The following is a 194,694-nucleotide window of genomic DNA, read 5'->3' on the forward strand; positions in this document are numbered from 1 at the left end:
CGTGGCCTATGTGCTGTTCGAGGGCGCCGGCGAGGCCAGCAATGTGAGCCGCGGGGTCTTGCACGCCATTATCAGCGTGGCCGACAACCTGGCCGAGCAGCCCGCGCGCCAGCAGCAAAGCTTGCGCGCGATCGACGAGGCGCTGCGCGAGGAGTTTGAGATGGGGCAAGTGCCGGAAGTGGCGCCGCGCATCCTGGTCTGGCGCAATGGCGAACTGGTCTATAAATCGCCCGATGCGCCCAGCGGCATCCGCAGCGCCGGTCCCGAGCAGATGGAGGTGGTGTACATCAAGGGCCAGGCCTGGCGCAGCCGCAGCCTGGTCGAGGGGACGACGCGCGTGACCGTGCTGGAAGTGGGCGGGGCCTGGCAATTCTTTATCACGATCAATTCGCACGGTTATTATCTATTGCCGCTGTTAATCAGCCTGCCTTTCCTGCTGCTGCCGGCCTGGCTGTCGATCCGCCTGGCCATGCGGCCCTGGCGCAAGGTGGCGCAAGAGGTGGCGGCGCGCGGACCGCAGGATTTGCGTCCGCTGACCTTCAAGCCGCCGCATGGTGAACTGGCCGCGCTGGTCGACAATATCAATGCGCTGTTGCAGCGCGTGGGCACCAGCGCCGCGCGTGAACGCAGCTTCATTGCCGATGCCACGCATGAGCTGCGCACGCCGCTGGCGGCCATGCGCGTGAATGTCGAGGCCTTGCAGGGACAGGCCAGCGACCCGCGCCAGCAGGAGTTGCTCGACGGTATTTTGAACAGCGGTAACCGGGCCGCGCGCCTGGTGGGACAGTTGCTGCAACTGACGCGCAGCGAGGTGCAGGCGGAAGCGGGAGAGCAGCGCCGGCCCCAGGCGCTCGACGTCTTGCTGCAGGACCGCCTGGCTGCCCTGTCCGGCCTGGCGCAGGCGGGCGATATCGAGCTGGAGCTGCAGGCCAGCGTGTCGTTGCGCGTGCCCGGCCAGCGCGAAAGCCTCGTCTCGCTGATCGACAACCTGGTGGAAAACGCCATCAAGTACAGTCCGCGCGGTACCAGCGTGACGGTGTCGCTGCATGCCGAGCGGGGCCAGGCCGTGCTGCACGTGGCCGACCAGGGGCCCGGTATTGCACCGGCCCTGTACGACCGCGTCTTCGACCGTTTCTTCCGCGCGCCGCAGCAGGCGCAGCCAGGCAGCGGCCTGGGCTTGTCCATCGTCGCGTCGGTGGTGCAGCAGCATGGCGGCACGATCCAGCTGCACCGCGCCAGCGGCGGCCAGGGCTTGCTGGTGGAAGTGCGCTTGCCGCTGGCGTCTGCGGAAGTGTAGCGCCTGAGTCCCCGCCGGCCATGGGGGCGGCGGCACGTTTGCGCGTCTTTGCGTGGGTAGCGTGGGGATGCTCAGGGGCCGGCTGAAGCCGGCCTGGTGCGTATCAGTACATGGCGCACCGGACAGCGTCGCCTGCTCAGGCGATCGCTTTCAAGACTTGATCGACCGAGATCGCCTTGACCCAGTCGCTGCGCCGCGCCACCGTCAGCACGGTGCTGTTGGCGCTGTCGAATGGCGCCCACTCGGGATTCTTCTTGCGCATCAGCGCCACCACGGGCACATGCACGGCATTCGCCAGGTGCATGATGGATGTTTCCACTGAAATAATCAGGTCGCATTGCGCCAGCATCGCCGGCAGCTGGAAGAAGTTGTCGACGGCGCTGAACGCCTGCGTGCGCGCCAGGCCGCGCGCCTGCACGACGGCATGCACCTTGGCCACATCCTGCGGCATGGCATTGATCAGGAAACAGGCATTCGCCCATTTCGGCTGTTGCTGCATGCGGATAATGAGCTCGGCAATGCGTTCCAGCGGCCAGCCGCGCTTGTGCGACTTGGCAAACGGATTCAGCAGGACTAACGGACCCTGGCGCGGTGCGAAGCCCCATTCGCCAAGCTGGGCTTGCGCCTGCTGCAAGGCGGTCTCGGGGATGTGCACGAAGGGATAGCGTTCCGCCACGGGAATGTCGAGTCCCGTCAGCTGATGGAACCAGTCCGCATACACGCTGCTGATATGGTGTTCGCCCGCATCCTGGCCCGCATAGGAGGACAGCACGGCGTCGATCTTGCGGTAGGCCAGGTAATGCCAGAGCCGAAGCGGGCTGAACGGTTTGCGTGTACCGATCACCAGGCCATCCGTGCTAATCATGCGTGCCAGGTCGGCATACAGCTGCGGACGGATATGCGCCAGCGAGACGACGATCGGGTAGTGTTCGGCCTGCGCTTCGCGCAGCGATTCTTCGTAGAGTGCCGGGCTGTAGGTCTTGCGGTAAACCTTGGTGAAAAAGCCGGACTGTTCGACCCAGTCGTACAGCGAGTAGGTGCGCAGGCTTTCCCATTGTTTGGCATCGGATGTACGCCGCACTTCATCGACCCACAGGTGGATTTTGATGTGCGGATAGGCTGCGGCAAAGGCGCGAAAGCCATTTTGCAGATAGGTGAAATCCCCCAGCGCCAGGTGGGCGATGAAGAGAATTTTGTCCGACTTTTGTAGAAGTTCGGCGGGAATCAAGGGCGTCATGTATCAGTACGATTTCAGGTATTCATTCGATGGTGTCAAACCACTTGCTGGGAAAATTGCAGGCGATGCAGATTGGCATACGCGCCGTTGGCATCCAATAATTGCTGGTGACTGCCGGTTTCCATTATTTTCCCATGTGACAATACCACGATACGGTCCGCCCGTTCAATTGTTGATAAGCGATGAGCAATGACCAGGGTGGTTCTTCCCTGCATCAGGTGCTCCAGCGCCGCCTGCACGGCGCGTTCCGCCTCCGTATCCAGGGCCGATGTTGCCTCGTCGAGGATCAGGATGGGCGCATCCTTGTAGATGGCGCGGGCGATGGCCACGCGCTGGCGCTGGCCGCCGGACAGGCGCGAGCCATTGTCGCCCAGGCGCGTTTCCAGGCCCTCGGGCAAGCCATCGATGACGTCCGACAGGAACGCTGCGGCTGCCGCCGCCTCGACGCGCTGCCGGTCCGGCGCCGCGTCGCCATAGGCGATATTGGCGGCCAGCGTATCGTCGAACAGCACCACGTTCTGGCTCACCATGGCGATCTGGCTGCGCAGGCTGGTCAGGGAGATCTCATCGATATTCTGGCCATCGAGCAAAATTTGCCCGCTGCTGGCCGAGTAAAAGCCCGGCAGCAGGCTCACCAGCGTCGATTTGCCGCCGCCGGACATGCCGACAAAGGCCACGGTCTGACCCGGTGCGATGTTCAAATTGATGTGCTGCAAGGCCTGTTCCTGATGGCCTGGATAGGCAAAGCTGACGTCGTTGAAATCGATGCGTCCGCTGCAGCGGCCGGCCAGCGGCTTGCCGCCCGTGCGTTCCGGCGTCTTGTCGATCAACAAGAAGACTTCTTCCGCGGCGGCCATGCCGCGCTGCAGGGGGCCATTGACTTCGGCCAGCTGTTTCAAGGGCGTCAGCAGCATCAGCATGGCCGTGATGAAGGATACAAAGCCGCCCACCGTGATCTGTCCCTGTTCCGACTGGAACAGGGCCATGACGATCACCAGGGCCACGGCGGCGGCCGTGATGACCTGGGTGATGGGGACGGTGGCGGAAAAGGTGGTGGTCATGCGCATGCTGTAGCGGCGCAATTGCTCGGCGCGCTCTTCGAAGCGCGACTTTTCATAGTCCTGGCCGCCGAAGATCTTGATCACTTGCTGGGCGCGCGTGGTCTCTTCGATGACCTGCGTCAGTTCGGCGTTGACGGCCAGCGTGTCGCGGTTGAGTTTTTTCAGGCGTTTGCCCGTGGTGCGCACGACGATGGTCAACAGGGGCAGCAGCACCAGGGTGACTAGGGTCAGCACCCAGTTCAGGTACAGCAGCCATGCCAGCAGGCCCAGCACGGTCAGCGAGGAACGCACGATCGACGTGAACACCTTGGTCACCATTTCGATGATCTGCTGCACTTCGAACATGATGGAGTTGATGACCTTGCCGACCGTATGCGTGTTGTAAAAGTCGATGGGCAGGTTGAGCATGCTGGCAAACATCCTGCGCCGCAATTCGTTGAGGATGCGCGTGGAGACATAGCTCATCAGGTAGCTGCTGGCAAAGGTGGACACGCCGCGGATGAAAAAGATGCCGATCACGATCAGCGGCACCAGCCAGTAGGAAAACTCGACTTTGCCGCCGAAGCCATTGTCGAGCAGCAGCTTGAGCGCATACGGCAACAGCGGCTCGGTGCCTGCCGTGACGACCATCGCCAGCAGGGCCAGGGCCAAGTGTTTTTTATAAGGCGCGTGTAGCGCAGTGAGGCGCTTCAGGTCGGGCGTGAGCATCGGTGTGATTCCTGGCAGGCAAGGCAAAAATAATCAAGTGGAACGCGTACTCAGGTAGCGCGCTCTTGATGGCGCAGCATGGACCACAGTATCACCATCGGGAAGACCAGCATGATGATGCCAATGTTCAATGTTAGCGAACTCGTCGTCAGGCCAAAAATCATATAGCAGGTACACAGTACCACGCCGGCCAGTGCATATGGCTGGGCTTGGGGAGTGCTTCGTCGCAAGGCCTGTATAAACAGGCTCAGGGGCAGAATGAATAGCAGCAGCAAGGCCAGCAAACCAGGAATGCCGCGTTTGACCAATGTGTCGAGATAGTCATTGTGGGCATTGGTATAGTTACTGATGACGCTGTTCATTTTCCCCTCTGTCGCCAGGATGCGTTTTTCTTCCATGTATCCGGTACGGCCGATGCCCGTCCACACGTGGTCGTTGGACATCAGCAGGGCCGTGCGCCACATCTCAAGGCGTTGGCCGACGGATGACCACTGGAGGTCGCCACCGTTTTCAAAATCTTGCACCTCATTCACCGCGATATCCATCCGCTTGCGTATCTGGGAATTGGGCAAGGCGTAAGTCAGCGAGCCTAGCGCGATGATTACGATTATTGCCCCCATGATATAGCGCTTGACATGTTTTTTTTCCTGCTGCAAGGCGATGATGGCTGCACAGACAGGCATGGCCAGCCAGCCGCCGCGACTGCCACTGACGATGGAGCCGAGGACGCCAGCCAAGGCAGCTGCGAGGATGAATAGTGTCCATGCCGTACGATTGTGCTGTTTTCGAGCCCAGCCTAAGCCGCACAGGGACAGCATGCCGAGCAGCATGCTGACATTGCCGTAGTGAATAGCATTGCTGGTTGCCGCTTGGGGACGGTCTATATGCAGGACGATCAACTGCCAGAACGCCAGTACAGCACTCGAAATTGTACCGATGGCAATACCACTCCACCACGCTGCGGGGCGGGGCGGATAGGCGAGCAGCAGCAGCAGTACCGGTGCTGCCAGCAGTGCGCGTAAAGGCATGTCGAGTTCGCGCGCCGGATCGGCGTGGTACAGCATATTGGCTGTCAAAATGAAGAAGTACAGCAACAGGGTGCCCAGTATCAGATAATCCCGACGTTGCAGATTCAGGCGAGGGCGCTGCCACAGCAGATAGGTGCTGGCAAGCAAGAGAGTGAGGGCGCCATAGGAATATCCGCTGTTGACGGCCAGCGCCAATGCCGGGATAAGAAACACACACACAGAAGTCAAACGGAGCATTGCATATCCTTGGTAACGCACTGCAGCGACGCAATGGCAACTGTAGCAACATAAAGTAGGCGCCATTGTAATCGAAGGTTCATGCAAAAACGCTGGCGTATAGTTTGCTTATTAATAACATTATTGGCTAACCCAAGGGCAGAAACGAAAAAACCATGGTTTTCAGCCATGGTTTTTTTGTAAGCAATGGTAACTTGCTGTTGTTTTGATAAGGCAGGAAGGCTCCTGCCTCGTGGATCAGGCGCCCGCTGGCACGCGGGTGGCCACGCCGGTGGCGATCGCCGCTTGCGACACGGCTGGTGCTACCCAGCTGCGCAGGCGTTCGTCGAATGGCGATGGGATCAGCTGCAGCGGCGTCAGGGCGCTGGTGGTATGGCCCGGCAGCGGTTCCTTCGCCAGCGCGGCGATGGCGCGCACGCAGGCCAGCTTCATCTCTTCGTTGATGGTGGTGGCGCCGACGTCGAGCGCGCCGCGGAAGATGTAGGGGAAGCACAGCACGTTGTTGATCTGGTTCGGATAGTCCGAGCGGCCGGTGGCGACGATGGCGTCGTCGCGCACGGCATGCACTTTTTCCGGGGCGATTTCCGGGTGTGGATTGGCCAGGGCGAAGATCAACGGCTTGGCGGCCATCGATTCGACCATCTGCGCGCTGACGACGCCGCCTTTCGAGACGCCGATGAAGATGTCGGCGCCGACCATGGCGTCGGCCAGGTCGCGGTCGCTGGTGTCATTCGCGTAGCGCGCCTTGTTCTCTTCCATGCTGGCATCGCGGCCCGGGTAGATCACGCCCTGGCTGTCGCACACTTTCAGCAGCGACTTGTTCAGGCCCAGCGAGACGAGCAGGTCCAGGCAGGCGATCGAGGCGGCACCGGCGCCCGAGACGGCCACTTTCACGTTGCCGATGTCCTTGCCGACCAGTTCCAGGCCGTTCAGGATGCCGGCCGCGACGATGATGGCCGTACCGTGCTGGTCGTCGTGGAAGACGGGGATGTTCATGCGCTTGCGCAATTGCTGCTCGATGTAGAAGCAGTCGGGCGCCTTGATGTCTTCCAGGTTGATGCCGCCGAAGGTCGGTTCCATGCGCACCACGGTGTCGATGAACAGGTCGGGATCGTTCTCGGCCAGCTCGATGTCGAACACATCGACGTCGGCGAACTGCTTGAACAGGCAAGCCTTGCCTTCCATCACGGGCTTGCTGGCCAGCGGGCCGATATCGCCCAGGCCCAGCACGGCCGTGCCGTTGGTGATCACGGCCACCAGGTTGCTGCGCGAGGTGTAGGTGCCGGCCGTGCGCGGATCTTCCACGATGGCTTCGCAGGCAAAGGCCACGCCCGGCGAGTACGCCAGGGTCAGGGCGCGGGCATCGCCCAGCGGTTTTGTTGGCGTCACGGAAATCTTGCCTGCGCGCGGTTGTGCGTGATAGGCGAGGGCGGCTTCTTTCAGGTTGAAGGTTTCGCCGTTCTGCTCGGCGTGCTTGCTGTGGGAAGTAGACATAGGAATTCTGGGAGGGGCATCGGTGGCCCGAGTGGTAAGTCCGAGCCATGGTATGCAAGCGTTTGCACGCTGTCAAGGCTCTATTTGTGACAAACGCATGAAAAGCGCTTTGGCAGCAGCTTGATTTTTAATGCAAGCGTTTGCTCGGTTTTTGACGTCATGGGGGATTTCTGCGATAAAATCACCGTATTGCGATCCGGGAAGCCCATGACAAACAAGAACCCCACATTAAGCGACGTAGCGCGGGCCAGCGGCGTGCATTTCTCCACCGTCTCGCGCGTGATGAACCCGGAAACGCGGCAAATGGTCAGCGCGGAGGTGGCCGCGCGCGTGCTGGCCGAAGCGGGGCGGCTCGGCTACCGGCCGAACCGGGCCGCCTCGACCCTCGTCACGCGCAAATCGCGCATCATCGGCGTGGTCTTGCCCGACATTACCAATGCTGTTTTTCCACCGATTTTGCTGGGCATCGAGGAAGGCTTGCGCAAGCACGGCTACTTGGCCATCGTCGCCAACGTGGGGGCCGACGAGGAAGAGCAATTGTTCGTCATCAACCGCCTGCTAGGGCAGCAGGTTGACGGCCTGATCCTCGCCACGGCGCGCCGCCACGATCCCGTCATCAAGATGTGCATCGACCAGAACGTGCCCGTCGTCACCGTCAACCGCAGCGACGAAACGGGCGTCGCTTCGTGCGTCGTCAGCGACGACGTGGTCGGCATGCGCCTGGCCGTCGAGCACTTGCTGGCGCTGGGCCACCGCCATATCGCGCATATTGCCGGTCCGGAAAACCTGTCCACGGGCCACGTGCGCCGCCTGGGCTTCCTGGCCGCCATCCAGGCCAGCGAACTCGATCCATCGCAGGCGTTTGTCTTCGAGAGCAGCGGCTATTCGCGCGAATGCGGCAAGGCGGCCCTGCTGGAGCTGCTGCGCCAGTCGCCGCAAACGACGGCCGTGGTGGCCGGCAGCGACCTGGTGGCCATCGGCTGCTACGATGCCATCATGGAGCTCGGTTTAAGTTGTCCTGAGGACATTTCCGTGGTGGGGCATAACGACATGCCCTACATGGACATGATCCGCCCGCCCTTGACCACCATCCGCATCCGCCACCATGGCATCGGCACGGAGGCGGCCCGCCTGATCCTGCAAACCATCGACTCGCCCGACGCTTCCGTGCTCGACGTGCGCCTGAAGCCGGAACTGGTGGTGCGCGAATCGACGGCGCCGCCGCGCGCCTGAGCTTGCCGCTTGTTGCCCTTCTTTTGCCGGAGTATGTTTAAATCTTGATATTGATATTGATAATGATCAAGACAAGGCCATGCGGACGACATACAGGCGACCACGGCGGCAAGCACGGCAGGGGAGCCGCTGATGCCGAAGAATTTCGGCATGCCCGGCAACGCCTGGCGCTATGCGCTGGGCAGCGACTATGGCTATTGCTCGCCCTTGCTTGAAGGCATAGAGTTTGAAAACGAGTGGGTGACGATACGCGAATCGGCGATCCGCATCCGCGCCGGCTACGCCTGGGATGGCTGTTCGCCCTGCATCAGCGTGCTTGGCCTGTTTTATGTGGGCACGCCCGATGGTGCGCAGCACCTGGGCTTGCCGGCGACCTATCATGCCAGCCTCGTGCATGACGTGCTGTGCCAGTGGCGCGCCGACATCGCCGTCACCCGCGCGCAGTCGATCGCCATTTTCCACCAGTTGCTCAAGGAGGTGCGCTTCCCCCTGGCGGGACTGTATGCGGGCGCCGTCTTCCTGTTCGGGCCGCGGCGTGACTTCATGCCGCCCGGTGCGCGCGCCGCCGCCGCGCCGTCCCGCACCCGCCAGGCGCAACATTAAAGCGGCGCTGACGCCGCCGTCGGCGCGCCATGATGTTAAACTGGCGCCCCTCATCGTTTCTCTTGCCCTCTACCGCCATGACCAAAACCACCACGCCTTCCCCCAAACGCCGCGAAGAGGGCGTCGCCAAGCTGACCGTCAATCCCTTCCTCGACGCCGAGTTTTACGCGCGCATGCGCGACTACACGGAACGCGACGCGGCCATCATCAAGGAACTCAAGGCGATCGCCGAGATCCGCGCCGGCAACAAGCAGCCTGATCCCCGCCTGGCGCCGTCGCTAGCCGCCTTGCGCGACACCGTCAAGAAAGGCCTGACCTTCGGCGACATGCTCGAGCGCATGGCGGCCGGCAAGGAAAAAGGCTTGTGGGAGCCGTGGATGACGACCTTCGGCATCGAGATCCGCGCCGTCAACTACGGCGCCGGCCCGCGCAACGCCTGCCTGGTGCTGGACCTGGCCGCCAACGCTCCCGCGCACGCCATGTTCGCCAAGGCCGGCATCCAGAACTGGCGCAGCCTGGCCGCCGACGACTGCTCCGTCGTGCGATCGGAAAAAGCCACGGAAACCACGCCGTTGAAAGTGTACGCCGTGTTTTACCTGGACCCGTTGCCGGCCTGATCCGTCAGACACTGCTGCCGGCGACATTTACCAGCAGCAGCACCGCCAGCACGATCAGCACGGCGCCCGATAGGCGCTCCAGGCTCGGCAGGGCGCGCGCAAAGCGCTGCCGCAGCGCGCCATTGCCGATGGCCAGCGCCACCGCCATGTCCCACGCCAGCACCGCACACACCATCCACACGCCATACAGCACGACCGAGCCGCTGCCCGTTTGCCGGCTGGCGACGACGGACGCCAGGCTCGCGTAGAACAGCGCATTCTTTGGATTCAGGATGGCAGACAGGAAACCCATGCCCAGGCCGTTGCGCCAGTGCGCCTTGCCGGGCGTGGCGGCCGGCGCTGCCGTCAGCGTCGTGGCGCCCGCATGGCGCAGGAATAGCCCGCCGAGGTGCAGCAGATAAGCGCAGCCCGCCAATTGCACGGCGATAAACAGGGGGCTGCCCGGGTGCAGCACGGCGACGCCGCCAAACGCCGCCACGATGAACACGCCATTGGCCAATGCGATGCCAATGCACGCTGGCATGGCGCCGCGCCAGCCATGCGCCAGCGCGCTGCGGGCGACGAGGAAAAAATCGGGTCCTGGCGACAGCAGCGCGAGGAAGTGGGCGGCGGCGATAAGGAGAAAATCCTGCATGAAACGCGACTCCGGCAATGGCGATGCGCGAGTATGCGGGGGGACGCTCCGGTGTGTATTGAAGAAAATTGCAGGCGCTTCAGCCGCGATAGCGTCCCGGCGTGATGCCGGCATGCGCCTTGAAGACGCGCTGCAGGTGGCTCTGGTCGGCAAACCCCAGCTCGCAGGCGATGTCGGCTAGGGCGTTGCCCGCCTGCAAGCCGCTGCGTGCGCGGTTGACGCCCAGGTTCAGCTGGTACGCATGCGGCGTCATGCCGGTGGCGGCGCGGAAGGCGCGGATCAGCTGGTAGCGGCTCATGCCGGCCAGTTCGGCCAGTTGCGCCAGGCTGGCCAGCGGTTGAGACTGCAGCTGCTGCACTACCGGGCGTAGTTGAATCGGGATGCGGGCAGCGTGCGAGGGGAGGGGGCTCGCCCCGCTGGCGTCGGCACAGGCGTGCAGCAAGGCCAGCAGGGCCTCTTGCTTGGCGGCCACTGCCGCGGGCGAGAACAGCAGCGCATTCATGGCGCAGAACTGCGCATACAGGACAGGTTGGTGCAGCACGCTGGCGCTGCTTGCATCGAGCCGCGGCACGTGGGTATGCAGCCACTGCGCGTCGAGGTGCAGCATCTGGTAGCTCCAGTGGGCGTCGGGCAGGGGATTGCAGGCGTGCACGCAGCCGGCCGGCACCAGCACCAGGCTGCCATTGCCAAGCGCGACCTTGCCATCCTTGCTGCCCGTAAAGATGCTGCCGCCCGCGTCGACGGCGCCGATGGAATACGTGGGATGGCTGTGCGGCTTGTAGCATGCGCGGCTGCGACAGGCGCGCCGGCTTTCCACATGGGGCAGGGCCGGGTCGCGCCAGAAGGTGGTGTTGCCTGGCATGCCTACATCAGAATCACGTCGTACTGCTCCTGGTGGTAGGCGTTCTCCACCTGCAGCGAGATTTTCTTGCCGATGAAGTCGCCCAGCATGGCCAGGTGCTGCGATTCTTCCTCGAGGAACAGATCGACCACCTCCTGCGAGGCGAGGATGCGGAATTCGCGCGGGTTGAACTGTTTTGCCTCGCGCAGCAGTTCGCGCAGGATTTCATAGCAGATCGTGCGCGAGGTTTTGACTTGTCCCTTGCCGGCGCAGGCCGGGCATGGCTCGCACAGGATGTGCGCCAGCGACTCGCGCGTGCGCTTGCGCGTCATTTCCACCAGGCCCAGCGGCGAGAAATTGCTCACCGAGACTTTGGTGCGGTCGCGCGACAGGGTGCGTTTCAGCTCGGCCAGCACGGCGTTGCGGTGCTCGGCATTGTCCATGTCGATGAAGTCGAGGATGATGATGCCGCCCAGGTTACGCAGGCGCAGCTGGCGCGCGATGGCGTGCGCCGCTTCCAGGTTGGTCTTGAAAATCGTGTCGGCGAAATTGCGCCCGCCGACGAAGCCGCCCGTGTTGACGTCGATGGTGGTCATCGCTTCCGTCTGGTCGACGATCAGGTAGCCGCCCGATTTCAGGTCGACTCTGCGGCCCAGCGCGCGCAGGATTTCCTCCTCCACGCCGTACAGGTCGAACAGGGGGCGTTCGCCCGTGTAGTGCTGCAATCGCGTCAGTTCGCTGGGAGTGTAGATTTCCGCGAATTCGCGCAATTTCACGTAGTTTTCGCGCGAATCGACCTGGATGGTGGCCGTTTCATCGCCGACGAAGTCGCGCAGCACGCGCTGCGCCAGGTTCAAGTCCTGGTGCAGCAGGCTGGTGGCCGGGCGCGTACGGGCGCCGTGCATGATCGTGGCCCAGGTTTTTCTCAGGTAGTCGACGTCCGCCTTCAGGTCGGCGTCGGAGGCGTCTTCGGCCATGGTGCGCACGATGTAGCCGCCCTTTTCGTCGGGTGGCAGCAGGCTTTGCAGGCGCACGCGCAGCTGTTCGCGCTCCGCTTCCTTTTCGATTTTCTGCGAAATGCCGATGTGTTTGTCTTGCGGCAGGTATACCAGCATGCGCCCGGCGATGGAAATCTGCGTCGACAGGCGCGCGCCCTTGGTGCCGATCGGATCCTTGATCACCTGCACCGTCAGCACCTGGCCGTCAAAGAGGATTTTTTCGATGGGCGCGGGCGTGGCGTTCTGGCCGTCGTGGCCGCGCGCTTCCCAGATGTCGGCCACGTGCAGAAACGCCGCACGCTCCAGGCCGATGTCGATGAAGGCCGACTGCATGCCCGGCAACACCCGCACCACTTTGCCGGAATACACATTGCCGGCCAGGCCGCGCGTGAGCGTGCGCTCGATGTGCAATTCCTGCACGGCGCCCTGGAGGATGAGGGCGACGCGGGTTTCTTGCGGCGTGATATTGATCAGGATGTCTTCGTTCATGTAGGCGCGGGAGTGGAGGCAACGAATGACATCATACCTGTCTTCAGGGCAGGGGCAAACCTGCTAGTCTCAGCAACTGTGCGGTTTCGTACAGGGGCAGGCCCATGATGCCGGAATGGCTGCCTTCGATATGCTCGACGAACAGCGCGGCGCTGCCCTGGATGCCGTAGGCGCCGGCCTTGTCGTACGGTTCCGGCGTGGCGCAATAGGCGGCGATCGAGGCGGGCGAGAGCACGCCGAAGCGCACCTGCGACACTTGCGTGCGCTGCTCTGCGAAATCCTTGTAGTGTACGGCGATCGAGGTCAGCACCTGATGCGTGCGGCCCGACAGCTGCTCCAGCATGGCCACGGCCTCAAGGCGGTCGGCCGGCTTGCCGAGGATGACGCCGTCGATGGTGACGGTGGTGTCGGCGGCCAGCACGGGGCGTGCGATCAGGTGGCGGCGGCGCACGAGGTCCCACGCGAAGGCGGCTTTTTCATTCGCCACGCGCGCCACGTAATCGAGCGCCGATTCGCCGGCGAGGACTTCCTCGGTGACGTCGGCGCCGCGCGGGCCATCGCTGCGCAGCAGCAGCAATTCGAAATCGATGCCGATCTGGCGCAGCAATTCGCGCCGGCGCGGACTTTTGGACGCCAGATAGATCTTGTTGTCAGCCGGTTTCATGGAGTGGTCAGACGCGGTGATAGGGATGGTTTTGCGTGATCGACCAGGCGCGGTACAGCTGCTCGGCGAGGATGACGCGTACCACGCCATGCGGCAGGGTCATGCTGGAGATGCGCAGCATGCCTTCTGCACGTGCCTTGAGTTGCGGATCGAGGCCGTCGGCACCGCCGATCAAAAAGGCGGTGTCGCGGCCATCCTGCTGCCAGGCCATCAATTGCTGCGACAGGCCGACGCTGGTCAGGTCCTTGCCGCGTTCGTCGAGGGCGATGATGCGCACGCCCTTGGGCAGGACGGCTTCGATGCGTTCGCGTTCCAGCGCCATCGCCGTGGCGGCGGTCTTGCTGCCGGAACGTTCCACCGGCTTGATTTCCTTCAGCACGATGCGCAGTTCCGGCGGCATGCGCTTCGCGTATTCCGCGAAGCCCGTCTCTATCCAGGCCGGCATTTTATGGCCGACCGCAGCGATGATGAGCTGCATCGAGGCTTACGCTTCGACTTTTTTGATACGCTTGATCACGGTTTTTGCCGGTGCCGCATCGGCTGCCGGTTTGGCCGCGCGTGGGGCGCGCACTTTTTTCTCCGGCAGCGCTTTCAATGCCTTGACTGCAGCCGCTTCGGTCTTGGTTGGCGCGACTTTCACGGTCTTGCCGACGGCCTTGGAAGCGGTGGCTTTCTTCGCCGGGGCTTTCTTGGCGGCGGTGGTGGCCGCGGCTTTCTTGGCAGGCGCCTTTTTCTCGATCACGGGCGTCGCTTCCACATTGGCCTTGCTTGCCGCCAGATGGCCGCTGACCTTCTTCGGTTCGTCGCTGGCCGCTTTTTTCGGCGCGCGCTTGGCGGCGCCGAGCTTGACCGGCGTGTCGCCCCAGATTTCTTCCAGGCGGTAGTAGGCGCGGATAGGCGCTTGCATGATGTGGACGATCATGTCGCCCAGATCGACCAGCACCCATTCACCGGTGTCCTCGCCTTCCATGCCGATGATGTCGCCGCCGGCGTCCTTGACCTTGTTGCGTACCGAGGCGGCCAGCGCCTTGGTTTGACGGTTCGAGGTACCGGAGACGATCGCGATGCGGTCGAACAGGCTGGTCAGGTGACTCGTTTCGAAGACGGCGATGTCTTGGCCTTTGACGTCTTCAAGGGCGTCAACGACGAGGGTTTGCAGTTTTTTGATGTCCATTTAGCTTTTGTATAAATTATGTTGTTCAATATAGTCTAGCACTAGCGGAGAAACAAGCGAGTTTGCCCGGTTCCCCCGTTGTAATGCCGCACGTATTTCGGTGGCGGAGATATCCACCGCGAAGTCCTGTGCCAGATAAGTCAGACCGTGCGGCGTGTTGCGGATGCTTTCCAGGGTGCCCAGGCGGCGCGAAAATTCGTCGGCGACCACTTGCGGCACTGCTGTGTCATTCAGCGCGAAGCCGGGGCGGGCCGCGACGCAGATATGCGCGTATTCAAATAATTGCTGCCATTCGCGCCATGTCGCGAGCCGCTGCAGCTGGTCGGCGCCCATCAGGAAAACGATGGAAGCGCGCGGCCCCAGCTCGGCGCGTACCTGGCGCAAGGTATCGATGGTGTAGCTGGCCTTGCCATGCTCGCTACGCTCGATTTCCTGGCGGTCGATCACCACCGGCAAGGGCAGGCCGCTGAAGGCCAGGCCCGCCATTTCGGCCCGCTGCTGCCCGCTGGCGCCCAGCCTGCCCTTTTGCCAGGGCGCGCCGGCCGGAATCACGCGCAGTTCATCGGCGTGCAGCAGGCTGGAAAAATGCGTGCCCAGCGCGACGTGGCCGATATGTACCGGGTCGTAGCTGCCACCGAGTAGCGCCACGCATGGGGTATTGCGCGCCGTACTGCTTACCGTGCCATTTTCCGTCACGCCTGCAGCCAGTCGCGGTGCACGAGGAAGTCAGTATACAGCGCCGCTTCGGGACTGCCCGCTTCCGGGTGCCAGTCGTAGCGCCACTTGACCACGGGCGGCATCGACATCAGGATCGCCTCGGTACGTCCGCCCGATTGCAGCCCGAACAGGGTGCCGCGGTCGAAGACCAGGTTGAACTCCACATAGCGTCCGCGCCGGTAGCACTGGAAATCGCGTTCGCGTTCGCCGTAGGGCGTGTCCTTGCGGCGCGCGAGGATAGGCACATAGGCTTTGACGAAGGCGTCGCCGGCGCTGCGCATCATCGCAAAGCTGTCGTCAAAGCCCAAGGCGTTGAAGTCGTCGAAGAAGATGCCGCCGGCGCCGCGCGCTTCACGCCGGTGCTTCAGGTAGAAATAATCGTCGCACCACTGCTTGAACTTCGGATGCAGCTCCGCGCCGAACGGCGCCAGCGCATCATGGCACACCTGGTGGAAGTGCTTTACGTCGCCCGCGTCGCCATAATACGGCGTCAGGTCCATGCCGCCGCCAAACCACCATACGGGTTCGCCATCGGCGTTGACGGTGCTGAAAAACCGCACATTCATGTGCACCGTGGGCGCATACGGGTTACGCGGATGCAGTACCAGCGACACGCCCATCGCTTCCCACGCCTTGCCGCCCAGTTCGGGACGCGCGGCCGCTGCCGATGGCGGCAGTGCGGCACCGGTGACGTGCGAAAAATTCACGCCGCCCCGCTCGAACACATTGCCTTCCTCGATCAGCCGCGAAATGCCGCCGCCGCCCTCGGGGCGCTGCCAGGCATCGGTCAGGAACGGCTTGCCGTCCTGCGCTTCAAGCGCCTGCACGATACGGTTTTGCAAATCGAGCAAATAGGCTTTGACGGCCGAAGGGGAGGGAGTTGACGACATCGCGTGGGCCGACGAGGCCGAAATAAAAAATTAAGGACGGATTGTACCCTGTTACGCGTTTTTGTGATAGGCCGGCGCTTGCGCTGTGGTTTAGGGAGCCGGCGGCGCCGCGCCGTCCTGCACCACCGTGATGGACAACTGCGCTTCGGCACCGGGCATGCGGGCGCTCTCCACGGCCTGCGCGGCGCGCGGCTGCAAGTCGCGGCGTTCGACGGCGCTCCCCGCGCTGCCAGGGGCGGGATGCGTGGCGGCCCGGCCGGCGACGATGCTCCGGCCGGCAAACGCGAGCACCAGCAGCAACAGCGCGGCCAGCAGCCAGGTCCCCGGGCGCGCATGGGCGGGACGCTCGCGGCGCGCCTGGCGCACGGCGCCATCGACGATGATGCGCGCCAGTTCCGAACCGTGCCGGCGCGTGCGCAGGGCCTCGAATTGTGGCTGCGTCAAGGTGCCTTGGCCGAGCATCTCGCGCAGGGCGGCGATCGGCGAGGCGAGCAGGCGGTCGGCTGGCAAGCTGGCGTGGGCGGCATCGCGCTGCCACTGGTCGATCAGATTTTCGTCATACAGGGTGTCGACGGCCTGGCGATTGAGCAGCTGCAACGCGGCGGCGGCCGGCTGCTGGCGTTCCTGCAGGGCCGCGCCGCCATGCTGGCGCGGCAAGTCGCGCACGCGCGGCAGGAAGGCGTCCTGCGGCAGCAGATCCGTGTGCAGCAGCCATGCCAGGGTGTCGGCAAGACCCGCATCGGGTGCCAGCCGCGGCATGTCGACATCGTCTTCCTCGTCCAGCGCGAGGATCTCCAGTTCGGCCATGGCCTCGTCGAACTCGGTGGCGCTGATCAGGCCGAGCTGGCGCAGTGCGGCAAGGGAGGGATGGGCGTGGGCTGTCATGGGCGGCAAACTTGTCAGGGAGGCAGCATGGTAGCGCAATGCCCATTTTTCCGACGCGCGAAAAACAACAGGGCCGGGGCGGAGAAGTTCCGCGCCGGCCCTGCCGTGTGCCGCAACGGGGCGGATCAGTGTTTCAGGCCGCGCCAGCCGATGTCGCGGCGGTACTGCGCGCCGTCGAAGTGGATTTTTTCCACGGTTTCATACGCCTGCTTCTGCGCCATCTTGATGCTGTCGCCCAGGCCCACCACGCACAGCACGCGGCCGCCGTTGGTAACCAGGCGTTCGCCCTCGATGCGGGTGCCCGCATGGAAGGTGACGGAGTCGGGCGTTTCAGCCGGGATGTCGCCGATCGGCGTGCCTTTGACGGGATCGTCCGGATAGCCGGCAGCGGCCATGACGACGCCGACGGCCGTGCGGCGGTCCCATTCCAGTTCCACGGCGTCGAGCGTGCCGTTGACGGCGTGCTCCATGACGGTCACCAGGTCGGTCTTCAGGCGCGCCATGATGGGTTGCGTTTCCGGGTCGCCCATGCGGCAGTTGAATTCCAGCGTCTTCGGCGTGCCCTTGTCGTCGATCATCAGGCCGGCGTACAAAAAGCCCGTAAACGTGATGCCGTCCTTGGCCATGCCCTGGATGGTCGGATTGATGATTTCGCGCATGACGCGCGCATGCATGGCCGGCGTGACGATGGGCGCCGGCGAATATGCGCCCATGCCGCCCGTGTTCGGGCCCTGGTCGTTATCCTTCAGGCGCTTGTGGTCCTGGCTGGTGGCCAGCGGCAGGATGTTCTTGCCGTCGCACATGACGATGAAGCTCGCTTCCTCGCCGGCGAGGAATTCCTCGATGACGATGCGCGCGCCGGCGTCGCCGAACTGGTTGTCTGCCAGCATCATGTCAACCGCCTGGTGCGCTTCTTCCAGGGTCATGGCGACGACCACGCCCTTGCCGGCGGCCAGGCCGTCGGCCTTGATGACGATCGGTGCGCCCATGGCGTCGATGTAGGCATGCGCGGGGGCGACGTCGGAGAAGGTCTGGTAGGCCGCCGTCGGGATGCCGTGGCGCTGCATGAAGGCCTTGGCGAAGTCCTTCGACGATTCCAGCTGCGCCGCTTCTTTCGTGGGGCCGAAGATTTTCAGGCCGCGCGAGCGGAACAGGTTGACGATGCCCGCTGCCAGCGGCACTTCCGGGCCGACGACGGTCAGGCCGATGTGTTCCTGCTGAACGAAGTCGGCCAGCAATTGCGGGTCGCTGATGTCGAGATTGACCAGGCGCGCGTCGCGCGCGGTGCCGCCATTGCCCGGCGCGACATACACCATCTGTATGCGTTCGGACTGGGCCAGTTTCCAGGCCAGGGCGTGTTCGCGGCCGCCAGAGCCGACTACCAGAATTTTCATAGGGACCGTTCGTTCAGTGTGGGTTGCAGGGCGGCGGTGCCGCCCTTGAGGTTGTTGCTTAGTTTTCGATCAGGGCGTTGGTGAAGACTTCCTGCACGTCGTCCAGCAGTTCCAGCGCATCGATCAGCTTTTGCATCTTGACGGCGTCGTCGCCCGTGTAGACGGTTTCCGTCGCCGGCTTCATGATGACTTCGGCCACTTCCGCCTTGAAGCCGGCCGCTTCCAGCGCTTCCTTGACGGTGGCGAAATCGTGCACGGGGGTCAGCACTTCGAAGCCGCCTTCCTCGTCGGCAATGACGTCTTCGGCGCCCGCTTCCAGGGCCGCTTCCATCAGCTTGTCTTCATCGGTGCCCGGCGCGAACAGCAGCTGGCCGCAGTGCTGGAACATGAAGGCGACCGAGCCTTCGTTGCCCATGTTGCCGCCATTCTTGTTGAAGGCGTTGCGTACCTCGGCCACCGTGCGCACGCGGTTGTCCGTCATGCATTCGACGATGACGGCCGCGCCGCCCACGCCATAGCCTTCGTAGCGCACTTCTTCGTAATTGGCGCCGTCGACGCCGCCGCTGCCGCGGTTGATCGCGCGCTGGACGTTGTCTTTCGGCATATTCGCGTCGGCCGCCTTGTCGACGGCCAGGCGCAGGCGCGGATTGGCCGCGATATCGGCGCCGCCCATGCGGGCCGCGACCGTGATTTCCTTGATCAGGCGGGTCCAGATTTTGCCGCGCTTGGCATCCGTGGCAGCCTTTTTATGCTTGATGTTGGCCCATTTGCTATGTCCTGCCATGTCGAATCTTCCTTAGACGGGTGTTCAATTGTGGCCGACATTTTAGCATATCGGCCCCCTGCGAAGCGGCATGGCCCCGTCATCAAGCGGACATAATCTGTTGCTAAAGTGACGCGCTTTCACCATAGCTGAGGGCGCGACATCATGGCAAATCAAATGGACAGGCGGCAATTTCTGAAATTGGGTGGCTTTATTACCGTGTCGGTGGCCACCGTCGGCCTCGCCGCCTGCGGCAGCAGCGATTACAGCGACCCTGGCGTGCCGCTGGCTTCGGGCAGCGACTGGAAATTCCCGCAAAGCGTGGCTTCCGGCGATCCGCGCCCGGACAGCGCCATGCTGTGGACGCGCGTCGTGCCAGCCAGTTTCGATGCCGTCGCGCCCGCCGTGGCCGGCAAGTCCGACGTCGCCGTGCGCCTGATCGTCAGCGCGGCCGACAATACGGCCGCGCTGGGCGGCAACACGGCCCTGGCGGGCACGCCCATCGTCGACGCCAAGTTGCCGTTGAAGGCCGATTTCGACAATACCCTGCGCCACAAGGTGACGGGCTTGCAGCCGGGGCAGGTGTACTTTTACCAGTTCATCGCCGGCGACGTGCGCTCGAACGTGGGCCGCTTCAAGACGGCGCCCGCCGCCACGGCCGACGTCAGCCAGCTGCAGTTCGCCTACCTGACGTGCCAGGACTGGAGCATCAACCACTGGGGCGCGCTGTCGCACATCGCCGCCAACGAAACGCTCGACTTCATCGTCCACCTGGGCGACTACATCTATGAAACGGTGGGCGAGGCGTTCCAGAGCGGCGCCGTGGAAAACCGCCACGACCAGCTGAAATTGCCGGACGGCACATTCAAGAGCGGCAACGCGGGCGCGAAATATGCGACCACGGTGGCCGATTACCGCTACCTGTACAAGAAATACCGCACCGATGCGCGCCTGCAAGCCGTGCACGAGCGCTTCGCCTTCATCGCCATCTGGGACGACCACGAATTCACGGACGACGCCTGGCAGGATGCTTCCACCTACGAGGGCATCGTGGCGGCGGATGGCAGCGACCTGCACCAGCCGGCCCGCCGCCGCAGCGCCAACCAGGCGTGGTTCGAATACATGCCGGCCGATGTCACGTTCGACGCCGCCGCCACGACGTTCCAGAATATCCAGATCTACCGCGATTTCCAGTTCGGCAAACTGATGCAGCTGGTGATGACGGACGAGCGCCTGTACCGCGCCGACCACGCGATTGCCGAATCGACCATCAATCCCGCCACGGGCAAGCCGCTGGGCAGCATCGGCAGCCGCTATCTGGTGCCGCAAGCGCTGTTCGACAGCGTGGAAGGGCAGAAGATGGCCGCCGCCACGAAAGCCGGCGCCGATCCGCTGGCGGCCGTCGGCATGCTGGGCAGCACCCAGCGCGACTGGTGGAAGGGCAAGATGAAGGCGGCCACGTCCACCTGGAAGCTGTGGGGCAATGAAGTGTCCTTGCTGCGCATGGGCTTGAATGGCACGGATGCCATCGCCACCCTGGTGGCGCTGAGCGCCATGTCGACGGTGGGCAAGGCCATCGCCAGTACCTTGCCGCTGGTGGGCGGCAGCGTCCCGCTGGCGTCCGCCATCGTGGCGGCCTCGACGGCGGGCGCCTCGCAAACCGTGGCCCAGGCCGCGGCCATGGCGATCGCCGGCGCGGCTGCCAACGCCAGCGCGCAGGGCGCGGCAGCCGTGGGCGCCGGCTTGAGCGCGGCCCAGGCCGGCATCACGGTGGCGGCCTACAACAGCGCCACGCCGGCCGCCGCCGCGCAAGTGATCGCCTTCGGCTGGATCAAGCCCGACGTGCTGGCCAACAAGGCCGCGTCGAGCTTTGTCGTCGCCTCGGGCCAGCAGGCGGCGCTGGCGCCGTTCTTCACGCGCTTTTTGCTCAATTGCGACCAGTGGGATGGCTACAACAGCGAGCGCAAGAACCTGATGGCCCACCTGAAGACGAATGCCATCGGCAACGTGGTGGCGATTACGGGCGACATCCACTCCTTCTTTGCCGGCACGGTCAGCGACGATTTCGACGCGGCCGGCGGCGGCACGCCCGTGATGGTGGACCTGGTGTCGGCCGGCGTCAGCTCCGATTCCTTCTTCAGCTACCTGAAGTCGGCGGCCGGCACGATGGGCGATGTCGGCACCCTCGTCAGCTATCCGCTGGCCATCCCCGTCACGGGCCTGGGCACGGTCAATCTCGACATCAACCTGCTCGACTACACCATGGGCAAGGCGGCGCCCACCGTCGACAGCCTGCTGGAACAGTTGCGCGTGCAGTTGCGCGGCGCCCTGGCCGCCAAGGGCGTGCCGGAAGCCCAGCTGGACGGCACGGTCGCCGCCGTGCAGGCTGGCTTGAAAGCGAGCGCCGACTTCAACACGACTTTGCTGGGCCTGGCGCAACAATTGTCCGGCCTGGGCAACAATCCGTGGATCAAGCATTTGAACACGGATGCGCAGGGCTACACGGTGGTGACCCTGACGCCGGGCAAGCTGGTGGCGCAGTTCAAGCAAGTCAACAAGCTCGTCGGCGGCAGCGCGCCGTCGAACGTGATTGCGCGCGTGACGACGGCCAGCGTGACGGCGGGGACGGCGGCGGTGGTGGTGTCGTAAAGGCCGGCCTGCGCTTTCACCCAAAAGGCAAGGGCCGGGGGCGGACCCTCAGGGCCGGCCCCGGTTTTTGCCGCTGGGCTTATCAGCCGCCTTTCACTTTTGCCTTACAATCTGGAGATGAGCTCCAGTTCCCCGCAAGCATCCCCCGCAACACTTCCCCGTTCCGTCTACCTCGGTGGCCTGGCCATCGCCGTGGGTGGGGCGGTGCTGTTTTCCACCAAGGCCATCGTCGCCAAGCTGCTGTACCGCTACCAGATCGACGCCGTCACCCTGATCGCCTTCAGGATGATCTTTTCGCTGCCCGTGTTCGCCGTCATCGCGTACTGGAAGATGCGCACGGAGCCGCCGCTGTCGGGCAGCGACCGCTGGCGCCTCGTCGGGCTGGGTCTCGTCGGCTACTACCTGTCCAGCTATCTCGATTTCTTGGGGCTGCAATACATTTCCGTCGGTCTGGAGCGGCTGATCCTGTTCCTCACGCCGACTTTCGTGCTGCTGATTACCACCGTGTATTTCAAGCAGACCATCAGCCGCATGCAGTGGCTGGCCCTGCTCACCTCGTATTGCGGCATCGTGCTGGTGTTCGTGCATGACTTGCAGGGCGGCGCCAGCAACGTGGCGCTCGGTTCGACCCTGGTGCTGGGTTCGGCCTGTTCGTATGCCGTGTACCTGCTCGGTTCCGGCGAGCTGGTCAAGCGCATCGGCTCGATGCGGCTCGTTTCCTACGCGATGTGCGTGGCCAGCTTTGCCTGCATCGTTCAATTCTTCATCCTGCGGCCCGTCGAGCTGCTGATCCAGCCGATGCCCGTGTATGGCTTGTCCCTGCTGAACGGTATCTTTTGCACGGTGATGCCGGTCTTCATGACGATGATCGCCGTCGAGCGCATCGGCGCACCCGTCGCCTCGCAGGCCGGCATGATCGGTCCCGTGTCGACCCTGTTCCTGGGCGCCATGATCCTCGATGAACCGATCACCAACTGGCAACTGGCCGGCACCAGCCTGGTCTTGGCCGGTATTTACTTGCTGTCGAAAAAGAAATAATTCCTCCACCCACTGAAAACGTCCTCACCATGAAAACACGCATCGCCCTGATTGCCCACGACAAGAAAAAAGATGACATGATTACCCTGGCGGGCGAATACCTGGACTTTTTGAAAGGCTGCGAACTGTCGGCCACGGGCACCACGGGCGGCCGCCTGATCAACGAGCTGGGCCTGGCGGTCGAGCGCAAGCACTCGGGGCCGTTCGGCGGCGACTTGCAGATCGGCTCGCTGCTGGTGGAGGGCTTGATCGATTGCGTGATCTTCCTGCGCGACCCGATGACGCCGCAGCCGCACGAGCCGGACATCAACGCCCTGGTGCGCGCCTGCGACGTGCACAACGTGGCGTGCGCGACGAATCTGTCGTCGGCGCACCTGGTGCTGTCGCAGCTGCAGGCGCGGGCCGGCGCGGCAGCCTGACGTTTTCCCCATTCTTCTTTCCAAGGAGCATATTGTGAGCGCAACGATTACCACCAAGGCCATCCGCGTACAGCGCGTGGGCGGTCCGGAAGTGATGGAATATGTGGATGTGGAGCTGCCGCCGCCCGGTCCGGGCGAGGCGCGCGTCAAGCACGAAGCCATCGGCCTCAATTTCATCGATGTGTATTTCCGCACGGGCCTGTACCCGCAGCCGCTGCCCAATGGCCTGGGCGTCGAGGGCGCGGGCATCGTCGAGGCGGTGGGCGAGGGCGTCACGGAAGTGAAGGTCGGCGACCGCGTGGCGTACGCGGCGCGCATCAATGGCGCCTATGCGCAGCAGCGCAACCTGCCGGCGGCTTTGCTGCTGGTGCTGCCCGAGCGCATCGCCTTCGATACGGCGGCGGCCATGATGCTGCAGGGCTTGACGGTGCAATACCTGTTCCACCGCACGGTGGCCCTGAAGGCGGGCGACACGGTGCTGTTCCACGCGGCCGCCGGCGGCGTGGGCCTGATCGCCTGCCAGTGGGCGAAGGTGCTGGGCGTGAACCTGATCGGCACGGCCGGTTCCGATGACAAGGTGGCCCTGGCCAAGGCCCATGGCGCGGCCCACGTCATCAACTACAACACGGAAAACTTCGTCGAGCGCGTGCGCGAGATCACGGGCGGCAAGGGCGTCTCCGTGGTCTACGATTCCATCGGCAAGGACACGTTTACGGGCTCGCTCGACTGCCTGGCGCCGCTGGGCATGATGGTCAGCTTCGGCAATGCTTCCGGCCCCGTGCCGGCGTTTACCCTGTCCGAACTGGCGTCGCGCGGATCGCTGTTCATCACGCGCCCAGCCCTGTTCAGCTATGCCTCGAACCGCACGAACCTGGAAGAGATGGCCGCTTCGCTGTTCGGCGTCGTCAGCAGCGGCGAAGTGAAGATCGAGATTAACCAGCGCTACAGCCTGGCCCATATCGCCCAGGCGCATGCGGACCTGGAGGGGCGCAAGACGACCGGTTCGACCATCATCGTGCCATGAGCGGCGACAGCGGAAACGACGGCGCGCCGAAGTTCGGCCGCCTGCTGATCGTGCTGGTGCTTGCCGTGGCCCTGATCGGCGCCATTACCCTGTCGGCCGAAGCCTACTATTCGTAGGCATGAAAAAACCGGCTTGCGCATTGCTGCACAAGCCGGTTTTTTTGGCGCATCGGATACTGGCCGCGCGCCGTTATTCAACCTTGACTTCGACCTTGCGCGGCACGCCGCTCTGGCCGGGGAAATCGGCAAAGGCGCTGGCCACCATGGCGGGCATCACTTGCGACGTGGCGCGCTTGTTGCTGGTCGATTGCACGGTCACGTCATACAGTTTCTTGCCGGTGCGGTCATTGATCGTCACGCGCAATTCGCGTTCGTATTTATGGCGCACGCTTTCTTCCACTTCCATCGGGCCATACCAGTAGGGGTTATAGCCAAAGCGGCCATAGCCTGGCCATGCGCCGTAGCGGTAGCCGTAGCGGCCGGGCCAGTAGCCGGGGCCATACCAGAATGGGTCGGACGCCTGCAGCACGCGCTCAGGGTAGTCGACCGTCGAAAAATCCATCGACACGCGCAAGTTGGCCGCCGCAGGTCCGGAGGCCTCGCCGAAGCCGTGTTTGGCCAGTTCCGCGCGCACGAGGTTCTGGTAGCTGCGGTATTCCAGCGTGTCGCTTTCCGCCGCTGGCGCCTCGAAGACATACGATTTGTCCTGCAGCTGCGCGGGCCATTCGTGGAAGGCCGTGACGTCGCTGCGTATGGTGGTGGCGCATCCGGTGAGCAACACGGTCAATGCGGCCATCATGATGGTGAGATATCGTTTCATTGCATGATCTCCTTAGTGTTCTTAATGATTAGCTGCAACTCATTGTTGGCAGGCGCAATTCATCGCTTAGTATTATAAGAATAGTTCCATTTGTTTCCATGCATTATTACAGAATGTTACCGAGCATGTCGGCGTGTAAGGGAATCCCACATTCCCTGATATGAATCGCTGCAAATGGCCGGTGAATCGGTCCGTTCCGGGCCTGGTGTTGGTAAAATAGGCTTTTGCCTCCGCTCCCACCCAAATCCCTATGCGCACAGACAGCCCTCAGACGATTTACCGCAAAGATTACACGCCGCCCAGCTTCCTGGTCGACAGCGTCGAACTTGGTTTCGATCTCGATCCCGCCCGCACAGTGGTGGCGAGCCGGATCCGCATGCGCCACAATCCGGCCAGCAGCAGCCGCAGCATCGAATTGCACGGTGAACACATCGAACTGGTGATGGTGCGCCTGAATGGCAAGGTATTGAAGCCGTCGCAGTACAAATTGACGGCCAGCATGCTGACCATCCCGAAGGCACCGGACGAGGTGCTGCTCGATATCGAAACGCTGCTGGCGCCGCAAGACAATACGTCGCTCTCCGGCCTGTATGTGTCGAACCATAATTTCTTCACGCAGTGCGAAGCGGAAGGCTTCCGCCGCATTACCTTCTTCCCGGACCGTCCCGACGTGATGGCCAGGTACACGGTCATGTTGCGCGCCGACAAGGAAAAATATCCGGTGTTGCTGTCGAACGGCAACCTGATCGAAGAGGGCGACCTCGGCGATGGCCGCCATTACGCCAAGTGGGAAGACCCGTTCAAGAAGCCGTCCTACCTGTTCGCGCTGGTGGCGGCGCGCCTGGTGTGCCAGGAGGAACGCTACACCTTGCAGTCCGGCCGCGAAGTGCTGCTGCAGGTGTGGGTGGAAGACGGCAACCTCGACAAGACCGATTACGCCATGCAGTCGCTGAAGAATTCCATCCGCTGGGACGAGGAACGCTTCGGCCTGGAGCTGGATCTGGACCGCTTCATGATCGTTGCCGTGGGCGACTTCAACATGGGCGCCATGGAAAACAAGGGTCTGAACATCTTCAATACCAAATATGTGCTGGCCAATCCGCGCGTGGCGACGGACGTCGACTACGCGGGCATCGAGGCGGTGGTCGGCCATGAATACTTCCATAACTGGACCGGCAACCGCGTCACGTGCCGCGACTGGTTCCAGCTGTCGCTGAAGGAAGGCCTGACGGTGTTCCGCGACCAGGAATTTTCGGCCGACATGATCGGCACGGACACGGGCCGCGCCGTCACGCGCATCGACCAGGTGCGTACCCTGCGCCAGGCGCAGTTCCCTGAAGACGCGGGTCCGATGGCGCATCCCGTGCGTCCCGATTCCTTCGTCGAGATCAATAACTTTTATACGGTCACGATCTACGAAAAAGGCGCCGAAGTGGTGCGCATGTACCAGACCCTCGTGGGCCGCGAGGCTTTTCGCAAGGGCATGGACCTGTACTTTGAACGCCACGATGGCCAGGCCGTGCAGTGCGACGACTTCCGCGCCGCCATGGCGGACGCGAATGGCCGCGATTTCACGCAATTCGAGCGCTGGTACAGCCAGGCCGGCACGCCGGTGCTGAAAGCGTCCACGCGCTACGACGCCGCCAGCCAGACGTTCGAGCTGACCCTGGCGCAAAGCTGCCCCGCCACGCCGGGCCAGCCGAAAAAGCTGCCTTTCCATATTCCCGTCAGCGTCGGCTTGCTGGGCGCGGATGGCCGCGACCTGCCGCTGCATGTGGACGGCGTGGCGTCGGACGGCGCCACCAGCGTCGTGCTGGAACTGACCGAGGCGTCGCAAACCTTCCGCTTCACGAACGTGAAGGAAGTCCCCGTGCCGTCGCTGCTGCGCGATTTTTCCGCGCCCGTGGTGCTGGAGTACGGCTATACCGATGCCGAACTGCTGCACCTGTTCCGCCACGACAGCGACGCCGTCAACCGCTGGGAGGCGGGCCAGCGCCTGGCCATGGAGCGCCTGCTGAAACTCACCGAGGCCGTGGCCGCCGGCGAAACGCTGGCGCTGGACGACACCTTCATCGAAGCGCAGCGCGCCTTGCTGGCCGACGAAACGCTCGATGCCGCCTTCCGCGAACTGGCCCTGATCCTGCCGTCGGAAACCATCATCGCCGAGCGCATGGCGCAAGTCGATCCGCAGGCGATCCACGCGGCGCGCCAGTTCATGCGCCGCACCATCGCCGCGGCCCTGAAGCCCGAATTGCTGGCGCAATATCACGCCAACCAGACGCCGGGCGAATACAGTCCCGACGCCCTGTCGGCCGGCAAGCGCGCGCTGAAGAACCTGGCCCTGTCCTATCTGCTGATCGCCCCGGGCGAAGCGGAACTGGCCCTGGCGCAGCAGCAGTTCGACAGCGCCGGCAACATGACGGACCGCGCCGCCGCCCTGGGTGCCCTGATTCATTCCGGTTCGCCCTCGCATGCGCAGGCGGCGCTGGCCAGTTTCTATGGCGACTTCGAGAGCGAGGCGCTGGTGGTCGACAAATGGTTCGCCATGCAGGCGGCCGCACCATCGACCGACGTGCAGGCCGTGCGCCAGCTGATGACGCATCCGGCTTTCACCTTGAAGAACCCGAACCGCGCGCGCAGCCTGATTTTCAATTTCACCAACGCCAATCCATCGCAGTTCCATGCGGCTGACGGCAGCGGCTACGCCTTCTGGGCCGAGCAGGTCATCGCGCTCGACGCCCTGAATCCGCAGGTGGCCGCGCGCCTGGCGCGCTCGATGGACCGCTGGCGCCGTTACGTGCCGGCCCTGCAAAGCCACATGCGCGACGCGCTGGAAAAGGTGGCGGGCCAGGCCAGCTTGTCGAACGACGTGATGGAAGTCGTGTCCAAGGCATTGGCGAATTAATTTTGGGGGCAGGCCCGCCGGGGCCCGGCGTCCCCGTCTGCCCCCGGCTGTTATCCTGGCTTAAGCAAAGAAATACCATTAAAACAAAAGGGAATTCATGAAACGCATCAGTCTTACGCAATACCTGGTTGAAGAGCAACGCTCGAACAACAGCATTCCGGCCGAACTGCGCCTGCTGATCGAAGTCGTCGCGCGCGCCTGTAAAACCATCAGCCACGCCGTCAGCAAGGGCGCGCTGGGCGAGGTGCTGGGCACGGCCGATACGGAAAACGTGCAGGGCGAAGTGCAGAAAAAGCTCGACATCATCTCCAACGAGATTTTGCTTGAGGCGAATGAGTGGGGCGGCCACCTGGCGGCCATGGCGTCGGAAGAGATGGAGTCGATCCATCCGATTCCGAACCGCTATCCGAAAGGCGAATACATGCTGCTGTTCGACCCATTGGACGGGTCGTCGAACATCGACGTCAACGTCTCGATCGGCACCATCTTCTCCGTGCTGAAGGCGCCGGACGGCATGGGCGAGCCGACGGAGCAGGATTTCATGCAGGCGGGCGCCAAGCAAGTGGCGGCCGGCTACGCCGTGTACGGCCCGCAAACCATGCTGGTGCTGACCTTCGGCAATGGCGTGAACTGCTTCACCCTGGACCGCGAGATGGGTTCGTGGGTGCTCACGCAAAGCAATATGCAGATTCCGCCGACGACCAAGGAATTCGCCATCAACATGTCGAATGCGCGCCACTGGCATCCGCCCGTGAAGCGTTATGTCGACGAACTGCTGGCCGGCGACACGGGCCCGCGCGGCACCAATTTCAACATGCGCTGGATCGCCTCGATGGTGGCCGACGTGCACCGCATCCTGAACCGCGGCGGCATCTTCATGTACCCGGCCGACCTGCGCGACACCTCGATGCCGGGCAAGCTGCGCCTGATGTATGAAGCGAACCCGATGGCCTTCATCGTCGAACAGGCCGGCGGCGCCGCTACCGACGGCCAGCAGCGCATCATGGACATCGCCCCGCACAAGCTGCACCAGCGCGTGCCCGTCTTCCTCGGCTCGAAAGACGAAGTGGCCCGCGTGACGGCTTACCACGCGGAGTAAAAGCCGCACTTTTCCCCGTTTTTTGGCGGCCCGCGGCAGGGGCGCTAAAAAAAATGAAAAAAGATCGCATTGACACTAGCAAATTTTGTGCATTGTTTGTAGAATGTGGGTCTTCGCCGTTGTAGCTCAGTTGGTAGAGCAGCACATTCGTAATGTGAAGGTCGCCAGTTCGATTCCGGCCAACGGCACCAAGTATTCGCAGTAGAAAAAAACCCACCGTGCAAACGGTGGGTTTTTTTTCGCCCGCGTTTCTGTCGCCCGCCTGCGCCGACGGTGCCTTGGCGGGCTAAATCACGAACTCGTGCCGCATGGCCGGCTTGTGCGCCAGCAGCAGCGACAGTTTTTTGAGGGCGTTGGCCAGGCGCGCGCGGTCGCGGATGCTGCCCAGCGAGATGCGGATGGCGTTCGGCGGGCCGTTGTCGTAGAAGGCGTCGGAGGCCGTGACGGCCACGCCCTGGGCGCGGGCCGTGGCGGCCAGTTCGCGCGAGGTCCAGTAGCTGGGCAGCGAAAACCATACGTGGATGCCGTCGCTGCGCGCGTGGCTGCTGCCCGTCAGGATGGTGCGGATTACGTCCTGGCGCGCATCGGCTTCGCTGCGCACGCCGGCCAGCAGGTTGCGCGCAGAGCCGTCGTGTATCCATTGCGTCGCCAGCGCTGTCGTCAATGGCGTGGCCATCAAGCTGAATGAGCGCAGCGCCTGCAGGAAGCGTTCGCGCAGCTGCGCGTCGGGAAGCAGTGCATAGGCCATGCGCAAGCCCGGCGCCAGGCACTTCGACAGGGTGGCGATGTAGGACACGTGGTCCGGCGCGTAAAGGGCCAGCGGCGGCGGCGCGTCGGAGGCCAGCAGCCAGTAGGGGTCGTCCTCGATGATGTGCATGCCGCAGCGCTGCGCCACTTGCGTGATGGCCAGGCGGCGCGCGGCCGGCATGGTGCGTGCCGTGGGGTTTTGCAGGGTGGGGTTCAGGTACACGAGGCGCGCGCGGTGCTTGCGGCAGGCTTTTTCCAGCGCCTCGGGCAGCATGCCGTCCGCATCCGTGTCCACGACGATCACCTTGCGGTTCAGCTGTCCCGCGGCCGAGCGCAGGCCGGGGTACACGGCCGGCTCCGTCAATATCGCGTCGCCGGGACGGCTCAGCGCCAGGATCAGCGCGGCCAGCGCCGCCTGCGCGCCGGGGCACGCCACCACGTGTTCCGCATCGACCTGGCCGAACATGGGGGCCAGCCAGACGGCGCCCGCCGCGCGGTCGGCCTTGCCGCCGCCGCCCAGGTGATAACTCATCAGCAGATCGCTGTCCGTGCGCATCAGCACCTGCGCCACGCCCTGTTTCAGCAGGTCGTCGAAATCCACGCCGACGGGCGGCGGCGGGATGTTCATGCTCAGGTCCAGCATCTGCGTCAATTCCACTTTCGGCGCGGCCACGTAGGTGCCGCGCGCGCCCCGTCCCTCCAGCAGATTCCTGCGCTTGGCCTCGTCGTAGGCGCGCGTCACCGTCGTCAGGTCGACCTGGAACAGCGCTGCCAGGCGGCGCTGCGGCGGCAGGCGGTCGCCGGGGCGCAGGCTGCCGTCGGACAGCGCGCGTTCGAGCATGTCGGCGATCTGCAGGTAGCGCGGGCCGCCGTGCTGCACGAACGGCGTGGTCCACGCGCTGGTTTGACTGTCTTCTTGTATGGATTTCGAATGGGACATTTTTCTATATGCATGGATTTTGCCTGTCGATATTATGCGTAAAAGCCTGGCAAAAATCCATACATTTGTGCGGGATTGGCGTTGTCTGCAGATAAGGACCATGCATAGGCCATCGCTCTTGCCCCACGACGCCTGGCCGCTGCCGGGCGTTTTCCATGCCATATGGCGCCAGGCGTCAGCCGCAGTTGCGGGAAGAAATCGCGCGGCTGCGCCGGCAAGTCAGCAAATTGCGTGTCGATGACGCCATCCGGCAAGACGTGGCATGCCTGCTGGAAAAGCAGGGTGGCCGATGCGCATGCACGGCAGCGTCTATCCCATCTTCACCAGCCTCGCGAGGCCGCTGGAGATGGTTATTTCTGACAGGAATTTAAGTCTGCGCTTCAAGGTGTGGCAGCGCACGGTGGCGCGTGGCCGGCGCGGTTAAGGTGGTGGCAACAGCGTGCTGCTGATGCCGTATTTGATATGGCTCAGTCCGGCAGCGTTTAATCGCTTCTTTTTCTCCGGAAGCGAGGAGAATCATGATTCGGTCACGGTATCGAGCATGGTTGGATTTTATTCATACTTAAAAGGAAACCATCATGAACGCGATTGAAAAAGCCAGCTCCGACCTGAACGGTAACGCCCAGGATACCCGCCAGGATTTGCACCGCAGCATCGACAAGGTGGCAGACCAGGCCCAGCCGTTGATCGACAAGGTGGCCACGCGCGCGCACGACAGCGTGGACCAGGTGGGCGATCGCATCGAGCAGGTCAGCGCCACCGTTGGCAAGGCGTCCGAGCGCCTGAAGGCGCGCGGCAAGCAGCTGGGCGCCGCCTGCCAGCGTGCCGGTGAAACGGGCCGCGGCTATGTGCGCGAACGCCCGGCCGTATCCCTGCTGGTGGCGATGGCGGCCGGTTATGGCCTGTCGAAGCTGCTGGGCTCGCGTAAATAGCGCTTGCCGTTGTTTGACGCATTCTTGCTGAGTATTTGTCGTGGGCGCTGGCCCGTTTCGCCACTGTGGCGGACTGGGCCAGCGCCCACGCGCACAAGGTTGTACGGAGCGTGGACAGGCGCTCCAGGTGCTTGTTCGGTGTCCCTTTTTCACCATGTTTGATTGCCCCTGTACGCGCGCTGGCTCGTGCCTTCCTTGACTGCCTTGCAGCGTGATGTTCGTGGGCAAGATACTCACAGGAGATGTCATGGCTAGCAATAAGAAATCGCCATCCACGGATGGCGCCGGTTCCGTATTGAGCAGCATGTCGGGGCCGTCCGAAATCGATCCACCACTGAGCCTGGGCAGCAGCAACCCCATCGCGCAGGCATTGCTGAACAAGGCTGGCGCCGGGCAGGCCCTGTCCGCCGCCATGCCCGACAATCCCAACGTGCTGGGCCAGTACGGCGCGGCGGCGCATGCGCCGGAGGAGGGCGTGCACGTCGCGGTTGAGGAGCCGCTGGCCACGGCCAGCACCACGGGCGAGACGACACCGTCGCCGAAGGTGGGCGACGGCTTGCCGGAACTGGGCGCGAATGCGCAGAATGCGGCGCTGGACCGCGCCCGCGCCGACGACAGCGGCTGCGTGCTGACGACGAACCAGGGCGTGCCCGTGGGCGACAACCAGAATTCGCTGAAGGCGGGCTTGCGCGGCCCCACCCTGATGGAAGATTTCATCCTGCGCGAAAAGCTCACGCATTTCGACCATGAGCGCATCCCCGAACGCGTCGTGCATGCGCGCGGTTCGGCCGCCCATGGCTACTTCGAATGCTACAAGGAACAAGGCAAGCTGACGCGCGCCACGCCGTTCGCCAAGGCCGGCAAGCGCACGCCCGTTTTCGTGCGGTTTTCCACGGTGGCCGGCGAGCGCGGTTCGACCGACACGGCGCGCGACGTGCGCGGCTTCGCCGTGAAGTTTTATACGGACGAGGGCAACTGGGATTTGGTCGGCAACAACATTCCCGTCTTCTTCATCCAGGATGCGATGAAATTCCCCGACCTCGTGCACGCCGTCAAGCCCGAGCCGCACAACGGCATCCCGCAGGCGGCCAGCGCGCACGACACGTTCTGGGATTTCGCCTCGCTGTCGCCGGAAATCACGCACATGCTGATGTGGGTCATGTCCGACCGCGCCATCCCGCGCAGCTTCCGCATGATGCAGGGTTTTGGCGTGCATACGTTTCGCCTGGTCAATGCCAAGGGCCAGTCCGTTTTCTGTAAATTCCACTGGTCGCCCATGGCCGGCACGCATTCGCTCGTGTGGGATGAGGCTGTCAAGCTCAGCGGCGCCGATTCGGACTTCCACCGGCGCGACCTGTGGGAAGCCATCGAGTGCGGCGAATACCCCGAATATGAACTGTCCTTCCAGGTCTTCACGGAAGCGCAGGCCGAAGCATTCCCCTTCGACGTGCTCGACCCGACCAAGCTGATTCCCGAAGAGCTGGTGCCGTTGATCCCGGTGGGGAAAATGGTCTTGAACCGCAACCCCGATAATTTCTTTGCCGAGACGGAGCAGGTGGCCTTCTGCACGGCGCACATCGTGCCCGGCATCGATTTTTCCAACGACCCGCTGCTGCAGGGGCGCATCCATTCGTACGTCGATACGCAGCTGACGCGCCTGGGCGGCGCCAACTTCCATGAGCTCCCCATCAATGCGCCGCTGGCGTCCGTGCACAACAACCAGCGCGACGGCATCCACCGCCAGGCCATCAACCGCGGGCGGGTGGCGTACGAGCCCAATTCGCTGGCCGGCGGCTGTCCGTTCCAGGCCGGCAGCAAGGGCTTCAACAGCTTTCCCGCCGCGACCGAGGGCGACAAGGTGCGCGGCAAGCCCGAGAAATTCGCCGAGCATTACGCGCAGGGACGGCTGTTCTGGATCAGCCAGACGGCCGTCGAGCAAGACCATATCGTGCACGCGTTCCGCTTCGAACTGAGCAAGGTGCAGACGGTGGCCATCCGCCAGCGCGTGGTGAGCATGCTGCGCAATGTCGACGAGACCCTGGCGCAGCGCCTGGCCGATGCGCTGGGCCTGGCGCTGCCGCCGGTCATGCCGCGCGCCTCGATGCAGCCGATGCCCACGTATCCGCCGTCGCCGGCGCTGTCGCTGACGTTCCGCCCCGGCAAGACGGGTATCCACACGCTGCGCGTGGCCATCCTGGTCGGGCCGGGCAGCGATGGCGCGCAGGTGCGCAGCATCTATGCCGCGCTGCTGGCCGATGGCGCCGTGCCGCGCCTGGTGGGCAGCCAGCTGGGCCGTGTCGACACGAGCAGCGCCGCGCCGCTGGCCGTCGAGATTTCGCTCGAGGCGGGACCGTCCGTGCTCTTCGACGCCGTCGTGGTGCCTGACGGCCAGGGCGCCGTGCAGCAGCTGGGCGGCGACGCCAACGCGCTCGACTTCCTGCGCCTGCAATACCGCCACTGCAAGCCGCTCCTGGCTATCGGCGCAGGCAGGGGCTTGCTGGACAAGGCTGGCGTGCCGACCACCTTGCCCGATGGCAAGCCCGACCCGGCCATCATCGTCGTGCCTTCGGGCGACGTGGTGAAAGCAGTGGCGGGCTTCAAGAAGGCGCTGGCAGCGCACCGGGCGTTTGCGCGCGAGACGGACCCGCCGCAGGTGTAAGGGCGGGCCAGGTCGGGCGCAGGGCGGGGTGGGCCAGCCAGGTCCGCTCCTGCCGGTGCACCGCATCGCAGCCTGATTTTTCTTCTTGGCAACACCCGCGATCAATTTAACCAGGCAAAACGGCCTGCGGTGATATGCTGCTGACTGGAACTGCTCATTTGCAACTGTTTGCATAACAACAGCATTGAGTCGTTCCCGCAAACCTGATCGCGATTACCGCATGGACAAGTACACACCTCGGACCTGGGGGCCGGGCGAACGCCCGACCTTGCCCGGGTCGCCATCGATGCCCGAACACCCGACGCCCAAGCGCGTCGCGTATTTCATCGTCGGCCTGATCGTCGCGCTGACGGGGGGACTCGGCAACGGCCTCGTGACGGCCAACCTGCTCAACCTGCAGGGTTCGCTGGGCGCCTATGCCTACCAGATGCAGTGGCTGCCGGCCGCCTACGTGATGACCATCGTCTCCATGAATCTGCTGCTGGTGAAATTCCGCCAGCAATTCGGCCTGCGCCTGTTCACCGAATTCTTCCTCGTGCTGTATGCGCTCGTCACGTTCGCCCACCTGTATGCGAACAGCCTGTCGTCGGCCATCGCCGTGCGGGCCGCGCATGGCATGGTGGGCGGCGCCCTGGGAGTGCTGGGCCTGTACTACACCTTGCAGGCGTTTCCCGCCAGGCACCGGCTGAAGGGCGTCGTGCTGGGCCTGGGCTTTGCGCAGCTGGCGCTGCCGCTGGCGCGCATCTTTACTTCCGAGCTGCTGCAGATCGGCGAGTGGCATGGCCTGTACCTGTTCGAGCTGGGGCTGGCCCTGCTGGCGCTGGGCTGCGTGCTGGCCCTCAAATTGCCGCCCGGCGACCGCATGCAGACCTTCGAACCGCTCGACTTCCTCACCTTCATCCTGTTCGCGCCCGGCATGGCCCTGCTGTGCGCCGTGCTGGCGCAGGGACGCACGGCCTGGTGGATGGAGGCCGAGTGGGTAGGCGTGTGTTTGGCGTGCTCCATCGTGCTGATCGCCGCGTCGCTGGCCATCGAGCATAACCGCGCGCGCCCGCTGCTCAATACGCGCTGGCTCACCACGGGCAAGATCGCCAAGCTGTTTTTATCGGTGCTGCTGTTTCGTATCGTGCTGTCCGAATCGACGGGTGCCGTCGGTTTCCTGCAGGCGCTGGGCCTGAACACGGACCAGATGCAGAACCTGTTCGTCGTCGTGCTGCTGGGCAGCGTGGCGGGCCTGGTGGTCAGCGCGCTGACGATCAATCCGGCGACCCTGAACCGCTCGCTGATGTTCGCCCTGCTGCTGATCGCCGCTGGTGCCCTGATCGACGCGCATGCGACCAGCCAGACGCGGCCCGTCAACATGTACCTGAGCCAGTTCCTGCTGGCCTTTGGCGGCACGTATTTCCTCGGTCCCACCATGGTGGCCGGCATGGGGGCCGTGATCGCCGAACCGCGCAACCTGGTGAGTTTTTCCGTGATGTTTACCATGACGCAGAACCTGGGCGGCTTGCTCGGTTCGGCCATCGTCGGCACCATCCAGACGGCGCGCGAAAAATACCATTCCAGCTACCTGGTCGAACACCTGACCATGCTCGACCCGCAGGTGGCCGCGCGCGTGCAGTCGGGCGCGGCCAGCTACGGCGGCGTATTGGCCGATCCCGCCCTGCGCAGCGCCCAGGGCGTGGCGCGGCTCGGCGCCATCGCCACGCGCGAAGCCAATGTGCTGGCCTATAACGATGTTTTTTTGATGATCGCCGGCGTCGCCATCGCCACCCTGGTCTGGATGCTGGTCAGCCAGTTCTGGACCCGCATCACCATCGGCGCGCGGCGCCTGGTGGGGCCGGTGCGCGACGCGCAAACGGCCATGGCCATCGTCCCCATTACCAATTCGGAACCGAGCAATGACAGAAAATAAGAATCCGCCGCCCGCCGCCACACCGGCGTCGCCCGCCGCCACATCGGCGTCGCCCGCCGCCACGCCCGCGCCTGCGGCCAGCGCCCCTTCCGCGGCGCAGCCGGACCGGCGCCACCAGTGGCTGTCCGCGCTGGCCTTTGCCGCCGTGGCCCTGGTGGGCGTGTTGATCGTGCTGTATGCGTGGCGCCTGCCGCCGTTTACCAGTCCCATCGTGACGACGGAAAACGCCACCGTGCGCGGGCAGGTGACGATCATCGGCACGCAGCTGTCCGGCTACGTGGTGGACGTGACGGTGCAGGATTTCATGGATGTGAAGGAAGGCCAGCTGCTGGTGCGCATCGACGACCGCATCTACCAGCAGCGCTACGAGCAGGCGCAGGCCCAACTGGCCGCGCAGCAGGCGGCGCTGTCGAACTGGGCGCAGCAGAAGGCCAGCGCGCAGGCGGGCATTGCCGTCAGCCAGGCGGCGCTGGCGAATGCGGAAGCGCAGGCGCGCAAGGCCAGCGCCGACCTGGGCCGCGTCGAGCAGCTGGTGGCGGACGGTTCGCTGTCGCAGCGCGAGCACGACCAGTCACGCGCGGCGCAGGCGCAGATGGCGGCCGCGCTGGCGCAGGCCAGGGCCAATCTCGACATCGCCCAGCAAAGCGTGCATAGCGTGGTGGTCAACAAGCAGGCGCTGGAAGCGGCCGTGGCGAATGCGCAGGCGGCCGTCAAGGCGGCGAAGATCGACCTCGATAACACGCGCATCGTGGCGCCATCCGATGGCCAGCTGGGCCAGGTGACGGTGCGCCAGGGCGCGTACGTGAATTCGGGTGCGCAGCTGATGGCGCTGGTGCCGCGCCAGATGTGGGTGATCGCCAATTTCAAGGAAACGCAGATGAACGGCGTGCAGGAAGGGCAGAGCGCCACTTTCCACGTCGACGCCCTCGATGGCGCCGTGCTGACGGGACAGGTGGAGCGCATCTCGCCGGCCACGGGCTCGGAGTTTTCCGTGCTGCCGGCCGATAACGCGACGGGCAATTACCTCAAAATTGCCCAGCGCATTCCCGTGCGCATCCGCATCGATCCGGGCCAGGCGAATGCGCGCCGCCTGGTGCCCGGCATGTCGGTGGTGGTCAGCGTCGATACTTCCGCCGTGCTGAACGACTCGGCGGAAAACCCGGCGCCGCCGCCAGCAGCGCCGAAAAAGGCGCCGGCGAAAGCCAAGCCATGAAACGCCGCCATGCAATCGTGGCCGGCGTGCTGGCGCTGGCCGGCTGCGCCGCCAAGGCGCCGCCGCAGCCCCCATCGACCCTGCAGCTGCCATCCGGCTGGCGCGCGCAGGCCGCCGGTGCGCCGGTGCCCATTGCCACCTCTGATGGTGCGCATGTCGAGCTGCTGTGGTGGCACGCCTTTGGCGACCCGGTGCTGAGCAACCTGGTCGGCGAGGCGCTGGCGCGCAACGGCGACTTGCGCGTGGCGCGGGCCCGCGTGCAGGAGTACCGCGCGCGCCTGGCGCAGGCCGATGCGAACCGCGCGCCCAGCCTGGTCTTCGACGGCTCGCCCACGCGCACGCGCACGCTGGCCTACAACGGCGTGCCCTACGTGACGAATGTCTTCCAGGCCGAGCTGCAGGCCAGCTATGAAATCGATGTGTGGGGTCGGCTGGGCAATCTGAGCGACGCGGCCGCCGAGAGCTACCGCGCCGAGCAGGCCAGCCTCGATGCGGCGGCCCTGTCGATCGCCGCGAGCGTGGCCACCGCCTACCTGAATTTGCGGGGACTCGACGCGCAGCTGGCGCTGACGCAATCGACCCTGCAGCTGCGCGAACAGTCGCGCGAACTGGCGCGCAAGCAGTTCGAGGTTGGCTACAGCTCGCGCCTGGAATGGCTGCAGGCGCAATCGGAATACCATGCGGCGGCCGAGCAGGTGCCGCAGCTGCAGCGGCAGATCTTCGAGCAGGAAAACGCGCTGGCCATCCTCGTCGGCGGCAATCCCGGCGCCATCGCGCGCGGCCTGCCGCTGGCGCAGCTGAGCGCGCCCGTCGTGCCGGCCGGCCTGCCGTCGGAACTGCTGCGCCGGCGCCCCGACATCGCGCGCGCGGAACACAATCTGGCGGCCGCCAATGCCAGCCTGGCCGCCACGCGCGACCAGCTGCTGCCGTCGTTCAAGCTGACGGCGACAGGCGGCGGGCAAGCCACCACGCTGACCGATTTCCTGCATGCGCCGAAAGCCTTGTGGCGCCTGACGGCGCTGGCGGCCGGCCCGCTGTTCGACGGCGGCCGCGTGCAGGCGCAGACGGATGTGGCGGGCGCCCAGCGCGACCAGCTGGCGTATGCGTATGAAAACGCGGTGAGGAATGCCTTCGCCGAGACGGAGAACAGCCTGGGCGCCATCCACCGCCTGCGGCAGCAAGCCGTGGAAAACGACGCGCGCCGCGCCACGGCGGCTGACACCCTGCGCATCGCGCACAACCGCTACCGCAACGGCTATGCATCGTACCTGGAAGAACTCGACGCCCAGCGTACCCTGTACAGCGCCGACGTCGGGCTGCTGCAGCTGAAGACGCGCATCCTCGTCGCTTCCGTCGACCTGTACCGCGCCATGGGCGGCGGCTGGTCGGCGGGAGAGCCATAACGACGGCGTATCCGGCGCGGAGCATGCCGGCGGCCGGTGTACTATTCTCACCAGGGAAAGCGACGGCATGGTGCCAGCCGCTCCCGTCACGAACGAGGTTGCAGCATGACGATTTTTGGCATAGGCATTCACATATTGATCGCATTGTTTTTTGCGATTCACGTGGTACGCAACGGGCAGCAGCTGTACTGGCTGCTGATTCTTTTCATGTTTCCGCTATTGGGCAGCGTGGTGTATTTCTTCGCCATCTACCTGCCCAATTCGCGCCTGCCGCAAGGCGCGCGCAAGGTCGCCTCGGTGGCCGTCCAGGTACTCGACCCGAACCGCGAACTGCGCGAGGCGCGCGCCGCCTTCGAGTACACGCCGACGGCGCAGAACCAGATGCGCCTGGCCAGCGCGCTGCTGGAAGCGGGCGATGCGCAAGAGGCGGCATCGACTTATGAAGCCTGCCTGCAGGGCGCATTTTCATCGGACCTGGAAATTCGCCTGGGCGCGGCGCGCGCCTATCTGGAATGCGCGCGCGGTGCCGAGGCATTGACGCACCTGGAATTCATCCGTCGCAGCGATATTCATTTCCGTCCCGAGATGGTGGCCCTGCTGACGGCGCGCGCGCTGGCGCAAAGCGGACGTCAGCCGGAAGCCAGGGCGGAGTTCGACGATGCGCTGACCCGCTACGGCAGCTTCGAATGCCGCGCCGAGTATGCAATCTGGGCGCTGCAGCAGGGCGACCAGGTGCTGGCCGAGCGCCTGCTGCTCGATATCGACAGCGCCATGGCCCGCTGGAGCAGCCATACGCGCTCGATGTATGCGCCGCTGCTGGCGCGCCTGGAGGCGGCACGCAAGTAGCGGAAGGTCGGTTGCCGGCTGCGTATTCGCTTACACGCCGGGCACCGTGTTCTTGCCTTCAACCAGCTTGTATCCCTTGCCATCGAAGGCGTAGCGCGCGTGGCCGTTCAGCGGCGTGGCGATGCGCGGCGGGTCCTGGTCCGGCTTGAGCGTGACGCCGGGCTTGATCTTTTCCGACGCACCCGTAAAGTCGATCAGCAAGTCATCGTAGGCGCCGCCGTTGCGCGCGGCGGCGAAGCGCCAGCTGCCTTCGACCATCCAGCACACATCCATGTCCGGCGTGCAGGCGCCCATATTGTCCGAGTACAGGTCGATGCCGCCGTCGAGCGCGGCGACCTTGCCGTCGCCGATTTCAAACAGGGCCAGCTGCGTGATCGTGTAGCCCTGGCCCGTATAGCCGTGGCGGATCGCCAGTCCCGGCTTGTGCGCGCCCAGCATGACCCAGTGCACTTCGCCCAGCTGCCCGGATGAACCGAGGGCGGCGATGTTTTCCAGGCGCTTGACGACCCGCCATTGGCCGTCGCCGGCCTGGCCCTTGGGCGCGAGGAAAAAGACATTCAGCAGGCCCGACGAGGCATGCGCCGATTCGGCCGTGCCTTCCGTGTTCGCCGTTTCCGCATTCGCCACCAGGATGGCAGTGCCATCGGGCAGCAGCTTGTGGCTGACGGCGCTGACCACATAACTGAGCTTGTCGACATGGTTGTCCGGATCGGACAGGTCGGCCAGCGCATCGTCGCTGTCGTCGCGGTAGTCCTTGCCGAAGACGGCGCGCATCATGCCCGCTTCGCGCTCGCGCGCCTGCGGCGTGTCCATGTCTTCCGTCCTGGGCGCGGTAGCCGATGGCGGCCGCACGGCCTCGGTGGGGGCGGCTTCGTCGACGGCAGCGGCAGGGGCGCTTGCCGTGACGTCGGCCGCCGTGTCGGCCACGGTAGCGCTGGCGGGAGCGGTTTTTTCCGAGCAGGCGCCGAGCAGGGAGCAGATCAATAGCAGGGCCAGCGGGGTGGGGTAATTCATAGGCAGGGCAGATTGCGTTCATTGAGAATGGGCGCAGTATGCCAGATAGATGAAAGCGAGGGAGCGCGGCCTGCCGGCCTGTCCCTCGCTTCCTTGCCCGCAGGGGGCGATTTGGCAAACAATGGTAGTGCTTATTTTTCCAGCGCCACCCTGTCATCGCGCCGCAGCGGCGCCTTGTGGCGGCGCAGTTTGGCCATGCCGCGCTTGAGCAGGTGCTCGAGATCGTCGATGTAGGTGAACACGGCCGGGACCACGAGCAGGCTGAGTAAGGTCGACGTGATCAGGCCGCCGATGACGGTGATGGCCATCGGCGAACGGAAGCTCGGGTCGGCACCCCAGCCCAGCGCCAGCGGCATCATGCCTGCGCCCATGGCAATCGTCGTCATCAGGATGGGCCGGCTGCGCTTGTGGCAGGCGTCGACCAGCGCATCGAAGCGGTTCATGCCCGCCTGGCGCGCGAGGATCGCATAGTCGACCAGCAGGATCGAGTTCTTGGTGACGATCCCCATCAGCATGATCAGGCCGATCATCGATGGCATCGACAGCGCGCTGCCCGTGATCAGCAGCGCCACGAAGGCGCCGCCGATGGACAGCGGCAGCGCCGCCAGGATGGTCACCGGCTGCATGAAGTCCTTGAACAGCAGCACCAGCACGCAGTAGATGCACAGCACGCCGATCAGCATGGCCAGGCCGAAGCTGGCGAACAGCGACGCCATCTCCTGCGCGTCGCCCAGTTCCGCGATCTTCACGGATGGCGGCAGGTTCTTCATCGACGGCAGCGCGCGCGCCTCCTCGTTCAATTCGCCGAGCGTGCGCGAACCGAGTTCCACGTCCAGCGTGACGTTGCGGCTGCGGTTCAGGCGGTCGATCTGCGCCGGGCCGCTTTCCATGCTCACCGTGGCCACGTTCGCCAGGCGCACGGGGCCATTCTTGCCGGGCACCGTCAGACGTTCGATGGCGGCCAGGTCGGCGCGCACGCTGTTGGGCAGCTTGACGCGGATCGGCACCTGCCGTTCCGGCAGGTTCATCTTCGTCAGGTCCGTATCGTAGTCGCCGGCCGTGGCCACGCGCACGGTTTCGCCGATGGCAGCCGCCGTCACGCCCAGGTCGGCCGCCTTGGCGAAATCGGGACGCACGATGATTTCCGGACGCACCAGCGAGGCGCTGGAATTGACGTTGCCGATGCCTTTCAAGCCGCGCAGTTCGCGCTCGACCTTGCGTGCCGCCTCCATCAGCGCCACCGGGTCTTCCGAGCGCAGCACCAGCTGCATTTTCACGCCCGTGTCGGGCGGTCCCACCGTGAAGCGGGCACCGGGAATCGTGTCGAGCTTGTGGCGCAGCTGCGTCTCCAGGCCGGCCATCGATTCCTTGCGCTCCGTCCGGTGCACGGTGGTCAGGGTCAGCACGGCGCGCCGCGCCTCGGCTGCCGCGCCGGGGGCGAAGGCGTCGCCGCTGGAGCCGCCGCCGATCGAGCTGAAGACGCCCTTGATGCCCGGCGTCTGCATCGCCGCGTCGCGCGCCATGGCCGCCACGGCCTGCGTTTCACCCAGGGTGGACCCGGGCGGCAGTTCCAGGTTGATCTGCGTCTGCGCGCGGTCGGCCGCCGGCACGAAGCCCGTTGGCAGCAGCGGCACGAGCATGATGGAGCCGACGAAGAACAGGGCCGAGGCGATGGCCGTGATGCCGCGGTGATGCAGGCACCAGCGCATCACGCGCAGGTAGCGCGTCATCAGCCAGCCATCCTGCTCTTCCTTGTGCGGCAGCGGTTTCAGGATGTACGCGGCCATCATCGGCGTGAGCAGGCGCGCCACCACCAGCGAGGCCAGCACGGCCAGCACGGCGGTCCAGCCGAACTGCTTGAAGAACAGGCCGGGGATGCCGCTCATGAAGGCCGTTGGCAGGAACACGGCCACCAGCGCGAACGTGGTGGCGATCACCGCCATGCCGATTTCATCGGCCGCTTCCATGGCCGCTTCCATGGGCGACTTGCCCATGCGCAGATGGCGTTCGATGTTTTCGATTTCCACGATGGCGTCGTCGACCAGCACGCCGACCACCAGCGCCAGCGACAGCAGGGTGACGGTGTTGAGCGTGTAGCCGAACCAGTAGATGCCGAGAAAGGCGGGCATCACGGACAGGGGCAGGGCGGCCGCGGCCACCAGCGTGGCGCGCCAGTCGCGCAGGAACCACCACACCACCAGCACGGCCAGCAGCGCGCCCTCGTACAGCAACTCCATCGAACCGTCGAAGTTTTCCTCGACGGGGAAGGCGTTGTCGATCGACTGCTGCAGCACCACGTTCGGGTTTTCCTTTTGCAGTTCGGCGATGGCGGCGCGCGCGCCGTTGGCCACGGCCACCTCGCTGGCGCCCTTGGTGCGGAATACCTCGAAGGCGACTACGGTCTTGCCATCCTGCTCGGCCAGCGCGCGCGGCTCGGCCACCGTGTCGCGCACCGTGGCGACCTGGTCGAGGCGCACATGGCGCCCATCCGGCAGCGGCACTTCGACGCGCGCCAGTTCATCGGCCGTTTTCACGGTGGCGATGGTGCGCACCGACTGTTCGGCGCCGCTGACGTCGCCGCGTCCGCCGGGTGCTTCACGCTGCACCAGGCGCAGCTGGCGCGACACGTCCAGCGCCGACACCTTCAGCGCCGCCATGCGCGCTTCATCGAGTTCGACCTGGATTTCGCGGTAGACGCCGCCCACGCGCGTGACGGCGCCCACGCCGGGCACCGTCAAGAGGCGCTTGGCCACCGTATTGTCGACAAACCAGGACAGGTCGGGCGCATCGAGCGGATTGTCGACGCCGGGTTTCGCCGTGGCGATAAAGGTCAGCACCACGCGGCCGGCCGTCGACGCCTTGGTGACGGTGGGGTCGCGCAGTTCGGCCGGCATGTCCGCTTTCACGCGGGCGACGGCGTCGCGCACGTCGTTGACGGCTTCGGCGATCTGCTTTTCCAGGATGAATTCGACGGTCACCGTGACGGTGCCGTCGAGCACCTTGGTGTAGATGTTCTTGATGCCTTGCAGGGTGGCGACGGAATCCTCGATCTTGCGCGCCACTTCCGTTTCCAGCTGGGCCGGCGCGGCGCCTGGCAACACCGCGTTGACGGTGACGATGGGCAGTTCGATATCGGGGAAATCCTGCACCGGATTGGCCTTGTAGGCCAGCAGCCCGGCCAGGGTCAGCAGCGCAAACAGCATGATGGCCGGGATCGGGTTCTTGATCGACAGGGAGGAAAAGTTCATGGCTTGCCTTACTTTTTCGCCGTGGCCGGCTTGGCCGCTGCCGCGACCGGGGTTTGCACATTGCGTACCAGGTCGCCGTCGTTGAGGAAGCCGGCGCCGCTGACGACGATGGTGGTGTCGGCCGTGATGCCGCCCAGAATTTCGATGCGGTCGCTCAGGCGCCGTCCGGCCTGCACCTTGATCTGGCTGACCCGTTGGTCGGGATTGAGGCGGAACACATAGCTGAAGCCATCGCGCACGGCGATGGCCTGCTGCGGCACGGTCAGCGCGCCCGAGGTGCCCAGTTCAAATGCGCCGCTGGCGTACATGCCGGCCTTGAACGGCGCGTTCGTGCCGGTGCTGGCCGGCAGGTCGACATACACGAGGGCGGAGCGGGTTTGCGGATCGACCGTGGGCGCGATCATGCGCACCTTGCCCGTCAGGATGCTGCCGTTGGCCGCCTTCACCTGCGCCAGCGTGCCCTGTTTCAGATTCAGCAGTTCGGTGGCCGTCACTTCGGCGCGCCACTCGAGGCGCCCCTGGCGGATCAGGCGGAACAGTTCCGTGCCGGCGCCGACCACCGAGCCGACGGTGGCCGAGCGCGAGGAGATGATGCCGCTGTCGGGCGCCACCACCTGCGTGTATTTCAGGCGCAGCTGCTGTTGCGCCAGCTGCGCCTTGCCTGACGCGATGCGGGCGTTGGCCGTCTGTTCGGCCGTCAGGTATTGGCTGATCTGCTGCGCGCTGATGGCGCCCGTGCTTTGCAGCGAGCGGGCGCGCTGCGCGTTGGCCGCCGCCTCGGCCGCATTCGCTTCGGCCTCCAGCACGGCCGCTTTTGCCTGCGCCACGTCGGCGTTCACCGTGTCGTTCGAGAAGACGGCCAGCACCTGGCCTGCGCGCACGACGTCGCCGACATTCACGCGCACTTCCGTCAGGCGCAAGCCGTTCGACTCGCTGCCGATGACGGCTTCCTGCCACGCGGCCACGTTGCCGTTGGCGCTCAGCTTGATGGGCAGGCTGGCCGTCTGCGGCCTTGCCGTGGTGACGGTCAGGGCCGGCTTGGCGGCCGCCTTGTCCTTCGCTTCGTCGGCCGCCGTGGAGGCGGGCGGGTACAGGGCGATGCCGGCGCCCAGCGCGACAAGGACGGCGGCGAGGGCGAGTGCCATGGGTTTCAAGGTCATTTTTTTCATGTTGTCGTATCCGTCAAGGGGCATTGTTGGCGATGGAGGCAGTGCTGTCCCAGCCGCCGCCGGCGGCGCGGTACAGCGCTACCCAGGCGGCGCTGCGTTCGCGCTCCAGATTGACCACGGTGTTTTCGGCGGCCAGGCGCGTGCGGCGCGATTCTTCCAGTTCAATCAGGCTGGCCAGGCCATTTCTGTAGCGGTCTTCGGTGGCGACAAACGAGATGCGGTAGCCTTCCATGGCTGCCCGTGCATGCTCGCTGCGTTCATCCGTGCTGGCCAGATTGACCAGTGCTTCTTCCACTTCGCGCACGGCCTGGCGCACGCCGGCGCGGTATTTCACTACCGCTTCGTCGTAGCGGGCCGTGGCCGCGTCGACTTCGGCGCGGCGACGTCCGGCGTCGAAGATGGGCAGGCTGACGGCCAGCGGGCCGATGCTCCAGGTGCTGGCCGTGATGCTGCTGCCGCCGGAGCGGATATTGCCCTTGCCGATGGAGCCGGCAAGGCTCAGTCGCGGATAGCGCTGCGCCTGCGCGCCGCGCACTTCAAAGCTGGCGGCCGCCACTTCGCGTTCGGCGCTGTAGATGTCGGGGCGCTGGCCCAGCGTCTGTGCCGGCAGCGCGGCAATTGCCACGGGCGAGGGCAGGACGGCGGGGCTGGCAGCCAGTTTCTGGCGCAGCGTCGCTTCCGGCATGGCCGACAACGCCACCAGCGCCTTCACGTCGACGTCGCAGGCGGCGCGCTGTTCGATGGCGCGGCTGGCGCCTTCGGCGGCGCTGGCGCGCGCCAGCGCCGCATTCGCGGGAGGCTGGAAGCCGGCGCCGGCGCTCAGTTCCGTCAGGCGCGACGAGTCGCGGCGCGAGACGGCATCCTGTTCGGCCACGGCTTGCAATTGCTGGCAGGTGCGCAAGGCGTAGTACTGGTTGGCCACTTCGGCCGCCACCGAGACGCGGGCCTCGTGCCAGCCCGCGCGCGCGCTGTCGTAGCGCTCCTGCGCCGCATCGCGCGTGGCGCGGTTGGCGCCGAACACGTCGATTTCCCAGGATGCCTGCAGCGCTGCCTGCGAGGTGGTGCCGCTGGGCTGCAGCGACTGCTGGCTGGTGCGCACCACGCTGCCCGTGGCGTCCAAGGCGGGCGCCAGCGCGGCGCCGCTGGCGACCCTGTCGGCGCGTGCGCGCACGATGCGCGTGCGGGCGGCGGCGATGCTGGGGCTCACTTGCTGGGCATCGGTGATCAATTCCACCAGCAGGGCGTCGCCCTGGCGCTGCCACCAGGTGGACAGGTCGGCCAGGCTGCCGTTATGTGGCAGCGGCGCCTGCCACTGCGCGGGCGCGCTGGCGGCTACGGCGGCGGGCGGCCCCTGCAGGGCGCAGCCGCCCAGGGCCAGCACGATGCCGGCGGCCAGGGTGCGTTGAACGGCTTTGTGACGTATCGTCATGCTGGTCCTTCTGCTTGTCGTTGAACGGTATGGTTTGAGGGTGGGCTGGCGAGGCGCTGGCGTTCCAGGTCGGCCATCGCCAGCGCATAGTCGGTCATGCGCGCCAGCCAGGTGTCGATGGCCTGCGGCGTTGCCAGCAGCTGCGGGCGCAGGGTCTGCAGCACCTCGGTGCCGACCATGTGCTGCAGGGCCAGCGATGCGATGGAAAACGCCAGCCGGTGCATGTCGTCGCTGTCGTCGGGCGCGCCCAGGTGGCGCGCCAGCACGCCGGTCAGCGCTTCGTGTTCGGGGCGGATGTTCTGGTCGATCTCGCGCGCCCACAGGCCAGTCGGTTCCAGCATTTCGCGGCACCACAGGCGCATGCAGTCGCGCGCGATGTCGCCCTGCTGCATGGGGGCGAGCAGCTGCGCATAAAAGCCTTCCAGGCTCTGGCGCAGGGTGAAATGCGGCTGGTCGAACAGGGCGATATTGTCTTGCGGATTCGACGACTGCTGGGCGAAGGCGGCGCGGTACAGGCCCGCCTTGTCGCCGAAATAATAGCTGATGGCGGCCGCGTTCGTGCCGGCCGCCAGCGCCAGTTCGCGCGTCGACGTCTTGGCGTAACCGTGTTCGGCAAACAGGCGGATGGCGCTATGCAGCAAGCGTTCGCGCGACTGCTCGCCATCGGAACGCGGCTTGCGCCCGTCGTCGGCCGGGGCGATGGGGATGGAAGTTTTTTCAATCATGCCGGAGATTTAATCACATATCTCAAACGATTGATATAACTAAATCATTTGATTTAGTTATTGCCGGCAGGGCAGCAGGTTTGCCCGGGCGCCGCCGCGCAAAAAAAAAGCCCGCGTACCTTGCGGCGCGGGCTGAATCCAATGTTCGGAGAACGAATTGGAGGAGACAGTTCTACTATAGTGCCAAAAATGGTGCGGTGCAATACCGTAGAACTACTGTATTCGTGCATTTGATTTTGAGAAAATTATCAATAAAGCAAATTTTCATGTTGCGGCGCACAGAAGGTCAGGCCTTGCTGCGCAGGGCCAGGGTAAACGTGCTGCCGGAGCCGTAGTCGCTGTTGAAGAACAGGGCGCCGCCGATGGCGTTGGCCAGGTTCTGGCACAGGTACAGGCCCAGTCCCGCGCCTTCCACGTGGCGCGTGGAGGTGGAATCGAGCTGCGAGAAGGCCTGGAACAGCTTGGCCTGGTCCTCTTCCTTGATGCCGGCGCCGCTGTCGGCGATGCTCATTTCCGTCACCAGCACGCCGTCTTCCTCGCGCTGGGCCAGGCTGATGCGCACCGTGCCCTGCTCCGTGAACTTGATGGCGTTGTTGAGCAGGTTGATGAGGATTTGCGTCAGCGCGCGGCGGTCCGTGTCGATGATGGCGGGCGGCTGGTCCGCCTCGCCCAGTTCGATTTCCAGTGCCAGGCCTTTTTGCTGCGCCAGCGGGCGCAGGGTGTCGGCCACTTCGGCCATCAGTTCCTGGCAGTGCACGGGCTCGATCGACAGGGTCAGCTTGCCGGCTTCGATCTTTGCCACGTCGAGGATGTCGTTGATCAGCGAGAGCAGATGGCGCGCACTGGCGCGGATGGTGTTCAGTTGCTTGTCCTGGTCGGCCGTCAGCGGGCCGGGCAGTTTCATCAGCAGCGCACCGGTGAAGCCGATGATGGCGTTCAGCGGCGTGCGCAGTTCATGCGACATATTCGCGATGAAGGCCGACTTCATGCGGCTCGCTTCGGCCAGCTCGAGGTTTTTCAGCGCGATTTCGCGGTTGATGGTTTCCAGTTCGGCCGCGTGGTGCGCCAGGCGCATATTCAATTCGATCACCTGGCGTTCGCGCGCCTGCAACTCGCCGTTGACCTGCACCGCCTGCTCATAGGTGGAAATGAGCAGGTCGAGGATTTGCTGGCGTTCCGCATTGATGAAGTGCTTCTGGTCGCCCAGGTACAGCGCGATGCCGATTTCGACGTTCTGGTTCTTGCGCAGCTTCTGGTTCATCAGCATGTGGCTGATGCGGTTGAGCAGGTAGTCTTCCGCGTACGGCTTGCGGATGAAATTGTCGGCGCCGCACTCGATGCCGCGGATGATGTCCTTCGGGTCGTTGAGCGAGGTGACGAGGATGACGGGAATGTCGCGCAGGGTCGGGTCGGACTTGATGGCGCGGCACAGGTCGTAGCCATTCATTTCCGGCATGACGATATCGGACAGCACCAGATGCGGCTTGCGTTCGCGGATGGCGGCCAGGGCCAGCTGGCCGTTGGCGGCCACGCGCGCGTTATAGTGCAGGGACTGGATCAGGCGTCGCAAGCGCTCCGCCTGGGTCGGACTATCCTCGACGATCAGGATCTCGATTTCGTCAGGCTTGATTTGGTTGTTGGAGTCCACAGACCTCTCCTAGAATTCAGTATATTGGATGCTGGACGCAGTGGGCGCGCAATATCGACATCATGTGACTATATCGGATTTAGGTCTGTAAAAGTAACTTCCAAGTAACTATTTTGGCCACAGGGAATGCTGTGGCCGCTTGTTAATTCTCGCCCTGGAATTGACCGGCGCGATACGTCAGCACGAGCGTATCGCGGTGGCCATGTTCGCCCACGGGCTGGATCGGCGTCGACTCGTGGATGACGGCCGCATCGTCGAGCAGCAGCAGCGACCATGGCTCGGTGAGGGTGAAACGCTTGCCGTTGGGGCCTTCCGCCTCGAAGATGCGCGTCTCGCCGCCCTTGATCTGTTCACGCCCGATCAGCAGCACGGCGACGAAGTCGACGCCGTCGCGGTGCGCGCCTTCGGGCGTCGGGCGGCCGATGCCGTCGGTGGTGTCGATGCGGAACTGGTGCGCCTCGATGAACCACGGCTGGCGGCCCTTGACCTGGGAGCAGGCGTCGCCCAGGGCGCGGATCAGCTGCTGCCAGGCCGGCCGCGCGACGATGGCAGGATCGACCGGCTCGAACAGGCGGTGCATGCCGCCGTGCAGGGCGTTGTACTCGACCGGCTGCCAGTGCGGACGGTGCGCCGTTTGCGTCAGGCGATCACCATCCTGCACGAAGCACGAATGGCGCCGGCGCCGATAGCGGCCGCCATCCTTCAGGTAGTTGTCCAGCGCCAGGGTGTCCCAGCTGCCTTCGAGTTCACGCAGCGCCGCCAAGGGGCAGCCGGCCAGCGCGGCCACGTCCTGCGGGCGCAGCACGGCATAGCCGTCGTCGCGCAAGGCGTCCTTGAGACGGGACGGGTCGGTAAAGATCGGTGCGGAAGTGCTCATGGCGGTGCCGGCCGGGATGCGGCCTGTATCAGTTTATCCAGCCTGGCATTCTACGACTTCGCGGCGTTTCCTGTGCAGCGTCCGATAGGAATTATTCCTGTTCACTTAAAAATTCTTTACCAGGGTCAGGCGCAGCGAACGCGACTCTACCGGATGGAAGTGGATATCGTCGACGGGCTGCGCCTCGCCGGGCAGGCGCGAGGCATAGTAGTAGTCGATGGCCGAGTCGCGCCGGTTGGCCAGGTTGAAGCCTTCGAGCTCCACGCGCAAGGTTTTGTCGATCTGGTAGGCGAGGCGCCCGTTCACGCCCACGCTGGCCGAGGAGCGCACGCTGTTGTCCTCGATCAGGGGACGCGGGCCGAAGTAGCGCAGGCGCAGGGAGCCGGACCAGGGCCCTTGCGGCGTCAGCGTCAGCGCCAGCTGGGCCACGCCTTCGATGGCGCCCGGGATGAAGTTGCCGGCCGGGTCGCTGCCGCGCGAGCGGGCGCGCGCATACGCGAGGTCCAGGTCCAGCGACAGCCAGCTGGCCGCCTTGTAGTAACTGGAAAACTCCACGCCATAGCGGCGGCTGGGGCGGCCCGCCTCGGTGGCGCCGGCGTCGCCGATGAACAGCAGCTCGGAGTCGAAGTCCAGGCGGTACAGCGACAGCGACGTTTGCAGGCCGGCGATGGCGGCGCTGCGCAAGCCCAGTTCCAATCCGCGCGAGCGCGCCAGCGGCGTGACCTTGTCGGCCGCCTCGCCGGTTTTCGGGTCGACGGCGATCGTCGTGCCGCGCGCGTCGTTGCTGTGAAAACCATTGCCAATGTTGATATACGCTTCCGTATCGCGCCACGGGCCGGCGATCACGCTCAGGCTGGGACTGAACAAATGGTCGCTGGCCTTGCCCGAATTGTCTGCGCGGTCGCTGCGTACGTCGAAGCGGTAGGCGTCCGCGCGCAGACCGGCCACGGTGCGCAGCCAGGGCGACCAGCGCGTGCTGTTTTCGGCATACACGCCAAGGCTCGATTCGACGATGTGGTCTTGCCGCGTGGTCGACAGGATCTGGCGCTGCCGCGTGTTGTACAGGCCATTGTGGATATTGTCGTTTTGTAGCTGCAGGCCGATGGTGGTGTCGCTGCTGCCCCTGTCCGTGTGGCGGTGCCAGGTGTGGCTGGCATTGACGCCGGCGGTCACGCGCCGGTCCGGCTGGGCGAACTGGTCGCCGTTGTCGGGGTCATCCATCGCATACGTAAAGTTCGAGAACAGGGCCAGGCGATTGGCAATGACATAGGCGCTGACCTTCGACGACATGTCGTCCAGGGTCTGGCGCCAGGCGCCCGACAGGCTGTAGCGCTGCGCCTTGCCGCCATCGCTGGGGTCGACGGCGTCGAAGCGGCCCAGCGTGCCATCCTGCACGGCGCGCAGGGGAATCTGGTCGGTGGCGTTCCAGCTGGCGTCATACGCCATGGCCGTCACATTGAAACCGTTGTTGGCATAGCCTTCGCTGTAGCGCAATACGCCATTGCGCTTGCGGTAGCGGTCCGGCTGCGTGAACGGGCCATCGTTATGCTGCGCTTCGAGCGCGTACAGCAGGCTGCCGCGGCCCGCATCGAACGAGTCGGCCAGCAGTGCGCGGCGAAAGCCGTTCTGTCCGACGCCGACGCTGGCGATGCCTTGCGTCAGGCGGTTCGCATACACGATGGCGGCCGCGCCGGCCGAGGAAAAGTCGCCCTCCGCCGCCGAATACGGTCCCTTCCTGTAATCGAGGCGCATGGCCAGTTCGGGGATCAGGAAGTTCAGGTCCGTCCAGCCCTGGCCGTGGCCGTGGCTGCGCTGGTTGACGGGCATCTCGTCGACGGTGGTGCGCAGGTCGGTGCCGTGGTCGAGGTTGAAGCCGCGCAGGTAAAACTGGTTGGCCTTGCCCTCGCCGCTATGCTGGCTGACGATCAGCCCCGGCACGGCTTCGAGCAATTCGCCGGGGCGGTAGCTGGTGCGCGCTTCAAGCTGTTTTTGCGTGACGCTGCCGGCGTTGGCCGAGTCGGCCACGCCCAGCTGGTTCATGCGCGAACCATCGACCAGCACGCGCTGGAAGATGTCGTCGGCCCGGGCGGCGGTTGCTGAAAACAGGGCGGCGAGGAAGAGGGGCAGGTGGCGTGGCGTCATGGGTCCATGGGTGCGGCGGGGCGTGGCCCCTGCCGGTTTATTTGATCGGCAGCTCGGTGTGCTGGTGGTCGAAGAACAGCGTCTGGATGGCGCCGCCGTCCTGCACGTTGAGGGTGTTGCGCTGGCTGGGCAGGAAGTCGATCAGCAGCTGGTTGTGGATGCGCGTGGCGGGCGCCAGGCGCGTGTGCTCGATCTCCTGGAAGATCACCACGTTGTCGGCATTGACCTTCATGCCGACCCAGTTCAGGCGCAGGCGCTTGCCATCCGCGCCGGTGATATGGAACTGCCTGTCCACGTAGCGGCGCAGCGCCGCCTCGCTGTCTTCCTGGCCCAGGTCGAACTGGCGCTGGTACAGATTCGTCAGCAGCGCTTCCACGTCGTGGCCCGTGTAGGTATGCACCACTTCCGTGCTGCCGCTGGCCGCGTTGTAGCTGATGTCGGCGATGCCCATGTGGAAATTGTGGGCGCCGGCCGCCATGCTGGCGCAGGCCAGCATGGCGGCGGCCAGCACGCGCCAGCGCATCACGCCTCGTCGCCCTTGGCCGAGCCGCCGTTCTTGCCTTTCAACGGCGTATTAAAATCCTGCATCAGGTTATCCCTCGGCGCCTTCTCGCTCTTGAACAGCTCCAGGCGCGATGGCGTGATCTTGCGCGGCCAGGCATTGTTGCTGGTGTCGATATCGGCCGTTTCCCAGTACGGGTCCTGCACCAGGCCCACCATCGGTTCGTCCGTGATGACGACCTTGGTGATTTTTTTCGGCGAGTAGCGCCACACTTCGGCCGGTACGCGCTCGACGTATTTCTTGCCGCTCTTGAGTTCAATTTCCAGTATCAGCGGCATCACCATGCCGCCCAGGTTCGACAGGTCCACCAGGTACAGGTGCTTGCCCTGTTTTAGCAAGTCCTTTTCCCATGGCTCCAGCTTGTCCAGCGCTTCGGCGTAGGCGTTGCGGTCCTTGTTGGTCACCGTGAAATCGTCGTGCTGGTTGTAGAAATCCTTCAGCTCAGGATGCGCGTCGACGCGGCGCGGCATGCCCTTGTTGGCGCGGTCCGTGACGGATTCCGGCTGGGCGCCTTTCTGCGCTTTTTTCCAGGCCTTTTCCGTTTCCGGATTTTTTGAACTCACGCCATATTCGGTGATGCCGTCGATGCTGATGTCGACCGGGTCGGTCGTGTAAAACCAGCCGCGCCAGAACCAGTCCAGGTCCGTGCCGGAAGCGTCTTCCATGGTGCGGAAGAAGTCGGCCGGCGTGGGGCGCTTGAACTTCCAGCGCTGCGCATATTCCTTGAACGCATAGTCGAACAGCTCGCGCCCGAGGATGGTTTCGCGCAGGATGTTCAGGCCCGCCGCCGGCTTGGCGTAGGCGTTGTTGCCGAACTGCAGCAAGGACTCGGAATTGGTCATGATGGGCACCTGGTCGCGGCTACGCATGTAGTCGACGATTTCGCGCGGCTCGCCGCGCGAGGCCGGATAATGCTCTTCCCACGCCTGCTGCGCCAGGTATTGCACGAAGGTGTTCAGGCCCTCGTCCATCCATGTCCACTGGCGCTCGTCCGAGTTGATGATCATCGGGTAGTAGTTATGCCCGACTTCATGGATGATGACGCCGATCAGGCCGTACTTGGTGCGCTTGGAATATGTCAGCGCGCCCGTTTTCTTGTCTTTCACCGGGCGCGGGCCGTTGAAGGAAATCATCGGATACTCCATGCCGCCCACCGGGCCGTTGACGGAGATCGCCGTCGGGTACGGGTAGTCGATGCTGTACTTGTTGTACTGCTCGATGGTGTGCACGATGGCTTGCGTGCTGTATTTTTCCCACAGCGGATTGCCTTCCTTCGGATAGTAGGACATGGCCATCAGCTTGCTGCCGCCCTTGTCGTAGCCCTGCGCATCCCAGATGAACTTGCGGCTCGAGGCCCAGGCGAAGTCGCGCACGTTGGACGCCTTGAAGTGCCACGTCTTTTGCGCGCGGCTGACGGATTTCTCGGCCGCTTCCGCTTCCTTCTGCGTGACGATGATGACGGGTTTGTCGCTGGTGCGGGCTTTCTCCAGGCGCTCGCGCTGTGCGCTGGAGAGCACGTCCTGCGGATTTTGCAGTTCGCCCGTGGAGGCGACGATATGGTCGGCCGGCACCGTCAGCTGCACGTCATAGTCGCCGAATTCCAGCGTGAATTCGCCCGAGCCGAGGAACTGCTTGTGCTGCCAGCCGGCCGCGTCGTAGTAGGCCGCCATGCGGGGGAACCACTGCGCCACTTCGAACAGGGCGTTCTTGTCGTCGAAGACTTCATAGCCGGCGCGCCCGCCCAGCACCTTCTGCTCGTTGATGCGGTAATCCCAGTCGATCTGGAAGGCAAAGTCCTGGCCCGGCTTCAACGGCTGCGGCAAGTCGATGCGCATCATGGTGCGGTTCACTACATATTTCAAAGGCTGGCCATCGGCGCCTTTCAGGGCGCGGATATTGAAGCCGCCCTGGAAGTCGCCGCGCGCCAGCATGCCGCGCAAGCCTTCGAATTTCATGCTGTCCTCGCCCGTCTTGGCCCACGCCTGGCGCGACGGCGCCGTGGTCATGCGGCGGGCGTCGGAATCGGGTTTGTAGATATTCTGGTCCAGCTGCACCCACAGGTAGCCCAGGGTATCGGGCGACTGGTTATGGTAGGTGATGGTGCCGCTGCCGGCGATCTCGCGTTTGGCCTCGTCCAGGGTGGCGCGGATGGTGTAGTCGGCGCGCTGCTGCCAGTAGGCGTGGCCCGGCGCGCCGGAAGCGGTGCGGTAGGTGTTCGGGGTGGGCAGCAATTCCTCGAGCTGGCGGAACTTGTCGTCGAATGGCTCGGCGGCGAAGGCCGAGACGGTAAAGCAGAGAGCCAACGAGGCAACGGAGCCGAAAGGTATGCGCATATTCACCCTGATGTTTTTGTAAGGAAATAGTGGCAACTATTCTATACGCAGGGTGATGGCCGCCTTGTATCGTTTTGTAATAAAGAAAGGCGGATTTTGCGCCAGCTTTTGCCTGGCGCCGTCAGGGTCATGCTTTGCCTGATTTTGCTTGGAAAAACAGCCTGTTTACTCACTTTTCATCAGGCTGTCGCGCAACTGGTTCAGTTGTTGTTTCATGTCCACAACTTGCTCCACGCTGCAGTGGCTGGCCGTCAGGATGGCCTCGGGCAGCAGGGCCGCCTCGTGGCGCAGCTGGTGGCCCTGTTCGGTGAGGGAAATGATGACCTGGCGCTCGTCGCTGGCGGCGCGCGTGCGTGTCAACAGCCCCGATTGCTCCATGCGCTTGAGTAGGGGCGTCAGGGTGGCCGAATCGAGGAACAGGCGCTCGCCCACTTCCGATACCGTCAAGCCGTCGCGCTCCCACAGCACCATCATCACCAGGTATTGCGAATACGTGAGGCCCAGCTTGCGCAGGAGCTTGCGGTACAGCTTGTTCATGGCGAGCGAGGTCGAGTACAGCGCAAAGCACAGCTGGCTGTCCAGGCGCGGCACCTGGTGCAGCGGGTTGGGGGAGGTGGTGGTATCCATGGAGACAGTATATATAGCGCACTACTTAATGACAAGCGTGGCTGGCCTGCACCCACGCACCGGACCCGTGTGGCCCGGCGCGTGGGTGTGGTTTTGGCGAACTAGCGCGCGTAGCGGGCGCGCAGCAGATGCAGCATGGCGACGTTCTGCTGCCAGGCGTCGGCCACGGGCTGCTGCGTCCAGGGCAGGGTTTGCGTGTACGGGGCGGGACCGAATTCCGGCGTAAACGTCATGCGCTCGGCGCCGGCGGCGCGGCGCAGGGCGACGATGGCGTCCCACCACGCCAGGTGGGCGTCGAGGGCCGGCTTGGCTTCCGGCGCGCGGAAGTCGGCCACCTGCGGGCCCTGCGCATGGCCGACGCGCGCGTGCACGTGGCGCACCAGCGGCAGCACTTGCGCCAGGGTCTGCGGCTGGTCTTCCAGCAGGGATTCGCAGGCGCAGCACCAGTGCGACAGGTCCGCCGTCAGCGGCAAGTCGGGATACTGGGCCAGGTAGGGCAGCAGCAGCATCGGGTGGCCGCTGAAGCGGCTGCGGTGGATTTCATGCACGATGGGCACGCCGTGTTTTTCCGAGATGGCGGCGGCCAGCTCGATCAGCTGCGCGTTCTGCGCCGGCGTATAAAAATCCTTGCCCGTGTGCGTGTTGACCAGCACGGGGCGCGCCAGGCAGGCGTTCTCCAGCAGCTCGGCCAGGGCCGCGCGGTGCAGCGCGAAATCGCTGTGGAACACGGTTTCCCATTGCGCGGCGATCAGTTCCAGTCCGGCCCTGGCGATGCGGTCCGTCCATTCCTCGCGCAGGGCCGCGTCCAGCGGCAGCGACATCTCGATGCCGTCGAAGCCGGCCGCCAGCACCTTGTCGATGAAGACGTCGGGTGGCAGGTCGTTATTGCCCCAGTGGGCGGCGAAAACCTGGATGCGCATCAGACGAAGCCCCGCACGGGGAACGATGCATCGCGCTGTATCCAGTTGTGGGCCGCGTATTCGGTCTCGCCATCGGTGGCGTGCAGGGTGTAGGCGTGGCGCGAGACGGGCGAGCGGTTCGGCGCGCTGTAATGGGGCAGCAAGCCATGGAAGCAGACGAGGGCGCCGGCCTTGACTTCGAGCGGCACGGCCGTGCTGTCGTCGGGCCAGGGCATGGCGTCGAGTTTTTCCACGCGCACCTGGTCGCCGTTGCGGATGAAGCGTTCGCGCAGCGGGCCGCGGTGGCCGCCCGGTTCCGCCCACAGGCAGCCGTTTTCCAGGGTGGCGTCTTCCAGCGCGAACCAGAAGGTGGTCACGCTGACCGGCGTGGTCTCGAAGTACGTGGCGTCCTGGTGCCAGCGCACTTCGCCGCCGATGCCGGGCTGCTTGAAGATGTACATCGATTGCCATACCTGCGCGTCCGCCAGGCCCAGGTCGCGCGCCACTTCGGCCAGCTTCGGGTCGGCCGAAAAGGCGCGGAAGACGGGGTCCAGGTCATGCATGGCGTGGCCGATCTTGTTGATCGACAGGGACTTGGCTTGCTTCAGCTGGCCGTCCGCGCCGAATGCCTCTTCCTCGAAGAAGCAGCGGATGGTGTTGTCGGAAGCGAGGAAATAATCGTTGGTGTTCTTCGCCTGGTCGCGCGTGGTGAAGATGGACTGGCTGACGCTGGGATCGAATTCGTTGACAATCTGCTCGGCGCGCGCGCGCAGGGCGGCGATTGCGTCCGCGCCCTTGAAATCGGGCAGGATGAGGTAGCCGTCGCGTTGGTACTGTTCTTGTTGTTCGATCGTTAGCATGGCGGCGGCTCCGGAGGTGTATGGAAAACGCCATTGTAGGTGGCTGCTGGCGGGCAAACAATCGGCCAACGGTTGACAGATTGTCGCTCAAACGATGACAATCTTTGACATGGATCAATTAAAAGCGATGGAAATCTTTGTCGAAGTGGCGCGCCAGCGCAGCTTCACCGTGGCTGGCCAGCGCCTGGGCCTGACGCGCGCCATGGTCAGCAAGACCATCATGCAGCTCGAGGAACGCTTGCACGCGCGCCTGCTGCACCGCTCCACGCGCGAAGTGAGCCTGACGGACGCGGGGCGCGCCTACCTGGCGCCGTGCATGGCCACCGTCAGCCAGGCGCAGGAGGCGGCGCGCATGGTGGCGCACGTGGCGCAAGCGGGCGCTGGATTGGCCGGGCCGCTGCGCATCCAGGCGCCGTCGAGTTTTGGCAGCGCCTGGCTGGCCGACGCCGTCGCGCGTTTCAGCCTGCTGCACCCGCAGGTGCAGGCCGAACTGTTTGTCGATGACGCGCTGCTCGACCCGATACGCCACGGCTTCGATCTGACCATCCGCGTGGGCGGCATCCCCGACAGCAGCGCGCTGGCCATGCGCCCGCTGGCGCCGTGCCGCGCCGTGCTGTGCGCCAGCCCCGCCTATCTGGCGCAATGGGGCGTGCCGCAGGCGCCGCAGGATTTACTGAGGCACCAGTGCCTGCATTTCAGCCACCTGACCGATGGCACGAACTGGCATTTCCAGAAGGGAGAAGGGGAGCGGCGCGAGGAGGTGAGCGTGCGCGTGCAGGCGGGTTTCACGGCAAATAACGGCCTGGTGCTGCACCAGGCGGCGCAGCGCGGGCTTGGCATCGTCTACAGCACCACCTTCCTCGCCTGGCGCAACCTGCTCGACGGCAGCCTGCTGCCCGTGCTATCGGGCTGGGACCTGCCGCTCAATCACCTGAGCGCCCTGTATCCGGCCAGCCGCCAGCCATCGCCCAAGGTGCGCGCGCTGATCGATTTCCTGGTGGCCGAATACCAGCCCGTGCCGCCGTGGGACCGCGAGCTGGCAGCGGCCGGATTTTTCAGTTGAAGCTCAGTTGAAGGCGACCGGCTGCACCGTCCACGCGCCATCCGCGTACACGCGCTCGTCGTCGAGATAGACGGCTTCGGTGACGGCGAAGATGTCGACGTGGTAGCGCGCATCCTTGCGCTTGAACTGCGGTTTCGCATATACGCCGTGCTTGGCGCCCAGCGACAGATGGATGCCGCACATGCGTTCATACGTGCCGATGTCGTTGACCAGCTGCTCGCGCGAAAAGGCGCGGTTCATGCCGAAGCCCAGTTCGCGCACCCACACTTCGCCCTCATGCGCGCGGATGATTTCCAGCATGGCGGTAAATTCCGGCGTGGCGTGTTCCGTGCCCGTGACGCGGCCCTTTTCGATGATCAGGGTGAGCGGCGTGTCGGGGCGGTTGACCATGAAGTGCGTGTCGCCAAAGACGAAGATGCGCACGCGCCCGTTGACCGCTTCCAGGTCCTGCGCTTCCGTGAATACTTCGCCCAGCGGGAACTGGCCGCCGATATTGTTCATGCCGCTGTAGTCGCCGATATTGAGCTTGGCCGATTCGAACGGCGAGGCGAAGACCAGCTGCTCGCCGCCGCTGTCGACCATGCCGTGGCGGGCGCCGTCGATGCGCGCCTTGAGCGCATGGCCCACGCCGCGATAATAGGCGGGGTCGTAAGCCAGCGAGGCGATGTAGTGCAAGCCCTGCACGCCTGGCATGCGCGACAGATGCACGTGCTCGATCACCTTCAAGCCGCGCTTGAACAGTTCGATGCGGATGCGGAACGCTTCCAGGCGGAAGCTGGTCGACTGGATCAGCACGACGAGGCTGCCGGCCGGCAGTTCGGCAAACGCGGCCAGCACGGCGTCCGGCGTGACGTCGTCGAAATCGATGAAGGTGGCGTCCGGCAAGGCCAGGCGATAGGCTTCCGTCAGCACGACGTTGAGCCAGCTGCGCTTGTCGCAGACGATCAGGGCCGGTTCATCGGGCCGGTGGCAGATGGCCATGGCCAGCAGGTCGGCCACGTTGCGGGCCGCGACTTCGGTGGCGGCGGCGCTGATGGCGTCGAGCCGGCTGGTATCATTTTCGGGAAGCGTCATGGTGAGGGGAGCGTCTTGCATGTGGGGAGGTAAGCGCAGCATTATAAGGCGAGTGCCGTCGGCCCCGCCATTCGGCCCTGAGCGCGACGCTTGAGCGCACCGGGGCCGGGGCGCTGATTATCTTGTGTAGTGCTCTACGGCAATGTATTATTTGATAAACAGTATGAAACCGGCCAGCCGGGGCGGCAGCGTCAGCGCGCGGCACGGTTCCAGCGATAGCCATAAATACAACAGGCCAACCGGCGATGACAAAGAGCGTGATGCAATGAGCATAATTGGACAAGATATTCCCATGGAGCGGCCCGACACGGATGGGCGTGCCGCCGTGTTCGTTCCCGTGACGGGCGTCAAGGAAGATGTCCTGTTGACCATACGCAAAGGCGCGGCCATCGTCGGCTTTGCCAACCACGACCGCACCATCACCGTGTATTTTGAAAGCAACCGTTTCGACGATCCCGTGCTGGCCAAGTGGGAGCACAAGGCGCGCAAGGCGTATGACCGCTTGGTCGACAACGCGCCGACCGTCTCGAAGCTGACCACCAGCTCCGCCAATTTCGAACAGATCGGCTATATCAACGGCAAGGGCATCACCATCCGCCGCATGGAAAGCCTGCAGCGCTGGCTCGCGTATTCGGATGCGATGGCGTCGTGCCCGGAGAACGACATCATTCCGCGCACGGTGATCGCGAAACCCGACAGCGTCAAGGTGTAAGAGCGGCCGTTAAGACGCCCAGGGCGTTGTTGCCTGTCCCGTTTTCCTTGCCGTACTGACGTACCGTCTTCGGGGCGGCGCCTGGCCCTGAATGCTGTCTCGGCCGCTTTGGGCGCGCATACGGCATTAACCCTATTGTCGGATTGCGCGCGGCGTGGCTGCATCCCGGCGGCCCTATCTTGGCAGCGCACCCCGGCGGCGCCACTCAGCCGACCTGCGCCTGAGTTTGTCCAGCATCACACCACCACGATATTCGCCTGCGCCTTGAGCGGGCAGGGCAGGCTGTCGTCGAAGGTGATCTCGATGGCGCTGGCGACGAACATGCCGCCGATGTGCTGGGCGGCGATTTCCGGCGGCGTGCCCGGCTTGGTCAGGTTGACGTCTTGCGCGAAGACAAACACGCGCCAGGTGCCAAAGACTTTCTGTCCATACTGCAGCAAGGTGCGGTAAGCGCGTTTCAAGTCCAGGCTGCCGGCATAGACGCCATCGTTGGCGCCAGGATCGAAGCCCAGGCCGTCATCGGTCAGCGACTCGACGAAATACAAGCCCTGCGGCGCCTGGAACAGCACGAACGCATACAGTTCCGTGCCGCGGAAAACATTGCCATTGTCGCGCTTGAAGCTGGCGCGTACCCACAACGGTTCATAGGCCTGCACGACGGCGGGCGTATCCGTTTCCACGGGGCCCGCCACATGGATGTTGACTTGCGTTTCGTTCACGGTGTGCTGGTAGGTGGCGCCCGTGGTGAAGCGCTCGTACTGCCAGCTGATGTCGGCCGTGTAGGGCAAGCCCGCGTTCGGCGCCTCCGGCAGGACCCACTTCGCCACCACGCGTTCGGCCAGGGTCAGTTCGCCGGCGGCCGGGGGTGTTGCTTCCTGGCCACGCCAGAACGGGTCGGCGATATCGGAACAGGCGACGGCGATGGCGCCCGAGGCGATGGCCGAAGCCACGCCCGCCACCGTGAATTCGGGCTGCCCCGAACCGGCCCCTTCGAGCGAGCAGCAGTCGACGCTGGGGTCGGTCTCCTCGAAGGTGCCGCCCACGCTGAAGCTGGCCTTGCCGGAACCGAGCGCGGCTGAAATGATGGCGACCAGCGCGGCGATAATGGCGATGATGATGGCGAGAATCTTCCACCACGGATCGGAAAACGGCAAGTCCCCGTGCGTGCCCGCGTAGGCGGGGTTCGGCGTCCAGACGAGGGTCATGCCGGTCGGCACGATGGGACCGAGGCCGGGCGGACAGCGGCAGTCCTTGTTGTCGCCGCCCGTGCTGCCCCAGCGCTTGCCGGGCAGATGGCCCTGCGGCTTGGACAGTTCCAGGGTGCCTTCCTCGACCGTGCACGTGTAGGTATTGGTGGCGCTGTCGAAGCGTGTCTGCGAGACGAAGATTTGCTGGATCGAGCGGCGCGGCGCGTAGCCGTCGGCCTTGGCGACAAAGCTGACGAGGCGCTTGCCGGGCGCCGCATGCTGGAAGTCGGCATCCCACGTCACCAGCATGGCCGCGCCGGCCGGGACGCTGGCAAAGAAGAAGGTGCGCGCCACGGGCGCGATGCCGGGATCGCCCACGCTTTCCAGGTACACGGTGACGTTGGTGAGCGCGCTGCTCGACATGTTCGTCACGTGGGCCGCGATGCGCAAGCCGTAGATGGCATTGTCGAAGATGCCGTCCGGCAGCATGATATTGGTGACGGGTTCGATCGCGAATGGCCGCGTCAACACTTGCATGGGCGTGTCGCTCATGATGCTTGCTCCTCGGGGCTGTGCTGCTGGTCCTTGCCTTGGTCCTGATCCAGATCAACGACGATGTACGTGATGCCGCCCAGTACCTTGCCATCGCGCGTTTCCAGCACGCGCAGCAGCGCGTATTGGCCACGGGGCAGCGCTTCGGCGCGCAAGCTCAGGTACACGGGCACGGCCTGGCCGCGCGGCACCTCGACCTCCAGCTTCTGTTCGCCGGGGCCGTCGCCATTGCAGTGCGGCGTGCGCGCCAGGCCCGCCGCCAGGCGCGCCTCCTTTGCCGGCTGCCATTTGTCGAGGCCCAGGGTGGCCAGCAGGCGCTCCGGCAGTTCGCCGCCTTGATCGATATGCAGTTCCACCTGCTTTGCCTCGCGCGGCAGGGCCGCCACCGCGATGGTCAGCAGCTGCGCGCGCCTGGCCGCCAGCACCACCGTCACATTGCGCTGGGCGATCTGCTCGTGCAGCGTGGGCTGGAACGGGAAGCCGTTCGGCAGCGGATCGGGCAGCGGGTTGATGTCGCCGGCGCCGTGCGCCACGGCCAGCAGGCATTCGTGGCCGCCATTGACGATGACGGGCACCCAGGGCACCAGGCACAGCACTTCCTGCGTGGCGCCAGGCGCCAGGTCGGCAAACGCGGAACCGATCGGCGTGGCGGCGCCGACGGCGATCTGGCCCGAAGGATCGGCCCAGTAGAAATCCACGCGCACGCCGTTCGAGGCGCTGTTGCCCGTGTTGTGCACGCGGCCCCACAGGTAGTTGCTGACGCCGACAATGGGCGCCCCGGGCGGACCGTTCGGATCATTGCCCGGCACGACCCAGATATCGGCGCTGTCCCACCACCAGGGCTGGCCGTCTTCGATGATCAGGTGGGCTGGCATGGCAATCTCCTTGTGCGTGGCCTGTGCTGGTAGCTTAGGCCGTGGCGGGCGATGCTCGTTGATCGGTATCAAGCCTGTCGATGGCGGCGCGGGCGCGCCGCCGCCGTGGCTGCGTAGGGTAATATTGCGGCAGAATGTGGCAGAGATTGCAGCAGAGCAAATCGAGGAAAAGGTTGGAACGTGCCTGAAAAAGTGAATGAAATGTGCATCAACGCCGCTTGCGGCCGCTACTTGCCGCTGTGCGTGGCGCATTGTCCGTTTTGCGGCGCGCGCCAGGCCGCTGAATCTATTGTTTTACAGAAAGTATCGCCGTCCCCGGTGACGCCGCCACCGCTGCCGCCGCCGGTGCCGCGCATGCCGCCGCCAGTCCCCGTAGCTGCGCCCATGCCGGTGCCGCAGCCGGCGACTGCCCCCGCGCCGCCCGCTCCGCAGCCGAGTACGGCACCTGCTGCTCCGCCGCCCAAGGTGCCGCCCGTCAAGCCTGCCGCCAGGGGCTCGGTGCCGCCGCCGCGTCCGCCCGTGCGCCTGCGCACGTGGATCGCGGCCGGGGTGGTGCTGGCTGGCATCTGGTTCATCAACAAGCCAGCCGACAAGCCGGCCAGCGTGACCGAGCAGGTAGAGGCGGCCACGGCGCTGGCGGCGCAGTGCGACCTGGACGGGGCACGCAGCGCGCTGGCCGTGCTGAAAAGCGCCAAGGCGCCGGCCGCGCAATTGAAACGCTTGCAGGCGAGCATCACGACGGCCACCGTCGCGTGCGAGAAGACACAGCGGCGCGAACAGGCTTGGAGCACGGCGCAGGCATCCGTCAACCAGGCGCTCGACGGGGGCAAGCCGGATCTGGCCGCCACGCGGCTGGCCGCGCACGTGAAGCGCTGGGGCGACGATCCGGACACGCTGGAACTCGATGCCAAGGTGAAAGTGGCGCAGGCCAGCGCCCAGCTCGACGCGGCCGACGCCTGCCTGGCCAAGGGGGACCGCGTCTGCCTGGAACGCAGCCTGATCGCCGCCGAGCGCTACAAGCGGCCGGAACTGGCGGCGCGCACGCAGGCGCTGCGCGCGTCGCTGTCGCAATTGCTCGAGCATTCCCTGCTCGATGCGGCCCCGGGCCAGTAGCGCCGGATAGCGCGGAATGAAAAAACGCTCGCCGCGGCCAGGCCGGGCGGGCGTCGCGATGCCGTCCCTGTCGAGCGCTATTCTTGCGGCACCAGGGCCAGCGCCGCGCTGAAGTCGCCCATGGCCTTGCCGCCATTGGCCACCAGCGCCTTGTCGCGCGTGCTCAAGCCGTCGAGCACGGGCAGCGCAAAGCGGTGCGTGATGGCGCGCAGGATGGACGCCGAATCGTATTGCGTATGATCAACCAATCCCTTTTTCACGTACGGCGAGACGAGGATGGCCGGCACGCGCGTGCCCGGACCCCAGCGGTCGCCCTTCGGCGGCGCGGCATGGTCGTAGAAGCCGCCATTTTCATCGTAGGTGACGATGACCAGCATGTTCTTCCATTGCGGACTCTTTTTCAGCTGGGCGATGACGCCGGCGATATGCGCGTCGCCATCGGCCACGCTGGCATAGCCCGCGTGCTGGTTCAAGTTGCCCTGCGGCTTGTAGAAGGTCACGGCCGGCAGCTTGCCGGCGCCCGCGTCGCTGAGAAACTGGCTGTCGAAGTCGCGCAGGTGGGCGGCGCGGTAGGCGGGCGCCTTCACCGGGTCCATGCTGGCGAAGTAATTGAACGGCTGGTGGTGGAACTGGAAGTTCGGCGGGCTGGGGAAGCTGCCGGCGCGCGCGCTGGCGGTGGCCAGGGCCGTCGTGTCCTTCCAGGCGCCCGCATACCAGGCCCAGTCGATATTCTTGGCTGACAGAAGGTCGCCGATATTCGTCTGCGTCTGCTGCGGCAGGGTGGTGGCCTTGCCGGTGTCCGCATACAGCTTGCTGCTGTCGCCCGAGGCCGGGGCGTTGCTGCTGGGCTGGAAGGGCGGCTGCATGGTGTTGACGGCGTAAAACATGCCGTTGCTGTCGGCCGGCGTCAGCGCGCCGTCATTGGCGTAGGCGGGCGCGCCATTCAAGACCGTGGCGGGCGCCGTGGCGGACGGCGTCAGGCGCAGGAAGTTGCCCTTGGCGTCGACGTCGATCTTCGCGATCGATCCTTTCGCCACCGAGGTGTCGGCATTCGGATAGGTGGGCGCGCAGGCGCAGATCAGGTACTGGTGGGTGAGGAAGGAGCCGCCGAACGCGCCGATGAACAGGTTGTCGGCCAGCGCATATTGCCTGGCGATGTCCCACAGCTGCATCTTGCTGCCGTCGTAATAGCCCATGGCCAGGCCGCCGGCGTCGGAATAGGCCGCGAACTTGTCGTTGGCGCCGCCGTTGATCTGCATCTGGTTGTTGTAGAAGCGGTGCACGAGGTCGCGCGTGATCACCGATTGCGGCAGGTACAGGGGGCTGCCGGCGGCGTCGATCTGGAACGGCTTGTTTGGCAGGTTGGCCGACTGCGCCTGCGTGATGACGGTGCTCTGGCCGGCCGCCGTCATGCCGCCCCAGGTGGGCGGCAGCACGGGCAGGGTGCTGCCGTCGATGTCCTTTTGCGGCACGTAGGCGGAGGTCGATGTCGGATTGACGCCCGGCACGCCGTTGGCGCCCGGGAACAGGCCGTACAGATTGTCGAAGCCGCGGTTTTCCGCGTAGATGACGACGATGGTCTGGATATTGTTCAGCGCCAGCGCGCCGTTCAGCGCGGCCAGTGCATCGGCGGGCGCCGCCTGTGCGCTGGCGCCGGCGATCAGTGCCGTGACGCTGGCGTTTTCCGCCTTCAGTTTCGCCAGCTCGTCGCCGCTGGCCTTGTTGAAGTCGGACGCCAGGCCCGCTTCCGACACGCCGAGGCGCGCCGCCAGCTTGCTGCTGGCGGCCGCAAAGTCGCCGCCATTGCCTTCCATGACTTGCGCCAGTTCCGTCGACAGGGCGCTGACGAAGGCGCCGTGCCCGGCGGGGGCGCGCAGCAGCAGTTTTTGCGTGACCTTGCTGCCGCTGTCGCCGATGGCCTCGTGGCGGATGGCGTCCGTGCCCACCGTCACCAGCACGGCGCCCTGGCCTTCCAGGCTGTAGCTGCCGTCGGCCGCCGTCCTGACGGGAGTCGAGGCGCTGTCGCACGTCAGTTTGGTCGTGCTGCTTTCCACGCAGACCTGGGCGTTTTCATAGTAGCTGCCGATGACCTGGCCCGTGATGTGCGGCGTGACGGCGTAGTCGCTGCCGCAGGCTGCCAGGCCCAGCGACAGCAATAATGGCAGGGGACGTAGGACGGGAGCTAAGGTGATTCTGGCGTGCGGTTTCATGTTCATGCCTCGTGGGTGGAAAACGTCGCATGCTAGGCAGGCAATATGTCAGCTGCGTGACATGTCAGGCGCTGTTACATGACGTAATGTACGGACTTGATACATTACTTTTCGCAGGGTCTTGTCACGCAGCTGTCACATGCCGTTGCTACGCTGCCACCCCATGTTGAAACCGAATCCTTCCCTGCTGCTGGCGGCGGCCAGCGCCATCTGCCTGCTGGCCGCCTGCCAGCCTGCGCCGCCGACAGAAACCCAGGCCGCTGCTGCACCTGCCTACCTGGCGGGCGCCTACGCGCCGACGCTGAAACGCCAGCCTTCGGTACAGGAAATGACGGCCATGGGGCGCGCCATGTTCTTTGAGCCCAGCCTGTCCGTCTCGGGCAAGCTGGCCTGCGCCAGCTGTCACAGTCCCGAACACGCCTACGGCCCGCCGAACGGCCTGGCCGTGCAGCTCGGCGGCCCGGAGCTCAAGGATGCGGGCACGCGCGCGGCGCCATCCTTGCGCTATATCCAGAACGCGCCGGCCTTTACCGAGCATTTCCACGACGATGACGGCGACGACAGCGTGGACGCGGGGCCGACTGGAGGGCGCAACTGGGATGGCCGCGCCCAGTCCGGCCATGAACAGGCGCTGGCGCCCCTGCTGTCGCCGCGCGAGATGGGCAACCGCGACGCGGCGGCCGTGGTGGCCAGGTTACGGGCCGGTCCCCTGGCCGCGCAATTTCGCCGCACGTATGGCGACGATATCTTCGCGCAGCCGGGCCAGGCGCTGCGCTGGGCGCTGATGTCGCTGGAAGTGTTCCAGGAAAGTCCGGCCGACTTCTATCCGTACACGAGCAAGTACGACGCCGTGCTGCGCAAGCAAGCCGTTTTGAGCCCGCAGGAGGCGCGCGGCCTGGCCCTGTTCAATGCTGAAAACAAGGGCAATTGCGCCTCGTGCCACATCAGCCAGGTCAGCCCCGGCGGCGTCTTTCCGCAATTTACCGACTACGGCTTGATCAATCTCGGCGTGCCGCGCAACGGCCGGTTGCCGGCCAATGCGGACCCGGCGTTCTTCGACCTGGGATTGTGCGGCCCGGACCGCACCGATTTGACGCAGCACAAGGAATATTGCGGCAGCTTCAAGACGCCGTCGCTGCGCAACGTGGCGCTGCGCCAGGTGTTCTTCCATAACGGCAGTTTTACCAGCCTCGAGCAGGTGCTGCGCTTTTACGTGCAGCGCGACACGGCGCCGCAGAAATGGTATCCGCAAGACAGGAACGGCAAGGTGCATAAATACGACGATCTGCCGCCGGGCCTGGAAGCGAACGTGAATCGGGAAGCACCGTTCGACCGCCAGCCGGGCCAGGCGCCGGCCCTGAATGAACGCGAGATCGCCGACGTGATCGCCTTCCTGCACACCCTGACCGATAGCGACCAGCTGGCCCACGCCAGACACTGACAGGATGGCGAAAAGATATCAAGATACCATTGCTTACAAATACGCTACAAATCCGTGTTTTTATGTGCGTTAGCGAACGCTCGAAAATTTTATCCAGGTGTATATTGCGGACTGATCTGTGTCTTTTGATAACAATGAAAGGGAATATCATGAAAGTAAGCAAAAATTGGATGACCCTGTGCGCCGCCGGGATGATGGTCGTTGCGCTGGCCGCCTGCCAGAAGAAGGAAGATGTCGCCGCCGGTCCTGCAGAGCAAGCGGGCCAGAAGATCGATGCCGCCGCAGCCAAGGCTGAAGCCGACATCAAGGCCGCCGCCGCCAAGGCCGATGCCGCCGTGAGCCAGGCCGCTTCCGACACGGGCGCGAAGATCGACCAGGTCGCCGCTGACGCCGACAAGAAAATGACCGAAGCGGCCGATGCCGTCGGCCAGAAGGTGGAAAAAGCCGGCGAAAAGATCCAGGACGCCGCACACAAGTAATCGCTGCTCATCTGGCACAGGCCGCTTACGCCGGCCTGGCCGCTTGCAGCCAGTGACCGTGGCGGCCGCTCAGCCGGCCGCCGCCGTACCGCAGGCACCCGGGGCGTCGTCCGCAGCCGGGGCCGCCGCCATGGCGCTGCCCTTCTCTTCCTTTGTACCCAATACCACGCTCAGGTCGACATAGCCGTCGCGCCACGCCCGTTCCAGGTCTTGTTCCACCGCCTCGAGCGTCGTGCGTTCCACGTGCCGGAAGCCGCGCAAGCCATACGCCCGGTTGCGTCCGTGCGCCTTGGCCAGGTACAGCGCCATGTCGATCAGGTTGACGCTGCGCTCCCAGCTCAGGGGCTGGCCCAGCGGCGACAGCGGATACGGCGCGAAACCGACGGAAACGTGCACGCCGATCGCCTGACCCTGGTATTCGATCCTTTGCGCGGCCACGCCATTGAGGATGCGCCGCGCGATATCGTCGAGTCCATCGCGCGCGACGGCGGGCAGGAAGGCAAGGAATTCCTCGCCGCCCCAGCGCACGATCATGTCCGTTTCGCGCAACACCTCGTGCAGGGTTTCGGCGATGCTGGTCAGCACCAGGTCGCCTGCCGCATGGCCGTAGCGGTCATTGATATGCTTGAAATGGTCGACGTCGAGCAGGAACAGCGCACCGACCACGTCGCTTCCCGCGTACGTTTGCAGCGGCTTGCCCGCGTGGTTGCGCATGAATTCCTGGAAATGCCGGCGGTTGTACAGGGCCGTCAGCGGGTCGCGCGAACTTTGCCGCTTGAGTTCCTGGTTCTTCACCTTCAGCTGCACGTTCGCATGGCGTACCTTGCGGTACAGCATGCCGACGATGACGGAAGCCATGGCCAGCACCAGTGCCAGCAGCCACCACACGCGCTGCTGCAGGCGGCGGTTGTCGAGTTCGGCGCTCTTGATCTGGTTTTCGCGGCTCAGCAGCTCGATCTGGCGCTGCTTCTTTTCCATCTCATATTTTTCCTGCAGCTCGTACACGGCCTTTTGCCGCTGTTTCTCGAACAGCTGGTTGGAAATGCCCCGTTCGCGGTGGTAGGCCGTGACGGCGCCGCGCATGTCGCCCGCCTTTTCCAGCGCCTGGCCGTATTCGAGCAGCACGGCCTGCATGTCCGGCTGGTTGGCCGTGCGCTCGTAGTATTCGAGGCCCGTGGCCACGCTTTGCTTGCCTTCCTGTAAACGCCCCTGGCCGATCAGCGCCTGGCCGATGTTCAGGCGCGCCGTCGCCTCCACCTGCTCATTGTTGATCAGGCGGGCCGCCGTGATGGCCTCGTTCGCGTAGCGCAGGGTTTGCGGATAGTCGCCTTCCTTCAGATAGCTGTCCGACAGGTTGACGAGGGTGGTCGCCACCATGCCGCGGGCGCCCAGCTTGCGTTCGAGGGCCAGCGCCGCCAGCAGCGCGCGCTGGCCCCGCTGCGGCTGCTGCGCATCGAGCGCCAGGCCGTATTCCGTGTTCTTCGCCTGCGCCATGCGGCCCGGCGATTCCAGCGTGCCGGAGACGGCCAACAATTCGTCGAGCACCTGGAAGCCCTTGTCGTATTCGCGCATCTGCGTGTACAGCAGGGTGAGGGCGTTCAGGGCGGCGGCCAGGCTGGACGGCGAATCGCTCTGGCGCGCCAGGTCGACGGCCGCCTGCAGCTTGGCCAGCGCGGACGGGAAATTGCCTTCCTCGGCCCACGACTGGCCCGCGCTGATGGTCGCCTGCACGCGCACGGGCAAGTCGTCCGTGCGGTTGGCGATCTTTTCCGCCTCGAAGGCCAGTAGGTGCGAGGCGCGGCGCTCGTTCATGGCGAACGTGATGTAGGCCTTGCACAGCATGCCTTTGGCCAGCGCCACGTCGTTATTGTGCTGGCGGGCGTAGGCGATCAATTCCTCGGCCAGCTGCATGGCGATATCGTTCTGCCCCAGGCGCATGCGCACGGTGCTCAGCTGGGTGAGGAATTCGGCGCGCACCGCCAGGGGCGCGCTGCGTGCCTGCGTTTCCACTTCCTGCAGGCGCAGCAGGGCGCGATCCGGCACGAAGCGGCCATCCTCGCGCACGGCGTCGATGCGCTGCAGCAGCTCGTCCTGGGCGCCGGCGGCGGGCGGCAGCAGGCATGCCAGTGCCAGCAGCCAATGCGCCTTCCGCCATGATGCCCGTTTCTCTCTGCCTGCCAACTTCCCGCCCCCGCAATGACACACTTGTCTGCAAAGATTATATTCTGTTGCAATCAAGAAATATCACGCGGCTTGCAGAAATTTGCGAAAGTGCACACTCCCGGCATTGACAAAACAGCATTACTGCGCCAGCTGCTGCAGCAGGTACAGGCGCTGGTACAGGCCGCCTTCGATCTGCATCAGGCTGTCGTGCGGCCCCGACTCCGTGATGCGGCCATGATTGAGCACGATGATGGTGTCGGCGTCGCGGATGGTCGACAGGCGGTGGGCGATGGCGATGATGGTCACCTTGCCGCGCAATTCGTTGAGGGCCAGTTGCACGATCTGCTCCGTCTGGCTATCGATGCGCGACGTCGCTTCGTCGAGCAGCAGGATGCGCGGCTGGCCGGCCAGCGCGCGGGCGATGGCGATCAGCTGCTTCTGTCCCGACGACAGGCGCGAGCCGCCTTCGCCCAGCGGCGTGTCGTAGCCGTGCTCCAGCGCCGCGATGAAGTCGTGCGCATGCGCGGCGCGCGCGGCCGTCTCGATCTGCGCCTGCGTGTAGCCGCGGCCCATGTCGATGTTTTCGCGCGCCGAGGCGGCCAGCAGGAACGGGTCTTGCGGCACCAGGCCCACGTCGGCGCGGAAGTGCTCGTTGTCGATGCTGTCGAGGGCGGCGCCGTTGATGGCGATGCTGCCCTGCGTGACGGGATAAAAGCGCAGCAGCAGGGACAGCAGGGTCGACTTGCCGCTGCCCGTGTGGCCGACGATGCCGAAGAAGGCGCCCTGCGGAATCTGCAGCGACAGGTCGTGCAGCACGGGCTGGTTTTCCACGTAGGCAAACGTCAGGCGCGAAATGTCGACGGCGGGCGTGTCGATGCCGGCCGCCGCATGCCGCAGGGCCGGTGTTGCCTGCTTCGGCGCGTGTTCGAGCGCCTGCGTTTCGTCGAGCAGGGCCGAGACGCGCGCCGTCGCCACCACCGACTGCTGCAGCTGGCTGAACTGCATGGTGATCTGGATCAGCGGCTCGATCACGCGCGCGATGTAGCTGATGAACGCATACAGCACGCCCACTTCCACGGCGCCCATTTCGCGGCGGCCGAAGCTGAAGATGACGACGGCCAGCAGCACGATATTGAGCATGTCGAGCGCGGGGCGCAGCAGCCAGGCGTTGGCGCGCAATTCCTGCATGCGCGCCGTGTAGTGGTCCTGGTTGATGCCCGTGAAGCGCGCGCCGAAGCGCTTTTCCGCGTTATTCGCCTGCAGCACGCTCATGCCGCCGATCGATTCGGCGATCTGCCCGTTGATTTCGCTGCGCAGGGCGCGCGCGCGCGTGACGGCCGGCGCGCTCCAGCGCTGGTACAGGAAGACGATGACCAGCACGGCTGGCAGCAGGGCCAGCACGATCAGCATCAAGCGCCAGTCGAGGAAGGCCATGGCGGCCATCGTGCCGACCAGGACGATGGTGCTGTCGAGGATGACGAACAGCACCTGCACGTACAGCGATTTCACCGCTTCCGTGTCGTTGGTGACGCGGCTCACCAGCTGGCCCGTGATGGCGCGGTCGAAGAAGGCCATGGGCAGGCGCAGCACGTGCTGGTAGACGGTTTCGCGCAGGCGCTGCACGGAACGCATGGCCAGGCCGGACAGGCGCACCAGCTGCAGATAGCGCAGGCCGGAAGCGACCCAGCCCGTCAGCAGGCAGCCGCCCAGCAGCAATGCCATGCGCGTCCAGTCCAGGTGGCGCGGCAGCAAGTGCTGGTCGATCAGGGCCTTGCCCAAAATGGGGCCCGTCACTTCGAGGGCGGCGGCGATGATCAGCCAGAACGTGGCCCAGTTCAAGTGGCCGATGTCGGGCGCGGCGGCGCGGCGCAGCAGGCCGATCGCCTGCATGGCCTGGCGGCGCACGGATTGCGTGGCGGTGCTGGCTTGGTCGGTCTTAGATGGCATCGAGGCTGGCCTCCAGTTGTTGATAGCGCCACTGGCTGGCGTACCAGCCATCGCGCTGCATCAGCGCGTCGTGGTTGCCCGTTTCCGTGACGTGGCCATCGCGCAGGACGAGGATCAGGTCCGCGTTGACGACGGCGCTCAGGCGGTGGCTGGCGATGATGGCGCTGCGCTCGGGGCGCTTGCGGCGCAGTTCTTCCAGGTGCTGCAGGATGCGCGTTTCCGTGCCCGTGTCGACGGCGGAGAGGGCATCGTCGAGCAGCAGCAGGCCATTGTCGGCCAGCAGGGCGCGGGCAATCGCCACGCGCTGGCGCTGGCCGCCGGACAGGGTGATGCCCTTTTCGCCCACGTGGGTGGCATAGCCATCGGGGAATTGCAAAATATCGGCATGGATGTCGGCCAGCTGCGCCGCCCGCTCCACTTCCTCGCGCGTGGCGCCGGGGCGGGCCAGCGCGATGTTGTCGGCGATGGTGGCGGAGAACAGGAACGATTCCTGCGGCACCCAGCTGATGGCCGCGCGCAGCGCATGCAGGGTGTAGGCGTCGAGCGCCTGGCCGTTCCATGTGGCCGTGCCCGATTGCGGCGTGACCTGGCGCAGCAGCACGCGCAGCAGGGTCGACTTGCCGCTGCCGGTCGGACCGACCAAACCCAGGGTCTGGCCCGGCAGCAGGCGCAGCGAGATGCCGGACAGCGCCGGCGCCGTCTGGCCCGCATACGCAAAGCCGATGTCCTGCAATTGCAGGGGACCGGGCGTCAGCGTATCAATCGTGCCATGGTCGTCGATGGCCAGCGGCGCGTCCAGCATCGGCTGCAGCCGCTGCCAGGCGGCGCGGCCCCGTTCGATCAGGGAGAGCACCCAGCCGGCGGCGAACATGGGCCAGATCAGCTGTCCCAGATACATGGAAAAGCTCGTCAGCGCGCCGATGGTCAGCTGGTCTTGCCATACCAGATAGCCGCCCAGGCCCAGGGTCAGCGCCGTGGCGGCCGTCAGGGTCAGGCCGACGGCCGGTTCATATGCCGCTTCCCAGCGTTGCGCCGTCAGGCTGGCGTTCGCCGCGTGGCCGGCCAGGGTGGAGAACTGCTTGCTGCTGCGCTCTTCCAGGCCCAGCGCGCGCAGGGTGCGCACGCCCGACAGCGATTCCTGCACATGGTCGTTCAGCGCGGAAAAGCGTTTCAGCGAATCCGTCGACGCCGTGTGGATATGGCTGGAAATGCGCCAGAAGGCCAGTCCCATCAGCGGGAACGGCAAGAGGGCGATGCAGGCCAGGCGCCAGTCCACGCCCAGCAGCATGATGCCCAGCACCATCAGCAGGGTCAGGGTGCCGTCGAAGCCGGCCAGCATGGCTTCGCCGGCGGCCATTTCGATGGCGTCGATATCGTTGGTCGCCAGCGCCATCAGGTCGCCCGTGCGCTGGTTCTGGTAAAACGACGCGCCCTGCTGCGACATGCGCGTGTAGAAGCGCGTGCGCAGCATCACGCCCAGCTGGTAGGCGGCCTTGAACAGGGTGATGCGCCAGCCCACGCGCAGGAAGTAGATGACGACGCCGACGGCGAGCAGGGTCAGCAGCTCGAGCCACAGTTCGGCAGCCGTCATGCGGTGCGCGGCCAGCGCGTCGATGATGGCGCCCACGCGGCGCGGTATCCAGACGGTCAGTGTTGCCACGCCCGTCAGCATGACGGCGGCGGCGGCATACGCCGGCCAATGCTGACGCACGAAGCCGGCGATGAGCCTCGATAAACTCATGGTTACCTTTTGTTTTGCAGTAATGGGGTGTCGCGGGGCGGAAGGACGGGCACGCGGACGGAAAGTACGCGTAGGATACAACACGGCGGAAAAATGCGCTGCGGACGGGCACGCAAAAAACGGGCCGTAGCCCGTTGTGGTGTTGCCTGCCGTCCTGCGCGATGCTTACTTGCGGCCGCTGCCTTTGCCGCCGCCGAGCATGTCGAGCTGTTTCGACGGCGTGCCCTTGGCGGCAGGCTTGGCTGCCGGCGCGTGGGCGGGCTTCACGGCCGCCTTGGTCACGGTCTTGCTGGCGGCGCTGGCCGGCTTGGCGGCTGGTTTGCTGGGTGGAAGCGGCTTGGCTGCCGGCTTGGCCACTGCGGGCGCAGCGGCGGTTTTTGCGGGCGCCGCAGCGGGTGCAGGGGCTGGCTTGACGGCTTCAGGCTTGGCGACCGGTTTCGCTTCCACGGCTTTCGCGGCAGGCTTGTCGGCGGCCTTGGCTGCCGGTGCTGGTGCCGGTGCTGCAGTCGGGGCGGCCTTGGCGACCGGCTTGGTCACTTCGACGGGCTTGGCCGGTGCAGGCTGGGCGACGACGGGCGCCGCGGCCGCTGCTGGCGCTGGCACAGGTGCAGGCACGGCAGCCGGCTTGGACGCGGGCGCGACGACGGCCAGCGCGGGCTTGGCCGTCACGGGAGCAGGGGCGGCTTCATCGAGGCGGGCCTTGGCCGAAGCCAGCAATTCCGCCTGCGTGCTCGAGGCGATGCCGAACAGCTGGCGGCTGTAGGCCAGCACGCTTTCGATATTCGGCTGGGCCTGGCTGCTGCTGTAGCTGAAGAAGTCGCGCGGATCCTGCGTTTCCAGCAGGTGCTGCGCCGTTTCCGCCGTGTGCGACATGGCGGCCTTGCCCGCGTTCAGGTTCAGCGCGATGATTTTCTCGGCGCTTTCAAAGACTTTGCTGGTGATGGTGCTGAAAATCTGCAACTGGCTTTCCAGTTGCGATTTGGCGGCGCTGGAAAATTGTTCAGGAATTGGAAACATATTTACTCCTTTATACGGATTAAAATGCTGGCAAAACGCTCTGCAAAATCCCGAAAACCAGAGTTGGCCGCGTTTTGTAAAGTATGTAGCGTGCTGAATAGCTGATCATAGGCTGATTTTGATGCAACGCAATATGAATATTCTAGCGGTGATTCGAGTTGGTTGAAAGTTATTTTTATCTTACCGGTTGCCATGGGCGTGCAGGATTCATCAGCCTGTCACTGTATGCTGCACATTTGCGCTTGCGCAAGGTGCCCACCGCGATTCTATGGCTATGTTTTTGCCAGTCGCTATATTTTTGCACTGCAGCATCCGCGCGAAAGTAGATGCAATGGCAATGATGCCCTTGTTCCAAGTCGCCTACCAAAGGAGTGTCCGCATGGACCTAGTGATCCGCAATGCCAGCCTGCCCGACGGGCGCCGCGCCATCGATATCGCCATCGAGGACGGGCGCATCGCCGCCGTCGGCCCTGCCTTGCCCGTGCAAGGGGCGCAGGAAATCGACGCCGAAGGCGACCTGGTCACGCCGCCATTCGTCGACGCCCACTTTCACATGGACGCCACGCTCAGCTACGGCTTGCCGCGCGTCAACGCGTCCGGCACCCTGCTCGAAGGCATCGCCGTCTGGGGCGAGCTGAAACCGCAGCTGACGCAGGACGCACTGGTCGAACGCGCCCTCCAGTATTGCGACTGGGCCGTGGCGCGCGGCTTGCTGGCCATCCGCTCGCACGTGGATATCTGCGACCCGCGCCTGCTGGCCGTGGAAGCGCTGCTCGACGTCAGGCGCCAGGTGGCGCCCTACCTGGACTTGCAGCTGGTGGCCTTCCCGCAGGACGGCATCCTGCGCAGCGCGGGCGCCTTCGACAACCTGAAACGCGCGATCGCCATGGGCGTCGACGTGGTGGGCGGCATCCCCCATTTCGAGCGCACGATGGCCGACGGCGCGGAATCCGTGCGGTTGCTGTGCGAATTTGCCTGCGAACGGGGGCTGATGGTGGACATGCATTGCGACGAGTCGGACGACCCGCTGTCGCGGCATATCGAGACCCTGGCCTTCCACAGCCAGCGCCTCGGCATGCAGGGCAGGGTGACGGGCTCGCACCTGACATCCATGCACTCGATGGACAATTATTATGTGAGCAAACTCCTGCCGCTGATCCGCGAGGCGGGCGTGGCGGCCATTGCCAATCCCCTCATCAACATCACCCTGCAGGCGCGCCACGACACCTATCCGAAGCGGCGCGGCATGACGCGCGTGCCCGAGATGCTGGCCGCCGGCATCCCCGTCGCCTTTGGCCACGACTGCGTGATGGACCCGTGGTACAGCCTCGGTTCGGGCGACATGCTGGAAGTGGCGCACATGGGGCTGCACGTGGCGCAGATGACGGGCCAGCAAGCCATGCACGACTGCTTCCTGGCCGTCACCGAGACGCCGGCCGCCATCCTCGGCCTGGACGGCTACGGCATCGCGCCCGGCTGCCATGCGGACCTGGTGATCCTCGACTGCGGCTCCACGGTGGAAGCGTTGCGCCTGCGCGCGGCGCGGCGCCTGGTGCTACGCCGCGGCAAGGTGCTCAGCGAAGCGCCGCGCGCGGCGTCGCGCCTGCACCTGCCGGGCCGCCCGGACAGCGTGAACTTCCGCCTGGGGCGCTGACCCATGGATGCGCGTGCCACTGGACGGCCCAGCGCAAATCCCCGACAATCGTTGCACACTTTTGCTGCTGGAGCCGCACCTTGAAAGAAATTGACATCCGTCCCGCCCGGGAATCCGACTTCGACGCCATGTGGCCGATCTTCCAGACGCTGGTGGCCGGCGGCGACACTTATTCCTTCCCCGCCGACACCTCGCGCGAAGAGTGCCACGCCTACTGGTTCGGCCCCGGCGTGCAAAGCTTCGTCGCCGTGATGGGCAGCGAGCGCCTGCTGGGCATGTACAAGCTGGTGGCGAACCAGCCGGGCCATGGCGCGCACGTGGCCAATGCCTCGTTCATGGTCGATCCGGCCGCGCAGGGCGTGGGCGTGGGCCGCATGCTGGGCGTGCACTGCATGGAGGAAGCGCGCCGCGCCGGCTACCTGGCGATGCAGTTCAACTTCGTCGTCAGCACCAACCTGGCCGCCGTCACCCTGTGGAAAAAGCTGGGCTTTACCGTGGTCGCCACCCTGCCGCTGGCCTACCGCCACGCGCAGCTCGGCTATGTCGACGCCTACGTGATGTACCAGCTGCTGACCGACCCGATGCAGTGGCCGGCATGAGCGGCGCCATGACAGAGTCGATGACGGTCATCGAGACGCCCCGTCTGCGCCTGCGCACCGCCACCCTGGACGATGCGGCCTTTTACATGGAGCTGGTCAACGATCCGTCGTGGATCGCCAATATCGGCCAGCGTAACATCCACACGCTGGAGGCGGCCCGCGCGGCGCTGGAAACGGGCCCGATGGCGCAACAGCGTGAGCTGGGCTATTCCCTGTACATCCTCGAGCGCCGTAGCGATGGCGCGCCCGTCGGCATGGCAGGCCTGGTACGGCGCGACAGCCTGCCCGGCCCCGATATCGGCTATGCCGTGCGCCCCGCCTACTGGGGCCAGGGCTATGCCTACGAGGCGGCCGCCGCCATCGTGCAGCATGCGCAGCACGTGCTGCGCATCCGCACCCTGTTCGGCATCACGTCGCTGCAGAACCAGGCATCGATCAGGCTGCTCAACAAACTGGGCTTGCGCTTCGAGCGTTTTACGCGCCTGCCGCCTGCGGCCAAGGAGACGAATGTCTACCGCAGGGATTTTCGCCAGGATTGAGGCGGCAAATGCGTATCGGCGAAGTGCAACACAAAGTGAAAAAAAGTATTTAGAAAGCCGCGCCTTTTGTAGTGGTGGCGCGCAGCCTTTGTTTTTATAGTTGGCATACCGGTGGAAGACCGCCGGACTATAAAAATGGAGACTCGTGATGAAAATCGTTACTGCTATTGCATGGGGCGGCGTCATGTCCGCCGCCTGCGTGTCGATGTCGGCGGCATCGGCGCAAAGCTGCTCGGTGCCGGTGCTCAAGGTGCTGGCGCAAAAAAGCCTGGGCCTGACCGTGATGGAAAAGACCCTCGCCGAGTATGAAAAGAAAAACGGCACCAAGGTGCAGATCAGCTATTTCGGCGAAAACGACCGCCGCTCCAAGGCCCGCCTCGACGCCTCCACCAAGGCCGGTTCCTACCAGATCTATTACATCGACGAAGCCAACGTGGCCGAATTCGCCACGGCCGGCTGGGTCGTGCCCCTGCTCAAATACCTGCCCAAGGATGCCGATTACGACGACTTCCTGCCTGGCCGCCGCGCCGTCGCCTCGTACAAGGGCGTGGCGTATTTCGCCCCCCTGATCGGCGGCAGCGACTTCCTGTTCTACCGCCGCGACCTGCTGGAAAAGGCCGGCATCGCCGTGCCGAAGACGCTCGACGAGCTGGTCGCCGCCGTGAAAAAACTGAATAGCCCGCCGAATGTCTACGGCTGGGCGGCGCGGGGCCAGCGCGGCTCGGGCATGAATGTCTGGCGCTGGGCGCCGTTCATGCTGGCCGCCGGCGGCAAGTGGGAAAGCAATGGCGTGCCGACCTTCAATTCACCGCAGGCCGTGAAGGCCACCACCCTGTACCGCGACCTGTTCAAGTATTCGCCGCCGGGCGGCGCCACCTACGACTGGAGCAATGCGCTCGAAGCGTTCAGGTCGGGCAAGGTGGCCTTCATGATCGAGTCGACGCCGTTCGCCGACTGGATGGAAGACCCGAAAAAATCCTCGGTGGTCGACAAGGTCGGCTATGTGCGCCCGCCCGCGCCGCTGGCGTCGGCCGCCTACGGCCACGGCCTGGCCATTTCCGCCACGGGCGCGAAGGATGAATGCACGCGCCAGGCGGCCGGCAAGTTCATCGCCTGGGCCACGGGCAAGGAACAGGAGCAGGCGCGCCTGAAGGACAACGTCTTCAGCGATTACAACCGCAGCAGCACCATCGCCAGCGAGTACTTCCGCAAGCACGTCAAGCCGCAGATCCAGGCCGGCCTGACGGACACCACGCCCGTTTCGCGCGTCACCATCTGGCCCAGCCCCGAGTGGCCGGACATCGGCGACAACCTCGGCGTCGTGCTGGAGGAGGTGTTTACGGGCACGCGCGGCGACGTGCAGAGCGCGCTCGACGAAGCCAACGAGTACGCCACGGACGTGATGCAGCGGGCGCAAAAAAGAAAGTAAGCCCCATGCCATGTAGCCGCCGCCTGCCAAGGTGGCGGCACAGTTTTCTATGCCTGACAGTCCGTTGCGAGAGTCTCTCCTATGCCGCACTCCATCCGTAAACAACGCCATACCTGGCTGCCGGCCGTGTTCCTCACGCTGCCGCTGCTGGTCCTGCTGGTACTGGGCCTGGTGCCCAGCATCGCCGCCATCAACCTGGCCCTGCAAAACCGCGTGCTGCGCTACAGCGACAGCGACTACGTCGGCTTTGCCAATTTTCTCCGCCTGTTCGGCGACCGCCGCTTCGTCAATGCCGTGCAGGTGTCGGCCATCTGGGAAGTGGTCACCGTGGCCGGCTCGCTGATCGTCGGCGTGCTGCTGGCCGTGTTCCTGTTCGAGAGAATCAAGGGGCGTACCCGCGACGTCATCGCGCTGCTCCTGATCGTGCCGGTGCTGCTGCCGCGCGTGTCGGCCGCCTTCATCTGGAAGTTCATGTATTCGCCGCTGATGGGCATCCTCAACTGGCTGCTGGAATGCGTGGGACTGGGCGGCAGCGCCTTGCTGTCCGACCCCGCCACGGCCCTGTACGCGGTGGCGCTGGTCGACATTTGGCAGTGGGGCCTGTTCTTCGGCGCCGTCATCCTGAAACTGCTGGAAACCCTGCCCGCCGAACCGCTGGAAGCGGCGCGCCTCGATTACGCCAGCACCATTCAGGTGTATGCCTATATCGCGCTGCCCATGCTGAAGGTGCCCATCATGAGCCTCGTCTTCATCAAGATGGTCGAGTCGCTGCGCTCGTTCGACCTGATCTACGTGATGACCAAGGGCGGCCCCGGCATCTCCACCGAAACCCTGGACATGTACGCGTATGCGCAGGGCATCGGCCTGATGGGCAAGGTGTCGTACGCGTCCAGCATGGCCGTGCTGATGATGCTGGCCACGACTGTCATCTTCACCTTACTCTGGAAGCGGGTCGCCAAATGGGAAAACTGACCAGGAACACCCTAAGCAAACCTAACGCGCAGCGCGATTTGCGGCCTTCGATGCTCACTGTGCCTGCGCACAGCTCCGCTTCTCGGCCACAACTCACACCTCCTCGCAACGGTCTTGTCAGGTGTCTTAGGGGGCTGCGCACCCTGGGCGGCGTTGGCGCCGTCACCACCACTGCCATCACCACGGTGATCGTGCTGGTGGCGCTGTTCCCCATCCTGTGGGCCGTGCTCAATTCCTTCAAGGAGCTGATGGACATCGTCACGCCCGTGCCGCGCTTTTTCTTCAGCCCGACCCTGGCCAACTACAAACAGGTGCTGGCCAGCCCGGAAGTGCTGACGGGACTGGGCAACAGCGTGGTCATCGTCGGCGTGGCCGTGCTGCTGGGCGCCGTGCTGGGCGTGCCGGCCGCGTATGCGATCGCCCGCTATCCGATCCCGGCCAAGAAGGATATCCAGTTCTTCCTGCTGTCCCTGCGCTTCCTGCCGCCGGTGGCCGTCGCCATTCCGCTGATCTCGATCTGGATCGACCTGGGCCTGTACGACTCGCGCCTGTCGATGGTGGTGACGTATCTGCTGGTGACCCTGTCGACCATCATCTGGCTGTCGATTCCCGCGTTTGCCCGCATCCCGAAGGAGATCGAGGAAGCGGCCGCGCTCGACGGCTACGGTCCCTACCAGGTGTTCTGGCACGTGGCCCTGCCGGTGGCGTCGAAGACCCTGATGGGCGGCATCGTCTTCAGCTTCGTGCTGGTCTGGAATGAACTGATGATCGCGCTGGCGCTCACCTCGTCGAAGAGCATGACCCTGCCCGTGGTGGCGTCGGCGTTTACCTCGATGGGCCAGGAAGTGCCGTGGGGCGTGGTGAACGCCTCCACCGTGCTGCTGGCGCTGCCGCCGCTGCTGTTCGTCGGCATCCTGGGACGGCTGCTCAACTCCATGCTCAAACATAAATAAGGAAGGCTATCATGCAAGCACTCGTACTGGAACAGGCGGAAAAAATCACCTTGCGCGACATCGACGTGCCGCTCCTCGTCGGCCCGCGCGACGTGAAGATCAAGGTGCACACGGTGGGCATCTGCGGCAGCGACGTCCACTATTTCAAGCATGGCAGGATCGGTCCCTTCGCGGTCGAGGCACCGATGGTGCTCGGCCATGAAGCTTCCGGCGTGGTGGCCGAGGTGGGCGCGGAAGTGACGCACCTGAAAGTGGGCGACCGCGTCTGCATGGAGCCGGGCGTGCCGCAGTTCGACTCGCCCGCCACCATGCGCGGCCTGTACAACCTCGACCCCGCTGTGCGCTTCTGGGCCACGCCGCCCATTCACGGCTGCCTCACGCCGTACGTCGTGCATCCTGCCGCGTTTACCTTCAAGCTGCCCGATAGCGTCAGCTTCGGCGAAGGCGCCATCGTCGAGCCGCTGGCCATCGGCCTGCAGGCGGCGAAAAAGGCGGCCATCAAGCCGGGCGACGTGGCCGTGGTGATCGGCGCCGGCACCATCGGCGCCATGAACGCGCTGGCCGCATTGGCGGGCGGCTGCTCGCGCGTGATCCTGGCCGACCTGGTGCCGGAAAAGCTGGCCCTGTTTGCCGGCAATCCCGCCGTGACCACGGTCGATGTGCGCCACGCCAGCCTGGCGGACACCGTGCGCGAGGCCACCGATGGCTGGGGCGCCGACATCGTCTTCGAAGCCAGCGGCAGCATGCGCGCCTATGACAACATCACCGACCTGCTGTGCCCGAACGGCTGCCTGGTGCTGGTCGGCATGCCGCCGGATACGGTGCCCTTCGATATCGTCGCCATCCAGGCCAAGGAAGTGCGCATCGAATCCGTGTTCCGCTACGCGAACATCTTCCCCCGCGCCATCGCGCTGCTGGCCTCGGGCAAGATCGACGTGAAGCCCTTCATTTCGCGCACCTTCGGCTTTGCCGATGGCGTGCAGGCGTTCGAGGAAGCGGCCCAGGGCCACCCGCGCGACGTCAAGATCCAGATCGAGCTGGCCTGAACCAGCCCCCAAGAAAGCGGAGACAAGACCATGGCAAATATCGCCTGCAGGCAGCTGCACAAGACTTATGACGAGAAGACGGCCGTGCTGCAGCCGTTCGACCTGGAGATAGACGACGGCGAATTCATCGTCCTGCTGGGGCCATCGGGCTGCGGCAAGTCGACCCTGCTGCGCATGATCGCCGGCCTGGAAGACATCAGCGGCGGCGAGCTGCTGATCGGCGGCGCCGTCGTCAACGACTTGCCGCCGCGCGCGCGCAACGTGGCGATGGTGTTCCAGAACTATGCGCTGTACCCGCACATGACGGTGTACGACAATATCGCCTTCGGCCTGCGCCGCCTGAAGGTGCCGAACGACGAAATCGAGCGCCGCGTGCGCGAAGTGGCGGCCATCCTCAGCCTGGACAGCCTGCTTGACCGCAAGCCGCGCGCCATGTCGGGCGGCCAGCAGCAGCGCACGGCCATCGCGCGCGCCATGATCAAGACGCCGCAGGTATTCCTGTTCGACGAACCGCTGTCGAACCTGGACGCCAAGCTGCGCGCCCAGCTGCGCGCCGACATCAAGCGCCTGCACCGCCGCCTGCGCACCACCACCCTGTACGTCACGCACGACCAGCTCGAGGCGATGACCCTGGCCGACAGGGTGGTGCTGATGAAGGGCGGGCATATCGAGCAGATCGGCACGCCGGCCGAGCTGTACAACCACCCGCGCACGCTGTTCGCGGCCGGCTTCATCGGTACGCCGGCCATGAATTTCATCGATGGCGTCATCGAAAAAGAGAACGGGCAACCGGTGCTCGTGTGCGCCGGCTACCGCTGGCCCTTGATTTCGCCCCGCTTTGCCGCGCTGCCATCGGGGGGGCGTGTGGTCTTCGGCCTGCGCCCGAACCATTTGCGCGCGGCCACGCAGCTGGAGCAGCGGCAGCCGCAGGCGGGCAGCCATGGCCTGGCGTGCGCGGTCGACCTGGTCGAGCTGCTGGGGGCGGAGGCGCTGATCAGCTTTCAGTGCGGCGCCCTGACCCTGTCGGCCCTGCTGCCGGCGAATGCGGCCAACAGCGCGGCGCAGGTGGGGCAGAGCCTGGCGCTGGCCTTCGACGAGGAGCACATGCACCTGTTCGACGCCGACAGCGGGCTGGCAGTGGCCGCCGGCTGACGTCGCGAGGACGTTAGAATAGGGTGACCGAGACCGTGCAAGGGAACTGCCGTGACGCCTGACCTGGAACTGATCCACAAACCGATCCACGAATCGTTTCGCGCGTGGGCGCACGGCTATCCGCACGCGGTGGCGAAATGGCATTTTCATCCCGAGTACGAGCTGCACATCATCACCACGTCGACGGGGAAATTCTTTGTCGGCGACCATATCGGCAGTTACGCGCCGGGCAACCTGGTGCTGACGGGGCCGAATTTGCCGCACAACTGGGTCAGCGAGCTGGCCGAAGGCGTGACCTTGCCCGCGCGCGACCTGGTGCTGCAGTTTTCCAGCGATTTCATCGAGCGCTGCGCGCTGCTGTTTCCGGAAATGGCGCCGCTGAAAACCCTGCTGGGCGAGGCGGGCAGGGGCTTGCAGTTTCCCGATGCGCTGGGCCTGCGCCTGGCGCCGCTGATGGCGGAACTGACGACGGCGCAGGGCCCGCGCCGGGTGGAACTGTTCGCGCGCCTGTTCGGCGACCTGTGCGACTGCCGCGAACGCAGGCCCCTGGCCAGCGTCACCTACCTGGCGCAGGCGGGGCGCTACATGTCCTCCACCATCAACCTGGTGCTGGCCTACATCAAGCAAAACATCACGCTCGATTTCTGCGAACAGGACGTGGCCGACGTGGCGGAGATGAACACGCTGAAATTCACGCGCTTCTTCCGCAAGCACACGGGCACCTCGTTCATCCATTACGTCAACCAGGAGCGCATCGCGCTGGCCTGCGAGCTGCTGATGAACACGGACATGAAGGTCACCGATATCTGCTACCGCACGGGCTTCAACAACCTGTCCAATTTCAACCGCCAGTTCCTCGCCCACAAGCAGATGTCGCCGTCGAAATTCCGCTCCTGCCTGCACATGAACATGCCCGAGTCGTTTTCCTGACGGCCGGCTTTTTACTTTTTTTATGGAACCATCGTGACTTATCTCGGTATCGATATCGGCACTTCCGAAGTCAAGGCCATCCTCACCGATGACGCGCAAACCATCCTCGCCAGCAGCGGCGTGACCCTGCGCGTGTCCAGCCCCCATCCGGGCTGGTCGGAGCAGAATCCCGAGGACTGGTGGCACGCCACGCTGGACGTGATCGCGGCCATCCGCAGCGCCCAGCCGGTGGCGTTTTCCGGCTTGCGCGGCATCGCGCTGTCGGGCCAGATGCATGGCGCCACCCTGCTCGACAAGCAGCAGCACGTGCTGCGCGCGGCCATCCTGTGGAACGACACGCGGGCCTTTGCCGAGTGCGTGGAACTCGAGGCGCTGGTGCCCGAGTCGCGCGCCATCACGGGCAACCAGGCCATGCCCGGCTTCACGGCGCCCAAGCTGCTGTGGCTGCAAAAGTACGAGCCGTCGCTGTTCCGCGCCATCAGCAAAGTACTGCTGCCGAAGGATTACGTGGCCCTGCGCCTGACGGGCGAGTGCGTCTCCGACATGTCCGACGCGTCCGGCACCTTGTGGCTGGACGTGGCCAGGCGCGACTGGTCCGAACGCATGCTGGCGGCGACAGGACTGACGCGCGAGCACATGCCGCGCCTGGTCGAAGGCAGCGCCGCCGCCGCGCAGGTGCGCCCGGCCCTGTGCCAGGAATGGGGCATCGCGCACGCGGTCGTGCTGGCCGGCGGCGCGGGCGACAACGCGGCCGCCGCCGTGGGCCTGGGCGTGGTGGAGCCGGGCGCCGGCCTGCTGTCGCTGGGCACGTCCGGCGTGCTGTTTGCCGGCAGCGATGGCTTTGCGCCGAATCCGGGCCAGGGCGTGCATGCGTTTTGCCACTGCCTGCCCGGGCGCTGGCACCAGATGAGCGTGATCCTCAGCGCCGCATCGAGCCTGGCCTGGGTGGCGCAGCTGACGCAGTCGCACGACATCGGTGCCCTGGTGGCGCTGGCCGAAGGCGTCGAGGCGCGCAAGGCGCCGCTGTTCCTGCCCTACCTGAGCGGCGAGCGCACGCCGCACAATGACGCCACGGCGCGCGGCGTGTTCTTCGGCCTGGCCACGGAGCACGGCCGCGCGGAACTGGCCTACAGCGTGATGGAAGGCGTGGCCTTTGCCATGGCCGACGGCAATGCGGCCCTGCGCAGCGCCGGCACGCAGCTGAGCGAGGCTTCGTTCGTCGGCGGCGGCTCGCGCAGCCGCTTCTGGGCCCAGCTGTGCGCAAATGCGTCCGGCCTGAACGTGCTGCGCCACGACCATGGCGCGGCGGGCGGCACCATGGGCGCGGCGCGCCTGGCGCAGATGGCCGTGACGGGCTTGCCGCCGGCGCAGGTGTGCATGCGCCCGCCGGTGCAGGAGACGGTCGCGCCGCAGGCGTCCGGCGTGCTCGATGAGCGCCTGGCCCGTTACCGGCGCCTGTACCCGCTGCTGCGCGAGGAGTTCGCGGCGGCGGCCGCGGCGGCGCGCTAGGCGCAACGGCGACCCATGGAGTGGTCATCCAGTTAACATTGACTTGTAATTTGTTGTTTCTATGTTGAAAGTGTTTCGCTAGCGCAAGCGCCGCTTGGTTTTTCACGGGGGGCGCGGCATGATTTGCGCATGCGGTGAGAATTGGATAGTTTTGGCGACTATTTTTGTTGCCATCCTGTTCTTGCCGCCGGGAGAAATACATGCAACTCGCGAATCTGAAAATCTCCGTCCGCCTGGGTCTGTTAGGCGCCTTTTTCTTTCTTGCCCTGGTCTTCGTCGGCGTGCGCGGCTGGAGTGCCCTCGATGCTGCCAGCGCACGCGGCAGCGAGGCCATGCAGCGTTCCGTCGCCCTGACGGAAGCGGTCGACGCGGCGCGCAGCGCCCAGGTCGAATTCAAGATCCAGGTGCAGGAGTGGAAGAACATCCTGCTGCGCGGCGGCGATGCGGCCGCCTTCCAGCGCTACCGCGAAGCATTCGTCGCCAGCGGTGCGCAGACGCGCAAGGAGCTGGCCAGCCTGCAAGCCATGATGGCGGCACTCAAGCTCGATACGGCGCCCGTGGCGCAAGCCATGCAGGCGCACGATGCGCTGGGCGTGAGCTACCTGGCGGCCCTGCAAAAGTATGACGGCGCGCGCGCCGACAGCGCGCAGGCCGTCGATGCGCTGGTGAAGGGCATGGACCGCGAACCGACGCGCCAGATCGACGCCATCGTCGCCACTATCGGCAAGCAGTCGCACAGCCTGATGGCGCAGATGAAGGAAGCGGATGCGGCCGCGCACCGCAGCGCCAGCATCGCCATGCTGGCCACCGTGCTGGTGACCCTGATCATCGGCAGCATCACCGTCTGGTGGCTGATCCGCAGCATCACGCGTCCCCTGAGCGCGGCCGTCGGCATCGCCCAGCAAGTGGCGGCCGGCGACTTGCGCGCCGTGGTGGCGGACGGCAGCCGCGATGAAATCGGCGACCTGCTGCGGGCTTTAAAGGCGATGAGCGGCAACCTGGCCGCCATCGTCGGGCGCGTGCGCACCGGCATGGACGCCATCGCCACGGCCTCGGCCGAAATCGCCAGCGGCAATATGGACTTGTCCTCGCGCACGGAGGAGCAAGCCAGTTCGCTGGAAGAGACGGCCGCCTCGATGATCGAGCTGACCTCCACCGTGCGGCAGAATAACGACAATGCGGACCAGGCGCGCCAGCTGGCCGGCGGCGCATCCGACGTGGCGCAGCGCGGCGGCGAGGCCGTGGCGCAGGTGGTGCGCACCATGAGCGATATCAATGCCTCGTCGAAGCGCATCGTCGACATCATCGGCGTCATCGACGGCATCGCCTTCCAGACGAATATCCTGGCGCTGAATGCGGCCGTGGAAGCGGCGCGCGCGGGCGAGCAGGGGCGCGGCTTCGCCGTCGTGGCCAGCGAGGTGCGCAACCTGGCGCAGCGCTCAAGCGATGCGGCGCGCGAGATCAAGGCCCTGATCGGAGAATCCGTGCGCACGGTGGAAGAAGGCAGCGTGCTGGCCGGCCAGGCGGGGCGCACGATGGAGGAGGTGGTGGGCAGCGTGCAGCGCGTCAACGCCATCATCGGCGAGATCGCCGTGGCCAGCGTCGAGCAGCGCGATGGCATCGAACAGATCAGCATCGCCATCAGCCAGATGGATGGCGTGACGCAGCAGAACGCGGCCCTGGTGGAACAGGCCGCGGCCGCGGCGGACGCCTTGCAGCAGCAGGCGGCCAGCCTGGCCGACGCCGTCAGCATCTTCAAGCTGCAGCCGGCATCGGGCACGCACGCGCCCGTGGCCGGCCCCCGCGTGGCGCAGTCCCGGGTCCTGTCGCTGAGCTGAGGCGCGCTGCCGCCGCGCCGCTTGACGCCAGTCAAGCGGCGTCCGATCAGGCAAATATTGCGCCGGATTTCTTATACTATTTCCTTTCCGCATGTATCTGCGCCCGGCCAGACGGCGCGCGTTGCAAAGGAAAGCCATGTCCTCCATCTCCTGCCTGCCGGGTGACGCATGACGACGCTGCTGCTGGCGCTGTGCCTGTGCCTGGCCGTGGTGCTCAGCGTGCTGCTCGCTTGCCAGTGGCATGCGGCGCGCGCCTGGCGCATGCGCCATGCCACGGGCGTCGTGCTGCAGGCGGCGCAGGCACGCACGCTGGCGCTGCTGCATGCGCTGCCGGCGGCCGTCGTCGGCACCGACCACGAGGGCATCGTGGAATACCTGAATCCGCGCGCCAGCGCCATGGGCGGCAGGCTGCCCGACGACGGCCTGGGAATGCCGGTGACGCAGCTGCTGCCGCTGTTCCATGACGGCACGCCCATCGATGCGGCGCGTCAGGTGCGCGATTGCGTGGCGCGGCAGGAAGTGCTGGAAGTGGCGCGCGGCGCGGTACTGCTGCGCCATCTGGACGGCAAGCGCATCGACGTGCAATACAGCTGCGCGCCGCTGGCGCAGGGCGGGGCCGTGCTGCTGCTGCACGATGTGTCGGCGCGCCGGCGCGCCGAGCAGCAGCTGGAATTCATCGCCCACCACGACGGCTTGACGGGGTTGCCGAACCGCCTGCATTTCCAGATCCGCTTCGAGCACGGCATCGCCTATGCGCGCCGCCACCAGGGCTTGCTGGCCGTGCTGTTCGTCGACATCGACCGCTTCAAATCCATCAATGACAGCCTGGGACACGACGTGGGCGACCAGGTGCTGACGGAATTCGCGCGCCGCGTGCAGCAGTGCGTGCGCAAGGTCGACACGGTGGCGCGCCAGGGCGGCGATGAATTCATCATCCTGCTGACGGAGCTGCGCACGGCGCAGGATGCCGAGCGGGTGGCCGAGAAAATCGTCGGCGCCATCGCCGCTCCCTTCGTCATCGGCGAATACAGCCTGGCGGTGGCGGCCAGCGTGGGCGTGGCCCTGTATCCGGACGACGACGACGACGTCAATGCGCTGATCGAAAAGGCCGACCTGGCCATGTACGCGGCCAAGCGCCACGCGCCCGGCACCTGCCTGCGCTATGCGGCGCGCATGCAGACGCAGTCGTATTCGCGCACCATCCTCGAGACGGCGCTGCGCCATGCGCTCGAGCGCGACGAATTCGTGCTGTATTACCAGCCCAGGATGAACCTGCGCACGCGCAGCATCACGGGCGTGAAGGCGCTGCTGCGCTGGAAGCATCCGGAGCTGGGCCTGATGATGCCGCTCGATTTCCTGCACGTGCTCGAGGAAAGCGCGCTGATCCTGCCGGTGGGCGCCTGGGTGCTGGCCACGGCCGTCGGGCAGGCGCGCAGCTGGATCGCGCAGGGGCAGCCGCTGACGGTGTCCGTGAGCCTGTCGGCGCGGCAGTTCTACCAGCGCGACATCGCGCGCAATTTCGCCGCCGCGCTGGAGGCGGCCGGCGTGCCCGGTCACTGCATCGAACTGGAAATCGCGGCCGCCATCCTGATCGACCGCAGCCAGAACTGCGAACTGATACTGCGCCAGTTCCGCCAGCTGGGCATGGCGATTGCCATCAGCGATTTCGGCACGGGCGACGCTTCGCTGAACTACCTGAAGCGCTTCCCCACGGACGCCGTGAAGATCGAAAAGTGCTTCATCGACGACCTGGGCAAGCCGGGCGGCGACGGCGCCATGGTGCGCGCCATCGTGGCGATGGCGCGCACGCTGGAATTGCGCACCATCGCCGGCGGCGTGGAGAACGGCGAGCAGCTCGAGCTGCTCGCCGAGATGGGCTGCGACGAGGCGTTCGGCTATTTCCTGGGCCGCGCCATGGCGCCCGAAGGCATCGAGGCGCTGCTCAAAAGTGGGGAAGCCATTCAGAACTTGTAGCGCAGCGACAGCATGGCGTTGCGCGGATCGCCGTAGTAGCCGCCCAGGCCCGTCGAGTAGTATTTCTTGTCGAAGACGTTGTTGACGTTCAGGGTCGCCAGCAGCTGCGGCGTGACCTGGTATTGCGCCATCAGTCCCGCCACCGCATACGCTTTCTGCGTGAAACGTTCGCCATGCGGCCCGCGGTCGTCCATGTAGATATCGCTTTGCCAGTTCACGCCGCCGCCCAGCACCAGGCCAGGCAGGCCCTGCGCCAGGCGCCAGGTGGTCCACAGCTTGGCCATGTTCTGCGGCTGGTTGGTCTGGATGCGCTCGCCGGCGGCGTTGCGGATGCGGCTATAGGCATAGCTGGCCGTCAGCTGCCAGTCGGGGCGCAGCTGGCCCGATACTTCCGCCTCGAAGCCGCGCGTGGTGGCGCCTTTCACCGTGTGATAGGCGTAAGAGCCGCCGCCCGTGCCGATGATCCAGACATTGCCCGGATCAGCTTCGGCCAGGTTTTCCTGGCGCAGCTGGAACAGGGCCGCGCTGGTGGTGAGTTTGCCGCCGAAGAATTCGCCCTTGGCGCCCACTTCGTAGTTCTTGCCCTCGAGCGGCGCCAGGAAGCGGCTGTTGACGTCGCGCTGGCTTTGCGGCGTGAAGATGCTGGTGTAGCTGGCGTAGGCCGACCAGTGCTGGCCCAGGTCGTAGACGAGGCCCGCATACGGCGTGATCTTGCCGTTTTCGCGCATGGCGTCGTACAGGTCCGTATCGTTGAAATAATCGCTGCGGATGTCGCGCTTCCAGTATGACAGGCGCGCGCCGAGGATCACCGACAGCGCATCCGTCGGGCGCAGGCGCAGGGTCGAATACAGGCCGCTTTCCCGTTCCTTGTCGTACGAGCTGCCCAGGCGCGTGCCGCTGTAGTCGGGCACCGGCATGGCGCCATTCCAGTGATGGATATCCGGCACCGTGTAGGCGTAGCCGTCCAGGCGCCAGCCCGGATAGATGGGGCCATTCGTCTTGAGTTCAGAGGCGCTCACGCCCAGCACCAGTTCATGCTTGCGGCCGAAAGCCTGGAACGGGCCGCTGACATAGGCGTCGAGCGAGGTTTGCTGCGGCTTGCTGTGCCAGTTGGCCAGCCACAATCCCATGCCGCCGCCCGTCACGCGGTCCGGGTAGCCATTGCCGGAAAAGCCCTGCAGGGCGTCGTACCGGTTGCTGCTGCGGCTGACGGCCATCTTGGCGATCCAGTCGTTGTCGAAATAATGCTCGAGCGTGGCGAACAGCATGCTCTGCTCGCGGTCATACGTGCTCCAGGCGGCCGTGCCGTTCATCGCGCGGGGAAAATGGGTCTGCGTGCCGTCGCTGTAGAAGATGGGGAAGTCGCGTCCCGCGCCTTTCAGCTTTTCCTTCTGGTAGTTGATGCCGGCGCTGAGCACCGTCGATGGCGTCAGGTCCGCTTCGACGATGGCGTACAGCACGTCCTTTTTCTGCCGGTAGCGGTCGATGAACGAGCGCTGCTCTTCGTGCGCGGCGACGATGCGCGCGCGCACCTTGCCGTCGGCCGTCAATGGCGTCGAGACATCGCCCTCGATGCGGTAGCGGTCCCACGAACCCAGCTGCGCGCCGGCCGTGGCGGCAAAGCTGCGGCCCGGGCGCTTGCGCACCAGGTTGACGGCCGCCGACGGGCTGCCCGTGCCGCTGATCAGGCCCGTGGCGCCGCGGATGATCTCGACGCGGTCGTAGATGGCCATGTCGTAGGTGCGCGCTTCCAGGTTCTTGCTGGTCGGGATGCCGTCGAACATGTACGAGGTCACTTCGAAGCCGCGTGAAAACACCTGGTCGTATTCGCGCGTGCTCGAGGAATGGTCGACCGTGATGCCGGGCGCCTGCACCAGTACGTCCTGCAGGGTATGCAGGCCCTGGTCTTCGATCTGCTGGCGCGTGATGACGCTGACGGCTTGCGGCGTTTCGCGCAGCGACAGGTTCAGGCGCGTGGCGCTGGTCAGGCCCGCGTAGCCGCGCTTGCCTTCCGTGGTGCCGTCGCGCAGGACGCTGGAACTGACGGCCACTTCATCCAAGGTGGCGGCGATCGGCGCGCCGGTGGACGCGCTGCCCGCCTTGCGCAGCACGTAGCTGCGTTCGCCGCTGGGCAGCGCTTCCAGGCCCGTGCCGGCCAGCAGGCGGGCCAGCGCCTGCGGCACCGTGTAGCTGCCGCTCAGGCCCGGCGTGCGCAAGCCTTGCAGCAGTTCGGCCGCCGCGCCCACGCTCACTTTCGCCTCGATGGCAAAGCTGGCGATGGCGGTCGACAGCGCGCCGGGCGGCACGCTGAAACTGACCTGGGTGGCCGCTGGTGCGGCGGCATCGGCCGCCATGGCCGGCGCCTGGGCCAGCGACAGCAGGAACAGGGCGCCGCCGACGGCGCGCGCGAGGGGAGTCAAACGAGCTTGGTGCATGGTATTGCCTTTCCGGTGGAATGTCGTTGCAAGATGTCGTTGCAATACCCACAGGACAGGCCGGGGCGAAAAAAAGGGCCAGCTTTTCGCGATTATTTTTTGCGGGCCGCGATGGTGACCCAGTACGGCGTGCGGTACAGCACGTCGACGGGCAGGATGCGCGTGAGGCTCTCCAGCACGGCGTCGGTGTCGTCGAGCTGGAAGGCGCCCGACAGGCGCAGGCTTGCGGCCTGCGGCTCCACGCGCAGCAGGCCGGGACGGTAGCGTGATAATTCGGCAGCGAAGGCATCGAGGCGCATGTCCTGCGCCGCCAGCATGCCGCGCGCCCACGCGTCAGCCTGCAGCGGCGCGGGCGCAGGCAGGCTGGCGTGGCTGGCGTCGAAACGGCTTTGCTGGCCCGCCATGACCGTGCGCACGGTGGCCGAGGGCGCGCGCGGGGTGATTTCCACCGCATGTTCGAGCACCGTCACGCGGCTGCCGTCGTCATCGACGCGCACGGTGAAGCGCGTGCCCAGCGCACGGATGCGGCCATGGCGGGTGGCGACGATGAAAGGGCGGCTGCCCGCGTGGTCGGGGCGCGTCTGCACCAGCAGTTCGCCGCGGCGCAGGGTCAGCAGGCGTTCGTCGGCGCCATACGCCATATCGACGGCGCTGTCCGTATTGAGCACTAGCGTGCCGCCATCGGGCAAGGACTGCTCGCGCCGTTCGCCCACGCCGCTGCGGTAATCGGCCAGCAGTTCGTGGCGCACCAGCAGCCAGGCGGCCGGCGCCGCCATCAGCGCCAGCAGCACCTGCATGGCCACGCGGCGCCGCGGCCGGCGCAGCAGGGGCGCGGCCAGCTCCGGCGGCAGCAGGCCGGCCGTCTGGCTCACCTGCTGTACCCTGTTCCAGGCGCGCGCATGTTCCGGGTCGTGCGCGCGCCATTGGGCTGACGCCGCCAGGTCGTCCGATGTGGCCTGGCCCGACTGCTCCAATAAATACCATTCGACGGCCTGGCGCGCCACCTTGCGCGACAGCGGGGGACATGGTGGAGCGACGCTGCTCATGCCAGCAAGTCCGGCGCCAGCAGCACGCATTCGGTCAGCGCCTCGGCCATGTAGCGCTTCACGGAGCGCTCGCCGATGCCCAGCTGCGTGGCGATTTCCGCATACGCATGGCCTTCGATCTGCGCCATGATGAAGACGGCGCGCACCTTCGGTTTCAGGCCGTCGAGCATGGCGTCGACCGCTTGCAGCGCCTGCAGGATTGCCGCGCGCTGTTCGGTGGACGGCACATGGTGTTCGGGCAGGGCCGCGAGCGCGTCCAGCCACGCGCGTTCCAGCGACTGGCGGCGCAAGTGGTTGATCAGCAGGTGTTTGGCGACAGTGGCCAGGTAAGCCTTCGGCGCGCGCAGGGCCGGCGTTTGCGGCTGCGATGGCGCGCCGGCCAGCAGGCGCGCAAAGGTATCGTGCATCAGGTCGGCGGCTTCGGCAGCATTGCCCAGGCGCCGCTGCAGCCAGTGCGCCAGCCAGCCGTGGTGCGCGCGGTAGTGGCTTTCCAGCTGCGTCGGCAGCAGGGGAGTGGGCGCGAACGGACTGCCTGGCATGGTGGAGGGGACCTTAATGCAAATAAGAATTATTCTCATTTTAGCGCGGCGGGCGTGCCGGCGCAATGCGCTGTTGCTGTGCCGCCACGCGGGCGGCACAGGACTAGCGTTACAACAAGGCCAGCGCGATGGCGGCCAGCACGGCCGCGCCGCCGATGAGGCGCGCCAGGCGCATGGCCTGGTGCGGGGCGTAGGGCAGCAGCCAGATCAGCAGCAAGCCGCAGCCCGTCAGGCTGCCGACCCAGTAGACGAAGCCATAGCCGCCGCCGGCGATATGCATGGCCCAGGCCAGGCCGGCCGCCAGCGCCAGCGACCCCGTCCACTGCAGGCGACGGCGCAGCGGCGCGGGCGGTTCGGCGCCGCGGCCGTGCAGGTCCGCGTAATGGCGGTCCATGGCCAGGCACAGCGAGGACAGGCCCGCATAGCACAGGGCGAAGACGAGGAAATTGGCCAGCAGTTCCATCATGCGGCCTCCATCGTCGTTGCCGGCTTGGCCGCATCCGCTGCTTTTTGCGCCTTGGCCGCCTTCGCGGGTAGGGGCTTGAGCTTGTATGCCGCATACGCGAGGCCGAGGCCCAGCACCAGCACCACCAGGTCGAAGGCGGCCACCGCCACGGGGCCGCGCCCCAGGAACAGGCTCGCGCCCAGGTGCGAGCCGCTGGTGAAGACGTTCAGCACGGGCAGGGCGCAGAACAGGAAGGCGCCCACGGCCAGCTGCATGCGCCACATGGCGCGCGAAGGCCGCAGCTGGGCGACGATGGCGGCCAGGGCCCAGGCGCCGAAGAAGCAGGCGATTTCCTCCTTCGGCCGGTCTTCCATCGTCACCGACAGCAGGCGGTTGGCCCAGAAGTAGGCGCCGAAGGCGATCGGGATGCCGGCGATGGCGCCGATATTGAGCGCTTCCACCAGGCGCAGGCCGAAACTGGGGCGCTTGCCGGCGGCCAGCGCCTTGGCTTGCTTCTGGCGCGTCTTGACGGCCCACAGCAGCGCGCCCGTGGCCACCATGGCGCAACCGGCCAGGCCGGACAGGAAGAACAGCGCGCGCAGCAGCGGTCCGCCGAAGCGGGCGATGTGCAGGCCGTACATCACGCCATGCGTGGCGGCCGCGCCGGGCAGGGCGTCGCCGTCGGACGACAGTAGCTTGCCCGTGACGCCATCGAATTCCATCGACGGCTGCTTCGACGAGATGTCGCGTCCGGCCGCGCGCGACAGCGAAATGGTGGCGTTGGCGTCGCCCGGGTTGTTCACGGAGATGCGCTCGACCTTGCCGGCCCATTGCTGCTCGGCCTGGCGCACGAGCGGCGCCAGCGGCGTCAGGGGCGCGGCCACGCCGGCCGCCTTGCGCTCGTCCGAGCGACCCGGGAACGCTTCGGCGAAGAAGGTGTCCTGGTCGCCCTTGTAGGCGGCCGTGGCGCCGGACGGCATGTACAGGAACATCAGGGTCACCAGGCCCGTGTAGGTGATCATCAGGTGGTAGGGCAGGGCCAGCACGGCCGTCACGTTGTGCGCATCGAGCCACGAACGCTGGCCCTTCTTCGGCCGGAAGGTAAACAGGTCCTTGAAGATGCGCTTGTGCGTGACGATGCCGCTGATGATGGAGACCAGCATGAACATGGCGCAGAAGCCGACGATCCAGCGGCCCCAGATGGCCGACATGTAGTGCAGGTCGAAATGCAGGCGGTAGAGGAATTCGCCGCCGCGCGTCTCGCGCGGCTTGGACAGCACTTCGCCCGTGGCCGGGTCGGCCATTTCGCTATGGAAGTTGCCGCGCCGTCCGCGCTTCTTTTCGCCCGGTTGCGACGGCTTGCTCCAGCCCAGCTGCGTGGCGGGGTTGCGTTCGCCGGGCAGGCTGATGAACCAGCGCGTGGCGCCCGTGGCGCGCTCCTGCATGGCCTGTTGCGCGACGCTGGCCGCTTCCTCCGTCGTCACCTTGCTGGCGGCGGCGCCGTGCAGCTCGGGCTGCATCCACAGCGTGATTTCATTGCGGTAGTAGCTGGCCGTGCCGGCGCAAAACACCAGCAGCAAAATCCAGCAGACGAGCAGGCCGGACCAGGTGTGCAGCCATGCCATCGACTGGCGGAAACCTTCTTTCATGCGAGACTCCAGGATAGTGCGTCCATCCAGTGCAGGATGGCGGCGATGACGGCGGCGGGAATCGCCAGGCCCAGCCAGGCGCGCAGCGCGCTGGCCGTGGCGAAGACCCACATCACGGCGCAGGTGTAGATGGCAAACGACAGCAGCGTGGCCGTCATGACGGCTTCCGAGCGGGCCATGGGCAGGCTCACCGACAGCAGCATGGTGACCAGCGCCGCCAGCAGGTAGCCGCCGGCGATGGCGGCCACGCTGCGCGAGGCCACGCCGAGGCGGTACAGCACCGCGGCGGACAGGCGCAGGCGCGCAGGTTTTTCAGTCGTTTCAGTTTCGGTAATGGCAGGCGCTTGCATGGTCAGCCGTGATCCTTGCTAGGGGGCAAGGCCGCAGGGGCCGGCAGCGGCGCCGCGCCTTGCGGCTGCACCAGGCTCAGGGTGGTGACGTACATGGCCTTGTCATAGTGCTCGTCGCCACGCTGGCCGGCCGTCTTGTCCGTGTGCTGCACTTCCAGCACATACGTGCCTTTCCAGGGCAGCGGGAAGCTGACCAGGCCCTGCGCATCGCTGTACGCTTCCTTCGCCCAGCCCGACTGCACCACGGCGTTGACCTTGGCTTCTGCCAGCGGCTTGCCTTTGTAGCTGACCTGGAACTGGCCAGCTTTGCCGGTCGGCACCAGGTCCAGCGTCAGCGCGGCGGCCTGGGCTTTGCTGTCGGCGACGAGGCGCGCGGCGGGAATCCACACGGTGCGCGTGGCCTTGCCATCCTTTTTCTCTTCCCACGACGGGTAGTTGCGTTCCTCGACGATGATGCTTTCGCCGGGCGCCACCTTGCCGTTCAGCGCGAAGGCGCCCGCCTGCTTGCTCGCCTGCAGCGGCTTGCTGCCCCTGGCCGAGATCCACGTGACCTGGCCGATGCTGAACTTGTCCAGCTGGCCGGGCGACGCCTCGCGCAGGTTGTCGCCGAATTCGCCGAAGTACACGTGGGCCGCCTGGCCGTTCTGTTCCAGCCAGATCTGGTGGGCGCTGGCGCTGCCGGAGACGATGGCAGCGCCCAGCAGGGCGGCGGCAAGGGCGCCGCGGCGCGCGATGGAAGTGATGTGCATGGTGTATCCCTTATCTTGTTATATGAAACGGAAAATCGGCCGCGCTCCTGTGGGAAGGCGGCCGGCTGGGTGCATCAGTACTGGTAACGCAGGTTCAGCGCCACGCTGCGCGGTTCGCCGTAATAGCCGCCGTTATAGAAGCCCACGCGGCGGAAATAGGTCTTGTCGAACAGGTTGTTGACGTTCAGGGTGGCCGCCAGCTTGGGACTGATCTGGTAGCGCGCCATCAGGTTGGCCAGCACGTAGCTGCCCTGGCTGACCCGCGTCTTCGTCTTGTTCGGCAGGGTGGCCGTCGTGTAGATCTCGTTCTGCCAGTTCAAGCCGCCGCCGATGGTCAGATTCTGCAGCTGGCCCGGCAGGCGGTAGGTGGTCGAGACGCGCAGCATGTTGGTCGGCTGGATGGTATTGGTCAGCACGCCCTTGCCCGTCTTCGACTTGCTGTGCGTGTAGCCGGCGAACAGCTGCCAGCCCGCCAGCGGACTGCCCGACACTTCCGCCTCGTAGCCCTTGCTCTTCGTGCCCTTGCCCGTCGAGACATACGGCCGGCTGCCGTCCGGCAGCACGAAGCTCAGCGGCACGGACGCATCCTCTTCGCCCAGGTTGTCCTGCTTGGCCTGGTACACGGCGAACGAGCCATTCAGGGCGCCGTCGAAAAATTCGCTCTTCACGCCCGCTTCCACGTTGCTGCCCGTGATCGGGTCGAGGAAGGCGTTGTTCTTGTCCTTCAGGTTCTGCGGCTTGAACAGGTCCGTGTAGCTGGCGTACAGCGAGGTGCTCTTGCTGACGTCGAGCACCACGCCCGCGTATGGCGTGACGACATCGTCCGTCTTGTAGGCGGAGCTGCGCTTCACGAAGGTGCCTTTAGTGTCGTAGCGGTCGTTATACGTTTCCCACTTCGAGATGCGCGCGCCGGCCAGCACCTTCAGATTGTCCATGACGTTGATGCGCGTGGCGATGAAGGCGCCCGACTGCTTGGTGGTGGCGACGTCGCGCGCGCCCGTGCGCAGCATGGCTGGCTCCGGCACGTCACCCGTCCAGTGGCGGAAGTCGGGGATGGTGGTGGCGAAGGGCAGCGGGTCCTCGAACTGCGTCTCGTTCGTCGTGCCGACGCGCTTCCAGCCGTTCACGCCCAGTACCAGGTCGTGTTGGCGGCCGAACAGGGGGAAGGTGCCGTTGGCCGACAGGTCGAAATTGTCCTGTTTTTCATCGTAGGGGAAGGCGCTGCTCCACACGGCCAGGCCCGAGCCGTCGCGGTTCGGATAGCCGCTGCCGCCGTAGAACAGCTTGCCGTTCGAGGAGCTGTCCAGGCGGCCATAGGCGGCCTTGACTTTCCAGTCGTTGGCGAAGCGGTGCTCGAGGTAGACGTATTTGTTTTCGAATGCGCGTTCCCAGCTGCTCCACTTGGCCGCCATGTTGAACGAGCGCGGCATGTTGGCCGGCGTGCCGTCCGAGAAGAACAGGGGGGGGGTGCCCCAGCTCGTGCCTTTCGGCGTGTTCTTTTGATAGTCGATGCCGGCCGTCAGCAGGGTGTCCGGCGTCAGGTCCGCTTCGACGATGACGGCGCCCACCAGCTTGCGTTCCTTGTACAGGTCGAGGTGGGAATGGCGGTTCTGGCCAGCCACGACGACGCGCCCGCGGATGCTGCCGTCCGCATTCAGCGGCGCGCTGACGTCGCCTTCGAGCCGTACCTTGCTCCAGGAGCCGACGGTCAGGCCGGCCGAGGCGGCGAACTCCTTGCCCGGGCGCTTGTGCAGCATGTTGATGGTGGCCGACGGGTCGCCATTGCCGCTGACCAGGCCCGTGGCGCCGCGCACGATTTCGATGCGGTCATAGATGGCCGTGTCGAACAGCGCATTGGCGCCCGAATTGACGGCCACGCCGTCGATCTGGTAGTTGCCGATGGAAAAACCGCGCGCCGAGAAATTGGTGCGTTCGCTATCGTTTTCCTGCACCGTCACGCCCGTCGACTGCACCAGCACCTCGGCCAGGCTGTTCAAGCCCATGTCGTCCATGCGCTGGCGCGTCACCACCGAGATCGATTGCGGCGTTTCGCGGATGGACAGGCCCATGCGCGTGGCCGTGGCCATCTGTTTGGTGGTGTAGGAACCCGTGTTCTCGGTCGATGCCTTGTCCTGCTGGCCCAGCACCTTGATTTCGCTCAAGGTGGCTTCATCGGGCTTGGCTGGGGCTTCCGCAGCCAGCGCCGTGCCGGCGCCCAGCGCCGCCGCCAGCAGGGCCGAATGCACGGCGGCCGCCAGCGGGCGGAGGTGCAATGCCGGGATTGCGGGAGTCATCGTGGCGGCAACGGTGCCGGCCAGCGAACGTGTTCGTGCCATGAAGCATCCTTCTTTTCGTGCGCCCGCCGTCGTGCGGCAAGGCGTGTAGTGGTATGGGGGGAGCTTGCTTGGCGGTGATGCCTGGCTGGCGCAGCGTGTCATTCAGCCGCGCACCAGCCAGGCGACCGGGTGCGGACTCTCGCGAGAGTCCAAATGTGAATGAGAACTATTCTTATTATAGTGCTGGGTTGCGAGACATGCAAGAGTGCGATGTTGTAAACGAGAACGGCCACCGCATTGTTGCGGTGGCCGTGCATCGGCCCGGCTGGCGGGAGCTTACAGCTGGCCGCGCAGGGTCAGCATGGCGTTGCGCGGTTCGCCATAGAAGTTGGAGCCATAGGCGGCCCACACGCGCGTGTAGTATTTCTTGTCGAACAGGTTGTTCACCGTCAGCGACAGCTCCAGTTTGGGACTGAGGCGGTAGCCGGCCTGCAAGCCCACCGTCGTGACGGGGCCCTGCTCGAATTTCACGGGGCCGTTCAGGCGGTACATGCTGCTGACGCTGCGCAGGCCGCCTCCCACGCTGATCTTGTCCAGCGCGCCGGCCAGCCGGTAGGTGGTCCACACATTGAAATTGTGGCGCGGCGCGATGAAGGTGTACAGCTGCGCCTTCTGGTCGTCGCTGCCTTCGAGGGTACGCGTGCTGGTGTAGGAATAGCCGCTCGTGATGTTCCAGCCCGGCAGGGGACTGCCGCTCAGCTCGGCTTCCATGCCCTGGCTGCGCATCTTGCCGGCGCCGATGGAAAACAGCGGGTTGGCCGGGTCGGGCATGACGCGGTTTTCATCTTCCATGCGGAACAGGGCCGCATGCGCGTTGACGTTCTTGTCGAACAGCTCGGCCTTCAGGCCCAGCTCGAACTGCTGGCCCGTGCGCGGCTTCAGGGTTTGGCCGGCCGCGTCCGTGGTGCTCTGGGGCGAGAAGATGCGCGTGTAGCTGCCGTAGGCCGACAGCTGCTTGTCGAGCTCATAGACGAGGCCCGCGTACGGCGTGAATTTCGCATTGATGGTGTTGCTGACGTCGGTGAACTGGTTGAAGTACGCGTTGCGGTTGACGGTATGGTTGTCCCAATGCGTCAGGCGCCCGCCCAGGTTGACGGCCAGCCGGTCCGTCGCCTGCAGGCGGGTGCGCGCGTACAGGCCGAACTGTTTGGTGCGGTTGTCATTGCCGTTGGAGAAAGTATAGCTGGGCTGCGGCACATTGTTATCTGGATGGAAGACGTTGATCGGCGCATTGTCTCCGCCGCCATACTGGAAATTCTTGTGCACCTGGCGGTAGTCGGCGCCCACGATCAGGTCGTGGCTGCGGCCGAAGGCCTGGAACGGCGTGGCCAGGTAAGCGTCGAGTCCCTGCGTCTTCCAGTGGCTGCGGTAGTTCCAGCTGATCAGGCAGCTGTCGCCCGTGACGGGATCGGCCGAGCAGTCGGACCAGCCGAAGTTGCGCGAGGGTTCATCCTGTTCGCGGTACAGGGCGGTGACCTTGAACTGGCCGCCGTTGTCCAGCTTGTGATCGAGTTCGGCAAAGTATTCGGTGACCTTTTCCGTGATGTGGTTCCAGGCCGGGTCCAGGTAGGTCGAGCGCGGCACGTCGAGCAGGCGCCCGTCTTCATGGGCGGGCAGGCCGAAGGCGGGGCGGCCCCTGTACTGCTGGTGGGTGATGCCGCCCGTCAGCACGGTGCCCGGCGCCACGTCGACGGCGACGGTGCCGTACAGCAGCGGTTTTTCCGCATACACATGGTCGACGAAGGAGCGCCGGTGTTCATAGGCGGCCACCAGGCGGCCGCGCACCCTGCCATCCGCGCTCAGGGGGCCTGTCACGTCCGCTTCCGCGTAGTAGCGGTCCCAGGAGCCTGCGCTGAGCACGCCGCTGGCGGCAAAGGTGTCGCGCGCGCGCTTGCGCACCAGGTTGATGGTGCCGCCCGGGTCGCCCGCGCCCTGGAACAGGCCGGCGGGGCCGCGCAGCACTTCCACCCTGTCGTAGATGGCCAGGCCGAAGCCGGCCGACAGGTCGTTGCCCGTGCTGGCCGGCGTCATCACGCCATCGACCTGTACCGAGTCGAGCGCATAGCCGCGCGAATAAAAGTTGCCATGGTTGCCGCCCGTGCTGCTCGCTTCGACGGTGATGCCCGTCACGCCGCGCATGGCGTCGTCCAGGCTCAGCAGGTTCTGGTCGTTCAGCTGCTGGCGCGTCAGCACGGAGACGGACTGGGGAATCTCGCGCAGGCTTTGCTGGCCCTTGCCGATGCTTACCGCCTGCGCCGCATACGATTTCGTCAGTTCAGTCTCCGCATTGGCGTCCTGGCGGGCGCTGACGGTGATTTCCGCCAGGGTCGCCACCTTGCCCGTGGCGGCGGGCGCCGGGCGGATGATGACGCTGTTGCCGTCGATGCTGGCGGCCAGGCCGCTGCCGGCCAGCAGGCGCTCGAGGCTGTCGGCCACGCTCAGGGTGCCGCTGACGGCGGGCGCCGTCTTGCCGGCCACGAGTTCGGGGGCGAACAGCAGTTGCAGATTGGCTTGCCGCGCCAGTTCATTCAGGGCCTGGCCCAGCGGCTGGGCGGCGATGGTCAGTTTAACGGTGGGCAAGGTTTGCGCCTGCGCCAGGGGAAGAGTGCCCAGGGCCAGCATGGCGGCCAGGGCCAGGGGGGCGGGTGTCAGATTGCAGCGGTGGGACCACATGTTGCATTTCTCCAGGTTAATTTGTTGTCGATTAACGAGGTAGACGCAGCAGCGGCGGAAATCCTCACCTGCGAATGCGAATTATTTGTATTTATTTTGCGGCAGTTGCATCGATGGCGCTTGCGCGGACGCTTTCGGTGCCATGCCGATCGTGCTGGTGGTGCCGCTGCGCACGATCTGCACGGGCAGCAGTTGCGGCAGGGCGGCGGCGAAGCGGTCGAGCTGGGTCAGGCTGAAGCTGCCGCCGATGCGCAGGCGCGCCACGGCCGGATCGCGTACGACGAAGCCCGTGTCGCCATAGCGCTCGAATTCGGCCAGCGCCACGCTCAGCGGCACGTTCTCGAAAGTGACGCGGCCTTCGCGCCACGGCGCCACGCTGCCGGGCGCCAGGCTGGCGATGGCCGACAGGCGGCCGGCCGCATCGGCCGTCACGCCCTGGCCCGCCAGCAGGTCGATGGCGTCCGGCTGCGCGCCCGCCACGCGCACATGGCCGTGCTGCACGGCCACGCGCAGGCTGCCGTCGTGATCGAGGGTATTCCGCACGGAAAATTGCGTGCCCACCACCGTCACGCGCAGCGGGCCGGCCGCGACCTCGAATGGCTGGTCCTGCCTGGAGTGCACCTGGAACAGCGCTTCGCCCTGCGCCAGGCGCACTGCGCGCCGCTGGCGGTACAGGGTGACGTGCAGCCGCGTGGCCGTGTCGAGCTGCACCGTGCTGCCATCGGGCAGGGCAACGGTCAGGCGCTGGCCGCGCGCGGTGGCATAGGACTGGCTGAACGTGGGTTGTTGCCACCACTGGTAGCCGCCCGCGCCCACGCCGAGCAGCAGCATGGCGGCCGCCGCATACGGCAATGCGCGCAGCCAGTGGCGGCGGGGCGCGGAGGCTGGTGCGGGGGCAGCCGGGGGCACCGTCCAGCGCGCGGCGACCTGTGCGGGAATACGGCGCACCGCCCGCTGCGTGTGCTGCAGCTGCGCATACGCGTGGGCGTGCCGCGCATCGGCCGCCAGCCAGGCGGCAAACGCGGCCTGGCCCTGGGCATCAAGATTGCCGCGCCGGCTGAACCAGGTGGCCGCCGCCAGTGCCACGGGATCTTGCGTTGCCGCAAAGCGCGCATGCGCGCGCGCGTCCGCCTCGTCCTGGGCGGCAGGGCCGAAATCGTGGCGGGGCGGAAGTGCGGTCATGGGCGCCATTATGTGGCTTCCCGCAAAGAATGCAACTGCGCCTGGCAACTGAGCATGCCGCGCGCGATATGTTTTTCCACCATGCTCACGGAAATGCCCATGCGCGCGGCGATCTGCGCATGCGGCAATTCCTCGAAGATGTGCAGCACGAAGGCGTCGCGGCAGCGGGGCGGCAGGGCGTCGATGGCGGCCACGCATGCTTGCCAGTCCTGGCTGCCCTGCAGCGCCTGTTCCGGCTGCAGGTGCGATGGCGCGGCCGGATGCGCCGCTTCCGGCATGGCGTCGAGCGCATCGTGCTGGCGCAGCGCGGCGCGGCGGTGATTGTCGATCAGCAGGTTGCGCGCCGTGTGGTACAGCAGCGCGCGCGGTTCACGGATGGCGTGCTCTTCCCGGCTGGCGCCGTCCGGTACGCCTTGCGCGCCCAGCACGCGTACATAGCTTTCCTGTACCAGGTCGGCAGCGGCTTCGCGGTTGCGCAGGCTGCGCCAGCAGAAATTGAGCAGTTCTTGATAGTAGCGTGCAACCACGGCGTCCGATGTCTTGTTGAAAGTGCAGCCTGGCATGCCACATATGAGAATGATTCTCATTATATTGCATGACGGGCCGCCGTGGGCCGCCGTGCTAAGCGGTTTACCGCACCGTGGCAGGTGTACAACGCTTTGCGCCTCGTCCGACATGCGCTACCATCCATAGTTGATATGGAGATAACATGGCTATTCAAATCATCAACACGGCGCCGATTGCCGGCCAACAGCCGGGCACCTCGGGGTTGCGCAAGAAGGTGGGCCAGTTCAGCCAGCCGCAGTACCTGGAAAACTTCGTGCAAAGCGTCTTCGACACGCTCGGCGACTGCCGCGGCCAGACCCTGGTGCTGGGCGGCGATGGCCGCTATTACAACCGCACGGCGATCCAGACGGTGCTGCGCATGGCCGCGGCGCATGGTTACGCGCGCGTGCTGTTGGGCCAGGGCGGCATTCTGTCGACGCCGGCCGTCAGCTGCGTGATCCGCAAACATGGCGCCAGCGGCGGCATCATCCTGTCGGCCAGCCATAATCCGGGTGGTCCCGACGGCGATTTCGGCATCAAGTACAACATCGGCAACGGCGGCCCGGCCCCTGAAAAGCTTACCGAAGCCATGTTTGCGCGCACGCAAGCCATCACCGAATACCGCATCAGCGACGCCGCCGACATCGACCTCGATACGCCGGGGCTGGCGCGCATCGAGCAGATGAGCGTCGAGGTGATCGACCCTGTCGCCGATTACGCGGAACTGATGCAGCGGCTGTTCGATTTCGACGCCATCCGCGCCCTGTTCGCGGGCGGCCTGCGCATCTGCTTTGACGGCATGCACGCCGTTTCCGGCCCGTACGCGAGCGCCATCCTGGAAGGCATGCTGGGCGCTCCCAAGGGCAGCGTCATCAACGGCGTGCCCTTGGAAGACTTCGGCGGCGGCCATCCGGACCCGAATCCCGTCAACGCGCAGGAATTGATCGCGCGCATGGCCAGCGACGATGCGCCGGACTTCGGCGCGGCGTCGGACGGCGACGGCGACCGCAACATGATCGTCGGGCGCCGCTTCGACGTGACGCCGTCGGACAGCCTGGCCATCCTGGCCGCGCATGCCACGCTGGCGCCCGGCTACCGTGCGGGCTTGAAGGGCATCGCGCGCTCGATGCCGACTTCCGGCGCGGCCGACCGCGTCGCCGCGGCGCTGGGCATACCGTGCTTCGAGACGCCGACGGGCTGGAAGTTCTTCGGCAACCTGCTCGACGCGGACATGGCGACCCTGTGCGGCGAGGAAAGCTACGGCACGGGTTCGAACCACGTGCGCGAGAAAGATGGCGTGTGGGCCGTCCTGTTCTGGCTCAACCTGCTGGCGGTGAAACGGCAGTCGGTGGAAGAGATCGTGCGCGCCCACTGGGCCACGCATGGCCGCAACTACTATTCGCGCCACGACTACGAGGATATCGACAGCGCCGGCGCGGCGCAGCTGATGGAGGCCGTGCGCGCGCAGCTGGCCACGCTGCCGGGACAGGTGGTCGATGGCTACACGGTGGCGCTGGCCGACGATTTCAGCTACACGGATCCCGTCGACGGCGCGGTGGCCAGCAAGCAGGGCATCCGCATCATCATGACGGACGGCGCGCGCATCGTGCTGCGCCTGTCGGGCACGGGGACGCAGGGCGCCACCTTGCGTTTGTACCTGGAGCGTTACGAAGCCGACGTGGCCCGGCATGACCTGCCGACCCAGGAAGCGCTGGCCGGCCTGATCGGCGTGGCGGAGCGGCTGGCGCAGATCCGCCAGCGCACGGGGCGTGATGCGCCGACGGTGACGACATAAAAAAAGGGCGCACATGGTGCGCCCTTCTTCATTGCGTCAGATCAAACCGTCATCACGCCTTGGCTGGCACGACCGCCTGGCGGTAGTTGTCGACCATCTTGTAGCGCTTCGCGTACAGGCCGAAGGCCATCATGGCAACGGCGGCAAAGGCGGCGAAGAAGAACATCTGGAAGGCCGTCACGCTGATGCCGCTCTCGGCAATCTTGCCGATCACGCCTTCGTTCATGACGCTCTTGTTGACGATCAGCACCCACAGGTTGCCGACGGTGGTCGACAGGTTCCAGAAGCTCATGATGGCGCCCTTCATCGAGACGGGCGCCTGGCTGTAGGCAAACTCCAGGCCCGTGGCCGAGACCAGCACCTCGCCGAAGGTCAGCAGGGCATACGGCAGGATCTGCCACATGATGGAGACGGCGTTGCCGCTGTCGAGGGCCAGCTGCAAGAGACCGATGACGATCCAGGCCAGCGAGGAAAAGCCGATGCCGGCCGTCATGCGGCGCAGCGCCGTCGCTTCCATGCCGAAGCGGTTCAGCATCGGGTACAGCACCAGGTTGTTGAACGGGATCAGCAGCATCACCAGCATCGGGTTCAGCGCCTGCATCTGCGCCGGCAGGAACCAGCTTGGTTTTTCCATGGTGTTGGCCTGCACGATCCAGGTCGACGCCTTCTGGTCGAACAGCGAAAAGAACGGCGTCACGAGGGCGAAGATGACGAGGATGCGCAGCACGGCGCGCACGCCTTCGACGGCTTCGTCCGGGTGGATGCCGCGCGCGCGTTCCAGTTGCATGGCCGTGCCGATGCTGCCGAAGGCCAGCAGCAGGACCAGCGCGGAGCAGGCCGAGATGACGAAGCCCCAGTCCGGGATCATGTAGAACGAGAACAGGGCGCCGGCCACGCCGACGTAGGCCACGTACAGGCCCGGGCGCGAGCCGTTGTCCACTTGCGCCAGCAGGGCGGTGCGTGCCACGCGGGTAAACGAATCGGGATTCGGCGGTGCCGGCGGCACGTGCACGTATTTCTTGGCGCCCATCCAGAAGACGATGGTGGCGGCCAGCATCATGACGCCGGGGATGCCGAAGGCGATCGACGGACCGTAGTCGCGCAGGAACATCGGCATCAGCAGCGAGGCGAAGAAGGAGCCGAAGTTGATGATCCAGTAGAACAGGTCGAACACCAGCTTGGCCTTGTGCTTGTTGGTCTGGTCGAACTGGTCGCCGACGAACGAGGCCACGAGCGGCTTGATGCCGCCGGAGCCGAAGGCGATCAGGAACAGGCCGAAGTAGAAGCCGTTGACATTGTTTTCAAAGACGGCCAGGCAGGCATGGCCGGCGCAATACACGAGACTGAGCCAGAAGATGGTGTTGTACTTGCCAAAGAAGCGGTCGGCCAGCCAGCCGCCCAGCAGCGGGAAGAAATACACGCCGATGACGAAGGTGTGGAAGACGTGCTTGGCTTCCCCCGTGCGCTGGTCGATCGGGATCATCAGCAGCAAGGTGCTGATGAGGAATGGCGTCAGGATGTTGCGCATGCCGTAAAAGCTGAAGCGTTCGCAGCCTTCGTTGGCGATGATGTACGGTATTTGCCGCGGCATTTTTCCCGTGGCGGTTTGTGTCTCGGCCGATGACATTGGCTCTCCCCAAGTATTTTTTGTAAGCCGCGATGCTAAGGCCTGCCGCGTTTGCTTGCAACAGAAAAAACGGCCCCTTGGCTATTTCGCAAGGAATTGTAAGGTATTGATTTTCATAAAGACATTACTTTGCGTCGTTGCGATGGCAGGACGCGGCAGTACTAATTGCATTTGCAACATGCCATGCGATGCCGCTTCGTCCGCCAGCACAAAACCGCATGCCAGGTACAGGGTCAGCGCCGCATGGTTGTCCTGCGCCACGGCCAGGCGCAGCCGGGCCAGATCGGGGATGCTGCTGGCGTGGGCGATGGCGGCGCGCAGCAACTGCCGCCCGATGCCCTGGCCGCGCGCCTGCGGCGCCACGTAGACGCCCCACAGGCTGGCTTTGTCGTGTACGACGGCAATCGGCTCGCGGCGCAGGCCAGCCATGGCGATCAACTGTTCTCCTTTGAAAGTGCCAAATATTATTTGGTATGGCGTCGTCTGCAGGCGCTGGGCGATCTGTGCCAGCGGCAAGCCGCTTTCCGCCGCATGCGTGGTGCAGAAGGCGGCGGGCAGTTCGGCGATGCCGGCCAGGCGCAGCGCGCGGTAGGCGGCAGCGTCGTCGGGCGCGAGGGGACGGACAGTGTGGGCAGGCATGTCGGCGAGTATCGGGCTTCGATGCCAGAAAGTAAACCTTGCGCTGCGCCATATTCGAACATAAGATATATCTTATTGCGATATATCTTAAGGAGCCATCATGCTGTACTTCCATCGCGGCGACCAGCCGTTGCGCGCCGCCCCGCACAGCCAGGGCGATGCGCCGGGCGCCGTTGCCAGCGTTGTTCCCGCCGCGCGCGGCCCGAAGATGTTTGACGCGGGCACCCTGCGCTACCTCGTACTGCAATTGATCGCCGACAAGCCGCGCCATGGCTACGACATCATCAAGGCCATCGAACAGCGTGCCGGCGGCGCGTATGCGCCGAGTCCCGGCGCCATCTATCCGCTCATGCATGGCCTCGTGGGCCACGGTTACGTGGCCGTCAGCCTCGACGGCAACAAGAAGCTGCACAGCATCACGCCCGAGGGGCTGGCCTTCCTGGCCGCCAACCGCGCCTATGTGGACGCCATCGCTGCCAGGGTGGATGCGCCGGCCGGCGCGGACGACGACTTGCGCCACCTGATGCACGAGCTGAAGGCGGCGGTGCTGGCGCGCGGGCGCGCGGGCGAACCCGATGCCAGCCGCCTGGACGCCATGCGCGCCATCCTGCGCCGGGCGCGTGCCGACATCGAGGCGCTGGCATGAGGCCCGCGCCGCTGTCCATGCCGGTGCCCATGCTGACGCCGGCGCGCGAGCGCGCGATGCTGTGGCTGCTTGCGCTGACGCAATTTACCGTCATCATGGATTTCATGGTGATGATGCCGCTGGCGCCCCAGCTGATGCAGGCATTCCATATCGGCCCGGCCGCCGTCTCCGGCGCCGTCTCGGCCTATGCCTGGTGCGCGGGCTTGTCCGGCTTGCTGGCGGCCACGTATATCGACCGCTTCGACCGCAAGAAGCTGCTGTTGACCATGTTTTGCCTGTTTACCGTGTCGAACCTGGCCTGCGCGCTGGCGCCGAACTTCCACGTGCTGCTGTGGTCGCGCGCGTTTGCGGGGCTGACGGGCGGCGTGCTCGGTGCCATCGTCATGGCCATCATCGGCGACGTGATTCCCGCCGAGCGGCGCGGCGCGGCCACCGGCATCGTCATGACCTCGTTTGCCATGGCGGCCGTGGGCGGCGTGCCGATCGGCGTGGTGCTGGCCGCGCACTTCGGCTGGCCTTCGCCCTTTTTCCTGCTGGTCGTGCTGTCGCTGCTGATCTGGCTGGGCGCGGCGCGCGTGCTGCCGTCGCTGACGGCGCACATGGGCGCGGCGCGCGTGCTGCCGTCGCTGACGGCGCACATGGGCGCGGCCCCGACGCCGCTGCGCCAGGTGCTGCCGAACCTGCTGGCGCTGCTGCGCGAACGGCGCCACCTCGAGGCGTTTGCCTTGTCCATTGTCAACATGACGGCGGGCATGCTGGTGATTCCCTTCATCTCGCCCGTGTTGGTGGGGAATATGGGCCTGGCGCCGGCCGACGTCACCTGGGTCTACCTGGCGGGCGGCTGCGCCACGATCTTCACGGCGCGCGTGATCGGCCGCTGGGCGGACCGGGCCGGCAAGCAGCAGGTCTATCGCTGGGTCTCGTTGCTGTCGATCGCGCCGCTGCTGTTCATGACGCATCTGCCCCAGTTGCCGCTGCTGGCGCTGATGCTGGTGTTTCCATTCTTTATGGCCCTCGTGTCGGGCCGCACGATCCCGCTGCAGGCGCTGCTGACGACCATCCCGGAGCCGCGCAAGCGCGGCGCCTTCCTTAGCGCCAATTCGGCCCTGCAAAGCCTGGGTAGCGGCCTCGGCGCCTGGCTGGGCGGCCTGACCCTGCAGACGGATGCGGCCGGCCACATCGGCGGCTATGGCTGGAATGGCTGGCTGGCGGCGGCCTTGTCGCTGTGGACGGTGTGGTGGGTGGCGCGCGTGCGCGGCGCGGCGCCGCAGGGCGCGCCGGCGTAGGCGGGCTTACTGCGTGGCGATGCGCTGCATGGGCGCGCTGTCCTTGCGCCACTGTTCCAGGCTCAGCAGGTCACCGCTGACGATGTCATCGACGAGGATGCGCTTGCCGTCCGGCGAGACGACGAAGCTTTCCCAACGGTGGGCCGCGTCCGGCGTGCTTTCGAAAAAGCTCAGCTGATAGTAGGGCTGGCCATCGACGAGGCGCGTCTCGGGTGACGTCTCCATCACGGCGCCATGCGCGCGGCCGGCCGAGGCTTTTTCGATATGCGCCGACCACGCCTTGATCTCGGGCAAGGCCATCAGCGCATCGACGGCGCGCGCATTCTGCTCTTGCGCCGCCGTCTGGCTGCTCGCGGCCGGGGCATTGCCACCGTGCTGCGCGGGCTGCTGGTAGACGTAAAAGGCAGCCAGGGCGGCAGCCAGCAAGCCGGCCAGGGTGCCGGCGATGATGGCGGTTTTGGAAGAGGAGGCGCGTGGCGGCATGGTGGTGTGGGCGTGAGAAAGAAGGTCGATGGCGGCCATGCTAAAGCAAAACGCACAGGCCGGCAATCGCCGGGCTGGCCAAACGGGCTGGCCACGTCAACAGGCGAAAAAAAAGCTACCTTCCGGAGAAGATAGCTTTTCGGGGCCGCCGGGGAGGCACTGGCAGCTTTTGGCCTGCCTGTTCCTGCCCGGCGCAGGCGGCTCCGCGCGCCGTCGCCTGCGCGCGGAGCCGCAGGACATTACATCATGCCGTCCATGCCGCCCATGCCGCCCATACCACCCATGCCGCCGCCCATGCCGCCGCCTGCCTTGTCGTCAGCGATTTCGCAGACCATGCAGTCGGTCGTCAGCATCAGCGAAGCGATCGAAGCGGCGTTTTGCAGCGCCGAACGGGTCACTTTGGCTGGGTCCAGGACGCCCATTTCAACCATGTCGCCATACGTGCCGTTGGCAGCGTTGTAGCCGTAGTTGCCCGAGCCAGCCAGTACGGCTGCCACGACGACCGAAGCTTCTTCGCCAGCGTTTTGCACGATCATGCGCAGTGGCTCTTCCATTGCGCGCAGGACGATCTTGATACCGGCATCTTGATCAGGATTGTCGCCCTTGACCGTGATGTTGGCGCGTGCGCGCAGCAGGGCTACGCCGCCGCCTGGCACGATGCCTTCTTCGACGGCAGCGCGGGTTGCGTGCAGTGCATCTTCAACGCGGGCTTTTTTCTCTTTCATTTCGACTTCGGTGGCTGCGCCAACCTTGATCACGGCAACGCCGCCAGCCAGTTTGGCTACGCGCTCTTGCAGTTTTTCACGGTCGTAGTCCGAGGTCGCTTCTTCGATCTGTACGCGCACTTGTTTCACGCGTGCTTCGATCGAGGCAGCTTCGCCGGCGCCATCGATAACGATGGTGTTTTCCTTGCCCACTTCGATGCGTTTCGCCTGGCCCAGTTCGGCCAGGGTCACTTTTTCCAGGGTCAGGCCGACTTCTTCAGCGATCACTTGACCACCGGTCAGGACAGCGATGTCTTCCAGCATGGCTTTGCGGCGGTCGCCGAAGCCAGGTGCTTTCACTGCGCAGGTTTTCAGGATGCCGCGGATGTTGTTCACAACCAGGGTCGCCAGCGCTTCGCCTTCGATGTCTTCGGCGATGATCAGCAGTGGACGGCCAGCTTTTGCGACTTGTTCCAGTACCGGCAGCAGGTCACGGATGTTCGAGATTTTCTTGTCGCACAGCAGGACGAATGGGCTGTCCAGTACGGCAACTTGCTTCTCTGGGTTGTTGATGAAGTAAGGCGACAGGTAACCGCGGTCGAACTGCATGCCTTCAACGATGTCCAGCTCGTCGTTCAGCGACTTGCCGTCTTCAACGGTGATGACGCCTTCCTTGCCGACTTTTTCCATCGCTTCAGCGATACGCTCGCCGATCGAGTAGTCCGAGTTGGCCGAGATCGCGCCAACCTGGGCGATTTCCTTGGTCGTGGTGCAAGGACGGGCGATTTTCGCCAGTTCTTCGACGGTTGCTGCAACAGCTTTGTCGATACCGCGCTTCAGGTCCATCGGGTTCATGCCGGCGGCAACGAACTTCATGCCTTCGCGCACGATGGCTTGTGCCAGCACGGTCGCGGTGGTGGTGCCGTCGCCGGCGTTGTCGCTGGTGCGGGAAGCAACTTCCTTGACCATTTGCGCGCCCATGTTCATGAGCTTGTCTTTGAGTTCAACTTCTTTCGCTACCGACACACCATCCTTGGTGACGGTAGGGGCGCCGAACGAGCGCTCCAGGACCACGTTGCGGCCTTTCGGGCCCAGCGTTACTTTGACTGCGTTGGCGAGGATGTTGACGCCTTCGACCATCTTGGCGCGCGCTGCGTCGCCGAATACTACTTCTTTAGCTGCCATGTTCAATTCTCCTGAGTTTCGGGATGTATCTGTCTACAACGTGGAAACAATTACTTGACGACGATCGCCATGATGTCTTCTTCGCGCATGACCAGCAGCTCATCGCCGTCAACTTTGACGGTTTGGCCGGCGTACTTGCCGAACAGGACGCGGTCGCCCACTTTGACATCCAGAGGACGGACTTTGCCGTCGTCGAGAATCTTGCCATTGCCTACGGCAAGGACTTCGCCTTGATCCGGTTTTTCAGCAGCTGCATCAGGAATGATGAGGCCGGACGCAGTCTTGGTTTCCTGGTCGAGGCGTTTGACGATGACGCGATCGTTCAATGGGCGCAGATTCATACAAAACTCCTTAAAGTTCAATGGATAAGTGTTGCTAAATGAATACATGCCTGGCACAGCGCCAGGCCTGCTTTCAGTGACCGCCGTTGAAAGCAGCCCGCAACGGTCAAGCAAACCCCATGTCATCCTGTCCTTGCCCGTATCCGGCAGTGGTGCATCGCGGCGTCGCCCGCCGCGTAGCATTCCCTGCAGTGGCCTGGCAAGCACCATCATTTCCTGAGGATTGCTACGAAAGAGTTTGTTAGCACTCTCTACTAACGAGTGCTAATTATAGGGACGGTAGGGGGCTTATTCAAGGGCTTATTCTCCGGGAAGATATGCATAGACGTTCTGCGCAGCCTGCATTTACGCAGGGTTTGCGCTGGCGCAAGCCTAGTTCCCGGGCGTCAGCAACAGCAGCGACTCTAGCATGTCGTCCGGATGGGGGGCGTTCCTGTACACACAGGAAACAGATTTCACTATGAAATTTGATAAGATGATTGATATTACATATCAATATCGCCACTGCGCCAGAAAGCACACCATGCAGCACACCATGTCCTATCCTGTTTCCCGTCCTGCGCTGCGCCTGCTAGGCGCCACCGTCATCGGCCTCGCCTGCCTGGGCCATGCCGTCGCGCAAACGGCTGCCGCGCCAGCGGCCACCATCGTCGACGAGATCACCGTGGCGACCCTGACGCCGCTGGAAAAGGAAATGCTGCTCAATGACCTGTTCAACGACTTGAACAAGGATGACGACGACCAGGAAGCGCATGTGTGGGACAACGGCGGCGACAGCGGCGTGCTGGTGAAAGCCACGTATAACTTCAGCAATTCCGGCATGACCGAGCACAGCCTGAAGGCGCACATGTGCCGCGACCTGAAGTTCGTCGTCACGGCTGGCGGCAAGACGCAGGGCCTGAGCCGGCGCACCTGTTCGCAGAACAGCGGCAACTGGGATGTGCAGGGCAAGGACCCGGCGCCCGTCGTGTATCCGCCTTTCCTGTCGGACGTGACGGTGGCCAAGCTGAATGCCAAAGAGCAGGCATCGCTGCTGAAGGCGGCCGTGCGCACCTTGAAGGATGAAGAGGATGGCAAGAGCCGCCAGTGGAGCAACAAGGGGCTGGGCAATGCCCAGGCCTTGCTGGTGACCTTGACGCCATCCGCGACCGGCACCAAGCCGGGCAGTTTTACCACGTGCCGCGACTTGACGATGGTGCTCGACGGCAAGGGCGGCAAGCAGGAATTGACGCGCCGTTCGTGCGAAAACCGCTACGGCAGCCTGGACATCGAACCGGACTTCGAAGGGCATCGCTAGGACGGCTTGCCGCAAGGCCGCAAGCGCGCCGTGGCGTTAAAAAGCATGTATTTCACGGCAACTGCGCTGCATTGATGTAAATATGTGTGACAGCGGCCTGATTCGATTGACGCCCGGGGAGCGTCCGCCCTATAGTGGCGGGATGATTTCCGAATTCAACGAATTATCCGACAAAATCGGCCTGCTGGCTGAAATGACCCATGCGCTGCGCCGTGAAAACGCGCAATTGCGCAAGGACAATGTCGCCCTGGCCGCCGAAAACGCGCTGTATGTGCAACGCATGCGCGAGGCGCAGGAGCGCGTGGAAGCCTTGCTGGAAAAAATCCCGGAACTGGTGCAGGCCGGCCTGGAGCAAGCCGCTTCGGAAGCCGCCGCTGTCACCGGCGATCACCTTGCCGAGAACGAGAAGGAAGCGTAATGCCGCGTGTCGATGTCAATATCATGGGCCAGGCCTACAGCATGGTGTGCCGCGATGGCGAAGAGCGCGCCTTGCGCGAAGCGGCGATCTATCTCGATAGCAAGATGAAGGCCATCCGCGACGCCGGCAAGGTCAAGGGCAACGACCGCATCGCCGTGTTGGCCGCGCTGGGCGTGGCGGCAGAGTTTCTCTCCGTCAAGTCACCGCAAGGTCCGCTGTCGGAATTGACGATACTGGAAGTGAAGCAAAAGATCTCGGCCATGCATACCGTCCTGGACAGCGCACTGACGCCCCAGGAAAACCTTTTTTAAGCGCGTACGCGACGATTTGTCTTTGCGATGCGCGACCAAAGGAGTAAACTTGGGTCTACCCTGCGGTGTTCGCGATTGCCATATATTCCTTGAACCATTTATGCGCATCGGTTGCGAATTTTGTTTGATGGGAGTGAGCGTCGCTCGTTCGACGAACCCGAAATTGAACTAACGTGACCACCTTGAACCGTTTGGTTCGGGATGCCGGCATAGCGGCACAGGCGGGGCCCAATTTGTAGTACAACTGAAAACGGTTGCGGCATCACGATGCGCAACCGTTTTTTTACGTCTGTTGCCTTGATACGGGAGATTTGATGAAACAATATTGGCTGATGAAATCGGAACCGGATGAAGTGAGCATCGACGACCTGATGGCGGCGCCCCGGCACACCATGCCGTGGTTTGGCGTGCGCAACTACCAGGCGCGCAATTTCATGCGCGATGGGATGAAAGTGGGCGATGGCGTGCTGTTCTATCACTCCAGCTGCCCGCAGCCGGGCGTGGCCGGCGTGGCCGAAGTGGCCAGCACGGCGTATCCCGATCACAGCCAGTTTGAAGAGGGCGGCAAATACTTCGATCCGAAAGCCACGCCAGAACAGCCGCGCTGGATCAGCGTCGACGTGCGCGGTGTCAGGAAGACGGCGCTGCTGCCCCTGTCCGAGATGCGCCAGATGCCGGAACTGGAAGACATGCTGCTGTTGAAGAAGGGCAGCCGCTTGTCCATCACGCCCGTGACGCCGGCGCAATGGAAGGTCATTACAGGCAAGTTGACAGCCTAGGCGCCGTCGCGCCGTCGCCCTCGATGCGGTTGCGGCCATGTTGCTTGGCCCGGTACAGGGCCTGGTCGGCGGCCGCGAGCAATTGTTCCGGCGTCTGTCTGTCGGCATTCAGGGCCAGGCCGATGCTGGCCGTCACTAGTCCGCCGCGCGACGGGGCCTGGGCGATGGCGGCGGCGGCGATCGCTTCCTGCATCTTTTGCGCCACTGCCTTTGCGCCCGCGTGTCCGGTGGCCGGCAGGATGGCGGCAAACTCTTCGCCGCCAAAGCGTGCCACCAGGTCGCTGGCGCGCGGCAATGCCGAACGCAGGGCCGCGGCGATCTGCACCAGGCAGGCGTCGCCATACGGGTGGCCAAAGCTGTCGTTGAGGCTCTTGAAAAAATCGATATCGATGATCAGCAGAGCCAGCGGCTTGCCGTCGCGCGCGGCGCGCTGCCATTCGCCCTGCAGGGTCTGGTCGAAGCAGCGCCGGTTGGCGACGCCCGTCAAGCCATCCGTCAGCGACAGTTTCTCCAGCAGCTCGTGCGCGGTGCGCAAGGCCAGCTCGCTTTGCATGTAGCGGCTTTGCAGGGTGGCCGAGCGCAGCGCGTGGACGGTCAGCGCGACAAACAGCGAGGTGGCCGCCAGGTAGAAATGGTCGCGCAGCACGACGAAACCCAATCCCAGCAAGGCCGCCGTGAAGAAGATGGGACTGAAGTTGTCGATCAGCAATGTCAGCGGCGGCGGGGCATGCCGTGGCCGCGCCGCTTCCTCCTGCGGCCGGGTTTGCGCAGCCAGCACGGCCAGCAGCAGGAATGGCACGCTTGGCAGCAACTCGGTCAGGATCGGCCCGGCGAGCGCATGCAGGGTCAGGTAATTGTAGGCGCCGGCGCAGCCGGCGTAGCACCAGAGGAAAACGCTGAGCAGCAGGTAAAAGCGGCCCTGCTCGCCATCCCGGCGGTGCGCCAGCAGGCGCAGCGAGGCGCAGCAGGCCAGGACCAGGTTTTCCACGTTGTACGTCACCACCAGCAGGCTGGCGGGAATCGGCGCGATCGAGCGCTGGGCAAATGGCGAGACGGAAAAGATGGCCGTATAGGCCAGATAGGCTGCCAGCAAGACTTGCACGGCGTCCAGCCATTGCAGGCTGCGCGAGGGATGCTGGTCGCTGACCGAGGAAATGGCCAGCAGCAGGGGCGCGCCATACATGAAATAGGCAAAATCGGAGAAATACGTGGTGTCGGACGCCACCTGTCCGCTCAGGTCTTGCCAGGCGGACAGCGCCATGCCCACGCTCCAGAACAGCATGGCCGCCGCAAACAGGCTCCAGCCCGTGCGCACGATGCCTGGCGCGCTCAGGCGGGCGCAGCGGCAGCAGGCGGCCAGGGCCAGCAAGGGCGCCAGCAGGTTGAACAGGTAGCCCACAGCCTGGGCATGCCGGCCGGCAAATGCCGTCAGGGCCAGCTGCGCCACTATATAAGCGGCGCCCAGGGCTATCCAGAACGTCGTGGTCTTCCTGGCAAGCTGCATAGGCTGGGCTCCCTGGCTCGAATGTCCGTCAGATCATGAGCGCCTGCCTTGGTTTGGCGGCAGGGTAAAACGATCATACCCCTTATCCCAAAAGCAAGTCCATTCCATTGGGAAATTTTAATGCATAGAGGGAAAGATTGTGGCGGATCACGCCAGGCCGGGGGCGGATGGCGCAGCGCGTGCCGCCGCCCTCCGCCTGGAACGGCGTGTCAGGCCTGGGCTGGGCGCGCCTTGGTCGGCGGCGTCGCCATCACCTGGCTCTTATAGGCCCAGACGAGCAGCGCGATGGCGCCGACGATCATCGGCAGCGACAGCATCTGGCCCGAGGTGATCGGCACGCCCAGCCACACGACTTCCCAGTCCGGCGTGCGGAAGTACTCGGTGAAGAAGCGCGCGCAGCCGTACAGCAGGGTGAACATGGCGCCCACGGCCATGCGCGGATGCTGCTTGCGCGCGTACAGCCACAGGATGATGAACACCAGGATGCCGTCGACCAGCATCTGGTAGATCGGCGACGGGTGCACGGGATACGGAATGCCCGGCCATTGCATGGCCCACGGCAGGGTGTCCGGCGCGATGCGGCCCGGCAATTCGGCATTGATGAAGTTGCCCAGGCGGCCGGCCGCGTAGCCGAGCGGCACCAGCGGGGCGATGAAATCGAGCACGTCGAACAGGTTGCGGCCTGCCTTGCGGCTCCACAGGTACATGGCGACGATGACGCCGAGGAAGCCGCCATGGAAGGACATGCCGCCATGCCAGACCATGAAGATTTCGAGCGGATTGTGCATGAAGTATGCGGGGCGGTAGAACAGCACTTCGCCCAGGCGGCCGCCGATCACCACGCCCAGCATGCCGTAGAACAGCATGTCGTCGAGGTCTTCCTTCTTCCAGCCCAGCGCGGCGATATGCGGCTGCTTGATGCGCACCCGGCCCAGGATGATGAACAGGGCAAAGGCCAGCACATACATCAGGCCGTACCAGTGCACGGCCAGCGGGCCGATCTGGATGGCAATCGGATTGGGCATCGGGTGTATCAGCATGGAGTTTCTTTCTTTGTTTAAAGCGAAGGTTGCGTAGTATGGCCCTGCGGCAGCTTTTTTGCCTTAGCGGCCACTTAATTTATTGACCGCCAGCGGCGATTTGCATGCGCAGCAGGGCCAGGAAGCCTTGCAGCACGGCGGACGGGTTGTCGCGGCGCCAGGCCAGGCCCGTTTCCACCAGCGGCGTGGCGTCCTGCAGCGGCCTGTATTCTACGCCGGGGCGCATCAGGTTCGAGACCGATTGTGGCACAAGCGCGATGCCCATGCCAGCCGAAACGAGGCTGACGATGGTTTGCATCTGGATCGCTTCCTGGCCGATCTGCGGCGTGATGCCGGCGGCGCGGAAGACGCCGAGTATCGCGTCGTGCAGGGCCGGCGAGATCGCGCGCGGGAAGATGATCAGCGGCAGCGGCGGCACGTCCTGCAGGCGCACGGGGCCCGGCGTGGCCCATATGGCGAGGCCCGATGGCGCGGCCAGCACCAGCGGCTCGGCCAGCACGGGCAGGTAGTCGAGCGCCGCCTTCGCCTTCTCGGGCAGGGGCGGGATCAGGAGGCCGGCATCCGTGCGCCCGGCCAGCAATTCGTCGAGCTGCAGGTCGGAGGTGGCTTCCTGCAAGGCGATCTGCACCCGCGGATAGGCCGCCTGGTAAGCGCGCAGCAGGGGCGGCAGCACGCTGTAGTCGGCCGACGAGACGAAGGCCAGGCTCAGGCGGCCCGCCTCGCCCTGCGCGGCCCGCCGCACCAGCGCCGGCAAGTCCTGTGCCTGGGTCAGCAGGCGGCGCGCCTCGGGCAGCAGCGCCGTGCCGGCCGGTGTCAGCTGCACTTCGCGCCGGGTGCGCACGAACAGGGGCGCGCCCAGCAAGTCTTCCAGGGCCATGATGGTTTGCGACAGGGGCGGCTGCGTCATGTGCAGGCGCGCGGCGGCGCGGCCGAAATGCAATTCCTCGGCGACGGTGACAAAGTAGCGCAACTGGCGCAGCTCAAGATTCATATGCGTTTCCATGCGGATTGAATGCTGTGATATGTAATACGACTCACAGACACGTGCATCATATATTTGACAGTGGGGCGCGCGCAAGGCAATCTGGCGTACCCCCACTGCACGCAGGGTCTTGGCCCTTGCCGGCCCGCCCCCGCAGTCAGGCCCTCACATTTTTGGAAGGTCCCCATCATGCCGCAATACCGCTCCCGCACCACCACCCACGGCCGCAACATGGCTGGCGCCCGCGCCCTGTGGCGCGCCACCGGCATGAAGGACGGCGACTTCGACAAGCCGATCATCGCCGTCGTCAACTCGTTTACCCAGTTCGTGCCCGGTCACGTGCACCTGAAGGATCTGGGACAGATGGTGGCGCGCGAGATCGAGGCGGCCGGCGGCGTGGCCAAGGAATTCAATACCATCGCCGTCGATGACGGCATCGCCATGGGCCACGGCGGCATGCTGTATTCGCTGCCTTCGCGCGACCTGATCGCCGACTCCGTCGAATACATGGTCAACGCCCACTGCGCCGACGCCATGGTGTGCATCTCGAACTGCGACAAGATCACGCCGGGCATGCTGATGGCGGCCATGCGCATCAACATCCCCGTCGTCTTCATTTCCGGCGGCCCGATGGAAGCGGGCAAGGTCGTCAAGGTGGTCAACGGCACGCAGAAGATCATCAAGCTGGACCTGGTCGACGCCATGATCAAGGCGGGCGACAGCACTGTCTCCGACGCCGACGTGGCCGAGATCGAGCGTTCGGCCTGCCCGACCTGCGGTTCGTGCTCCGGCATGTTCACGGCCAATTCGATGAACTGCCTGACCGAGGCGCTGGGCCTGGCCCTGCCCGGCAACGGCACCATCCTGGCCACGCACTCGGACCGCCAGCAGCTGTTCCTGCGCGCCGGCCGTCTGATCGTGGAACTGGCCAAGCGCCACTACGAGCAGGACGATTATTCCGTGCTGCCACGCTCGATCGCCACCAAGGCCGCTTTTGAAAACGCGATGGCGCTCGACGTCTCCATGGGCGGCTCGACGAACACCGTGCTGCACCTGCTGGCCGCCGCGCACGAGGCGGAAGTGGAGTTCACGATGGCCGACATCGACCGCATCTCGCGCAAGGTGCCGTGCCTGTGCAAGGTGGCGCCGATGACGGACAAATACCATATCGAGGACGTGCACCGCGCCGGCGGCATCGTGGGGATTCTGGGCGAGCTGGCGCGTGCCGGCCTGCTCAACACCACTCTGCCGACGATACACGCGCCGACACTGGCCGACGCCATCGCGCAAAACGACATCATGTGCACGGACAATCCGGCCGTGCATGAACTGTTCCGCGCCGCGCCGGGCGGCGTGCCGACGCAGACGGCGTTTTCGCAGTCCGAGCGCTTCGCCGCCGTCGATACGGACCGTTCCACCGGCTGCATCCGCGACAAGGCCCACGCGTATTCGCAGGATGGCGGCCTGGCCGTGTTGTACGGCAACCTGGCCGAGAAGGGCTGCATCGTCAAGACGGCCGGCGTCGATGAAAGCATCCTGAAATTCTCGGGCAAGGCGCGCGTGTTCGAAAGCCAGGATGCGGCCGTGGCAGCAATCCTGGAAGACACCGTGCATGAGGGCGACGTCGTCATCATCCGCTACGAAGGCCCGAAAGGCGGCCCAGGCATGCAGGAAATGCTGTACCCGACGTCGTACATCAAGTCCAAGGGCCTGGGCAAGGCGTGCGCGCTGTTCACGGACGGGCGCTTCTCGGGCGGTTCCTCGGGCCTGGTGATCGGCCACGCGTCGCCGGAAGCGGCCGAAGGGGGCGCCATCGGCCTGGTGGAAGAGGGCGACTTCATCGACATCGACATTCCCGAGCGCAGCATCAACCTGCGCGTCACGGATGCGCAGCTGGCCGCGCGCCGCGCCGCCATGGAAGCGAAGGGCGATGCGGCCTGGCTGCCCGTCAACCGCGACCGCTATGTCTCGCAGGCGCTGCAAGCCTATGCGGCACTGACGACATCGGCCGACCGCGGCGCCGTGCGCGATCTGTCGCAGTTGAAGAAACGTTAATTTGTTGTGCCAGTACGACGGCCGGCCCCGATCCACCGCGCGGGGCCGGCTGCCGTTACATCGCCTTACAAACAACATGGCCATAGGCGTGCAGATGGGGCAGAATGTGAGTGCCTCCCGACTGCATTGCGTTACTACATTGAAACGCTTGATCTGGGCTCGTGGTGCATCTGCGGAAACACAGTAAAATGCCGCAGGAAGTAACTTTGGAGAAAAGACAATGAAACGTTTTATGTTGGTGAGTGTATTGGCCGTCTCGGCCCTGGCATCGCAAGCAGCGTTGGCCAATCCGGACCTGGCGAAAGCCAAGAATTGCATGGCGTGCCACGCCGTGAGCACGAAACTGGTGGGTCCCGCGTTCAAGGACGTGGCTGCCAAGTACGCCGGTCAGAAAGACGCGGAAGCCAAGCTCGTGGCGAAAGTCATGAAGGGCGGTTCCGGCACCTGGGGCGCGATCCCGATGCCAGCCAACCCGCAAGTGAGCGATGCGGAAGCCCACACCCTGATCAAATGGGTGCTGGCGCAGAAATAATCTGTGCCGCTCTACCCGATATCAGCGCGCCGGCAATCCCGGCGCGTTTTTTTTGCCTGCCGCCTTCAAGTTGCCCATGCCTTCCAGCGTCGCCCTGACCGCCTCGGCCAGCGGCGTATGCGCTTCCTGGCCCAGCACGGCCAGCAGGCGCGCATTGTCCATCTGCAGCGGCGTTTGCCATAAATAGCGCATCTCGCGCATTTCGCGCAGGGTCGTCACGAATGGCGATGCCAGGGTCACCAGCCACCAGGGAAAACGCCGGATGGCCGGCGCAGCTCCCGTCGCCTGCTCCACCACGCGGGCAATCGCCGCCGTCATTTGCCGGCCATCGTGGTCCCGGTGTCCGGCCATGTGAAAGCGCGCAAACGCGGGCAGGGTGTCGCGCATGGCCAGCAGCTGCAGCATCGTGCGCGCCACGTCGGGCAGGTAGGACCACTGGTGGCCGACGCCGGGCGCGCCCGGATACAGCACCGTGCGCACGGGCTGGCCCGGTTTCACGAGGCCTTGCGAAAACCAGTTGTTGCCGGCGCGGGGGCCGAAAAAGTCGCCCGCGCGCACGATCAGCACGCGCGCGCCCTGCGTGCTGGCTGCCTCCAGCCGCGCCTCCAGTTCCACGCGGATGGCGCCCTTGCGCGTGCGCGGGTGCTGCGGCGCGTCTTCCGCCAGTAATTCCCCCGTTGCGGGAAAGGCGTCGGGGCCAAAGTTATACACGGTGCCGGGCAATACGATGGTGGCGTTTTCGGCAATCGCCGCGGCGATCGTGTTGTCGAGCATGGGCAGTACCAGCTGGCCCCAGTGCCGGTAGCCGGGCGGATTGACGGCATGCACGATGACGGCGCAGCCTTTCGCTGCCGCCAGCACGTCCGCGCGCGACAGGGCGTCGCCGCGCAGCCATTCGATGGCGTCGCCGCATGGCGACGGTGTTTCTCTCCGCGTCAGGGCGCGCACCTGCCAGCCTGCGCCCAGCAGCTGGCGCACCATCTCGCCGCCGATGCCGCCCGTGGCGCCCAGTACCAATGCCGTTTTGTCCATGCTGTCCTCCGTGTGGTTGATGGCGTCAGTATCTGCCGCGCGGGGCTAATTGGGAATTGACGAACATCGCTGACAGGCTATACATTTATGTATGACAGAACTTCATCCATGAATCCGGCGATCGCCTGGGAATACTACCGCTCGCTGCTGGCCGTGCTCAGCCATGGTTCGCTGTCGGGTGCCGCGCGGGCGCTGGCCATCACGCAGCCCACGGTCGGCCGGCATATCTGCGCGCTCGAGCAGGCGCTGGGCGTGACCCTGTTCACCCGTTCCCAGACAGGCTTGCTGCCCACGGAAGTGGCGCTGGCCCTGCGCCCGCATGCGGAAGCGATGGCGCAGACGGCCGCCCTGATGGAGCGCGCCGCCAGCAGCCAGGGGCAGGGCGTGGCCGGCGTCGTGCGCATCTCGGCCAGCGAGGTGGTGGGCGTGGAAGTCTTGCCGCCGATACTGGCCCGCTTGCGCGAGCGCCATCCAGGCCTGACCGTGGAACTGGTGTTGAGTAACAAGGTGCAGGATTTGCTGCGCCGCGAGGCCGATATCGCCGTGCGCATGGTGCGGCCGCGCCAGGAACAGCTGCTGGCGCGCAAGGTGGGCGATATCGAACTGGGCTTGCATGCGCACGCGGACTACCTGGCGCGCCGCGGCGCGCCGCTGGACCTGGCTGACCTGGCGCGCCATGCCGTCATCGGCTACGACGAGGCGAGCCCTTTCGTGCGCAATGCGGGCGCCGTGTTCAAGGATTTTTCACGCGAGCATTTTGCATGGCGCTGCGACAGCGACCTGGCGCAGCTGGCCCTGATACGCGCGGGCGCCGGCATCGGCGTGTGCCAGGCGGGGCTGGCGGCGCGCGATCCCGCCTTGCGGCGCGTGTTGCCGCAGGCGTTTGCGCTGCCGATGGAAACGTGGGTGACCATGCATGAAGACTTGCGCGGCAGCCTGCGCTGCCGCGCCACCTTCGACGCGCTGGTCGAAAGCTTGCTCGCTTACGTGGCGGAACAGCCGCTTACTTGACTACTTCCATCTTGGTTTTCTTGCCATCGCGATATGTAAACAAGGTCAGCGCGCCATCCTTGATGTCACCGTTGGCGTCAAACGCAATCGGCCCCGTCACGCCCTGGTACTTGACCTTGGCCAGGAAGGGCAGATAGACGGACGGTTTCGACGATTTCGCGTCGGCCATGGCGGTCGCCATGGTCATAACGGCGTCGTACACATACGGTGCGTACAGCTGCACTTCCATATTGTATTTCTGCTTGTAGCGGGCGCGGAAATCGTCCATGCCTTTTTGCTGCTCGCCCGTCACGCCGCCCGCTTCCGCGCAGGTGACCATGTTTTCGCCGACGGCGTCGCCCGCCAGTTTGCCCAGCGGCTCCGTGCACAGGCCGTCGCCGCCCATGAACTTGGCCTTGATGCCCAGCGCCTTCATCTGGCGCAGCATGGGGCCGCCCACGGAATCCATGCCGCCGAAGAAGATCAGGTCCGGGTTCTTGGATTTGATGCTGGTGAGAATGGCGTTGAAGTCGGTCGCATTGGCATTGGTAAACTCCTTGCCGACGATTTGCACGCCGGGCAAGGCTTTCTTCGCCCCTTTGACGAACTGTTCCGCCACGCCCTGGCCGTAGGCCGTGCGGTCGTCGATGACGGCGATTTTCTTTGCTTGCAGCTTGCCCACGGCGTACGCGCCCAGGGTGCCGCCCAGCTTGTTGTCATTGGCGACCACGCGGAAGGCCGTATTGAACTTTTGCTGCGTGTAGGTGGGGTTGGTGGCGGCCGGCGAAATCTGCGGAATGCCGGCATTGAAGTAAATGCGCGAGGCGGGTATCGTCGTGCCGGAATTCAGGTGGCCGACCACGCCGTTGACCTTGGCGTCGACCAGCTTTTGCGCCACGGCCGTGCCCTGCTTCGGATCGGCTGCGTCATCTTCGGGAACCAGCACGAACTTGACGGCTTTGCCGTCTATCTTGAAGCCTTTGGCGTTCAAGTCCTCGATGGCCATCTTGGCCGCGTTTTCATTATCCTTGCCCAGGTGGGAGCTGGCGCCAGAGACCGGGGCGACGTGGCCTATCTTGATGATTTCCTGCGCGCCCGCATGGCCGGCAAAGGCAAGGGCGACGGCGAGTGGAAGGACTTTGGTCTTGAGCAGCATAAACATTCTCCAATGGATAAAGATACGGCGGCGTCTCGTGAAAACCGCTTCGATGGCGGTACGTGTGAAGAAAGGTACAACAAAAAACAGGCCGCGCAAAGCCGCTTTTCGGGCTTTTTACATTTTGTCGTAACAATCACCAAAGTGAGGCGCGATGCACCGATTTCGCTGGCGCGAGCGCACCAAAGAGTGGCGTTGGAAGGAAGATGGGTGTAGGAGACGGCGGACCTCAAAGGCCCGGAAACTGGCCATGCCTGACAAAAGCGCTGCGAGCGGACGGAAGGGGGCAAGAAGCGCAACCTTGCGCAAGGATGGGGCGCCGCGCCGGCGAGCATCGCCGGCCGGCTATGCCGGCGCGCCCCAGGTTTTGGCGGGAGTCCTAGGGCGCAGGTGGGTGCAGATGTCCCAGCTCATGGCTGACGGCATGCGCCACGATCTGTTCCAGCGATTGCTGCAAGTCTTCGCGCAGGGCACCGCGCATGCCGATCAGGGCATTTTGCAGCGCCGTCTGCAAGACGTGGGCGATGCGCTCTTCGAGCAGATGATCGATCTTGCCCTGGACTTGATGCAAGATGCGCTGCGTTAGGCGCTGTTCGATGGCGTCCCAGTCGGGCTGCGCCAGGCTGGGCGGCAACGCCGGTGGCGCTTCCGCGACGACGGCCACAGCCGGCACCGGCGCTGCTGGCGGTGGCGGCGCCGGCACTTCCGGCCCCAGCAGCACTTCCGTCAGCAGGGGGATGCCCTGGTCGAATGGCGGCTGGTTCATGTCTTGCCCGCCACGAAGTGCGTCGGTTGCACGTCTTGCTGGCGATAGTGGAGGAAGCGCTGACGGCCCGCCTGCGCATCCTGTTCGTCGGAAGACACGATCTCGAAGACGCGCTGGAACTGCGCATAGTTGGCGGGCGGCAGCTGCGACAGGTTGACGAGGATGTCGTGATGCGGCAGCTCGGCCGCCTCGTCATCGGTCAGGATGATGGGTGTCTGCGGCGCCAGCGGATCGCCGGCCAGCACGTGGGGCAGGAAATCCGTGGCGGAAAACGTCCACATGGCCGTGTTCAAGGCGTCGAGCTGGGCGCCATCGGCCGCCAGCACGACCACCTTGTTGCCGGCCATATAGGCCTTGCGCGCCAGGCGGCAGGCATAGGCCAGCTTGTCCGGCACGTTGCTGTGAAAATCGACGCGGCTCATGGCGCGGCTCAGGCTGCCATGCCGCTGTGGCGCAGCAGGGCGTCGATCGAAGGTTCGCGGCCGCGGAAGGCCGTGAACGATGCCAGCGCGGGGCGCGAGCCGCCCACGGCCAGGATTTCCTGCTGAAAGCGCTTGCCCGTTTCCGCGGAAACCACGCCGCCCGTCAGGGCCGCCGCCTCCTCGAAGGCCGCATAGGCGTCGGCGGACAGCACTTCCGCCCATTTGTAGCTGTAGTAGCCTGCCGCATAGCCGCCGGCGAAGATGTGGCCGAACGCATTCTGGAAGCGGTTGTAGGCGGGCGGGATCAGCACGGCGAACTTGCGGCGCACCGTGTCGATCACGTCTTGCACGCTTTGCGTGCCGAACGGGTTGTAATCGTAGTGCAAGTGCATATCGTGCAGCGAGAATTCCACGTGGCGCAGGGTCTGCATGCCGGACTGGAAGTTTTTCGCCGCCAGCATCTTGTCGTACAGGGCGCGCGGTAACGGTGCGCCCGTCGTCACGTGGGCAGTCATGTGCTGCAGCACATCCCATTCCCAGCAGAAGTTTTCCATGAATTGCGACGGCAGTTCCACGGCATCCCATTCCACCCCGGCAATGCCCGACACGCTGATCTCATCCACCTGCGTCAGCATGTGGTGCAAGCCGTGGCCGAATTCGTGGAAGAGGGTGATGACTTCGTCGTGCGTAAACAGCGATGGCTGCAGTTGGCCGTCGATCAGGGCAGGTTCCGTGAAGTTGCAGGTCAGATAAGCGACGGGCGTTTGCAGTTTGCCGTTGTGCATGCGGCGTCCGCGCGCGTCGTCCATCCATGCGCCGCCACCCTTGCCGGCGCGCGCATACAGGTCCAGGTAGAACTGGCCCACCAGTTCGCCGTCGCGTTCGATGCGGTAAAAGCGCACGGACGGGTGCCAGGTGCTGGCCGTATCCGGCACGATATGCACGGAGAACAAGGTCTGCACGAGGCGGAACAGGCCATCGACGACCTGGTGTTCAGGGAAATACTGTTTTACTTCCTGTGCCGAGAATGCATAGCGGCGCTCCTGCAGCTTTTCCGAGGCGTAAGGTACGTCCCACGCTTCCAGGGTATCGAGGCCCAGCTCGTCTTTCGCGAACGTGCGCAGCTCGGCCAGGTCCTGTTCCGCGTAGGGACGCGCGCGGCGGGCCAGGTCTTCCAGGAAGGCAATGACCTGTTCCGGGCTCTGCGCCATCTTCGGCACCAGCGAGACTTCGGCGAAGTTTTTATAACCGAGCATCTTGGCTTCTTCGTCGCGCAACTTCAGCAAAGTGACGATATTCTGTCCATTATCCCATTCGTCTTTCCGGCTGAAGCCATCACCGAGTTCCGATGCCTTGGTGACGTTGGCGCGGTAGATCGTTTCGCGCAGGCTGCGCCGGTCGGCAAATTGCAGGATCGGGTAGAACGAGGGGAAGTGCAGGGTGAACTGGTAGCCGTCCTTGCCATCCTTCGCGGCGGCCGTGCGGGCCGCCTGCTTCACGTCGTCGGGCACGCCGGCCAGTTCCAGCTCGTCGCTTACCAGCAGCTTGTAGTCATTGGTGGCGTCGAGGACGTTTTCGGAAAAGCGCGTGGAAACGGCGGCGTGCTCTTCCTGGATGGCGCCGAAGCGCTCTTTTTTCTCTTCCGGCAGCTCGGCGCCGCCCAAGCGGAAGCCGCGGATCGCGTGTTCGACGATGGTCTTGCGCGCCGGCGACAGGGTCGCGAATTCGGCGCTGTCCTGCAATTGCTTGAATTTGGCGAACAGCGCCTCGTTCTGGCCCAGTTCGGTCCAGAATTCCGTCACCTTCGGCTGGCTTTCATTGAAGGCGGCGCGCAATTCGGGCGTATCTACAACATTGCTCAGGTGGCTGACGATGCCCCAGGCGCGGCCCAGGGTCTCGCTGATCTCATCTTGCGGTGCAACAAAACTATCCCAGCTGACGGCCGTCTCCGGTGCCGCCAAGTGCGCCACGGTGGCGCGCGCCTTGGCCAGCAGGGTGTCGATGGCCGGTGCAACGTGCTCGGCGGTAATCGCATCGAAGCGTGGCAGTCCGGAGAAGTCCAGCAAGGGGTTGTCGGTTGTCATCAGCTAATCCTGTATATATATCTTCAGGCGGCAACGCCGCCTGGATTCTAGAGCACCTGAAAAATGTTCAGGCCATGCGCGGCGCCGAAAGCAGTACGAATAGTACGGCGAGGCACGGCAACACGGCCATGGACATTTTCCCGGGTGCGCCTCTTTAAATGCGTTCCGCCGCTTCGACCGTATTCATCAGCAACATCGTGATCGTCATCGGACCCACGCCACCCGGCACGGGCGTGATGTGCGAGGCGACTTCCTTGATGCCGGCAAAATCCACGTCGCCGCACAGCTTGCCGTCATCGTCGCGGTTCATGCCCACGTCGATGACGATGGCGCCCGGCTTGACCATGTCGGCCGTCAGCGTATTGCGGCGGCCGACGGCGGCCACGACGACGTCCGCCTGGCGCGTGTACAGGCCCAGGTCCGGCGTCGCACTATGGCAGATGGTGACGGTAGCGTTCGCTTGCAAGAGCAGCAGGGCCATCGGCTTGCCGACGGTGTTGCTGCGGCCGATGACGACGGCGTGCTTGCCGCGCAAGTCCACGCCCGTGCTTTCGATCAGTTTCATGCAGCCGTACGGCGTGCAGGGGCGGAAGCCGGGCAAGCCCGTCATCAGTTCGCCGGCGCTGAGGACGGAATAGCCGTCCACGTCTTTCGTGGTGGCGATCGCTTCGATGACCTTGTGCGGGTTGATGTGCTTGGGCAAGGGCATTTGCACGAGGATGCCATGGATGGCTGGGTCGGCGTTCAGGCTGGCGATGCGTGCCAGCAAGTCCGCTTCGGACAGGTCCGCTTCATATTTCTCCAGCACCGAGTGGAAACCCACGTCGCCGCATGCCTTGACCTTGTTGCGGACATACACTTGGCTGGCCGGGTCTTCGCCGACTAGGATCACGGCCAGACCGGGCTGGGTGCCCTTGGCGGTGAGGGCGGCGGCGCGCGTGGCGATCTCGCTGCGCAGTTTTTGGGAGAGGGCGATTCCGTCGATCAGTTGTGCTGGCATGGTAGGGAGGCTGAGAGCCGGTGGGAGGGAAAAGACAGATTATAAAGCCGCCGGCTGCCGGCCGGCGTTTTTGCCGTCGCTTTACTGCTTTGTTTACCGCTTTCATCACATTCATTTCTGCCTGGAATTTGCGGCAGTGCAGCATAAAATTCATAGGGTAATTTCATGATGTGGAATGCTATATCGTAATTTGAAAAATACTAAATACGCTGTTAGAATCCCCACACTAATCCAACTTAATAGTAAATAATCAGCGAAATACCGTCCGACAGCGATCCGGAAAATCGGGGTGGGGCGATCACAAAGGAGACTCAACAGATGTCAGCTCAACTGAACCAGGTAACGACACAGATCGGCACCGACCCGGATATGCAGGAAACCAAGGAGTGGCTGGACGCGCTCGAAGCCGTGCTGGAAAATGAAGGCCCGGAACGCGCGCATTACCTGATGGAACGCCTGGTCGACCTGGCCCGCCGCCGCGGCGCCCAGATCCCGTTCTCCAGCACCACCGCCTACGTCAATACCATTCCCACCAAACAAGAAGCACACTGTCCCGGCAACCTCGAATACGAAGAGCGCCTGCGCTCGTGGATGCGCTGGAACGCCATGGCCATGGTGGTCAAGGCCAACCGCGCCGACGGCGACCTCGGCGGCCACCTGTCCTCGTTCGCTTCGCTGGCGAACATGCTGGGCATCGGCTTCAACCACTTCTGGCACGCGCCAACGGCCGACCACGGCGGCGACCTGCTGTACATCCAGGGCCACTCCTCGCCCGGCGTGTATGCGCGCGCCTTCCTCGAAGGCCGCCTGACGGAAGAGCAAATGCTGAACTTCCGCAAGGAAGTCGACGGCAAGGGCCTGTCCTCGTACCCGCATCCGAAACTGATGCCTGACTTCTGGCAGTTCCCGACCGTGTCGATGGGCCTGGGCCCGCACATGGCGATCTACCAGGCACGCTTCCTGAAATACCTGCACGCACGCGGCATCGCCAAGACCGACAACCGCAAGGTCTGGGCCTTCTGCGGCGACGGCGAGATGGACGAGCCGGAATCGCTGGGTGCGATCGGCCTGGCCGCGCGCGACATGCTCGACAACCTCGTCATCGTGGTCAACTGCAACCTGCAGCGCCTGGACGGCCCTGTGCGCGGCAACACCAAGATCATCCAGGAACTGGAAGGTGAATTCCGCGGCGCCGGCTGGAACGTCGTCAAGGTCATCTGGGGTCCGGGCTGGGACGCCCTGCTGGCGCAAGACAAGGAAGGTATCCTGCAGCGCGTGATGATGGAAACCGTCGACGGCGAGTACCAGAACTACAAGGCGAAAGATGGCGCCTACGTGCGCAAGCACTTCTTCGGCAAGCATCCGAAGCTGCTGGAAATGGTTGCCAACATGACGGACGACGACATCTGGCGCCTGACCCGTGGCGGCCACGATCCGCACAAGATCTACGCGGCGTTCAAGATCGCCCAGGAACACAAGGGCCAGCCGACCGTCCTGCTGGTGAAAACCATCAAGGGCTACGGCATGGGCAAGTCCGGCGAAGCGCGCAACACGGCGCACCAGACGAAAAAACTGGACGACGAAGCCATCCGCGAAATGCGCGACCGCTTCTCGCTGCCGATCCCGGACGACAAGCTGGCCGAGATCCCGTTCTTCAAGCCGGCCGACGATGCGCCGGAAATGGTCTACCTGCACGAGCGCCGCAAGGCCCTGGGTGGCTACTTGCCGCAGCGCCGCCAGAAAGCGGAAGAAACCCTGCCGGTGCCTGGCCTGGACGCGTTCAAGAACGTGCTGGAAGCAACGCCTGAAGGCCGTGAAATCTCGACCACGCAAGCATTCGTGCGCGTCATCTCGACCCTGCTGAAAGACCCGAACCTGGGCCAGCGCGTCGTGCCTATCCTGGTCGATGAATCGCGTACCTTCGGCATGGAAGGCCTGTTCCGCCAGATCGGCATCTACAACCCGAAAGGCCAGTTGTACGAGCCGGTCGACAAGGACCAGGTCATGTACTACCGCGAAGACAAGGCCGGCCAGATCCTGCAAGAAGGCATCAACGAAGCGGGCGGCATGAGCTCGTGGATCGCCGCGGCGACGTCGTATTCGACCAACGACCGCATCATGATCCCGTTCTACACCTTCTACTCGATGTTCGGCTTCCAGCGCATCGGCGACCAGGTGTGGGCTTCGGCCGACATGCGCGCCCGTGGCTTCCTGATGGGCGGCACGGCCGGCCGCACGACGCTGAACGGCGAAGGCTTGCAGCACGAAGATGGCCACAGCCATATCTTCGCCGCGACCATCCCGACCTGCATGCCGTACGATCCGACCTTCAGCCATGAAGTCGCCGTCATCATCCAGGACGGCCTGCGCCGCATGATCGCCAACCAGGAAGATGTGTTCTACTACATCACGATCATGAACGAGAACTACGCCCAGCCAGGCATCAAGCCGGGCCAGGAAGAAGGCATCCTGAAAGGCATGTACAAGCTGCAGGAGGGCGACAAGTCCGCCAAGCTGCGCGTACAGCTGATCGGTTGCGGCACCATCCTGCGCGAATCGATCTTCGCCGCCGAACTGCTTGCCAACGACTGGGGCGTGGCCGCGGACGTGTGGTCGGCGCCGTCGCTGACCCTGGTAGCCCGCGATGGCCAGGATGCGGAACGCTGGAACATGGTCAACCCGTCGAAAGAGCAGCGCGTGCCGTACGTGACGTCGCTGATGCAGGACACGGACGGCCCGATCGTCGCCACGACCGACTACATGCGCGCGTTTGCAGAACAGATCCGCGCCTTCATGCCGAAGGGCCGCACTTATAAAGTGCTGGGCACCGATGGCTTTGGCCGCTCGGACAGCCGCGCCAAACTGCGCGAGTTCTTCGAAGTGAACCGTTATTATGTCACCGTGGCAGCGCTCAAATCGCTGGCCGACGAAGGCAAGATCGACGTGTCGGTGGTGGAGCAGGCGATCGCCAAGTACGGCATCGACGCCAACAAACCGAATCCGGTGACCCAGTAATCGTTGTGCGGACCTGATGACGCCAGGGCGGTGCGAAAGTGCCGCCCTGGCGTGTGTGCGGGTCCATCTGACAAATAAAATAACGGAGCAAGCTATGAGCATTGTGGAAGTCAAAGTCCCGGATATCGGCGATTTCAAGGAAGTCGAGATCATTGAACTGATGATCAAGCCAGGCGATACGGTCAAGGTCGACCAGTCCCTGATCACGGTCGAATCGGACAAGGCCAGCATGGAAATTCCATCGAGCCACGCCGGTGTCGTCAAGGAATTGAAAGTCAACGTGGGCGACAAGATCGCCGAAGGTTCGCTGGTCCTGCTGCTGGAAGTGGCGGACGACGCGTCGGCGCCAGCGCCTGCCGCCGCCGCCCCTGCACCAGCTGCCGCCGCTCCTGCGCCAGCCGCCGCCCCTGCGGCCGCGCCAGCGCCGGCCGCTTCCGGCGCGCCGGCCCTGGTGGAAGTGACCGTGCCCGATATCGGCGACTTCAAGGAAGTCGAAGTCATCGAACTGATGGTCAAGGTGGGCGACGCCATCAAGGTCGACCAGTCGCTGCTGACGGTCGAGTCGGACAAGGCCAGCATGGAAATCCCATCGAGCCACGCCGGTATCGTCAAGGAATTGAAAGTCAAGGTCGGCGACAAGGTTGCCAAGGGTTCGCTGGTGCTGGTCGTTGAAACGACCGCTGGCGCCGCTCCTGCCGCCGCTGCACCAGCACCCGCCGCGCAAGCTGCCGCCGCACCGGCCGCCGCCGTCGCTTCGGCGCCGGCTCCGGCGCCTGCTGCTGCTCCAGCTGCTGCCGCCGCGCCTGCCGCCAACGGCAAGCTGGCGCACGCGTCGCCATCGATCCGCAAGTTCGCGCGCGAACTGGGCGTGGACCTGACCCGCGTGGGCGGTTCCGGTCCGAAGGGCCGCATCACCCAGGAAGACGTGCAGAACTTCGTCAAGGGCGTGATGTCTGGCGCCGTCGCCGCGCCAAATGCGCCGGTTGCCAAGGCCGGTTCCGGCGTGGGCCTGGACTTGCTGCCATGGCCGTCGCTGGACTTCAGCAAGTTCGGCACGACCGAATTGCTGCCGCTGTCGCGCATCAAGAAAATCTCGGGCCCGAACCTGCACCGCAACTGGGTCATGATCCCGCACGTCACGCAGTTCGACGAAGCGGACGTGACGGACCTGGAAGCGTTCCGCGTCGACACCAACGCCGCCAATGCGAAGAACAAGGATGCGGCCAAGCTGACCATGCTGGCTTTCGTCATCAAGGCATCGGTCGCCGCGCTGAAGAAATTCCCCGCGTTTAACGCGTCCCTCGACGCCAAGGGCGAGAACCTGATTCTCAAGCAGTACTACAACATCGGCTTCGCGGCCGACACGCCGAACGGCCTGGTGGTGCCCGTGATCAAGGGCGCGGACCAGAAGTCGGTCTCGCAGATCGCCCGCGAAATGACGGAACTGTCGCTGCAGGCGCGCGAAGGCAAGCTGAAACCGGCCGACATGCAGGGCGCCAGCTTCACGATCTCGTCCCTGGGCGGCATCGGCGGCACGCACTTCACGCCTATCGTCAACGCGCCGGAAGTGGCCATCCTGGGCCTGTCGAAAGCCTCGATCAAGCCGGTATGGGATGGCAAGGCCTTCCAGCCTCGCCTGATGATGGGCACCTCGCTGTCCTACGACCACCGCGTGGTCGACGGCGCGATGGGCGCGCGATTCTCCGTGTACCTCGGCGAAGTCCTGGCCGACATGCGCAAAATTCTGCTGTAAGGAGCGATTGATGAGCACAGTAGAGGTAAAAGTACCGAATATCGGCGACTTCAAGGAAGTCGAAGTCATCGAACTGATGGTCAAGGTCGGCGACACCATCAAGGTGGACCAGTCCCTGATCACGGTCGAATCGGACAAGGCCAGCATGGAGATTCCGTCGACCCACGCGGGCGTCGTCAAGGAAGTCAAGGTCAAGGTCGGCGACAAGATCGCCGAAGGCAGCGCGCTGCTCGTGGTGGAAGCGACTGAAGGCGCGGCAGCTGCCGCGCCAGCGGCTGAGGCTGCGCCTGCACCTGTGGCCGCTGCGGCTGCCCCGGCGGCGGCACCGGCAGCCGTTGCCGCCATCCCGGCCGGCAATTACAGCGGCCAGGTCGACATCGACGTCGACATGATGGTGCTGGGCGGCGGTCCTGGCGGCTACTCGGCAGCGTTCCGCGCGGCCGACCTGGGCATGTCGACGGTCATCGTCGAGCGCTACGCCACCCTGGGCGGCGTGTGCCTGAACGTGGGCTGCATCCCGTCGAAGGCGCTGCTGCACGTGGCGTCCGTCATCGACGAAACGGCGCACATGTCGAATACGGGCGTGACGTTCGCCAAGCCGACCATCGACATCGACCAGGTACGCAAGTACAAGGAAGGCGTCATTTCGAACATGACGGGCGGCCTGGCCGGCATGGCCAAGGCGCGCAAGACGCAAGTGGTGACGGGCGTGGGCCAGTTCCTCAGCGCCAACCACATCGAGGTGACGGCAGGCGACGGCACGAAGAAAGTCGTGCAGTTCAAGCAGGCCATCATCGCCGCCGGTTCCTCCGTGGTGAAACTGCCATTCGTGCCGGAAGACCCGCGCATCGTCGATTCGACCGGTGCGCTGGAATTGCGCCAGATCCCGAAACGCATGCTGGTCATCGGCGGCGGCATCATCGGCCTGGAAATGGCCACCGTGTATTCGACCTTCGGTGCGCGCATCGACGTGGTCGAAATGATGGATGGCCTGATGCAGGGCGCCGACCGCGACGCCGTCAAGGTGTGGCAGAAGTTCAATGAAAAACGCTTCGACAACATCATGACCAAGACCAAGACGGTGGCCGTCGAGGCGCTGCCGGAAGGCATCAAGGTCACGTTTGAAGCGGCTGAAGCGGGCGCCACGGCGCCGGCGCCGCAGATCTACGACCTGGTGCTCGTCGCCGTGGGCCGCAGCCCGAACGGCAAGAAGATCGCCGCCGACAAGGCCGGCGTGACGGTTACCGAGCGTGGCTTCATCGAAGTCGACAGCCAGATGCGCACCAACGTGCCGAACATCTTCGCCATCGGCGACCTGGTGGGCCAGCCGATGCTGGCGCACAAGGCCGTGCATGAAGCCCATGTGGCCGCCGAAGCGGCTTCCGGCCAGAAGTCGCACTTCGACGTCAAGGTGATCCCGTCGGTCGCCTACACGGACCCGGAAGTGGCATGGGCCGGCATCACGGAAGACGAAGCGAAAGCCAAGGGCATCAAGGTCGAGAAGGGCCACTTCCCGTGGGCCGCATCGGGCCGCGCCGTGGCCAACGGCCGCGCCGAAGGCTTCACCAAGCTGCTGTTCGACGCCGAAACGCATCGCATCATCGGCGGCACCATCGTCGGCACGCATGCGGGCGACATGATCGGCGAAATCGCGCTGGCCATCGAAATGGGCTGCGACGGCACCGACATCGGCAAGACCATCCATCCTCACCCGACCCTGGGCGAGTCGATCGGCATGGCCGCCGAGGTGTATGAAGGCGTGTGCACGGACTTGCCGCCGCCGCGCAAGCGCTGATCGCTTGATGCTGTTGTAAGCTGAAAAGCCCCGCAAGCGATTGCGGGGCTTTTTTATTGTGATCTGCTGGCTGCCGTCCCGACCCAAGGTGCGCCGACTTGCCGCCACCGCGCAAGCGCTGACAGAAAATTAACTTTCAGTACTGAAAATACCGGGACATGCTTCCGGTTTTTTTATTTTCGTTGACTTCAGTCACGTAAAGCGCAGCCGATACAGGAGAGATAGGCCTCATGTGAAAATTGGTGAGTATTGCCGTATGGAAAAAGTGGCAAAATGGGGGACTGTAACCATGTTTCGCTCGCGCTTGCCCAGGGGTGTGTGATTTTTCCCTGAACGTTGCCAGTGTCCGGTCAAGTTCGGCTGTACTGAGAAAGCTTTGCAACAATGAAAAAATTTACCGCCCTGCATATTTCCGATGTCCGCTTGCGCCGGGCCGATGAGCAAGAGCAAGCCGTGATGCTGCACGCCTTGTACCAGGATGTGGCCGCCATTCTGGCGGCGGGCAAGCAGATCGACGCCATTTTCTTCACGGGCCAGCTGGTGGCGCCTGACGCCTGTGCCGGCACGACGCCCGTGTATGTCTACGAATATTTCCTGCGCCCCCTGCTGCAGGCGGCCAGCCAGCCAGGTGCGCGCTTTTATCTGGTGCCGGGCAGCCGCGTGCAGGGCGTCGCCGCGACCACGCTGGGCAACGCGGGCTTCAGCTTTTTTTCCGCCGACGAGCATGCCAGCGCGGAACAGCGCGCGCGCTACAAGAATATCCACGCCGTGTTCCACGGCCACCAGCATACGGGCGACGCCAGTTCGTTGATGCGCTCGCTTGGGATCTTGTTCAAGAGTAATCCTGGCAGTCTCTACGGTTCGCATGGCCAGATGGCGGCTTTTGCCGTGTTGGAATTCGGCAGCGATGCGGCCGATGGCGACGCGCCAGGCACGCAGTGGACGGTGGCCCTGCGCGAGTTCGATGAAGTGAGCAAGAACTTCGCCCTGTCGGTGCTGTACACGCCGAATGGTCACGAAACGGGGCAGATGGATGCCGAGTATGTGTTTGCCACGCTGCTGCCGCAACTGGCCGGCGAGCGCCTCTATCTCGAGGGCTTGCTGGGGAAGGCGGGCTTGCCGCACCAGGGGCCGTCGGACGACGCGGTGGCCGCGCGCGAATTCCTGATCGAGCTGGCGTTCGTGATGTTCGAAGCCAAGACCCTGTTCCTGGGGCAGGCCGAGCTGGAACGCTTCGCCAGCGATTACTGTGGCGTGAAGGGCTGGAGCATGGCGGCCGGGGAGTGGCTGGCGCCCCTGTATGCGCACGGCTTGCTATTGCGCGCCGATGGCCAGGTGGCGTTCGCCTTCGATTATTTCCGCACCTATTTCCTGGCGCAGCGCTTTGAAACCTCGTTCGACCTGATGCGCTACGGCCCAGATCGCTATGATGGCAGTGAGTCCTCACTTAGCTTTGATGGCACGTCGGCAGCCCAGCCATTCCTGCGCGCGCTGGGCCTGAGCGGCGAACGCATCGAGGCTGGCCCGGTGCAGGCGAGCATGCAGGAAGACTGCCGCCGCCCTGGCTGACGCCGCCTCAGGCTGTTAGCTTCAGGCCACCGGCTGCTTGCGCAAGGTGCCGTGCAGGAACAGGTCGAGACTGACGGCCACCTTGCCGCGCAATTGCGCCACATCCGGTTGCGCCTGCGGTGGAAACAGCAGGCGCGACATCTGGTCGCCGAGCAGGCAATTGAGCAGGTGCAAGGCCAGCATGGGGGCCGTCAATTCCTCGCGAAACAGCGGCGCAATATCGGGACGGCTGAAAAACTTGGTCAGCATCTCGCGCGTCTGTCCCGGTCCCACCTTGTAAAACGTTTCCGCCAGTTCCGGGTGCGTGGCCGCCTCGGCCACCACCATGCGATTCAGGCGGATGGCTGCCGGCATGGTGACCAGTTGCACGAACAGCAGGCCGAACTCGCCGAGGATGGTGGGCAGGGGCCGCATATCCGTTTCCAGCGCCGGCATGGTGGAGAAATAGGCGGCGCGGCGTTGTTCCACCACGGCATTGAACAATCCCGACTTGCCGCCGAACTTCACATAAATCGTGCGCACGGCCACATGGGCTTCGCGCGCGATCATTTCCAGGCTCACTTTCCCATACCCTTTTTCCAGGAACAGGCAACCGGCCGCATGCAGCAGGTTTTCCATGCGCGCCTCCATGTCGGCCGCGCGCGGGCGTCCGGCCGGCTTGCCGCAGCAGCTGAGCTCCTGGGCATTGTCGGTATTGTTGTCGGTAGGCAAAGTATCGCTGAGGCCGGGATCTGGCATGCTCGGGGTCTCTTTTATAAGGTTGGAAGGTGAGTGATGGCTCACACTGTAGTGCAAATTAAAATGAAATGCAATCGTTTCATTTCTTGACTTTGGCTTTTCTTTGTCCAATAATGAACAGATATCATTTCATTTCCGGAGCGCAGTATGTCGAATCAGCCTGGCCAAGCAGAACAAAAAGTGCTTAGCGCCGTCCCACTCGCGGCCCCGGTCGCACCGTCCGCGCCCGCCGCATCTGCCAGCTCCACCCCGCCCAACCATCGCGTGAAGATCATCGCCGGCCTGATCGTCCTGGTCGCCCTGGGCGCCGGCGCGCGCATGTGGTACCGCAGCCATTATTTCGTCGAAACGGAAAACGCCTACGTTTCCGGCCACGTGCATCCCGTCTCGGCGCGCATTTCCGGCGTCGTCAGCAAGGTCTTCATCGATGACAACCAATTGGTGAAAGAGGGCGACGTGATCGCCGAACTCGACCCGTTCGACCAGCGCGTGAAGACCGAACAGATCGCCGCGCAAATCGCCAGCGCCGAGCAGCAGGTGCTGCAAGCCGATGCGCAGATCGCGCAAGTGCAGGCGCAGGCCAGCGCCGCCCAGGCGCAGGTGGCGCAAGCCGACGCCCAGCTGCTGCGCGCCAAACAGGACGCCGAACGCTTTGGCCAGCTGTACACGAGCCAGATGAAAGCCGTCTCGAAGGCGGAACTCGACGCGGCCAACGCTGCCCGCTCGGGCGCCGTGGCCGACCTGGCCGCCCGCCGCGACAGCGCCGTGGCCGCCAAGGCGCAGATCGGCGCCGCCCAGGCCGCGCGCGACGTGGCCAAGGCCCAGGTGGCCGTGCTGCGCGTGCAGTTGAAGGATGCCGAGCAGCAGCTGCAATACAACCGCATCCTGGCGCCCGTCGCCGGCCGCATCGGCAAGCGCAACGTGGAAACGGGCATGCGCGTGCAGCCCGGCCAGCAATTGACGGCCATCGTGCAGGACAACGTCTGGGTCACGGCCAACTTCAAGGAAACGCAACTGGCCGACCTGCACCGCGGCCAGAGCGTGCACGTGACCATCGACGCCATGCCAGGCAAGAAACTGGTGGGCACGGTCGACAGCTTCGCCCCCGCGTCGGGCGCGCAATTCGCGCTGCTGCCAGCCGATAACGCGACCGGCAACTTCACCAAGATCGTCCAGCGCGTGCCGGTGAAGATCGTCTTCCAGCCGGCCGACATCAAGGCCATGAACGGCCGCCTGGTGCCGGGCATGTCGGTGATCGCCGAAGTGGAAGTGAATCAGCCCGAGTCGCCTCAAGCTCAGGACGCGGCCGCGCGCCACGCCGCCGCGCCAGCCGCCCAGACCACCGCCCGCTAAGTTGTCATGAGCAGCCCCTCCACCACGCTGGCGAAGCCGCCGGCGTTTCCCGTGATCGACGAAAAAGTCTCCGGACGCACCTGGCTGGCGGTCGCCGCCGGCATGCTGGGCGCCTTCATGGCGGTGCTCGACATTCAGATCACCAACTCCTCGCTCAAGGATATCCTTGGCTCGCTGTCGGCCACCCAGGAAGAGGGCTCGTGGATTTCCACGGCCTACCTGGTGGCGGAAATCATCGTCATTCCCCTCACCGCGCTGCTGGCGCGCGTGTTCGGCCTGCGTACCTATATGATCGGCACCACCGCTTTCTTCCTGCTGTTCTCGACCCTGTGCGGGGCGGCGTGGAACCTGGAAAGCATGATCGTCTTCCGCATGCTGCAAGGGTTTACGGGCGGCGCGCTGATTCCGATGGCGTTTACGCTGGTGATGCTCAAGCTGCCCGCCTCGAAGCGCGCCGTCGGCATGGCCATCTTCGGCCTGACGGCCACCCTGGCGCCGGCCATGGGCCCGACCCTGGGCGGCTATCTGAGCGAGCTGTATGGCTGGCCCTCGATCTTCTACATCAACTGGGTGCCGGGCGTGCTGCTGATCGTCGGCATGATCTATGGCCTGGACCGCGAGCCGACGAACCTGAAGCTGTTCTGGAAGGCCGACTGGCTCGGCATCTTCTTCATGGCCCTGGGCCTGGGCTGCCTGACGATTTTTCTCGAAGAGGGCAATTCGAAGGACTGGTTCGATTCGGGCTTCATCATCGCCTTCGCCGCGCTGGCCCTGACGGGCATCCTCGGCTGGGTCGTCACCAGCGCCACGCGCGCCGAGCCGTTCGTCAACCTGGCCCTGTACGGGCAGCGCAACTTCCTCGTCGCCACCGTGCTGTCGGCCGTGACGGGCATGGGCCTGTACGGCTCGGCCTTCCTGCTGCCGCTGTTCCTCGGCCAGATCGCCGGCTACTCGCCGATGCAGATCGGTGAAGTCATCATGTGGGTGGGCTTGCCGCAGCTGTTCATCATGCCGTTTGTCGCCAAGCTGTCGTCGAAGGTGGACAACCGCATCCTGTGCTCGTTCGGCCTGCTGCTGTTCGGCGGCTCGTGCATGATGAATGCCTACATGGACGCTTCCACCGGCTATGACCAGCTGCTGTGGTCGCAGGTGGTGCGCGCGCTGGGCCAGCCCTTCGTCATGCTGACCCTGTCGAACTTCGCCATGAAGGGCATCGCGCCGAAGGACATGGCATCCGCTTCCAGCCTGTTCAACATGACGCGCAACCTGGGCGGCTCGATCGGCATCGCCCTGCTGGCGACGGCCCTGAGCACGCGCGAACATTTCCACTCGCAGCGCCTGGGCGAAGCGATCAACGTGTTTTCCAGCGCCACGCAGCTGCGCATCGACCAGCTGACGTCGTCGTTCATGGCCAAGGGCTATGACGCCGTCACGGCCGGCAACCAGGCCTTGCAGGCGATCGACGGCATCGTGCGCCGCGAAGCGTATGTGATGGCCTACAACGATGGCTTCTTCCTTATCGGCGCCATTCTGCTGGCCTGCATCGTGCCCCTGTGGCTGGCCGACAAACTCAAAGCCCCCGGTGGCGGTGGCGGCGGTCATTGACCGCCCACTCAAGAACAAGAAGGTAATCACCATGCAAACCGCATCTATGAACATCACGAAAATCGCGCTGGCCGTCTCGCTGGCCGTGGCGCTGTCCGCCTGCGGCACCGTGGGCCAGGATTTCAAGGCTCCGGAGAATGTCGCCGGCATCGACAACGGCACCTTCCGCCATGGCGCCAGCGCGGCCGACGCCGCGCAGTTGCCCAAGGAATGGTGGAGCATCTACGGCGATGCGACCCTGAACCGTCTCGAGCAAAGCGCGCTGCAGGACAATCCCGGCGTCAAGGCGGCCGGCGAGCGCCTGCTGCAGGCACTGGCGCAAAGCGGCACGGCACGCGCCAACCAGGGCCCGAGCGTCAACCTCAGCACGGGTGTGTCGAACTCGCGCACCTCGGCGAATACCTCGCAGGGTCTGGCCCTGGGCAACCGCTCGATCAGCGGCAACAATTTTTCCGTGGGCGCTTCGCTGTCGTATGAAGTCGACCTGCTGGGCCGCGTAAAACGCATGGTCGAAGCGGCCGATTCGCAGGCGCTGGCGGCGCAGGCCGACCGCGACGGCGTGCTGCTGATGCTGTCGGCGCAAGTGGCCAGCAATTACTGGCAGCTGCGCGGGCTGGACGCGGAACTGGCGATCCTGAATGGCGCGCTCGACACGCGCCGCGAGTCGGCGCAACTGGTCGAGGCGCGCTTCAACGCGGGCTTGACGAATGAGCTGGACCTGGCGCGCGCAAAAGTCGAACTGTCGAACGCGCAGGCCGACCTGCATGAAGTCAAGCGCCAGCGCAACCAGCTGGAAAACAGCCTGGCCACGCTGACGGGCAAGCCGCCGTCGGCGCTGCAATTGCCGGTGGCCGCCGAGCCATCGGCCTTGCCGCTGCCGCCCGCCATCCCCGTCGGCCTGCCGGCCAGCCTGCTGGCGCACCGCCCGGACCTCGTGTCCAGCGTGGCGGGCTTGCGCGCGGCGAACGCGCAAGTGGGCGTGGCCGAAGGCGCGTTTTATCCGTCGCTGCAATTGACGGGCAATTTCGGCTACGCCTCGGAAAAGCTGCGCGACCTGGCGCAGGGCGGTTCGCGCCAGTTCAGCTTTGGCCCGCTGGCCCTGTCCCTGCCCATCTTCGACGGCGGCCGCAACCAGGCCAACCTGGACTTGAGCAAGGCGCGCTACGCGGAGGCTGTCGCCAACCATGAAACCAAGCTGCTGACGGCCTTGCGCGAAGTGGAAGATGCGCTGTCCGACGTCGAGCAGCGCCAGTTGCAGGGCGACGCCCAGGCCCTGTCGCAGGCAGCGGCGGCGCGCGCCTACCTGGTGGCGCGCACGCGCTACGAGCGCGGCATCTCGACCTACCTCGACGTCACGGATGCCCAGCGCAGTTCGCTGACAGCCGACCGCGCCGCCGCGCAGATCAAGACCCAGCGTCTGCTGGCGACGGTGGCCGTGGCCCGTTCCTTGGGTGCCGGCTGGCAGCATTGAAGGACACCAGAGAAAACCTGCCGCGCGTCGCGCCTGGCGGCCGGCGAGCCTCGCTGCCGCTCGCTACGGTTTTCTCCGGTGTCGCAAGCTCAACCATGAGCAACACATGGCAAGTCCATCCAACTAGTTACGTGAGCGTGGCCGGTGGCGGTGTCGCCGCCGGCCCGTAGCGTTCCAGCAGAAAATCGATGAAGGTCGTCAGCTTTGGCGTTGGCTGGCGGTCGCGCGAGTACACGAGGTGCATGGGCCGCGGCGTCGGCACGTAGTCGTGCAGCAGCGGCACCAGCGTGCCGGCGGCGATATCGGCGGCCATCAGGATTTCCGCCTGCATGACGATGCCGAAGCCGTGCAGCGCCGCCACGCGCAGCGCCTGGCCATTGTTCGAGCGAAAGCGGCTGGCGCGCACGGGGCTGCCGTCGTCGTCGCCGCTCCTGGCCAGGCGCCAGCGCACATGGCGCGTCCACTGCATGAAGTCCAGGCATTCGTGCCGCGCCAGGTCCGCCGGCGTGCGCGGCGTGCCGTGTTTCGCCAGATAGGCGGGGGCGGCGCAGATCACCATCGCATACGGCCGCAGCGCGCGCGCCACCATGCCCGAATCCTCGAGCTTGCCGATGCGGATGGCCGCATCGAATCCTTCCTCCACCAGGTCCACGGTTCTGTCGTTTAAGTTCAGTTCCAGGCTCACTTCCGGATATGCATCGAGGTAGTCGGCCATCAGCGGCGCGATGCATTCGCTGCCGAACGACACGGGTGCCGTGATCTTCAGCTTGCCGCGCGGCGCCGTGCGCATGGCTTCGGCCCCCCGTTCGGCGGCGCTGATGCTGGCCAGGATGTGCCGGCACTGTTCGCAGTACTGGGCGCCGATTTCCGTCAGCGCCTGGCGCCGCGTGGTGCGCGCCAACAGCCGCGCGCCGAGCCGCTCTTCCAGATAGGCGATGTGCTTGCCCACCATCACGGGCGAGATCTGGAAGGCCTCGGCGGCGGACGTGAAACTGCCCGCGTCGACGACGGCGACAAAGATTTCCATGCTGCGCAATTTATCCATGGTCGCTCGATTCCAAACTATGGGTTAGTAATCTTGTAAATTCTAGCGTATTTATTGCTTTCCTGAAGCGGCGCATACTGGCTCCATCGTTCAACAGCAGACAAGGACAGCATCATGAAAATCGTCATCATCGGCGCCAGCGGCACCATCGGCAAGGCCGTCTCGGCACAACTGGCACAGCGCCATGAAATCATCGAAGTGGGCAGTCGCTCGGGCACGCACCAGGCCGACATGGGCGATATCGCCCAAGTGCGCGCCCTGTTCAAGCGCATCGGCAAGGTCGACGCCGTTGTTGTCACGGCCGGCAAGCTGCATTTCGGCCCGCTGGCCGATTTCACGCCCGAGCAATTCCAGCTGGGCCTGGAAAGCAAATTGATGGGGCAAGTCAACGTGGCGCTGGTGGCGCAGGAATACCTGAACGATGGCGGTTCCATCACCTTGACCAGTGGCATCGTGGCCGACCAGCCCATCCGTTTCGGCACGGCCGCCACGATGACGAATGCGGCCGTGGAAGGCTTCGCGCGCGGCGCCGCCATCGAATTGCAGCGTGGCGTGCGCATCAACGTGGTCAGCCCGACGGTGCTGGAAGAGTCGCTGGAAGCATATGGCCCGTTCTTTTACGGTTTCGAGCCGGCCGCGGCCAGCCGCGTGGCGCTTGCCTACAGCCGCAGCGTGGAAGGCGCGCAGACGGGGCAGGTATACAAGGTCTGGTAACCCAGGTTGGCCAACCGCGCCCGGCAGGTGATGGGGCAGATCAGGGGGCAGGTGGATTACAATCGCAGGCTGAGCAAGAAAGCGGTCGCGCGCCATCCGCGCCAGCCGCTTTTTTTCCTGAGAATAATCTAACCGAGACCCCCATGAAAAATATCCTGATTCCCTTGCTGATGGCCGCCGCCGTCGGCAGCGCCTGCGCCGCGCCGCAAGCGGCCACGCCCGCAACACCGGCTACCGCCGCGCAACTGACGGCCATGAGCGCCCGCTACGCTCCCGTCGAGCTGACTGCCGATACGGCGCACCTGTCCGCCGGCGACCGCCAGGCCATCGCCAAGCTGGTCGAGGCGGCCAAGCTGGTCGACGTGCTGCAATTGCGCCAGCGCTGGTCCGGCAACGAAGCCCTGTGGGCAGCCCTGAAGAAAGACAAGTCGGCCCTGGGCCAGGCCCGCCTGAATTATTTCTGGATCAACAAGGGGCCATGGTCGGTGCTCGACGCCCACGCTTCGTTCATGCCGGCCAGCTATGCCGGCATCGCCATTCCCGCGCACAAGCCGGAAGCGGGCAATTTCTATCCGCAGGGCGCCACCAAGGCCAGCCTGGAGACGTGGATGAATGGCTTGCCGGCAGAGGACAAGCAGCAGGCGCAATGGTTCTTCACCACCATCCGCGCCGGCAAGGATGGCACATATCAGACCGTCAAGTATTCGGACGAGTACAAGGTGGAACTCAAGCAACTGGCCAGGCTGCTCGACGAGGCGGCGGCCGCCACGGACAATGCGTCGCTGAAGAAATTCCTCACCCTGCGCGCCAAGGCTTTCCTCGACAACGACTACCTGCCGTCCGATTTCGCCTGGATGGATCTCGATTCGCCCGTCGACATCACGATCGGCCCCTACGAGACGTATAACGACGAGCTGTTCGGCTACAAGGCCGCGTTCGAGGCTTACGTGAATATCCGCGACCAGGCCGAGACGCAAAAGCTGAACTTCTTCGCCAAGCACATGCAGGAGCTGGAAGACAATCTGCCGCTCGACGCCCGATACCGCAACCCGAAAGTGGGCGCGCTGGCGCCGATGGTGGTGGTCAACCAGGTGTATGGCGCCGGCGACGGCAACATGGCCGTGCAGACGGCCGCCTACAACCTGCCCAATGACGAGCGCATCATCAGCGCGCGCGGCTCGAAGCGCGTGATGCTGAAAAACGTGCAGGAAGCCAAGTTCAAGGCCACCCTGACGCCGATCTCGAAACTGGTGCTGACGCCCGAGGCGCAGCAGGACGTGGATTTCAATTCCTTCTTCACGCACATCCTCGCGCATGAAATCATGCATGGCCTGGGCCCGCATGCGACCGTCGTCGACGGCAAGGCGTCCACGCCGCGCCAGGATTTGAAGGAAGCATACTCGACCATCGAGGAAGCCAAGGCCGATATCACGGGCCTGTTCGCGCTGCGCTACATGATGGACAAGGGGCAACTCAACGACACCCTGGGCCAGGGCGAGGCGGCTGAGCGCAAGCTGTACAACACTTTCCTTGCCTCCGGTTTCCGCACCCTGCATTTCGGCCTGACGGATTCGCATGCGCGCGGCATGGCCATCCAGATGAATTACATCCTCGACAAGGGCGGCTTTGTTGCGCTGGGCGATGGCAAGTTTGGCGTCGATTTTGCCAAGATCAAGCAGGCCGTGATCGACCTGGACCGCGAATTTTTGACCATCGAGGCGACGGGCGACTATGCGCGCGCGAAAGACCTGATGAGAAAATATGTGGTGATTCGTCCTGAAGTGCAGGTGGCGCTCGACAAGATGAAGGCCGTGCCCAACGATATCCGTCCGGAATTCGTCACGGCGCGCGCGCTGGACAAGGCGATGACGGCAAAGAAATAAACCTGGCGTAGACGGCATATTGTCAGTGTGAAAACCGGTGCTCCCGCACCGGTTTTTTTTCGTCTTTTTTGTGAAAAGTTGCCAGTTTTTCCTTGTGGAAATTTTTTTGGCGCTTACTCTACAGCGGTAACTCGCCACCATGCATTGCACTCCTTCCATTGCGCGCCCATCCTGCCTGTTGACCCATGTTGAAACTGCTCTCACTGATGAGTTTGCTCATCGTTGTGCGGCCCGCCGTGGCCACCGCCAATCTCACCGCACTGGAAACGCGCTGGCTGCAGGCGGGCCAGCCCGTCATCGCGTTTGCGCGTGCGCAAGGTTTGCCGCTCGATATCATCGTGCAGCCACAGGAGGCGCCCGGCGCCGTGCCGCTGGCGCTGGGCTTCGAAGCAGGGCGCTGCAAGCTGGTGCTGTCGCTGCGCGGCAATGCGCAAGCCGAGGCCGTATTGCGCGGCGTGCCGCCCGCGCGCCAGGGGGCGATGGTGGAAGCGATGACGGCGCACGAGATCGGCCATTGCCGGCGCTATGCGCAGGGCGACTGGCATGCCTTGCCGCGCGGCTTTGTCGAGCCGCCCAGCATGCAGCGGGGCAAGTTGAAACGGCTGGCGCAGGAATTGCGCGACACGCGCCGCGAGGAGGGCTATGCGGACCTGGTGGCGCTGGCGTGGATGCATGGGCGCCACCCTGAGCACTACCAGGAGGTGCTGGCATGGATGCGCGGCGTGCGTGCCAGCGGCGGGGGCGTGGGCGGTTCGCACGCCACGCAGGCATGGCTGGCGCTGGCGGAAAACGGGGCTGAATTTGATGGGGCTGCTTCACCATTTGAACAGGCGCAAGTTTTGTGGCAGATGGGTTTGAGCGGCGACAAAGGACCGTGAGTTTTTCGCGTGAATGGCTTGCCAGCGTGTGCTGTCGCACGGAGCTTTGCGCGCGGCAGCGGTCTAATCTGGGCATCAATTAACCCAGAGAGGAACCATCATGAACAAAATGATCGCACTCGTACTGGCCGCCAGCGCCAGCGCCCTGCTTGCCGCGGCACCCGCTTATGCGCAAGATACCTCATACAAGAGCCTGACCGACAAAGCCGCAAACGACTACAAGCAAGCCAAGGCCGCCTGCGATGCGCACAGCGGCAACGCGAAAAAAGTCTGCGTGGAAGAAGCCAAGGTGGCGCGCGCCAAGGCCGATTCGGATGCCGTAGCGCAATATCGCAATACGCCGCGCGAGCTGAGCAAGGCTCGCAAGGACGTGGCCAATGCCGAGTATGACCTGGCCCGCGCCAAGTGCGGCGACCGCACGGGCGCCGATAAAACCACGTGCATGAACGATGCCAAGGCTGCGAAAACGGCGGCCCTGGCCGACGCGAATACGGGCGCCAAGGCAGGCACCAACGTGGCGCAGAATCCGCCCGCCGTGGCGAAGGAAAACTGCGACGCCATGGATGCGACAGCCAAGGCCGCCTGCATGACGCGCAATGCGGCCGGCAGTACCAAGACGGCCATGTCCGACTCCGTCATCACCACCAAGATCAAGGCGGACCTGGTGAAGGACTCCACCTTGAAAGCGCTGGATGTGCACGTGGAAACGGTCAACGGCGTCGTCATGCTCAGCGGCTTCGTGCCGTCGCAAACTGAAGTGAAGAAAGCGGGCGACCTGGCCCGCGGCGTGGAAGGCGTGACGGACGTGAAGAATGGCTTGAAGGTGAAATAAGGCAGGGCAATGTCTGTCCGGCAAGCGCCGGGCAGGCCGTAGCCGCCAGCCCGGGTTGGCAGGGATGTGCCGCAATCGAGCGCTTCCTTGCCCATGCGCGGGCCGACGTGTCGCACTGCCTGGCTGTTGCGGCTTGTTGCGCGCAGGCGGCTGCTTCGAGGTCTGTCTTTAACAACAGCAGAGTTGAACTCGCTTGTATAAATTACGATCATAATATAATATGAGAAAAATCCCGCCGGCAGGTGGGGTGATATCCATTCTTTTCTCATGAGGACAGCATGCTTTCCTATCCTGTTTCGCAATGGCTGGCGCGGCGCGGCATCCACTTCGCCTGGGTCATCGTCGCCATTACTTTCCTCACGGCCTTGACCTCGTCGGCCGCGCTGGGCTTGCCGGGCGCGCTGATGCAGCCGCTGAGCCGCGAATTCGGCTGGGATGCCGAGCAGATTTCCTCGGCCTTGGCCGTACGTTTCGTGCTGTTTGGCTTGATGGGACCGTTTGCCGCCATCCTGATGGAACGCTTCGGCTTGCGCAACGTCATCTGCGTCGCGCTGGGCCTGATCGCGGCCGGCATGCTGCTGGCCACGCGCATGACGCAGTTCTGGCACCTCGTCGCCCTGTGGGGCATCCTGCTGGGGCTGGGCTCGGGCATGACGGCGCTGGTCTTGAGCGCCGTGGTGGCGAACCGCTGGTTCGACACGCACCGGGGCCTGGTGGTGGGCGTGCTGACGGCCAGCTCGGCCACGGGCCAGCTGCTGTTCCTGCCCGTGGGCGCCTGGCTGATTGAACACTTCGGCTGGCGCACGGCCGTCATGCCCGTCTTTGCCAGCTGCGCCATCGTCGCCGTCCTGGCTTTTTTCTGCATGCGCAACCGCCCGCAGGATGTGGCCTTGCGGCCTTACGGCGCCGATCCGGCCACGCCCCTGGCGCCGGTGCCGGCGGCGAAAATGACGTTTGCCACGCCGTTTGTGATCTTGCGCAGCGTGGCAGCGAACCGCACCTTCTGGATCCTCTTTGGCACGTTTTTCATCTGCGGCCTCAGCACCAATGGCTTGATACAGACGCACTTCATTTCCCTGTGCGGCGATTCCGGCCTGTCGGCCGTGCCGGCCGCCTCCGTGCTGGCCATGATGGGCGCGTTCGACCTGTTTGGCACGATCCTGTCGGGCTGGCTGTCGGACCGCTATGACAATCGCAAATTGCTGTTCTGGTACTACGGCTTGCGGGGGCTGTCCCTGTTCTGGCTGCCGTATTCGGAATTCACCTTGTACGGCCTGTCCCTGTTCGCCATGTTCTACGGCCTGGACTGGATAGCCACCGTGCCGCCGACGGTAAAACTGGTGGGCGCCACGTTCGGCAAGGAGCGGGCAGGCATGGTGTTTGGCTGGATCTTCGCCGGCCACCAGCTGGGCGCTGCCGTGGCCGCATATGGCGCGGGCCGCATCCGCACTTTGATGCTGACCTACAATCCGGCCCTGTTCGCGGCCGGTGCCGCCTGCCTCGTGGCCGCGCTGCTGGTGCTGGCGATCCAGCGCCAGAAGGCTGCCGTGGCCGTAGCTCAGCCGGCATGAAAAAAGCCAGGCCCGCGCGAGCGGAGCCTGGCTTTTCAAGAAGTACGCGGCAGGATTATTTCAGGTATTTCGCCAGCCAGCCCTCGACTTCGCTGTAGAAGAAGCGGCTGTTCTCGCCCTTCAGGATCCAGTGGTTTTCATCCGGGAAGACGAGCAGCTTGGCCGGCACGTTCAGGCGTTGTTGCACGGCAAAGTTCATCAAGGCATTGTTAGCGGGCACGCGGTAGTCGAGTTCGCCCACGGTGATCAGGATAGGCGTCGTGAAACCCGTGCCTTTTTCGTGATTGCCCGCCTGCATGACCGGGCTTTGATCGCGCCACACGGGCAGGTTCGACCAGACGGGGCCGCCCGCATTCGTTTCACGGCCGAAACCGCCATCGCTGGTGCCCCATTGCATGATGAGATCCATTTCGCCCGCGTGCGAGACGATGGCCTTGTAGCGCGTGGTGGTCGCCTGCAGCCAGTTGGCCAGGTGGCCGCCATAGCTGGCGCCGCCGGCGGCCAGTTTCGTGCCGTCGATGAAGGGGTATTTCTTGATGGCTTCATCGACGCCCTGGTTGACTTCGTCGCCCGGGCCCTTCAATGGGTCGAACTGGATCGAGCGCGAGAATTCCTCGCCGTAGCCGGTGGAGCCCTTGTAGTCGGTCAGCAGCACGACATAACCGGGCTTGGCCAGCAAGTGGTAGTTCCAGCGCAGCACGAACTGGTCGCGCCACATGCTGGCCGCGCCGCCGTGGATGACGGTAAACAGCGGGTATTTCTTGTTCGGGTCGAAATTGGCCGGCTTGACGAGCATGTTGTGGATCTGGCGGCCGTCGGCCGTCGTGAACCAGAAATGCTCGGGCGCCTGCCAGTCGATCTTGTCCGCCTTGTCCGTGTTGAAGGCCGTCAGGCGCTTCGGCTGCCGGCCGTTGAACGCATAGATTTCCGGCGGGTTGATGGCCGATTCCCACACGCCGACCAAAGCCTTGCCGCCGCTGCTCAGCGAGTTGATGGTGCCCGTTGGCAGGGAAGCCTCGTCGCGCACGTCGCCGCCCCTGGCGTCGATCGAGTACAGCTTTTCCAGGCCCGCATGTTCATAGCTGAAGATGATCCGCTTGCCGCCTTCCGGCAGCACGTAGCGGGAAATCGAACGGTCCAGCTTGGCCGTCAGTATCGTCGGCGCCGGGTTGCTCATGGGCCAGGCGAAGCTGACCAGGCGTTTCACGTCATACACCTTGCCCGGTGTTTGCGCATCGCTCAAGGCAAACAGGGTCTTGCCGTCGGCCGCGAACTTCAGGGAGCCGTAGCTATGCTTGTCCTGCGTCAAACGCTGCGCCTCGCCGCCCGCCACGGGCAGCAAATACAATTGCGAATACACGGCTTCGCGCTGGGCCGCATCGCGGTTGGTGGCCGCGTTGAAGACGACAGCCTTGCCGTCCGGTGTCCAGACGGCGTCCAGCGATTGTCCTTCATCGCCCTGGCCGCCGCCAAAGCCCGGCAGGGTAACCAGTTGCGTGCCCGACAGGATGTCGCGCGGCGCGGCCTCAGGCTGCGCGTCGACGATGAACAGGCGCACCTGCTTGTCGGTCAGCCATTTGTCGAAGTAACGGGGCGCCGTCGTTTCATACGAGCGGGCACTGTATTTGCGGTCCTTGCGCTCTTTCGCGCTTTGCTTGACGTCGCTTTCCGTCTTGTTGCCAGGGTAGATATCGCTGATGAACAGCAATTGCTTGCCATCGGGGCTCCATTTCGGCATGCGCGCACCCAGGGTCAGCGAGGTCAGGCGTTGCGCTTCGCCGCCGTTGGCCACGTCGAGGCGGTAGATCTGGCCCGCTTCATCGCCGTCGCGCTTGGCGACAAACACCAGCTGGCGGCTGTCCGGCGACCAGGCGACGGCGCCTTCGCCGCCCTTGGAGTAGGTCAGGCGGCGCGCCGGGCTGTCGTCAAGCAGCGACTTGATCCACAGGTCCGACCATTGATCCTTGCTGTCGTAGGCGCTGTCGACGACGGAAAACACGGCCCAGCGTCCGTCCGGGCTGGCGACGGGTGCGCCGACCCGTTTCATCAGCCATACGTCTTCATGCGTGATGGCGTGTTTGGCATTCGTTTGCGTGGCGGCAACTGGCGACGCAGGCGTGGTATCGGCGGCGTGGGCGAGCGAGGCGCAGGCCGCTGCGATCAGCAGGGAGCCGATGGAACGGCGAAGACGGGGTAAGGTCATGGGCGTGGTCCGGGAAGTGAAAAAAGTACAGCGGGCAACATTATTGCCCATCGTTTCCTGCACTGCCAAGGCCATGAACCGTTACTTACCAGGCCGCCGCGCGCGTGGCGGACGGGCCACGCGTATCCGATCAGTTAAACTTGCCGCTTTACTCACGCTGGCGCTGCCTGAACATGAAAATTTGTCTACCCTTATTGAAAACGCTATTGCTGGGTGCAGGCGCGCTGCTGGCAACCCAGGCGCTTGCCGCCGCTGCCGCACCATACCCGAATACCAGCGCCATGGGCGTGGGCCACGCGGAAAGCACGGCCTGGTATGCCGCTTGCCTGAAGGTCAAGGATAGTGCGCCGCCGCCGGCCGACTTGCCGGCGCCGTCCGCCGTGACCGCCTTGCAGCAGTGCCAGGCGACGGACCTGTATTACGATACCAAGAGTATGTCTTCGCCCAAGCCCGCCGACTGGCGTCCCGTGCGCCATTGCGCCCTGGCCACACAGAACAGCGCCGTGCTGATGATGCTGTACCAGAACGGCCAGGGCGTGCAGAAGGATACGTTGTTGGCGCTCAAGTATGCGTGCAGCATCGATGCGGCGCCGGCCGAGATGCAGGGCCGCATCGAACACTTGCAGCAGATTAACGCCAGCGGGCGCGGCATGATCGACCTGTGCGACGACATCACCAGCGGCTACATGATGGGCGTGTGCAGCGCCATCGATGCGCGCCAGAAGCAGCGCGTGCGCGCGCAGGCAACGGGCAAGGCGAGCGAAGCGATGCCTGCCGTGGCGCAGGCGTCGCTGCAAAAACTGCAGGCGGCGGCGGGCAAGTTTGCCGACGCGCGCGCGGCCCATGAAACGGACTTGAGCGGCACGGCGCGCGCCGCCCTGAGCATCGCCGCCCGCACGGCCGAGCTCGATTTGCTGGCGCACGATCTGCGCGACTACGAAGCGGGCAAGCTGCCGGCAAGCATGTCCAAGGAGCAGGCGGCCGCGCTCGACAAGGAGCTCAACGCCATCTACGGCAAGCTGATGAAAAAGCCGGCGGCGACCTATGCGGGCGCCGTCGGCAAGGATGGCATCCGCGCCACGCAACGCCTGTGGCTGGCGTACCGCGATGCCTGGATGAATTTCGGCGCCGTGCGCTATCCGTCCGTCACCAGCGAGACGTGGGCTGGCCGCCTGACGTCGCGGCGTAATGTGCAACTGCAAGACTTGCTGGAGAATTAAAAAATGCGGGAAGTGTATTACCACGAAGATGATTTTTGCATGATCGAACTGCTGCCGCTGGATAACCTGCAGCACTGTTTGACGCAGATGGGCGAGCAGCAGGCGTTTGCCGATGCGCACCGCAGCGGCGCCGGCTGGACGGCGATGTATGTGCCCGAGGCGCCGCCGTCGCCGCTGTCCGCGCTGGGCCTCACGGCCGATCAGCTGCGGCTGGCGCTGGCCGATGCCTTGCCGCCCTACGACGCCGTCTACACGGGCTACAGCAGTTACCGCGTGGAATGCAAGAATGTGCTGGCCTTTGGCGGCGAGCAGACGGAAACCCTGTTTGCCGGCCTGGACGACAAGGGCATCGTGTGCGACCTGTGGTGCAGCGATGGCATGCCGCAACTGTTGCTGCTGCCCTTGAAGGAGCGCTTGCTGCTGGCCGACTGGGGCGCGGGGTTTGCGTGTCCGCTGGCCGATGGCGACCTGTTCGCCCGCTATCTGCAGGAATACGAACTGGGCTGATTATTCGCAGGCGATGGCGTTCGGCTGGGCCACCTTGACTACCGACGCCAGACGCGCCATGTCGTTGCCGTCGCCCTGTTCCACATAGGGCTGATAGGTGTCGATGACGATGCGGGCGCGCGCTTGCCAGCCGCAATTGTCGGCCTGGCGCGCGGGCACGCGCAGCAGGCGGCGCGCCTCGGCGTCGTTACTGAAACAGAACCACGCATCGTGTGCGGCCGCGGGGCGGGGCAGGCGTCCCCACTGCGCCTTGTCGGGCGCGAAGCAGACGCGTTTGCCGATGATCTCCAGGCTCATTTCGTCCGTGCGCGCGCTGTACTGGCCATCGAGCACGATCGGCGTTTGCGCCTGCGCGGACAGGCACGCGGTGGCCAGGAGGAGGAAGGCGGCAGGTTTCATGCGTTTCTTTCGGGCTGGCGGGACGAGGCGCCAGTATAACCCCGGGGCTGGAAATGCAAAAAGCCCATCCGTGAGGATGGGCTTTTTGGTACTGCGCATTCGTGGTAGGCCGTGCGGGATTCGAACCTGCGACCAACGGATTAAAAGTCCGCTGCTCTACCAGCTGAGCTAACGACCCGAAAGAGGCCGCATTATATATCAGTTGAAAAAGAATGCAAAGCATTCCTGCACGAAAATGTAGATGGCTCAATGCAGGGCCGCCGTGAGCTTCAGCACTTCCTCGATGCTGGTGCTGCCGTCGCGTATCCTGTGCGCGCCGGCGATGCGCAGCGGCGTCATGCCGTCGAGGATGCTCTGGCGGCGCAGCGCGTGCAGGTCGGCGCCGGACTTGATCAGCTGGCCGAACGCTTCCGTCACGCCGAGCAGTTCGTAGATGCCGGCGCGGCCACGGTAGCCGCTGTGCCGGCACGCGGCGCAGCCGACGGGGCGATACACGCTTGCCGGGAGCGCCAGCTGGCCATCGGCCAGGCTGTGCCATTGCGCCGCGCCCGGCGCCGCATCCGGTTGCTTGCAGTCGGCGCACAGGCAGCGCAGCAGGCGCTGCGCCAGCACGCCGATCAGGCTGGCTTCCAGCAAGTAGGCGGGCAAGCCCAGTTCCAGCAGGCGCATGACGGCCGAGGGCGCATCGTTGGTGTGCAGGGTCGACAGCACCAAATGGCCCGTCAAGGCCGCCTGAATGGCCATCTCGGCCGTGGCCAGGTCGCGGATTTCGCCCACCATGATGATGTCGGGGTCTTGCCGCATCAGCGCCCGCACGCCATCGGCAAACGACAGCTCGGCCTGCACCTGCATCTGGTTGAAGGCCGGCTCGACCATTTCGATGGGGTCTTCCACCGTGCACACATTGACGGCGCTGCTGGCCAGCGCCTTCAGCGTGCTGTACAGGGTGGTGGTCTTGCCCGAGCCCGTGGGCCCCGTCACCAGCACGATGCCGTGCGTGCGCGCCGTCAGCTGTTGCCAGCGTTGCGCATCGGCCGGCGGGAAGCCCAGGTCGGCCAGGCTCTTGATGGCGATCTCGGGATCGAAGATGCGCATGACGAGCTTTTCACCGAAGGCCGTGGGCAGGGTCGACAGGCGCAGCTCGATTTCCTGTCCCTGCGCATTGCGCGTCTTGATGCGGCCATCCTGCGGGCGGCGCTTTTCCACCACATCCATGCGTCCGAGCAGCTTGATGCGCGCCGTCATGGCCAGCAGCACCACGGGCGGCACCTGGTAAGCCTGGTGCAGCATGCCGTCGATGCGCAGGCGCACGAGGCCCGCGTCGCGCTTCGGCTCCAGGTGGATGTCGGAGGCGCGCTGCTCAAACGCGTATTGCCACAGCCAGTCGACGATGCGCACCACGTGCTGGTCGTTGGCGTCGAGGCTGGCCTTGTTGCGCCCCAGTTCCACCAGCTGTTCCATATTGTGGCGCAGCGCCAGGTCTTGCGTGGACGCTTGCCGCGCCACCTTGACGGCACTGGCCAGGCTGAAAAATTGCGCGATGGCATCGGCGATGTGCAGCGGGTTGGCGATGACGAGGCTCAGCTTGCGTGGCGCCACAGTCCCCAGTTCCGCCTGCCAGGCAAGCGCATACGGCTGGGCGGTGGCGATGACGATGCGTTCCGGCGTGCTGTCCACGGGCAGGATGTTGAAGCGGGCCGCATAGCCGGCCGTCATGACGTCGGCCACCTGGCTGAAATCGATGTGCAGGGGATCGATGCGCAGATAGGGCAGGGCCGCGCGCTGCGCCAGCCAGGCGCACAGGGCGTCGAGCGTGAGCAGGGCATGCGGCGCCAGGGCCGAGCACAGCCGGCAATCGGCCACATGGCACAGCGGATGGATGGGTGGCGCGGGGAGCAAGCCGGCGTGGGTGCGGATGGTGGCCGCCTGCGCCGCATCGAGCACGCCATCGTCTTGCAGCCAGCGCAGCAGGTGCGGCAAGTCCAGCGTGGCGCTCGCGGTGGCAGTGGCAGTGGCAGGGAGGGAGGAGGGCATGGCCGGCGCCTTTCAAGGCTGCCGGCCACGCGTGGGCGTGCCGGCGCTTACAGCGTGCTGACGATGCCCTTGACCCAGCTCTTGGCGGGCAGCTTGGTGTCGGCGACGATCTGCTTGGCGCGCTCGAGCAAGGTGGCTTGCGCCTCGGCATCGAGTGCCACTTTCGTCTTGAACGCGATCGCCACCACGTTCCCATCATGGACTTCCGGCAGGCAGACCACCTGTGCAAACGCAAACTTCATCGCCTTGATGTTCTTGGCGTAGCTGGGGTGGTCGCCAAACAGGTTCACCGTCATGATGCCGTGCGGCGCCAGGCAGGCGCAGCAGGCGGCATAGAAATCGGCGCTGTCGAGCACGGGGCCGCGCGCCGTGGCGTCATACAGGTCCACCTGCAGGGCGTCCAGCGTGCCATGGTTGGCTGCATCGTTGACGTAGTTGAGCGCATCCATTTCGCGCACGTGCAGGCGCTCGTCGTTGGGCGGCAGCTTGAACATCGAGGCGCAGATCGTGATGACGGACGGGTTCAGCTCGATGGCCTCGACTTGCGCCTGCGGGAACTGGCGGTAGCAGAATTTGGTCAGCGCGGCCGTGCCCAGGCCCAGCTGGGCGAGGCGCTGCGGTTCCTTGATCCACAGCATCCAGGCCATCATCTGCTGCGCATATTCGAGTTCCGGCCAGTCCGGCTTGCGGATGCGCATGGCGCCCTGCACCCATTCCGTGCCGAAATGCAGATAGCGCACGCCATCCATTTCCGACAGGGTGACAGGGGCGTAGCGGGGCTTGCGCGCAGGGCGCGAGGATTCGACTTGTTCGATGGATTTTCGTTTGATAAGCATAAGGCGGCCTGAAAGTGTGCCGCATTATAGCCCGTGCCGGGGGGGGCATAAAAAATGCCGGCCCCATGAGAAGCACATGGGGCCGGCATTTTTAATAACGACGCCAGGCAGAAGCGTCGCGAGCCCAAGGGAGGGATAGCCGAGACGCGCAACCGTCCTCAGTACGGGGGCGCCAAGCCGGTGAGCATCGCAGGCTGCCTATGCCGACGCGCAGCAGCGTATGTCAGGCGTTACTGCTGAGCAGGCTCGATGGAGACACGCAGACGGATGCGTTCGCCCGGATCGTAGGACATGATGCTCGTGTAGTTGCGGCCACGATAGTCGTACGTGACCTGGTAGCCATTGTTGCGGCTTTCCCAGTGGTCGACCTGACGGCATTGCTTGACGGCTTGTTCCTGCACGCCACCCTGGTAGTTGTTCTGGTTGTCGACGCGGTCGCCGACGACGGCGCCGGCAATCGCGCCCGCTGCCGCGGCGGCCGTGCGGCCATTGCCGCCGCCGACCTGGCTGCCGAGCAGGGCACCGGCGATACCGCCGACGATGGAGCCGCCAGCGCTACGCTGTTGCGGCGGCGCCTGCACCTGCACGTATTCCGTACGGCATTCCTGGCGTGGACGATTGATCTGTTCGACTTGCGGCACGACGCGCACGACCTTGCCGAAATCTTCAAAGTCGGCGGCCTGGGCGAGTGGCAATGCACCGATACAAAGGGCTGACATCATCAATTTGGCTTGCAAGTTCATTTGTAACCTCGTTATGTAGAGAATCTTTCAGGGTATTTTTTACAACTTGGGACTATAGTAATCCCGCCGGACCGATACTTGTGTTTCGCCTGGCAACAAAATGTAACAGCCCAAGCCCCTCGCCCCACAGTCTGTAACATGCACTTTCAATCGATACAAGATGTTGAAATGACTTGAAACCGGCGGTTTGTAACAAATCTTGCGTTTGACATCATATTCGGGTTGATTCATGCAGGACAACACGTTACCCTAATACGCGTATGGCTTATATAAAATCGCACTGAATCGCATAAAAGTTGATACAGATCGAATCACCGCGTGCGCATTGACCCGCGTGCGGGGATGCAATAAGACGAGCAACTAGAAGAGATCCATACATAACAGGTCGATTTGAGGGAAAAATGAGTTTGTTACTAACCGTGCCGCCCAACCTTGTCCAGTCCATCCGTGCCTTTCGCGTGACCGAATTACAAGACGAGGCGATTCGTCTCGGGCAGCACTTTTTATATGCGCATTGCCACGCTGGGCAGACCAAACAACAAGTCATCGGCATTATTGCAGAAGCATTCCTGTTTCCGAAAAATCTGGCGAAGAATTTCGACGCGCTGCGTCTGTGCCTGACGGACACCATGTACAAGGCCGGTCCGCAGACGGGTTTCCTGGTGGTGCTCGAGCAATTGCCAAATACGCAAAAATTCGACAAGGAAGCGCGCGAGATCCTGCTCGACGTGTTCCGCGACGCGGCCGACTACTGGGCCGAAAAGAAAGTCCCGTTCCGCGTCTTCTATTCGTTTGAGTAAAGACTTACTCGCGCTGTAGTGCAGAAAAATCAGCCTGGCGCGAGCGCGGCAGGCACGCCGTGCGGGCAATGGCAGCGCTCCTGCGCTTATGTTGCGCCGCAACAATAATGCCGGCCTTTCTAGATTCGCATCGCCATAGCGGGTACAATGCGCGCTATGAAAAATATCGTTATCCTCATTTCCGGACGCGGCAGCAACATGGAAGCGGTCGTGCGCGCGGCGCAAGCCGAGCAATGGCCAGCCCGTATTGCCGCCGTCATCAGTAACCGGGCCGATGCCCAGGGACTGGTTTTTGCCGCGGAACATGGGATAGCGACCGCTGTCGTTGCCAACAAGGATTATGCCAGCCGCGAGCAGTTCGATGCGGCGCTGCAAGCCGCGGTCGACGGCTTTGCCCCCGACCTGGTCGTGCTGGCCGGTTTCATGCGCATCCTGACTGCGCCATTCGTCGAGCATTATGCGGGGCGCATGCTGAATATCCACCCGTCGCTGCTGCCGCTGTTCCCGGGCATGGCGACGCATCGCCAGGCGCTCGAGGCGGGCGTGACGGAACACGGCGCGACCGTGCATTTCGTAACTGCCGAGCTCGACCATGGCCCTGCCGTGGCGAGCGCGGTGGTGCCCGTCTTGCCAGGCGACACAGAAGAAAGCTTATCGGCGCGCGTGCTGGTACAGGAACATCTGCTTTACCCGCGCGCCATCCGCCTGTTCATTGACGATAAACTGTCAGTCGAGCATGGCCAGGTCCGCGTGGACCCTCAATAAAATATTACAGGAAAAATAACAATGAGATTGCCACCAGCGATACTTGCCAATGCTGAAGAAGTATTGCGCGAAATTTTACGTTTCACGGCCCCGGCCGACACCACCCTGTCGCGCTATTTCCGCGACCATCCGCGCCTCGGTTCGCGCGAGCGGGGCGCCATCGCCGAAGGCATTTATGCCGTGCTGCGCAACAAATCGTTCTTCACCGACTTCGCCGAAGCGGGCAACGGCCCCACCATGCGCCGCCTGACCATCCTCGGCCTGGCCGAAGCCGTCGGCGCCGATTCGCTGGGCGGCTTGACGGAAGAGGAAGTGGAATGGCTGGAACGCATCACGCAGATCGACCGCAACCTGATGCCGCCGAACATGCGCGCCAACATGCCGACCTGGCTGTTCGACAAGCTGATCGCCCAGTTCGGCGAAGCGGAAACCATGCTGCTGGCCGATGCGCTGAACGCGCCGGCGCCGCTGGACTTGCGCGTCAACTCGCTCAAGGCCACGCGTGAAGACGTGATGCTGGCCCTGGCCGAAGCGCCCATCCTCAGCACGCCGACGCCGTTTGCCCCGCTGGGCTTGCGCGTGATCAAGAAGCCATCGCTGCAAAACCTGCCCCTGTTCCAGAGCGGCGCCATCGAAGTGCAAGATGAAGGCAGCCAGATCCTGTCGCAGATCGTCGGCGCCAAGCGCGGCGAGATGGTGGTCGACTTCTGCGCCGGCGCGGGCGGCAAGACCCTGGCGCTGGGCGCGCTGATGCGCAACACGGGCCGTCTGTACGCATTCGACGTATCCGAAAAACGCCTGGCCAAGCTGAAGCCGCGCATGGCGCGCAGCGGCCTGTCGAACGTGCATCCGGTGCAGATCGCGCATGAGCGCGATGCCAAGATCAAGCGCCTGGCCGGCAAGATCGACCGCGTGCTGGTCGATGCGCCATGCAGCGGCCTGGGCACCCTGCGCCGCAATCCGGACGTGAAATGGCGCCAGCAGCCGAATTCCATCGTCGAACTGCAAGCCAAGCAGGCGGCGATCCTGGCCGGCGCGGCGCGCCTGGTCAAGGGCGGCGGCCGCCTGGTGTACGCCACCTGCAGCTTCCTCAACGAAGAAAACGACCAGATCGCCGAGCAATTCCTGGCCGCCCATCCCGACTTCACCCTGGTGCCGATGAGCAAGGTGCTGGCGGAACAGAAGATCGAGCTGGAAATGGGCGATTACCTGAAATTGCTGCCGCACCTGCACCAGACCGACGGCTTCTTTGCCGCCGTGTTCGAACGCAAGGTCATGCCGAAAAAAGTCTACGCCGATGAAAAGCCGGCCGACGACGCTGACGCTGAACCAGCCGAGTAAGCCTGTCACGGGCCGCCGCCGCTCCCGCAGCGGCGGCCACGCAATGCCGCCAGCCAGCCTGGCGGCATGGGCTAGATGCCCATCCGTATCACTTCTGTCCCACCTTCCGGACCGCCTGCGCCATGAATGAAACCCCACTGCTGAACCTGATCACCGACTTTGTCGACGATTTCCGCCAACCGGCCATCCTGTGGCAGGCGCTGGCGATCGTCGCCTGCCTGGCCTTGAGCTGGCTGCTGGTGCGGCAGTTGCGCGAATTCCTGCACAAGCGGGCGGAAGCGGCGACGACGCCGGCCACGCCGGAAACGCTGCAGCGCACGGACAGTTTCATCCGCATCCTCACGCCCGTGCTGGCGGCCATGCTGCTGGGCATTGCGCAACACTTCCTGGCCAAGTTCCAGTCGGTGAACCTGCTCAATATCGCCATTCCCCTGTGCACCTCGATGGCGCTGGTGCGCTTCGGCTTTTACGTGCTGCGCCGTATCTTTGCCCGCCACGGCGAGATCAGCCCGACCATGCTGTTGCTGGAAAAGGTATTTACCGTCGTTGTGTGGGCCGGCATGGCCCTGTATATCACGGGCTTGTGGCCAGAGTTGCATGCTTTCCTGGAGAGTATCGTCGTGCCGCTGGGCCGCAACAAGGTTTCCGTGGCTGCCATCTTGCAAGCCGCTATTTCCGTGGCCGTGCTGCTGGTGCTGGCCATGTGGGCCGGCACCTCGCTCGACGAGCGCCTGATGAAAATGCAGGGCCTGCATACCTCCTTGCGCGTGGTCATGTCGCGCATGGGCCGCGCCGTGCTGATCCTCGTTTCCGTCCTGATCAGCCTGTCGCTGGTGGGGATCGACCTGACGGTGTTGTCCGTATTCGGCGGCGCCTTCGGCGTGGCGCTCGGTTTCGGCTTGCAAAAGATCGCCGCCAACTTCGTTTCCGGCTTCATCATCCTGCTCGACCGCAGCCTGACCATCGGCGACATGATTACCGTCGGCCAATTCACGGGCAAAGTCACGCAGATCAATACGCGCTATACTGTGTTATTGGGTGGCGATGGCGTGGAATCCATCGTGCCGAATGAAATGCTGATTTCCGGCGGCGTGCAGAACATGTCGCTGAGCAACCGCATGGTGTGGCTGTCGACCGCCGTGTCGGTGGGCTATGAAACGGACCTCGACGCCATCTTCCCCTTGCTGGAAGCGGCTGCGGCCAGCGTGCCGCGCGTGTCGCAAAGTAATCCTCCATCCGTTACCCTCGTGCGTTTCGGCGCCGACGGCCTGGATCTGCAGATCGGTTTCTGGATCGCGGACCCGGAAAACGGCACCGGCGGCGTGAAGTCGAATGTGAACCGCGCCATCTGGCGCACCTTGCAGGAACAGAAGGTCTCTGTACCTTTCCCGCAACGCGAATTGCGTATTGTGGGTACGCCTCCTGCCCCGCTCGTCGGCGCGGCAGAGGGTGAGTCCGCGCCATCCGGCACCCAGCCTTAACCTCGCTGCCTGCCTCCGTTTTTGCCTGATCGCACCCATTAGGGCGTACAATCACGCCTAAAATTAACTCTGCCGGACCTCCAGAGCAACTGGAGCGACCGTGCGCACGCCCTGTCCACTTGGAGTAGTAGTAATGACATTGAGTTCCGTTTTACACGACGTTTTGCAGTTCATGGCAACTGGCATTACCGATCTGTCTGCATGGCAAGTTTTCCTGTACACCATGGTGGTCACGCATATCACGATCGCCAGCGTCACGATTTATTTGCACCGCCACCAGGCTCACCGCGCGCTGGAATTGCATGCGATCCCCAGCCATTTCTTCCGTTTCTGGCTGTGGCTGACGACGGGCCAGGTCACCAAGGAATGGGCGGCCATCCACCGCAAGCACCACGCCAAGTGCGATACGGAAGAAGATCCGCACAGCCCGGTAACGCGCGGCATCAAGAAAGTCTTCTGGGAAGGCGCCGAGCTGTACCGCGCTGAATCGAAGAACATGGAAACCATGGCCAAGTACGGCCACGGCACGCCGACGGACTGGATCGAGCGCAACCTGTACACGAAATACAGCTGGCTGGGCGTCGTCTCGCTGTTCGTCATCAATTTCATCCTGTTCGGCGTGATCGGCATCTCCGTATGGGCCGTGCAAATGATGTGGATCCCCATCACGGCGGCTGGCATCATCAACGGCATCGGCCATTACTGGGGCTACCGCAACTACGACTGCGCGGACGCGGCCACCAACATCATTCCCTTCGGTATCCTGATCGGTGGCGAAGAGTTGCATAACAACCACCATACGTATGCGACGTCGGCCAAGCTGTCATCGAAATGGTATGAAATCGATATCGGCTGGGCTTATATCCGCGCGCTGGAAATGCTGGGCCTGGCGAAGGTCAAGAAACTGGCGCCGGAGCCGAAGTTTTCCCACGGCAAGCTGGAAGCGGACTTCGAGACCTTGCAGTCCGTCATCGCCAACCGCTACGACGTGATGGCCAAGTATGCGAAATCGATCAAGCATGCGTGGAAGGAAGAGCTGGAACACCTGAAGCACAAGGCCGAACTGGAAAAGCGCTTCCTGAAGTCGTCGCGCAAGCTGATGCAGCGCGAACCGGGCAAGCTGGCCGATGCGCACCATGAACAGCTGTCGGAATTGTTCCAGCACAGCAAGGCACTGGAAACCATGCACCATATGCGCGTGGAACTGGGCGCCATCTGGGAGCGTTCGCACTTTACGCGCGAGCAATTGCTGCACAAGCTGCAAGACTGGTGCGCGCGCGCCGAAGCGTCGGGCATCAAGTCGCTGCAAGACTTTTCCTTGCGCCTGCGCAGTTATGCCTGATTGAGCTGCCGCAGCCTATCGAGGCCCTGGATTCCAGGGCCTTTTTTTCGTCCCGGGAAAGCGGGTGAGGGGATGGCCTAAAATCAGGACGAAAAAAAACCGCTCATCGGAGCGGCTCTTTTTACAGAACACAGTATCAATTACTTGATCTTGGTTTCTTTGTACGTTACGTGCTTGCGTGCTTTAGGATCGAATTTCATGATCTCCATTTTCGCAGGCGTCGTACGCTTGTTTTTGGTAGTCGTGTAGAAGTGACCCGTACCGGCGGTCGATTCTAACTTGATTTTGTCGCGGCCTGATTTTGCCATGATAGCTCCCTTATTCTGCTAATTAGACTTTTTCGCCACGAGCGCGCATATCGACCAATACGGCGTCGATGCCGACTTTATCGATGACGCGCAGACCGGCGTTGGACAAACGCAGGGAGACCCAGCGGTTTTCAGATTCAACAAAAATACGACGATTCTGCAAGTTAGGCAAAAAACGACGTTTGGTTTTGTTGTTTGCATGGGAAACATTGTTGCCGACCATCGGCTTCTTCCCAGTGACTTGGCAAACACGTGCCATGGCGCACTCCTTAAAGATATTCCAAATTGGAAAAACGAGAGTATATCCAAAATAAGCCGATTTATCAATGACTTGCGAAAAACAATTGTGTCTTGTTGTTGTAAATATATTTAACAATTTGACTTTTGCGATTTCTCATAGGGGAAACGCTGGTAAACACTGTTGTTTACCGTTAGATAAGCATGCTGTTGTTTTTACGTATGTCCTTGTTTACACATGGTTAACTGCGTCGGGATCGCGCACGGCCTAGAGTTGGCCATGCTCGGCAAACGAATGCACTTGCCGCCCAGCAACGACAAAATGGTCGAGGATGCGCACGTCGACCAGCGACAGGGCCTGCACCAGCGCGCGCGTCAGCAGCAGGTCCGATTCGCTCGGTTCCGGCGTGCCGGATGGATGATTGTGGGCCAGCATGACGCTGGCCGCGTTGTGCAGCAGCGCCTGCTTGACCACTTCGCGCGGATACACGCTGGTGTGGGTGAGGGTGCCGCGAAACATTTCCTGGGTGGCGATCAAACGGTTCTTGACGTCCAAAAACAACACATGGAACGCTTCATGCGCCAGGTGGCCCAGGGTCAGGCGCAGATAGTCCTTCACGGCGTGCGGCGAATTGAGGGCTTGCCCCGCCTGCAAATCCTCGATGATGGCGCGCCGCGCCAGTTCCAGCACGGCTTGCAGCTGGGCAAACTTGGCGCTGCCCATGCCGTGCACGGCGGAAAAACTCACGAGGCTGGCGCCAAACAGTCCACGCAAGGAACCGAAATGCTCGACCGTGTCGCGCGCCAGTTCCACGGCGCTCTTGCCGCGCACGCCCGTGCGCAGGAACACTGCCAGCAATTCCGCGTCCGACAGCGAGTGCGCGCCATCCTCGATCAGGCGTTCGCGCGGCCGTTCGCCGGCCGGCCAATCCTTGATGCCCATCTTGCCTCCCATGCCGCGTGCAGGTAGTGGCGGCGCCTGCCGACGATTGTCGCGTGGTTCTGCTGCGGCCATGCTGCGCTAGCTCGTCTTCCTGTCAGATCATGGCAAAAAAACAAAAACCAAGATGCCCGGAATGGCCATTTTCAGGCGCTATCATTTGCCTGTCGTTGCACTCTATGCAAATTGCGGCGGCGGGGAGTCAGGGCCCTGAACTCAATGTCTTCCACTTAGTTTCGCAGGAGCAGTCATGCCATATATCAAAGTTATCAACGGAGTCATGCAAGAGTTCAACGCCGCCGGCGTCAATACGGGCAAGGTCAGCGGCATTGGCCTCAATTCGCATGCCTATCTGGAGCGCCGCGCCTGGAGTCCCGACGCGACGGCCGCCACGAATGACGGCAATCCCGACTACCCGGCCGATTTGCCCTACCTCGCGGCCAACGGTGTCAAGTACATCCAGGTGATGGTGGCGCCATTTAACGGCAGAGTGGCAAACGGCACGGGCCACCAGGTGTGGGACTACGTTGTCGGCATGCCGGAATTTGCTTCCGACAACACGGTCGTGACGCTGAATATCAACGGGACATACTGGGCCGCGGTGCAGGCGCTGCTCGACTGTGCGCTGGCCAATGGCATCGGCATCATCGCCTGTCCATTCTGGAATCCGGCAGCCGTGCCGGAACTGGTGGGCGAGGGGACCAACGTCGTCGCGGAACTGAGCAATGCGCAATCGAAGACGCGCAACTACATGCGTGCCTTTGCCAGGGCATTCGCCTTGCGCTACGCCAGCCATGCAGGCATCGCCGGCTGGATGGCGGCGCAGGAATTGCAGATCATCAAGAACCTGGGAGTCCATACCGTCAATGCCGTGATTCAGGAAACGGCGCAGACACTGCGCGACAACGATGCGCTGGGCCGTATGATTTCCTCCGGCAATGTCGGCATTGCCCATACCTCGCCCCGTCAAGGCTCTTTACAGCAATACATCACGGAAACCCTGCCCTTGATGAATCCAGATCCGGTCGATTGCATTTGCGAAAATCTGTTCCTAGGCAATGAATATGTGAGCAGCGCCCTCGATGGCAATACGGAGTTGCCCGCTGATTTTGTTTCCTCCTCGCTCGCCTATCTGCAAGTGATGCAGCGTGCGGCCAAGGCCTTGGGCAAGCCGTATTACATCGGCAGTTTCGGCCTGTCGAAAAAGCAAGAGCTGGCCTTGCAGGATACCGAGCGGCAAGACAACCTGCATGCCCTGTTGAGCGCCATACGCCGTACGGGCGTGCAGCTGGCGTGCTACTGGGCCTGGAATGCGGGGACCACCACGGAAAAGGAAGGCTTGAACCTGGTCGAGGCTGAAACGCCATTGAAAACGAATTACCGCACGCCCGTCTGGAACGCCTTGCGCGGCGAGGACGCCATCCGCCCCGCGCCGCCCATGCCCTGTTTCGGCGTGACGAAGACCTTGCAATTCCAGCCTGGCCTCATGCTCACCGTGCCGTCGTCCGCGCGCTACGAGAGTGCGGATTTTTCCCTGTCGTATTGCATCCGGCAGCAGGCTTTTTCCTCGATCAAGGACATTGAACTGGCTTTCATCAAGCGTCAGTCGGATAAAAAAGGCTGGGCGCTCCTGCAAAAGTTTATTACTACGCAGAACGACATCACTACTTTCCTGCATCTATGGAATAACCAGGGAGAGCATGGCCTGGGCGCCAACAGCAATGGTCACGGCGTGAAGGTGGATATTGCCAACCGCTGGCTACGCTGTACCTACACCGTCAAGCATGATGGTTCCATCAGCCTGTATGTCGACGATTTTCTCATGTATCAGGGCAGCAAGATGGTGAAGCCATTTGTGAATGCCGCCGCCACGCCCCTGGTGATCGGCCGCCCCGTGCATGCGCTGGAGCAGGGCGCACCCGCCTGGCAGTTGTCCGATGTCATCCTGTACGACCGCGTGCTGACGCCGAAGGAAGTGTATGACTATGGCCAGTACGGCATCGTGCACAGGCCCGTGGGGCGCTGGAAGCTCGACGGCAATCTGGAAGACAGTTCGGGCTTCGGCAATCACGCCAGCACACCTGGCGGGTTGACGTACGTCAACGTCTGACAGGTGACAGGGGCGCGGCCATGTTTTTTGACAAAAGCATGGCTGCGCTGAGATGGCATGGGGCAGGCGCGGCCAGTGTGGCTTACAATATCGTTTTGCACCAGCTACTTGAAACCTACTATGTCCAACGAGCAACCAGCAGTCGTCACCGAAGCGGCTTACCTCACTCTGCATTATCGTCTTGCCACTGTTGACGGTACTGACATTGTCACGACCTTCAGCGGGAATCCCGCCACGTTGATGCTGGGACAGGGCCAGCTGGCGCCGTTCCTCGAGCAGCGTTTGCTGGGTTTGCCTGAAGGCACGCACCAGACTTTCGAGCTGGCGGCCGGCGAAGGCTTTGGCGAGCGCAATCCCGAGCTGGTGCAGTCGGTTTCGCGCGCCACGCTCGATGAAAACTCGGTGCCGGGCGCCGACTACAAGATCGGCGACCTGGTGGACTTCGCCGCCCCGGGCGGCGGCCGCTTTGCCGGCGTGCTGCGCGAACTGCGCGACGATTCGGCCCTGTTCGACTTCAACCATCCGCTGGCTGGCCAGCCGCTGCGTTTTGAAGTCAAGCTCATCTCGGTGCTGTAAACAAGGAATAGCGATGGATAAAGAACTGTTACTGGCCCAGCCCCGGGGTTTCTGCGCTGGCGTCGACCGGGCGATCGAAATCGTCGAGCGTGCCTTGCAGCAATTTGGCGCACCGATCTACGTGCGCCATGAAATCGTCCACAACGCCTATGTGGTGGCCGACCTGCGCAACAAGGGCGCCATCTTCATCGACGACCTCGATGACGTACCGGCTGGCAATACCCTCGTGTTTTCCGCGCATGGCGTGTCGAAAGCCGTGCGCGCCGAGGCGGAATCGCGCGGCCTGAGCATTTTTGACGCCACCTGCCCGCTGGTGACCAAGGTGCACATGGAAGTAGGCAAGATGCGCCGCGAAGGCCGCGAAATCATCATGATCGGCCACGATGGCCATCCCGAGGTGGAAGGCACGATGGGCCAGGCTGAAAAGGGCATGCACCTGGTGGAAACGCTGGAAGATGTGGCGACCTTGCAGGTCGCCAATCCGGACAGCGTGGCCTATGTGTCGCAGACAACGTTGTCAGTTGACGACACTCGCGACATTATCGAAGCGTTGAAGCAGAAATATCCGAATATTGCCGAGCCGAAAAAAGGCGACATTTGCTACGCCACCACCAACCGCCAGGAAGCCGTGAAATTCATGGCGCCGCTGGTGGAAGTGGTGATCGTCGTGGGCAGCCCGAACAGCTCGAATTCGAACCGCCTGCGCGAAGTGGCAGACAAGATGGGCACGCCTGCCTACATGGTCGACAATGCCTCGCAAATCGACCCCGCCTGGCTGGAAGGCAAGCTGCGCGTGGGCGTCACGGCCGGCGCCTCGGCGCCCGAAGTGCTGGTGCAAGCCGTGATCGACCGCTTGAAAGAGTGTGGCGTGAAGAGCGTGCGTCCGCTCGACGGCGTGCAGGAAGCCGTCACGTTCCCGATGCCGAAAGGCCTCGACGGCATCAAGCGCGACGTCGCCTGAGTTGGCTTGGCAGCCGAGTATCGATGAAATAGCCACCTCAAAACCGAATTTAATTCGGAAATGATTGAATTATTCCAAGCTTAGTTTTTGCAAAAGATCGTTATGATTGCCTCAAGCTTGAATATGTTGTCGTTATGACTAAGCGCGGTCACGCCCATTTTCAGTGCGTGCACCATGCTGGTGAGAACGGTCCAGGGATGGCACTGCAGGAATTTTTCCTCCGGTGCCGTTTTTGTATCAGCGATACATGTTCTGGCGGAAGTTGTTCCCGAAAAATGCATATTTGGATAGGGCAATCATGGATACATTCATCCAGCAGATCATTAACGGCTTGGTGCTGGGCAGCATGTATGCCTTAGTCGCCCTCGGTTACACGATGGTGTATGGCGTCTTGAACCTGATTAACTTCGCCCACGGCGACGTGCTCATGATCGGCGCCATGGTGGGCTTGAGCATCCTCAAGCTGCTGGGCATTTATGTCCCGGACTGGCCCGGCTACCTGAAACTGGCCACCGCCATCCTCGGCGCCATTCCCATCTGTATTCTGGTCAACATCATCATCGAGCGGGTCGCCTACCGCCGCCTGCGCAACGCCCCCCGCCTCGCCCCCCTGATTACCGCCATCGGCGTCTCCATCCTGCTGCAAACCTTTGCCATGATGATCTGGACGCGTAATCCCTTGCCCTTCCCGCAATTGCTGTCGACCGACCCCATCAATGTGGGCGGCGCCGTCATTTCACAAACGCAAGTATTGCTGCTGGCCCTGGCCGCCATTTCGATGGGCGGACTGGTGTTACTGGTGGAAAAGACGAAAATGGGCCGCGCCATGCGGGCCACGGCGGAAAACCCCCGCGTGGCCGGCCTCATGGGCGTCGATTCCGACAAGGTCATCGTCGCCACGTTTGCCATCGGCGCCGCGCTGGCCGCCGTGGCGGGCGTGATGTGGGGCGCCAACTATGCCTCGATTCAATTTTCCATGGGCGCCATCCCCGGCTTGAAGGCGTTCTGCGCGGCAGTGCTGGGCGGCATCGGCAATATCTATGGCGCCATGATAGGCGGCGTCCTGCTGGGCATTATCGAGAGTCTGGGCGCCGGCTATATCGGCGACATCACGGGCGGCTTCCTGGGCAGCCACTACCAGGATATCTTTGCCTTCGTCGTGCTGATCATCGTGCTGACCCTGCGCCCGTCCGGCATCATGGGCGAACGCGTGGCCGACCGCGCCTGACGTGAAACTGGGAGATTAAATCATGGCACTACTCGATTTCGACGTCAAAAAGCACCCGGCCAAGGCGTATGCCGGCATGCTGGGCCTGGCCGCGCTGCTGATGGTGTTCCCGTTTTTTGCCGCCCAGTTCGGCAACTCGTGGGTGCGCATCATCGACATGGCCTTGCTGTACATCATGCTGGCCCTGGGCCTGAACATCGTCGTCGGCTTCGCCGGCCTGCTCGACCTCGGCTACATCGCCTTCTACGCCGTGGGCGCCTACCTGACGGCCCTGCTGGCTTCGCCCCAGTTCGCCATCCTGCTCGAATCCGTGGTGAACCAGTATCCGGTGCTGGGCGAGACCCTGGTGCAGCTGATGGGCCCGGAGATCCGCGAAAACGGCATCCACCTGTCGATCTGGATCATCGTGCCGCTGGCGGCCTTTGTTGCCGGCCTGTTCGGGGCACTGCTGGGCGCGCCCACCTTGAAACTGCGCGGCGATTACCTGGCCATCGTGACCCTGGGCTTTGGCGAGATCATCCGCATCTTCATGAACAATTTGAACGACCCGATCAATTTCACGAATGGTCCGCAAGGCATCAATTTGATCGACCCCATCCGCATCTTCGGCGTCAACCTGGCGGGCGAGGCTGGCACCAACAGCACCGTCACGGTGGCCGGTTTTTCCATGCCGTCCGTGAACGCCTATTACTTCCTGTTCCTGTTCCTCTGCATCGCCGTTGTCTTCGTCACCAAGCGCCTCCAGCATTCGCGCCTGGGCCGCGCCTGGGTCGCCATCCGCGAAGACGAGATCGCCGCGAAAGCGATGGGCATCAACACGCGCAACGTGAAACTGCTGGCCTTTTCCATGGGCGCCTCGTTCGGCGGCGTGGCTGGCGCCATGTTCGCGTCGTTCCAGGGCTTCGTCTCGCCGGAATCGTTCTCGCTGACGGAATCGATCGCCGTGCTGGCGATGGTGGTGCTGGGCGGCATCGGGCATATTCCCGGCGTGATCCTCGGCGGCGTGATTCTCGCCTCGATCCCCGAAGTGCTGCGCCACGTGGTGGAGCCGGCCCAGCAGGCGCTGTTCGGCCACGTGGTGATCGAGGCGGAAGTGCTGCGCCAGCTGCTGTACGGCCTGGCCATGGTCTTGATCATGCTCAACCGTCCCGCCGGCCTGTGGCCGGCGCCGAAGCACGAGGACCGGCCCGACCATGATGTGGATCAACCGAACAAATCAACCGGCGTCGTGTCCGCTTAAGGAAGGAAAGCACCATGAGCGAACAGATCATTCTCAATATCGCCGGCGTGAATAAACGTTTCGGCGGCCTGCAGGCGTTGACCGACGTGGGCATCACCATCCGCCAGGGGCAGATCTATGGCTTGATCGGCCCGAACGGCGCCGGCAAGACCACCTTCTTCAATGTCATCACGGGCCTGTACCAGCCGGACACGGGCACGTTCGAGCTGGCCGGCAAGCCGTATTCGCCGTCGGCGCCGCACAAGGTGGCCAAGGCGGGCATCGCGCGCACCTTCCAGAATATCCGCCTGTTCGGCGACATGACGGCGCTGGAAAACGTCATGGTGGGGCGCCATGTGCGCTCGCACCAGGGCGTGTTCGGCGCCATCTTCCGCCACAAGGCGGCGCGCGAGGAAGAGGCGTCGATTCGCCAGCGGGCCATGGAGCTGCTCGATTTCGTCGGCATCGCCCAGTTCGCCAACCGCACTTCGCGCTTCCTGTCGTATGGCGACCAGCGGCGCCTGGAAATCGCCCGCGCGCTGGCTACCGACCCTACCCTGCTGGCCCTCGACGAGCCGGCGGCCGGCATGAACGCGACGGAAAAGCTGGCCCTGCGCGAGTTGCTGGTGAAAATCAAGGCGGAAGGCAAGACCGTGCTGCTGATCGAGCACGACGTGAAACTGATGATGGGGCTGTGCGACCGCATCACGGTGCTCGAGTATGGCAAGCGCATCGCCGAAGGCTTGCCGGCCGAAATACAGCAAAACCCGGCCGTGATCGAGGCTTACCTGGGGGGATCGCACGCATGAGCAGCAATGGATGGAACAAGAACGTATTGAAAGTGGCGGGCCTGCATGTGGCCTATGGCGGCATCAAGGCCGTCAAGGGCATCGACCTGGAAGTCAACGAAGGCGAGCTGATCGCCCTGATCGGCGCGAACGGCGCAGGCAAGACGACGACACTGAAAGCCATCACGGGAACTTTGCCTGCATGCAAGGTCGATGGCACCATCACTTACATGGGCGAGTCGCTCAAGGGCAGCAAGTCGTTTCACCTGGTGGAGAAGAAGCTGGCCATGGTGCCGGAAGGGCGGGGCGTGTTTACGCGCATGTCGATCCGGGAAAACCTCATGATGGGTGCCTACACGCGCACGGACAAGGTAGGGATCGAGACCGACATCGGCCGCTGGTTCGACGTCTTTCCGCGCCTGAAGGAGCGGGCGGCGCAGATGGCCGGCACCTTGTCGGGCGGCGAGCAGCAGATGCTGGCCATGGCGCGCGCCCTGATGAGTCATCCGAAGCTGCTGCTGCTCGACGAGCCGTCGATGGGCCTGTCGCCCATCATGGTCGAGAAAATCTTCGAGGTGATCCGCAAGGTGTCGTCGGAAGGCATCACGATCTTGCTGGTCGAACAGAATGCCCGTTTGGCCCTGCAGGCGGCGCACCGCGGCTATGTGATGGATTCCGGCCTGGTGACCATGGGCGGCAACGCGGCCGACATGCTCGACGATCCGCGCGTGAAGGCAGCGTACCTGGGCGAGTAGGAAGCGCCAGGCAAAAAAATACCCCGGCAGTGGTGCCGGGGCAAGAGACATCCGTGGAGGAGTACAAGACGGATGCCGGAGGAGCGGGTAGTGCGGGGGCCGCCATGGCGGCCCGTGCCTCAAAAATTACTTGGCGGCAGCGCGCGGCACGACTTTTTCAGCCGCTTGCGTGAACTGGTTCACGGCCGAGGTCAGGTTCGCTTCGATGGCTTCGACGGCTTGCTTGCTGGTTTTCGAGAATTGCTCGTAGCCTGCATTGGCGTTGCCGATGGCGCTTTTCAGGATGGCGACGGCATTTTCCGAACCGGCTGGTGCATTCTTGGTCACTTCATCGACCAGCGAAATGACTTTACGGTTCGTTTCGGCGATTTGCGATTCAGCCGCTTTGCTGAATTCAGCTTGCGTGCTGGACGTGATGGCAGCCAGGTGACGGCCGTAAGCGATGGCTTTTTCGGCGCTAGGCTGGGCTTGGGCTGCGGTCAGCGAGAAAAATTCTTGTGGATCTTTTGCCGACAGCAATTGCTTGGCGGCGGCCGTGGATTCTTCCAGCGTTGCCTTGGCGGCGGTCAGGTTCAGTTCGACGATCTTTTCGATGCCTTCGAAGGCCTTGCCCGTCAGCGACGAGAACAGGGCGAATTGGGCTTCCAGGTTGGCTTTGGTGGCGGACGAGAACTGCTCAGGAATTGAAAACATATAAATCTCCAAAAAATCGAAATCTGGTTAATTTGATGCTGCGTGTACCGTTTGGGAAGCAGGTGTATCTAAATTTTCAAGCTGAACAAGTAATTGTGCAACGCAACAAACCCTATTCTACGGTTAAAAAAAACGAAGTCAAGCGATTCTTGTGCGATGCAACAATTGAATAGATTTGCATCAAAAGCCATTGTTTCTAAAGAGAAATATTTGATTTCTGAGTGTCAATGGTTTAGCCCTAAACCATTATTTCCCCGCCTTTCAGGACGGGTGCGGCGCAGCATGCTAGACTTTGCCTCCCGCACCGGCGCACCGCCCCGGTGAGTATCCCGTTTCCCGAGTCGATACCATGTCCAATCTTCCCGCCGCGGCTGGCGCCAGCGGCAAAGCCCCCAAAGCCCCTTTCTTGACCACCGTGGCGCCGATGGCCTTGCCCGCTTTCTTCGTGTTGTTATGGAGCACAGGTTTTATCGTGGCCAAGTTCGGCCTGCCGTATGCGCCGCCGCTGACCTTTTTGCTGCTGCGCTTCCTGGGCGTGCTGGTCATTTTGCTGCCGCTGGTGCTGATCTTGCGCGCGCCGTGGCCCGTGGGACAGTTCCGCCAGATCGCCGTGGCCGGCATCCTGATGCAGGCCGGCTACCTGGCCGGCGTCTGGTGCGCCATCAAGCTGGGCATGCCGGCCGGCCTGTCCGCCCTGATCGTGGGCATGCAGCCCGTGCTGACGGCCTGCGCCGCGCCGCTGATCGGCGAATCCGTGCGTCCGCGCCAGTGGCTGGGCCTGTTCTTTGGCTTGCTGGGCGTGGCTTTGGTCGTGTACGCGAAGATCAACCTCGTGGGCCTGACCGTGGAAAGCGTGCTGCTGTGCGTGTTCGCGCTGCTGTCGATGACGGCCGGCACCATGTACCAAAAACGCCACTGTCCGCAGTTCGACTTGCGCACCGGCACGGTGGTGCAGTTTGCCGCCTCCATCGTCGTCGTGTTGCCATTCGCCCTGTATTACGAGGGACTGGATCTGCATTTCAGCAATGTGCAATGGACAGCGAACTTCATCGGCGCCCTGCTGTGGTCGGTACTCGTGCTGTCCATCGGCGCCATCTTCCTGCTGTTCGCCCTGATCCGCCGCAGCGACGCCACGAAAGTGACGGGCTTGCTGTACCTGACGCCGCCGACGACGGCCGTCATGGCCTGGCTGATGTTTGGCGAAGCCTTTAATATGCTGGGTATCGCCGGCATGCTGGTGGCCGTCGTCGGCGTGGTTTTTGTTGTCAAGAAATAGCAGGAGAGCAGGACAGTGAGCAAGCAAGCATCCGGTTTACCCATGGAAATGTCACAGCAGCAAGCCGTCGACGCGGCGATTCAGTCGCGCCGCTCGATCCGCGCCTTCCTGCCCACGCCGGTGGCGCAGGACGACATCGCGCGCATCCTGGAAGTGGCGGCGCGCGCGCCCTCGGGCGCCAACATGCAGCCGTGGAAAGTGTATGTGCTGTCGGGCGAGGCGCGCCAGCGCCTGTCGCGCCGCATCCTCGACGCCTATGCGGCGCCGAAAGCGCCCGATGCGCCCGCCCGCACGGCTTCGTATACATATTACCCGCGCCAGTGGACGGCGCCGTTCATCGAGCGCCGCCGCAAGATCGGCCTGGACCTGTATCAACTGCTGGGCCTGGAGCGGGGCGACACGGCCGGCATGGCCGCCCAGCATGGCCGCAATTTCCAGTTTTTCGACGCGCCCGTCGGCCTGATCTTCACCATCGAACGCGTGCTGGAGCAGGGCTCCTGGCTCGATTACGGCATGTTCCTGCAAAACATCATGCTGGCCGCGCGTGCGCGCGGACTCGATACCTGCCCGCAAGCCGCTTTCATCCATTACCATGACATCATCCGCGACGAACTGGGCGTGCCCGCCAGTGAAATGGTGGTGTGCGGCATGGCGCTTGGCTATGCCGACCCCGACAAGGTCGAGAACCGCCTGAGCACGGAGCGCGAGCCCCTGTCCGGTTTTGTTAAATTCATTGTCACTTAGTAATCTATGGTTATTTAAATAAGTAAACAGATCATCAAGGATGAGCTTGTTTGCTGATCGCTAACGATTTGTATTTCATTGCTGCAATAAATACTGTCTTAACTGTTAAATAGGCTTGCGATTACTCTGCATTTCGCTACACTGCAATAAGGCAACAGCTTCACGGGGAATTATCGAATGGCTAAGTTTAAACTTGCGCTGGGTATCCTGGCTTCCCTGCTGTTTGCGCTGGCGCCGGCCGCGGCCGTGCAAGCCAGGGAAGCGCACGGCAAATCCTCGGCATCCAAGAAACAAAATACCAAGAAAGTCAAAGTCGTGCTGCGCAAAGGCGCGACGGCCGCGCCGCGCGAAAAGACCGTGCGCCGGGTCGTCATGGTGCGCGGCAAGCGCAAGGTCGTGTATCAGAAGGTCAGCAGCGTGGCCGTGCCGATGGCCGCGCCTATGCCCACCATGGGCGATCTGGCCGGCCTGAACCTGACGCGCGATCCGCTCGACCTCAAATCGAGCGTGGCGCTGGTGCTGGACCAGGCCAATGCGGAAGTGCTGTTTGAAAAGAATTCCAACGTGGCCCTGCCCATCGCCTCCATTACCAAGATGATGACGGGCCTGGTCGTGGTCGAAGCGCGCCAGGACATGGATGAGCTGCTGACGATCACGGACGAGGATGTCGACCGTGCCAAGTTCAGCAGTTCTCGCCTGAAAGTGGGCTCGCAATTAACACGTGGCAATATGCTGCACATCGCCCTGATGAGTTCGGAAAACCGCGCCGCTTCTGCGCTGGGCCGCAATTATCCGGGCGGCTTGCCATCGTTTGTCGACGCCATGAACAGCAAGGCGCGCCAGCTGGGCATGATGGATACGCATTATGTCGATTCCAGCGGCTTGTCGAAAATGAACGTGGCCAGCGCGCGCGACCTGGGCAAGCTGGCCATGGCCGCCTTCCAGCATCCGCTGCTGCGCCAGTACTCGACGGACCCGAAAGCCATCGTCGAAGCCAGCGGCCAACCCATGCAATTTGGCAATACGAATCACCTGGTGGCCAATCCGGGCTGGGAAATCGGCTTGCAAAAGACGGGCTTCATCAATGAGGCGGGACGTTGCCTGATGATGCAGGCCGTCATCGAAGGACGGGCCGTGATCATGGTGTTCCTCGATTCCAAAGGGAAACAGTCACGTACGGCCGATGCGGGACGCATGCGCAAGTGGCTGGAGGCACTGAAACCCGCCAATATGAGCCTGCCTGGCGGCTAAAGTGTCCAGGGCGGCGTTGCCTTGCCCTGAACATTTTTATGCGGCAGCGGTCTAGTCTTGCGGGATAAAACCCAAGGTGACGGAAATCTGGTTCGCCGTCTCGACCAGGTCGACCAGCCACTCATCCTGCAGGCGGTCGGCCGGGGCGGAGATCGACAGGCCGGCGATCAGCTTGCCAGAGTCGTCGCGGATGCCGGCCGCCATGCAGCGCACGCCCAGTTCCAGCTCCTCATTGTCGCGCGCATAGCCGCGCTCGCGCACCAGGCTCAGTTCGCGCTCGAGCTTTTGCAGATCCGTGATGGAATTCTTGTTGTGCCCGGCAAGACCCGTGCGCGTGGCGTAGGCGCGGATGGCTTTCGGTTCGTCCACGGAGAGGAACAGCTTGCCCGTCGACGTCAGGTGCAGCGGGCCGCGCCCGCCGATGGCGCGCACCACCTGCATGCCCGAGCGCTCGGAAAACGCGCGGTCGATGTAGACGATTTCATCGCCCTGGCGCACGGACAGGTTGATCGTCTGCTGGGTTTTCTTGTGCAGCTGGCGCATGAAGTCCAGCGCCGCTTCGCGCACGCTGAGACGGCTTTTCACCACATTGCCCAGTTCCAGCAGGCGCATGCCGAGACGGTAGGTGCCCGGTTCGATGCGGTCGACAAAACGCGTCAGCACCATGTCGTTGAGGATGCGGTGCGCCGTCGACGGGTGCAGGCCCGATACCTTGGACAATTCCTTCAGGCTGACCGGATCGGAATATTTGGCCAGGGCATCGAGCAGGGCGACCATGCGCTCGATCACCTGGATCGTCGTCTTCGGGGCTGCGACCGGTTCAATTTTCATGATGGATTTGGTGCAATGCAGTATTCATGCTTCTTTATACCATGATGTGAAAAAATAGTGAAATGTTCTGAGATATTCAGCGAAAAAATTGTCACAATTCCTATGCCGGCCGTCATAATGCGTGGACGGCACGTGCTTTGAACCCTGGAAAACTATGCAACCTGTAAATGAATTCAAGAGTAAAAGTGGCTTGAAACGGATCTTTTCCGCCTTTTTCTATTCGCTCGACGGCTTGAAGTCGGCGTGGCGCCATGAACATGCGTTTCGCCAGGAACTGGGCCTGTTTGTCGTCGGCACGGTGATCGCCTTGCTGCTGCGCATCTCCGCGTTTGAAAAGCTGGTGCTGATCGGCGTGCTGTTGCTGGTACTGATCGTCGAATTGATCAATTCGGCGCTGGAAGCCGTGGTCGACCGCATCTCGCTCGAACGCCATCCGCTGTCGAAAAATGCCAAGGACTTCGGCAGCGCGGCCGTGCTGCTGACCTGCCTGCTGGCCTTTGCCACGTGGGCCGTGGTCATGTTCAACCGTTTCTATTGAACACTTGTCAAACCCTGCTGCGCGTCGGCATGGGCAGCCTGCGATGCTCACTGCCTCGGCGGCCCCGTGCTCAGCACAGTTGCGCTTCTCGACCGCCGCTCCCTTCCGCTCGCTACGGTTTTGTCAGGTGTCCTCGGTCTTAACTGCTTTATCCCCGGTGCACGCCGTCCATATGCGAAAAACGCATATCAAACGGCGAAACGCTTCGTTCTCTTTGCGGCCGATGCGCCGTAATCTGGTGGCTCTGAAAGTTCAACCACCGGGGATCTTAGATGCTGTCGAAAAAAATCATCATTGCCGCCGCCATCAGTGCGTTTGCCGTTTTGCAAACCGCGCAAGCTGCCGATATCACCCTGCTCAATGTGTCGTATGACCCGACGCGCGAGCTGTACCAGGATGTGAATACGGCGTTTGCCAAGGAATGGAAGGGCAAGACGGGCGACAACGTCAAGATCAAGCAATCGCATGGTGGTTCCGGCAAGCAGGCGCGCGCCGTCATCGACGGCCTGGAGGCGGACGTGGTGACCCTGGCCCTGGCCTACGACATCGACGCGCTGGCCGAGCACAAGCTGCTGGCCGCCGACTGGCAAAAGCGCTTGACGCACAACAGCTCGCCTTACACCTCGACCATCGTGTTCCTGGTGCGCAAGGGCAACCCGAAAGGCATCAAGGATTGGAACGACCTGATCAAGCCGGGCGTGTCCGTCATCACGCCGAACCCGAAGACCTCGGGCGGCGCCCGCTGGAACCATCTGGCCGCCTGGGGCTATGCGCTGCGCCAGCCGGGCGGCAACGAAGCCAAGGCCAAGGATTTCCTCGGCAAACTGTATAAAAACGTGCCCGTGCTCGATTCCGGCGCGCGCGGCGCCACCACCACCTTCGTCGAACGCGGCATCGGCGACGTGTTGATCGCCTGGGAAAACGAGGCTTATCTTGCCGTCAAGGAACTGGGGCCGACCAAGTTCGACATCATCACGCCGTCCGTCAGCATCCTGGCCGAGCCGCCGGTCGCCGTCGTCGACAAGTTTGCCGACAAGCACGGCACGCGCAAGGTGGCCGAGGCTTACCTGAACTACCTGTACACGGACGAGGCGCAAGATATCATCGCCAAGAACTACTACCGTCCGGCAACGGACAAGGCGGCCAAGAAATACGCGTCGCAGTTCGCCAAGGTCAACCTGTTCACCATCGAGCAAGTGGCGGGCGGCTGGACGGCAGCACAGAAGGCGCACTTCGCCGACGGCGGCATCTTCGACCAGATTTATCAACCGAAATAATCGTCCATGGCAGGCGCAAGCCTGCCCGTCCTGCACTGTTAAGGATCCATCATGGCGCTGCGCAGCTTTTCCGATTACCGGGTATTGATCGTGCCGGGCCTGCATAACAGCGGGCCCGAGCACTGGCAGAGCCGCTGGCAGCGCCTGTATCCGCAATTCGAGCGGGTCGAGCAGGATGACTGGGAGCGGCCCGACCTGGCCACCTGGTCGGCGCGCCTGGACCAGGTGCGGCGGCAGGATACGCGTCCGACCCTGATCGTCGCCCACAGCTTCGGCTGCCTGACGACGGCGCACAGCCTGGCCCGCGATGCGCAAGGCGTGGCTGGCGTGTTGCTGGTGGGGCCGGCCGACCCCGACAAGTTTGGCGTGGCGAAAGCCTTGCCGCAGAAACGCTTGCCATGTCCCGGCATCCTCATCGCCAGCCAGACGGATCCGTGGATGACGGCCGAGCACGCCACGCAATGGGCGCGGCGCTGGAATTGCAAGTATATTGATGGCGGTGCCTTGGGCCATATCAACGCGGAATCGGGTCTGGGCGACTGGATCTATGGCCAGGCGCAATTGCAGACACTGTTTGATCTGGCGCAAAACGACAAGCGCCACCGTCAGGCAGCCTGATTCGACGACCATCCCGCCACACAACCTCACAAGGAGATTACGATGACTTTACGCCTGGGCGATGTCGCCCCTGATTTTGAACAAGACAGCTCCATCGGCACGCTGAAGTTCCATGAGTGGGCCGGCAATTCCTGGGTGGTGCTGTTTTCCCACCCGGCCGACTTTACGCCCGTGTGCACGACGGAACTGGGGCTGACGGCCAAGCTGAAGCCGGAATTCGACAAGCGCAACGTGAAGGCCATCGCCCTGTCCGTGGACGCGGCCGAGTCGCACAAGAGCTGGATCAAGGATATCGAGGAGACGCAAAACACGGTGGTGGGCTTCCCCATCATCGCCGACGTCGACAAGAAGGTGTCCGTGCTGTACGACATGATCCACCCGGAACAGTCCGTCACGGCCACCGTGCGTTCCGTGTTCATCATCGACCCGAACAAGAAAGTACGGCTGATCCTCACGTATCCGCTGAGCACGGGCCGCAACTTCAATGAAATCCTGCGCGTCATCGACGCCCTGCAACTGACGGACGGCTATACGGTGGCCACGCCCGGCAACTGGAAGGATGGCGACGACGTCATCATTCCCTTGACCGTGCAAGACCCGGACGTGATCAAGCAGAAATATCCGAAGGGCTTTACGGCGGCCAAGCCCTACCTGCGTCTTACGCCGCAACCGAACAAGTAAGGGCAGCGAAAAACGTCCATGGCGTTGTTGCATTGCCTCGCCGTACCCTCGTACTGTGTTCGGCAACGCGCCTGGCCCTGAACGTTTTATTCGGCACTCCATAAAAACGCACCTCGCCGGTGCGTTTTTTTTCGCCCAACGATTCGCTGGGCAAGTATGCAAAATCCATCTAAGCAAATGAGAAATGGTTAGTTCTTTTTATAACGATTGCATGTGAATATTGCACCCTGTTACTCGAAAATGTAATAAGAAGGAGTCTTTATGTCTGCAGCATCAGCATCGCCCGCGCCGGTCAAGGCGCGCGGCGCGCCGTTTCGAGTCATGCCGGGGTTTAAGCTGTCACTGGGCTTCACGCTCTTTTACCTGGCCTTGATCGTCCTCATTCCGCTGTCGTCGGTGTTCCTGAAAACCTTCACCATGACATGGGACGCCTTCTTCAGCGCCGTCATGTCCGAGCGCGTGATGGCGTCGTACCGGTTGACGTTCGGCGCTTCGCTGATCGCCGCCTTCCTGAACGTGGTGTTTGGCGGCATCCTGGCCTGGGTGCTGGTGCGCTACAAATTTCCCGGCAAGCGCATCATTGACGCGCTGGTCGACTTGCCGTTCGCCCTGCCGACGGCCGTGGCCGGCATCACGCTGACGGCCCTGTACTCGTCGAACGGCTGGTTCGGCCAGTTCATCGAAGGCGTGCTGGGCATCAAGGTGGCGTTCACGCCGCTGGGCGTGGTGGTGGCGCTGACCTTCATCGGCTTGCCGTTTGTCGTGCGCACCGTGCAACCGGTGCTGGAAGACGCGGAAAAGGAACTGGAAGAGGCGGCCGCCAGCCTGGGTGCCAATTCGCTGCAAACCTTTATCCGCGTCATCTTCCCCACCATCCTGCCCTCGCTGCTGACGGGCTTTGCGCTGGCCTTTGCCCGCGCCACGGGCGAATACGGTTCCGTGATCTTTATTGCCGGCAACATGCCGATGGTGTCGGAAATCACGCCGCTGTTCATTATTACCAAGCTGGAGCAATACGATTATGCGGGCGCCACGGCCATTGCCGTGGTGATGCTGGTGGTGTCCTTCCTGCTGTTGTTGACGATTAACCTGCTGCAAGCATGGACGCGCGGAAAGGCGAAGAAAACATGAGTACGAATATTACTGCCGTCGCCGGCGCGGAAGATGTGTTGCCGAAAACGCGACGCATCGAACCGAACATCGGCCCCGTCGTGCTCGAACCGCTGTGGGTGCGCACGGTATTGATCACCATTGCCCTGCTGTTCCTGACGACCTTCCTGATCGTGCCCCTGGTGGCCGTGTTTGCGGAAGCGTTCAAGAAGGGCTGGGAAGCGTATGTCGCGGCCATCATCGATCCGGACGCGATTTCCGCCATTAAATTGACCCTGATCACGGCCGCCATCGCCGTACCGCTGAACCTGGTCTTCGGCGTGGCCGCTTCCTGGTGCATCGCCAAGTTCGAGTTCCGCGGCAAGAGCATCCTGCTGACCCTGATCGACTTGCCGTTTTCCGTCTCGCCCGTGATTTCCGGCCTGATCTATGTGCTGATGTTTGGCGCCCAGGGCTGGTTCGGTCCGTGGCTGCAGGCGCACGACATCAAGATTCTGTTCGCCGTGCCCGGCATCGTGCTGGCCACCATCTTTATTACCTTCCCATTCGTCGCGCGCGAACTGATCCCGCTGATGCAGTCGCAGGGCAGCGAAGAGGAAGAAGCGGCCATCGTGCTGGGTGCCTCGGGCTGGAATACCTTCCGCCGCGTGACTTTGCCGAATATCAAGTGGGGCTTGCTGTACGGCGTGATCCTGTGTAACGCCCGCGCCATGGGCGAGTTCGGCGCCGTATCGGTCGTGTCCGGCCATATCCGCGGCGAAACCAACACCATGCCCCTGCAGGTGGAGATTCTGTACAACGAGTACAACTTCGCCGCCGCGTTTGCCGTCGCCTCGCTGCTGGCCTTGCTGGCCCTGGTGACCCTGGCCCTGAAAGCCTTCATTGAGTGGCGTTTGAACGAGAGCGACGCCGACGATTCCGCCTTACGTTCCACGGAGCACTGACATGACCATCGCAGTTAAAAACATCAACAAGCGTTTCGGCGATTTCGTCGCCCTCGACAATATCTCGCTGGATTTTCCCGCCGGCGAATTGACGGCCCTGCTGGGCCCGTCGGGTTGCGGTAAAACAACCTTGCTGCGCATTATTGCTGGCCTGGAACATCCGGACAGCGGCCAGGTGCTGCTGGATGCGGAAGATGCGTCGAACCGCCACGTGCGCGAGCGCCAGGTCGGTTTCGTGTTCCAGCATTACGCGCTGTTCAAGCATATGACCGTCTTTGAAAACGTGGCCTTCGGCTTGCGCGTGAAGTCGCGCAGCGAGCGCCCGTCGGAAGACCAGATCCGCCGCAAGGTTAAGGATTTGCTGGAGCTGGTGCAGCTGGACTGGCTGGCCGACCGCTATCCGCCGCAGCTGTCGGGCGGGCAACGCCAGCGCATCGCCCTGGCGCGCGCGCTGGCCGTCGAACCGCGCGTGCTGCTGCTCGACGAGCCGTTCGGCGCATTGGATGCGAAGGTGCGCAAGGAATTGCGCCGCTGGCTGCGCCGCCTGCACGACGACTTGCACGTCACCAGCATTTTCGTCACGCATGACCAGGAAGAAGCGCTGGAAGTGGCCGACCAGGTGGTGCTGATGAACAAGGGCACGGTCGAGCAACTGGGTTCCCCCGAGCAAGTCTACAATCACCCGGCTTCGCCGTTTGTCTACGGTTTCCTCGGCAACGTCAACCTGTTCCATGGCCGCGTGCATGACGGCGTGATGGCCACGGGCGACGCCAGCTTCGAAGTGCCCGACTATGCGGGCGTGAGCGACAGCAAGGGCACGGCCTATGTGCGGCCGCACGACCTGGAGATCGACCGCTACACGCAGGGCGCGGAAGGCATCGTGGTCAAGCTGAGCCGCGCGCATGCGATCGGCCCGCTGGCCCAGCTGGACTTGCAGCGCGTCGATAACAGCGAGCTGATCGAGGCGGTGATGTCGAACGAGCGCTTCACCCATCTGCAGCTGAAGGAAGGCGAGACCCTGGTCGTGCGCCCGAAACGATTGCACGTGTTCGTTGAACCGACAAGAACCTAAAGGCTGGAACACCATGAATTTTCAACAATTGCGCTCGATCCGCGAAGCGGCCCGCCGCGGCTATAACCTGACGGAAGTGGCCAACGCCCTGTTCACGTCGCAGCCGGGCGTGAGCCGGCAAATCCGCGAACTCGAGGACGAGCTGGGCGTGGTCATTTTCGAACGCAACGGCAAGCGCTTGACGGGCTTGACGGAACCGGGCAAGGGCATCCTCAAAATCGTCGACCGCCTCTTGATCGAGGCGGAAAACCTGCAGCAGGCCAGCCTCGAGTACAGCGGCCAGACCAGCGGCACCCTGTCCGTGGCGGCCACGCACACGCAAGCCCGCTATGCGCTGCCGAAGGTGGTGCAAAGCTTCCGCGCCGCCTATCCCGAGGTGCGTATTGCGCTACAACAAAGTGCGCCTGAACATATCGCGGAATGGGTGTTGTCGGGCAAGACCGATATCGGCATCGCCACGGAAGGCCTGAGCCAGTTTCCCGATCTCGTGTCGTTCCCATGCTACCGCTGGAGCCATCTGATCGTCGTGCCGGACGGCCACCCGCTGCTCGAACATACGCCGATCCGCCTGGAAGATCTGGCGAAATACCCGCTGATTACCTACGACAAGGGGTTCACGGGACGCGGCCATATCGACGATGCGTTTGCCAAGGCGGGCGTGGCCACCGACATCATCCTGACGGCCATGGATTCCGACGTCATCAAGCAATACGTGGCGCTGGGCCTGGGCGTGGGCATCGTGGCTTCGATGGCTTTCGACCATGGCCGCGACAAGGGCTTGCGCGCCGTGGAAGCGTCGCATCTGTTCGCCACCAACACGACGCGCCTGGCCGTGCGTCGCGGCGCCTACCTGCGCGCCTATGCCTACGAATTCATTTTGCAGCTGGCGCCGGACTTGACGCGCGAAGACATCGACCGTGCCATGGCGGGCGAAGAGTCGCTTTAATCCAGCGCGGCCCGCTGCGCGCGCGTCAGGCCGGCCACGGCGCGCGCGTAGCTGTCCTGCACCAGTTCCGCCAGGTAATCGGCAGGGAATTGCGCTACATCAACGATCGTCACCCAGTGAAAGCGGCCCATGTAGCGCGCCGGTTTCACGCCGGGCATGTCCGTCAGTTCGATGAAGCGCCCGGCGCTGGCGCGCAGGCTGAAGCGCCACTGCTCGGGCATGCTGGTCTTAAAATAGGCAAATTTCTTGCCGCTCACTGCATACACGAGGATGTTCGACGGCGGGCCGTACAGCACGGCTTGCGTGCCGGGCAGGGCCGCGCACAGCTCCTTCAGTTCATCAGTCTTCATTCGTCCACCGCCATGAATTGCCGGGTGTTGCGGTCGAAGGCATAGGCCGCGCCGGTGGGAGAGTCCAGCAGCGCAATAAAACGGTCATCCACGCCGAGCACGGCGCCCAGCGACACGAGGGCCACGTTGGCGCTGTCGTTGATGTAGTCGTCGCTCTCGTCGTTGGCCGTGAAACGCCAGCCGCTGTCGTCGGCATTGTCCGGTTCCTCGCGGTACAGGTAGCCGACGGGCGCGCCGTCTTCCAGTACTCTTTTCGTGACGAAGCACAGGCCCGCATAGCGGTTGACGAGGTTGTCGTCATCGTCATGCTGCGTGTTGATGATGTGGCGCGCTTCGAAGGCGACCGTGTCTTTTGCCTGTAAATCGGCGATGTAGCCGGGCATGTTGTCGAGCTTGCCCGTGAAGTGGCCGTTGGCTTCCACCGTATCGACCAGCACCCACATGCGCTCGGCGCCCGGTGCCTGCGGAGCGTCGTTGTGGAAGGCGAAGATCAGCTTGACCACCTCGCCGGGGCGCACCTGGGCGATGGCCTCGGGCGGCGATTTGTAGAAGGTATAGGGGTGGCGCGCGGCCAGTTCGGCGGCGTCGGCCAGGTGCCAGCTGGGCATGGTGCTCCGTCGTCAAGAAGAGTAAAGCCCATGGTAGCCGATTGCACGCCTGAAAGCACGCCGCGCGCGCAGGCCGTATCATGTTCTTTCCCTCTCTCACACCAAGGACAGGCATGACTGACGCTACGATACCCCATTTACTCCTCAACGATGGCCGGCGCATCGCGCAGATCGGCTTTGGCACCTGGCCGCTCGACGATGCACAAGCCGAGACGGCCGTGCAGGCGGCGCTCGCATGCGGCTACCGCATGCTCGACACGGCGGCCCGCTACGGCAATGAAACGGGCGTGGGACGCGGCATCGCCGCCAGCGGCGTGCCGCGCGCCGAGGTCTGCATCACCAGCAAGCTGCGCGGCAGCGAGCACGGTTACGACAGCACCCTGCGGGCGTTCGATGCCACGCTGGCCGCCCTGGGCACCGATTACCTCGACCTGTACCTGATCCACTGGCCGCTGCCCATGCGCGAGCTGTACGTGGACACCTGGCGCGCCTTCGTGCGCTTGCGCGGGGAAGGGCGCATCCGCTCGATCGGCGTGTCGAATTTCCAGCCCGCCCATATCGAGCGCCTGCGGGCGGAGACGGGGGTATTGCCTGCCGTCAACCAGGTCGAGCTGCACCCGGATTTTAGCCAGGCGGCGCTGCGGGCCTGGCATGCGGCGCAAGGCATCGTCATCGAGTCGTGGAGCCCGCTGGGACGCGGCGCCCTGCTGCAGGACGCCACCGTGGCGCGCCTGGCGCAGAAACATGGCCGTTCGGCCGCGCAAATCCTGCTGCGCTGGCATGTGCAGCACGGCCTGGTGGCGATTCCGAAGTCGCAGGACCCGGCGCGCATGCGGCAAAACCTGGCGCTCTTCGATTTTGCCCTCGACGCCGATGACCTGGCGGCGCTGGCGCTGCTCGACGGCGCACACCGCCAGGGCGGCGATCCCGATACCAATCTGGAGTTGTAGTTTTTCCGTATCGTCACGGGTGGATCTGCAACAGCCGTGCGGCAAGCCATGGCGCCATGCCCCTGCGATAGCCGGCCCAGCGGATAAACGGCTGGGTTCGATTAAAAATGCCAATGGCAAAATATGTTTCTTTAATTGCATTTTGATTTCCTCAGTGATATCTTTTGTCCTATCGCAAGGAAGTGATAAAAATATAATTAAGTTGCAATATTGAAATAATGGCTAGGGGAAATATATGAATATGACGAAACATGCAGTACTGGGACTATGCCTCAGCGTGTCGGCCTTCGTGGCGCCGCTGGCCAGCGCCGCCAGTTGGGTCGAGATCAGCAACCCTGCCAAAGGCGGCTTTACGGTGGGCGGCAATACCGTCACCTACGGCCCTGTCGCGGCCGCCAGCGTCTGGGTGTATGACGGCGCCAACCCGCCCGGCGCGCAAAGCGCGGCTGCGATCAAGTCCTTGCTCAATACGCAGTTCGGCTTGCCGTCGAGCGGCACCGGTTCGCTCGTGCTGGCCACCCAAGGCGACTTGAACAGTGGCAAGTCCGGTTCCTTCTCCGTCAATTCCAGCTTCGACTACCTGGCCATCCATTACGGCCGTGGCGAATTGCTGTTCCACTGGGACAGCCCGGTGGCTGCGAATACGCTGTTCAGTATCGGTAATTTGCCACGTGGCATCAGCAACTTCCGCGCCTACAGCTCGGTGTCGGCCGTGCCGGAACCGGCCACCTACGGCATGCTGGTGATGGGCCTGGGCCTGCTGGGCTTCATGGCGCGCCGCCGCCGCGGCTAAGTCCGATGCACCGCTGGCGCCATGCATGAAAAAAAAGCCCGGAAACGCCATGCGTTCCGGGCTTTTTGCCTGTTGGGGCGGTTTGTCGCTTACCAGCTGTAGCCGGCCTTGGCGTAGTAGTAGCGGCCATTGAAGCCGTTCGGCGCGAAGATGCTGTATGGCTGCGTGCCGTTGACGTTCAGGTTGCCCGCGCTCGTCACCTGCGCCGGATAGCGGTTGGTGACGTTGTCGATGCCGGCCACCAAGCGCCAGTGCTTGTCCAGCTTTACGGAGCCGGACACGTCCAGCACCCATTGCGGATCATACGTCTGGTCCAGCTTGATATCGTTCTGCGGCACCGTGAAGCTGCCGTAGCGCGTCACCACGCCATGCGCATTCCAGATGCCGAAGGCGTAGTCGGCGGCCAGGCTGAACTTGTCCTTCGGCGACGCCACCGTAATGCGGTCGATGCTCTGGCGGTCGATCAGCTTCAGATTGTTGGCCGTCAGGATGGCCGGATTGTCGGCGATTTTCTGTACCGTGCTCTTGTTGTGGTTGTAGGCCACGATAAAGTCCAGGCGATCCTTGTCCTGCAGGTCGATGCGGTAGGTGCTGACGATGTCCACGCCTTCGGTGCGCGTGTCGACGGCGTTGGTGAAGTAGCGCGCCGCGCCCACGGTCGAGCCCTGGTTTGCCAGCTGGGCCTTCAGCTTGTCATTCAGCGCCAGATTGGCCGAGAACAGGATGCGGTTGTCGATGTCGATGCGGTAGGCGTCGATCGAGGTGGTGAAGTTGCGGCTAGGCTGGAACTGCAGGCCCAGGCTGTAGTTGCGGGCCTTCTCCGGCTTCAGGTCCTGTGCGCCGAGGGCGCGCGCCTGCGGCGTATTGACGGCGAAGGTGCCCGTTTCAATGGCCGTGTTGTTGCCGTTGATGACCTGGAAGTTGGTGGTGGTGATGGTGTAGTACTGCTGTGCCAGCGACGGCGCGCGGAAGCCGCTCGACACCGTGCCGCGCAGGGACAGCGCGTCCGTGAACGCATAGCGGGCGGAACCCTTGGCCGAGGTGGTGCTGCCGAAATCGCTGTAGCGCTCATGGCGCAGGGCCACGCCGCCCGACAGTTTTTTCGTCGCTTCCGCTTCCAGGTTTACATAGATCGATTCGTTGTGGCGCGAATGGCTGCCCGCGTTGGCCGGCCGGAAGCCGGAAAAGCCTTGCGCGCCGCCAGCCAATTTCGGATCGGCGGTGATGTACGATGTTTCCTCGCCGGCGCCGATGCTGTACTTTTCATGGCGCGCTTCGGCGCCCACGGCCACCGTCAGGGGGCCGGAAAAGAACGCGACCGGGAATTCGCGCGCCGCGTCCAGGTTGAATACCGTCTGTTCATTCTTCAGCGAGCCCGCATAGAAATGCGTGGGGCTGTTCGCGCCCAGCGACTGGTTGACCGTGTTGTCCAGGTCCAGCTCGAATTTGTTGCTGCCATAATTGAGGCTGGCATCCCAGCGCCAGCCGGCGGCTTCACCGCGCAAGCCCGTCACCAGCGACTGGTCGGTCAGCGTGCTGTTTTGCAGCGGCAAAAAACCTTCCGGATAGATCGGCGTGCGCTGCGAGTAGACCTTGGTCACGGGGTCCTGGATCAAGGCCGTGCGCCAGGTGGCGGCGGCCGAGGTGTCGCGCTTGCCATAGTTGCCGAAGGCATACCAGTCCAGATTGTCGTTGATGCGGTATTCGCTGTTGATGAAGACGGTGGCCGGCTTGCTTTCCGGGTCGCCATAGCGCTGGTTGACCTTGCCGTAGCGCGGTTCCAGGGGGTTGCGGAAGTCGGCGCCGGCGCGGTTGGTCGGGTCGCGCTCGGCCACTTCCGCCGAGACGCGCACCCAGCCGTCGTCGCCCAGCTTGAAGCCGGCCGAACCCTTGATGCTCTTTTGCTTGCCGTCGCGTTCCTGCGTCTGGCCATAGCCCACTTCGACATCGCCGCCGGCCGCGCCTTTTTTCAGGATGATGTTGATGACGCCGGCAATCGCGTCGGAGCCGTACTGGGCCGCCGCGCCATCGCGCAGCACTTCCACGTGGTCGATGGCGGCCAGCGGGATGGCATTCAGGTCGACGGGCGCCGAGCCGCGGCCCAGCGAGCCGTTGACGTTGACGACGGCCGAGGTGTAGCGGCGCTTGCCATTGACCAGCACGAGAGTCTGGTCGGGCGACAGGCCGCGCAGCTGGGCCGGGCGCACGGCATCGCTGGCGTCGGCACCCGTGGCGCGGGCAAAGTTCAGCGATGGCAGCAGGCGCGCCAGCACGGTGGCCAGTTCGCTGGAACCCGTGCTTTGCAGGTCGCGCGAGGTCAGGATGTCGATCGGCGATTCGGAATCGATGGTGCGGCGGTTCTTGGCGAAGGTGCCGGTGACGACCACCGACTGCAGTTCGCCATCGGCCGGCAGTTCTTGCTGCGCTTGCGCCTGCATCGGCAGGCTGAAGCAGGCGATCAGGCTGGCGGCAAGAACGGTTTTCACGGGAAGGGCGGGAAGCTGGGAGCGGGCGGTGCTTGAACTCATCGACAATATCTCTTCGGTTAGTGTATGCGCGGACCATGGCGGTCCGATGACGAAAACAGCTTAGCAGCGGGCACTTGGCGTGCTTACGAATAGTTCTGTCTATCGATATGCAATAAATGTCTGATATGCACCCAAGTGACGCGGGTAGCGCATATGGACTCATTTCCAGCATACGACCGGGCATGGCAAGGCTGCAATGCTGCACAGCAGTAAATTGCCAGCTGTTGCGTAAATACGACTATCTGCGATGAGAGCGGGGCGTCTGGCGCGACGCTGTGCGGCGCCGCCAGACGGTATGGCGCTTACTGCCCCGGATTGGGCAGGCTGGCGTGGATGGCGTCGACGGCCGCCACCAGTTCCGGCGCCAGCGTGACTTGATACGCGTCGATATTCTGCCGCAGCTGTTCGACGCTGGTGGCGCCGATGATGGTCGAGGCCACGAACCAGCGCGAGTAGCACCAGGCCAGGGCCAGCTGCGCCGGCGTCATGCCGTTGGCGCGCGCCAGCGCCGCATACTGCCGGGCCGCTTCGATGGTGGCGGGACGGATGTAGCGGGGGCTCCAGCCTGCGGGGAAAATCGTCAGGCGTCCGCGTGCCTGCGGATCGTCGAGGTATTTCGCCGTCAGCTGGCCGAATGCCAGCGGGCTGTAGGCGAGCAAGCCGACATTTTCCCGGTGGCAGGTTTCATCGAGCAGGCTCGTCTCGAAATGGCGCGCCGTCAGGTTGTACAGGTTCTGGATCGAAACGATGCGCGGCAAGCCTTTCAGTTCGGCCTGCTTGATGTATTCGCACACGCCCCACGACGATTCGTTCGACACGCCGATGTGGCCGATCTTGCCTTCCTCGACCAGCTTGCCCAGCACGGCCAGCGTCTCGTCGATGGCGACCGAGGCGTGCTCCTTGCGCGGGTTGTACACGCTGGCGCCGAAGATGGGCAGGTTGCGGCTGGGCCAGTGCAATTGATACAGGTCGATGTGCTCCGTCTGCAAGCGGCGCAAGCTGTCTTCGACGGCGGCGCGGATATTCACCGCGTCGTGGTCGGTCTTGCCCTTGCGTATCCAGTGCATGCGCGAGTTCGGTCCCGCCACCTTGCTGGCCAGGACGATCTGCCCGCGCTTGCCGCTTTTCTTCAGCCAGCTGCCGATATGGCGCTCGGTGCTGCCCTGCGTCTGCGCGCTGGCCATCACCGGATACATTTCCGCCGTGTCGATGAAGTTGATGCCACGCTCGAGCGCGTAATCGAGCTGGCTGTGCGCTTCCGCTTCGCTGTTTTGCTCGCCGAACGTCATCGTGCCCAGGCAGATCCGGCTTACTTCCAGGCTGCTCGTGCCCAGCTTGATCTTTTCCATGACCTTGCCTTAGCGGGCCTGCTTGCCGCGCAGCGCGCGCGCACAATCCTTGATCAGGGCCGGGCCGGCGTAAATCAGGCCGCTGTACAGCTGCACCAGCTGCGCGCCCGCCTCGATCTTGGCCACGGCGTCGCTGCCCTGCATGATGCCGCCCACGCCGATGATGGGCAGGGCATCGCCCAGTTCCGCCTTCAGCAGGCGGATCACGTTGTTCGACAGTTCAAACACGGGCGCACCCGACAGGCCGCCCGCTTCCGCGCCATGCGGCATGCCTTCCACGGCGCTGCGCGACAGGGTGGTGTTGGTGGCGATGACGCCGTCGATCTTGTGGCGCGTGAGCGACTCGGCGATGCTTTTTACCTGTTCGCCATCCATGTCCGGCGCGATTTTCAGGGCCAGCGGCACGTAGCGCTTGTGCTGGTCGGCCAGGCGCGCCTGGGCTTCCTTGAGCTGCGACAGCAGGGCGTCGAGTTCGGACGCGCCCTGCAGCTGGCGCAGGTTTTTCGTGTTCGGCGACGAGATGTTCACCGTCACATAGCTGGCATACGGGTAGACTTTTTCCAGGCACAGCAGGTAGTCGTCGGCCGCCCGTTCGATCGGCGTGTCGGCGTTCTTGCCGATGTTCAGGCCCAGCACGCCGGTGCGGTTCTGGTAAAACTTCGACGCCTGCACATTGGCGACAAACGCATCGACGCCGCCATTGTTAAAGCCCATGCGGTTGATGATGCCCTGCGCCTGCGGCAGGCGGAACATGCGCGGTTTCGGATTGCCCGCCTGCGCGCGCGGCGTGACGGTACCCACTTCGATCGAGCCGAAGCCCAGGTCGGCCAGCGCATCGATATAGGCGCCATCCTTGTCCAGGCCGGCGGCCAGGCCGACCGGGTTCGGGAAGGTGATGCCCATCACCGTGCGCGGGTCAAGGGCCGGCTTGCCGGCCAGCTTCGTCAGGCCCAGCGCGCTGGCGCGTTTCAGGGTAGGCAGGGTGAGATGATGGGCCGCTTCGGCATCCATCGAGAACAGCAGCGGGCGAGCGAGGGAGTACAGGAATTTTTCGGACATGGGGCGCTTTTAGGGTGGTGCGCAGGCCGCCGGGAGAGGCTGGCGGCGCGCTGTGTAATTTGCCGTATTTTACCGTGTTCCACGCGGCTGCCGGGTGTATAGTTCTTTTTGGTCTAATGCAATATTGATTCATTGCCAATTCGCATTGCGACCCTGGACTTTCCTGTTTCTTCCCTGTTCACTTACCTTATAAGCGAGACATCGATTGAAAAAGACACGCATCCTGAGCGCCATCGCGGCCGCCAGCGCACTGTTGCTGAGTCACCCGGCCCTGGCCCTGCCCAATACGCAAGACACCCGCATGCTGAGCGAACCGGCCGTCTCCAGCCGCCATATCGCCTTCATCTATGCGGGCGACCTGTGGCTGTCCAACCTCGACGGCGGCGGCGCGCGGCGCCTGACGTCCGACCTGGGCGACAAGTCCAATCCCGTGTTTTCGCCCGATGGCAGTCTGATCGCGTATAGCGCCAATATCGATGGCAATGTCGACGTGTACGTGATCGCGGCGGCCGGCGGCGTGCCGCGCCGCCTGACCTTCCACCCGGGTGCCGACCTGGCGCAGGCGTTCACGCCCGATGGCAAGGCCGTGATGTTTACCTCGCCCCGCGCCGCCTTCAACAACCGCTTCCAGAAGCTGTTCACAGTACCCGTCGCGGGCGGCGTGGAAACCCAGCTGGAAATTCCCAACGCCTCGCGCGCCACGTATTCGCCCGATGGCACGCGCATCGCCTACAACCCCCTGGCGCCCGCGTTCAAGCAGTGGAAGCGCTACCGCGGCGGCACCAATTCCTGGCTGTGGCTGTTTTCTTCCGCCGATAAATCCATCGAAAAAATCCCCCAGCCCGCCACGCGCTCGAACGACGTCGACCCGATGTGGGTAGGCGACACCGTGTACTTCCGCTCCGACCGCAACGGCGAATTCAACCTGTTTGCCTACGACGTGAAGACGAAAACCGTGCGCCAGCTGACGCGGCACGCGGATTTCCCGGTGCTCAACGCGTCGGCCGCGAACGGCAAGATCGTCTACGAGCAGGCCGGCTATCTGCACTCGTTCGATATCGCCAGCGGCCAGGCGCAAAAGCTCGCCATCGGCGTGGCCAGCGACCTGGGGCAGACGCGCCCGCGCTGGGTCAAGAATGCGAAATACATCCGCGACGCCTCGATTTCGCCGTCGGGCGCGCGCGTCGCCTTCGAATACCGGGGCGAGATCGTCACCATCCCCGCCGACAAGGGCGACGTGCGCAACCTGACGCAGACGGCCGGCGCGAACGAGCGCACGCCGATCTGGTCGCCCGATGGCCGCTCGGTCGCGTATTTCTCGGACGAGTCGGGCGAATACGAGCTGCATGTGCGCGCGCAGGACGGCAAGGGCGCGGTGCGCAAGTTCAAGCTCAATGGCAGCGGCTTCTATGACAACGCCGTCTGGTCGCCCGACAGCAGGAAGATCGCGTTTGCCGACAATGGCTGGAGCATGTACGTGATCGATGTCGGCACGGGCAAGGTGCAGAAGATCGCCACGGAACCGATGTATGGCGTCGACAAGAGCATGCGCGCCTCGTGGGCGCCCGATTCGCGCTGGCTGGCCTATACGCTCAATTCGCCCACCTACACGCGCAGCGCCTACATCTATTCCGTCGAGCAGAACAAGTCCATGCCGGTGACCGATGGCCTGTCCGACGTGGCCGAACCCGTGTTCGACAAGAGCGGCAAATACCTGTACTTCTTCGCCTCGACGAATGCGGGCCCCAGCAACAACTGGTTCTCGCAGCAGAACGAAGACAACCTCGTGACGCGCACGGTGTGGATGGCCGTGCTGCGGCGCGACTTGCCGTCGCCCTTGATCAAGGAAAGCGACGAGGAAAAGGCGGCCAGTGCGGAGAGCAAGAAGGATACGGCGAAAGACGAGGCGGAAGCGAAGAGCGAGCCGAAAATCGATCCGAAGACGGGCCGCGACGACCCGAAGGTGACGGTGGCGCCGGTGGCGCCCATCCACATCGATTTCGACGGCATCGCCACGCGCATCGTCGACTTGCCGCTGCCGGCCGCGCAGTTCTCCAGCCTGGCCGCGGGCGCCGCCGGGCAGATCTTCCTGCTGCGCGAAAGCGACGGCAAGAAGGCCGTGCAGCGCTTCGATTTGAAGGAGCGCAAGGCGGAAACCGTGGTGGCCGAAGCGGACGATTTCGAAGTCTCGGCCGACGGCAAGAAGCTGCTGTACCGCCAGAAGGAAAACTGGGCCATGGGCTCGGCCACGGGCAAGCTGCTGGCGCCGGGCGAGGGCAAGATCAAGGTCGACGCCATCGAGGTGAGGGCCGATCCGCGCGCCGAGTGGACGCAGATCTTCAACGAGGTGTGGCGCATCAACCGCGACTATTTCTATGATCCGGGCATGCATGGCGTGGACTGGAAGGCCATGCGCGACAAGTACGCCGTCTTCCTGCCCGAGCTGTCCAGCCGTGCCGACCTGAATCGTTTGATCCAGTGGATGTGCAGCGAACTGGCCGTGGGCCACCACCGCGGCGGCGGCGGCGACGATTTTCTGGAGGCGAAGAAGGTGCCGGGCGGGCTCCTGGGCGCCGATTACGAAGTCATCGACGGCCGTTACCGCTTCAAGAAGGTGTATGGCGGCTTGAACTGGAATCCGGCCCTGCGCGCGCCGCTGACGGAGCCTGGCCTGAACGTGAAGGCGGGCGAGTACCTGCTGGCCGTCGACAGCCGCCCGCTGGCGCCGCCCACCAATTTGTACAGCGCCTTCGAGAATACGGCCGGCAAGGCCATCGACCTCACCGTGGGGCCATCGGCCGACGGCAAGGGCGCGCGCACGATTACCGTGGTGCCCGTGCCGACCGAGGATGCCTTGCGCAACCGCGACTGGATCGAAGGCAATATGCGCAAGGTCAATGCGGCCACCGGTGGCAAGGTGGCGTATGTGTACGTGCCGAATACGGCGGGGCTGGGCCACACTTACTTCAAGCGCTATTTCTTCCCGCAGGCGGACAAGCAGGCCATCATCGTCGACGAGCGTTTCAATGGCGGCGGCAGCGTGGCCGATTACTATATCGAGATCCTGCAGAAGAAGGAAATCGCCTGGTGGACCATGCGCTATGGCGCCGACATGAAGACGCCATCGGCCTCGATCCAGGGCCCGCGCGCCATGCTGATCGACGAAACGGCCGGCTCGGGCGGCGACCTGCTGCCGTGGATGTTCCGCAAAAATAACATGGGTCCGCTGATCGGCAAGGCCACGTGGGGCGGCCTGGTGGGCGTCCTCGGCTTTCCCGTGCTGATGGATGGCGGCTTCATCACGGCACCGAACCTGGCCTTCTGGACGCGCGAAAACGGCTGGGGCGTGGAAAACGAGGGCGTGCCGCCCGACATCGAAGTCGAGCAAACGCCGGCCGACGTCATCGCCGGGCGCGATCCGCAGCTGGAAAAGGCCATCGAGGTGATCCAGGCCGAACTGGCGAAAAATCCGCCAGCGCGGCCTGCGCGTCCGGCGTTTCCGGACAAGAGCAAGTAGGTCGGATTAGGGGCGAAGCACCGTAATCCGACACCATTGTTGGCATCGCAGTGTCGGATTACGCGCTTGCGCGCTAATCCGACCTACCCAATAACTCCAGGTTTTACATCACTATCCACTGCCCCTTGATGCGTGCTTCCAGGGGCTTGAAGTTGATCTTGTAGGCCATCTTCGGGCTTTGCTCTATCCAGTAGCCCAGGTAGACATACGGCAGGCCCAGCTCCCGCGCCTGGGCGATCTGCCACA

General features: G+C 64.1%; 162 protein-coding genes, 2 tRNA genes, 1 other RNA gene and 3 pseudogenes (1 of these 168 running past the window's edge). 86 read left to right on the forward strand and 82 right to left on the reverse strand.

Going from position 1 to position 194,694, the window contains the following annotated elements; translation table 11 throughout:
* A protein-coding gene (locus tag O0880_RS03395) for an ATP-binding protein (protein WP_289885069.1) crosses the window boundary here: on the forward strand, window positions 1-1,297 show its 3' portion. The gene continues 98 nt to the left of window position 1, outside the view; only the last 1,297 of its 1,395 coding nucleotides appear in the window; its start codon lies beyond the left edge, outside the window; its stop codon occupies window positions 1,295-1,297.
* 136 nt (window positions 1,298-1,433) lie between these two features.
* On the opposite strand, the gene O0880_RS03400 is transcribed toward O0880_RS03395, so the two are convergent.
* From O0880_RS03400 to O0880_RS03415, 4 genes and pseudogenes are all read right to left on the reverse strand, one after another.
* Window positions 1,434-2,534, reverse strand: a complete 1,101-nt coding sequence (locus O0880_RS03400; protein ID WP_289885070.1) for a glycosyltransferase family 9 protein — start codon at window positions 2,532-2,534, stop codon at window positions 1,434-1,436.
* Between the two features lie 35 nt (window positions 2,535-2,569).
* Window positions 2,570-4,303, reverse strand: a complete 1,734-nt coding sequence (gene msbA, locus O0880_RS03405) for a lipid A export permease/ATP-binding protein MsbA (RefSeq protein ID WP_289885072.1) — start codon at window positions 4,301-4,303, stop codon at window positions 2,570-2,572.
* A gap of 50 nt (window positions 4,304-4,353) precedes the next feature.
* Window positions 4,354-5,568, reverse strand: a complete 1,215-nt coding sequence (locus tag O0880_RS03410; RefSeq protein ID WP_289885073.1) for an O-antigen ligase family protein — start codon at window positions 5,566-5,568, stop codon at window positions 4,354-4,356.
* A gap of 255 nt (window positions 5,569-5,823) precedes the next feature.
* Window positions 5,824-7,062: pseudogene (locus O0880_RS03415) on the reverse strand (malic enzyme-like NAD(P)-binding protein); the annotation flags it as partial.
* A gap of 207 nt (window positions 7,063-7,269) precedes the next feature.
* On the opposite strand from O0880_RS03415, the gene O0880_RS03420 reads away from it, so the two are divergent.
* The 3 genes from O0880_RS03420 to O0880_RS03430 all read left to right on the forward strand — a co-directional run bounded on the left by O0880_RS03420 (window position 7,270) and on the right by O0880_RS03430 (window position 9,515).
* Complete coding sequence (locus O0880_RS03420) at window positions 7,270-8,295, forward strand: LacI family DNA-binding transcriptional regulator (RefSeq protein WP_071322187.1); 1,026 nt, start codon at window positions 7,270-7,272, stop codon at window positions 8,293-8,295.
* Window positions 8,296-8,427: 132 nt separating this feature from the next.
* Window positions 8,428-8,898: a hypothetical protein gene (locus O0880_RS03425; RefSeq protein ID WP_071322188.1), complete on the forward strand. Its 471-nt coding sequence runs from the start codon at window positions 8,428-8,430 to the stop codon at window positions 8,896-8,898.
* 77 nt (window positions 8,899-8,975) lie between these two features.
* The gene (locus tag O0880_RS03430; protein ID WP_289885076.1) at window positions 8,976-9,515 is read left to right on the forward strand and encodes a hypothetical protein; all 540 of its coding nucleotides are present in this window, start codon (window positions 8,976-8,978) and stop codon (window positions 9,513-9,515) included.
* Window positions 9,516-9,519: 4 nt separating this feature from the next.
* On the opposite strand, the gene O0880_RS03435 is transcribed toward O0880_RS03430, so the two are convergent.
* The 11 genes from O0880_RS03435 to O0880_RS03485 form a co-directional block, all read right to left on the reverse strand.
* Window positions 9,520-10,149, reverse strand: coding sequence for a LysE family translocator (locus O0880_RS03435; protein WP_289885077.1), 630 nt, complete (start codon window positions 10,147-10,149; stop codon window positions 9,520-9,522).
* 79 nt (window positions 10,150-10,228) lie between these two features.
* Window positions 10,229-11,011 (reverse strand): AraC family transcriptional regulator, encoded by a 783-nt coding sequence (locus O0880_RS03440; RefSeq protein WP_289885079.1) that lies wholly within the window; start codon window positions 11,009-11,011, stop codon window positions 10,229-10,231.
* A 2-nt stretch (window positions 11,012-11,013) separates the two neighbouring features.
* Window positions 11,014-12,477, reverse strand: a complete 1,464-nt coding sequence (gene rng, locus O0880_RS03445; RefSeq protein ID WP_289885080.1) for a ribonuclease G — start codon at window positions 12,475-12,477, stop codon at window positions 11,014-11,016.
* 43 nt (window positions 12,478-12,520) lie between these two features.
* Window positions 12,521-13,141: a nucleoside triphosphate pyrophosphatase gene (locus tag O0880_RS03450; protein WP_071322193.1), complete on the reverse strand. Its 621-nt coding sequence runs from the start codon at window positions 13,139-13,141 to the stop codon at window positions 12,521-12,523.
* A 7-nt stretch (window positions 13,142-13,148) separates the two neighbouring features.
* Window positions 13,149-13,619, reverse strand: coding sequence for a 23S rRNA (pseudouridine(1915)-N(3))-methyltransferase RlmH (gene rlmH / locus O0880_RS03455; protein WP_034747108.1), 471 nt, complete (start codon window positions 13,617-13,619; stop codon window positions 13,149-13,151).
* A 6-nt stretch (window positions 13,620-13,625) separates the two neighbouring features.
* Entirely contained in the window at window positions 13,626-14,315 is a 690-nt protein-coding gene (gene rsfS, locus O0880_RS03460; protein WP_289885086.1) for a ribosome silencing factor, read from the reverse strand.
* Window positions 14,316-15,011: a nicotinate (nicotinamide) nucleotide adenylyltransferase gene (nadD, locus tag O0880_RS03465; RefSeq protein WP_071322195.1), complete on the reverse strand. Its 696-nt coding sequence runs from the start codon at window positions 15,009-15,011 to the stop codon at window positions 14,316-14,318.
* Complete coding sequence (gene hemF, locus O0880_RS03470) at window positions 15,008-15,922, reverse strand: oxygen-dependent coproporphyrinogen oxidase (RefSeq protein ID WP_289885088.1); 915 nt, start codon at window positions 15,920-15,922, stop codon at window positions 15,008-15,010. The genes nadD and hemF overlap by 4 nt, the downstream gene beginning before the upstream one ends.
* A gap of 90 nt (window positions 15,923-16,012) precedes the next feature.
* Window positions 16,013-16,807, reverse strand: coding sequence for a hypothetical protein (locus O0880_RS03475; RefSeq protein WP_289885089.1), 795 nt, complete (start codon window positions 16,805-16,807; stop codon window positions 16,013-16,015).
* Window positions 16,808-16,932: 125 nt separating this feature from the next.
* Window positions 16,933-18,201, reverse strand: a complete 1,269-nt coding sequence (gene purD / locus O0880_RS03480) for a phosphoribosylamine--glycine ligase (protein ID WP_071322198.1) — start codon at window positions 18,199-18,201, stop codon at window positions 16,933-16,935.
* A 58-nt stretch (window positions 18,202-18,259) separates the two neighbouring features.
* On the reverse strand, window positions 18,260-18,985 hold the full coding sequence (locus O0880_RS03485) for a YebC/PmpR family DNA-binding transcriptional regulator (protein ID WP_071322199.1): 726 nt from the start codon (window positions 18,983-18,985) through the stop codon (window positions 18,260-18,262).
* 144 nt (window positions 18,986-19,129) lie between these two features.
* On the opposite strand from O0880_RS03485, the gene O0880_RS03490 reads away from it, so the two are divergent.
* The 4 genes from O0880_RS03490 to O0880_RS03505 all read left to right on the forward strand — a co-directional run bounded on the left by O0880_RS03490 (window position 19,130) and on the right by O0880_RS03505 (window position 24,094).
* Complete coding sequence (locus tag O0880_RS03490; protein WP_289885091.1) at window positions 19,130-21,613, forward strand: alkaline phosphatase D family protein; 2,484 nt, start codon at window positions 19,130-19,132, stop codon at window positions 21,611-21,613.
* 117 nt (window positions 21,614-21,730) lie between these two features.
* Entirely contained in the window at window positions 21,731-22,651 is a 921-nt protein-coding gene (locus O0880_RS03495; RefSeq protein WP_289885093.1) for an EamA family transporter, read from the forward strand.
* A 29-nt stretch (window positions 22,652-22,680) separates the two neighbouring features.
* Complete coding sequence (locus O0880_RS03500; RefSeq protein WP_151096861.1) at window positions 22,681-23,070, forward strand: methylglyoxal synthase; 390 nt, start codon at window positions 22,681-22,683, stop codon at window positions 23,068-23,070.
* Between the two features lie 94 nt (window positions 23,071-23,164).
* A complete protein-coding gene (locus tag O0880_RS03505) occupies window positions 23,165-24,094 on the forward strand; it encodes a quinone oxidoreductase (RefSeq protein WP_289887282.1) in 930 nt (309 codons plus the stop codon).
* 189 nt (window positions 24,095-24,283) lie between these two features.
* Here the strand turns inward: O0880_RS03505 and O0880_RS03510 are convergent, their stop codons facing one another.
* The gene (locus O0880_RS03510) at window positions 24,284-24,913 is read right to left on the reverse strand and encodes a DUF4136 domain-containing protein (protein ID WP_071322202.1); all 630 of its coding nucleotides are present in this window, start codon (window positions 24,911-24,913) and stop codon (window positions 24,284-24,286) included.
* 250 nt (window positions 24,914-25,163) lie between these two features.
* Here O0880_RS03510 and pepN point away from each other — a divergent pair, with 250 nt between their 5' ends.
* The 3 genes from pepN to O0880_RS03525 all read left to right on the forward strand — a co-directional run bounded on the left by pepN (window position 25,164) and on the right by O0880_RS03525 (window position 29,108).
* Entirely contained in the window at window positions 25,164-27,818 is a 2,655-nt protein-coding gene (gene pepN, locus O0880_RS03515) for an aminopeptidase N (RefSeq protein WP_289885097.1), read from the forward strand.
* Window positions 27,819-27,915: 97 nt separating this feature from the next.
* Window positions 27,916-28,917: a class 1 fructose-bisphosphatase gene (locus O0880_RS03520; protein ID WP_071322204.1), complete on the forward strand. Its 1,002-nt coding sequence runs from the start codon at window positions 27,916-27,918 to the stop codon at window positions 28,915-28,917.
* 115 nt (window positions 28,918-29,032) lie between these two features.
* Window positions 29,033-29,108, forward strand: a tRNA-Thr gene (locus O0880_RS03525).
* 95 nt (window positions 29,109-29,203) lie between these two features.
* Here O0880_RS03525 and O0880_RS03530 read toward each other — a convergent pair.
* Entirely contained in the window at window positions 29,204-30,604 is a 1,401-nt protein-coding gene (locus O0880_RS03530; protein ID WP_289885098.1) for a PLP-dependent aminotransferase family protein, read from the reverse strand.
* A gap of 578 nt (window positions 30,605-31,182) precedes the next feature.
* Here O0880_RS03530 and O0880_RS03535 point away from each other — a divergent pair.
* The 6 genes from O0880_RS03535 to O0880_RS03560 all read left to right on the forward strand — a co-directional run bounded on the left by O0880_RS03535 (window position 31,183) and on the right by O0880_RS03560 (window position 39,572).
* Window positions 31,183-31,536: a hypothetical protein gene (locus O0880_RS03535; RefSeq protein WP_071322206.1), complete on the forward strand. Its 354-nt coding sequence runs from the start codon at window positions 31,183-31,185 to the stop codon at window positions 31,534-31,536.
* A gap of 247 nt (window positions 31,537-31,783) precedes the next feature.
* On the forward strand, window positions 31,784-34,195 hold the full coding sequence (locus O0880_RS03540; RefSeq protein ID WP_289885100.1) for a catalase: 2,412 nt from the start codon (window positions 31,784-31,786) through the stop codon (window positions 34,193-34,195).
* 220 nt (window positions 34,196-34,415) lie between these two features.
* Window positions 34,416-36,110, forward strand: a complete 1,695-nt coding sequence (locus O0880_RS03545; protein WP_289885103.1) for an MFS transporter — start codon at window positions 34,416-34,418, stop codon at window positions 36,108-36,110.
* A complete protein-coding gene (locus O0880_RS03550) occupies window positions 36,097-37,323 on the forward strand; it encodes an HlyD family secretion protein (protein WP_289885105.1) in 1,227 nt (408 codons plus the stop codon). Before O0880_RS03545 ends, O0880_RS03550 begins: the two co-directional genes overlap by 14 nt.
* The gene (locus tag O0880_RS03555) at window positions 37,320-38,726 is read left to right on the forward strand and encodes an efflux transporter outer membrane subunit (protein ID WP_289885106.1); all 1,407 of its coding nucleotides are present in this window, start codon (window positions 37,320-37,322) and stop codon (window positions 38,724-38,726) included. Before O0880_RS03550 ends, O0880_RS03555 begins: the two co-directional genes overlap by 4 nt.
* A 207-nt stretch (window positions 38,727-38,933) precedes the next feature.
* Window positions 38,934-39,572: a hypothetical protein gene (locus O0880_RS03560; protein WP_335589258.1), complete on the forward strand. Its 639-nt coding sequence runs from the start codon at window positions 38,934-38,936 to the stop codon at window positions 39,570-39,572.
* A 30-nt stretch (window positions 39,573-39,602) separates the two neighbouring features.
* Here O0880_RS03560 and O0880_RS03565 read toward each other — a convergent pair whose 3' ends face one another.
* The 13 genes from O0880_RS03565 to O0880_RS03625 all read right to left on the reverse strand — a co-directional run bounded on the left by O0880_RS03565 (window position 39,603) and on the right by O0880_RS03625 (window position 57,105).
* Window positions 39,603-40,586 carry a hypothetical protein gene (locus O0880_RS03565; RefSeq protein WP_289885108.1) on the reverse strand — a complete coding sequence of 328 codons (984 nt, stop codon included), beginning with the start codon at window positions 40,584-40,586 and terminating at the stop codon, window positions 39,603-39,605.
* A gap of 131 nt (window positions 40,587-40,717) precedes the next feature.
* Window positions 40,718-43,834, reverse strand: a complete 3,117-nt coding sequence (locus O0880_RS03570; RefSeq protein ID WP_071322213.1) for an efflux RND transporter permease subunit — start codon at window positions 43,832-43,834, stop codon at window positions 40,718-40,720.
* Window positions 43,835-43,842: 8 nt separating this feature from the next.
* On the reverse strand, window positions 43,843-45,003 hold the full coding sequence (locus O0880_RS03575) for an efflux RND transporter periplasmic adaptor subunit (RefSeq protein ID WP_289885110.1): 1,161 nt from the start codon (window positions 45,001-45,003) through the stop codon (window positions 43,843-43,845).
* A gap of 13 nt (window positions 45,004-45,016) precedes the next feature.
* Complete coding sequence (locus O0880_RS03580) at window positions 45,017-46,432, reverse strand: efflux transporter outer membrane subunit (RefSeq protein WP_289885113.1); 1,416 nt, start codon at window positions 46,430-46,432, stop codon at window positions 45,017-45,019.
* A complete protein-coding gene (locus O0880_RS03585) occupies window positions 46,429-47,157 on the reverse strand; it encodes a CerR family C-terminal domain-containing protein (RefSeq protein ID WP_289885114.1) in 729 nt (242 codons plus the stop codon). The genes O0880_RS03580 and O0880_RS03585 overlap by 4 nt, the downstream gene beginning before the upstream one ends.
* A gap of 286 nt (window positions 47,158-47,443) precedes the next feature.
* Window positions 47,444-48,805, reverse strand: a complete 1,362-nt coding sequence (locus tag O0880_RS03590; RefSeq protein WP_289885115.1) for a response regulator — start codon at window positions 48,803-48,805, stop codon at window positions 47,444-47,446.
* Between the two features lie 142 nt (window positions 48,806-48,947).
* Window positions 48,948-49,682 (reverse strand): 2OG-Fe dioxygenase family protein, encoded by a 735-nt coding sequence (locus tag O0880_RS03595; protein ID WP_289885116.1) that lies wholly within the window; start codon window positions 49,680-49,682, stop codon window positions 48,948-48,950.
* Window positions 49,683-49,787: 105 nt separating this feature from the next.
* The gene (locus O0880_RS03600; protein ID WP_289885117.1) at window positions 49,788-51,824 is read right to left on the reverse strand and encodes a TonB-dependent receptor; all 2,037 of its coding nucleotides are present in this window, start codon (window positions 51,822-51,824) and stop codon (window positions 49,788-49,790) included.
* 37 nt (window positions 51,825-51,861) lie between these two features.
* A complete protein-coding gene (locus O0880_RS03605; protein WP_289887283.1) occupies window positions 51,862-52,347 on the reverse strand; it encodes a DUF6702 family protein in 486 nt (161 codons plus the stop codon).
* Window positions 52,347-54,719, reverse strand: coding sequence for a M1 family metallopeptidase (locus O0880_RS03610; RefSeq protein ID WP_289885119.1), 2,373 nt, complete (start codon window positions 54,717-54,719; stop codon window positions 52,347-52,349). The genes O0880_RS03605 and O0880_RS03610 overlap by 1 nt, the downstream gene beginning before the upstream one ends.
* Window positions 54,720-54,884: 165 nt before the next feature.
* On the reverse strand, window positions 54,885-55,346 hold the full coding sequence (locus O0880_RS03615) for a MarR family transcriptional regulator (RefSeq protein ID WP_289885120.1): 462 nt from the start codon (window positions 55,344-55,346) through the stop codon (window positions 54,885-54,887).
* 101 nt (window positions 55,347-55,447) lie between these two features.
* Window positions 55,448-56,266, reverse strand: a complete 819-nt coding sequence (locus O0880_RS03620) for a sugar phosphate isomerase/epimerase (RefSeq protein ID WP_289885121.1) — start codon at window positions 56,264-56,266, stop codon at window positions 55,448-55,450.
* Window positions 56,266-57,105 carry a phytanoyl-CoA dioxygenase family protein gene (locus O0880_RS03625; RefSeq protein WP_289885123.1) on the reverse strand — a complete coding sequence of 280 codons (840 nt, stop codon included), beginning with the start codon at window positions 57,103-57,105 and terminating at the stop codon, window positions 56,266-56,268. Before O0880_RS03625 ends, O0880_RS03620 begins: the two co-directional genes overlap by 1 nt.
* Window positions 57,106-57,214: 109 nt before the next feature.
* Between O0880_RS03625 and O0880_RS03630 the strand changes: the two genes are divergently transcribed.
* Window positions 57,215-58,168, forward strand: coding sequence for a LysR family transcriptional regulator (locus O0880_RS03630; protein WP_289885127.1), 954 nt, complete (start codon window positions 57,215-57,217; stop codon window positions 58,166-58,168).
* Window positions 58,169-58,171: 3 nt separating this feature from the next.
* On the opposite strand, the gene O0880_RS03635 is transcribed toward O0880_RS03630, so the two are convergent.
* Window positions 58,172-59,242, reverse strand: coding sequence for a hypothetical protein (locus O0880_RS03635; protein WP_289885130.1), 1,071 nt, complete (start codon window positions 59,240-59,242; stop codon window positions 58,172-58,174).
* Window positions 59,243-59,507: 265 nt separating this feature from the next.
* Here O0880_RS03635 and O0880_RS03640 point away from each other — a divergent pair, with 265 nt between their 5' ends.
* Entirely contained in the window at window positions 59,508-59,954 is a 447-nt protein-coding gene (locus O0880_RS03640; RefSeq protein WP_071326237.1) for a hypothetical protein, read from the forward strand.
* Between the two features lie 236 nt (window positions 59,955-60,190).
* Here the strand turns inward: O0880_RS03640 and O0880_RS03645 are convergent, their stop codons facing one another.
* On the reverse strand, window positions 60,191-61,693 hold the full coding sequence (locus tag O0880_RS03645) for a hypothetical protein (protein ID WP_289885131.1): 1,503 nt from the start codon (window positions 61,691-61,693) through the stop codon (window positions 60,191-60,193).
* The gene (locus O0880_RS03650) at window positions 61,690-62,568 is read right to left on the reverse strand and encodes a hypothetical protein (protein WP_289885132.1); all 879 of its coding nucleotides are present in this window, start codon (window positions 62,566-62,568) and stop codon (window positions 61,690-61,692) included. The genes O0880_RS03645 and O0880_RS03650 overlap by 4 nt, the downstream gene beginning before the upstream one ends.
* Before the next feature lie 354 nt (window positions 62,569-62,922).
* Between O0880_RS03650 and O0880_RS03655 the strand changes: the two genes are divergently transcribed.
* On the forward strand, window positions 62,923-63,681 hold the full coding sequence (locus O0880_RS03655) for a hypothetical protein (protein ID WP_289885134.1): 759 nt from the start codon (window positions 62,923-62,925) through the stop codon (window positions 63,679-63,681).
* A 77-nt stretch (window positions 63,682-63,758) separates the two neighbouring features.
* On the opposite strand, the gene acpA is transcribed toward O0880_RS03655, so the two are convergent.
* On the reverse strand, window positions 63,759-65,891 hold the full coding sequence (acpA, locus tag O0880_RS03660) for an acid phosphatase (protein ID WP_289885135.1): 2,133 nt from the start codon (window positions 65,889-65,891) through the stop codon (window positions 63,759-63,761).
* A gap of 139 nt (window positions 65,892-66,030) precedes the next feature.
* Between acpA and O0880_RS03665 the strand changes: the two genes are divergently transcribed.
* Together O0880_RS03665 and O0880_RS03670 are read left to right on the forward strand one after the other, a co-directional pair.
* Window positions 66,031-67,332, forward strand: a complete 1,302-nt coding sequence (locus O0880_RS03665; protein ID WP_289885137.1) for a cytochrome c peroxidase — start codon at window positions 66,031-66,033, stop codon at window positions 67,330-67,332.
* Window positions 67,333-67,481: 149 nt separating this feature from the next.
* Window positions 67,482-67,811: a hypothetical protein gene (locus O0880_RS03670; protein WP_071322231.1), complete on the forward strand. Its 330-nt coding sequence runs from the start codon at window positions 67,482-67,484 to the stop codon at window positions 67,809-67,811.
* A 69-nt stretch (window positions 67,812-67,880) separates the two neighbouring features.
* Here the strand turns inward: O0880_RS03670 and O0880_RS03675 are convergent, their stop codons facing one another.
* The 4 genes from O0880_RS03675 to O0880_RS03690 form a co-directional block, all read right to left on the reverse strand.
* Window positions 67,881-69,992, reverse strand: a complete 2,112-nt coding sequence (locus O0880_RS03675; protein ID WP_354669879.1) for a tetratricopeptide repeat-containing diguanylate cyclase — start codon at window positions 69,990-69,992, stop codon at window positions 67,881-67,883.
* Between the two features lie 120 nt (window positions 69,993-70,112).
* Window positions 70,113-71,921, reverse strand: a complete 1,809-nt coding sequence (locus O0880_RS03680) for an ABC transporter transmembrane domain-containing protein (protein WP_289885140.1) — start codon at window positions 71,919-71,921, stop codon at window positions 70,113-70,115.
* The gene (locus O0880_RS03685; protein ID WP_071322233.1) at window positions 71,911-73,662 is read right to left on the reverse strand and encodes an ABC transporter transmembrane domain-containing protein; all 1,752 of its coding nucleotides are present in this window, start codon (window positions 73,660-73,662) and stop codon (window positions 71,911-71,913) included. The genes O0880_RS03680 and O0880_RS03685 overlap by 11 nt, the downstream gene beginning before the upstream one ends.
* Window positions 73,663-73,827: 165 nt before the next feature.
* Complete coding sequence (locus tag O0880_RS03690; RefSeq protein WP_289885141.1) at window positions 73,828-74,679, reverse strand: phasin family protein; 852 nt, start codon at window positions 74,677-74,679, stop codon at window positions 73,828-73,830.
* A gap of 379 nt (window positions 74,680-75,058) precedes the next feature.
* Between O0880_RS03690 and O0880_RS03695 the strand changes: the two genes are divergently transcribed.
* From O0880_RS03695 to O0880_RS03750, 12 genes and pseudogenes are all read left to right on the forward strand, one after another.
* Entirely contained in the window at window positions 75,059-76,333 is a 1,275-nt protein-coding gene (locus O0880_RS03695; protein WP_071322235.1) for an amidohydrolase family protein, read from the forward strand.
* 80 nt (window positions 76,334-76,413) lie between these two features.
* Entirely contained in the window at window positions 76,414-76,932 is a 519-nt protein-coding gene (locus O0880_RS03700; RefSeq protein WP_071322236.1) for an N-acetyltransferase, read from the forward strand.
* An 8-nt stretch (window positions 76,933-76,940) separates the two neighbouring features.
* Window positions 76,941-77,471 carry a GNAT family N-acetyltransferase gene (locus tag O0880_RS03705; RefSeq protein WP_289885142.1) on the forward strand — a complete coding sequence of 177 codons (531 nt, stop codon included), beginning with the start codon at window positions 76,941-76,943 and terminating at the stop codon, window positions 77,469-77,471.
* Between the two features lie 184 nt (window positions 77,472-77,655).
* Entirely contained in the window at window positions 77,656-78,900 is a 1,245-nt protein-coding gene (locus tag O0880_RS03710; RefSeq protein ID WP_289887284.1) for a sugar ABC transporter substrate-binding protein, read from the forward strand.
* Between the two features lie 81 nt (window positions 78,901-78,981).
* A complete protein-coding gene (locus tag O0880_RS03715; RefSeq protein WP_289885143.1) occupies window positions 78,982-79,872 on the forward strand; it encodes a sugar ABC transporter permease in 891 nt (296 codons plus the stop codon).
* A 50-nt stretch (window positions 79,873-79,922) separates the two neighbouring features.
* Window positions 79,923-80,825 carry a carbohydrate ABC transporter permease gene (locus O0880_RS03720; protein ID WP_289885144.1) on the forward strand — a complete coding sequence of 301 codons (903 nt, stop codon included), beginning with the start codon at window positions 79,923-79,925 and terminating at the stop codon, window positions 80,823-80,825.
* 11 nt (window positions 80,826-80,836) lie between these two features.
* Window positions 80,837-81,871 (forward strand): NAD(P)-dependent alcohol dehydrogenase, encoded by a 1,035-nt coding sequence (locus tag O0880_RS03725; protein WP_289885145.1) that lies wholly within the window; start codon window positions 80,837-80,839, stop codon window positions 81,869-81,871.
* Window positions 81,872-81,901: 30 nt separating this feature from the next.
* Window positions 81,902-83,002: pseudogene (ugpC, locus tag O0880_RS03730) on the forward strand (sn-glycerol-3-phosphate ABC transporter ATP-binding protein UgpC); the annotation flags it as partial.
* A gap of 72 nt (window positions 83,003-83,074) precedes the next feature.
* Window positions 83,075-83,953, forward strand: a complete 879-nt coding sequence (locus O0880_RS03735; protein ID WP_071322240.1) for an AraC family transcriptional regulator — start codon at window positions 83,075-83,077, stop codon at window positions 83,951-83,953.
* A 33-nt stretch (window positions 83,954-83,986) separates the two neighbouring features.
* Entirely contained in the window at window positions 83,987-85,462 is a 1,476-nt protein-coding gene (xylB, locus tag O0880_RS03740) for a xylulokinase (RefSeq protein ID WP_289885146.1), read from the forward strand.
* 200 nt (window positions 85,463-85,662) lie between these two features.
* Window positions 85,663-87,300 (forward strand): methyl-accepting chemotaxis protein, encoded by a 1,638-nt coding sequence (locus O0880_RS03745; protein ID WP_289885147.1) that lies wholly within the window; start codon window positions 85,663-85,665, stop codon window positions 87,298-87,300.
* A gap of 168 nt (window positions 87,301-87,468) precedes the next feature.
* Window positions 87,469-89,274: a GGDEF and EAL domain-containing protein gene (locus tag O0880_RS03750; RefSeq protein ID WP_289885148.1), complete on the forward strand. Its 1,806-nt coding sequence runs from the start codon at window positions 87,469-87,471 to the stop codon at window positions 89,272-89,274.
* On the opposite strand, the gene O0880_RS03755 is transcribed toward O0880_RS03750, so the two are convergent.
* From O0880_RS03755 to O0880_RS03805, 11 genes are all read right to left on the reverse strand, one after another.
* Window positions 89,262-91,709, reverse strand: coding sequence for a TonB-dependent receptor (locus tag O0880_RS03755; protein WP_289885149.1), 2,448 nt, complete (start codon window positions 91,707-91,709; stop codon window positions 89,262-89,264). The two genes, O0880_RS03750 and O0880_RS03755, sit on opposite strands and share 13 nt — an antisense overlap.
* A 92-nt stretch (window positions 91,710-91,801) precedes the next feature.
* Window positions 91,802-92,755, reverse strand: coding sequence for a FecR domain-containing protein (locus O0880_RS03760; protein WP_289885150.1), 954 nt, complete (start codon window positions 92,753-92,755; stop codon window positions 91,802-91,804).
* The gene (locus tag O0880_RS03765) at window positions 92,752-93,294 is read right to left on the reverse strand and encodes a sigma-70 family RNA polymerase sigma factor (RefSeq protein ID WP_071322245.1); all 543 of its coding nucleotides are present in this window, start codon (window positions 93,292-93,294) and stop codon (window positions 92,752-92,754) included. Before O0880_RS03765 ends, O0880_RS03760 begins: the two co-directional genes overlap by 4 nt.
* Before the next feature lie 109 nt (window positions 93,295-93,403).
* Window positions 93,404-93,760 carry a DUF3325 domain-containing protein gene (locus tag O0880_RS03770; protein ID WP_232251046.1) on the reverse strand — a complete coding sequence of 119 codons (357 nt, stop codon included), beginning with the start codon at window positions 93,758-93,760 and terminating at the stop codon, window positions 93,404-93,406.
* On the reverse strand, window positions 93,757-95,388 hold the full coding sequence (locus tag O0880_RS03775; RefSeq protein WP_289885151.1) for a PepSY-associated TM helix domain-containing protein: 1,632 nt from the start codon (window positions 95,386-95,388) through the stop codon (window positions 93,757-93,759). The genes O0880_RS03770 and O0880_RS03775 overlap by 4 nt, the downstream gene beginning before the upstream one ends.
* Window positions 95,385-95,738, reverse strand: a complete 354-nt coding sequence (locus tag O0880_RS03780) for a DUF3649 domain-containing protein (protein ID WP_289885152.1) — start codon at window positions 95,736-95,738, stop codon at window positions 95,385-95,387. The genes O0880_RS03775 and O0880_RS03780 overlap by 4 nt, the downstream gene beginning before the upstream one ends.
* Window positions 95,739-95,740: 2 nt before the next feature.
* A complete protein-coding gene (locus O0880_RS03785) occupies window positions 95,741-96,487 on the reverse strand; it encodes a DUF4198 domain-containing protein (protein ID WP_071322248.1) in 747 nt (248 codons plus the stop codon).
* Between the two features lie 74 nt (window positions 96,488-96,561).
* Window positions 96,562-98,823, reverse strand: a complete 2,262-nt coding sequence (locus O0880_RS03790) for a TonB-dependent siderophore receptor (protein WP_289885155.1) — start codon at window positions 98,821-98,823, stop codon at window positions 96,562-96,564.
* Between the two features lie 276 nt (window positions 98,824-99,099).
* Window positions 99,100-101,496 carry a TonB-dependent receptor gene (locus O0880_RS03795; RefSeq protein WP_289885156.1) on the reverse strand — a complete coding sequence of 799 codons (2,397 nt, stop codon included), beginning with the start codon at window positions 101,494-101,496 and terminating at the stop codon, window positions 99,100-99,102.
* Between the two features lie 81 nt (window positions 101,497-101,577).
* Window positions 101,578-102,678, reverse strand: coding sequence for a FecR domain-containing protein (locus tag O0880_RS03800; protein ID WP_289885157.1), 1,101 nt, complete (start codon window positions 102,676-102,678; stop codon window positions 101,578-101,580).
* A gap of 8 nt (window positions 102,679-102,686) precedes the next feature.
* The gene (locus O0880_RS03805; RefSeq protein WP_289885158.1) at window positions 102,687-103,241 is read right to left on the reverse strand and encodes a sigma-70 family RNA polymerase sigma factor; all 555 of its coding nucleotides are present in this window, start codon (window positions 103,239-103,241) and stop codon (window positions 102,687-102,689) included.
* Between the two features lie 146 nt (window positions 103,242-103,387).
* Here O0880_RS03805 and O0880_RS03810 point away from each other — a divergent pair, with 146 nt between their 5' ends.
* Window positions 103,388-105,019: an alpha-D-glucose phosphate-specific phosphoglucomutase gene (locus tag O0880_RS03810; RefSeq protein ID WP_289885159.1), complete on the forward strand. Its 1,632-nt coding sequence runs from the start codon at window positions 103,388-103,390 to the stop codon at window positions 105,017-105,019.
* A gap of 52 nt (window positions 105,020-105,071) precedes the next feature.
* Here the strand turns inward: O0880_RS03810 and O0880_RS03815 are convergent, their stop codons facing one another.
* Window positions 105,072-106,610, reverse strand: coding sequence for an oligopeptide:H+ symporter (locus O0880_RS03815; RefSeq protein ID WP_198043870.1), 1,539 nt, complete (start codon window positions 106,608-106,610; stop codon window positions 105,072-105,074).
* 117 nt (window positions 106,611-106,727) lie between these two features.
* Window positions 106,728-107,285 carry a GNAT family N-acetyltransferase gene (locus tag O0880_RS03820; protein WP_289885160.1) on the reverse strand — a complete coding sequence of 186 codons (558 nt, stop codon included), beginning with the start codon at window positions 107,283-107,285 and terminating at the stop codon, window positions 106,728-106,730.
* 100 nt (window positions 107,286-107,385) lie between these two features.
* On the opposite strand from O0880_RS03820, the gene O0880_RS03825 reads away from it, so the two are divergent.
* Entirely contained in the window at window positions 107,386-107,931 is a 546-nt protein-coding gene (locus O0880_RS03825; protein ID WP_289885161.1) for a PadR family transcriptional regulator, read from the forward strand.
* A complete protein-coding gene (locus O0880_RS03830; RefSeq protein WP_289885162.1) occupies window positions 107,928-109,217 on the forward strand; it encodes an MFS transporter in 1,290 nt (429 codons plus the stop codon). The genes O0880_RS03825 and O0880_RS03830 overlap by 4 nt, the downstream gene beginning before the upstream one ends.
* Window positions 109,218-109,223: 6 nt before the next feature.
* Here the strand turns inward: O0880_RS03830 and O0880_RS03835 are convergent, their stop codons facing one another.
* The 3 genes from O0880_RS03835 to groES all read right to left on the reverse strand — a co-directional run bounded on the left by O0880_RS03835 (window position 109,224) and on the right by groES (window position 111,930).
* Window positions 109,224-109,739, reverse strand: coding sequence for a hypothetical protein (locus O0880_RS03835; protein WP_289885163.1), 516 nt, complete (start codon window positions 109,737-109,739; stop codon window positions 109,224-109,226).
* Between the two features lie 200 nt (window positions 109,740-109,939).
* Window positions 109,940-111,589: a chaperonin GroEL gene (groL, locus tag O0880_RS03840; protein ID WP_034786546.1), complete on the reverse strand. Its 1,650-nt coding sequence runs from the start codon at window positions 111,587-111,589 to the stop codon at window positions 109,940-109,942.
* 50 nt (window positions 111,590-111,639) lie between these two features.
* Complete coding sequence (gene groES, locus O0880_RS03845; protein ID WP_010400979.1) at window positions 111,640-111,930, reverse strand: co-chaperone GroES; 291 nt, start codon at window positions 111,928-111,930, stop codon at window positions 111,640-111,642.
* 535 nt (window positions 111,931-112,465) lie between these two features.
* Here groES and O0880_RS03850 point away from each other — a divergent pair.
* The 5 genes from O0880_RS03850 to O0880_RS03870 all read left to right on the forward strand — a co-directional run bounded on the left by O0880_RS03850 (window position 112,466) and on the right by O0880_RS03870 (window position 114,735).
* Window positions 112,466-113,227: a hypothetical protein gene (locus O0880_RS03850; RefSeq protein WP_289885168.1), complete on the forward strand. Its 762-nt coding sequence runs from the start codon at window positions 112,466-112,468 to the stop codon at window positions 113,225-113,227.
* A gap of 142 nt (window positions 113,228-113,369) precedes the next feature.
* Window positions 113,370-113,645, forward strand: coding sequence for a DUF904 domain-containing protein (locus O0880_RS03855; RefSeq protein WP_071322259.1), 276 nt, complete (start codon window positions 113,370-113,372; stop codon window positions 113,643-113,645).
* Window positions 113,645-113,956 carry a cell division protein ZapA gene (locus O0880_RS03860; RefSeq protein ID WP_071322260.1) on the forward strand — a complete coding sequence of 104 codons (312 nt, stop codon included), beginning with the start codon at window positions 113,645-113,647 and terminating at the stop codon, window positions 113,954-113,956. The genes O0880_RS03855 and O0880_RS03860 overlap by 1 nt, the downstream gene beginning before the upstream one ends.
* A gap of 54 nt (window positions 113,957-114,010) precedes the next feature.
* Window positions 114,011-114,188, forward strand: a non-coding RNA gene (gene ssrS / locus O0880_RS03865) — 6S RNA.
* A gap of 82 nt (window positions 114,189-114,270) precedes the next feature.
* On the forward strand, window positions 114,271-114,735 hold the full coding sequence (locus O0880_RS03870) for an EVE domain-containing protein (protein WP_289885169.1): 465 nt from the start codon (window positions 114,271-114,273) through the stop codon (window positions 114,733-114,735).
* Here O0880_RS03870 and O0880_RS03875 read toward each other — a convergent pair.
* The 3 genes from O0880_RS03875 to O0880_RS03885 all read right to left on the reverse strand — a co-directional run bounded on the left by O0880_RS03875 (window position 114,713) and on the right by O0880_RS03885 (window position 118,270).
* Window positions 114,713-116,239, reverse strand: a complete 1,527-nt coding sequence (locus tag O0880_RS03875) for a GGDEF domain-containing protein (RefSeq protein WP_289885170.1) — start codon at window positions 116,237-116,239, stop codon at window positions 114,713-114,715. The two genes, O0880_RS03870 and O0880_RS03875, sit on opposite strands and share 23 nt — an antisense overlap.
* A 209-nt stretch (window positions 116,240-116,448) precedes the next feature.
* Window positions 116,449-117,279 (reverse strand): prolipoprotein diacylglyceryl transferase, encoded by an 831-nt coding sequence (gene lgt / locus O0880_RS03880; protein ID WP_071322263.1) that lies wholly within the window; start codon window positions 117,277-117,279, stop codon window positions 116,449-116,451.
* A gap of 79 nt (window positions 117,280-117,358) precedes the next feature.
* Window positions 117,359-118,270, reverse strand: a complete 912-nt coding sequence (locus O0880_RS03885; protein WP_289885171.1) for a LysR family transcriptional regulator — start codon at window positions 118,268-118,270, stop codon at window positions 117,359-117,361.
* Between the two features lie 180 nt (window positions 118,271-118,450).
* Here O0880_RS03885 and ilvD point away from each other — a divergent pair, with 180 nt between their 5' ends.
* Both ilvD and O0880_RS03895 read left to right on the forward strand, forming a co-directional pair.
* Complete coding sequence (gene ilvD / locus O0880_RS03890) at window positions 118,451-120,316, forward strand: dihydroxy-acid dehydratase (RefSeq protein ID WP_071322264.1); 1,866 nt, start codon at window positions 118,451-118,453, stop codon at window positions 120,314-120,316.
* 220 nt (window positions 120,317-120,536) lie between these two features.
* Entirely contained in the window at window positions 120,537-120,848 is a 312-nt protein-coding gene (locus tag O0880_RS03895; protein WP_071322265.1) for a c-type cytochrome, read from the forward strand.
* Window positions 120,849-120,869: 21 nt separating this feature from the next.
* Here the strand turns inward: O0880_RS03895 and O0880_RS03900 are convergent, their stop codons facing one another.
* A complete protein-coding gene (locus O0880_RS03900; protein WP_289885172.1) occupies window positions 120,870-121,880 on the reverse strand; it encodes an NAD-dependent epimerase/dehydratase family protein in 1,011 nt (336 codons plus the stop codon).
* Window positions 121,881-121,988: 108 nt separating this feature from the next.
* On the opposite strand from O0880_RS03900, the gene O0880_RS03905 reads away from it, so the two are divergent.
* The gene (locus O0880_RS03905) at window positions 121,989-122,891 is read left to right on the forward strand and encodes a LysR family transcriptional regulator (RefSeq protein WP_289885173.1); all 903 of its coding nucleotides are present in this window, start codon (window positions 121,989-121,991) and stop codon (window positions 122,889-122,891) included.
* Here O0880_RS03905 and O0880_RS03910 read toward each other — a convergent pair.
* A complete protein-coding gene (locus tag O0880_RS03910) occupies window positions 122,884-124,026 on the reverse strand; it encodes a branched-chain amino acid ABC transporter substrate-binding protein (RefSeq protein ID WP_071322268.1) in 1,143 nt (380 codons plus the stop codon). The genes O0880_RS03905 and O0880_RS03910 overlap by 8 nt on opposite strands.
* Before the next feature lie 12 nt (window positions 124,027-124,038).
* Between O0880_RS03910 and O0880_RS03915 the strand changes: the two genes are divergently transcribed.
* A complete protein-coding gene (locus O0880_RS03915) occupies window positions 124,039-124,242 on the forward strand; it encodes a hypothetical protein (protein ID WP_156894683.1) in 204 nt (67 codons plus the stop codon).
* 163 nt (window positions 124,243-124,405) lie between these two features.
* Here the strand turns inward: O0880_RS03915 and O0880_RS03920 are convergent, their stop codons facing one another.
* The 4 genes from O0880_RS03920 to folD all read right to left on the reverse strand — a co-directional run bounded on the left by O0880_RS03920 (window position 124,406) and on the right by folD (window position 128,298).
* The gene (locus O0880_RS03920; protein ID WP_289885174.1) at window positions 124,406-124,792 is read right to left on the reverse strand and encodes a hypothetical protein; all 387 of its coding nucleotides are present in this window, start codon (window positions 124,790-124,792) and stop codon (window positions 124,406-124,408) included.
* Window positions 124,789-125,214, reverse strand: coding sequence for a DNA polymerase III subunit chi (locus O0880_RS03925; protein WP_071322270.1), 426 nt, complete (start codon window positions 125,212-125,214; stop codon window positions 124,789-124,791). The genes O0880_RS03920 and O0880_RS03925 overlap by 4 nt, the downstream gene beginning before the upstream one ends.
* Window positions 125,215-125,222: 8 nt before the next feature.
* Window positions 125,223-127,298, reverse strand: a complete 2,076-nt coding sequence (locus O0880_RS03930) for a M3 family metallopeptidase (RefSeq protein ID WP_289885175.1) — start codon at window positions 127,296-127,298, stop codon at window positions 125,223-125,225.
* Between the two features lie 154 nt (window positions 127,299-127,452).
* Complete coding sequence (gene folD, locus O0880_RS03935; RefSeq protein WP_099666771.1) at window positions 127,453-128,298, reverse strand: bifunctional methylenetetrahydrofolate dehydrogenase/methenyltetrahydrofolate cyclohydrolase FolD; 846 nt, start codon at window positions 128,296-128,298, stop codon at window positions 127,453-127,455.
* Window positions 128,299-128,616: 318 nt separating this feature from the next.
* On the opposite strand from folD, the gene aceE reads away from it, so the two are divergent.
* The 4 genes from aceE to O0880_RS03955 all read left to right on the forward strand — a co-directional run bounded on the left by aceE (window position 128,617) and on the right by O0880_RS03955 (window position 136,430).
* Window positions 128,617-131,313 (forward strand): pyruvate dehydrogenase (acetyl-transferring), homodimeric type, encoded by a 2,697-nt coding sequence (gene aceE / locus O0880_RS03940; protein WP_071322273.1) that lies wholly within the window; start codon window positions 128,617-128,619, stop codon window positions 131,311-131,313.
* 94 nt (window positions 131,314-131,407) lie between these two features.
* On the forward strand, window positions 131,408-133,066 hold the full coding sequence (aceF, locus tag O0880_RS03945; protein ID WP_289885176.1) for a dihydrolipoyllysine-residue acetyltransferase: 1,659 nt from the start codon (window positions 131,408-131,410) through the stop codon (window positions 133,064-133,066).
* A gap of 10 nt (window positions 133,067-133,076) precedes the next feature.
* Window positions 133,077-134,861 carry a dihydrolipoyl dehydrogenase gene (gene lpdA / locus O0880_RS03950; RefSeq protein ID WP_289885177.1) on the forward strand — a complete coding sequence of 595 codons (1,785 nt, stop codon included), beginning with the start codon at window positions 133,077-133,079 and terminating at the stop codon, window positions 134,859-134,861.
* Between the two features lie 384 nt (window positions 134,862-135,245).
* The gene (locus tag O0880_RS03955) at window positions 135,246-136,430 is read left to right on the forward strand and encodes a hypothetical protein (RefSeq protein WP_289885178.1); all 1,185 of its coding nucleotides are present in this window, start codon (window positions 135,246-135,248) and stop codon (window positions 136,428-136,430) included.
* Window positions 136,431-136,451: 21 nt separating this feature from the next.
* Here the strand turns inward: O0880_RS03955 and O0880_RS03960 are convergent, their stop codons facing one another.
* Window positions 136,452-137,168, reverse strand: a complete 717-nt coding sequence (locus O0880_RS03960) for a TetR/AcrR family transcriptional regulator (RefSeq protein ID WP_289885179.1) — start codon at window positions 137,166-137,168, stop codon at window positions 136,452-136,454.
* A gap of 147 nt (window positions 137,169-137,315) precedes the next feature.
* On the opposite strand from O0880_RS03960, the gene O0880_RS03965 reads away from it, so the two are divergent.
* Genes O0880_RS03965 through O0880_RS03975 form a run of 3 tightly spaced genes read left to right on the forward strand, consistent with a single transcriptional unit; the run spans window position 137,316 to window position 141,597 of the window.
* Complete coding sequence (locus O0880_RS03965; RefSeq protein WP_289885180.1) at window positions 137,316-138,521, forward strand: HlyD family secretion protein; 1,206 nt, start codon at window positions 137,316-137,318, stop codon at window positions 138,519-138,521.
* Window positions 138,522-138,527: 6 nt separating this feature from the next.
* Entirely contained in the window at window positions 138,528-140,126 is a 1,599-nt protein-coding gene (locus tag O0880_RS03970) for a DHA2 family efflux MFS transporter permease subunit (RefSeq protein WP_071322279.1), read from the forward strand.
* A gap of 31 nt (window positions 140,127-140,157) precedes the next feature.
* Window positions 140,158-141,597 carry an efflux transporter outer membrane subunit gene (locus O0880_RS03975; RefSeq protein WP_289885181.1) on the forward strand — a complete coding sequence of 480 codons (1,440 nt, stop codon included), beginning with the start codon at window positions 140,158-140,160 and terminating at the stop codon, window positions 141,595-141,597.
* Between the two features lie 127 nt (window positions 141,598-141,724).
* Here O0880_RS03975 and O0880_RS03980 read toward each other — a convergent pair whose 3' ends face one another.
* Window positions 141,725-142,642: a LysR family transcriptional regulator gene (locus O0880_RS03980; protein WP_289885182.1), complete on the reverse strand. Its 918-nt coding sequence runs from the start codon at window positions 142,640-142,642 to the stop codon at window positions 141,725-141,727.
* 114 nt (window positions 142,643-142,756) lie between these two features.
* Here O0880_RS03980 and O0880_RS03985 point away from each other — a divergent pair, with 114 nt between their 5' ends.
* The 5 genes from O0880_RS03985 to O0880_RS04005 all read left to right on the forward strand — a co-directional run bounded on the left by O0880_RS03985 (window position 142,757) and on the right by O0880_RS04005 (window position 148,520).
* Window positions 142,757-143,356 (forward strand): short chain dehydrogenase, encoded by a 600-nt coding sequence (locus O0880_RS03985; protein WP_071322281.1) that lies wholly within the window; start codon window positions 142,757-142,759, stop codon window positions 143,354-143,356.
* A gap of 143 nt (window positions 143,357-143,499) precedes the next feature.
* The gene (locus O0880_RS03990) at window positions 143,500-145,239 is read left to right on the forward strand and encodes a hypothetical protein (protein WP_289885183.1); all 1,740 of its coding nucleotides are present in this window, start codon (window positions 143,500-143,502) and stop codon (window positions 145,237-145,239) included.
* Window positions 145,240-145,445: 206 nt separating this feature from the next.
* Window positions 145,446-146,117 carry a hypothetical protein gene (locus O0880_RS03995; RefSeq protein WP_289885184.1) on the forward strand — a complete coding sequence of 224 codons (672 nt, stop codon included), beginning with the start codon at window positions 145,446-145,448 and terminating at the stop codon, window positions 146,115-146,117.
* 100 nt (window positions 146,118-146,217) lie between these two features.
* The gene (locus tag O0880_RS04000; protein WP_289885185.1) at window positions 146,218-146,949 is read left to right on the forward strand and encodes a BON domain-containing protein; all 732 of its coding nucleotides are present in this window, start codon (window positions 146,218-146,220) and stop codon (window positions 146,947-146,949) included.
* A gap of 278 nt (window positions 146,950-147,227) precedes the next feature.
* On the forward strand, window positions 147,228-148,520 hold the full coding sequence (locus O0880_RS04005) for an MFS transporter (protein WP_289885186.1): 1,293 nt from the start codon (window positions 147,228-147,230) through the stop codon (window positions 148,518-148,520).
* Window positions 148,521-148,575: 55 nt separating this feature from the next.
* On the opposite strand, the gene O0880_RS04010 is transcribed toward O0880_RS04005, so the two are convergent.
* On the reverse strand, window positions 148,576-150,723 hold the full coding sequence (locus O0880_RS04010) for a S9 family peptidase (RefSeq protein ID WP_289885187.1): 2,148 nt from the start codon (window positions 150,721-150,723) through the stop codon (window positions 148,576-148,578).
* Window positions 150,724-150,896: 173 nt separating this feature from the next.
* Here O0880_RS04010 and O0880_RS04015 point away from each other — a divergent pair, with 173 nt between their 5' ends.
* A complete protein-coding gene (locus O0880_RS04015; protein ID WP_289885188.1) occupies window positions 150,897-151,943 on the forward strand; it encodes a lysozyme inhibitor LprI family protein in 1,047 nt (348 codons plus the stop codon).
* A gap of 39 nt (window positions 151,944-151,982) precedes the next feature.
* Complete coding sequence (locus O0880_RS04020) at window positions 151,983-152,450, forward strand: hypothetical protein (RefSeq protein ID WP_289885189.1); 468 nt, start codon at window positions 151,983-151,985, stop codon at window positions 152,448-152,450.
* On the opposite strand, the gene O0880_RS04025 is transcribed toward O0880_RS04020, so the two are convergent.
* The 5 genes from O0880_RS04025 to O0880_RS04045 all read right to left on the reverse strand — a co-directional run bounded on the left by O0880_RS04025 (window position 152,451) and on the right by O0880_RS04045 (window position 156,462).
* Window positions 152,451-152,849: a hypothetical protein gene (locus O0880_RS04025; RefSeq protein WP_289885190.1), complete on the reverse strand. Its 399-nt coding sequence runs from the start codon at window positions 152,847-152,849 to the stop codon at window positions 152,451-152,453.
* 102 nt (window positions 152,850-152,951) lie between these two features.
* Window positions 152,952-153,027 (reverse strand) — tRNA-Lys (locus tag O0880_RS04030).
* A gap of 68 nt (window positions 153,028-153,095) precedes the next feature.
* Entirely contained in the window at window positions 153,096-154,883 is a 1,788-nt protein-coding gene (locus tag O0880_RS04035) for a GspE/PulE family protein (protein ID WP_289885191.1), read from the reverse strand.
* Between the two features lie 47 nt (window positions 154,884-154,930).
* The gene (locus tag O0880_RS04040) at window positions 154,931-155,719 is read right to left on the reverse strand and encodes a spermidine synthase (protein WP_289885192.1); all 789 of its coding nucleotides are present in this window, start codon (window positions 155,717-155,719) and stop codon (window positions 154,931-154,933) included.
* A 230-nt stretch (window positions 155,720-155,949) separates the two neighbouring features.
* The gene (locus O0880_RS04045) at window positions 155,950-156,462 is read right to left on the reverse strand and encodes a glycine zipper 2TM domain-containing protein (RefSeq protein ID WP_034747447.1); all 513 of its coding nucleotides are present in this window, start codon (window positions 156,460-156,462) and stop codon (window positions 155,950-155,952) included.
* 401 nt (window positions 156,463-156,863) lie between these two features.
* Here O0880_RS04045 and O0880_RS04050 point away from each other — a divergent pair, with 401 nt between their 5' ends.
* The 5 genes from O0880_RS04050 to O0880_RS04070 all read left to right on the forward strand — a co-directional run bounded on the left by O0880_RS04050 (window position 156,864) and on the right by O0880_RS04070 (window position 162,191).
* On the forward strand, window positions 156,864-157,262 hold the full coding sequence (locus O0880_RS04050) for a barstar family protein (RefSeq protein WP_289885196.1): 399 nt from the start codon (window positions 156,864-156,866) through the stop codon (window positions 157,260-157,262).
* Window positions 157,263-157,418: 156 nt separating this feature from the next.
* A complete protein-coding gene (purN, locus tag O0880_RS04055; RefSeq protein WP_071322293.1) occupies window positions 157,419-158,027 on the forward strand; it encodes a phosphoribosylglycinamide formyltransferase in 609 nt (202 codons plus the stop codon).
* 21 nt (window positions 158,028-158,048) lie between these two features.
* Window positions 158,049-159,368, forward strand: a complete 1,320-nt coding sequence (locus tag O0880_RS04060; protein ID WP_289885197.1) for an RsmB/NOP family class I SAM-dependent RNA methyltransferase — start codon at window positions 158,049-158,051, stop codon at window positions 159,366-159,368.
* 122 nt (window positions 159,369-159,490) lie between these two features.
* A complete protein-coding gene (locus O0880_RS04065; protein WP_071322295.1) occupies window positions 159,491-160,849 on the forward strand; it encodes a mechanosensitive ion channel domain-containing protein in 1,359 nt (452 codons plus the stop codon).
* Window positions 160,850-160,982: 133 nt separating this feature from the next.
* Window positions 160,983-162,191, forward strand: a complete 1,209-nt coding sequence (locus O0880_RS04070) for a fatty acid desaturase (RefSeq protein ID WP_071322296.1) — start codon at window positions 160,983-160,985, stop codon at window positions 162,189-162,191.
* A gap of 140 nt (window positions 162,192-162,331) precedes the next feature.
* Here the strand turns inward: O0880_RS04070 and rpmG are convergent, their stop codons facing one another.
* From rpmG to radC, 3 genes are all read right to left on the reverse strand, one after another.
* Entirely contained in the window at window positions 162,332-162,499 is a 168-nt protein-coding gene (rpmG, locus tag O0880_RS04075) for a 50S ribosomal protein L33 (RefSeq protein ID WP_010400929.1), read from the reverse strand.
* A 22-nt stretch (window positions 162,500-162,521) separates the two neighbouring features.
* Window positions 162,522-162,758, reverse strand: coding sequence for a 50S ribosomal protein L28 (rpmB, locus tag O0880_RS04080; protein ID WP_010400928.1), 237 nt, complete (start codon window positions 162,756-162,758; stop codon window positions 162,522-162,524).
* Between the two features lie 246 nt (window positions 162,759-163,004).
* Complete coding sequence (radC, locus tag O0880_RS04085) at window positions 163,005-163,679, reverse strand: DNA repair protein RadC (protein ID WP_289887285.1); 675 nt, start codon at window positions 163,677-163,679, stop codon at window positions 163,005-163,007.
* Between the two features lie 277 nt (window positions 163,680-163,956).
* On the opposite strand from radC, the gene O0880_RS04090 reads away from it, so the two are divergent.
* From O0880_RS04090 to O0880_RS04120, 7 genes are all read left to right on the forward strand, one after another.
* Entirely contained in the window at window positions 163,957-165,786 is a 1,830-nt protein-coding gene (locus O0880_RS04090) for a hypothetical protein (RefSeq protein WP_289885199.1), read from the forward strand.
* A gap of 120 nt (window positions 165,787-165,906) precedes the next feature.
* Entirely contained in the window at window positions 165,907-166,362 is a 456-nt protein-coding gene (locus tag O0880_RS04095; protein ID WP_034747468.1) for an FKBP-type peptidyl-prolyl cis-trans isomerase, read from the forward strand.
* Window positions 166,363-166,375: 13 nt separating this feature from the next.
* A complete protein-coding gene (gene ispH, locus O0880_RS04100; protein ID WP_071322298.1) occupies window positions 166,376-167,323 on the forward strand; it encodes a 4-hydroxy-3-methylbut-2-enyl diphosphate reductase in 948 nt (315 codons plus the stop codon).
* Window positions 167,324-167,621: 298 nt separating this feature from the next.
* Window positions 167,622-168,551 (forward strand): branched-chain amino acid ABC transporter permease, encoded by a 930-nt coding sequence (locus O0880_RS04105; protein WP_071322300.1) that lies wholly within the window; start codon window positions 167,622-167,624, stop codon window positions 168,549-168,551.
* Between the two features lie 22 nt (window positions 168,552-168,573).
* Window positions 168,574-169,791, forward strand: coding sequence for an ABC transporter ATP-binding protein (locus O0880_RS04110; RefSeq protein WP_071322301.1), 1,218 nt, complete (start codon window positions 168,574-168,576; stop codon window positions 169,789-169,791).
* Window positions 169,792-169,805: 14 nt separating this feature from the next.
* Window positions 169,806-170,579, forward strand: a complete 774-nt coding sequence (locus O0880_RS04115; RefSeq protein WP_289885201.1) for an ABC transporter ATP-binding protein — start codon at window positions 169,806-169,808, stop codon at window positions 170,577-170,579.
* Window positions 170,576-171,313, forward strand: a complete 738-nt coding sequence (locus tag O0880_RS04120) for an ABC transporter ATP-binding protein (protein ID WP_289885203.1) — start codon at window positions 170,576-170,578, stop codon at window positions 171,311-171,313. Before O0880_RS04115 ends, O0880_RS04120 begins: the two co-directional genes overlap by 4 nt.
* A gap of 126 nt (window positions 171,314-171,439) precedes the next feature.
* Here the strand turns inward: O0880_RS04120 and O0880_RS04125 are convergent, their stop codons facing one another.
* On the reverse strand, window positions 171,440-172,006 hold the full coding sequence (locus O0880_RS04125) for a phasin family protein (RefSeq protein WP_071322304.1): 567 nt from the start codon (window positions 172,004-172,006) through the stop codon (window positions 171,440-171,442).
* Between the two features lie 424 nt (window positions 172,007-172,430).
* Here O0880_RS04125 and O0880_RS04130 point away from each other — a divergent pair, with 424 nt between their 5' ends.
* The 3 genes from O0880_RS04130 to pbpG all read left to right on the forward strand — a co-directional run bounded on the left by O0880_RS04130 (window position 172,431) and on the right by pbpG (window position 175,277).
* Window positions 172,431-173,282: a DMT family transporter gene (locus tag O0880_RS04130; RefSeq protein WP_226941420.1), complete on the forward strand. Its 852-nt coding sequence runs from the start codon at window positions 172,431-172,433 to the stop codon at window positions 173,280-173,282.
* A 42-nt stretch (window positions 173,283-173,324) separates the two neighbouring features.
* The gene (locus O0880_RS04135; protein ID WP_071322306.1) at window positions 173,325-174,026 is read left to right on the forward strand and encodes a nitroreductase; all 702 of its coding nucleotides are present in this window, start codon (window positions 173,325-173,327) and stop codon (window positions 174,024-174,026) included.
* Window positions 174,027-174,203: 177 nt separating this feature from the next.
* Complete coding sequence (gene pbpG / locus O0880_RS04140; protein ID WP_071322307.1) at window positions 174,204-175,277, forward strand: D-alanyl-D-alanine endopeptidase; 1,074 nt, start codon at window positions 174,204-174,206, stop codon at window positions 175,275-175,277.
* A 51-nt stretch (window positions 175,278-175,328) separates the two neighbouring features.
* On the opposite strand, the gene O0880_RS04145 is transcribed toward pbpG, so the two are convergent.
* On the reverse strand, window positions 175,329-176,108 hold the full coding sequence (locus O0880_RS04145) for an IclR family transcriptional regulator (protein WP_046685991.1): 780 nt from the start codon (window positions 176,106-176,108) through the stop codon (window positions 175,329-175,331).
* A 154-nt stretch (window positions 176,109-176,262) separates the two neighbouring features.
* On the opposite strand from O0880_RS04145, the gene O0880_RS04150 reads away from it, so the two are divergent.
* The 8 genes from O0880_RS04150 (at window position 176,263) to O0880_RS04185 (ending at window position 183,294) form a co-directional block, all read left to right on the forward strand.
* On the forward strand, window positions 176,263-176,646 hold the full coding sequence (locus O0880_RS04150) for a diacylglycerol kinase (RefSeq protein WP_289885206.1): 384 nt from the start codon (window positions 176,263-176,265) through the stop codon (window positions 176,644-176,646).
* 272 nt (window positions 176,647-176,918) lie between these two features.
* Entirely contained in the window at window positions 176,919-177,923 is a 1,005-nt protein-coding gene (locus O0880_RS04155) for a sulfate ABC transporter substrate-binding protein (protein ID WP_071322309.1), read from the forward strand.
* Window positions 177,924-177,974: 51 nt separating this feature from the next.
* Entirely contained in the window at window positions 177,975-178,541 is a 567-nt protein-coding gene (locus tag O0880_RS04160) for an alpha/beta hydrolase (protein WP_289885207.1), read from the forward strand.
* Between the two features lie 42 nt (window positions 178,542-178,583).
* Complete coding sequence (locus tag O0880_RS04165; protein ID WP_071322311.1) at window positions 178,584-179,222, forward strand: peroxiredoxin; 639 nt, start codon at window positions 178,584-178,586, stop codon at window positions 179,220-179,222.
* A 261-nt stretch (window positions 179,223-179,483) separates the two neighbouring features.
* Window positions 179,484-180,353, forward strand: a complete 870-nt coding sequence (gene cysT, locus O0880_RS04170; protein ID WP_289885208.1) for a sulfate ABC transporter permease subunit CysT — start codon at window positions 179,484-179,486, stop codon at window positions 180,351-180,353.
* The gene (gene cysW, locus O0880_RS04175) at window positions 180,350-181,276 is read left to right on the forward strand and encodes a sulfate ABC transporter permease subunit CysW (RefSeq protein ID WP_289885209.1); all 927 of its coding nucleotides are present in this window, start codon (window positions 180,350-180,352) and stop codon (window positions 181,274-181,276) included. The genes cysT and cysW overlap by 4 nt, the downstream gene beginning before the upstream one ends.
* Before the next feature lies 1 nt (window position 181,277).
* Window positions 181,278-182,348, forward strand: a complete 1,071-nt coding sequence (locus tag O0880_RS04180) for a sulfate ABC transporter ATP-binding protein (protein ID WP_035821525.1) — start codon at window positions 181,278-181,280, stop codon at window positions 182,346-182,348.
* A 13-nt stretch (window positions 182,349-182,361) separates the two neighbouring features.
* A complete protein-coding gene (locus tag O0880_RS04185) occupies window positions 182,362-183,294 on the forward strand; it encodes a CysB family HTH-type transcriptional regulator (RefSeq protein WP_071322313.1) in 933 nt (310 codons plus the stop codon).
* Here the strand turns inward: O0880_RS04185 and O0880_RS04190 are convergent.
* Window positions 183,291-183,644: an MmcQ/YjbR family DNA-binding protein gene (locus O0880_RS04190; RefSeq protein WP_289885212.1), complete on the reverse strand. Its 354-nt coding sequence runs from the start codon at window positions 183,642-183,644 to the stop codon at window positions 183,291-183,293. The genes O0880_RS04185 and O0880_RS04190 overlap by 4 nt on opposite strands.
* Window positions 183,641-184,252 (reverse strand): DUF2185 domain-containing protein, encoded by a 612-nt coding sequence (locus tag O0880_RS04195; RefSeq protein ID WP_289885214.1) that lies wholly within the window; start codon window positions 184,250-184,252, stop codon window positions 183,641-183,643. The genes O0880_RS04190 and O0880_RS04195 overlap by 4 nt, the downstream gene beginning before the upstream one ends.
* A 113-nt stretch (window positions 184,253-184,365) precedes the next feature.
* On the opposite strand from O0880_RS04195, the gene O0880_RS04200 reads away from it, so the two are divergent.
* Together O0880_RS04200 and O0880_RS04205 are read left to right on the forward strand one after the other, a co-directional pair.
* Window positions 184,366-185,202 carry an aldo/keto reductase gene (locus tag O0880_RS04200; protein ID WP_289885216.1) on the forward strand — a complete coding sequence of 279 codons (837 nt, stop codon included), beginning with the start codon at window positions 184,366-184,368 and terminating at the stop codon, window positions 185,200-185,202.
* A gap of 235 nt (window positions 185,203-185,437) precedes the next feature.
* Complete coding sequence (locus O0880_RS04205; RefSeq protein WP_071322317.1) at window positions 185,438-185,995, forward strand: PEP-CTERM sorting domain-containing protein; 558 nt, start codon at window positions 185,438-185,440, stop codon at window positions 185,993-185,995.
* An 89-nt stretch (window positions 185,996-186,084) separates the two neighbouring features.
* Here O0880_RS04205 and O0880_RS04210 read toward each other — a convergent pair whose 3' ends face one another.
* From O0880_RS04210 to O0880_RS04220, 3 genes are all read right to left on the reverse strand, one after another.
* The gene (locus O0880_RS04210) at window positions 186,085-188,523 is read right to left on the reverse strand and encodes a TonB-dependent receptor (RefSeq protein WP_289885217.1); all 2,439 of its coding nucleotides are present in this window, start codon (window positions 188,521-188,523) and stop codon (window positions 186,085-186,087) included.
* Between the two features lie 302 nt (window positions 188,524-188,825).
* Window positions 188,826-189,872: an aldo/keto reductase gene (locus tag O0880_RS04215; protein ID WP_071322319.1), complete on the reverse strand. Its 1,047-nt coding sequence runs from the start codon at window positions 189,870-189,872 to the stop codon at window positions 188,826-188,828.
* A gap of 9 nt (window positions 189,873-189,881) precedes the next feature.
* Window positions 189,882-190,931 carry a quinone-dependent dihydroorotate dehydrogenase gene (locus O0880_RS04220; protein WP_289885218.1) on the reverse strand — a complete coding sequence of 350 codons (1,050 nt, stop codon included), beginning with the start codon at window positions 190,929-190,931 and terminating at the stop codon, window positions 189,882-189,884.
* 205 nt (window positions 190,932-191,136) lie between these two features.
* On the opposite strand from O0880_RS04220, the gene O0880_RS04225 reads away from it, so the two are divergent.
* Window positions 191,137-194,448, forward strand: a complete 3,312-nt coding sequence (locus O0880_RS04225) for a S41 family peptidase (RefSeq protein WP_289885219.1) — start codon at window positions 191,137-191,139, stop codon at window positions 194,446-194,448.
* A 103-nt stretch (window positions 194,449-194,551) separates the two neighbouring features.
* Here O0880_RS04225 and O0880_RS04230 read toward each other — a convergent pair.
* Window positions 194,552-194,694: pseudogene (locus tag O0880_RS04230) on the reverse strand (arginyltransferase); the annotation flags it as partial.

The organism is Janthinobacterium sp. SUN118 (assembly GCF_030397695.1).
Lineage (GTDB): Bacteria > Pseudomonadota > Gammaproteobacteria > Burkholderiales > Burkholderiaceae_D > Janthinobacterium.

Bases quoted from the DNA above. Each gene is read 5' to 3' on its own strand.
- O0880_RS03400 (WP_289885070.1), bottom strand. From the start codon at position 2,534: ATGACGCCCTTGATTCCCGCCGAACTTCTACAAAAGTCGGACAAAATT.
- msbA (WP_289885072.1), bottom strand. From the start codon at position 4,303: ATGCTCACGCCCGACCTGAAGCGCCTCACTGCGCTACACGCGCCTTAT.
- O0880_RS03410 (WP_289885073.1), bottom strand. From the start codon at position 5,568: ATGCTCCGTTTGACTTCTGTGTGTGTGTTTCTTATCCCGGCATTGGCG.
- O0880_RS03420 (WP_071322187.1), top strand. From the start codon at position 7,270: ATGACAAACAAGAACCCCACATTAAGCGACGTAGCGCGGGCCAGCGGC.
- O0880_RS03425 (WP_071322188.1), top strand. From the start codon at position 8,428: ATGCCGAAGAATTTCGGCATGCCCGGCAACGCCTGGCGCTATGCGCTG.
- O0880_RS03430 (WP_289885076.1), top strand. From the start codon at position 8,976: ATGACCAAAACCACCACGCCTTCCCCCAAACGCCGCGAAGAGGGCGTC.
- O0880_RS03435 (WP_289885077.1), bottom strand. From the start codon at position 10,149: ATGCAGGATTTTCTCCTTATCGCCGCCGCCCACTTCCTCGCGCTGCTG.
- O0880_RS03440 (WP_289885079.1), bottom strand. From the start codon at position 11,011: ATGCCAGGCAACACCACCTTCTGGCGCGACCCGGCCCTGCCCCATGTG.
- rng (WP_289885080.1), bottom strand. From the start codon at position 12,477: ATGAACGAAGACATCCTGATCAATATCACGCCGCAAGAAACCCGCGTC.
- O0880_RS03450 (WP_071322193.1), bottom strand. From the start codon at position 13,141: ATGAAACCGGCTGACAACAAGATCTATCTGGCGTCCAAAAGTCCGCGC.
- rlmH (WP_034747108.1), bottom strand. From the start codon at position 13,619: ATGCAGCTCATCATCGCTGCGGTCGGCCATAAAATGCCGGCCTGGATA.
- rsfS (WP_289885086.1), bottom strand. From the start codon at position 14,315: ATGGACATCAAAAAACTGCAAACCCTCGTCGTTGACGCCCTTGAAGAC.
- hemF (WP_289885088.1), bottom strand. From the start codon at position 15,922: ATGTCGTCAACTCCCTCCCCTTCGGCCGTCAAAGCCTATTTGCTCGAT.
- O0880_RS03475 (WP_289885089.1), bottom strand. From the start codon at position 16,807: ATGACAGCCCACGCCCATCCCTCCCTTGCCGCACTGCGCCAGCTCGGC.
- purD (WP_071322198.1), bottom strand. From the start codon at position 18,201: ATGAAAATTCTGGTAGTCGGCTCTGGCGGCCGCGAACACGCCCTGGCC.
- O0880_RS03485 (WP_071322199.1), bottom strand. From the start codon at position 18,985: ATGGCAGGACATAGCAAATGGGCCAACATCAAGCATAAAAAGGCTGCC.
- O0880_RS03490 (WP_289885091.1), top strand. From the start codon at position 19,130: ATGGCAAATCAAATGGACAGGCGGCAATTTCTGAAATTGGGTGGCTTT.
- O0880_RS03495 (WP_289885093.1), top strand. From the start codon at position 21,731: ATGAGCTCCAGTTCCCCGCAAGCATCCCCCGCAACACTTCCCCGTTCC.
- O0880_RS03500 (WP_151096861.1), top strand. From the start codon at position 22,681: ATGAAAACACGCATCGCCCTGATTGCCCACGACAAGAAAAAAGATGAC.
- O0880_RS03505 (WP_289887282.1), top strand. From the start codon at position 23,165: ATGGAATATGTGGATGTGGAGCTGCCGCCGCCCGGTCCGGGCGAGGCG.
- O0880_RS03510 (WP_071322202.1), bottom strand. From the start codon at position 24,913: ATGAAACGATATCTCACCATCATGATGGCCGCATTGACCGTGTTGCTC.
- pepN (WP_289885097.1), top strand. From the start codon at position 25,164: ATGCGCACAGACAGCCCTCAGACGATTTACCGCAAAGATTACACGCCG.
- O0880_RS03520 (WP_071322204.1), top strand. From the start codon at position 27,916: ATGAAACGCATCAGTCTTACGCAATACCTGGTTGAAGAGCAACGCTCG.
- O0880_RS03530 (WP_289885098.1), bottom strand. From the start codon at position 30,604: ATGTCCCATTCGAAATCCATACAAGAAGACAGTCAAACCAGCGCGTGG.
- O0880_RS03535 (WP_071322206.1), top strand. From the start codon at position 31,183: ATGAACGCGATTGAAAAAGCCAGCTCCGACCTGAACGGTAACGCCCAG.
- O0880_RS03540 (WP_289885100.1), top strand. From the start codon at position 31,784: ATGGCTAGCAATAAGAAATCGCCATCCACGGATGGCGCCGGTTCCGTA.
- O0880_RS03545 (WP_289885103.1), top strand. From the start codon at position 34,416: ATGGACAAGTACACACCTCGGACCTGGGGGCCGGGCGAACGCCCGACC.
- O0880_RS03550 (WP_289885105.1), top strand. From the start codon at position 36,097: ATGACAGAAAATAAGAATCCGCCGCCCGCCGCCACACCGGCGTCGCCC.
- O0880_RS03555 (WP_289885106.1), top strand. From the start codon at position 37,320: ATGAAACGCCGCCATGCAATCGTGGCCGGCGTGCTGGCGCTGGCCGGC.
- O0880_RS03560 (WP_335589258.1), top strand. From the start codon at position 38,934: ATGTTTCCGCTATTGGGCAGCGTGGTGTATTTCTTCGCCATCTACCTG.
- O0880_RS03565 (WP_289885108.1), bottom strand. From the start codon at position 40,586: ATGAATTACCCCACCCCGCTGGCCCTGCTATTGATCTGCTCCCTGCTC.
- O0880_RS03570 (WP_071322213.1), bottom strand. From the start codon at position 43,834: ATGAACTTTTCCTCCCTGTCGATCAAGAACCCGATCCCGGCCATCATG.
- O0880_RS03575 (WP_289885110.1), bottom strand. From the start codon at position 45,003: ATGAAAAAAATGACCTTGAAACCCATGGCACTCGCCCTCGCCGCCGTC.
- O0880_RS03580 (WP_289885113.1), bottom strand. From the start codon at position 46,432: ATGACGATACGTCACAAAGCCGTTCAACGCACCCTGGCCGCCGGCATC.
- O0880_RS03585 (WP_289885114.1), bottom strand. From the start codon at position 47,157: ATGATTGAAAAAACTTCCATCCCCATCGCCCCGGCCGACGACGGGCGC.
- O0880_RS03595 (WP_289885116.1), bottom strand. From the start codon at position 49,682: ATGAGCACTTCCGCACCGATCTTTACCGACCCGTCCCGTCTCAAGGAC.
- O0880_RS03600 (WP_289885117.1), bottom strand. From the start codon at position 51,824: ATGACGCCACGCCACCTGCCCCTCTTCCTCGCCGCCCTGTTTTCAGCA.
- O0880_RS03605 (WP_289887283.1), bottom strand. From the start codon at position 52,347: ATGCGCTGGCGCGTGCTGGCCGCCGCCATGCTGGCCTGCGCCAGCATG.
- O0880_RS03610 (WP_289885119.1), bottom strand. From the start codon at position 54,719: ATGCGCATACCTTTCGGCTCCGTTGCCTCGTTGGCTCTCTGCTTTACC.
- O0880_RS03615 (WP_289885120.1), bottom strand. From the start codon at position 55,346: ATGGATACCACCACCTCCCCCAACCCGCTGCACCAGGTGCCGCGCCTG.
- O0880_RS03620 (WP_289885121.1), bottom strand. From the start codon at position 56,266: ATGCGCATCCAGGTTTTCGCCGCCCACTGGGGCAATAACGACCTGCCA.
- O0880_RS03625 (WP_289885123.1), bottom strand. From the start codon at position 57,105: ATGCTAACGATCGAACAACAAGAACAGTACCAACGCGACGGCTACCTC.
- O0880_RS03630 (WP_289885127.1), top strand. From the start codon at position 57,215: ATGGATCAATTAAAAGCGATGGAAATCTTTGTCGAAGTGGCGCGCCAG.
- O0880_RS03635 (WP_289885130.1), bottom strand. From the start codon at position 59,242: ATGACGCTTCCCGAAAATGATACCAGCCGGCTCGACGCCATCAGCGCC.
- O0880_RS03640 (WP_071326237.1), top strand. From the start codon at position 59,508: ATGAGCATAATTGGACAAGATATTCCCATGGAGCGGCCCGACACGGAT.
- O0880_RS03645 (WP_289885131.1), bottom strand. From the start codon at position 61,693: ATGAGCGACACGCCCATGCAAGTGTTGACGCGGCCATTCGCGATCGAA.
- O0880_RS03650 (WP_289885132.1), bottom strand. From the start codon at position 62,568: ATGCCAGCCCACCTGATCATCGAAGACGGCCAGCCCTGGTGGTGGGAC.
- O0880_RS03655 (WP_289885134.1), top strand. From the start codon at position 62,923: ATGCCGCCGCCAGTCCCCGTAGCTGCGCCCATGCCGGTGCCGCAGCCG.
- acpA (WP_289885135.1), bottom strand. From the start codon at position 65,891: ATGAAACCGCACGCCAGAATCACCTTAGCTCCCGTCCTACGTCCCCTG.
- O0880_RS03665 (WP_289885137.1), top strand. From the start codon at position 66,031: ATGCCGTTGCTACGCTGCCACCCCATGTTGAAACCGAATCCTTCCCTG.
- O0880_RS03670 (WP_071322231.1), top strand. From the start codon at position 67,482: ATGAAAGTAAGCAAAAATTGGATGACCCTGTGCGCCGCCGGGATGATG.
- O0880_RS03680 (WP_289885140.1), bottom strand. From the start codon at position 71,921: ATGCCATCTAAGACCGACCAAGCCAGCACCGCCACGCAATCCGTGCGC.
- O0880_RS03685 (WP_071322233.1), bottom strand. From the start codon at position 73,662: ATGAGTTTATCGAGGCTCATCGCCGGCTTCGTGCGTCAGCATTGGCCG.
- O0880_RS03690 (WP_289885141.1), bottom strand. From the start codon at position 74,679: ATGTTTCCAATTCCTGAACAATTTTCCAGCGCCGCCAAATCGCAACTG.
- O0880_RS03695 (WP_071322235.1), top strand. From the start codon at position 75,059: ATGGACCTAGTGATCCGCAATGCCAGCCTGCCCGACGGGCGCCGCGCC.
- O0880_RS03705 (WP_289885142.1), top strand. From the start codon at position 76,941: ATGACAGAGTCGATGACGGTCATCGAGACGCCCCGTCTGCGCCTGCGC.
- O0880_RS03710 (WP_289887284.1), top strand. From the start codon at position 77,656: ATGTCCGCCGCCTGCGTGTCGATGTCGGCGGCATCGGCGCAAAGCTGC.
- O0880_RS03715 (WP_289885143.1), top strand. From the start codon at position 78,982: ATGCCGCACTCCATCCGTAAACAACGCCATACCTGGCTGCCGGCCGTG.
- O0880_RS03720 (WP_289885144.1), top strand. From the start codon at position 79,923: ATGCTCACTGTGCCTGCGCACAGCTCCGCTTCTCGGCCACAACTCACA.
- O0880_RS03725 (WP_289885145.1), top strand. From the start codon at position 80,837: ATGCAAGCACTCGTACTGGAACAGGCGGAAAAAATCACCTTGCGCGAC.
- O0880_RS03745 (WP_289885147.1), top strand. From the start codon at position 85,663: ATGCAACTCGCGAATCTGAAAATCTCCGTCCGCCTGGGTCTGTTAGGC.
- O0880_RS03750 (WP_289885148.1), top strand. From the start codon at position 87,469: ATGACGACGCTGCTGCTGGCGCTGTGCCTGTGCCTGGCCGTGGTGCTC.
- O0880_RS03755 (WP_289885149.1), bottom strand. From the start codon at position 91,709: ATGCACCAAGCTCGTTTGACTCCCCTCGCGCGCGCCGTCGGCGGCGCC.
- O0880_RS03760 (WP_289885150.1), bottom strand. From the start codon at position 92,755: ATGAGCAGCGTCGCTCCACCATGTCCCCCGCTGTCGCGCAAGGTGGCG.
- O0880_RS03765 (WP_071322245.1), bottom strand. From the start codon at position 93,294: ATGCCAGGCAGTCCGTTCGCGCCCACTCCCCTGCTGCCGACGCAGCTG.
- O0880_RS03770 (WP_232251046.1), bottom strand. From the start codon at position 93,760: ATGATGGAACTGCTGGCCAATTTCCTCGTCTTCGCCCTGTGCTATGCG.
- O0880_RS03775 (WP_289885151.1), bottom strand. From the start codon at position 95,388: ATGAAAGAAGGTTTCCGCCAGTCGATGGCATGGCTGCACACCTGGTCC.
- O0880_RS03780 (WP_289885152.1), bottom strand. From the start codon at position 95,738: ATGCAAGCGCCTGCCATTACCGAAACTGAAACGACTGAAAAACCTGCG.
- O0880_RS03785 (WP_071322248.1), bottom strand. From the start codon at position 96,487: ATGCACATCACTTCCATCGCGCGCCGCGGCGCCCTTGCCGCCGCCCTG.
- O0880_RS03790 (WP_289885155.1), bottom strand. From the start codon at position 98,823: ATGGCACGAACACGTTCGCTGGCCGGCACCGTTGCCGCCACGATGACT.
- O0880_RS03795 (WP_289885156.1), bottom strand. From the start codon at position 101,496: ATGTGGTCCCACCGCTGCAATCTGACACCCGCCCCCCTGGCCCTGGCC.
- O0880_RS03800 (WP_289885157.1), bottom strand. From the start codon at position 102,678: ATGACCGCACTTCCGCCCCGCCACGATTTCGGCCCTGCCGCCCAGGAC.
- O0880_RS03805 (WP_289885158.1), bottom strand. From the start codon at position 103,241: ATGCCAGGCTGCACTTTCAACAAGACATCGGACGCCGTGGTTGCACGC.
- O0880_RS03810 (WP_289885159.1), top strand. From the start codon at position 103,388: ATGGCTATTCAAATCATCAACACGGCGCCGATTGCCGGCCAACAGCCG.
- O0880_RS03815 (WP_198043870.1), bottom strand. From the start codon at position 106,610: ATGCCGCGGCAAATACCGTACATCATCGCCAACGAAGGCTGCGAACGC.
- O0880_RS03820 (WP_289885160.1), bottom strand. From the start codon at position 107,285: ATGCCTGCCCACACTGTCCGTCCCCTCGCGCCCGACGACGCTGCCGCC.
- O0880_RS03825 (WP_289885161.1), top strand. From the start codon at position 107,386: ATGCTGTACTTCCATCGCGGCGACCAGCCGTTGCGCGCCGCCCCGCAC.
- O0880_RS03830 (WP_289885162.1), top strand. From the start codon at position 107,928: ATGAGGCCCGCGCCGCTGTCCATGCCGGTGCCCATGCTGACGCCGGCG.
- O0880_RS03835 (WP_289885163.1), bottom strand. From the start codon at position 109,739: ATGGCCGCCATCGACCTTCTTTCTCACGCCCACACCACCATGCCGCCA.
- groL (WP_034786546.1), bottom strand. From the start codon at position 111,589: ATGGCAGCTAAAGAAGTAGTATTCGGCGACGCAGCGCGCGCCAAGATG.
- groES (WP_010400979.1), bottom strand. From the start codon at position 111,930: ATGAATCTGCGCCCATTGAACGATCGCGTCATCGTCAAACGCCTCGAC.
- O0880_RS03850 (WP_289885168.1), top strand. From the start codon at position 112,466: ATGTCCTATCCTGTTTCCCGTCCTGCGCTGCGCCTGCTAGGCGCCACC.
- O0880_RS03855 (WP_071322259.1), top strand. From the start codon at position 113,370: ATGATTTCCGAATTCAACGAATTATCCGACAAAATCGGCCTGCTGGCT.
- O0880_RS03860 (WP_071322260.1), top strand. From the start codon at position 113,645: ATGCCGCGTGTCGATGTCAATATCATGGGCCAGGCCTACAGCATGGTG.
- O0880_RS03870 (WP_289885169.1), top strand. From the start codon at position 114,271: ATGAAACAATATTGGCTGATGAAATCGGAACCGGATGAAGTGAGCATC.
- O0880_RS03875 (WP_289885170.1), bottom strand. From the start codon at position 116,239: ATGCAGCTTGCCAGGAAGACCACGACGTTCTGGATAGCCCTGGGCGCC.
- lgt (WP_071322263.1), bottom strand. From the start codon at position 117,279: ATGCTGATACACCCGATGCCCAATCCGATTGCCATCCAGATCGGCCCG.
- O0880_RS03885 (WP_289885171.1), bottom strand. From the start codon at position 118,270: ATGAATCTTGAGCTGCGCCAGTTGCGCTACTTTGTCACCGTCGCCGAG.
- ilvD (WP_071322264.1), top strand. From the start codon at position 118,451: ATGCCGCAATACCGCTCCCGCACCACCACCCACGGCCGCAACATGGCT.
- O0880_RS03895 (WP_071322265.1), top strand. From the start codon at position 120,537: ATGAAACGTTTTATGTTGGTGAGTGTATTGGCCGTCTCGGCCCTGGCA.
- O0880_RS03900 (WP_289885172.1), bottom strand. From the start codon at position 121,880: ATGGACAAAACGGCATTGGTACTGGGCGCCACGGGCGGCATCGGCGGC.
- O0880_RS03905 (WP_289885173.1), top strand. From the start codon at position 121,989: ATGAATCCGGCGATCGCCTGGGAATACTACCGCTCGCTGCTGGCCGTG.
- O0880_RS03910 (WP_071322268.1), bottom strand. From the start codon at position 124,026: ATGCTGCTCAAGACCAAAGTCCTTCCACTCGCCGTCGCCCTTGCCTTT.
- O0880_RS03915 (WP_156894683.1), top strand. From the start codon at position 124,039: ATGGATAAAGATACGGCGGCGTCTCGTGAAAACCGCTTCGATGGCGGT.
- O0880_RS03920 (WP_289885174.1), bottom strand. From the start codon at position 124,792: ATGAACCAGCCGCCATTCGACCAGGGCATCCCCCTGCTGACGGAAGTG.
- O0880_RS03925 (WP_071322270.1), bottom strand. From the start codon at position 125,214: ATGAGCCGCGTCGATTTTCACAGCAACGTGCCGGACAAGCTGGCCTAT.
- O0880_RS03930 (WP_289885175.1), bottom strand. From the start codon at position 127,298: ATGACAACCGACAACCCCTTGCTGGACTTCTCCGGACTGCCACGCTTC.
- folD (WP_099666771.1), bottom strand. From the start codon at position 128,298: ATGCCAGCACAACTGATCGACGGAATCGCCCTCTCCCAAAAACTGCGC.
- aceE (WP_071322273.1), top strand. From the start codon at position 128,617: ATGTCAGCTCAACTGAACCAGGTAACGACACAGATCGGCACCGACCCG.
- aceF (WP_289885176.1), top strand. From the start codon at position 131,408: ATGAGCATTGTGGAAGTCAAAGTCCCGGATATCGGCGATTTCAAGGAA.
- lpdA (WP_289885177.1), top strand. From the start codon at position 133,077: ATGAGCACAGTAGAGGTAAAAGTACCGAATATCGGCGACTTCAAGGAA.
- O0880_RS03955 (WP_289885178.1), top strand. From the start codon at position 135,246: ATGAAAAAATTTACCGCCCTGCATATTTCCGATGTCCGCTTGCGCCGG.
- O0880_RS03960 (WP_289885179.1), bottom strand. From the start codon at position 137,168: ATGCCAGATCCCGGCCTCAGCGATACTTTGCCTACCGACAACAATACC.
- O0880_RS03965 (WP_289885180.1), top strand. From the start codon at position 137,316: ATGTCGAATCAGCCTGGCCAAGCAGAACAAAAAGTGCTTAGCGCCGTC.
- O0880_RS03970 (WP_071322279.1), top strand. From the start codon at position 138,528: ATGAGCAGCCCCTCCACCACGCTGGCGAAGCCGCCGGCGTTTCCCGTG.
- O0880_RS03975 (WP_289885181.1), top strand. From the start codon at position 140,158: ATGCAAACCGCATCTATGAACATCACGAAAATCGCGCTGGCCGTCTCG.
- O0880_RS03980 (WP_289885182.1), bottom strand. From the start codon at position 142,642: ATGGATAAATTGCGCAGCATGGAAATCTTTGTCGCCGTCGTCGACGCG.
- O0880_RS03985 (WP_071322281.1), top strand. From the start codon at position 142,757: ATGAAAATCGTCATCATCGGCGCCAGCGGCACCATCGGCAAGGCCGTC.
- O0880_RS03990 (WP_289885183.1), top strand. From the start codon at position 143,500: ATGAAAAATATCCTGATTCCCTTGCTGATGGCCGCCGCCGTCGGCAGC.
- O0880_RS03995 (WP_289885184.1), top strand. From the start codon at position 145,446: ATGAGTTTGCTCATCGTTGTGCGGCCCGCCGTGGCCACCGCCAATCTC.
- O0880_RS04000 (WP_289885185.1), top strand. From the start codon at position 146,218: ATGAACAAAATGATCGCACTCGTACTGGCCGCCAGCGCCAGCGCCCTG.
- O0880_RS04005 (WP_289885186.1), top strand. From the start codon at position 147,228: ATGCTTTCCTATCCTGTTTCGCAATGGCTGGCGCGGCGCGGCATCCAC.
- O0880_RS04010 (WP_289885187.1), bottom strand. From the start codon at position 150,723: ATGACCTTACCCCGTCTTCGCCGTTCCATCGGCTCCCTGCTGATCGCA.
- O0880_RS04015 (WP_289885188.1), top strand. From the start codon at position 150,897: ATGAAAATTTGTCTACCCTTATTGAAAACGCTATTGCTGGGTGCAGGC.
- O0880_RS04020 (WP_289885189.1), top strand. From the start codon at position 151,983: ATGATCGAACTGCTGCCGCTGGATAACCTGCAGCACTGTTTGACGCAG.
- O0880_RS04025 (WP_289885190.1), bottom strand. From the start codon at position 152,849: ATGAAACCTGCCGCCTTCCTCCTCCTGGCCACCGCGTGCCTGTCCGCG.
- O0880_RS04035 (WP_289885191.1), bottom strand. From the start codon at position 154,883: ATGCCCTCCTCCCTCCCTGCCACTGCCACTGCCACCGCGAGCGCCACG.
- O0880_RS04040 (WP_289885192.1), bottom strand. From the start codon at position 155,719: ATGCTTATCAAACGAAAATCCATCGAACAAGTCGAATCCTCGCGCCCT.
- O0880_RS04045 (WP_034747447.1), bottom strand. From the start codon at position 156,462: ATGAACTTGCAAGCCAAATTGATGATGTCAGCCCTTTGTATCGGTGCA.
- O0880_RS04050 (WP_289885196.1), top strand. From the start codon at position 156,864: ATGAGTTTGTTACTAACCGTGCCGCCCAACCTTGTCCAGTCCATCCGT.
- purN (WP_071322293.1), top strand. From the start codon at position 157,419: ATGAAAAATATCGTTATCCTCATTTCCGGACGCGGCAGCAACATGGAA.
- O0880_RS04060 (WP_289885197.1), top strand. From the start codon at position 158,049: ATGAGATTGCCACCAGCGATACTTGCCAATGCTGAAGAAGTATTGCGC.
- O0880_RS04065 (WP_071322295.1), top strand. From the start codon at position 159,491: ATGAATGAAACCCCACTGCTGAACCTGATCACCGACTTTGTCGACGAT.
- O0880_RS04070 (WP_071322296.1), top strand. From the start codon at position 160,983: ATGACATTGAGTTCCGTTTTACACGACGTTTTGCAGTTCATGGCAACT.
- rpmG (WP_010400929.1), bottom strand. From the start codon at position 162,499: ATGGCAAAATCAGGCCGCGACAAAATCAAGTTAGAATCGACCGCCGGT.
- rpmB (WP_010400928.1), bottom strand. From the start codon at position 162,758: ATGGCACGTGTTTGCCAAGTCACTGGGAAGAAGCCGATGGTCGGCAAC.
- radC (WP_289887285.1), bottom strand. From the start codon at position 163,679: ATGGGCATCAAGGATTGGCCGGCCGGCGAACGGCCGCGCGAACGCCTG.
- O0880_RS04090 (WP_289885199.1), top strand. From the start codon at position 163,957: ATGCAAGAGTTCAACGCCGCCGGCGTCAATACGGGCAAGGTCAGCGGC.
- O0880_RS04095 (WP_034747468.1), top strand. From the start codon at position 165,907: ATGTCCAACGAGCAACCAGCAGTCGTCACCGAAGCGGCTTACCTCACT.
- ispH (WP_071322298.1), top strand. From the start codon at position 166,376: ATGGATAAAGAACTGTTACTGGCCCAGCCCCGGGGTTTCTGCGCTGGC.
- O0880_RS04105 (WP_071322300.1), top strand. From the start codon at position 167,622: ATGGATACATTCATCCAGCAGATCATTAACGGCTTGGTGCTGGGCAGC.
- O0880_RS04110 (WP_071322301.1), top strand. From the start codon at position 168,574: ATGGCACTACTCGATTTCGACGTCAAAAAGCACCCGGCCAAGGCGTAT.
- O0880_RS04115 (WP_289885201.1), top strand. From the start codon at position 169,806: ATGAGCGAACAGATCATTCTCAATATCGCCGGCGTGAATAAACGTTTC.
- O0880_RS04120 (WP_289885203.1), top strand. From the start codon at position 170,576: ATGAGCAGCAATGGATGGAACAAGAACGTATTGAAAGTGGCGGGCCTG.
- O0880_RS04125 (WP_071322304.1), bottom strand. From the start codon at position 172,006: ATGTTTTCAATTCCTGAGCAGTTCTCGTCCGCCACCAAAGCCAACCTG.
- O0880_RS04130 (WP_226941420.1), top strand. From the start codon at position 172,431: ATGGCCTTGCCCGCTTTCTTCGTGTTGTTATGGAGCACAGGTTTTATC.
- O0880_RS04135 (WP_071322306.1), top strand. From the start codon at position 173,325: ATGGAAATGTCACAGCAGCAAGCCGTCGACGCGGCGATTCAGTCGCGC.
- pbpG (WP_071322307.1), top strand. From the start codon at position 174,204: ATGGCTAAGTTTAAACTTGCGCTGGGTATCCTGGCTTCCCTGCTGTTT.
- O0880_RS04145 (WP_046685991.1), bottom strand. From the start codon at position 176,108: ATGAAAATTGAACCGGTCGCAGCCCCGAAGACGACGATCCAGGTGATC.
- O0880_RS04150 (WP_289885206.1), top strand. From the start codon at position 176,263: ATGCAACCTGTAAATGAATTCAAGAGTAAAAGTGGCTTGAAACGGATC.
- O0880_RS04155 (WP_071322309.1), top strand. From the start codon at position 176,919: ATGCTGTCGAAAAAAATCATCATTGCCGCCGCCATCAGTGCGTTTGCC.
- O0880_RS04160 (WP_289885207.1), top strand. From the start codon at position 177,975: ATGGCGCTGCGCAGCTTTTCCGATTACCGGGTATTGATCGTGCCGGGC.
- O0880_RS04165 (WP_071322311.1), top strand. From the start codon at position 178,584: ATGACTTTACGCCTGGGCGATGTCGCCCCTGATTTTGAACAAGACAGC.
- cysT (WP_289885208.1), top strand. From the start codon at position 179,484: ATGTCTGCAGCATCAGCATCGCCCGCGCCGGTCAAGGCGCGCGGCGCG.
- cysW (WP_289885209.1), top strand. From the start codon at position 180,350: ATGAGTACGAATATTACTGCCGTCGCCGGCGCGGAAGATGTGTTGCCG.
- O0880_RS04180 (WP_035821525.1), top strand. From the start codon at position 181,278: ATGACCATCGCAGTTAAAAACATCAACAAGCGTTTCGGCGATTTCGTC.
- O0880_RS04185 (WP_071322313.1), top strand. From the start codon at position 182,362: ATGAATTTTCAACAATTGCGCTCGATCCGCGAAGCGGCCCGCCGCGGC.
- O0880_RS04190 (WP_289885212.1), bottom strand. From the start codon at position 183,644: ATGAAGACTGATGAACTGAAGGAGCTGTGCGCGGCCCTGCCCGGCACG.
- O0880_RS04195 (WP_289885214.1), bottom strand. From the start codon at position 184,252: ATGCCCAGCTGGCACCTGGCCGACGCCGCCGAACTGGCCGCGCGCCAC.
- O0880_RS04200 (WP_289885216.1), top strand. From the start codon at position 184,366: ATGACTGACGCTACGATACCCCATTTACTCCTCAACGATGGCCGGCGC.
- O0880_RS04205 (WP_071322317.1), top strand. From the start codon at position 185,438: ATGAATATGACGAAACATGCAGTACTGGGACTATGCCTCAGCGTGTCG.
- O0880_RS04210 (WP_289885217.1), bottom strand. From the start codon at position 188,523: ATGAGTTCAAGCACCGCCCGCTCCCAGCTTCCCGCCCTTCCCGTGAAA.
- O0880_RS04215 (WP_071322319.1), bottom strand. From the start codon at position 189,872: ATGGAAAAGATCAAGCTGGGCACGAGCAGCCTGGAAGTAAGCCGGATC.
- O0880_RS04220 (WP_289885218.1), bottom strand. From the start codon at position 190,931: ATGTCCGAAAAATTCCTGTACTCCCTCGCTCGCCCGCTGCTGTTCTCG.